At 65.2% G+C, this 230,686-nt stretch carries 187 protein-coding genes, 1 tRNA gene, 6 rRNA genes and 10 pseudogenes (2 of these 204 running past the window's edge); 125 read left to right on the top strand and 79 right to left on the bottom strand.

Annotation, left to right across the window (positions count from 1 at the left end; all coding sequences use genetic code 11):
* A protein-coding gene (locus tag Q9K23_RS12690; RefSeq protein ID WP_305950141.1) for an FUSC family protein crosses the window boundary here: on the top strand, positions 1-707 show its 3' portion. Its footprint begins 313 nt before the window's first position; the window shows 707 of its 1,020 coding nt (coding positions 314-1,020); the start codon falls outside the window, past its left edge; its stop codon occupies positions 705-707.
* An 84-nt stretch (positions 708-791) separates the two neighbouring features.
* On the opposite strand, the gene Q9K23_RS12685 is transcribed toward Q9K23_RS12690, so the two are convergent.
* The 3 genes from Q9K23_RS12685 to Q9K23_RS12675 form a co-directional block, all read right to left on the bottom strand.
* On the bottom strand, positions 792-1,499 hold the full coding sequence (locus Q9K23_RS12685) for a cutinase family protein (protein ID WP_053777644.1): 708 nt from the start codon (positions 1,497-1,499) through the stop codon (positions 792-794).
* 101 nt (positions 1,500-1,600) lie between these two features.
* A complete protein-coding gene (locus Q9K23_RS12680) occupies positions 1,601-2,170 on the bottom strand; it encodes a DUF4190 domain-containing protein (RefSeq protein ID WP_053777635.1) in 570 nt (189 codons plus the stop codon).
* Between the two features lie 740 nt (positions 2,171-2,910).
* Positions 2,911-3,087 (bottom strand): hypothetical protein, encoded by a 177-nt coding sequence (locus Q9K23_RS12675; protein WP_169798219.1) that lies wholly within the window; start codon positions 3,085-3,087, stop codon positions 2,911-2,913.
* A gap of 75 nt (positions 3,088-3,162) precedes the next feature.
* Between Q9K23_RS12675 and Q9K23_RS12670 the strand changes: the two genes are divergently transcribed.
* Complete coding sequence (locus tag Q9K23_RS12670) at positions 3,163-3,684, top strand: peptidylprolyl isomerase (RefSeq protein WP_053777634.1); 522 nt, start codon at positions 3,163-3,165, stop codon at positions 3,682-3,684.
* Positions 3,685-3,710: 26 nt separating this feature from the next.
* Positions 3,711-4,607 carry a rhomboid family intramembrane serine protease gene (locus Q9K23_RS12665; RefSeq protein WP_053777633.1) on the top strand — a complete coding sequence of 299 codons (897 nt, stop codon included), beginning with the start codon at positions 3,711-3,713 and terminating at the stop codon, positions 4,605-4,607.
* Here Q9K23_RS12665 and Q9K23_RS12660 read toward each other — a convergent pair.
* Both Q9K23_RS12660 and crgA read right to left on the bottom strand, forming a co-directional pair.
* Positions 4,604-5,128, bottom strand: coding sequence for a hypothetical protein (locus Q9K23_RS12660; protein WP_020789583.1), 525 nt, complete (start codon positions 5,126-5,128; stop codon positions 4,604-4,606). The two genes, Q9K23_RS12665 and Q9K23_RS12660, sit on opposite strands and share 4 nt — an antisense overlap.
* A gap of 92 nt (positions 5,129-5,220) precedes the next feature.
* Positions 5,221-5,511: a cell division protein CrgA gene (gene crgA, locus Q9K23_RS12655; RefSeq protein ID WP_020789579.1), complete on the bottom strand. Its 291-nt coding sequence runs from the start codon at positions 5,509-5,511 to the stop codon at positions 5,221-5,223.
* Between the two features lie 221 nt (positions 5,512-5,732).
* Here crgA and Q9K23_RS12650 point away from each other — a divergent pair, with 221 nt between their 5' ends.
* A complete protein-coding gene (locus Q9K23_RS12650) occupies positions 5,733-6,446 on the top strand; it encodes an aminodeoxychorismate/anthranilate synthase component II (protein WP_053777643.1) in 714 nt (237 codons plus the stop codon).
* Positions 6,447-6,530: 84 nt separating this feature from the next.
* Here the strand turns inward: Q9K23_RS12650 and pknB are convergent, their stop codons facing one another.
* From pknB to Q9K23_RS12615, 7 genes are all read right to left on the bottom strand, one after another.
* The gene (gene pknB, locus Q9K23_RS12645) at positions 6,531-8,441 is read right to left on the bottom strand and encodes a Stk1 family PASTA domain-containing Ser/Thr kinase (RefSeq protein WP_053777642.1); all 1,911 of its coding nucleotides are present in this window, start codon (positions 8,439-8,441) and stop codon (positions 6,531-6,533) included.
* Between the two features lie 10 nt (positions 8,442-8,451).
* Entirely contained in the window at positions 8,452-9,828 is a 1,377-nt protein-coding gene (locus tag Q9K23_RS12640) for a protein kinase (protein ID WP_305950140.1), read from the bottom strand.
* Complete coding sequence (locus Q9K23_RS12635) at positions 9,825-11,303, bottom strand: penicillin-binding protein 2 (protein WP_020792171.1); 1,479 nt, start codon at positions 11,301-11,303, stop codon at positions 9,825-9,827. The genes Q9K23_RS12640 and Q9K23_RS12635 overlap by 4 nt, the downstream gene beginning before the upstream one ends.
* The gene (locus Q9K23_RS12630; RefSeq protein ID WP_053777632.1) at positions 11,300-12,730 is read right to left on the bottom strand and encodes an FtsW/RodA/SpoVE family cell cycle protein; all 1,431 of its coding nucleotides are present in this window, start codon (positions 12,728-12,730) and stop codon (positions 11,300-11,302) included. Before Q9K23_RS12630 ends, Q9K23_RS12635 begins: the two co-directional genes overlap by 4 nt.
* Positions 12,731-14,251, bottom strand: coding sequence for a PP2C family serine/threonine-protein phosphatase (locus tag Q9K23_RS12625; protein WP_053777631.1), 1,521 nt, complete (start codon positions 14,249-14,251; stop codon positions 12,731-12,733).
* The gene (locus Q9K23_RS12620) at positions 14,248-14,709 is read right to left on the bottom strand and encodes an FHA domain-containing protein (protein ID WP_020793043.1); all 462 of its coding nucleotides are present in this window, start codon (positions 14,707-14,709) and stop codon (positions 14,248-14,250) included. Before Q9K23_RS12620 ends, Q9K23_RS12625 begins: the two co-directional genes overlap by 4 nt.
* A 194-nt stretch (positions 14,710-14,903) precedes the next feature.
* Positions 14,904-16,184, bottom strand: a complete 1,281-nt coding sequence (locus Q9K23_RS12615) for an FhaA domain-containing protein (protein WP_305950139.1) — start codon at positions 16,182-16,184, stop codon at positions 14,904-14,906.
* A 321-nt stretch (positions 16,185-16,505) separates the two neighbouring features.
* On the opposite strand from Q9K23_RS12615, the gene Q9K23_RS12610 reads away from it, so the two are divergent.
* The 6 genes and pseudogenes from Q9K23_RS12610 (at position 16,506) to Q9K23_RS12585 (ending at position 22,593) form a co-directional block, all read left to right on the top strand.
* A tRNA-Leu gene (locus Q9K23_RS12610) sits at positions 16,506-16,591 on the top strand.
* Positions 16,592-16,980: 389 nt separating this feature from the next.
* Complete coding sequence (locus Q9K23_RS12605; RefSeq protein WP_053777630.1) at positions 16,981-17,943, top strand: helix-turn-helix domain-containing protein; 963 nt, start codon at positions 16,981-16,983, stop codon at positions 17,941-17,943.
* A gap of 1,149 nt (positions 17,944-19,092) precedes the next feature.
* Positions 19,093-19,251: pseudogene (locus Q9K23_RS12600) on the top strand (ATP-binding protein); the annotation flags it as partial.
* A 113-nt stretch (positions 19,252-19,364) separates the two neighbouring features.
* On the top strand, positions 19,365-19,895 hold the full coding sequence (locus Q9K23_RS12595) for a RidA family protein (protein WP_020794488.1): 531 nt from the start codon (positions 19,365-19,367) through the stop codon (positions 19,893-19,895).
* The gene (locus tag Q9K23_RS12590; RefSeq protein ID WP_053777628.1) at positions 19,892-21,001 is read left to right on the top strand and encodes an alkene reductase; all 1,110 of its coding nucleotides are present in this window, start codon (positions 19,892-19,894) and stop codon (positions 20,999-21,001) included. The genes Q9K23_RS12595 and Q9K23_RS12590 overlap by 4 nt, the downstream gene beginning before the upstream one ends.
* A complete protein-coding gene (locus tag Q9K23_RS12585) occupies positions 20,998-22,593 on the top strand; it encodes a class I adenylate-forming enzyme family protein (protein ID WP_082365934.1) in 1,596 nt (531 codons plus the stop codon). The genes Q9K23_RS12590 and Q9K23_RS12585 overlap by 4 nt, the downstream gene beginning before the upstream one ends.
* A gap of 482 nt (positions 22,594-23,075) precedes the next feature.
* On the opposite strand, the gene Q9K23_RS12580 is transcribed toward Q9K23_RS12585, so the two are convergent.
* The 3 genes from Q9K23_RS12580 to Q9K23_RS12570 form a co-directional block, all read right to left on the bottom strand.
* Positions 23,076-24,431, bottom strand: coding sequence for an NAD(P)/FAD-dependent oxidoreductase (locus tag Q9K23_RS12580; protein ID WP_053777626.1), 1,356 nt, complete (start codon positions 24,429-24,431; stop codon positions 23,076-23,078).
* 294 nt (positions 24,432-24,725) lie between these two features.
* Complete coding sequence (locus tag Q9K23_RS12575; RefSeq protein ID WP_305950138.1) at positions 24,726-25,289, bottom strand: TetR/AcrR family transcriptional regulator; 564 nt, start codon at positions 25,287-25,289, stop codon at positions 24,726-24,728.
* Positions 25,290-25,649: 360 nt separating this feature from the next.
* A complete protein-coding gene (locus tag Q9K23_RS12570; RefSeq protein WP_020791803.1) occupies positions 25,650-27,068 on the bottom strand; it encodes a plasmid pRiA4b ORF-3 family protein in 1,419 nt (472 codons plus the stop codon).
* Positions 27,069-27,170: 102 nt separating this feature from the next.
* On the opposite strand from Q9K23_RS12570, the gene Q9K23_RS12565 reads away from it, so the two are divergent.
* Entirely contained in the window at positions 27,171-27,755 is a 585-nt protein-coding gene (locus Q9K23_RS12565) for a nitroreductase family protein (protein WP_053777625.1), read from the top strand.
* Positions 27,756-27,805: 50 nt separating this feature from the next.
* On the opposite strand, the gene Q9K23_RS12560 is transcribed toward Q9K23_RS12565, so the two are convergent.
* The 6 genes from Q9K23_RS12560 to Q9K23_RS12535 form a co-directional block, all read right to left on the bottom strand.
* The gene (locus tag Q9K23_RS12560; protein WP_020791806.1) at positions 27,806-28,681 is read right to left on the bottom strand and encodes a metal ABC transporter permease; all 876 of its coding nucleotides are present in this window, start codon (positions 28,679-28,681) and stop codon (positions 27,806-27,808) included.
* Positions 28,678-29,457, bottom strand: a complete 780-nt coding sequence (locus Q9K23_RS12555) for a metal ABC transporter ATP-binding protein (RefSeq protein WP_020791807.1) — start codon at positions 29,455-29,457, stop codon at positions 28,678-28,680. Before Q9K23_RS12555 ends, Q9K23_RS12560 begins: the two co-directional genes overlap by 4 nt.
* Positions 29,454-30,383 carry a metal ABC transporter substrate-binding protein gene (locus tag Q9K23_RS12550; protein ID WP_053777624.1) on the bottom strand — a complete coding sequence of 310 codons (930 nt, stop codon included), beginning with the start codon at positions 30,381-30,383 and terminating at the stop codon, positions 29,454-29,456. The genes Q9K23_RS12555 and Q9K23_RS12550 overlap by 4 nt, the downstream gene beginning before the upstream one ends.
* Positions 30,347-31,876, bottom strand: coding sequence for an ATP-binding protein (locus Q9K23_RS12545; protein ID WP_238403808.1), 1,530 nt, complete (start codon positions 31,874-31,876; stop codon positions 30,347-30,349). Before Q9K23_RS12545 ends, Q9K23_RS12550 begins: the two co-directional genes overlap by 37 nt.
* Positions 31,877-32,081: 205 nt before the next feature.
* On the bottom strand, positions 32,082-32,264 hold the full coding sequence (locus Q9K23_RS12540; protein WP_053777623.1) for a hypothetical protein: 183 nt from the start codon (positions 32,262-32,264) through the stop codon (positions 32,082-32,084).
* Positions 32,261-33,421, bottom strand: coding sequence for an LLM class flavin-dependent oxidoreductase (locus tag Q9K23_RS12535; protein ID WP_053777622.1), 1,161 nt, complete (start codon positions 33,419-33,421; stop codon positions 32,261-32,263). The genes Q9K23_RS12540 and Q9K23_RS12535 overlap by 4 nt, the downstream gene beginning before the upstream one ends.
* A 185-nt stretch (positions 33,422-33,606) precedes the next feature.
* Here Q9K23_RS12535 and Q9K23_RS12530 point away from each other — a divergent pair, with 185 nt between their 5' ends.
* On the top strand, positions 33,607-34,779 hold the full coding sequence (locus Q9K23_RS12530) for an LLM class flavin-dependent oxidoreductase (RefSeq protein WP_053777639.1): 1,173 nt from the start codon (positions 33,607-33,609) through the stop codon (positions 34,777-34,779).
* Positions 34,776-36,140, top strand: coding sequence for an NtaA/DmoA family FMN-dependent monooxygenase (locus tag Q9K23_RS12525; RefSeq protein WP_020789707.1), 1,365 nt, complete (start codon positions 34,776-34,778; stop codon positions 36,138-36,140). The genes Q9K23_RS12530 and Q9K23_RS12525 overlap by 4 nt, the downstream gene beginning before the upstream one ends.
* Here the strand turns inward: Q9K23_RS12525 and Q9K23_RS12520 are convergent.
* Positions 36,112-36,531: a DUF1801 domain-containing protein gene (locus tag Q9K23_RS12520; protein ID WP_020789708.1), complete on the bottom strand. Its 420-nt coding sequence runs from the start codon at positions 36,529-36,531 to the stop codon at positions 36,112-36,114. The two genes, Q9K23_RS12525 and Q9K23_RS12520, sit on opposite strands and share 29 nt — an antisense overlap.
* A 182-nt stretch (positions 36,532-36,713) precedes the next feature.
* Here Q9K23_RS12520 and Q9K23_RS12515 point away from each other — a divergent pair, with 182 nt between their 5' ends.
* Both Q9K23_RS12515 and Q9K23_RS12510 read left to right on the top strand, forming a co-directional pair.
* Entirely contained in the window at positions 36,714-37,520 is an 807-nt protein-coding gene (locus tag Q9K23_RS12515) for a DUF308 domain-containing protein (protein ID WP_053777621.1), read from the top strand.
* A 52-nt stretch (positions 37,521-37,572) separates the two neighbouring features.
* Entirely contained in the window at positions 37,573-39,093 is a 1,521-nt protein-coding gene (locus Q9K23_RS12510; RefSeq protein ID WP_053777638.1) for an alpha-amylase family glycosyl hydrolase, read from the top strand.
* A gap of 138 nt (positions 39,094-39,231) precedes the next feature.
* Here the strand turns inward: Q9K23_RS12510 and Q9K23_RS12505 are convergent, their stop codons facing one another.
* Together Q9K23_RS12505 and Q9K23_RS12500 are read right to left on the bottom strand one after the other, a co-directional pair.
* Positions 39,232-40,233 (bottom strand): IS3 family transposase, encoded by a 1,002-nt coding sequence (locus Q9K23_RS12505; protein WP_053777172.1) that lies wholly within the window; start codon positions 40,231-40,233, stop codon positions 39,232-39,234.
* On the bottom strand, positions 40,230-40,625 hold the full coding sequence (locus Q9K23_RS12500; RefSeq protein ID WP_020794641.1) for a hypothetical protein: 396 nt from the start codon (positions 40,623-40,625) through the stop codon (positions 40,230-40,232). The genes Q9K23_RS12505 and Q9K23_RS12500 overlap by 4 nt, the downstream gene beginning before the upstream one ends.
* Positions 40,626-40,713: 88 nt before the next feature.
* On the opposite strand from Q9K23_RS12500, the pseudogene Q9K23_RS12495 reads away from it, so the two are divergent.
* Positions 40,714-40,962 (top strand): annotated as a pseudogene (locus tag Q9K23_RS12495) (integrase core domain-containing protein); the annotation flags it as partial.
* A gap of 114 nt (positions 40,963-41,076) precedes the next feature.
* On the opposite strand, the gene Q9K23_RS12490 reads toward Q9K23_RS12495, so the two are convergent.
* The gene (locus Q9K23_RS12490; protein ID WP_152972900.1) at positions 41,077-41,469 is read right to left on the bottom strand and encodes a hypothetical protein; all 393 of its coding nucleotides are present in this window, start codon (positions 41,467-41,469) and stop codon (positions 41,077-41,079) included.
* A 219-nt stretch (positions 41,470-41,688) separates the two neighbouring features.
* On the opposite strand from Q9K23_RS12490, the gene Q9K23_RS12485 reads away from it, so the two are divergent.
* On the top strand, positions 41,689-42,579 hold the full coding sequence (locus Q9K23_RS12485) for a LysR substrate-binding domain-containing protein (protein WP_020793023.1): 891 nt from the start codon (positions 41,689-41,691) through the stop codon (positions 42,577-42,579).
* A 44-nt stretch (positions 42,580-42,623) separates the two neighbouring features.
* Here Q9K23_RS12485 and Q9K23_RS12480 read toward each other — a convergent pair whose 3' ends face one another.
* The 3 genes from Q9K23_RS12480 to Q9K23_RS12470 are packed head-to-tail and all read right to left on the bottom strand — an operon-like array spanning position 42,624 to position 45,535.
* Positions 42,624-43,364, bottom strand: a complete 741-nt coding sequence (locus Q9K23_RS12480; RefSeq protein WP_020793024.1) for a DUF1684 domain-containing protein — start codon at positions 43,362-43,364, stop codon at positions 42,624-42,626.
* On the bottom strand, positions 43,361-44,455 hold the full coding sequence (locus Q9K23_RS12475; RefSeq protein ID WP_053778553.1) for an LLM class flavin-dependent oxidoreductase: 1,095 nt from the start codon (positions 44,453-44,455) through the stop codon (positions 43,361-43,363). The genes Q9K23_RS12480 and Q9K23_RS12475 overlap by 4 nt, the downstream gene beginning before the upstream one ends.
* Positions 44,456-44,479: 24 nt before the next feature.
* Complete coding sequence (locus tag Q9K23_RS12470; protein WP_082366096.1) at positions 44,480-45,535, bottom strand: 2-dehydropantoate 2-reductase N-terminal domain-containing protein; 1,056 nt, start codon at positions 45,533-45,535, stop codon at positions 44,480-44,482.
* Positions 45,536-45,962: 427 nt separating this feature from the next.
* On the opposite strand from Q9K23_RS12470, the gene Q9K23_RS12465 reads away from it, so the two are divergent.
* The 7 genes from Q9K23_RS12465 (at position 45,963) to Q9K23_RS12435 (ending at position 52,863) form a co-directional block, all read left to right on the top strand.
* Positions 45,963-46,991 carry an ABC transporter substrate-binding protein gene (locus Q9K23_RS12465; RefSeq protein ID WP_053778551.1) on the top strand — a complete coding sequence of 343 codons (1,029 nt, stop codon included), beginning with the start codon at positions 45,963-45,965 and terminating at the stop codon, positions 46,989-46,991.
* Between the two features lie 124 nt (positions 46,992-47,115).
* Positions 47,116-47,829 (top strand): ABC transporter permease, encoded by a 714-nt coding sequence (locus Q9K23_RS12460; RefSeq protein WP_160319634.1) that lies wholly within the window; start codon positions 47,116-47,118, stop codon positions 47,827-47,829.
* Between the two features lie 8 nt (positions 47,830-47,837).
* Positions 47,838-48,602: an ABC transporter ATP-binding protein gene (locus Q9K23_RS12455; protein ID WP_053778557.1), complete on the top strand. Its 765-nt coding sequence runs from the start codon at positions 47,838-47,840 to the stop codon at positions 48,600-48,602.
* Positions 48,595-49,860, top strand: a complete 1,266-nt coding sequence (locus tag Q9K23_RS12450) for an acyl-CoA dehydrogenase family protein (protein WP_160319633.1) — start codon at positions 48,595-48,597, stop codon at positions 49,858-49,860. Before Q9K23_RS12455 ends, Q9K23_RS12450 begins: the two co-directional genes overlap by 8 nt.
* An 89-nt stretch (positions 49,861-49,949) precedes the next feature.
* Positions 49,950-50,765 (top strand): cyclase family protein, encoded by an 816-nt coding sequence (locus tag Q9K23_RS12445; protein ID WP_053778548.1) that lies wholly within the window; start codon positions 49,950-49,952, stop codon positions 50,763-50,765.
* 47 nt (positions 50,766-50,812) lie between these two features.
* Positions 50,813-51,184 (top strand): hypothetical protein, encoded by a 372-nt coding sequence (locus tag Q9K23_RS12440; protein ID WP_152972898.1) that lies wholly within the window; start codon positions 50,813-50,815, stop codon positions 51,182-51,184.
* A complete protein-coding gene (locus Q9K23_RS12435) occupies positions 51,184-52,863 on the top strand; it encodes a GMC family oxidoreductase (protein ID WP_152972897.1) in 1,680 nt (559 codons plus the stop codon). Before Q9K23_RS12440 ends, Q9K23_RS12435 begins: the two co-directional genes overlap by 1 nt.
* Before the next feature lie 63 nt (positions 52,864-52,926).
* Here Q9K23_RS12435 and Q9K23_RS12430 read toward each other — a convergent pair whose 3' ends face one another.
* Both Q9K23_RS12430 and Q9K23_RS12425 read right to left on the bottom strand, forming a co-directional pair.
* Positions 52,927-53,814, bottom strand: coding sequence for a fumarylacetoacetate hydrolase family protein (locus Q9K23_RS12430; protein ID WP_020792332.1), 888 nt, complete (start codon positions 53,812-53,814; stop codon positions 52,927-52,929).
* An 18-nt stretch (positions 53,815-53,832) separates the two neighbouring features.
* Entirely contained in the window at positions 53,833-54,657 is an 825-nt protein-coding gene (locus Q9K23_RS12425) for a sulfurtransferase (protein ID WP_053778556.1), read from the bottom strand.
* A 258-nt stretch (positions 54,658-54,915) separates the two neighbouring features.
* Here Q9K23_RS12425 and Q9K23_RS12420 point away from each other — a divergent pair, with 258 nt between their 5' ends.
* Positions 54,916-56,280 (top strand): FAD-linked oxidase C-terminal domain-containing protein, encoded by a 1,365-nt coding sequence (locus Q9K23_RS12420; protein ID WP_020792336.1) that lies wholly within the window; start codon positions 54,916-54,918, stop codon positions 56,278-56,280.
* Positions 56,281-56,330: 50 nt separating this feature from the next.
* Here the strand turns inward: Q9K23_RS12420 and Q9K23_RS12415 are convergent, their stop codons facing one another.
* The 6 genes from Q9K23_RS12415 to Q9K23_RS12390 all read right to left on the bottom strand — a co-directional run bounded on the left by Q9K23_RS12415 (position 56,331) and on the right by Q9K23_RS12390 (position 60,410).
* Positions 56,331-56,960 (bottom strand): hypothetical protein, encoded by a 630-nt coding sequence (locus Q9K23_RS12415; protein WP_152972896.1) that lies wholly within the window; start codon positions 56,958-56,960, stop codon positions 56,331-56,333.
* 45 nt (positions 56,961-57,005) lie between these two features.
* Complete coding sequence (locus Q9K23_RS12410; protein WP_305950546.1) at positions 57,006-58,037, bottom strand: IS630 family transposase; 1,032 nt, start codon at positions 58,035-58,037, stop codon at positions 57,006-57,008.
* 77 nt (positions 58,038-58,114) lie between these two features.
* Positions 58,115-59,017, bottom strand: a complete 903-nt coding sequence (locus Q9K23_RS12405; protein WP_261978111.1) for an IS5 family transposase — start codon at positions 59,015-59,017, stop codon at positions 58,115-58,117.
* Between the two features lie 172 nt (positions 59,018-59,189).
* Complete coding sequence (locus Q9K23_RS12400) at positions 59,190-59,489, bottom strand: hypothetical protein (protein WP_053778688.1); 300 nt, start codon at positions 59,487-59,489, stop codon at positions 59,190-59,192.
* A 343-nt stretch (positions 59,490-59,832) separates the two neighbouring features.
* Positions 59,833-60,090 carry a hypothetical protein gene (locus Q9K23_RS12395; protein WP_020793700.1) on the bottom strand — a complete coding sequence of 86 codons (258 nt, stop codon included), beginning with the start codon at positions 60,088-60,090 and terminating at the stop codon, positions 59,833-59,835.
* Entirely contained in the window at positions 60,087-60,410 is a 324-nt protein-coding gene (locus Q9K23_RS12390; protein WP_020793699.1) for a hypothetical protein, read from the bottom strand. Before Q9K23_RS12390 ends, Q9K23_RS12395 begins: the two co-directional genes overlap by 4 nt.
* A 526-nt stretch (positions 60,411-60,936) precedes the next feature.
* Here Q9K23_RS12390 and Q9K23_RS12385 point away from each other — a divergent pair.
* From Q9K23_RS12385 to Q9K23_RS12325, 13 genes and pseudogenes are all read left to right on the top strand, one after another.
* Positions 60,937-61,641 carry an acyl-CoA dehydrogenase family protein gene (locus Q9K23_RS12385; protein WP_152972922.1) on the top strand — a complete coding sequence of 235 codons (705 nt, stop codon included), beginning with the start codon at positions 60,937-60,939 and terminating at the stop codon, positions 61,639-61,641.
* Between the two features lie 99 nt (positions 61,642-61,740).
* On the top strand, positions 61,741-63,051 hold the full coding sequence (locus Q9K23_RS12380) for an ISL3 family transposase (protein WP_305950137.1): 1,311 nt from the start codon (positions 61,741-61,743) through the stop codon (positions 63,049-63,051).
* 20 nt (positions 63,052-63,071) lie between these two features.
* Positions 63,072-63,509 carry an acyl-CoA dehydrogenase family protein gene (locus Q9K23_RS12375; protein ID WP_315971972.1) on the top strand — a complete coding sequence of 146 codons (438 nt, stop codon included), beginning with the start codon at positions 63,072-63,074 and terminating at the stop codon, positions 63,507-63,509.
* Between the two features lie 171 nt (positions 63,510-63,680).
* On the top strand, positions 63,681-65,222 hold the full coding sequence (locus Q9K23_RS12370; protein WP_305950136.1) for an ABC transporter substrate-binding protein: 1,542 nt from the start codon (positions 63,681-63,683) through the stop codon (positions 65,220-65,222).
* 73 nt (positions 65,223-65,295) lie between these two features.
* On the top strand, positions 65,296-66,258 hold the full coding sequence (locus Q9K23_RS12365; RefSeq protein ID WP_053776055.1) for an ABC transporter permease: 963 nt from the start codon (positions 65,296-65,298) through the stop codon (positions 66,256-66,258).
* Complete coding sequence (locus Q9K23_RS12360; protein WP_020794359.1) at positions 66,255-67,118, top strand: ABC transporter permease; 864 nt, start codon at positions 66,255-66,257, stop codon at positions 67,116-67,118. Before Q9K23_RS12365 ends, Q9K23_RS12360 begins: the two co-directional genes overlap by 4 nt.
* Positions 67,119-67,154: 36 nt before the next feature.
* Positions 67,155-68,816 carry an ABC transporter ATP-binding protein gene (locus tag Q9K23_RS12355; RefSeq protein ID WP_053776054.1) on the top strand — a complete coding sequence of 554 codons (1,662 nt, stop codon included), beginning with the start codon at positions 67,155-67,157 and terminating at the stop codon, positions 68,814-68,816.
* A 4-nt stretch (positions 68,817-68,820) separates the two neighbouring features.
* The gene (locus tag Q9K23_RS12350) at positions 68,821-69,870 is read left to right on the top strand and encodes an ABC transporter substrate-binding protein (protein WP_160319564.1); all 1,050 of its coding nucleotides are present in this window, start codon (positions 68,821-68,823) and stop codon (positions 69,868-69,870) included.
* The gene (locus Q9K23_RS12345) at positions 69,867-70,694 is read left to right on the top strand and encodes a hypothetical protein (protein WP_305950135.1); all 828 of its coding nucleotides are present in this window, start codon (positions 69,867-69,869) and stop codon (positions 70,692-70,694) included. The genes Q9K23_RS12350 and Q9K23_RS12345 overlap by 4 nt, the downstream gene beginning before the upstream one ends.
* Positions 70,691-71,122 carry an acyl-CoA dehydrogenase family protein gene (locus Q9K23_RS12340; protein WP_053776053.1) on the top strand — a complete coding sequence of 144 codons (432 nt, stop codon included), beginning with the start codon at positions 70,691-70,693 and terminating at the stop codon, positions 71,120-71,122. The genes Q9K23_RS12345 and Q9K23_RS12340 overlap by 4 nt, the downstream gene beginning before the upstream one ends.
* A 28-nt stretch (positions 71,123-71,150) precedes the next feature.
* Positions 71,151-72,225: pseudogene (locus Q9K23_RS12335) on the top strand (IS630 family transposase).
* Between the two features lie 86 nt (positions 72,226-72,311).
* Positions 72,312-73,004, top strand: coding sequence for an acyl-CoA dehydrogenase, C-terminal domain protein (locus Q9K23_RS12330; RefSeq protein WP_020794550.1), 693 nt, complete (start codon positions 72,312-72,314; stop codon positions 73,002-73,004).
* A 214-nt stretch (positions 73,005-73,218) separates the two neighbouring features.
* A pseudogene (locus tag Q9K23_RS12325) lies at positions 73,219-74,612 on the top strand (IS1380 family transposase).
* A gap of 389 nt (positions 74,613-75,001) precedes the next feature.
* On the opposite strand, the gene Q9K23_RS12320 reads toward Q9K23_RS12325, so the two are convergent.
* From Q9K23_RS12320 to Q9K23_RS12310, 3 genes are all read right to left on the bottom strand, one after another.
* Complete coding sequence (locus Q9K23_RS12320; protein WP_053778629.1) at positions 75,002-76,312, bottom strand: ISL3 family transposase; 1,311 nt, start codon at positions 76,310-76,312, stop codon at positions 75,002-75,004.
* Positions 76,313-76,614: 302 nt separating this feature from the next.
* Entirely contained in the window at positions 76,615-76,866 is a 252-nt protein-coding gene (locus tag Q9K23_RS12315) for an IS3 family transposase (protein ID WP_160319629.1), read from the bottom strand.
* 134 nt (positions 76,867-77,000) lie between these two features.
* Positions 77,001-77,312 carry a transposase gene (locus Q9K23_RS12310; RefSeq protein ID WP_053778464.1) on the bottom strand — a complete coding sequence of 104 codons (312 nt, stop codon included), beginning with the start codon at positions 77,310-77,312 and terminating at the stop codon, positions 77,001-77,003.
* A 243-nt stretch (positions 77,313-77,555) separates the two neighbouring features.
* On the opposite strand from Q9K23_RS12310, the pseudogene Q9K23_RS12305 reads away from it, so the two are divergent.
* Positions 77,556-78,074, top strand: a pseudogene (locus Q9K23_RS12305) (acyl-CoA dehydrogenase family protein); the annotation flags it as partial.
* Here the strand turns inward: Q9K23_RS12305 and Q9K23_RS12300 are convergent.
* Together Q9K23_RS12300 and Q9K23_RS12295 are read right to left on the bottom strand one after the other, a co-directional pair.
* Positions 78,075-78,293 (bottom strand): annotated as a pseudogene (locus Q9K23_RS12300) (MFS transporter); the annotation flags it as partial.
* A 124-nt stretch (positions 78,294-78,417) separates the two neighbouring features.
* Positions 78,418-79,233: an SDR family oxidoreductase gene (locus tag Q9K23_RS12295; RefSeq protein ID WP_053778452.1), complete on the bottom strand. Its 816-nt coding sequence runs from the start codon at positions 79,231-79,233 to the stop codon at positions 78,418-78,420.
* Positions 79,234-79,470: 237 nt separating this feature from the next.
* Between Q9K23_RS12295 and Q9K23_RS12290 the strand changes: the two genes are divergently transcribed.
* The 8 genes from Q9K23_RS12290 (at position 79,471) to Q9K23_RS12255 (ending at position 87,243) form a co-directional block, all read left to right on the top strand.
* Positions 79,471-80,085: a TetR/AcrR family transcriptional regulator gene (locus Q9K23_RS12290; RefSeq protein ID WP_160319630.1), complete on the top strand. Its 615-nt coding sequence runs from the start codon at positions 79,471-79,473 to the stop codon at positions 80,083-80,085.
* A 183-nt stretch (positions 80,086-80,268) separates the two neighbouring features.
* Positions 80,269-81,480, top strand: a complete 1,212-nt coding sequence (locus Q9K23_RS12285; protein ID WP_305950525.1) for a beta-ketoacyl-[acyl-carrier-protein] synthase family protein — start codon at positions 80,269-80,271, stop codon at positions 81,478-81,480.
* Between the two features lie 32 nt (positions 81,481-81,512).
* Positions 81,513-83,087, top strand: a complete 1,575-nt coding sequence (locus Q9K23_RS12280; protein ID WP_053778453.1) for a class I adenylate-forming enzyme family protein — start codon at positions 81,513-81,515, stop codon at positions 83,085-83,087.
* Positions 83,084-83,911 (top strand): enoyl-CoA hydratase-related protein, encoded by an 828-nt coding sequence (locus Q9K23_RS12275; protein WP_053778454.1) that lies wholly within the window; start codon positions 83,084-83,086, stop codon positions 83,909-83,911. Before Q9K23_RS12280 ends, Q9K23_RS12275 begins: the two co-directional genes overlap by 4 nt.
* Positions 83,908-85,092, top strand: coding sequence for a CaiB/BaiF CoA-transferase family protein (locus Q9K23_RS12270; protein ID WP_020789889.1), 1,185 nt, complete (start codon positions 83,908-83,910; stop codon positions 85,090-85,092). Before Q9K23_RS12275 ends, Q9K23_RS12270 begins: the two co-directional genes overlap by 4 nt.
* A 35-nt stretch (positions 85,093-85,127) precedes the next feature.
* The gene (locus Q9K23_RS12265; RefSeq protein WP_053778455.1) at positions 85,128-85,904 is read left to right on the top strand and encodes an enoyl-CoA hydratase-related protein; all 777 of its coding nucleotides are present in this window, start codon (positions 85,128-85,130) and stop codon (positions 85,902-85,904) included.
* A gap of 72 nt (positions 85,905-85,976) precedes the next feature.
* On the top strand, positions 85,977-86,735 hold the full coding sequence (gene fabG / locus Q9K23_RS12260) for a 3-oxoacyl-ACP reductase FabG (RefSeq protein ID WP_020789667.1): 759 nt from the start codon (positions 85,977-85,979) through the stop codon (positions 86,733-86,735).
* Positions 86,736-86,772: 37 nt separating this feature from the next.
* Entirely contained in the window at positions 86,773-87,243 is a 471-nt protein-coding gene (locus Q9K23_RS12255) for a MaoC family dehydratase (RefSeq protein WP_053778456.1), read from the top strand.
* Positions 87,244-87,268: 25 nt separating this feature from the next.
* Here Q9K23_RS12255 and Q9K23_RS12250 read toward each other — a convergent pair.
* A pseudogene (locus Q9K23_RS12250) lies at positions 87,269-87,949 on the bottom strand (VOC family protein); the annotation flags it as partial.
* Positions 87,950-88,342: 393 nt separating this feature from the next.
* On the opposite strand from Q9K23_RS12250, the gene Q9K23_RS12245 reads away from it, so the two are divergent.
* On the top strand, positions 88,343-88,564 hold the full coding sequence (locus Q9K23_RS12245; protein ID WP_020789659.1) for a hypothetical protein: 222 nt from the start codon (positions 88,343-88,345) through the stop codon (positions 88,562-88,564).
* A gap of 115 nt (positions 88,565-88,679) precedes the next feature.
* Here Q9K23_RS12245 and Q9K23_RS12240 read toward each other — a convergent pair whose 3' ends face one another.
* From Q9K23_RS12240 to Q9K23_RS12230, 3 genes are all read right to left on the bottom strand, one after another.
* Positions 88,680-89,714, bottom strand: a complete 1,035-nt coding sequence (locus Q9K23_RS12240; protein ID WP_053778457.1) for a formamidase — start codon at positions 89,712-89,714, stop codon at positions 88,680-88,682.
* An 11-nt stretch (positions 89,715-89,725) separates the two neighbouring features.
* Positions 89,726-90,355, bottom strand: coding sequence for a flavin reductase family protein (locus tag Q9K23_RS12235; protein WP_160319631.1), 630 nt, complete (start codon positions 90,353-90,355; stop codon positions 89,726-89,728).
* A gap of 144 nt (positions 90,356-90,499) precedes the next feature.
* On the bottom strand, positions 90,500-91,531 hold the full coding sequence (locus tag Q9K23_RS12230; RefSeq protein WP_261978078.1) for a LacI family DNA-binding transcriptional regulator: 1,032 nt from the start codon (positions 91,529-91,531) through the stop codon (positions 90,500-90,502).
* A gap of 220 nt (positions 91,532-91,751) precedes the next feature.
* On the opposite strand from Q9K23_RS12230, the gene Q9K23_RS12225 reads away from it, so the two are divergent.
* The 7 genes from Q9K23_RS12225 (at position 91,752) to Q9K23_RS12195 (ending at position 99,664) form a co-directional block, all read left to right on the top strand.
* On the top strand, positions 91,752-92,723 hold the full coding sequence (locus Q9K23_RS12225) for a carbon-nitrogen hydrolase family protein (RefSeq protein WP_305950524.1): 972 nt from the start codon (positions 91,752-91,754) through the stop codon (positions 92,721-92,723).
* A 12-nt stretch (positions 92,724-92,735) separates the two neighbouring features.
* The gene (locus Q9K23_RS12220) at positions 92,736-93,776 is read left to right on the top strand and encodes a hypothetical protein (RefSeq protein ID WP_053778461.1); all 1,041 of its coding nucleotides are present in this window, start codon (positions 92,736-92,738) and stop codon (positions 93,774-93,776) included.
* Between the two features lie 84 nt (positions 93,777-93,860).
* Positions 93,861-95,234 (top strand): hypothetical protein, encoded by a 1,374-nt coding sequence (locus Q9K23_RS12215; protein ID WP_305950523.1) that lies wholly within the window; start codon positions 93,861-93,863, stop codon positions 95,232-95,234.
* Positions 95,235-95,344: 110 nt separating this feature from the next.
* Complete coding sequence (locus tag Q9K23_RS12210; protein ID WP_020789662.1) at positions 95,345-96,841, top strand: 4-hydroxyphenylacetate 3-hydroxylase N-terminal domain-containing protein; 1,497 nt, start codon at positions 95,345-95,347, stop codon at positions 96,839-96,841.
* Between the two features lie 2 nt (positions 96,842-96,843).
* Positions 96,844-97,359 (top strand): flavin reductase family protein, encoded by a 516-nt coding sequence (locus Q9K23_RS12205; protein ID WP_053778463.1) that lies wholly within the window; start codon positions 96,844-96,846, stop codon positions 97,357-97,359.
* Positions 97,356-97,754, top strand: coding sequence for a nuclear transport factor 2 family protein (locus Q9K23_RS12200; RefSeq protein WP_020789669.1), 399 nt, complete (start codon positions 97,356-97,358; stop codon positions 97,752-97,754). The genes Q9K23_RS12205 and Q9K23_RS12200 overlap by 4 nt, the downstream gene beginning before the upstream one ends.
* 515 nt (positions 97,755-98,269) lie before the next feature.
* The gene (locus tag Q9K23_RS12195) at positions 98,270-99,664 is read left to right on the top strand and encodes an IS1380 family transposase (protein ID WP_305950522.1); all 1,395 of its coding nucleotides are present in this window, start codon (positions 98,270-98,272) and stop codon (positions 99,662-99,664) included.
* Positions 99,665-99,887: 223 nt separating this feature from the next.
* Here Q9K23_RS12195 and Q9K23_RS12190 read toward each other — a convergent pair whose 3' ends face one another.
* A complete protein-coding gene (locus Q9K23_RS12190; RefSeq protein ID WP_020794670.1) occupies positions 99,888-100,070 on the bottom strand; it encodes a hypothetical protein in 183 nt (60 codons plus the stop codon).
* A gap of 80 nt (positions 100,071-100,150) precedes the next feature.
* Here Q9K23_RS12190 and Q9K23_RS12185 point away from each other — a divergent pair.
* Positions 100,151-101,423 (top strand): annotated as a pseudogene (locus Q9K23_RS12185) (IS3 family transposase).
* Positions 101,424-101,673: 250 nt separating this feature from the next.
* On the opposite strand, the gene Q9K23_RS12180 reads toward Q9K23_RS12185, so the two are convergent.
* Together Q9K23_RS12180 and Q9K23_RS12175 are read right to left on the bottom strand one after the other, a co-directional pair.
* Positions 101,674-103,194 (bottom strand): transposase, encoded by a 1,521-nt coding sequence (locus tag Q9K23_RS12180; RefSeq protein WP_305950235.1) that lies wholly within the window; start codon positions 103,192-103,194, stop codon positions 101,674-101,676.
* A 375-nt stretch (positions 103,195-103,569) separates the two neighbouring features.
* Positions 103,570-104,490 (bottom strand): phosphatase PAP2 family protein, encoded by a 921-nt coding sequence (locus Q9K23_RS12175; RefSeq protein WP_020793720.1) that lies wholly within the window; start codon positions 104,488-104,490, stop codon positions 103,570-103,572.
* Positions 104,491-104,737: 247 nt separating this feature from the next.
* Between Q9K23_RS12175 and Q9K23_RS12170 the strand changes: the two genes are divergently transcribed.
* The 12 genes from Q9K23_RS12170 to Q9K23_RS12115 all read left to right on the top strand — a co-directional run bounded on the left by Q9K23_RS12170 (position 104,738) and on the right by Q9K23_RS12115 (position 117,316).
* Entirely contained in the window at positions 104,738-105,121 is a 384-nt protein-coding gene (locus tag Q9K23_RS12170; RefSeq protein WP_020793717.1) for an ethanolamine utilization -like protein, read from the top strand.
* Positions 105,122-105,126: 5 nt separating this feature from the next.
* Entirely contained in the window at positions 105,127-105,765 is a 639-nt protein-coding gene (locus Q9K23_RS12165) for a dimethylamine monooxygenase subunit DmmA family protein (RefSeq protein WP_261977643.1), read from the top strand.
* Positions 105,762-106,754 (top strand): PDR/VanB family oxidoreductase, encoded by a 993-nt coding sequence (locus Q9K23_RS12160; protein ID WP_305950521.1) that lies wholly within the window; start codon positions 105,762-105,764, stop codon positions 106,752-106,754. Before Q9K23_RS12165 ends, Q9K23_RS12160 begins: the two co-directional genes overlap by 4 nt.
* Positions 106,751-108,307, top strand: coding sequence for a DUF3445 domain-containing protein (locus Q9K23_RS12155; RefSeq protein ID WP_053776162.1), 1,557 nt, complete (start codon positions 106,751-106,753; stop codon positions 108,305-108,307). The genes Q9K23_RS12160 and Q9K23_RS12155 overlap by 4 nt, the downstream gene beginning before the upstream one ends.
* Entirely contained in the window at positions 108,304-109,323 is a 1,020-nt protein-coding gene (locus tag Q9K23_RS12150) for a PDR/VanB family oxidoreductase (RefSeq protein WP_053776161.1), read from the top strand. Before Q9K23_RS12155 ends, Q9K23_RS12150 begins: the two co-directional genes overlap by 4 nt.
* Positions 109,320-110,375, top strand: coding sequence for a DUF3445 domain-containing protein (locus Q9K23_RS12145; protein ID WP_020793649.1), 1,056 nt, complete (start codon positions 109,320-109,322; stop codon positions 110,373-110,375). Before Q9K23_RS12150 ends, Q9K23_RS12145 begins: the two co-directional genes overlap by 4 nt.
* 58 nt (positions 110,376-110,433) lie before the next feature.
* Entirely contained in the window at positions 110,434-111,771 is a 1,338-nt protein-coding gene (locus tag Q9K23_RS12140; RefSeq protein ID WP_053776160.1) for an ammonium transporter, read from the top strand.
* A gap of 225 nt (positions 111,772-111,996) precedes the next feature.
* Positions 111,997-113,343 carry a type III glutamate--ammonia ligase gene (gene glnT, locus Q9K23_RS12135; RefSeq protein ID WP_020790103.1) on the top strand — a complete coding sequence of 449 codons (1,347 nt, stop codon included), beginning with the start codon at positions 111,997-111,999 and terminating at the stop codon, positions 113,341-113,343.
* A 77-nt stretch (positions 113,344-113,420) separates the two neighbouring features.
* Positions 113,421-114,317, top strand: a complete 897-nt coding sequence (locus tag Q9K23_RS12130) for a glutamine amidotransferase (protein WP_053776159.1) — start codon at positions 113,421-113,423, stop codon at positions 114,315-114,317.
* Complete coding sequence (locus Q9K23_RS12125) at positions 114,305-115,042, top strand: GXGXG motif family protein (protein ID WP_020790105.1); 738 nt, start codon at positions 114,305-114,307, stop codon at positions 115,040-115,042. The genes Q9K23_RS12130 and Q9K23_RS12125 overlap by 13 nt, the downstream gene beginning before the upstream one ends.
* 56 nt (positions 115,043-115,098) lie before the next feature.
* Positions 115,099-116,451, top strand: a complete 1,353-nt coding sequence (locus tag Q9K23_RS12120) for an FMN-binding glutamate synthase family protein (protein WP_020790101.1) — start codon at positions 115,099-115,101, stop codon at positions 116,449-116,451.
* Between the two features lie 178 nt (positions 116,452-116,629).
* Positions 116,630-117,316 carry an XRE family transcriptional regulator gene (locus tag Q9K23_RS12115; protein WP_053776158.1) on the top strand — a complete coding sequence of 229 codons (687 nt, stop codon included), beginning with the start codon at positions 116,630-116,632 and terminating at the stop codon, positions 117,314-117,316.
* 84 nt (positions 117,317-117,400) lie between these two features.
* Here the strand turns inward: Q9K23_RS12115 and Q9K23_RS12110 are convergent, their stop codons facing one another.
* Together Q9K23_RS12110 and Q9K23_RS12105 are read right to left on the bottom strand one after the other, a co-directional pair.
* A complete protein-coding gene (locus Q9K23_RS12110; protein ID WP_238403809.1) occupies positions 117,401-118,009 on the bottom strand; it encodes a hypothetical protein in 609 nt (202 codons plus the stop codon).
* 58 nt (positions 118,010-118,067) lie between these two features.
* On the bottom strand, positions 118,068-119,018 hold the full coding sequence (locus Q9K23_RS12105) for a histone-like nucleoid-structuring protein Lsr2 (protein WP_053776156.1): 951 nt from the start codon (positions 119,016-119,018) through the stop codon (positions 118,068-118,070).
* A 132-nt stretch (positions 119,019-119,150) separates the two neighbouring features.
* Between Q9K23_RS12105 and Q9K23_RS12100 the strand changes: the two genes are divergently transcribed.
* A complete protein-coding gene (locus tag Q9K23_RS12100) occupies positions 119,151-120,329 on the top strand; it encodes a lipase family protein (RefSeq protein WP_053776164.1) in 1,179 nt (392 codons plus the stop codon).
* A gap of 138 nt (positions 120,330-120,467) precedes the next feature.
* Here Q9K23_RS12100 and Q9K23_RS12095 read toward each other — a convergent pair whose 3' ends face one another.
* The gene (locus Q9K23_RS12095) at positions 120,468-121,343 is read right to left on the bottom strand and encodes a hypothetical protein (RefSeq protein ID WP_053776163.1); all 876 of its coding nucleotides are present in this window, start codon (positions 121,341-121,343) and stop codon (positions 120,468-120,470) included.
* 188 nt (positions 121,344-121,531) lie between these two features.
* Positions 121,532-123,403 (bottom strand): SulP family inorganic anion transporter, encoded by a 1,872-nt coding sequence (locus Q9K23_RS12090; protein WP_305950520.1) that lies wholly within the window; start codon positions 123,401-123,403, stop codon positions 121,532-121,534.
* A 399-nt stretch (positions 123,404-123,802) separates the two neighbouring features.
* Between Q9K23_RS12090 and Q9K23_RS25190 the strand changes: the two genes are divergently transcribed.
* Both Q9K23_RS25190 and Q9K23_RS25185 read left to right on the top strand, forming a co-directional pair.
* Positions 123,803-124,549: a transposase gene (locus Q9K23_RS25190; RefSeq protein ID WP_348533962.1), complete on the top strand. Its 747-nt coding sequence runs from the start codon at positions 123,803-123,805 to the stop codon at positions 124,547-124,549.
* Positions 124,513-125,010, top strand: a complete 498-nt coding sequence (locus Q9K23_RS25185) for a transposase (RefSeq protein ID WP_160319570.1) — start codon at positions 124,513-124,515, stop codon at positions 125,008-125,010. Before Q9K23_RS25190 ends, Q9K23_RS25185 begins: the two co-directional genes overlap by 37 nt.
* 90 nt (positions 125,011-125,100) lie before the next feature.
* On the opposite strand, the gene Q9K23_RS12080 is transcribed toward Q9K23_RS25185, so the two are convergent.
* Positions 125,101-126,627, bottom strand: a complete 1,527-nt coding sequence (locus Q9K23_RS12080) for a PucR family transcriptional regulator ligand-binding domain-containing protein (protein ID WP_053776168.1) — start codon at positions 126,625-126,627, stop codon at positions 125,101-125,103.
* 181 nt (positions 126,628-126,808) lie between these two features.
* Between Q9K23_RS12080 and Q9K23_RS12075 the strand changes: the two genes are divergently transcribed.
* Both Q9K23_RS12075 and Q9K23_RS12070 read left to right on the top strand, forming a co-directional pair.
* Entirely contained in the window at positions 126,809-128,341 is a 1,533-nt protein-coding gene (locus Q9K23_RS12075; protein ID WP_020792601.1) for a cytosine permease, read from the top strand.
* Between the two features lie 33 nt (positions 128,342-128,374).
* Positions 128,375-129,946, top strand: coding sequence for an amidohydrolase (locus Q9K23_RS12070; protein ID WP_020792597.1), 1,572 nt, complete (start codon positions 128,375-128,377; stop codon positions 129,944-129,946).
* 18 nt (positions 129,947-129,964) lie between these two features.
* Here the strand turns inward: Q9K23_RS12070 and Q9K23_RS12065 are convergent, their stop codons facing one another.
* The 3 genes from Q9K23_RS12065 to Q9K23_RS12055 all read right to left on the bottom strand — a co-directional run bounded on the left by Q9K23_RS12065 (position 129,965) and on the right by Q9K23_RS12055 (position 133,743).
* Positions 129,965-131,089 (bottom strand): protein kinase, encoded by a 1,125-nt coding sequence (locus tag Q9K23_RS12065; RefSeq protein WP_020792598.1) that lies wholly within the window; start codon positions 131,087-131,089, stop codon positions 129,965-129,967.
* A 93-nt stretch (positions 131,090-131,182) separates the two neighbouring features.
* Positions 131,183-132,379 carry an acyl-CoA dehydrogenase family protein gene (locus Q9K23_RS12060; protein WP_305950519.1) on the bottom strand — a complete coding sequence of 399 codons (1,197 nt, stop codon included), beginning with the start codon at positions 132,377-132,379 and terminating at the stop codon, positions 131,183-131,185.
* Positions 132,376-133,743, bottom strand: a complete 1,368-nt coding sequence (locus Q9K23_RS12055; RefSeq protein ID WP_053776169.1) for an LLM class flavin-dependent oxidoreductase — start codon at positions 133,741-133,743, stop codon at positions 132,376-132,378. The genes Q9K23_RS12060 and Q9K23_RS12055 overlap by 4 nt, the downstream gene beginning before the upstream one ends.
* A gap of 121 nt (positions 133,744-133,864) precedes the next feature.
* Between Q9K23_RS12055 and Q9K23_RS12050 the strand changes: the two genes are divergently transcribed.
* The 4 genes from Q9K23_RS12050 to Q9K23_RS12035 all read left to right on the top strand — a co-directional run bounded on the left by Q9K23_RS12050 (position 133,865) and on the right by Q9K23_RS12035 (position 139,192).
* On the top strand, positions 133,865-135,529 hold the full coding sequence (locus tag Q9K23_RS12050) for an ABC transporter substrate-binding protein (RefSeq protein ID WP_020790403.1): 1,665 nt from the start codon (positions 133,865-133,867) through the stop codon (positions 135,527-135,529).
* 86 nt (positions 135,530-135,615) lie between these two features.
* Positions 135,616-136,545 (top strand): ABC transporter permease, encoded by a 930-nt coding sequence (locus Q9K23_RS12045; RefSeq protein WP_307190362.1) that lies wholly within the window; start codon positions 135,616-135,618, stop codon positions 136,543-136,545.
* A 161-nt stretch (positions 136,546-136,706) separates the two neighbouring features.
* Positions 136,707-137,513 carry an ABC transporter permease gene (locus Q9K23_RS12040; protein ID WP_053776173.1) on the top strand — a complete coding sequence of 269 codons (807 nt, stop codon included), beginning with the start codon at positions 136,707-136,709 and terminating at the stop codon, positions 137,511-137,513.
* Positions 137,510-139,192, top strand: coding sequence for an ABC transporter ATP-binding protein (locus tag Q9K23_RS12035; RefSeq protein WP_082365675.1), 1,683 nt, complete (start codon positions 137,510-137,512; stop codon positions 139,190-139,192). The genes Q9K23_RS12040 and Q9K23_RS12035 overlap by 4 nt, the downstream gene beginning before the upstream one ends.
* Before the next feature lie 89 nt (positions 139,193-139,281).
* On the opposite strand, the gene Q9K23_RS12030 is transcribed toward Q9K23_RS12035, so the two are convergent.
* Positions 139,282-140,658 (bottom strand): LLM class flavin-dependent oxidoreductase, encoded by a 1,377-nt coding sequence (locus Q9K23_RS12030; RefSeq protein WP_020790987.1) that lies wholly within the window; start codon positions 140,656-140,658, stop codon positions 139,282-139,284.
* A 36-nt stretch (positions 140,659-140,694) separates the two neighbouring features.
* Positions 140,695-141,888 (bottom strand): acyl-CoA dehydrogenase family protein, encoded by a 1,194-nt coding sequence (locus Q9K23_RS12025; protein ID WP_020790986.1) that lies wholly within the window; start codon positions 141,886-141,888, stop codon positions 140,695-140,697.
* Positions 141,889-142,072: 184 nt separating this feature from the next.
* On the opposite strand from Q9K23_RS12025, the gene Q9K23_RS12020 reads away from it, so the two are divergent.
* Positions 142,073-142,684 carry a histidine phosphatase family protein gene (locus Q9K23_RS12020; RefSeq protein ID WP_053776170.1) on the top strand — a complete coding sequence of 204 codons (612 nt, stop codon included), beginning with the start codon at positions 142,073-142,075 and terminating at the stop codon, positions 142,682-142,684.
* A 24-nt stretch (positions 142,685-142,708) separates the two neighbouring features.
* Here the strand turns inward: Q9K23_RS12020 and Q9K23_RS12015 are convergent, their stop codons facing one another.
* Together Q9K23_RS12015 and Q9K23_RS12010 are read right to left on the bottom strand one after the other, a co-directional pair.
* The gene (locus tag Q9K23_RS12015; RefSeq protein WP_305950518.1) at positions 142,709-143,911 is read right to left on the bottom strand and encodes a hypothetical protein; all 1,203 of its coding nucleotides are present in this window, start codon (positions 143,909-143,911) and stop codon (positions 142,709-142,711) included.
* 6 nt (positions 143,912-143,917) lie between these two features.
* Positions 143,918-144,367 (bottom strand): hypothetical protein, encoded by a 450-nt coding sequence (locus Q9K23_RS12010; protein WP_020792362.1) that lies wholly within the window; start codon positions 144,365-144,367, stop codon positions 143,918-143,920.
* A gap of 267 nt (positions 144,368-144,634) precedes the next feature.
* Between Q9K23_RS12010 and Q9K23_RS12005 the strand changes: the two genes are divergently transcribed.
* The 9 genes from Q9K23_RS12005 to Q9K23_RS11965 all read left to right on the top strand — a co-directional run bounded on the left by Q9K23_RS12005 (position 144,635) and on the right by Q9K23_RS11965 (position 156,842).
* On the top strand, positions 144,635-145,207 hold the full coding sequence (locus Q9K23_RS12005; protein WP_152972584.1) for a hypothetical protein: 573 nt from the start codon (positions 144,635-144,637) through the stop codon (positions 145,205-145,207).
* Between the two features lie 757 nt (positions 145,208-145,964).
* A 16S ribosomal RNA gene (locus Q9K23_RS12000) occupies positions 145,965-147,484 on the top strand.
* 442 nt (positions 147,485-147,926) lie between these two features.
* Positions 147,927-151,057 (top strand): 23S ribosomal RNA (locus Q9K23_RS11995).
* Positions 151,058-151,174: 117 nt separating this feature from the next.
* Positions 151,175-151,291 (top strand): 5S ribosomal RNA (gene rrf / locus Q9K23_RS11990).
* Together the 16S, 23S and 5S rRNA genes form the textbook arrangement of a ribosomal RNA operon.
* A gap of 223 nt (positions 151,292-151,514) precedes the next feature.
* Positions 151,515-151,820 (top strand): metalloregulator ArsR/SmtB family transcription factor, encoded by a 306-nt coding sequence (locus tag Q9K23_RS11985; RefSeq protein ID WP_020794514.1) that lies wholly within the window; start codon positions 151,515-151,517, stop codon positions 151,818-151,820.
* Positions 151,817-152,209 carry a VOC family protein gene (locus tag Q9K23_RS11980; protein ID WP_020794515.1) on the top strand — a complete coding sequence of 131 codons (393 nt, stop codon included), beginning with the start codon at positions 151,817-151,819 and terminating at the stop codon, positions 152,207-152,209. Before Q9K23_RS11985 ends, Q9K23_RS11980 begins: the two co-directional genes overlap by 4 nt.
* Positions 152,210-152,341: 132 nt before the next feature.
* The gene (locus tag Q9K23_RS11975) at positions 152,342-154,450 is read left to right on the top strand and encodes a hypothetical protein (RefSeq protein WP_053775991.1); all 2,109 of its coding nucleotides are present in this window, start codon (positions 152,342-152,344) and stop codon (positions 154,448-154,450) included.
* Positions 154,416-155,660: a hypothetical protein gene (locus tag Q9K23_RS11970; protein WP_053775990.1), complete on the top strand. Its 1,245-nt coding sequence runs from the start codon at positions 154,416-154,418 to the stop codon at positions 155,658-155,660. Before Q9K23_RS11975 ends, Q9K23_RS11970 begins: the two co-directional genes overlap by 35 nt.
* 28 nt (positions 155,661-155,688) lie before the next feature.
* Positions 155,689-156,842 (top strand): IS3 family transposase gene (locus Q9K23_RS11965; protein ID WP_305950142.1). Its coding sequence is split into 2 segments (ribosomal slippage): positions 155,689-155,965 and positions 155,965-156,842, totalling 1,155 coding nucleotides; the frame shifts between segments, so codons are not numbered across the junction.
* Between the two features lie 158 nt (positions 156,843-157,000).
* Here the strand turns inward: Q9K23_RS11965 and Q9K23_RS11960 are convergent.
* The gene (locus Q9K23_RS11960; protein WP_020791678.1) at positions 157,001-158,185 is read right to left on the bottom strand and encodes a hypothetical protein; all 1,185 of its coding nucleotides are present in this window, start codon (positions 158,183-158,185) and stop codon (positions 157,001-157,003) included.
* Positions 158,186-158,741: 556 nt separating this feature from the next.
* Here Q9K23_RS11960 and Q9K23_RS11955 point away from each other — a divergent pair.
* Positions 158,742-159,671, top strand: a complete 930-nt coding sequence (locus Q9K23_RS11955) for an HNH endonuclease (protein ID WP_305950517.1) — start codon at positions 158,742-158,744, stop codon at positions 159,669-159,671.
* Between the two features lie 190 nt (positions 159,672-159,861).
* Here Q9K23_RS11955 and Q9K23_RS11950 read toward each other — a convergent pair whose 3' ends face one another.
* The 3 genes from Q9K23_RS11950 to Q9K23_RS11940 form a co-directional block, all read right to left on the bottom strand.
* The gene (locus Q9K23_RS11950; protein ID WP_305950516.1) at positions 159,862-160,722 is read right to left on the bottom strand and encodes a hypothetical protein; all 861 of its coding nucleotides are present in this window, start codon (positions 160,720-160,722) and stop codon (positions 159,862-159,864) included.
* A gap of 185 nt (positions 160,723-160,907) precedes the next feature.
* Positions 160,908-161,189: a hypothetical protein gene (locus Q9K23_RS11945; RefSeq protein WP_053777168.1), complete on the bottom strand. Its 282-nt coding sequence runs from the start codon at positions 161,187-161,189 to the stop codon at positions 160,908-160,910.
* Positions 161,190-161,497: 308 nt separating this feature from the next.
* A complete protein-coding gene (locus Q9K23_RS11940; RefSeq protein ID WP_053778630.1) occupies positions 161,498-162,775 on the bottom strand; it encodes an IS256 family transposase in 1,278 nt (425 codons plus the stop codon).
* 712 nt (positions 162,776-163,487) lie between these two features.
* Here Q9K23_RS11940 and Q9K23_RS11935 point away from each other — a divergent pair.
* Positions 163,488-164,641 (top strand): IS3 family transposase gene (locus Q9K23_RS11935; protein ID WP_305950142.1). Its coding sequence is split into 2 segments (ribosomal slippage): positions 163,488-163,764 and positions 163,764-164,641, totalling 1,155 coding nucleotides; the frame shifts between segments, so codons are not numbered across the junction.
* A 28-nt stretch (positions 164,642-164,669) separates the two neighbouring features.
* Here the strand turns inward: Q9K23_RS11935 and Q9K23_RS11930 are convergent.
* The 3 genes and pseudogenes from Q9K23_RS11930 to Q9K23_RS11920 all read right to left on the bottom strand — a co-directional run.
* Positions 164,670-165,755, bottom strand: a complete 1,086-nt coding sequence (locus Q9K23_RS11930; protein WP_053776041.1) for a hypothetical protein — start codon at positions 165,753-165,755, stop codon at positions 164,670-164,672.
* A 17-nt stretch (positions 165,756-165,772) separates the two neighbouring features.
* Positions 165,773-167,323, bottom strand: a complete 1,551-nt coding sequence (locus Q9K23_RS11925; RefSeq protein WP_152972569.1) for a hypothetical protein — start codon at positions 167,321-167,323, stop codon at positions 165,773-165,775.
* Positions 167,324-167,428: 105 nt separating this feature from the next.
* Positions 167,429-168,429: pseudogene (locus Q9K23_RS11920) on the bottom strand (aldehyde dehydrogenase family protein); the annotation flags it as partial.
* Positions 168,430-168,670: 241 nt separating this feature from the next.
* On the opposite strand from Q9K23_RS11920, the gene Q9K23_RS11915 reads away from it, so the two are divergent.
* The 5 genes from Q9K23_RS11915 (at position 168,671) to rrf (Q9K23_RS11895) (ending at position 175,365) form a co-directional block, all read left to right on the top strand.
* Positions 168,671-168,907: a hypothetical protein gene (locus Q9K23_RS11915; protein WP_152972568.1), complete on the top strand. Its 237-nt coding sequence runs from the start codon at positions 168,671-168,673 to the stop codon at positions 168,905-168,907.
* Positions 168,904-169,458: a hypothetical protein gene (locus Q9K23_RS11910; RefSeq protein ID WP_020792278.1), complete on the top strand. Its 555-nt coding sequence runs from the start codon at positions 168,904-168,906 to the stop codon at positions 169,456-169,458. Before Q9K23_RS11915 ends, Q9K23_RS11910 begins: the two co-directional genes overlap by 4 nt.
* Before the next feature lie 580 nt (positions 169,459-170,038).
* Positions 170,039-171,558: ribosomal RNA gene (locus tag Q9K23_RS11905) — 16S ribosomal RNA — on the top strand.
* A 442-nt stretch (positions 171,559-172,000) separates the two neighbouring features.
* Positions 172,001-175,130 (top strand): 23S ribosomal RNA (locus tag Q9K23_RS11900).
* A gap of 118 nt (positions 175,131-175,248) precedes the next feature.
* Positions 175,249-175,365: ribosomal RNA gene (gene rrf, locus Q9K23_RS11895) — 5S ribosomal RNA — on the top strand.
* Positions 175,366-175,811: 446 nt separating this feature from the next.
* Here the strand turns inward: rrf (Q9K23_RS11895) and Q9K23_RS11890 are convergent.
* Positions 175,812-176,965, bottom strand: a protein-coding gene (locus Q9K23_RS11890; RefSeq protein ID WP_305950142.1) for an IS3 family transposase whose coding sequence is annotated in 2 segments (ribosomal slippage) — positions 175,812-176,689 and positions 176,689-176,965 — 1,155 coding nt in all. Because the reading frame shifts where the segments join, the coding sequence is not laid out codon by codon here.
* A gap of 647 nt (positions 176,966-177,612) precedes the next feature.
* On the opposite strand from Q9K23_RS11890, the pseudogene Q9K23_RS11885 reads away from it, so the two are divergent.
* The 9 genes and pseudogenes from Q9K23_RS11885 to Q9K23_RS11845 all read left to right on the top strand — a co-directional run bounded on the left by Q9K23_RS11885 (position 177,613) and on the right by Q9K23_RS11845 (position 187,739).
* Positions 177,613-178,648: pseudogene (locus Q9K23_RS11885) on the top strand (IS630 family transposase).
* Between the two features lie 338 nt (positions 178,649-178,986).
* Positions 178,987-179,895, top strand: a complete 909-nt coding sequence (locus Q9K23_RS11880) for a substrate-binding domain-containing protein (protein ID WP_020791409.1) — start codon at positions 178,987-178,989, stop codon at positions 179,893-179,895.
* Positions 179,892-180,896: a 2-hydroxyacid dehydrogenase gene (locus Q9K23_RS11875; protein ID WP_053776941.1), complete on the top strand. Its 1,005-nt coding sequence runs from the start codon at positions 179,892-179,894 to the stop codon at positions 180,894-180,896. Before Q9K23_RS11880 ends, Q9K23_RS11875 begins: the two co-directional genes overlap by 4 nt.
* On the top strand, positions 180,893-182,113 hold the full coding sequence (gene manD, locus Q9K23_RS11870; RefSeq protein ID WP_020792259.1) for a D-mannonate dehydratase ManD: 1,221 nt from the start codon (positions 180,893-180,895) through the stop codon (positions 182,111-182,113). The genes Q9K23_RS11875 and manD overlap by 4 nt, the downstream gene beginning before the upstream one ends.
* A gap of 5 nt (positions 182,114-182,118) precedes the next feature.
* On the top strand, positions 182,119-183,621 hold the full coding sequence (locus Q9K23_RS11865; RefSeq protein WP_152972697.1) for a mannitol dehydrogenase family protein: 1,503 nt from the start codon (positions 182,119-182,121) through the stop codon (positions 183,619-183,621).
* Between the two features lie 62 nt (positions 183,622-183,683).
* Positions 183,684-185,081 (top strand): MFS transporter, encoded by a 1,398-nt coding sequence (locus Q9K23_RS11860; protein ID WP_053776943.1) that lies wholly within the window; start codon positions 183,684-183,686, stop codon positions 185,079-185,081.
* Positions 185,078-185,695, top strand: a complete 618-nt coding sequence (locus Q9K23_RS11855; protein WP_020791691.1) for a bifunctional 4-hydroxy-2-oxoglutarate aldolase/2-dehydro-3-deoxy-phosphogluconate aldolase — start codon at positions 185,078-185,080, stop codon at positions 185,693-185,695. Before Q9K23_RS11860 ends, Q9K23_RS11855 begins: the two co-directional genes overlap by 4 nt.
* Positions 185,692-186,630, top strand: coding sequence for a sugar kinase (locus tag Q9K23_RS11850; protein ID WP_305950515.1), 939 nt, complete (start codon positions 185,692-185,694; stop codon positions 186,628-186,630). The genes Q9K23_RS11855 and Q9K23_RS11850 overlap by 4 nt, the downstream gene beginning before the upstream one ends.
* Positions 186,631-186,692: 62 nt before the next feature.
* A complete protein-coding gene (locus Q9K23_RS11845; RefSeq protein WP_053776973.1) occupies positions 186,693-187,739 on the top strand; it encodes an L-idonate 5-dehydrogenase in 1,047 nt (348 codons plus the stop codon).
* Positions 187,740-187,895: 156 nt separating this feature from the next.
* On the opposite strand, the gene Q9K23_RS11840 is transcribed toward Q9K23_RS11845, so the two are convergent.
* Together Q9K23_RS11840 and Q9K23_RS11835 are read right to left on the bottom strand one after the other, a co-directional pair.
* Positions 187,896-188,906, bottom strand: coding sequence for an ADP-ribosylglycohydrolase family protein (locus tag Q9K23_RS11840; protein ID WP_187343536.1), 1,011 nt, complete (start codon positions 188,904-188,906; stop codon positions 187,896-187,898).
* A gap of 28 nt (positions 188,907-188,934) precedes the next feature.
* Positions 188,935-190,200, bottom strand: coding sequence for a VWA domain-containing protein (locus Q9K23_RS11835; protein ID WP_053776944.1), 1,266 nt, complete (start codon positions 190,198-190,200; stop codon positions 188,935-188,937).
* A 97-nt stretch (positions 190,201-190,297) separates the two neighbouring features.
* Between Q9K23_RS11835 and Q9K23_RS11830 the strand changes: the two genes are divergently transcribed.
* Positions 190,298-191,008 (top strand): NUDIX hydrolase, encoded by a 711-nt coding sequence (locus Q9K23_RS11830; protein WP_053776945.1) that lies wholly within the window; start codon positions 190,298-190,300, stop codon positions 191,006-191,008.
* Between the two features lie 75 nt (positions 191,009-191,083).
* Here the strand turns inward: Q9K23_RS11830 and Q9K23_RS11825 are convergent, their stop codons facing one another.
* Positions 191,084-192,658, bottom strand: coding sequence for a class I adenylate-forming enzyme family protein (locus Q9K23_RS11825; RefSeq protein ID WP_020789694.1), 1,575 nt, complete (start codon positions 192,656-192,658; stop codon positions 191,084-191,086).
* Between the two features lie 143 nt (positions 192,659-192,801).
* On the opposite strand from Q9K23_RS11825, the gene Q9K23_RS11820 reads away from it, so the two are divergent.
* Positions 192,802-194,454 (top strand): NERD domain-containing protein/DEAD/DEAH box helicase, encoded by a 1,653-nt coding sequence (locus Q9K23_RS11820; RefSeq protein WP_053776975.1) that lies wholly within the window; start codon positions 192,802-192,804, stop codon positions 194,452-194,454.
* 24 nt (positions 194,455-194,478) lie between these two features.
* Positions 194,479-197,736 (top strand): DEAD/DEAH box helicase, encoded by a 3,258-nt coding sequence (locus Q9K23_RS11815; RefSeq protein ID WP_053776946.1) that lies wholly within the window; start codon positions 194,479-194,481, stop codon positions 197,734-197,736.
* Between the two features lie 20 nt (positions 197,737-197,756).
* Here the strand turns inward: Q9K23_RS11815 and Q9K23_RS11810 are convergent, their stop codons facing one another.
* On the bottom strand, positions 197,757-199,169 hold the full coding sequence (locus tag Q9K23_RS11810; protein ID WP_053776947.1) for a cytochrome P450: 1,413 nt from the start codon (positions 199,167-199,169) through the stop codon (positions 197,757-197,759).
* A 215-nt stretch (positions 199,170-199,384) separates the two neighbouring features.
* On the opposite strand from Q9K23_RS11810, the gene Q9K23_RS11805 reads away from it, so the two are divergent.
* The gene (locus Q9K23_RS11805; RefSeq protein ID WP_305950545.1) at positions 199,385-201,439 is read left to right on the top strand and encodes a heavy metal translocating P-type ATPase; all 2,055 of its coding nucleotides are present in this window, start codon (positions 199,385-199,387) and stop codon (positions 201,437-201,439) included.
* 49 nt (positions 201,440-201,488) lie between these two features.
* Here the strand turns inward: Q9K23_RS11805 and Q9K23_RS11800 are convergent, their stop codons facing one another.
* A complete protein-coding gene (locus tag Q9K23_RS11800) occupies positions 201,489-202,298 on the bottom strand; it encodes a class I SAM-dependent methyltransferase (RefSeq protein ID WP_020789535.1) in 810 nt (269 codons plus the stop codon).
* A gap of 440 nt (positions 202,299-202,738) precedes the next feature.
* Between Q9K23_RS11800 and Q9K23_RS11795 the strand changes: the two genes are divergently transcribed.
* Entirely contained in the window at positions 202,739-203,236 is a 498-nt protein-coding gene (locus Q9K23_RS11795; RefSeq protein ID WP_053776976.1) for an HNH endonuclease, read from the top strand.
* Positions 203,237-203,278: 42 nt separating this feature from the next.
* Positions 203,279-203,542, top strand: a complete 264-nt coding sequence (locus Q9K23_RS11790) for a WhiB family transcriptional regulator (RefSeq protein WP_020789536.1) — start codon at positions 203,279-203,281, stop codon at positions 203,540-203,542.
* Between the two features lie 19 nt (positions 203,543-203,561).
* Here the strand turns inward: Q9K23_RS11790 and Q9K23_RS11785 are convergent, their stop codons facing one another.
* Positions 203,562-204,770 (bottom strand): helix-turn-helix domain-containing protein, encoded by a 1,209-nt coding sequence (locus Q9K23_RS11785; protein ID WP_020789537.1) that lies wholly within the window; start codon positions 204,768-204,770, stop codon positions 203,562-203,564.
* 130 nt (positions 204,771-204,900) lie between these two features.
* On the opposite strand from Q9K23_RS11785, the gene Q9K23_RS11780 reads away from it, so the two are divergent.
* The 3 genes from Q9K23_RS11780 (at position 204,901) to nagA (ending at position 209,656) form a co-directional block, all read left to right on the top strand.
* The gene (locus Q9K23_RS11780; RefSeq protein ID WP_020789534.1) at positions 204,901-206,412 is read left to right on the top strand and encodes an NAD(P)/FAD-dependent oxidoreductase; all 1,512 of its coding nucleotides are present in this window, start codon (positions 204,901-204,903) and stop codon (positions 206,410-206,412) included.
* Positions 206,413-207,602: 1,190 nt separating this feature from the next.
* The gene (locus Q9K23_RS11775; RefSeq protein ID WP_053776950.1) at positions 207,603-208,520 is read left to right on the top strand and encodes a BadF/BadG/BcrA/BcrD ATPase family protein; all 918 of its coding nucleotides are present in this window, start codon (positions 207,603-207,605) and stop codon (positions 208,518-208,520) included.
* Entirely contained in the window at positions 208,517-209,656 is a 1,140-nt protein-coding gene (gene nagA / locus Q9K23_RS11770; protein WP_082365825.1) for an N-acetylglucosamine-6-phosphate deacetylase, read from the top strand. The genes Q9K23_RS11775 and nagA overlap by 4 nt, the downstream gene beginning before the upstream one ends.
* 746 nt (positions 209,657-210,402) lie before the next feature.
* On the opposite strand, the gene Q9K23_RS11765 is transcribed toward nagA, so the two are convergent.
* Both Q9K23_RS11765 and Q9K23_RS11760 read right to left on the bottom strand, forming a co-directional pair.
* The gene (locus Q9K23_RS11765; RefSeq protein WP_053776952.1) at positions 210,403-212,055 is read right to left on the bottom strand and encodes a DUF6777 domain-containing protein; all 1,653 of its coding nucleotides are present in this window, start codon (positions 212,053-212,055) and stop codon (positions 210,403-210,405) included.
* 215 nt (positions 212,056-212,270) lie between these two features.
* Positions 212,271-212,813, bottom strand: coding sequence for a DinB family protein (locus tag Q9K23_RS11760; RefSeq protein WP_053776953.1), 543 nt, complete (start codon positions 212,811-212,813; stop codon positions 212,271-212,273).
* 179 nt (positions 212,814-212,992) lie between these two features.
* Between Q9K23_RS11760 and Q9K23_RS11755 the strand changes: the two genes are divergently transcribed.
* A complete protein-coding gene (locus tag Q9K23_RS11755) occupies positions 212,993-213,340 on the top strand; it encodes a hypothetical protein (protein WP_152972698.1) in 348 nt (115 codons plus the stop codon).
* Between the two features lie 73 nt (positions 213,341-213,413).
* Here the strand turns inward: Q9K23_RS11755 and Q9K23_RS11750 are convergent, their stop codons facing one another.
* Positions 213,414-214,976, bottom strand: coding sequence for an AMP-binding protein (locus Q9K23_RS11750; RefSeq protein WP_020793912.1), 1,563 nt, complete (start codon positions 214,974-214,976; stop codon positions 213,414-213,416).
* Positions 214,977-215,113: 137 nt separating this feature from the next.
* Between Q9K23_RS11750 and Q9K23_RS11745 the strand changes: the two genes are divergently transcribed.
* On the top strand, positions 215,114-215,926 hold the full coding sequence (locus Q9K23_RS11745; RefSeq protein WP_305950514.1) for a LuxR C-terminal-related transcriptional regulator: 813 nt from the start codon (positions 215,114-215,116) through the stop codon (positions 215,924-215,926).
* A 43-nt stretch (positions 215,927-215,969) separates the two neighbouring features.
* Here Q9K23_RS11745 and Q9K23_RS11740 read toward each other — a convergent pair whose 3' ends face one another.
* Positions 215,970-216,731, bottom strand: a complete 762-nt coding sequence (locus Q9K23_RS11740; RefSeq protein ID WP_020793167.1) for a helix-turn-helix transcriptional regulator — start codon at positions 216,729-216,731, stop codon at positions 215,970-215,972.
* Between the two features lie 222 nt (positions 216,732-216,953).
* Here Q9K23_RS11740 and Q9K23_RS11735 point away from each other — a divergent pair, with 222 nt between their 5' ends.
* The 5 genes from Q9K23_RS11735 to Q9K23_RS11715 all read left to right on the top strand — a co-directional run bounded on the left by Q9K23_RS11735 (position 216,954) and on the right by Q9K23_RS11715 (position 221,153).
* Positions 216,954-218,120 carry an LLM class flavin-dependent oxidoreductase gene (locus Q9K23_RS11735; protein WP_053776955.1) on the top strand — a complete coding sequence of 389 codons (1,167 nt, stop codon included), beginning with the start codon at positions 216,954-216,956 and terminating at the stop codon, positions 218,118-218,120.
* A gap of 4 nt (positions 218,121-218,124) precedes the next feature.
* Positions 218,125-218,622: a flavin reductase family protein gene (locus tag Q9K23_RS11730; RefSeq protein ID WP_020790166.1), complete on the top strand. Its 498-nt coding sequence runs from the start codon at positions 218,125-218,127 to the stop codon at positions 218,620-218,622.
* Positions 218,619-218,909 (top strand): hypothetical protein, encoded by a 291-nt coding sequence (locus Q9K23_RS11725; protein ID WP_020790163.1) that lies wholly within the window; start codon positions 218,619-218,621, stop codon positions 218,907-218,909. The genes Q9K23_RS11730 and Q9K23_RS11725 overlap by 4 nt, the downstream gene beginning before the upstream one ends.
* Positions 218,910-219,193: 284 nt before the next feature.
* A complete protein-coding gene (locus tag Q9K23_RS11720) occupies positions 219,194-219,616 on the top strand; it encodes a pyridoxamine 5'-phosphate oxidase family protein (RefSeq protein ID WP_053776956.1) in 423 nt (140 codons plus the stop codon).
* A gap of 337 nt (positions 219,617-219,953) precedes the next feature.
* Entirely contained in the window at positions 219,954-221,153 is a 1,200-nt protein-coding gene (locus tag Q9K23_RS11715) for a hypothetical protein (RefSeq protein ID WP_020790164.1), read from the top strand.
* A gap of 37 nt (positions 221,154-221,190) precedes the next feature.
* Here Q9K23_RS11715 and Q9K23_RS11710 read toward each other — a convergent pair whose 3' ends face one another.
* On the bottom strand, positions 221,191-223,017 hold the full coding sequence (locus tag Q9K23_RS11710) for a helix-turn-helix domain-containing protein (RefSeq protein WP_053776958.1): 1,827 nt from the start codon (positions 223,015-223,017) through the stop codon (positions 221,191-221,193).
* A gap of 243 nt (positions 223,018-223,260) precedes the next feature.
* Between Q9K23_RS11710 and Q9K23_RS11705 the strand changes: the two genes are divergently transcribed.
* The 6 genes from Q9K23_RS11705 to Q9K23_RS11680 all read left to right on the top strand — a co-directional run.
* The gene (locus tag Q9K23_RS11705) at positions 223,261-224,862 is read left to right on the top strand and encodes an NAD(P)/FAD-dependent oxidoreductase (protein ID WP_174519028.1); all 1,602 of its coding nucleotides are present in this window, start codon (positions 223,261-223,263) and stop codon (positions 224,860-224,862) included.
* Positions 224,863-224,904: 42 nt separating this feature from the next.
* A complete protein-coding gene (locus Q9K23_RS11700; protein ID WP_053776978.1) occupies positions 224,905-226,110 on the top strand; it encodes a serine hydrolase domain-containing protein in 1,206 nt (401 codons plus the stop codon).
* Positions 226,111-226,166: 56 nt separating this feature from the next.
* The gene (locus tag Q9K23_RS11695) at positions 226,167-227,231 is read left to right on the top strand and encodes an NAD(P)-dependent alcohol dehydrogenase (RefSeq protein ID WP_020792973.1); all 1,065 of its coding nucleotides are present in this window, start codon (positions 226,167-226,169) and stop codon (positions 227,229-227,231) included.
* Between the two features lie 493 nt (positions 227,232-227,724).
* Complete coding sequence (locus Q9K23_RS11690) at positions 227,725-228,972, top strand: LuxR C-terminal-related transcriptional regulator (RefSeq protein ID WP_053776959.1); 1,248 nt, start codon at positions 227,725-227,727, stop codon at positions 228,970-228,972.
* Between the two features lie 224 nt (positions 228,973-229,196).
* Positions 229,197-230,294, top strand: coding sequence for an S-(hydroxymethyl)mycothiol dehydrogenase (locus tag Q9K23_RS11685; RefSeq protein ID WP_020790450.1), 1,098 nt, complete (start codon positions 229,197-229,199; stop codon positions 230,292-230,294).
* Positions 230,291-230,686, top strand: the 5' portion of a protein-coding gene (locus Q9K23_RS11680) for an MBL fold metallo-hydrolase (protein ID WP_020790453.1). Its footprint extends 234 nt past the window's final position; only the first 396 of its 630 coding nucleotides appear in the window; the start codon lies at positions 230,291-230,293; its stop codon lies off the right edge, out of view. The genes Q9K23_RS11685 and Q9K23_RS11680 overlap by 4 nt, the downstream gene beginning before the upstream one ends.

The raw sequence follows: 230,686 nt of genomic DNA, 5'->3' as shown, positions 1-230,686 counted from the left end.
GTCTGCAGCGTCCCCGCGTGTCGATGCTGCTGATCCTGCTGGTGCCGCCGCTGATGGGTATCGGGTTGAGTCTGGACGGTGTCACGGCCGGGCTGCATCTGATGTTGCTGTTCATCGCCGGATGCGCGTTCACCTTCCTGATCGCGCTCGCGGTGCCGCCGGATCGCCTCCCAGCGGCCGCGGCGGACGGTCCGCCACCGCGGATCCCCGGCGTCGCCTACGGCGTCACGTGCGGTCTGGTGGGCGTGATCACCGCCGGGGTCGGGTACCTGCTGGACTTCGACCACATCGGCTGGGCCTGTGCGGCGGCGCTGCTGGTGATGCGTCCGGATCGCGACGTGCAGAACTGGCGGACCGCCGGACGATTCGTGTCGGTGCTCGTGGGGGCCGCCGCCGGTGCCGGGCTGGTCGAGCTGGGCCCGCAGCCCTGGGTCTTTGCGGTGCTGATCTGGATCGTCGTGTGCGCGATCGCCGCGACACGGGGCAGCCGCTGGTACGTGCTGCCGACGTTCACCACGTTCCTGGTGATCGTGTTGCTGAGCTACCCGGACGGTGCACAGGCCGCGGGCCGCTTCGGTGAGCGGGTCGGCGAGACCGTCTTCGGTCTGGTGGTGGCCGCGGTGGCCAGTGGGCTCTTGGCCGTCTGGCACCGAAACGACGACGCCGGGGAGGCCGCAGCGGCGGCCTCACCCGGCGAGGAAGGCTGATCGGCCCCGGATCGAGCACCGTCCGGGATCCCGGACGGTGTGCGGCAATCCTGGGGGGATTTCTCCAGAGGGTCGTATCGGTACTCAGACCCGCGCTGCGACGTAGCGTGCGGCGTCGAGGGTGTCACCGTTCACCGAGTACAGGACATGCAGGGCGTTCGGTTGCTGAACCGGTGCGCCGTCGCAGACGACGTCACCGGCGATGCAGTACGAGGTGGTCCTGCCGCGGTACTGGGGGCCGACGGCGATCGACGGGGCACCGATGTCCTGGATCCACCGGTCCGACGGGGGTGCGAACAGCACGGCGGCCTTGATCTTCGGTGCGACGGCCGTGGGCAGCGGCTTGGGCACCTGGCTGGTGTACTGCTGATACCGCGGCTCGAGCTCGATGCCGGAGGACAGCGTGTACGACGCCACCACGGCGCCCTGCGAGTACCCGCCGACCACGATGTCGGTGTTCGGGCAGTTCCGTGCCAGCGCGGTGATACGGCTCTGCGAGTCACGCACACCGTCGAGGACGCTGTTGATGATCGCCATCCGATTGTTGAAGTTGGCGCTCGCGGGGTAGTCCACCGGATATCCCACCACCGACTTGCCCGGCAACTGGCTGCGGACGGCGGTGACGAAGGAGGTGCCGGTCAGACCCATCGGCGCGCCGTCCTCGGCGGTACCCCGGGCGAAGATCACCTCGACGTCGGGACACGATGCTGCCGCGGCATGCGGCGCGGGACCGACGAGCAAGGCCGTCATCATCGTGATCAGACCGGACAGGACCAGCAGTACGCGCCTCATCATGGGCGTGATGTTACCGGCGAGTCGCTCAGCCGGTGCGACGAACCGTCCCAACCAGTGGCCATATCCGCGAAAAAAGTTGCCGCAGAACAGGTTTCGTTCTAGCCGAGTCCCCACAGCAGCAGGTAGGCGATCAACGCCACCAGGATCGCCACGATATAGGTCCATCCGACGACGATCGCCACCGTGGCGAACGCCGATCCGTACTCCCGCGTCCGCTGGATCTGGCCGCGGGCGCGATAGCCGAGGAACAGTCCGATCGGTGAGGTACAGCCGAGCACCGACAGCACCATCGCCCACACCGACAGCGTGTTGGTGCGGGCCGGGGGCCGTGCGGCGGCGCGCTGAGCGCCCACGGACACCTCCTCGTCGGGTGTGGCGGCCGATCGGGCCGCGTCGGTGGGGGAAGAACTCGGGGTGGCAGGAGACGCAGAAGCGGCAGGCGCAGACGAGGCGGGGGCCAGTGGCGTCAGCGCGGTCTCGGCCTCCTTGCCCACATCGACCGCCGAGTACGCCTGGGGTCGAGGCGCCGACGGTGCATCGGTGGTGCTGCGCGTCGGTGCGTCGGGCGAGCCGGTGGGGGATTCGGCCAGGTTGCGGGTCTCACCGGCCTCCGGATCCCGCGGCGGGACGGGCGCGCCGGGCGGACCCGAGGGCCGGCCGGTGTTCATCGGGGCAGGTCCACCCGGACCCGGGGCACGGGGAGGCGGCGGAGGCATTCGCGTGCCGGGACCGGGCCGGGCACCGGGCGGCGGACCCCCACGCCAGCCGGGCTGGGTGCCTGGTCCGGATTGGGTGCCTGGTCCGGACTGGGGATTCGGGCCGGGTTGAGGCGAAGGTCTGGGCCCGCCCTGCGGTGGACCCGGACGCGGGCCCGGACCACTGGGTGCCGGACCACTGGGTGCCGGACCGCCTGGCGGGGGCCCACTGGGGCCGGTGGGCGGCAGCGGCCGCGGACCTGGGCCGGTGTTGGACAACGGTGCGCCCGGTCCGGGACCGGTCGGTCCGGGTGTGTTCGGCCCGGGGCCGTTGGATCCTGCACTGGGGCCGTTGGATCCTGCACCGAGACCATTGGATCCTGCTCCGGGCGCCGGTGGTCGGGGACCACCGCCGGTGGTCGGCGGACCGGCCGGTCGAGAGGCCGACGGGGCGGGCGGCCGTCGCTCCCACGGCGCGGGGACGCTGCCGGACGGGCTGCCGGCGTCGGGGTCGTTCCAAGGGTTCGCCCCGGGCGCCGGGGCGCCAGGGCCCCGCGTCGTCGGCTCGGCGCCGGCCGCGTCATCGCTGCGGCCGCCGTCCACGGGCCGGTCGTCATCGGAGTTCACCTGTTCAAAGTACCTGCCGGGAGCCTCACCCCGGATCGGTGACATGGCCGCGTCACCGGATGTGCGTCGAGGAATCGGACGTCGGGTCAGGATGCCGCGGCGTCGGATCCGACGGCGGGCTCGAGATCCTCCACCCGGGGCACGGTCGGCGAGACCGGCGGGATCTCGGTACGGCTCCGACGCACGATGAACACCGCACCCAGGGCGGATACGGTCGTCGTGACCAGGGCACCGACGAGGAGCAAAACGTACTTCTTGGGCATGCCACACAGGGTGCCAGCTCGCCTTGGATGGTGCTACTCGCCGTCTTCTGTCCGAGGATTTGGTTGGATGGAAGTGTGAGCACATCTACACAGACCGCCACCATCAAAACCAACCGCGGCGACATCAAGGTCGAACTGTTCGGCAACCATGCGCCGGAGACCGTCGCCAACTTCGTCGGCCTCGCCGACGGCAGCAAGGACTACGCGGCCAAGAACGCCGCCGGTTCCGACTCGGGTCCCTTCTACGACGGCTCGGTGTTCCACCGCGTCATCGAGGGATTCATGATCCAGGGCGGCGACCCCACCGGCACCGGCCGCGGTGGCCCCGGCTACCAGTTCAAGGACGAGTTCCACCCGGAGCTGCAGTTCGACCGCCCGTACCTGCTGGCGATGGCCAACGCCGGACCGGGCACCAACGGCTCGCAGTTCTTCATCACCGTCGGACCCACCCCCCACCTGAACCGTCGCCACACCATCTTCGGTGAGGTCACCGACCCCGCATCGCAGCAGATCGTCGACGCGATCGCCACCACTGCCACCGACCGCGCCGACCGCCCGGTCGACGCCGTGGTGATCGAGAAGATCGAGGTCGCCTGACCGTTCCCCCCGCCGGGCCGCCGGCGGTGTGTTATCGCCACCCCGACCGCCCCACCGCGTTGTCGTGCACGCGGTGTGGGCGGCCGGCCTGTCCGGAGTGCCTGCGTCCCGCCGCGGTCGGCGCGCACTGTGTGGACTGCCTTCGAACCGAGGGATCCCACCAGCAGGTACGGACCCCGCATTTCTCCGATCAGGGTGTCCGCCCGGTGGTCGGCGCACCGCTCACGGTTCGCCGGCCGATCGCGACCTACTCGCTGATCGGCATCAACGTCGCCGTCTTCCTGTGGACGGTGATCGCCGCAGGATCCTTCGACGTACAGATCTCCACACCCATCCTGTACGGCGAGATCGTCCGCGGGAACGTGGTGCTCGGGGAGTACTACCGACTGTTCACCGCAGGATTCCTGCACTACAGCGTGCTGCACCTGGCCGTGAACATGATCTCGCTGTACATCCTCGGACGCGATCTCGAGGTGGCCCTCGGGATCGGCCGCTATCTGATGGTCTACGTGATCTCGTTGTTCGGCGGCAGCGCCGCGGTGATGCTCGCGCAGGCTAACGAAGGACGCTCGGCCGGGGCATCCGGGGCCATCTTCGGCCTGATGGGTGCCATGCTGATCGTCGTCCTGCGCCTGCGGGTGTCCCCGGCGCCGGTGATCACGATCATCGTGATCAACCTGGTCATGTCCTTCACGATCAGCGGCATCTCGCTGCCCGCGCACGTCGGCGGCCTGCTCTTCGGTGCCGCGGCCACCGCAGCCGTGATCTACGGACCCCGGTTGCTGCCGGCCGCACAGCGCACCCAGCGCAACGCGAACATCGTCGGCTGGAGTGGGCTCGGGGTGTTGTTGCTGGTGGCGATCGCGATCAGCGTGCTCGTGGCCGTCACCTACACCGGCCAGATCCTGGTCTACGTGCGTTAACGGGTGTCGTCGACGGGGAATCCGGCCCGTCCGATCTCCTCGGCCACCTCGACGATGTCGGCGCCGAGATCCCATCGAGAGAAGACCGCGAGGCGGCTCAGATCATCTGAGTCGTCTCGCTGTTTCCCGGTCTCGCCGAGGTTGTCCACGTTATCCACAGATCTGTTATCCACAGCGAAGTCGATCTCGAGTTGTCCCGATCGGCGGCCGATGCGACGCAGGGTGAGCACCCGTACGCGCAGGACGTCGGCGGGCGTCAACGTGGTGGATCCACCGATCGTGCGGATGGCCAGGGTGGGCACATCGCCGGTGGTCAAGGCCAGTCTCGGCCGGATAATCGCAGCGTAGGCACCAAATCCGGTGACCATCAGTCCGGCGATCGCCATCAGCGCGCGGCCGGTGACGTCGGTGGACAGCAGTACTGCACAGAGGAGTAGGGCGATGCCGCCGATCACGAGGGCGGCAACCGCAGGAGCAGGGGTGGACCACCTGGTGGTGGTCGCCGGGGCCGAGTTATCCACAGTGGTTACTCACAGTGGGGATGACTTACACACATGTAATTTCCACATTGTGGATAACCCTGGGGACAACTTCGACCGGGCATGATCGGGGCTCAGCGCCACCGCATGGTCATCAACAGGCCGCCCACCATCAGGGCGAAACCGATCAGGAAGTTCCACGGACCCAGATTGGCCATCCAGTGCAGGGCCTGGCCCTCGCCGCCGTAGGTCGTCTCGCTCGCGGCGAGGTAGTAGACGATCAGCCAGGCGAGACCCAGCAGCATGAGACCGAGCATCACGCCGACGTAGATCGAGCTGGAGGGTCCGGTCTTCACCTTGACCGGCGTACGACTGGCCGGGTTGATGGTGTAGTCGGTCTTCTTCCGGACTTTTGACTTCGGCATGACTTCCTTGTGTTGTGCGGCAGGCCGCGCCGGCGGACCGGGTCACGACCGCGTCGGTGGCATCTGATTGCGGCACCCGATCGTGACAGTGACCGCAGCCAGATGAAGACACGTCTCTTCTACGGTATCTCACCAGGTCGGTGCGGTGAGAACCTCGAACACCGCCGAGTACCCTGACACGGGTGACCAGCACGACACCCGCAGCGTCGGATCCCGCAGCTCTGCATTCCTCTGCGCCGTCCACCGGACGCATCCTCGTCGTCGACAACTACGACAGCTTCGTCTACAACCTGGTGCAGTATCTGGGCCAGCTCGGTGTCACCGCAGAGGTCTGGCGCAACGACGACGCCCGCCTCACCGACGACGCGGGGCGCTTCACCACCGAATCGCTGACCGCCGCGGTCGCCGGATTCGACGGTGTGCTGCTCAGCCCCGGTCCGGGGACCCCGCAGCGTGCCGGCGCCACCATGCCGCTGGTCGACGTCGCGGCCTCCACCGGTCTGCCGCTGCTCGGCGTCTGTCTGGGACATCAGGCCATCGGCGCGGCCTTCGGCGGGACCGTCGACCGCGCCCCCGAACTCCTGCACGGCAAGACCTCCCTGGTCCACCACGATCAGGTCGGTGTGCTGCGCGGACTGCCGGATCCCTTCACCGCGACCCGCTACCACTCGCTGACGGTGCTCCCCGAGACCATGCCCGACGAACTGGTCGTCACCGGTCGCACCGAGTCGGGCATCGTGATGGGCCTGGCGCACCGCGACCTGCCGATCCACGGCGTGCAGTTCCACCCGGAGAGTGTGCTCACCCAGGGCGGACACCGCATGCTCGCCAACTGGCTGGCCGTGTGCGGGATCGAGATCGGCGAGTCGCGGGTCGCCGCGCTGGAGGCGGAGATGGCCGACGCCGTCGGCGCCGCCGGGGCGATCGGCGGCTAGACCCCCGGCTCGGGCCGGGGACCGGCCACGACCGGCGGTCCCGCCCCGGCCCCACGTCGTGGGGTCCGGACGGGCCGACGCCGGTCAGCCCGGCAGCAGGCTGGCCCGGCCGATCGTGATGGACACCGAGTCGGTCTTGCGGACCTTGGATCCTGCCGCCGGTTCCTGCGAGAGCACCTTGCCGTCGTCGGGGCTGCCCAGCGGCACCCCGCGGGTGGTCTGGGTGAGGGTCCCGTTGTTCCAGCCCGCCCGCTGCAGTGCGGTCCGCGCCTGATCCGGGGTCTGTCCGTTCAGGTTCGGCATCGCGAACAGGTTGCCGCGGGAGATGGTCAGCTGCACCGTGGAGCCCTGCTTGACCTTGCTGCCGGCGACCGGTGACGAACTGACCACCTGCCCGGCGGGGAGATCGGAGTCTCCGGGCACCACCACGATCTTGAGCCCGAGTTGATCGAGCTGGGTGCGGGCATCGGACTCGAACTCGCCGACGAGGTTCGGGATGCTCACTTCCTTGGGGCCGGTACTGATCCGCAGCACCACCGCGTCGCGGACCGGTGCGTCCGAGCCGACCGCCGGGTTGGTGTCGACCACCGACCCCTCGTCGACGTCGATCGAATCGACCTTGACCACCTGGATCTGGTTGAAGCCGGCCTCCTTGAGCAGCGTGGTGGCCTGGGCCTGGGTCTTGCCCCGCACATCCGGGAGGCGGTGACGTTCGCGGCCGCTGGAGATGAACAGGTTGACCGTGGACCCCTCGGCGGTCGGCACGTTCTCACCGGGTGCGGAGCGGGTGGCCTTGCCGGCCGGGACCGTCTCGCTGCTCTCGTCGAGCTGTTTGACCTCGAACCCGGCCTTCTCCAGTGCGGTCCGGGCGTCGGCCGCGGACAGACCGGCGACGGCCGGAACCGCCACGTTGTGCGCCGACGAGTTCGCCGACCACGGCGCCCACCACACGAGCAGACCGATCAGCAGCAGCGCCACCGCCGCCAGCGACCCGGCGATCAGCAGCGGCGACCGCCGCCGCAACGGCAGACCGTCGTCGGCATCGCCGTCCATCGCGGGCTGACGGCCCGAGTCGGTGCGCAGCGCGCGTCGCGGCCCGGAGTCGAGCAGCGCCGACCGGTCCTCGTCGCTCATCAGCAGCGGCGCCGACGGCTTGCCGCCGGCGAGCACCTTGATCAGGTCGGATCGGAGTTCGGCCGCCGACTGGTAGCGGTTCTCCTTGTTCTTGCTCATCGCCTTCATGACGATGGAGTCCAGTTCCGGGGGGATCTCCGGGCGGATCGCCGACGGCCACGGCGGGTCCTCGTGGACGTGCTGGTGGGCGACGGCGACCGGGGAGTCGCCGGTGAACGGCGGTTCGCCGGTGAGCAGCTCGAACAGCACACAGCCCATCGAGTAGATGTCGCTGCGCGGATCGACCTTGATGCCGCGCGCCTGCTCCGGCGACAGGTACTGCGCGGTGCCCATCACCGCACTGGTCTGGGTCATCGTCGACGACGAGTCGTTCATCGCGCGGGCGATGCCGAAGTCCATCACCTTGACCGCACCCGAGGTGTCGATCATGACGTTGGCCGGTTTCATGTCGCGGTGCACGATGCCGTTGCGGTGTGAGAAGTCCATCGCCGCGGCCACGTCGGCCATCCACGTCATCGCCTGTCGCGGGGCCACCGGGCCGTTGCGGCGCAGCACGTCGCGCAGGGTCTCGCCGTCGACGTACTCCATCACGATGAACGGCAGCGGACCGTCCTCGGTCTCGGCCTCGCCGGTGTCGAAGACCTGCACGATGGTCGGGTGGTTGAGCTTCGCCGCGTTCTGCGCCTCACGCCGGAACCGCAGGTAGAACGACGGATCGCGGGCCAGGTCGGCGCGCAGCACCTTGACCGCGACGTCGCGGTTGAGCAGCACGTCACGGGCGTAGTGCACCTCGGACATGCCACCGAAACCGAGTGTCTCACCCAGTTCGTAGCGATCGGAGAGGCGATGCGGGGTCGACATCATTCCGCTTTCATTCCGCCGGGAAGCAGATCGGCGGACAGAACTGCCCGGTCACCGTCGGGGCACCCGTGTCGTCACCGCTGCCACCGGTGGTGGTCTGGGTGGGAGCCTCGGTGGTGGTCTGGGTGGTCCGGGTCGTGGTGGTGGTCTCCTCGTCCGAGGTGGTCGTGGTGGGACGCTGACGGGTCGTCTCGGTGGTCTCGGTGGTCGGTTCGGCCGTCGTGGTCTCGGTGGTGGTCTCGGTGACCGTCGACGACGCCGGCGCCGGCGTGGGCGACGAGCCGTCCGCCTGGGCCAGGTAGTAGCCGATCAACGCGATCGCACCCACCAGCAGCGCCGCCGCGACGCCGGCGAGCACCTTCTGGCCGGTGGTCCAGCCGCTGTCGGCGACGGCGGCCGTGCCGTGTGACGGCGTGGACGGGCGGGCCGCGGCCGATGCCTCGGTGGGCAGTCCCACATCGGTCATGGCGCGGGTGCCGGTCGGGCGTGCGGCGACAGCGGCTGCTGCCGCGGCAGCACCGGCTGCGGCGGCGGTCCCCGGGCGGGGCGGCCGATGACCGGCCCGAACGGCGGCGACGGCGTCGGCGAACGCGCCGCCGTTGGGATAACGCTGTTTGGGGTCCTTCGACATCGTGATGTCGATGAGTTCGCGCACGTTGGCCGGCACGGTGTCCGGCAGCGGCGGCGGGGTCTCGCGGATGTGCTTCATCGCGACGGTGATCGCACCGTCGCCGAGGAAGGGGCGGCGACCCACGAGGGCCTCGTAGCCCACCACACCCAGCGAGTACACGTCCGACGCCGCGGTCGCGTCGTCGCCGGTGGCCTGCTCGGGCGAGATGTACTGGGCGGTGCCCATCACCATGCCGGTCTGGGTGACCGGGGCGGCGTCGACCGCCTTGGCGATGCCGAAGTCGGTGATCTTGACCTGCCCGGTGGGCGTGATCAGGATGTTGCCCGGCTTGACGTCGCGGTGCACCAGTCCCTGACTGTGTGCGGCCTGCAGCGCCCGGCCGGTCTGCTCGAGCATGTCGAGGGTGTTGGTCACCGACAGCCGGCCCAGCCGCGAGATCACCGAGTTCAGCGGCTCACCGTCGACGAGCTCCATCACCAGATACGCCAGGGTGCCGCCGCCACGGTCCGGGGTCTCGCCGTAGTCGAAGACGTTCGCGATGCCGGGATTGTTCAGCATGGCCGTGGTCTGCGCCTCGGTGCGGAACCGCGCGGTGAACTCCGGGTCGTCGGAGTACTCGGCCTTGAGTACCTTGACCGCCACCCGACGATTCAGCCGGGTGTCCAGTGCTTCCCACACCTGTCCCATACCGCCGGTGGCGATCAGCCGCATCAGCCGATAGCGGTCGGCGATGATGGTGCCGTTCTGCAGCGTCATCGTCCACCTCCTACATAAGCATTGATCACCGCGCGCCCGATCGGACCGGCGGTTCTCGCACCGACCGACGCCACGCCATCCTGTCCGTTCTCGACGACGACCGCCACTGCGATCTTCGCGTCGGTCGACGGACCGAATGCGATGTACCACGTGTACGGCGTGGTCACCGTGCGGTCGCCGTGCTCGGCGGTTCCGGTCTTCGAGGCTATCGGTACCGAGCCTGCGCCCGTGTTCGAGTAGTTCTCGGACCCGACCATCATCGAGGTCAGGCTAGCCGCCTGCTCCGACGTGATCGGCGAGTTCACCGTCGTCGGGGGCGTCGTGTACAGCGTTCGCAGGTCGGCCGACTGCAACTTGTCCACCAGATACGGCTGCATCCGCACCCCGGCGTTGGCGACGGTCGCCGCGACCATCGCGTTCTGCAGGGCGGTCATCGCCACGTCCTTCTGTCCGATCGCCGACAACGCCAGCGATGCGCGGTCCGGGATGGGTCCGACGGTGGACACGACCACCGGCATCGGGATGTTGGGGGCCGCGGTGTCCAGCCCGAACAGCCGGGCGGTCTGCTTGAGCTTGGCGGTGCCGTCATCCATCTTGTTGAGCACCAGGTCGGCGAAGGCGGTGTTGCACGAGTACTTGATCGCATCGGCGAGCGTCACCGTTCCACCGCCGGGACAGGTCTCGTCGCCGTAGTTGGGCAGGCTAGCGGTGCTGTCGGGCAGCCGGAAGTCGGCCGACCCGGTCAGGCGGGTGTCGGCGGTCTTGCCGTCGCGCAGGGCCGCGGCCGCGGTGACCACCTTGAACGTCGACCCGGGTGGGTAGACCTCTTCGATCGCACGGTTCTGCAGGCGCTTGTCGGGGCCGGTGTCGACCGCCCACGCGGCCTCCCGCACGTTCTGGTCGTGGCTGGCCAGCAGGTTGGGGTCGTAGCTCGGCGTCGACACCATCGCCAGGATCTTGCCGGTGGCCGGGTCCATCGCCACCACCGCACCACGGCAGGGACCGTCACACGGCCCGTTGACCATCGCCTCGTAGGCGGTGACCTGCAGCTTGGGGTCGATCGTGGTCACCACGTTGCCGCCGCGTGGGTCGCGGCCGGAGAACATGTCCATGAACCGCTGCCCGAACAGCCGGTCGTCGTTGCCGGTCAGGATCGAGTTCTCGTACTGTTCGAGGCCCACCGAGCCGTACTGGATCGAGTAGTAGCCGGTGACCGGGGCGAAGGCGCGCGGTTCCACCGGGTAGGTGCGCAGGTATTTGTAGCGGCTGTCGGTGGGCTGCGATGCCGCGATCACCTCGTTGCCGGCGATGATCGAACCCCGCTGCCGCGAGTACTCGTCGAGCAGCACGCGGTCGTTGCGCGGGTCGTAGCGCAGCGAGTTCGCCTTGAAGACCTGAACGTAGGTGGCGTTGGCCAGCAGGATCACGATCAACACGATCACCGCCACCGACACCCGTCGGATGGGTTTGTTCACGGGCGCTTCACCGCCCGGGTCTCCAGCGATTCCACCGGCTTGGGCGTCGGCCGACGCTTGGTCGGGTCGGGCTCACGGGCCGCGTTGGAGATCCGGATCAGCAATGCCACCAGCACATAGTTGGCCAGCAGCGACGACCCGCCGTACGACATGAACGGGGTGGTCAGACCGGTCAGCGGGATCAGTTTGGTGACACCGCCGACGACGACGAAGATCTGCACCGCGATGGTGAAGGCGAGCCCGGTCGCGAGGAGCTTGCCGAAGCTGTCACGGACGGCGACTCCGGTGCGCAGACCACGCATGATGAAGATCAGGTAGAGCATCAGGACGGCGGCCAGGCCCACCAGGCCGAGTTCCTCGCCGATGGTGGCGATGATGAAGTCGGTGTTGGCGAAGGGCACCGCGTTGGGGCGCCCGGAGCCCAGTCCGGTCCCGAACAGTCCGCCGGTGGCCAGCCCGAACAGGCTCTGGCCCACCTGGTAGCCGGTCGAGTAGAAGTCGGCGAACGGGTCGCGCCACACCGCCACACGCACCTGCAGGTGGCTGAACAGGTTGTAGGCGACCACCGCGCCCACCGCGAACATGCTCAGCCCCAGCACCAGCCAGCTGACCCGCTCGGTGGCCACATAGACCATGGTCAGGACGGTGGTGAAGATCAGCAGCGAGGTACCCAGGTCGGACTCGAAGGCGAGTACGCCGATCGCGAGGATCCAGGCGACCAGCAGCGGACCGAGGTCGCGGGCGCGCGGGAAATCGATGCCCAGGAACTGTTTGCCCGCGGTGGTGAACAGGTCACGCTTGGACACCAGGAACGCCGCGGCGAAGATGATGATCAGGATCTTGGAGAACTCGCCGGGCTGGATGTTGAACAGCGGGGTGCGGATCCAGATCTTGGAGCCGTTGATCTCCGACAGCGACGACGGCAGGATCGCCGGGATCGCCAGGAAGATCAGACCACCCAGGCCCAGCGTGTAGGCGTACCGAGACAGCGCCCGGTGATCGCGGATGACGATCAGGATCACCGCGAACACGGCCATGCCCAGATACGCCCACAGCAGCTGCTGGTCGGCGTTGTTGGTGCGTTCGCTGGGGTTGATGGTCTCGCCGGTGTTGCCCGAGCCCAGGTCGAGGCGGTGGATGAGCACCAGGCCGAGCCCGTTGAGCAGTGCGACGATCGGCAGGAACACCGGGTCGGCGTGCGGGGCGTAGCGGCGCACCACGAAGTGTCCGATGCCGAACAGCACGACGTAGCCGGCGACGTACTTGAGGATGTCCCACGAGAGGGTCTCACCTTGGGCGCTCTGCACGATGAGCAGCGCGATGGTGACCACACCGATGGCGAACACCAGCAACGCCAGTTCGATGTTGCGTCCGGTGTGCTCGGGTCGGCTGGGCGGGGCGTGGGTGGGGGAGGCGGTCTGGGTCATCTACGGCGTCCGACAGCCGTCCTGCCCGGTGGGGGCCGGGGTGGACTGGGGGATCGACGCTGACGTGGGCGCCGACGGGGCACCCGACGAGGGCGTGGCCGACGACGGTCCGGTCACCGGGATGACCTCGCCCTGCTGGTCGGATGCCGGGACCACCTCGTTGGTCGGCGGTTCGGCGCCCGGGGCGGGGGTGGGTGCCGGTGTGGGCGCGGTCGGGCTGGGCAGGGACTGGTCGGGGGTGGTCTCCGGGCACAGCGGCAGCAACCGCAGACCACCGGCGGCCACCCGGATCTCGTCGAGCGGTTTGCCGGAGATGCTGTGCGATTCGACGGTGTTGCGCGACAGGGTCACCAGATCGCTGAGCGGCAGCTCGTCGCACGCCTCGGTGCTGTCCATCGGGCGGAACTCGATGGACGCGTCCGGGGAGGTGGGGTTGAGGATGCACCCCTTCTGCGTGGGGTTGCTGACCTGCAGGAACAGGATGGTGTCGGGGGAGCCCTGGAAGATCAGGACGTTCCCGTCCTGTTCGCCGACGTAGTAGGTGCGGTGCAGGATGCCGCGGATCACGAAGAATCCGCCCACGATCGCCGCGATCACCACCACGGCGATCGCCGCGGCCACCCAGCGTCCCCGATGTCGGGTGGGGGTGGGTTCGTCGTCGGGCAGGATCGTCGGCCGTTGCGGTTCGGCCAGCTTCGGACGCAGGGCGGCAGCCCGGCCGGCCGCGGTCTTCGGATCCGGGGTGTAGGCGTCCTCACCGGTTCCGGCGGCACCGCCGACGATGGGTCGCGACTCGCCGTAGTCGGTGTCGACGACGTCGGCGAGCACCACGGTCACGTTGTCGGGGCCGCCGCCGCGGAGTGCCAGCTCGATCAGCCGGTCGGCGCATTCCTTGTAGTCGGTGATCGACCCGAGCGTCTCGGCCAGCGTTTCCTCGCTGACCACGTCCGAGAGTCCGTCGCTGCACAGCAGATAGCGGTCGCCGGGGCGCGCCTCACGCATCGTGAGGGTGGGTTCGACGGCCTGGCCGGTCAGCGCCCGCATGATCAGTGACCGCTGCGGATGCGTGTGCGCCTGTTCGGCGGTGATGCGCCCTTCGTCGACGAGGGTCTGCACGAAGGTGTCGTCGCGGGTGATCTGGTTGAGTTGTCCGTCTCGGTAGAGGTAGCCGCGGGAATCGCCGATGTGGCACAGCCCGATCCGGCTGCCGGCGAACAGGATCGCGGTGAGCGTGGTGCCCATGCCGTCGAGTTCGGGGGCCTGCTCCACCTGATGGGCGATCGCCTGGTTGCCGGTCTGGGTGGCGCGGTCGAGCGCCGACAGCAGATCGCCCGACGGGTCGTCGTCGTCGAGGGAACGCATCGCCTCGATCACCAGCCGGCTGGCGACCTCACCGGCGGCGTGGCCGCCCATGCCGTCGGCCAGGGCGAGCAGCCGGGGACCGGCATATGCGGAGTCCTCGTTGTTGGCTCGGACCAGGCCTTGGTCGCTTCGCGCGATATAGCGCAACACCAAGGTCACGGGCGCAACTCGATCACGGTCTTGCCGATCCGGATCGGCGTGTTGAGCGGGACCTTCACGGCGGTGGTCACCTTGTCGCGGTCCAGATAGGTGCCGTTGGTCGAGCCCAGATCCTCGACGTACCAGTCATCTCCCCGGCTCGACAGTCGTGCGTGCCGTTCGGATGCGTAGTCGTCGGTCAGCACCAGTGTCGAGTCGTCGGCCCGGCCGATCAGCACTGGCTGCGCACCGAGCGTGATGCGCGTGTTGGCCAGAGCGCCGTGGGTGACGACGAGGAATCGCGCCGACCCGCGTGTGGACTGCCGGCCTCGACCGGATTCACCGGTGCGAAAGCGTGTCAGGCGTGATCCCGATGCGGTGACGATGTCGGCGCGCACGGTGCGGATCACGGCATAGACGAACAGCCAGAGCAGCAGCAGGAATCCCAGTCGGGTCAGCTGCAGCACCAACCCCTGCATGTCGAATCCACCTCCAGCGCGGTCTCGTGGTCGTCGAGTCGTCGGCTCCGCCTCGGCGGTCCCGGGGCGAACGGACCCGACTGCGATCTTATGGGGTGAATCGCGGACACCCGTCATTCAGAGGTGTCAGTTCCGTCTCGACGTTGGACCGACGGCGGTCTGTCCGGCCCGCCGCCGGGGGTGTTGTCGCGGTTCTATTGGAACCGGACGGTGATGTCGGAGTGTCCGACGCGGATGCGGTCACCGTCGGCGAGTTCCCAGCTGTTCACCTGCACATCGTTGACGGTGGTGCCGTTGGTGGAGTTCAGGTCGGTGAGCATCGCGGTGCTGCCGTCCCAGCGGATCTCCAGGTGCCGGCGGGAGACGCCGGTGTCGGGGAGACGGAACTGGGCGTCCTGCCCACGCCCGACGACGTTGGAGCCCTCGCGCAGCTGGAAGGTGCGGTTGCTGCCGTCCTCGAGCATCAGGACGATCGCGCTCGGCGCATAGCCGGCGGCGGGACGTCCGTAGCCCTGGTCGTAGCCGTAGCCGCCCTGCTGGCCGTAGCCGGGCTGCTGTGCGTAGCCCTGGTCGTAGCCGCCCTGCTGGCCGTAGCCGGGCTGCTGTGCATAACCCTGCTCGTAGCCCTGCTGTCCGTAGCCCTGCTGTCCGTAGCCCGGCTGCTGTCCGTAGCCGCCCTGGTCCTGGCCGTAGCCCTGCTGGTAGTCGTAACCGCCCTGGCCGTAGCCACCCTGCTCGTAGCCCTGCTGGCCGTAGCCGGGCTGCTGTGGGTAGCCCTGCTCGTAGCCCTGCTGGCCGTAACCCGGCTGCTGCTCGTAGCCCTGCTGTCCGTACCCGGCCTGGTCGTAGCCGCCCGGCTGGCTGCTGTAACCCGGCTGCTGTCCGTAGGCGGCCTGGTCCTGGGCGGGTTGCGCGTAGCCCTGTTGGTAGTCGTAGCCCTGCTGGCCATAGCCACCCTGGTCGTACGCCGGCTCCGCGCCCCTGCGCTGGTCGTATCCGGGGTTCTGGGTCATTTCTGGGGCTCCTACTTCTCGGGCCGCGCCGTCGGGACGCGGTTGTGCCTGTGGTCGTGCCTGCCCGCGGGGTTCTGGCCGCGGCTCGGCGTCCGGGTTGACCGCGCCACGAGCACGAAACATACCTGTGTGTAAGGACGCAGACTGGTCGAACTCGACGACCACCTGGCCGTACGTCTGCCACCCGTTGTCGTGGATGAAGTTCTCCAGGTGCTTGGAGAACCGCTTGCGGTTCAGCTCGTACTCGGCCGCGATGTGCGCGTGGTCGGTCGGGCTGAACAGCAACGTGTAGCTGTTTGCGGCCAGGATTGTACCGTCGCCGAGGTTCTCGAGGGACTCCTCGGCTTCACGCTGGAGACCGTTCTCGATCTCCTGCGGTGCCACCTCGCCGCCGAACACCCTCGCGAAACCGTCGTCGACGGCGCCTTCGAGCTTGCGCTCGATCCTCTGCAAGATCCCCACCACCGACCTCCCTTCGCGGCATTCTGGCGTGTCGCCGTGCATATGGCCTCTGATGATGATACCGATACTCGCGGTTACGGGTGTCATCGAGTAACTGCAGTACCCACCGTCTCACCGGCATCACGATGTCGGAAACACGGAAGTCCTCCTTTGATGGTGGACGAACACCGGCCGCGCGTCCACCTTCTGATCGACACGATGCTTCGATCGGATGGTGTTCGACCTCGTCGCGGGGCCCCGACGTGCCGATTTGTGGTTCGACAGGGTCTGCGTGCTATCGTCGTCCAGTCGCTGATCGAAGCCGTCGATCACGAAAGTCACGGGCGAGTGGCGGAATGGCAGACGCGCTGGCTTCAGGTGCCAGTGTCCTTCGGGACGTGGGGGTTCAAGTCCCCCTTCGCCCACCACCGAGCAGTTCAGCTCAAAACGCTGACAAAGGTCAGGTTGCAGAAATGCGGCCTGACCTTTTCTCTTCGAGGGCAGCTCATCTATCGGCCGAGCCCGGTGTCTTGGAGACGCGGTGAACGGTGGAGAGTTCGTCGTCCAGATTCTGACCCGGATCGTCGTTTGATGAACTCGACGACGAGGAAGAGTCACCCATCGACACTTCCGACTGTCGACGGTGCGGACTCGAACGGGGAGAGTCCCCTGTGAACAATCGCTGTGCGGGCGATGACTGTGCTGATGTGTGCGGACTCGTGGCGACGGCACGGCGGGTCAATGTCATGTCCCTGACGGTCAAGTCTCGTTGCCGCCAATCTGACGGATTATGTCGGCCCCCATAGCATGGAGTGCCATGGAGGTAACACTGTCGACTGCGGGCATCCCTGACAGGGACCGTGACGAGTACTGGCGGCAGATCATCTGTCGGACGTTTGTCGAGTTGGAAGTCGACCACCAGCGGGGTCCTGCGTTCTGCGGGGCGGTGCGGACCAGGTCCTACGGTGATCTGCGCGCGACCCGAATCAGTTGCGATCCGATGATCGCCACGCGCAGCCGACGCTGCATATCCGACAGCGTCGATGATCGGTACCTCCTGGCTCTGCAGCTGCGAGGTCGTACGGTCGGCATCCAGGATGGCCGAGAGGTGGAACTCCGGCCCGGTGACTTCACCATCTTCGACACCGCGCGTAGCTACTCGGTGGACTTTCAGGGAGGCGGGTTCGACCACCTGGTCTTTCATATCCCGAGGTCGGCGCTGGCCGCCCGCGGCACGCTGGCCCCTGACGCCACTGCGCGTCGCGTCGATGGATCATCCCGGGGGATAGGGTGGGTGGTGTCGGGTTTTCTCGCCAACCTTGAGCGGGTCGGCGAGAACATCTCCGACCTTGAACGCGAGCAGCTGGGCGAGGCGGGTATCGATCTGTTGTCCTCTACTCTGCGGTGGGTCTCCCGGCCAGCTGATTGCCACCCCGTCGGCGCCCAGCCGTCGTCGACGAGTATCAAACAGTACGTGCGTACCCGACTCGACGATCCGGCGCTCGACCCTGGCAGCGTCGCTGCGGCCTTTGCGATTTCTGTACGACACGTGCATCGGCTGTTCTCTGATGAGGCGGAGAGCTTCTCGTCGTGGGTACGCAACGAACGGCTGACCCGATGCTTCGACAGGCTAGGTGATCCAGGGTATCGAGATGTCGGCATCCATGACATCCGTGAGCGCTATGGCTTCACCGACGCGGCCGTCTTCAGTCGAGCATTCAAAAGACGATACGGCATAACGCCCTCGGCACGTCGCGAACAGATTAGTGATCCGCCCTGATCGGTGGCCCGTCGCCTGTCACGCGTCGGCCGAGCACATCCACTCATGCTGTCAGCGGTCACCTAACTCCCCACGTTGATTGGGTTGTCCGTCACGCAGTTCCCCACCCTGGGGTGTCCCTCGGGATGGACGAGTCGGTGACCGTGGCGACCATTGCGCAACGGCTACGAGACGACCACGGTAGACGTGTGACAACCTCAAGACCGGAGTCGAGCGCCCGATCTCTACGACCCCACGATCAACCGGGCCTACGCCCGGTTCGCGGCGTTCTACGACGTCGTGATCGACCCGGCACGCGCCCGCAAGCCCAAGGACAAACCCCGGATTGAACGACCCGTGCCTACATCCGGGACTCGTTCTCCGCGGGGCCGCACCTTCACGTCGGTGCCGCAAATGCAAGACGCCGCAGTGGTGTGGTGCACCGAGGTGTACGGGTTCGTTCACATCGTGGAATCGATGGTATGCCTCCCATGGAGCTGTTCACCCAGATCGAACAGTCAACCCTGAAACCGTTGCCGCCACGACGATGTGAGCATGCTGTCTATCACGTCGGGAAGGTCGCTGCGGACTGTCACGTCACAGCGGGCATCGCTCTGTACTCGGTGCCGTGGCGGTTGATCGGGCAGCGCGTCACCGTCCGCATTGCCGGTGACGTCGTGCAAGTCTTCGACGGCGACGAGGTGGCAGCTACCCACGTCCTGCACATGACGGGCCGGTCGACGAACTTCGAGACCACCCACCCCACGAGGTCGCCCACACCCTGCAGACGGTGTCCTGGTGCCGTCGGCAAGCCGACGAGGTCGGCCCCGGCGCGGTAGCCGTCGTCACCGAGTTCTCTGAGCTCAACGCCTACACCGCTTACGGGCGATTCAAGGCATCGTCGGACTACGGAAGAACCATCCCGACCATCGGATCGATGCCACATGCCACCGCCCTGTGCAGGTCGACGATGTGCAGTACCGCACCATCAACGGAATCCTGGTTGCCGGCACCGAAAACTAGGGAGCGCCCGCACCGGCCACAACAGCGACCCCAGCGCTGCTCAGCGGCCCACACGCCTTCGATACCGCATCAGGCCAATGACAGTTTGTTCCCATTTACGGTGATAGACAGCGACTTTCAAATCTTCTCAACCAAGGAACGGCTGCTATGACCATCCATGATCCCAGCCTGCGCACGGCGCTGAACACTCTGAAACTGGGCGGCATGCTCGACACTCTCGATGCTCGGCCGGCGCAAACCCGCGACGGCGAGCTCGGGCACCTGGAGTTCCTCCAAGTGCTCTGCGAAGACGAAATCTCCCGCCGTCGACGGAGGGCTCGCATGGTCAAAGAGTTGTCGCTCGGAGTCAACTAATCATTACTGCCGCAACGGGATTCACCGTAGCGACACAGTATGAAACAGTTCTGAAACTTCTCGGTGTGAGCCTCGAGATCGAGCAAATGCTCAGTCCCCCAGCAACTACAGATGTTGCCTGGCGAAAGGTGTGGGGCGTCTGCCTCACTGTTCGACATAGGAGAAGATCAATGATCACCAGGCATATGCCCGACCTCGGTGCCCTCAACTACATTCCGGCGGAAGCCATGGCAGACCTCGGATTCAGCTCGGTGGTTGTCTCCGATGGTCTGGTTTTTGTCAGCGGTGTTGCACCGATTCAAGGACCCGAGTTCGCGATCGTCGGCGAGTCAGACCTCGGGGCCCAATGTGCGTATGTTCTCGATGTGCTTGCAAAATCACTTGAGTCCGTGGGTAGTTCACCCAAGAGTATCGTGGATCTCACCGTATATCTGACGGGTACGACCGAGATCGGGTCGAAGTACACCGAGATAGCGCCACAGCTTGCCAGGTTCGTCGGCAACGATCGGCCGACGGCAACTGCGGTTGGGGTTACCAGTTTGTTCTTGCCGGCACAGCAGATCGAGGTGCGTGCCGTTGCCAGGGTGTCGCGGTGACTGTTGCGGGATTGTTCGACCCGATCAACCTCGGCGGGCTCCGTCTGCCCAATAGGATTGTCATGTCACCGCTGACCAGAAACCGTGTGGTTCCTGGGATCGATGCGCCGAGAAGCATTGTCGCCGAGTACTACTCACGGCGGGCTGCGGCGGGATTGATCGTCGCGGAGGGGTTGGTGATCTCGCCGACTGCTCGTGGCTATATGTGGACTCCTGGAATCTACAGCGATGCCCAGGTTGATGCGTGGCGCAGCGTGGTCGATCGAGTTCACAACAGCGGTGGCCGCATCATGGCACAGTTGTGGCACGTGGGCAGGATGTCACATCCGGTCTTCCTTCCGGGGTACTCGGCCCCGGTTGGGCCGTCAGGAGTTCGAGCGGACGCAAAGGTCTACCTGCCTCACGGCTCCACCCCTCCGGGTTCGCCGCGCGAGCTTGAAGTCGATGAAATACGGGAAATAGTAAGAGATTTCGCCTCGGCTGCACGACGGGCGCGGATCGCCGGGTTTGATGGTGTGGAGATTCACGGGTCCAATGGCTACCTCGTCGATCAATTCCTCCGAGACGGAAGCAATCGGCGTACCGACGAGTACGGGGGTCCGCCAGAGAACCGAGTGCGGTTCGCGCTCGAAGTGGTGGATGCTGTGATCGGTGAATTCCCTTCGGAGAGAGTTGGAGTGAGGATATCTCCGGTCAGCACCCATAACGATATGTTCGACAGCTGTCCCCAGGAGTTGTTCGGCTTGCTGGCGACGGAGCTGGGACGTCGACAGGTCGGGTTCATTGACGTCATCGAGGGGCAGCTCGGCGGATCGCGTGACTTCGGTGAGTTCGACTATAGGACCCTGCGCTCGGGATTCAGTGGTGCCTACATATCCAGCAACGGACACACCAAGGAAACAGCTGCTGGCGCGTTGGCAGGCGGCGGCGCAGACCTCGTCTCCTTTGGGAGAGCATTCATTGCCAACCCCGATCTGGTTGAGCGGCTGCGGCGGGGCGACCGGATGAACGAACCCGACAGATCGACCTTCTATTTCGGCGGTGCGCGCGGCTACACCGATTATCTGAATGTTGATGACAGTGTTCTCAATAGCGATCAAGGATGACAATGAGAATTGAAGCAGGATCCGCATTTACCAGGGCTGCGGCTCGATTCGGTGACCGCACTGCGGTGATCGATACCTTGGGAAGCAGTCGGACATACCGAGAACTGCGAGAATGTGCGAATGCGCTGGGCTCGGGGTTGATCGCGTCAGGGGCGCATCGTGGTGACCGAGTAGGGGTGTTGTCGCACAATCGGGTCGAAGTGGTCGAGGCATGGTTTGGCCTTGAGCGGTTCGGGCTGGTACGGGTGGTTTTGCATTCCCACTTCGATATCGCCACGCATGTGCGGACGATCGGCGAGGTAGGGGTATCGACGCTGATCTTCCATGAGGCATTCACTGCCCAGTTGGAGTCCGTGCGAGACGAACTCACAGAGGTCGGAACCTTTGTGTGCATTGGTGATTCCTGTCCGGAGTGGGCGGTCTCCTATGAAGCGGTGATCGCACTGGGGAGCCAGGCCGACCCTTGTCTGGATGTCGAGGAGGACGAGCCGTGCTTTCTTCAGTTGACCACTGGGACAACGGGACACCCGAAGCCGTGGATTCACACGCACAGATCGTGGCGGGCGGTGATCGAGAACAACATCGAGCACCTCGACTCATTTGGACGAGGCTCGACTGCGGTCGACGGCGATGATGTCAATCTGCACTTTCATGCACTGCAGTGGGCGACCGGGTTCCAGACGCTGATGCCGTATCTACTCAGAGGTGCGCTGACGGTTGTCGCCGACGACTCGGCATTCGATCCGAACGTGCTGCTGGCGCAGATCATCGATTATCGGGTCACCGGAATGCTCATACCGGCGCCGATGCTTGCCCCGTTGCTCGACATCGTCGAGCGGGACGAGACGACTCTGCCGAACTTGCGTAAACTCGTCATCTTCTTTGCGACTGAAGAACTCTTGCAGCGAGTCTCGCGGATCCTCGGGGACTGCTGGTGCCACGGTTACGGCTCCTCCGAGCAGGGGGCGCCGGTGACGAGGCTGCTCTTCGACGACATCGACTCCGAAGATTCCTGGGCTAGTATCGGTCGGCCGTTGTCGTTCACCGAGATTCGGATCGTCACTGTCGACGGAGAACCCGTGGCACCCGGGGACGTGGGTGAAATCGTGATCCGGACCCCGATGGCCGCAGCCGGGTACTGGGGACTGCCAGAGAAGACCTCCGCGGCGTTCTTTCCGGGCGGATGGTTTCGCGCCGGCGATATTGGATCGATGGACGCAAGCGGGCGGGTGTACTACCTCGACCGTGCCAAAGACCTGATCGAGACCGCCGCCGGTGTCGTCTACCCGCATACGGTGGAAGCACGAATCCTCGCACATCGAACGGTGGCCAACTGCGGGGTGACAGGTGTCAAGACCGCCGCCGAGAGTGCCAAGCAGGTGGTGGCGGCGGTCGTGCTCAAGGACGGAGTCGACGATGCCGACGGGGCGCGAGCGGCAATCCTCGAGCTCGTTGCTGCCGCGCCAGAGCACGAGCGCCCCGTCGAGGTCGTCATCGTGGAGGAGCTACCCACAGTGCTTGGTGGGGCCAAGGTCCAGCGTGAGGTCTTGGCACACCGGCTGGTCGAACTCGGGGTAGGCGTGTCGGTGTGAGGCAACCTAGAGCGTGTCTCCTGGCGTGCTGTAGCCAGTTGACGATGGCGTCGAGGGTCACCCCTGCCCGGTAGGTGAGTTTGTCGTATCGGGTGGCCGGCCTTCGCCATTGCTGTGACCAGGAGAAGGATCGATCCACAACGTCGCGACCTGGGGTTGACCCCATTTGCCGGACATCCTGATGGCCAGTGTGAGGCTGGTCAGGGAGGACGGAGTGATGGGAGCAGAGCGCAGGAGTTACCGAGGTCGCGCGGGAGATCGGTGTGGGTGAGCAGTTGCTGGGCCGGTGGGTCGCGGTCGAGAGGGCCCGGATGGATGACCCCTGGCTGAACCAGGAGTATCCGGGCTCGACCCGCTCGGCTTGTCTGAGCTGTTCGAGCAGGCCGACAGCAGAGCCGGCACGATGAGTGGGGCGGCCAGCGCGTGGGGATACGACGCGTTGAGCAATTGTCATGAAGGTCTCCTGCGGGACAGAAGGTGCTTCACGAGAACGAATTCGACTGTTCGAGAGCGGCAGCGACCTCTCCGGCGGCTCGCTCCCCGGCGTGGATCGCTCCCTCGACGTAGCCGGGGTGCTCGGCGGCGGTCTCGGCGCCTGCCCAATGCAGAATGCCGGCCGGCTCGTGCGGATGGGGCATGATGCCGGCGGTGGTGCCGGGGTCGGGGACGACGACATATCCGCCCTCGACGTGCTCGTCCTGGTGCCACGCCTTCTCGTGCCACTCCACCGGGTCGGCGATGGGCTTGCCGAGGTGCGGGACCAACGGGTCGAGGAGCACCCGCCTGCGCTCATCGGGCTCGAGGTCTGCCAGGTTCCGTGCCTCCGGCCCGGACGCGAGCATGCAGAGGTGTCCGGGGCCACCGGGCGCCGTCGAGTCGGTGATCACGCGGCCGGGCTGGTCGAGTACGAGCAGCTCACCTCGGGCACGGTCTCGCCAGAAGGGCTGCTCGTAGACGGCGACGGCCTTGTAGACCGTCCCCATGTGGGTGTCACGCTCCAGGGTCGCACGCTGGGCCGGGAGCGGCGGATCGTGGTGGATGCGAGCTGCGACGGGCGGCGGGACGGCGACGATCACCCGGCGGGCACGGTAGGAACCGTCCACGGTGCGGACGGTCGCACCGGTTGCGTCCCGCTCGATGGCGGTGACCCGACTGTCGGTGTGGACACGGCTGCCGAGCTCCGCGGCCAGTCGCTCCGCGAGCGTCCAGATCCCCTCGACGAGAAGTGCCTCCTGGGCACCGTTCTTCGTCGCGAGGATGGTCGACATCCCGCCTTGCTCGCGCACCAGTCGGGTCATGGCGTTCACCGAGAAACGGTCCAGGTCCGCGGTCCAGGAGACCAGTGCGAGGACCTCGAGGAAACGGCGGGCGAGCCGCCCCGGAACCTTCTGCAGCCACCGGTCGAGCGTGGTGTCGTTCCAGCGGTCGGTGCGTCCGGTCCGGGCAAGGATGTCGACGGTCAGCAGCGCCGGGATGATCGGCAGAGTGGCCGGCGAGACCAGGGGGCGCCTGCGTCCCCGGTCGATGATGTCCGGCATGCCTTCTGTGTACATGTCGTACTTGGTGAGACCGAGCTCGGCGGCCAGCGCAGTCACGCGGTGGTGGCCCGCACCGATCCACTGCCCGCCGAGGTCCAGGTGTGAGCCGAGCGCCGTGGTCACGCCCATCACCCGGCCGCCGACGCGATCCGCCGATTCGAGGACGATGACGTCGACCCCGCGCCGGCGCAGATCGCGCGCGGCCACCAGTCCGGACATGCCGGCGCCGACGACGATCACGTCGGCCTCCGGCGACCCCGCCTCCGCAGGGCCGTCGAGGCCCTGGGGTTCGTTCTGCATGCTGTCTCCTCAGTAGACGATCTGATGGCGAGGCACTCCGCGGTCACCCAGCACCTCTCGCAGATCACAAAACTCGATCTAAAGTCGACATCGAATTTATGGCGTAGGTCACACCGTGTCAAGCAATCCCGGCGAGGCGATTCTGGGGCTTGAGAACAGCTCCCGGCGGACCGCGACCGACGGAGGGGCAGCAAACAACGCCGCAGGGCGCGCCGAGAAGTCGCCAGGCGTTGTCGGGGCGACAAGGCCCCCGGCGGGCGCGGACAGGCGCCGGTCAGCGCCGGCGGAGGGGAGCTACGTGCGGGCGGCGTAGGTCTCGAGGTAGGCCGTGACGAGCCGCTTCGTCTCGACGATCGTGCCCTCGTCACCCTGAGGGGAGAGTTCGAATGCGGTGTCGAAGAGCCGGTCAGCGGCCTCGCAGGCCACGCCGACGACTCGGGTCGGCATGTCTGCGCGCACGAGCTTCCGGCGGAGCAGGAAGGCAGCCAGTTCCTCGGCTCGCGAAGCGTCGTACGCACGCACGAAGTCCCTCACCGTCTTGGACATCGAGTTGCGCCCGACGTACCAGAGTTGAATGAGGCTGGGATTCTCCCGGAAGTAGGCAACCGACTCGTCGACGACCGTCTCGACGGCCTCGGGCAGCGTCTCGAGCGGGCTGGCATCGAGGGCAGCCTTGACGCGGTCGTCGAACGCTCGCACGTGGCGCTGGATCAGCTCGACGTCGATCTGGTGGCGATCGGCGAAGTAGTGGTAGATAGACGCCACCGGGATGCCGGTTCGCTCCGCGATCGCCTTGAGGGTGGCCGCCTCATATCCGTCGAGGAGCAGCTCGCTCGCCGCATCGAGGATCGCCTGCACGCGTTCGACGCCCCGCCGCTGGACCCCAGCAGAGCGCGCCGACCGAACTGCCGCCCCAGATCGACTCGACGGGACGGAGGTCCTCGCAGAGCGACGAGCCTTCTCGATCACGATTCGAGATCGTATCATTCCAGGACATCTGACCCGGAGCCACCGCGGCTCGTCAGCCGCATCAGCGGAGCAGCCGCCCGGCCCGGGTAACCACCACCTGTCGTCGGCGGCCGACGGTCGTGACAGTCACCAGGCCTCGCCAGCGTCGAGCGGCCCGCGGCCACGGCTTCGAGACCCGTTGCACGCCACGTGGTCAAGGGGATACCCAGTCATGGCCGGTGGACCGCGACCAGATTCGCGTGCCGGATGTCAGCCGGGGCGCTGTCCGGTCAACGCGCTCCGGGCGATGGCGGCTGCAACTGCGCCGAGGGTGACCGGATCGCGGGAAGACCTCGGCTCGGAGACGTTGACCAACAGGTTGTGCACCGGACCGTACAGGTTGTAGCTCCTGACCGGTTCGCCGCCGCCCACACGCCAGTCCAAGGCGGTCAGCAGCTCCGCGATCCGCTCGAGTGGCAGAACCCCGTCCTCGGACGTGGCCGCGAAGAACAGCAGCAGCATCGAGGAGTCGACGTCGAAGCCGGAGGCGTCGGTCGGGACGAGCCGCTCACCGAGATACTCGACGAGCCCGGCGGGATCGTTCATCAACGCGGTGCCGCGTCGGGTCCGAACGAGTCGTCCCTTGTACTTGCGCAGCAACCCCAGCTTCTGCAGCAGTTCCCGGAAGTTCTGCAGCGGAGCGCAATCGGATTCGCGTGTGCGCGCACCGATCCAGCCCTCCATCGAGGGCACCACCGCGCAGGCCGGTCCGACGTCGACGGGTTTGAGGTATCCGCTCGCGGTCAGCACGAAGCCGTCGTCGCCGGCATGGTCCAAGAACCAGAGAATCGGGTGGAGCCCCTCGGCGAGTGCGGCCGCAGCCATCGGTTCCGGCACGGCGAGCAGGCGTTCAGCCCGGGCAACGAGATCATCGGAGTCCGGCTGCGCCTGTAGCCGATAGAGCAGTCGATGCAGCCGTGGATCGATCCCCGCGGTGGCGATCCGGTTGATCGGATCGTCGAACACCGCGTTGACCTCGTCGACATCGAAATGGGCGGGATCGTCGAGCACCTCGGCGAGTTGGTCGGCATCGGTGAGATGCCCACAGTCCTCGGGAGGTGCGGCCCGGCGCCCGTCGACGCAGCGCACGGCCGGTGCGTCGGCGGGCAGCGGCAGCACCTCCTCGAGGCGGAGCGTGAGCTGCCAGTCGTCGCCGTAGTCGTACACATAGTGCAGGGTGTCGCCGGGCTCGTGCAGCGTCTCGTCGAGGCGGACGTCGGTGGCGGGGGTTCCCTCCTCGTCGCCCTCGTCGACGTCGAACGGGCACAGGAACAATTCGGTGTCGCGGCGAAAAGCAGCGCCGCCCAACGAGAACTGGTGTAGGTGGTAGTCGAGCCACGCGAACGACGTCTGGATCGCACGGTGCACGACGTCGAGCCGTACGTCGGATCGGATGTCGAGGCTCCGCCAGATCGCGGGTCGTGCGTCGTCGAGGTCGATACGAACACGAAGCAGCACCGGATGGGGGAGCGGAGGCTTGCGCAGATGCGGTCGCGGTGGACGTAGGGTGCGCGGACCTGGCCTGTCCACCATCGACCTGACGGCATCGGTCGTCGCGTCACGGTCGAGCCCTGCGATCAATGCCTCGAACTGTTGACGGATCTCGTCCTCGGACGGGGTGTCGGCCATGTGGCCAGGGTAGTCGTCCAGGCGAGAAGGAGGCGGTCCGGTTCGCGTGCCCACGGGAGCCGGACATCTCCCCCGAGCGAGATGGACTGGCACACTGGCCAGATGAGTGTGTGCGACGTGCCCGCCGAACCGGTGCTCCACCCGGCGATCCTGGGCCGGTACAGTCCGGTCCGGTTCGACCGTGATGCCGTGGTCGGGGACGCGGCGATCGACACGATCCTCGATGCCGCCAGGCTCGCCCCGTCGGCGGGAAACTCACAGCCGTGGTCGTTCATCGTCGGCCGGCGAGACGATCCGGTGCATGCGCGGATCGTTGCGCATCTGGCGGCGAGCTCATCGAGGTGGGCACCCGACGCCTCGGTCATCGTCGTCAACGTGGTGCGCGTCCTGGTCGAGGGGACAGACTGGGCGTACTCGGAGTTCGCGCACTATGACATGGGGCAGGCGGTTGCCCATATGACATTGCAGGCGATGGCGATCGGTCTCGATGCCCACCAGTTCCGGGCGTTCGATCGCGATGCGGTCGCCGCCGAGTTCGGCGTGCCCCGCGAGTGGGAGGTGACGTCGATGACGGCGTTCGGGGTCGGCGTGCAGGCGGACGGCGAGGGTCCGGGTGTGGCTCGTGGACGTCGGAGTCGGGACGACGTGACATGGGTTCGGGACCGGAGGCTGCCGGCGGGGTCGTGACCAAGCCGGGTACCCGCCGACTCCCCACATGTTCTGGGCCCGGTCTCACCTCACGCGTTCGCCACCTCGGCCACCGGCCTGGCCTTCCGGAGCGCGGCCGTGACGACGCCATGAGCGGGGCTGAACAGGTAGACGATCGCGAACACGATCCCCTGCGTGAGCACCACCATCCCGCCGGGTGAGGTGTCCTGATAGTAGGAGACGTAGAGGCCGATCACGCCGCTGATGATCGCCACCGCCGGCGCGATGAGTAGCATGCGGTGGAACCGGTCGGTGAGCAGGTGTGCGGTGGCCCCCGGGATGATCAGCATCGCGACGACGAGGACGATTCCGACCACCTGCAGGGCGGTCACCGCGGTGAGGGCGAGCAACCCGAGCAGCAGTGCGCCAAGGAGTTTGGGGTTGAGTCCGATGGCGTAGGCATGGGTGGGATCGAAGGCGTAGAGGGTGAGGTCGCGTCGTTTGACGATGAGCACGAGGGCGACGACGGCGCCGAGTACCGCGATCTGGATCAGATCCGAGCGCGAGACGCCGAGCAGGTTGCCGAAGATGATGTGGTTGAGGTCGGTCTGGCTGGGGGTGACCGAGATCAGGACGAGGCCGAGCGCGAACAGCGTGGTGAACACGATGCCGATGGCGGCGTCCTCCTTGATCCGGCCGGGATTGCGGACGGCACCGATGAGTCCGACGGCGAGGAAGCCGAAGACGATGGCGCCCAACGCGAACGGCACGCCGAAGATGTAGGCGAGGACCACTCCGGGCAACACCGCATGTGAGACGGCGTCACCCATGAGCGACCAGCCGATCAGCACCAGCCAGCACGACAGCAGCGCACACACGAGGGAGGCGATCAGTGTCGCGGCGAGCGCGCGGGTCATGAAGGAGTAGTCGAACGGGTCGAGGAGGAGATCGACGAGCGCGGTCATGGATGCTGTTCCTGGGGGGCGGCCGTGGGGGAGGTGTCGAGGGGATCGATACCGAAGGCACGGATGAGGTTGTCGGGGGTGATCACCACATCGGGGGTGTCATGCACCAGGACCCGACGCATCAGCAGCACGGCCTGGTCGGCGAGTCGGGGCAGGGCGTGCAGGTCGTGGGTGGAGACCAGGATGGTGGCCCCGCCGTCGGCCAGCTCCCGCAGCAGCGTGCTGATGGTGGCCTCGGTGCGTTTGTCGACGCCGGCGAACGGTTCGTCGAGCAGCAGGATGGACGCCTGTTGGGCGATACCGCGGGCGACGAAGGCACGCTTGCGTTGCCCACCGGAGAGCCGGCCGATCTGGCGGTGCTGGTACTCGCCGAGTTCGACCCGGTCCAGCGCCTCGTCGACGGCGGCGTGGTCGGCGCGGCGCGGTCGACGGGTCGGCCCCAGGTGTCCGTAGCGGCCGGTCATCACCACCTCGCGCACCGAGATCGGGAACGACCAGTCGATGTCCTCGGACTGCGGGACGTAGCTGATCGCACCGTTGCGGCGGGCGGCTGCCGGGGGTCTTCCCCCGACGCGGACCGTGCCGGCATCGGGGCTGATCATCCCCATGATGGCCTTGAACAGCGTGGACTTGCCGGAACCGTTCATCCCGATCAGTCCGCAGACGGTGCCCGTCCCGAGACGCAGGTCGGCGCCGTCGAGGGCCACGGTGTCGCCGTACCGGACGCTGAGGTCACGCACGTCGATCACCGGTTGCTGTGCGGTGGATTCGGTCATGATGCGGGGCTCGTTCCGGTCAGCCCGGCGACGATGGTGTCGACGTCGTGGCGGATCAGGTCGAGGTAGGTGGGGACGGGGCCGTCCGCCTCGGACAGGGAGTCGACGTAGAGGGTGCCGCCGAAGCGGGCATCGGTGGCCGAGACGACCTGCTGCATCGGCTTGTCGGGGACCGTGGACTCGCAGAACACGGCCGGCACCCGGTTGTCGCGGACGAAGTCGATGGCCGCCGCGACCTGCTGGGGGGTGGCCTGCTGCTCGGCGTTGATCGGCCAGATGTAGCGCTCGGTCAGCCCGGCGTCTCGGGCGAGGTAGGAGAACGCGCCCTCGCAGGTGACCAGCGCCCGTTCGTTGGCGGGCAGGGCGTCGAGCGAGGACACGAGGTCCTTCTGTACCGCCGCCAGCTCGTTCTTGTACGCGGCGGCGTTGGCGCGGTAGCCGTCGGCGCCGTCGGGATCGAGTTCGGCGAAGGCCTCGGCGAGGTTGTCGGCGTAGATCCCGACGTTGAGCGGGCTCATCCATGCGTGCGGATTCGGTTTGCCCGCATAGGCATCCGAGGTGATGTCGATCGGTGTGATGCCATCACTGACCACCACGTGCGGGACGTCGAGGTCGTCCATGAACTGGGCGAACCAGGCCTCCAGGTTCAACCCGTTGTCGACGATCAGCGATGCCTGCGCGGCGCGGCGGATGTCGGCCGGGGTGGGCTCGTAGCCGTGGATCTCGGCACCCGGTTTGGTGATCGACTCCACCTGCAGCCGGTCCCCGGCGACGTTGGCGGCGATGTCGGCCAAGACGGTGAACGTCGTCAGCACCACCGGCTTGTCACCGTCGTCCGGCGACGTGGTCGAGCACGCCACCGCGGTCCAGGCGACCAGCAGTGAGGCCATCAGTGTCGCGAGAAACCGAGCCCTGTGTTTTGGCATGCCGATACTATAAGTTCGGCCACCCTGATTTGCGCAAGTGGCAGATCTCGGACAACGGGCGGGTCGGCGGTTCGTGGTCTGGGGGGTTCGTGGTCTGGGAGGGGCGTGGTGCCGACGCGACGCAGTCCCCACCCTCGGCTACAGGTACTGCCCCTGCGCGGGGGGTCGGCGCGATAGCGGCCCGAGCCGATCTCGGCCAGCAACGCCCGGGTCGTCAGAGCTCCGTCACTGCCGCCGAGGACCGCGCGGCGCACGATCTCCCGCAGGTCACTGCCGCTCGTCCGTTCCGGCAGCCGGGCGGCGACCGCTGCGCAGTCCACCTCCCCGGGCATGTTCTCGACCAGTGCGGCGAGGATCCGTGCGGCCGCGGCGGTGTCGGGGTAGCCGACCTCCACGATGCTGTCGAACCGTCCGGTCCGGACCGCAGCGGCGTCGAGCGTGGCGGGGTCGTTCGTCGAGGCGAGGGTCAGGATGCGTGCATCGGAGGCGATGTCCATGGCCTGCAGCAACTCGCCGAGCCCGCCACCTCCTCCGCGGCGGTCCCGCACGAACAGGTCCACATCCTCGAGCACGATCACCACCGGCCCGCCCAGTCGCTGCGCCTCCTCGATCACCTTGGTCAGCAGGTACTTTCCGGCGTTGGCCTCCACATAGATCACAGTGAAGCCGGCCTCGACCGCCTCGGTGGCGACGACCGCAGACACCGCACTCTTGCCGGTCCCCGGCGGACCGGCCAGCAGAATTCCCCGGCGCGACGCGAGGCCGTGCGCGTTGAGGAACGCGTGGCGATCACGCACCGCAGCGATCCCGAGGTCGATGTCCCGCCACACACCGGCGTCGACCACCACCGTCTCGCGGCGCAGTGCCGCAGGCAGGCTCATCGCGGAGAACCTCAAGACCTCGCCCGCACCCGCGCGGACGATCCGCCCGCGGTACGGATGCAGCGCGTAGGCGCGCGCCATCAGCGTGTCCAGTACCTCGCGTGCCTCCACCTGATGCCCGCGCGTCACGAATGCGGTGATCTCGGGCTCGTGGTGGACACCGGTCCGAGCGTCGATACCGATCACCATCGGTGCACCGTGGAGCAGCGTGCCGGCCGGGAAGATAGCCCGCAGGAGCTTCGGGTGGTGGTACGCCGTCTCGCCGACCGTGGTCTGTGTGTAGGAGGGAGGAGTGGTGTAGTCCTCGGGACCGAGCTCGGCGTCATACCGCGAGATCAGCTCGCCGAGTGCGAGGGCGACGGACGTCGCCTGCACGCCGTTGAGATACGTACTCTCGTAGAGGATTCCGGACCAGCCGGCGACGCCGAGTCCACGAACCGTGAACATCTCCTCGGTCTCGTGGTCTGCGAGGTCCCGGGTGGTGCCGACGAGCAGGTCGCCGAGGGCGCGCAGGGCCTGCGCCGAATCGTCGGGCAGCGCATCGATCCATGCCGCGGCGTCGGTGATGGGGGCCTGTGCAGCTCTGGTCGTACCGGTTTCGGTCAGTGTCATGGGTATCCGTCGTGGCGGGCAGCCCCGCATCGCCGACACCATGGGTGGTGAAGGTTTCCGTTCTACACGCTCATCCCGGCGATGTCACGCAGACAAGCGGCCGTACCTGCGGACTGATGGTGTCGGTGCAACGATGCTCACCGAGAAAAAACGTTGTGACGCAACATGTTACGACATCTCGTTCCCCGTGCCGGCCGAGCGCGGGTCATCCCGGCATGCGGTCCACGCCGAGCGGTATCGACGTACGCGGTGCTTCCGGATGCAGTGCCGCTGCGGCAGCCAGTGCACTCGTGTCGAGGTCGAGGCGCTGCATCCACTGCCCGGCCCCGGCGGTCACCGATCTGTGCAGACGTGCGTAGATGCCACGCGCCCCACCGATGTCAGTCATTCCGGAGAAACCGCCAATCCCCATGCACGGGCGAGTAGTTCGTGTGACTGGAGGCGGTGGTCGAAGTCGTGGGTGACGCTCGTGATCACGAGTTCGTCGGCCCCGGTCACGCGGGCAAGGGTCCGTAGCCCGTCGACCACGGTGTCGGGGCCGCCGACGAACTGGGTGCGGATCCGATCGTCGACCAGCGCGCGGGCATCCGCGTCGAGCGGGGATGCGGTGCGGGGATCGGGGTACGGCTGCGCGCCCGCCCCGCTGCGGATGCCGTGCACCCAGTGCCCGTACGTCGAGGCGCGGTGCACCGCGGTCGCATCGTCGGGGGCCACCACCACATCCGCGGAGACCACCACATACGGTTCGGCGAGCACGGCCGACGGCCGGAACGCGCTGCGATAGGCCTCCACCGCCTCCAGCACGGTGGACGGGCTGACGTGATAGTTCGCGACGAACGGCAGTCCACGGGCCCCGGCGGTCTGTGCGCTCTGCCCCTTGCTGCTGCCGAAGATCCACACCGCCACGTCGGCGCCCTCACCCGGGACCGCCGACAACCCGATGTCGCCGTACCGGAATCGTCCGTCCAGCAGCGCCAGCACATCGCCGACGGCGTCGTCGAAATCCGGGGGAGTCGCACCGTCGAACTGGATCGCCTCGAACGCCGCCACGATCCGGGGTGCGCCGAGCAACGCCTCGACGGGGAACGGTGCCGGGATCAGCAGACCGTCGACGACCTGGTCGGGCTGGGGTGTCGATGCCACCACGGGCGGGATCGACCCGGCGAGTTCGGTGCGACGCTGCGCCGACCGCCCGAGTCCCAGATCCAGGCGCCCCGGGTAGAGCGCATCGATCGTGCCGAAGGCCTCGACGATCGACACCGGCGTGTGCAGGCCGCTCTGGATGGCCGCCGAGCCCACCCGGATGGTGTCGGTGGCGGCGGCCACCAGCCCGATCAGCGTCGACGTGGCCGAGCCGGCCACCGCGACCAGGTGATGTTCGGCCAGCCAGTACCGGCGATATCCGAGCTTCTCGACATGCCGGGCCAGCGCCACGGCCCGCCGGACGGCCGTGGCGGCGTCGCTGCCCTCGGTCACCGGGGCGAGGTCGAGCACCGACAGGGCGATGGCGGGCGCGGGGGCCGGGGGCGCACCGACTTCGGACATGTCGCTCCTCAACCGATCCCGACCACCGTGTGTACGGCCTGACCCCACCACCGAAGCGCCATCGCCGCGCGATCGACAGGGTTTGACCCACCCCGATTCGATCCCGCCGACCGCGGAATCCGGCTCGCCGGCCGATGGTTCGAGGCGAGGACGGCAATCTGACGATCCGACCGATGGAGGAAGTGATGGCCGACCACATTCACCTCGTAGTCGCGCTCGAGGGTGCGGGATCGCACCCGGGCGCCTGGCGGGCACCCGATGCCCAACCGCAGGCACTGACCCGCGCGGACTACTGGCAGGGTCTGATCGCCACTGCCGAGACCGGGCTGCTCGACTTCGTCACGATCCCCGATTCCTTTGCGCTGCACCGGGGCCACCCCCGCACCGACCGTGCCGTCGGGCGGCTCGACGCGGTCCTGCTGGCATCGCGGCTGGCCCCGACCACCGCCCGCATCGGGCTGATCCCCACGGCCACCGTCACCCACACCGAGCCGTTCCACGTGTCCAAGGCGATCGCCACCCTCGACCACATCAGCGGCGGACGTGCGGGTGTCGCCCTGCGCACCACCGCCGATCCCGGTGAGGCCGGCCTGTTCGGTCGCCGCAGCTTCCCCGACGACCCCTCCGTTCTTGCCGTTCTCGCCTCCGAGGCAACCGATTTCGCCACCGTCCTGGCCCGGCTGTGGGACTCGTGGGAGGACGACGCGGAGATCCGGGACGTGGCGACCGGACGCTTCGTCGACCGCGACAGACTCCACTACATCGACTTCGTCGGCGAGCACTTCGCCGTCCGCGGCCCCTCGATCACCCCACGGCCGCCGCAAGGCCGGCCGATCATCGCCGCCACCGGAGCCCACGCCACCGACCTGCAGCTCATCGGTGCCTCCGCCGACGTCGGCTTCATCACCCCCGGTGACGTCGACGACGCCGCTCGGGCGGTGGGGGCCATCGCCGCCGCCCGTACCGCCGCAGGCCGCGCCGGGGATGCACCGGTGCGGGTGCTCGTCGACCTGCCGGTGGTCCTCGGATCATCGAAAGACGATGCGGCCCAACGTCTCGAACAACTCGATGCCTGGGCGGGGGAGGGCTCCACCGCCGCCGCCGGACTCGTCGTCGGAACCGCGCAAGGGCTGGCCGACGAGATCGAACGCTGGACGTCGGTGGACGGGGTGGACGGCATCCGTCTGCGCCCGGCGGCATTGCCCCACGATCTGCAGGTCATCGTCGCCGATCTCGTCCCGGAACTGCAGCGCCGCGGCCTGTTTCGCACAGACCAGGCCGATGCCTCGCTTCGGGAACGCCTGGGACTCGCCCGCCCCCACAACCACTTCACCACACGGAAGACCGGTGTCGCATGACCAAACAGGTACATCTGGCCGCACATTTCCCGGGGGTCAACAACACCACGGTGTGGAGTGACCCCGCCTCGGGAAGCCAGATCGACTTCGCCTCCTTCGTCCATCTCGCACAGACCGCCGAGCGCGGCAGGTTCGACTTCTTCTTCCTCGCCGAGGGACTGCGGCTGCGGGAACAGAACGGCCTGATCTACGACCTCGACGTCGTCGGCCGTCCGGACACCTTCACCGTGCTGTCCGCCCTCGCCGCGGTCACCACACACCTCGGGCTCACCGGCACCATCAACTCCACCTTCAACGAACCCGTCGACGTCGCACGGCAATTCGCCACCCTCGACCACCTGTCCGAGGGGCGTGCCGCATGGAACGTGGTGACCTCCTGGGACGAGTTCACCGGGGAGAACTTCCGCCGCGGCGGCTATCTCCCGGAGGATCAGCGGTACGCCCGGGCCAAGGAGTTCCTCGACGCCGCAGCCGTGCTGTGGGACTCCTGGCGTGACGACGACATCGTCGCCGACCCGGCCACCGGACGTTTCCTCGCCCGCGAGGATGCCGGTGAATTCGAGTTCCACAGTTCACAATTCGACATCAGTGGGTACTTTCCCGCGCCCCGCCCACCGCAGGGCCGGCCGGTGATCTTCCAGGCCGGTGACTCCGACGAGGGGCGTGAGTTCGCCGCGGCCACCGCCGATGCGATCTTCTCTCGGCACGCCACCTATGACGCCGGCCGCGCCTTCCACGCCGACGTCAAGCGACGCCTGCCCTCCTACGGCCGGCGCGCCGAGGACCTCCTGGTGCTGCCTGCGGCCACCTTCGTCGTCGGCGACACCGATGCGCAGGCCGCCGAGCTGGCCCACGAGGTGCGGTTGCAGCAGGTCAGCGGCCAGACGGCGATCAAGTTCCTGGAGCAACTGTGGAACCGGGATCTCTCCGATCACGACCCCGACGGCCCGCTGCCCCAGGTGGATCCGCTCCCGGGGGAGAACACCGTCGCCAAGGGTCGGGCGAGCGTGCGCATGCACCGCGATCCGATCGCGGTGGCGCGGGAGTGGCGGGACCTGGCCGAGGCCAAGAATCTGACGACCCGTGAACTGATCATCGAGGTCACCGGGCGGCAGGCGTTCATCGGCTCCCCGGAGACCATCGCGCACACCATCAACCGTTTCGTGCAGGACGACGTCGCCGACGGCTTCATCCTGGTCCCACACATCGTGCCCGGCGGCCTCGACCGGTTCGTCGACGACGTGGTGCCGGTGCTGCAGGATCTCGGTGTGTACCGCACGGAGTACGAGGGCGCCACCCTGCGTGACCACCTCGGGTTGGCGCGGCCGCAACTCAGCGTGGCGGATCGTCCGGTCGCGTGAACGCGATCCGGATGAGCTGCCGGAGCACCTGCTCGTCGATCCGGTCGAGCCGTTTGACGTAGACGCATCCGGCGCCCTCGGTGTACTCGCCGAGGCGCGGCAGCAGGGCCGCGCCCTCGGGGAGGTCCTTGAGCCCGTACAGCGAGATCGCCGACTTGCGCGGGGAGAACCCGACCTTCGGCCAGTCGCCCTCGGTGCGCGACGTCGTCGACGGCGACACGTAGTGGTAGGTGCCATAGCCGACGATGGATGGTCCCCACATCACCGCGGTGGCGCCGGTCTCCTCGCGCATGATCGCATCGAGCCGATGCCCCTCGTCGACGCGTCGTGCAGGGGTCGCGGCGTCGAGGAACTCGGGCACCGACGCATCGGTGGGTCGGGTCTTCGCCATGCATCGAGGGTAGGTGGGCATCCGACAACAGTCCTGTGGGGAGCGGTCCGATGGGGAGAAATCCCCAGGTCTGCGGGTGCATCGTTGAATGGACAAAACCCTTCCCGCACGGCGTCCGCGGGTCTACGTTTGCCTCGAATCCCCCAAAACCGATCCACAGCACACCCCGATCCGAGGCAGCCATGTCCTACCCCGACCCCCAGTACCGTCCGAACAACGCCGTGCCCGGCGGAACACCGCCGTGGCAGCCACCGGACCAGGTCGACCCGGCCGCGCCGACACAGGTCCACGGCGCGGCGTCGGCCGGACCTGCGCAACCCGGGTATGCCCAACCGGGACCCGCACAGCCGGGATACGGTTCCGCCGGACAAGCACAGCCGGGATACCCGCAGCACGGATCCGCCCCGCAGGCCCCGCCACAGTTCGGGCACGGTGGGCCACCGCCGGTGCCGGACTTCGCGCAGCCGCAGCACGCCTACGGCCAACCCCAACCGGGACAGGCCGTCCCCGGTCAGCCCGGCTACGGGCAACCTGCCCCGTACGGCGCCACACCGGCCACACCGGCCCCGGCGTCGGGCCCGATCTCCGTAGCGGTCTCCGTCATCGCAGGTCTGATCGCATTCTCGGGCCTGGTCCTGATCGTCTCGGCATTCCTGCCCTGGGTCGCGGGCTTCGTCACCGTCAAGGGCCTCGGTGATTCCGACACCGGCGCCACCGACGGCGCCCTGACCCTCGTCATCGGTGCGGTGCTGCTGATCCTCGGCGGTGTCAGCGCGATCATCCGCAAACGGTCGGTGCTTCATCCGATCGCCGGGGTCGTCGCCGTTCTCGCCGGCGCGCTCACCGCATTGATCGCCCTCGTCGACATCAACGATGTCAGAGATCTGTCGTTCCTCGATGTCCACGTGGGGATCGGACTGTGGCTCACCCTGGTCTTCGGGGTACTCGCCGCGATCGTCGGGATCGCCGCGATCGTCAAGCGGTCCTGATCCCGATCGACATGGTGAGCGCACGTCACCGACCTCTGGCAGGGTGGACGCCATGCGCGCCGAGCACGTGCCGATCGCACGCCACCCGGTCATCTACGAGATCAACACCTGGCCCTGGCTGTCCGGCCTGGGTTCCACGTTCGGACGCGAGGTGACGCTCGGATCGGTGCCGGAGGAGATCTGGGACGAGGTCACCGCATCATCCATCGGCTCCGGTCCGATCGACGCGGTGTGGCTGATGGGGGTGTGGCAACGTAGTCCCGCGGGTGTCCGCATCGGACTGGCCGACGACCCGCTGGTCGACACCTTCCGGGCGGCGCTGCCCGATTTCACCGCCGACGACGTGGTCGGCTCGCCGTATTCGATCCGCGACTACGTTGTCGACCCCCACCTCGGCGGGCCCGAGGGGCTGGCTGCGGCCCGCCGCGCGCTCGCTGCGCGGGGTGTCGGTCTGATCCTCGACTTCGTCCCCAATCACGTTGCCACCGATCATCCGTGGGCCACGGCGTCTCCGCAGCGATTCGTCACCGGTACCGACGCCGATCTCACCGCACATCCCACGGAGTTCGTGCAAGTGGGCGGCACGGTGATCGCCAACGGACGGGACCCCTACTTCGCACCGTGGCGGGACGTTCTGCAGCTCAACGCCTTCGATCCGGGTCTTCGATCGGCGGCTCGCGACACGGTGCGTTCGATCGCCGAACAGTGCGACGGTGTGCGCTGCGACATGGCGATGCTGATGTGCAACCGGATCTTCGGGGAAACCTGGTCCGGCCGGGTCGGTCCAGCCCCGGAGGTCGACTACTGGGACGCGGTGATCCCGGCCATCCGGGCCGATCATCCCGACTTCCTGTTCATCGCCGAAGCCTATTGGGGCACAGAGGGTCTGCTCCGATCGCAGGGCTTCGACCATTGTTACGACAAGGGATTCACCGATGCTCTCGAGCATCATCCGCACAGCATCGGCACGCTGATCGCCGAGGCGCTCGATCGCGACGGTGCGGTGCACTTCATCGAGAACCACGACGAGTCACGCGCGCAGAAGGTCTTCGGTGATCGCCATCGGACGGCGGCGATCACCGCGTTGACCCAGCCGGGCGCCCGGCTGGTCTACGAGGGTCAGTTCGACGGCCGCACCGTCCGGCTGCCCGTGCAGTTGCGCCGCGAACCCGAGCAGCCGGTGGTGGAAGGACTCCCCGACTTCTACCGGCGCTTGTTGGCCGTCCTCGGCGACGAGGCCCTGCACGCGGGCGGGTTCAGTGCATTGGAGATCCACGGCTGGCCCGACAATCCCGCGGGTCCGGGGCTGGCGGCATGGTCGTGGTCGGGTCCCGGGCGGCGGTGGCTGTTCGTCGTGAACCTCGACGACGCCGACGGGGCCGGGCTGGTGCACACGGCATGGAACGACCTGGCCGGCCGCCCGGCAACATTGTCCGATCCGATCGCCGACGTCACCTACGAGCGTCCCGACGACCCGGACCCCACGATCTTCGTGATGCTCCCGCCATGGGGTGCCCACGTGCTCGAGATCTCAACCGGTGTGTGGCCTCAACCAGCAACCACTACTTGGTGATCGAGCCGGGACCGAGAACGAAGGGCGAGGAATGATCCACCCTGGCATTTCCTGAGGGCTCAGATTGTGAGTGCCTGCTCCGGATGAGGGTACGTGGCCGATCGCGGAAGATGTCAAGGTGTTTGAGACAGGTCATGGTTAGGCGCTTTGTATCAGGGCCTCCGGTTGGGGTTGGTTGATCCAGGCCGCTGTGGGGAGTTTCGGTGGGACCGGTCGCTGGTTCGCGAAGCGTTCGGGGTGGGCCTGGTACGCGGCGTCGAGGGTCGCTTGTCGTTGCCGGCGGATCTCGGTGACGGTCCCGTAGTGCACTGAGGCCGGGGTGTGCAGGCCGATCCCGCTGTGATGGTGTTCGTGGTTGTAGTAGGCAAAGAATCCTTCGCAGAACGCTCGCGCGTCGGCGAGCGAACCGAAGTGGTCAGGGAACACCGGCGCGTATTTGAGGGTTTTGAACGCGGCCTCGCTGTAGGGGTTGTCGTTGGAGACGTGCGGGTGTGAGTGGGACCGGTCTACACCCAGGTCCAGCAGCAACGCTGTCACTGTTTTCGAGGTCATCGAGGTACCGCGGTCGGCGTGCAGCGAATCGGGTTGCCCGTGCACGCTGATCGCGGCGGCGATCATGTCAGCGGCGATGGTGGAGTCTTCGCGGTTCTGGAGGGTCCAGCCCACGATGTAGCGGGAGTAGATGTCGATGATGACGTACAGGTGATACCAGGTGCCCTTAACCGGTCCGCGGATCTTGGTGATGTCCCAGGACCACACCTGCCCCGGGCCGGTGGCCAGCAGTTCGGGTTTCTTCTTCGCCGGATGGCGGGCCTGGGCACGTCGTTCCCCGGACATGTTGTGTGCTGCGAGGATGCGGTGCATGGTCGACATCGAGCACAGGTAGGTGCCCTCGTCCAGGAGCGTCGCCCAGGCTTGAGCGACGGCCTTGTCGCAGAACCGTTCGCTGGTCACAACTGCCACGACCGTGGCCCGTTCAGCTGCCGAGAGCGCGTTCAACGGCGTCGGTCGTGGCCGCCGGGGTCCCTGGACCGGGGGCAGTTTGCTGCGGTAATGCGAGGACCGCGGGCGGCCCAGCAACTCACATGCCCTGTTGGCCGGGACATGCTCGGCCAGCTCATCGACCAACGGGTTGATCACCGTGGTGACTGCTTCGGAGTGTCCGCGCTCTCGGAGAGCATCTCCAAGAGCGCGTGTGCTTTTCCCACCAGGTCTAACGCGGCCTGAGTACGGGCCAGCTCCGCTTCATCGCGGGCCGCGCGGGCCCGTAGCTGCTCGAGTTCCCTATCGCGCGCCCGGCCACCGGCAGCAGCCGCCGGCGGGGTGGCTGCGGCTGCTTTGCGCCACTCAACGATATGGGAGGAGTACAAGTTCTCCCGCCGCAAGATCGCGCCGCGCTCGCTACGGTCGGCCTGGTCGTACTCGGCCAGGATCTGCGCCTTGTACTCCTGGGTGAAGCTGCGTCGTTTCGGGTTCTGCGCTCGCGGTCCCATCCCTGCATCATGGTCGATATCGGCTACGGTCATCGTCATCGGAACATTCCTACAATCCCCGCCCCGTGCTACGGATCAGTCGAGCTCAACGTTATGAGCCGGTGTCTCACTCAACCTTGACCCACAGGGGGTGACCCAGTCGATGGGGTCGGTAGGGACAAGTGCCGACAACACGACGGCCGAGGCGTTCACTGCCACACTCAAACGCGAGGTCCTCCAGGACGAGCGGTACCGGCCTGATGAACTCGCACGTCGCCGTGAAGTCTTCGGCCGGCTCGTGCGATACAACACCCGTCGCCGACACTCCTGGTGTGGCTACAGCACACCTATCGACTACGAAATCCTTTACACTGCGACACTATCCATCGCAGCATGAATCCCACCCTGTGTCCAAGATCCGGGGTCAAGGCCCGCAACCCATTCGGCAGTCATCAGGCCCAGTTGGGGCTGTTTCAAAATGGCCGACAGTCAAAATTGTGAGGACAAACGCTCAGTTCGCCGAAGGTGATCTGGTCCTCAAATCGCTTACTCGGCGATTCATTCCCTGTTTTCCGAGGAGCAGCTGACGACGTTCGTCAAAATGACAGAGCCCCAGTTCGGTGCCACCGTCAAACAACGATTGCTCATCGACGAGTTCGGTCTTGTGGTCGGCGTCGACCGACGCGGCCAGAGCATTGTCGTAACTATCGCGAACACTGCCGATCGAGGTAGCGATCCACGACGCCTCGACCAGACTCGGCCCAAACGTGATGGTAGTGTGTTGTAACCTGGCATTGCTGTGATGGTCCAGACTGCGTACATCTGTTACACCACAACGCTTTCGATTGTCCATCGCATTGCTGATCGCAGCAGTCACCAACTGGGCCGTCATCTCGGAGGCCACTTCCGGGCTCTTCCGGATTCAGCGTGCGTGTAGGCGTAGCGGGCTTCGAAGTGGCCGGAGTTGGCCGCCCCCATGAGGCCGGTGTCACTACCGCGACGAGGCTCCGTGGCGCCAGTAGCAGTACAACATCCAATACATTGAAGCGATTCGAAGGTCAAGTCAGGTTCACTCTTGTTTTATCAGTCGACACTCGAAGTCAATGGTGGTCCAGTAAGCACTGTGGGATTCTCGCTTGATCTTGAACATCTTCGAACACTTATAGCCATCTCCGAGTGTGGCGGGTTTGGCAAGGCCGCGGCGGCCAGGCATATCAGCCAGCCGGCGCTTAGCCAGCATATCCGGCTGCTCGAACGTGGTCTTAAGCGCAAGCTGTTCGAACGTGAGGGTCGTGTGATGCGACTGACCGTCGACGGGGAACGAGTTCTCGCCGAGGCCCGACGAATCGTCGATGTTCACGACGAGGCGCTCCGGAGGCTCGAGGTCTCAAGCCCAGTGACCATTGTCGTCGGTTCTACCGAGCACAGTGCGGAGCCACTGCTCCCGGAGATGTTGCGAGCGCTCAACGGCTCCTTCCCCCAGGCTTCGCCCCGCTTCGAGATCGGTCGCTCGACTCAGCTGCACGAGTCCGTCGAAAAGGGAACTGTCGACTTGGCCTTCGTTCTCGATCCCAGCGGTCAGGGGCCCGGGCACCTCGTCGGCGAACTGCCATTGCTGTGGTATTCCAGCGAGGATCGATCGTTCGATCCGAGCGACGAAGTGCTCAGGCTGGTCGCCTTCGAGGAACCGTGCAGTATCCGGGAGCGTGCCCTGTCTGTGCTGGCCGCAGAGGGCATTCGTGTGGAGGTTGTCGCTCAGTCCACCACGCTCGAAGGAGTCCTGGCCGGTGTGCGTGCTGGACTGGGGATCGCTTTGTTACCCAGCGCAGGTGGCGCACCGGCGGGGTTGAGAACCTGCGGAAACCTCCCGCGTGCCGGCGCCACTCACCTGCGTCTGATCTCTCGAAGAGGGCTTCCCCCGGAGATCACACAGACCGCACTGGATACTGCTGCCGATTTCTTCGTGCAGCGGCCGACGCTCTACCTCGTATCGGTATCAGATCGCGGCGCCTGATGGTGTGACCAGGACTGCATCATCGGCACCCGTTGCTGGCGCCATTACTGCACCAGGACTCGTCTGGTTTCGCCCGCGCGGATGTCGACCGGAAGCCGATTTTCAGGGGGCGGCAACGGGCACAGGTAGTGATCGGCGAAAGCGCACGGCGGAAGGTGGGCGCGATTGAAATCGAGCTCGACTGCGCCGGATTCTTCGGTGATGTCGATTTCGAGAAATCGGAATTGTTGTGTCAGTGAGGCATTCGTGGTGTCGGCAAAAGGAATCAGCGCGTGATCCCCGGGCAGTGGAAGCGCAACCAATTGCACCTGGTGTCCGTCCACGGTCGCTTGTACGAGGCCGGCCAGCCGGTCGCGTGTCACCGCGCCGTCGGCGCGGTTAATCGCGATCGACTCTGTCACGGCCCTGAATTGCCCAGTGATAACCCAGGCGGGGTCGTAGTCGAAGGCGTCGATCCCTGCCAGCAGCACCCGGGAGGGGGCTTCGGGGTCGAAAACTCTCAGGGCGATGAGACCATCCCGGACGAGGGTCCGCACCACCAGGGTGCCGATGGTGAGTTCGGTGCCCGGCGTGAGCTCGATCTGGGGGTCTGTGTCGATACGCACCGCCGTCCCGTCCCGGTCAATCCATTCACCAGGCAGGCCGGGTATTGCGAGGGCGTTTCCGGAGGTGAGCCAGGTAGTGCTCGTCGCGGCGGCAATACCGTCAGGCGCGGTGACATGATCGAATCTCGAATGTCGCCACTGTTCCCAGGCTGCTCTGCCCTCTATGGTGGTAGCGCTCATCGAGTGGCCACCGCACCGGATTCGGACAGCAATGCTCGCACGCGCGGAAGCACGTGATGGCCGTAGGTGATCGCGTCGGTGAGATTGTCGTATCCGCGGATCGAGATCAGGTCGGCGCCGATATCGACATAGGACACCAGCGACTCGGCGACGGTGTCATAGGAGCCCACCAGTGCTGTCGATGCCCCTCGGGCGCCGGTGGCGGTCACCGTTGGGTACCACAGCGCGCGGTCGTGGACTTCACCGCGCGCGGCGATCTCCAACAGACGCTGCGAGCCGACGTTTTCTGGATGTTGGCCACCAGGTCCCTTCACCTCGACGCCTTGGGAGGCATTGCGGTCCAAGGCATCGAGGACCCGATGAGCCTTGCGCCACGCATCTTCGTCGGTCTCGGCGACGATCGGCCGGAAAGTGACCCAGATTCTTGGGCGGTCGGTACGCCCGGCAGCTGCGGCCTCGTCGAAGACCCGGCCGATCTGGTCGCGGGTCTCCTTGAGTGGCTCACCCCAGAGTGCGAAGATATCGGCCAATGCGCCGCCCACTCGGTATGCGGCGTCGGAAGAACCCCCGATCGAGACGGGAATCGTCCCGTGGGTTGGCCGTACCTTATTGCTGAAATCCGCGAAAGTGTAGTATTCGCCGTCAAAATCGAAGGGCTCCGAGGAATCCCACGCACGCCTCAATATCTGGATGTACTCAGCGGCTCTCGCATATCGGTCGTCCTTGGTCAGGAAGTCGCCCTCGCGAGCCTGATCAACGGTGTCGCCGCCACAGATGATGTGAACCACGACTCGTCCACCGCTGAGTTGGTCAAGGGTGGCGAGCATTTTCGCCGCCGCTGTCGGATAGATCGTGTTCGGGCGCAGGGCGACGACGGTCTTCAGGTGCGAGGTGTGCTGGCTGATTGCGGCCGCCTGGACGAACGGATCGAACGAGGACGAATGGTAAGGGAGCAGCGTGTAGTCGAATCCACCGGTATCGAGCGCCTGCGCATACCGCTGCAGGAAGCCCGAATCCAGTCCGGAATCCGGTCGTGGGTTCAGTTCGGTCGAGTCATTGGGAAAGGTGAGACTGATGAACTCAGTGGTCATGATGGCCTGGTCCGTTCGTGTGATTCAGCTGACCTGCGCTTCGGCGCGGTCGAGGAGCCGGCGGATTGCTTCGTCTCCGAGTGCGCCTGCTTCGCGGTTGTCGGCGACTGCTTGGGCTGTCAGGATCTGCAGGCCTTCGGAGAGCGGGGTGGGAATGCCGTGCAGGCGCCCAAGAAGGACGATCTCACCGTTGAGGTAGTCGGTCTCGAGTGGTGCCCCTCGGACAAAGCTCTGCAGCGTGGAGTTGCCCAGCCTTGGATGGCCGCTCACAACGCCGCCTTCGAGCACGTCGTGCGACCACGGAGACAGTCCACCGCTGAGTGGATCGCGTGGTTCGATTCCTTCGGCCCTGAGCACGACCTCGGCCTCGGCCCGTGCCCGCGCTTCGAGTTCGTCGCGCAGGGCGCTGGGGGCGAATACCGGCTCGACCCCGTTTCTGGTGTTGTAGGCAAGCTTCCACGCCTTGATGGGGAGTATTTCGTCCACCGGCTGAATCCCCAGCGTGGGTGCCCGACCGAGTGTTCCGGCGATCGTCTCCAGCTCCTGGTCGCGTGCGCCACTCGAATAGTGACCGAGCCACAACAACAGACGCAGGGTCGGGCCGTAGTTGATGATCTCGCCGACCTTCTCCTTGCCGCCAGGACAGAATATCGTGCCGGCGATCACGGTGCGGAACCAGCGCAGCGCCACACGCTCTGTGTTGAGTCCGTTCTGAACCGTGATCAGCGGAATGGACTGGCCAACCGAACTGGTCGAGCCATCGGCCGTGCGTACAGGCGCCCAGGCCCATTCTCTCAGTACAGGTTCGACGTCCTGGGTTTTGGTCGTGACGACCAGGACATCGGACTCGACGAGTTCGAGTTCGTCGGGACCCCCCACGACCTCGAGTGGGACACTGGTACTTCCCGAGGTGATGTGATAAATCAGCCCCTTGGTACGCAGAGCGTCGAGTTCGGCGCCTCGGGCCACGACCACGACGGGGACCCCGTGCAAATGCAATTCTGCTGCGATGGCGCCGCCTGTCGCACCCGGTCCGATCACGATCACTCTGCGCGCGCTCGATTGCTGGCCGTCTGCCATGATGATGACTCCTGGGATTGGCAATGGGGTGATGCGCTGCTCACCCCATTCGAGCTGAGCGCGCGCAGGCCGGGCTGTTGCGCGCGGCCACTGAATTCGACGTTATGCCAACCTCTGGCGAGGTGTCCAAGACCTTTTGCTGATGGCAATCCATCACATCGGCTTCTCGGTGTGAAACCTCGAAGTGGCCCCGTGGCTACCGACCGATCGCCGTACGCGATGGATTCGCATAGCGAAACAGACTTGGACGCAGATGCCGGAGCACGCTTAGCGTCGAGAGGGTCGATCAGCATGAGCGCGGTCGGTATCCGGCGCGACAGCGCCGGAACCACTTGTGAGAGTGAAGGACAAATCAGTCGCGATGAGGATTTCAACGATACGAGTGCGCGGTCGGGTCCGCGCCCGACGCACCAAGATGGTGGCAGCAGTGGCAGCGGTTCTGATGTTCGCGGCCACGGCCTGCAGTACCGATGAGTCCGCGGTGGACGCGCAGGGCAACGTCGACCTGAGCAAGGTGACGCTCAACGTTGGCGAGTTCGGGCCCTACGTACAAGCCATCTACGAGGCATCCGGGGCGCTCGATGATGTCGCCTACAAGATCAACTGGGTTGACGGCATCAGCGAGGCCCAGCCGCTGTTCTCTGGCATCAAGGCCGGTGCAATCGATATCGGCATCATGGGCGACATTCCCGTCACGACCGGCATCGCTTCGGGCGCGAAGTTCAAGATCGTCAATGCGGGACTCAAGGTCAGCGATGCAGACAAAGTGGACCCCGGATCGGCATTGGTAGTGGTGGCGCCGAAGAACTCCGACATCAATGGGCCGGCGGATCTCAAGGGCAAAACACTGGTCACCACGCAGGGATCTGCGGTGGAATACCTTGCCTATCTTTACGCAAAGTCCGGCGGAGTCGCCTGGGATGACATCAAGAAGAAGTACCTCACGGCCGACAAGGCGTTAACTGCGTTCACCGCTGGTGACGTGCAGGTGTGGGCGTCTTATCCGCCGGGTACGCAGAAGGTATTGGCCGATGGTTCGGCCAAGTTGCTGACTGCGGCGACCGGAACCGGAAACCTCCTTGCCGGCTCTCAACTCCAATGGGTGGCTGCTGACGATGCCCTGGCAGATCCGGCAAAGAAGGCCGCAATCAAAGACTTCATCTCGCGCCAGGGGAAGGTCAACGAGTGGGGCAAAGCCAATGTCGACAAGCTCCCCGAGATCTCGGCGAAAGCCCTGAATCTTCCTGCCGGTCAAGTGTCATCGACATGGACGTACACCATCTTTGACCAATTACCGCTCGATGAGAAGACGATCGAGTCTTATCAGCAGACCGCAGACAACCTGTACGATGCCGGAATTGTTCCGCATCAGGTAGAGGTGAAGCCGTATTTCAGTACTGAATTCGCCGACCTCGTCACCCCGGTGACCGAAGTGCCGGGTACCGGGGGTAACTGAAGCGATGACCACCGATTCCGCTGTCGTGGGGGCAGTTTCAGAACAGGGGAGGCTACGCCGGTCTCACCGGAAGCCAGTGCTGCGGCGGGGTTGGGTCAGGGCACTGGGACCCATTGTTCTACTGGTGCTCTGGCAAGTCGCGGGAAGTACCGGAGTGGTTCCGGCCGATACGGTTTCCACTCCGCTGGAAGTCGCACACGAGTTTGTCAGGGTGTCCGAAGGGGGCGTGCTGGCCGACAACGTGCTGGTCTCGTTACGTCGAGCGATCCTCGGCTTTGTTCTCGGCGCCGCCCTCGGAGTGGGGTTCGGTGTGCTCACCTCCACATGGCGGGTTGCCGATGCGGCTCTCGACTCTACTTTCCGTATGACACAGGCGATCCCGTGGCCAGCGCTACTTCCATTGTTCATCTTGTGGATGGGATTGGACGAACTACCCAAGGTGGTATTTGTCGCAACGGCGACCTTCTTCCCGATGTACATCAACACATATGCCGGGATCCGTGACGTCGATATGAAACTCGTCGAGGCCGGACGGGTGCTGGGCCTCAACCGGTGGGGGATCATCACGCAGATCGTCTTTCCGGGGGCCGTGCCGTCGATTCTCGTGGGTCTACGTTATGCGCTTATCTATGCTGTTATGTCACTGGTGATTGCCGAGCAGATCGGCGCGGATTCGGGTATAGGGTACCTGCTCGCACAGGCGCAACAGTACATCCAGACTCCGCTGATCATGGTCGCGATCGTGCTCTACGCGGTGATGGGACTCGCGGCCGATTCGCTCGTGCGATTTCTTGAACGAGTGCTGCTGCCGTGGCGGCGGAATTTCACGGGAGAGTGAGGGCACTGATGGCTTCAACTCTTGGGGGCGAAGTGGTCCGGGTACACCGGTTGCGACGGGTGTACGGCGATAAGGAAGTTCTCACCGGGTTGAATTTTGCTGTTCGCCCAGGGGAATTCGTCGCACTCATCGGTGAGAGTGGCTGTGGAAAGACGACATTGTTGCGCAGCTTGGCCCGCCTTGACGATCCCGATGGAGGCTCGGTCGAGGTACCAGATGCGCTTGCCATGGTTTTTCAAGAACCGCGCCTACTCCCCTGGAAGCGGTCCTGGCAGAACGTTTTGGTTGGGCTGCCGTCGGCACAGGCATCGAAGGATCTGGCGCAGCGGGCGTTGACCGAGGTGGGGCTCGGGCATCGAGCTGATGCCTGGCCCACCGAGTTGTCCGGCGGACAGGCTCAGCGTCTTAGTATTGCCCGGGCACTGGTGCGCGAACCGCAACTACTCCTGCTCGACGAGCCATTTGCCTCGGTGGATGCATTGACTCGTCTGACGCTGCACGAGCTGGTCTCGGATCTGGTTGCCAGACACCATCCCGCCACGGTCTTGGTCACCCACGATGTCGAGGAGGCGATTGTGTTGGCCGACAGGGTGGTGGTGATGAGCGGCGGACAAATCACCAAGGATATCCCTATCGGTCTTTCGCGACCACGGCGCCGCGAGGGTCAGGAATTCGCCGAACTGCGTCGACAACTACTGGCCATGCTCGGCGTGCACGTCGACACTCCGGATCGGTCACGGTCCGGCACTGTTCAAGGAGATGACAATGTCTGAAACACCTACAATCATTCCGTTCATCGCGTGGGATTCCACGCGGGTGCACGCTGCTGAATCGATAGATTCACTACGCGAGGCGGGGCCTGACGAATGGTTGAGGCGTGCGACCCGGGTGCGCGATGTCCTGGCCGAGCACGCGGCCGAGCATGATCGAGACGGGTCGATTCCTGTCGAAGGCCTTGCCGCGCTGTGGGATGAAGGACTGGGCGTACTCGGTCTAGCGCCCGAGTACGGCGGGCTCGGTGCGGACCTGCCGACGACGGTCCGCGTTGTCAGGGAGATCGCAGCGGGCGATCCCTCGGCAGCACTTATCTACAACATGACAATTGTGCAGCACTGGACGCTTTCCGATCCGCGCTTTGAGTTCCCGGAGCGGCTCCGCGATGAGATTCTGGCGGAGTCGGATCGCCCGGTCCTACTGAACCTGTTTCGTGGAGAACACGACCTGGGGACTCCGCTCTACGGTGGTTTTCCCGCCACGACAGCCCGATACGTCGCAGAGGAGGACGGCCAGTACACGTGGCGCCTGCAAGGAACAAAGGCGTGGGGAACGGGTAGCGCCGGACTGCGTTGGATGGCTGTCTGGGCTGTCACTACCGATGATCCAGAGGGGCCGCGGGTGGGTAATTTCTTTGTGCGGACCGATAGTCCGGGCATCGAGATCCTTGACGAATGGGACTCACTTGGCATGCGCGCCACCGCCAGCCACGACGTGAAGTTTGATGATGTTGAGGTCCCGGCGCATCGGGTTCACGGCCTGGTGAGCTTGAGTGAGGCGTCATCGGTGTCGTGGCCGGCTGATTTCGGAGCACGAATCAGTCTGCTGTTCCTGGCGCTCTACAGTGGGGTTGCCGCGGCATCGTTGCAGTGGTTCGTCGATTACATCAAGGTGCGAACCCCTCCATCGCTGGGAAAACCACTTGCGACGCTGCCACGGTTCCAGGAGTCAGTCGGGGAGTCTCGGGTCCACCTGGTCCTGGCCCAGCGCCGGATCGACCAACTCGCCGAGGACGTCGATAGCGGCGGGGAACGCGGCGCTGCAGCCTCGCAGGAGGCGTGGCTACACAAGACCGAGCTGAACGAGAATCTCATCCGGGTCGCGGAGATACCGATCGCAATCCTGGGGAATCCTGGTCTGTCGAGAAAGAATGACCTGCAACGCCATTATCGCAATCTGTTGTCCAGTCGGGCCCACGGTCCGGACCGAGTTCAGTCGCTGACTTTGCTTGGCTCCGAGCTGATCGGAGAGTTGTGAGTTACGACGGTCCACGCGATATCGAGTACCGGGTATTGCTCGATGAATGGAGTAAGTCCTCACACGATCATCGGGATAGGCTCGGCTCGGTGGCATCGATCGACGGGCCAGCGCGTCTGCGTGGTGCCCGCGCGATCAAGCGCGGCGACGCGAAGAGCTTGGGACGCCCGCTGTCGCAGGAGACAGCTCCGGCATTGGAAGGTCTGGGCTACGACCTCAAGGTGAGCATCGACGGGGATGCTCACCATCACGGCGCCAGCGAGACGCTGACCGTCTCGTGTCACGGGCTCGCCAACACCCATATCGACGCTCTCAACCACTTCGGGGTCGACGGTCGCTGGTATTCGGGGTGGCGGATCGATGACCCGACAGCACCCGACACGGTGGACCTTGCGACAGCGGGGCTGGTGACTCGTGGTGTCGTGGTTGACGTGCCGCGCCATCGAGGTGAACCCTATGTGGCGCCGGATAACCCGGTCACGGCCGCGGAGATCGATGACATCATCGCGGCGTCCGGATTGACCTTCGAGCCAGGGGATGCGCTCGTGCTCTACATGGGTCGCGATGTCTGGGAGCGAGAAGGGAGGGGATACTTCTCCGGTCCCGACCCTTGGTCCGAATCCCGTCCGGGGGTCGGTCGAGACGGGGCCCGTTGGCTGGTCGAACACTCGCCATCGATGTTGTTGTGGGACTTCATGGACGCCAACATTCCTGATGTGGAGCCTCGCCACGCAGTTCATCATCTGATCTGGGCCACGGGTTTAGTCCTGGTAGACAATTGTGATCTGGGTCCGCTGGCGGCCGTACTGGCAAGGCTGCAGGTAGCCGAAATACTCGTGTCGGTGGCCCCGGTCGCAGTGCCGCGAGGTACCGGTGCGGTGGTGTCACCGCTGGCCGCGTGGTGAGCGGGGTGATTTCGCCACCGGCTCGGTTGACAGCGCAGCAGCGCCGGGTGCTGGCTGCGCTGGCCGACGCCGTCCTACCGTCTGTAGACGGGTATCTGTCAGCGACCGAGCTCGGCATCATCGAGGTGGTGGAGGCAACGATGACCTCGCCGCACTGGTCCGGGGCCAGGTTCTACGGGGTCGCGCCTTACGATCGGATTTTGCACAGTGGCCATGGTTGGCAAGGGCCGAACGGTCCGGCAGCGCTGTTTGCCGCGACGCTCGACGAGCTGGCGACCGAACTAGACCGCCGGACCGCTGCCGAGGTGGTGGCCGCAGCCATCGACGGCCAAGTGGCCACCGTTCACATCGAATCCGCGGACTTCATCGACTTGTTGCGTCGGTTGATCGTGGCCATCGTGGCCAAGGAGGATGAGTGATGGTACGCACCGACGCCGATGTGGTGGTCATTGGGTTGGGATGGGCCGGTGCAGTGGTGGCTACCGAGCTTGCCCGGGCTGGAATGTCGGTGCTGGCCCTGGAACGGGGGGCGGTGCTGCCCTCCGAAGACAACAGACAAAGCACCGCGGTGGGTCGGGCGGAGCTGATGAACGAACGTATTCAGCGCGCCGACCTCGAGACATTTACGCTGCGCCACAACGACGGATATGCGGCGCAGCCGCTTCGCTCGCTGGGCGCCTTCTTGGTGGGTGATGGTGTAGGTGGCGGCGGAGTCCTTTGGGGAGGAATGAGTCCGAGGCTGGCGGAGGGCGCACTGTCGATGCGGAGTGATCTTCCACTGGAGTTGGCGGAATGGGCCTCGCAAGTCGGTGCACAGTTCGACGATTGGCCGATGGCATTCGACGAGCTCGAACCCGATATGGCTCGGTTCGAGGAGCTCATTGGTGTCAGTGGGAAGGCTGGTGTGATCGGTGGTGTGCCTTCTTCGGGCGGCAATCCGCGCGAGGGCTCTCGGAGTGGTGAATACCCCGTCGTCGCTGGACATCCCGATGCTGTGTCGCAACTGATTGCCGGCTCGGCGAGGGCTCAGGGAATCGAGGCCTATCCCATTCCCAGCGCTCAGATCTCGGTTGCTCACACCAACTCCTATGGGATCACGCGAGCGCCATGGGGCGGCAGTGATGTGCACATCGCGTCGCCACAGACGACGGTCCTACCGGCGGGCTTGGCGACGGGAAATCTCCAGGTCGTCCCCCACACGAGGGTGCGACGACTCGAACGTCGGAGTGGTCGTGTGGTGAGAGCCGTGGTCGACGGCCCGGACGGTACGTACGAGGTTCGTGCGGGCGCCTTTGTGCTGGCTACGTGGTCGCTCAACAATGTCCGGACACTACTGCTCAGCGGAATCGGCACGCCCTATGATCCGGCGTCCGGTGGCGGCGTCGTCGGTCGCAATCATGCCAATCATGTCGGTGCCCGAGTGACCGGGTACTTTCCAGCCGATCTCGTGCCGGAGAAGAGTCCTTTCCCGGGTATCGCGCTTGCGGAATTCGATCCGTGGGCCTGGGGCGGTGGAGAACCGTTTATCGGTGGAGCATTCGTGACTTTGATGGGCGCTCGCTATCAGGCACTGAACTCTGGTCAAACACCTCCGCACACCGGCCGCTGGGGCGCGGAGTGGGCCAGGGCATTGCGGACCTTTCGGCATCGCGTGGTGACGCTCAACATTCTCGGAGAAGTTGTGCCGACGAGAGGCCGCTACCTTGACCTGGATCCCAGGTATCGCGATCGTTGGGGAGATCCGTTGCTGCGCTTGACCTATGACTACGGCGAAAACGAACGTCGTCTTGTTCGTGAGGTCTCGGGTCGGGTTGGTGAGATATTGCGGGCCGCAGGTGCCGTCGATGTGGATGCTGCGGGTGAACTGACACCACACTACGATACGGTTCCCTACCAGAACTCCCATGCGACCGGAGGCGCGATCATGGGCCAGGATCCTCGAACGTCGGTGGTCGATCCGCACTTGGCATGTTGGGAGGCCCGAAATCTGTGGGTCGTCGGATCCTCGGCATTCCCCAATGCAGGAGCGGCGAATCCGACGGTCACCGTGGGCGCGCTGGCGCTGCGCGCATCGCGAGCTATTGCCGGGCAGATCTGAGATTGATCACCGAATGCGGGCGACGACGATGTCAGCATCAATCCGCCGCCCGCATCCGGTGAATCACTGCGTGAACTCGTGACGCTGGGCGCCCACGCCCGGTATCGACAATTCGGCGACGACGCCCACATTCAGCGGACTGAGGGGATGGTTCTCCAACTGTCCGGGACTCCCGGTCAGGATGACATCGCCGGGCAACAATGGGATCTGTTGTGAGAGGCCGGAAATCAATGACACTATCGAGTGGACAAAATCGGTTGGCGTGCCGCGTTGGACGAGATCCTGGTCGATTCGCAGGGTGATCTGCAGATCGTTGAGTGGGCCGAGCTCGTCGAGTGTCACCAGATACGGGCCCAATGGGGTGAACCCGGGCAGCGATTTGGCCGGGTTGAAGTAGAGCGGCGCGGCGTCCAGAATACGGTTGGCAACCGTGCCTTCCGAAGCCGGTCGTGCCGGAATCCGGACAAAGCCGGCAATATCTGCGAGATCGCCGGCAACGGTCACCCCGGCAAGGTGGTCGAGTGCATCTTCTGGCGAACAGTGCCGTGTGTAGCGCCCGATCACAAGGGCCAGTTCGGTCTCGATCACCACCTGATCGCTGGTCAATGTGATCGCATCGAAAGGTCCTGTCACAGAGGACGGTAGCCGCGAGATGAAACCGATGCCGTCCGGCTCGGACAGTCCGAATTGTTCGAGCTTGGTCTGTGAGTTGACGCCGATCGCGATGATCTGGCGCGGCTGGGGACTCGGTGAACCCCACCGCGACGAAGCCGACACGGGTACGGCGTCGGGGAGTTCGGTTGCTGCGAGCCACCTGGTGATTTCAACCCAGTGCTCGTAGAGCGCTGCGGGGGTGTGAGTAAAGCGTCCGGAACTGGCCGTCTCTAGGTCGACGACACCGGACTCACCAACGATCACGGTGCGCCCGTCGAGGTTTCCGAATCGGGTCATATCAGGCACTCCTTGGGGTCAGTCACCGATGGCAACGGGTAGGTCGAGATTGCTCCATTGGGACCAGGAACCCGGATAGAGCGCGGCATCTGCTCCTGCGATGTTCAGTGCGGCAATCGCGTGAGTGGCGGTGACGCCCGAGCCGCAGTAGACCCCGATCGGACCGTCGAGATCGCCAAATGCCGCAAATCGTTCACGCAGCTCCTCCCGCGGTAGGAAGTGGCCGTCCGCGGCGAGGTTGTTGCCGGTTGGTGCACTGACCGCGCCCGGGATGTGGCCGGCTTTGGGATCGATGGGTTCGACATCGCCACGGTATCGCTCGGTCGCACGGGCATCGAGCAGAGTGTGTTCGTCGGCGAAATCGGCAACATCGTCAACAGTCAGGACGGGCATAGCGCCGGTCCGGATCTCGATGTTTCCAGCGGGAGGCACCACGTCGTCAGTCGACAATGGCAGACCCGCCACTGTCCAGGCAGGCAAGGCGCCGTCGAGGATTCGGACGTCGGCGACGCCGCCCCATCGAAGTAGCCACCACGCGCGAGCTGCGGCGAGATTGCCGGCCCCGTCGTACACGACGACCGGGCGGCCACGGCTCACACCCCAACGTCGCGCTGCGGCCTGCAGTTGATCGGCATTCGGGAGTGGGTGTCGCCCACTGGAAGCAGGACCGTGAGCGGCAAGTTCGCCGTCGAGATCCACGTAGACAGCGGTGGGGATGTGTCCTTGGAGATAGTCGGGATGTCCGTCGGGGTTGCCGAGGGTCCATCGCACGTCGACAACCGTCGGCGGAATATCTGACTCAAGCGCGGTCGCGAGGTCGCTCGCGGAGATGAGGACTGTCACGTACCCACGGTAGAAACGCGATTGATGCCGGTCCAATGTCCATGGGTGATGTGAGTCGATCACCATCGCTGATGAGTCCTCGAAGGTCGTCACCACCAGTAGCGATGTGATCGATCAGCGTTGGCGTGGGGATTTCATCAATGATCAGACTTGGACGATCGGAGCTGAGTGTCCGCACAGTAAAGAAGTGGAAACCGAGAACATGGCCAAAAATGTCTTTTGGGTCTTGTCCGCCACCGTGCCCGATCAGGTGCACGTGTGGCGGACAGCGGTCGAGTGCAGAGGGGCTTGGCGGTGACTGGACTACCCGACGGCGCCGTGGTCGATGAGGAGGTACTCGAGGAGTATTCACGCGACCGATCGGGTGCGCCGGCGGGTAGGGCGCGGGCAATCGTGTTCGCAGAGTCTGCAGCGCATGTGAGTTCGGTTGTGCAATGGGCGTCGGCCGAACGCGTGCCGGTGGTGCCCCGGGGTGCCGGTACCGGGCTCGCAGGCGGCGCCGTGGCGGCGGAGGGGAGCGTGATCGTCGACCTGTCACGACTGAATCGCATCAGTTCGATCGATCCGGTTGACCAGATCGCTGTGGTGGAGCCAGGCGTGGTGACTGCCGACCTCGACGCCGCCGCACGACGACACGGGCTGTTCTTTGCACCCGATCCGGCAAGTGCCGACTCCTCGAGCGTCGGGGGCAACATCGCAACCAACGCGGGCGGATTGCGGTGTGTGAAGTATGGCGTCACGGGTGATTCGGTGCTCGGATTGACGGTCGCACTGGCTGACGGCCGACTGTTGCAGACCGGTCGTTCGACGAGGAAGGGCGTCACCGGCTACGACCTGACCTCCTTGTTTGTGGGTTCCGAAGGCACCTTGGGCGTGATTGTGGGAGCCACGGTGAGGTTGACGCCGGTTCCCTGGGGCGTCGTGACGATATCTGCAACGTTTGCCGACGTCGAAGCCGCGGCGACCGCGTGTGCTGCGGTCAGCGCCCAGCGACTCACGCCGAGCATGCTGGAACTCCTCGACGAACGCACACTCAGAACCCTCGATGCTTCGCAGGGCACGGCGCTGTCCGAAGAGGGCGGCGCTCTGGTGATCGCACAGGTAGACGGCACTGGATCCGGTGCCGACGCCACGGCATTGACCGACTTACTCGGTGAAACGGCACGCCATGTCGAGCGCGCGGACGATCAGTCCGATGCCGAGGCGTTGATGGCTGCCAGACGACAGGCATTGCCGTCCATTCAACGCACGGGACATACGCTCATCGAAGATATTTGCGTGCCGCGCTCACGCTTGGCCGAAGGTATCCGCGGAGTAGAGCTGATCAGCACCATGACAGGGGTGACGATTCACACATTTGCTCACGCAGGCGATGGGAATCTGCATCCGATCATCTCCTGGCAGGGTGAGCCGGACCCTCCGGAGTACGTTCACGAGGCTGCGGGCCGCGTGTTCCAACTAGCCTTGGATCTCGGTGGAACTCTGACGGGAGAGCACGGGATCGGGGTTCTCAAGCGTGCTTGGGTCGGGGCGGAACTCGGGGAGACAGGGCTCAGTGTTCACCGGGCTATCAAGGCCTCCCTTGATCCTCTGGGCATTCTGAATCCTGGCAAGGCATTTTGAGTAGATCGACACACCAGGAGGTGGCCACGAGGTGCCGATCTCGGGTCATGTCAGTGCGTCGCGTGATGAGCGGGAAAGGACCCAAGGGTGTCGACGGCGGCTCGATCATCGAGGTCGGACAGGTCCACCACCGATTGCCACGGAATATTAAGGGGCGTTGACGGTTTCGAAGCTGATTCAAGATCGGTGTCCGGCGTCTGATCGGGATCAGGAATGGCACGGATGCGTCGGTGGCCAGTGGTGGTCGGGGCTGTGTCCCACTGATGAATCGTCGGTAGGTCTGCAGGATCAAGAGGTACCGGGAGTGGGCCGGCCGAGTGATAGCGGCCGTGTCCCGATACCGTGGTGAGTCGGGATGCGTCGGCGTAGACGCCGCGATCGGTATCGCCGACGATGGACTGGATAGGCCATGTCCTCCACAGATCGTAGATCAAGGCAGCTGCGTCATGAATATCCTTGTCGCCAAGATGATCTGGTGGACTTCCTGTACCTCGGGCGAGAACGATGTCGCGAGCTCGGCCATGATGCAGCATGTGAAGCGAAGCGCTTCGGCGAGCGATGGAGAAAGGGCGTTCGGGCTCAGGTGAGACCTCGACGATGAGGCGGGTGGTGCGAAGGGCCTGAGCGACTACTGCGGCGGTGACGACGGAGTATGCGCCCACAAGGCTTTCGCCGGACACGAGAACGAGGGTGGAGATTCTCCGCGTGGCTAGTGTCGCGTGTCGTTAATTGGTAGGCGGTTGTGCTTTCGCGAGGATCTCGTCGGCGGTTTTGGTCCAAACGAAGGGGTGTTTGCGGGTGTTCCAGCCGTTGATGAATGCCCGGATCTTCGCGTTGAGGTCTTTGACGGAGGTGAAGATTCCGCGGCGGATGGCTTGGCGGTCGAGGATGCCGAACCAGACTTCGACGAGGTTGAGCCATGAGCCCGAGGTCGGGGTGAAGTGCACCTGGAATCGAGGGTGAGTGGCCAGCCAGGCTTTGACGGCCGGGGTTTTGTGGGTGGCGTAGTTGTCCATGACCAGATGCAGGTCCCCCTCGGGGTAGGCGCGATCGAGCTGACGCAGAAACGCCAGGAACTCCTGGTGTCGGTGTTTGGGTTTGACTGTGGCAGTGACGTTTCCGGTCGCAATCTCCAACGCGGCGAACAAAGTGGTGGTGCCGTGGCGGCGGTAGTCGTGGGTGTGACGTTCGATCGCGCCGGGCCGTATCGGCAGCATCGGTGCGGTGCGGTCGAGCGCCTGGATCTGGGACTTCTCATCGACACAGAGCACGATCGCGTTGTCCGGTGGGGCGAGGTAGAGGCCGACGACGTCGGTGACCTTGGCGACCAGTTCGGGGTCGGTGGAGAACTTGAACGTGCCCGCCCGCCACGGCTGTACCCCGTATTCCCGCCAGGCGCGGGCCACCGTGGCGTTGCCGATACCCAAATGCGTTGCCAGCAACCGTGAGGACCAGTGGGTGACGCCGTACTTCTTCGGTGGCGGTCTGAGCGTGGCGGCCACGACATCAGCGTGGTCGAGCGTGCGGGGCCGGCCCGAGCGTGCGGCATCGCCGAGCCCGGCGATTCCGTGTTGCAGGTAGCGTTTACGCCACTTCAAGACCGTCACCACCGTCGTGCCGACCCGTTCGGCGATCCGAGTATTGGCCAGCCCCTGCCCGGCCAGCAACACAATCCGCGCCCGCATCACCAACCCCGCCGAGGCTGTGGTCGACCGCACGATCCGCTCCAACTCCTCGCTGTCACTGTCGCAGATCATCAATGCCGGAGCCGCAGAATTCGCCATAACTCATTCTCGCAGCATTGAATCCATTTAGGTACTTACGACACGCGGCACTAGGGCGTGTCTCCCAACCGTTGCAACCAGTTGAGGATGGCGTTGAGAGTCACCCCGGCCCGGTAGGTGATGGCGAGTTTGTCGTAGCGGGTGGCCAGTCCTCGCCATTGCTTGGACCAGGAGAAAGATCGTTCGACGACGTTGCGGTCCTTGTAGAGTTCGGCGTCGAATGCCGGTGGTCGGCCACCATTGCTGCCACGCTTCTTACGGGCGTTGATCTGGCTGGACTTCTCCGGGATCACCGCCCGGATACTCCTCTCGCGCAGCATCTCTCGATTGACCCCGGTCGCATACGCCTTATCGGCCAGGACCGCGTCCGGACGAGTCCGCGGCCGACCGGCACCGACGCGTGGAACGTCAATGTCGGCGAGGACCTCGGCGAGCATCACACCGTCGTTGCGTTGGCCGCCGCTCACGATGTTGGCCAACGGGCGCCCCTTCCCGTCCACGGCCCGATGAATCGTGGTGGTCAACCCACCACGCGAGCGACCGATCCCGTGACCTGCGGGTTCACCCCCGTTAGAAGCGAGGTTCTTGTGATTCGATGATGCCCCCGTGTCCTGATCAGGGCGTGTGGTGTTCGTCGCGTGCTGGTGCGCACGCGAGATCGTCGCATCAACCGAAATCTTCCAGTCGATCGTGCCCGCCGCATCCGCCTGCGCGAGTATCTCGGTCAGGATGCGATCCCACGTGCCGTCCTGCGCATAACGGCGATGACGTTTCCACACCGTCTGCCACGGCCCGAACACTTCAACCGGCAAGTCCCGCCACGGAATTCCGGTCCGGTAGCGATAGGCCATACCATCCACGACTCGTCGATGCTCCCCGAACGGCCGCGCCGGCCGACCGACATTCGACGGCAGCAGCGGTTCGATCCGCGCCCACTGTTCATCGGTGAACACCTGATACCTCGAACTCGTCATCGCCACCAAGGCAGTGTGCCCGCCTCACACCTTCGCAGTTAGGAGACACGCCCTAGCAGCCGTGTGATGTCGTCGACTGCGACGGAACCGAACACGGTGGGAGCCAACGCAACTACGGGTGCTGGATCGCTTGATGCGGCGACGTTGTCTGTCATATCCGGCTTCCTTCGAGGAGGTTGTCGCGCAGGGTGGCACCGGGGATGTACTCCTCGCGCAAGAGTCCGCGACGGCGCAGCAGCGTGGCCAATTCGTTGGCGATTACCTGCAGCGATGATGGCATTGCGTCGGGCATGAGAATGAACCCGTCAACGGCACCCGATCTAAACCAATCCTCGATCCGGTCGGCGAGTTGTTCTGGGACGCCGACGAATACACCGTGGAGTCCGACATGCTCGCGCGACTGATAAAGAAACTCGCGTAAGGTACCGCCGAACGAGCGCGCGCTGCCCAACCAGCTTCGCCGAAATCCGACAGTGCCTGCTGTCGTCGCGTCTAGCCTCGAAATTTCGTGCGACCACGGTGTCTGGTTGAGGGGCCCGGACGTGATGGTGTGAGGACCGGATTCCGGGCCGAGGCCGTGATGGGCACGCCGAGGCGTCGGTGGGCGTCGGTGTTCACGGCCCCGAAAAGTGTTCCTTTCAGTATTGGTGGTCAGGGTGGGCTTGCAGGTCAGCCCGGGTCGGGAAGCGTTGCCAGCCTTGCCAGTCCGTGCAGGAGTAGGACTGTGTGGGGTGCGGTCGCGGCGAGTTTGAGTCGGGTTCGGCGGGCGTGCCGAGACAGTCGGGCGGCGCTAGCTACTGGGAGCTGCCCAGCGCGGTCTCGATGTTGCCGAGGCGACGTTCAATGGATCCAAGGCGGTTGCCAACCTTTAGCACATCAGTCGACAGCTGGTGCAGGTTTCCCTGAGTCTGCAGTCCGTAGTTGTACCCGACCTCGATGAGTCCCAGCATCTTACGGTCGATCGTCCCCAATAGGCCGGCTGCGTGCAGGATCTGATGACTACGACCAGTGTCGTCGTCGATCAGTGCCCACAGGAGGTTGCCGCCGTTCACAGTAGCTCTTTGGTGAATCCGAGGTGAATCAGCCCTCGGAGGATGAGGCTCTCACCTTCGTCGAGCATCGCCTGCAGAATATCCTCGGACTCGACGATGCCTACTCCTCGGCGCGCAGCTGCTGAAAATGACAGGCTGAGAATAGATGCTACATGTGCACTCAACGGAAGGTCGGCTGGATCAAGGTTGATGCTGTCGTTCTCGCTGCTCTCCAGGGCGACCCGGAGCGCTCGCTGGCAGATCGAGGAGATCGGCAGATTCGCGTGCTTGAGCTCAACCGAGAGGTCGTCCGGTAGGTAAATGCTGGTCTTGGGCATCATCCCCGCTTTCCTGAGGCTATCAGACAGTCCTCAACACTTTGCCAGAGGCCGGCCCCAAATGCTCGGAGGTTATGGATCGTCCCTCCGTTACGACGTTGGTATGGCCACCCGCTCTCACAGTGGCGGTACCTATACCGCATGGTGCGGTCCGGGTGCTACCTGAGAAGTGCGACCAGCTCACATATGACCACGATGGGCTGAATGATCGCGGTGTAGTGAATAGCGGTACTAAGGTTCCCGTTGGCTGTCGACAAGCACGATCGGCCATGGCGTGGTCACTTCGGCCTCCAGCTGCAGGACTCCGGGCAAGCCATGCCAGCTGCTCTGGCAATAGCAAATCCGATATCACTACCACAAGAGCAACCCGGATATGCAGGAACCTCGGGCGAGTCTGACGAACAGGAGGATGCACTCATTTGGCGCGCCGAATGAGTGTCAACGATGATGGCCATCGACAAGGACTTCGGCGGATTGTTCGCCAGGATCGGCGCAGCGAGAACGCGAGGATGTCAACCCCTTCGATGAGGTGAAAGAGGTTGCGGCGAGCGGATTGCTGAGCCTGCGTTTACCTGCGAGAACCGGTGGGCAAAGCGAAGCCACGCTGACAGAATTGTTCGAAGTGATCATTGGCTTGGCTGCGGCGGATCCTGTTGTCGCACACATATTTCGGGGTCATTTCTCGTTCATTGAAGAGTTGCGTAAGCTGCCGGTGAGTGAGCGTGAGCGTTGGATTTCTCTTCCTGCCGAAGCGAAGATATTCGCTAATGCGACGTCCGAGTTGACTGGAGCTGTCGGCGCTAAAAGATACGCCACGGAGGTGGTGCGCACGGATGGTGAGTACGTGCTCAACGGCGCAAAGTACTATAGCACCGGTACACTTTTTGCAGATTACATTTCTGTCCCCGCGTTATACCGCCAGCCAGAAGGTCATGACTCGATATTCGAGCTTGTCATACCGGTGACACGCGATGGCGTGGTAGTTATCGATGATTGGGATGGGATCGGCCAAAGAAGGACTGGTAGTGGCACTACCAGGTTCGAGTCAGTGCGAATCCCTGAAGCTGATATCAAATCTGTATCCAACCAGACAGTGAGCGCGTGGAAGACCACCAGATTCGCTTTCCTGCAACTCTATATCCATGCTCTTATTGCTGGAATCCTCGAGCGTGCTGTGAGGGATTCAAGGCTCTTCCTGATTGAGAGTGCCCGAATGGGTGTGCGAGTCCACTAGATGTAGGTCCGATTCGGTGGTGAGCCGCTGGGCTCGTGGCGGGTCCTGTGGTGTGAAGATGAAAGCTCTCACACACCCATCCGAACACCAACAGGACCCATGACGCAGCGTAGCGCTATTGCCGACACGATTTGCCGCACGATCGAACTCGGCGTCACGATCACCGATGCCGCCATCGACGGCGAGGACCGTACCCACTTGTTTTGCCAGCTCCTGGACCCGAAGAACACCTGCCCGACGTGCGGGCAGGCGGGTCGGCTGCGTGATCATGTCGACCGTGAGGTCGCCGATCTGCCCATCGTCGGGCATCCGACCCGGCTGCACCTGTCGGTGCCGCGCTATGTGTGTGCCACCACCGACTGCACGACGTCGGTGTTTCGTGCCGACATCAGCGCCATCGTGGCGCCGAGGGCGCAGGTCACCCGCCGCACCACCACCTGGATCATGCGAGCGATGATCAGCGACAAGATGAGTGTGAAGGCCGTCGCGGCTGCGGTCGGGTTGAGCTGGAACACCGTCAACACCCTCGCCCTGGCCGCGGTCAAGAAGCTGGCTGCTGCACCGGCCCGGTTGGCCGGTGTGCGGGTCCTCGGGGTCGATGAGCACAAGTGGAAACACGTTCGCGGCAAGGGTGATCCGAATTTCGTGACCGTCCTGGTCGATCTCACCCCGATCGTGGATGGAACCGGCCCGGCCCGGTTGCTGGATATGGTCGCCGGCCGCTCCAAAGCCGCGCTCAAAGACTGGCTCGGCGCGCGGGATCAGGGGTTCCGCGACCGGATTCGGGTGGTCACGATGGACGGGTTCACCGGGTATCGCACCGCCACTGCCGAAGCCCTCGACAAGGCGCGTGTGGTGATGGACCCCTTCCACGTCGTGCATCTGGCAGCGGAGAAATTGACCTTGTGTCGTCAACGCGTGCAACAAGATACGTGCGGGCATCGCGGTCGATCCGGGGATCCGCTCTACGGCATCCGTCGCACCTTGTTGACCCGGATCGGGTTGCTCACCGACAAGCAGAAGACTCGGCTGCGCGGCGGCCTCGATGCCCGCGAGGAGCACGTGGCCGTTGCGGTCACCTACGCGATCTACCAGGAGTTGATCGATGCCTACGAGCAACCCACCAAGCGGGACAGCAAGATCGCAATGTACAAGCTGCTCAAGAAGATCAAGACCGGCGTGCCCGCCGGACTATCAGAGCTGGCCCAACTCGGGCGTTCGTTGTGGTCACGACGGGCCGAGATCCTCGCCTACTTCGACACCGGCGCCTCCAACGGCCCAGTCGAAGCCATCAACGGGCGCCTCGAGCATCTGCGCGGCATCGCCCTCGGGTTCCGTAACCTCACCCACTACATCTTGCGGTCGCTCATCCACTCCGGCCAACTCGCAGAAAGCCTGCGCGCACTCTGAATTAGGAAGAGCCGGATTCAATCGACTATCTGAAAAAGAGAAGTAGAAACTTCTCGCATGGTGACACAGCGGTTCCACTCGACGAAGCGGTGATACAACAACAGGTCGGAACCATCTCCGCCCATGCAAATACCGCGCGTGCCTTGGTTCTCGATGCCGCACGGGCGATCGAGATTGCAAACGAGGCAACTGGAGCGCCAGAATGGGAAAGGCTAGTCGATGTGGCGGTGCTGCGGACGTCGCAGGTCAAGATCGCTCTCGACCGTTCAGCACTCGAGGCGTCCAGCGGTATTTTCGAGGTTGGCGGCGCGTCCGCAGCATCGCAGGAAGTCAACCTGGATCGGCACTGGCGCAATATCCGGACGCTCACGTTGCACAACCCTACGAGCTACAAGGCTGTGGCGGTGGGCAGGTATTTATCCACAGGAGCACCATTTCCTGATAACGGATTCTTCTGATCGATCGGCGACGCTTTTTGGAGACGTCCGGATCTAATAACATCCGCGCCTTGCGATGTTAGTTATATAGACAATTACCGCTGAAGTATAGGGAGCCAAATCCATGGCCAATAGCTGGAGGCTAAAGTGAAGGTTGGGCGTATTTTCGCCGGCATTACGCTCGCTGTCGCGATGGGAATCACTGCTTGCTCGGGTGCAAGTAGTACGACGCGCGCCGACAACGAGATAGTGTTTGCCGACGTCGCATTTATATCTAATTGGCAAACTCAAGCCATACCGTCGTATACGGCAGGAAACATTGCAAATTCATTGCTCGCACGTCTCACATACTACGATGCGGCGAATGAAAAGCTGGTTGGATGGGTTGCAGACAAGTTTGAGCAAAACGATAATGCTACCGAGTTCACCTTCCATATACGGGATGGCGTCACCTTCAGTGACGGCACTCCGGTAGATGCTGAGGTGGTGAAACAGAACTTTGACTTGTGGGGAAACGGTGATGAGGCCCGCGGGATCATCAAGAATATCTACACCGGCGATTACGATCGTGCCGAAGCAGTTGACGGCAGTACCGTCAAAGTGTATCTGAAGCAGCCTTTCTCATCATTCCTCTATGCGACATCGTCCATCTTCTATGGACTCCAGGCCAAGAAGAACCTGGATCTGTCTCTCGAGGAACAGTCCAAGATCGAAAACCTAGTCGGTGCTGGGCCCTTCGTCTTCGAGTCGCAAACGCCCGACCAAGAGATCGTCATCAAACGTCGTGATGACTACGCATGGGCTCCCGAGGGAGCGGCCAATCAGGGTGCCGCTCACGTGGAACGCGTCAGGATCAAGGCGGTACCAGAGATCAGCTCCCGCTCCGGTGCGGTTTCTTCTGGTCAGGCAGATCTGGCGCGGGTTATCTCGCCCGATGACGAGAAGACGCTCGCAGACGCAGGAAAGACCATTTACCCTGTTCCTGGGGTCGAATTGACGGCGTACTTCGGTGCATTCCGCCCGGGCAACGAGGTCGTCTCTGACGTGCGAGTTCGTAAAGCACTTCAGTTGGGTGCCGATGTGAACACGGTACTCAAGGACTTGACGACAGGCTCGTACAGCGCGCCACATGGGATTTACACCAAGAGTGAAAAAGGTGTTGACGTAACGGTGCCATATGACCCTGAGCGCGCTCGGGCGCTCTTGGATGAGGCCGGTTGGGTGCCCGGTGCTGACGGAATCCGGACCAAGAATGGCCAGCGGTTGTCATTGACCACTGATGATGAGACTCAGTCGCCGGCTTCGCTGCCGATTTGGGAGGCGATTGCGCAGAGTTGGCGTAAGGAACTCGGCGCCGAACTGGTGATCCGCAAGGGTGATGTGCAGTTTTCAAGGGAGGCGTCGACCAATCCACAAGTTCCGCTGCACCCGATGCGGCAGTGGAACTACGGCGGTACCGCCACGCTCTTTGGTGGCACGAATGTAAATGGCGAGTCGATCATCTTCCACGCCGATCCTGAACTGCGTGCGCTTGCCGAGCGTGAGCAGGCATCAACTGACCCCGTCGAGCAGCGACAGATTCGAGCAGAGCTTAATAAAGTCGCGGTTACTGATAAGGCCTATGTGATACCGACGTATCCCGAGGTTCAGGTATTTGCGGGATCGGAGAAACTGAAAATTGGGTTTACCGGCGCCACCTATCCAGATTTTCATGGCGCGGAGTTCACCAACTGATTGCCGTGAGTCGGTCGGTTTCATTGTGATTCCGGCTTGGCGCCATGTCTGGTGAGGAGCAGAAGGAAGAAGCGTGGACAAGAGATATCTCGCTCGACGGGTTGGGCAAGGTGTTGTCGTGGTGTGGTTGGCATACACCGTGACCTTCATCGGTATCGAGCTTCTTCCTTCTGATCCCATCACGGCGTATCTGACCCGGATCACCAACGGCGCTTCCGTGCCGGCATCCACCGTTGATGCGATCAAGAGTTACTACGGGTACGACAAACCTGCAGTCGTCCGGTACTTTTCACAGCTTGCTGGTGTGTTGACAGGAGACCTCGGATATTCACTGTCGGATTCGAAGCCGGTCGGACAGAGGATTTTCGAGGTTATCGGACCTACGCTGACACTGGCTTTGAGCGCGCTGGCCGTCGCATTGGTCATCACATTCGTAGTTCTACTGATATCGGCCACCAGCGCGCGCACATGGCTGGTGGCCGGCACCGAGCAGCTGCCCGCGATCTTCAACTCGATACCGAGCTTTTGTCTTGGAATACTGTGTATCCAGTTTCTGTCTTTCCGTCTCGGAATATTGCCGCTCTATCCTGGCGGGTCGTTTGTTTCAGAGTTTGTTCCGGCGTTGGTGTTGGGGATCGGAGTCAGTGCGCCGATCTGCCAGGTAGCGCTCAAAGCGCTTCGCGATGTGCAGAGGCAGCCATTCCTGACTGTCGCCAGAGCAAAAGGATTGTCACGGACCAAGATTTTCTTCAACCACATCCTTAAACATGCCGCCGCATCGATCTTGACCATGGTGGCTTTGGTAGTCGGATTCTTGTTGACCGGCGCGATAGTCGTAGAGAAGGTCTTCGGGCGAACAGGAATCGGAAGTGTGTTGGAGAAGGCGGTGACTGATCAGGATTTTGCGCTCATACAGGGATTCGTCGTGTTGGTGGCGCTGGCTTACGTTGTGCTGAGCCTGACGGTCGACCTGCTGTATCCCGTGATCGATCCGCGGGTGAGGCTCGCCCACCGATCCGTGGGGAGCAGGCGATGAGTGTCGTGACGACCGAGGGAAAATGGACCACCGCTCTCCGAAATATCCAGCGGCCGAGTGTGAGTCTGAGCCTCATCGGCTTGATCGCCAGCGGGCTTGTGGTGTTGATCGTCATTGGCTGGTTGGGTTGGCCTGGGCTGTTCACGTCTTATAGCCCGATCGACGGGACGACCGTGCAGCGCTTGCAGCCCCCTGGTTCGGCGCATTGGTTCGGCACTGATCATCAAGGACGCGATGTCTATGCGCGAGTGGTCTACGGCGCTTCGAAGACTATCGGCGGCGCGGCGATCGCAATCGTGATCGGGCTCTTTGGCGGTCTTATCTTGGGAGTCGTTGCGGCCACCGCGGGAGGGTGGATCGAGTCGGTTGTCATGCGGATCGTTGAGGTGCTCCTGGCAATCCCTGCGATCCTGGTGGCGTTGTGCTTGGTGTCGGCGTTTGGGCCGGGTGTCGTGCAAATTGCGGTCGCAATCGGCGTGCATTCGATCGCGGTGTTTACCAGACTTGCCCGATCACGGGTGCTGGAGGTGCGTGAGTCGGAGTATGTCGAGGCGGCCGCATTGGTGGCTTCGGGATATTGGTCGATAATGTTCCGGCATGTGTTGCCCAACTCGGCTGGTCCTGTAGTCGCGCTGTTGGCAATCGAATTCGCAAATGCTGTGCTGTCAATCGGAGCCTTGGGATTCCTTGGTTACGGCGCTCTGCCTCCTACTCCTGAGTGGGGGGTCATCATCTCAGACGGCCGTGGCTACCTCGCGAACGCCTGGTGGATCTCGCTTCTACCCAGTCTGGTGTTGGTCCTGGTGGTGTTGGCGTTCAACCGGATCAGTTCGGTGATCGAGGAGAAGGGCAACTTCTGACATGTTTACGAGCCCACAATGCCGATCGGTTGCCCGATGACAGAACCGGTTTCCAACTCGCCGCTGTTGAAGGTCACTGATCTCGGGGTCCGTTACCGGGGCAGCGCGCAGGCAGCTCTGGCTGATGTGAGTTTCACGGTTGACGCCGGAGAGTTCGTAGCGATCATCGGTGAGTCCGGTTCGGGCAAGTCGACATTGGCCGCGACACTACTCGGTTTGCTGCCAAGCGACGCCGAGGTATCGGGTAGTGTCCAACTCGACTCACGCGAGGTGGTCGGGCTCGCCGACAAGCAGTTCCAGACACTTCGAGGCGTTGATGTCGCATTGGTGCCGCAGGACCCGGCCGCCTCGCTGGACCCGCTGGTCAGCGTGGCGCGCCAGATATCGGAGGTACTCGTTCGGGGAGGCCTCACCGGGCGAGCGCGAGCATCGGAGCGCAGGGCCACCGCGATAGAACTACTCGAGAGAGTGGGTGTGGATCGTCCCGAGTCGCGACTGGCTCAGTATCCGCATGAGCTTTCCGGCGGACTTAAGCAGCGGATATTGATCGCCATGGCGTTTGCGCTGCGGCCCAAGCTATTGATCGCCGATGAGCCCACGTCGGCACTTGATGTGACAGTGCAGAAGCGGGTCATGGACGTCTTCAGCGATCTCGCGGCTTCGACATCAACGGCAATCGTGTTGATCACTCACGACGTCGCACTGGCCACCGATTATTCGTCTCGTTCCATTGTGGTCTATCGCGGTCGGTTGATCGAGGACAGCACAGTGGAGACCCTCATCGGTGGTGCTACTGAGCCCTACACCCAGACGTTGATGCGCTCGGTCACCGAAGATCGTACTCACATTGGGGAAGCCGGCGCCGGTGTGGATTCCGAGATTGCGATCTACGCAGAGAGTCTGACCAAGACATATCAGGAACGTTCGCGGCAGGGCCTGATCTCGGCATTGACAGATGCCACAGTGACGGTTCACCATGGCCAGACAGTTGCTCTTGTCGGTGAGAGCGGTTCGGGAAAAACAACTCTCGGTCGTATCATGGTGGGTTTGATAAGTCCGGATTCAGGTACCGTTCGGGTCGGCGGCGAATTGGTAGACCCGAGCAACCGTCGATCACTGCGCAAGACCTGGTCACATATCCAATATGTGCATCAGAATCCCTGGCTATCATTGGATCCGCGGCTATCGGTTGACAAGTCATTACGAGAGCCTCTGCGTGCAGCTGGATTTCGCGGCAATGCGGACGAGCGGATCGCCGAGGTCTTGTCTTGGGTGGCGCTGCCGTCTGACCTGTTGCGATCGCGTCCGGCGCAACTCTCTGGTGGACAGCGCCAGCGCGTGGTGTTGGCACGCACCTTGCTGACCGGCGCGCGGATCCTGGTTCTGGACGAGGTGCTCAGCGCGCTCGACGTGGTGACGCAGGAACAGATCATTGGACTCCTCGATGATCTTCAGCGAAGACTTGGCCTGACCTATGTATTTATTTCGCATGACCTTGCGACGGTCCGGGCCGTAGCCGACCGAGTAATCGTGCTCCGCCATGGGAGCATCGTCGAAAATGGCACTACAGCAGAGATATTCAACAATCCCGAGCAGCTGTACACACGTGAGTTGCTCGATGCTATTCCTGGTTCCCGTATTCGCCGCGCCGCGTTGGCAGTCGGCGGTTCTTCGACATTTGACACAACAGAAAGGTGACAGCATGTCTGAGATCGACAATATCTGGTACACCCGGTGCCCGGTTCCCACGGCCTCTGGAATATCGCTTGCACGGGGCGAGCTGGCTCAGGTATTCGGCGAACGCGACGTAACACTCACTGATCTGGCGACATCAGATGACGCGGAGATTCGACGGTCGCATTTCAGCCACACTGTCGATAATTCTCTCCGACAGGGTGGCAACATCCCTCCGCTGGTTGCGCGTTCAAGAGGCGCTGACGTAGTCGTCCTGGGGTTCTCCTGGCCGCATATCTCGCATCGAATTCTCGTTGACCCCGATTCTCAAATCTTTGATGTCGAAGACCTGCGCGGGAAGCGCTTGGGCATCCCGCTACGTGCCGACGACGAGCTCGACTTTTGGCGACCAACCGTCCTGCGGGGTTTCGAAGCTGGCCTGCAGAAGGCGGGATTGACGTTTGCAGATGTCGAACTCGTCGATGTCACGGTTCCAGGAAGGTTCCGCGAGGACAAATCTCGCCAATCACATCCGGGGTTGGCCCGAAGTCCACTTAGTGAGGGTGGCTTCCAGCGGCAGGAGGCAGCGGCTCTACTGCGCGGTGAGGTCGACGCGATCTTCTCTGAGAACGCCTCGAATGCCCTGGTACGCCACGTTTTGGGGCTGCGGCCGATCATCGAACTGGCGCCGGAGGGTAAACAACCTGCCATCAACAACGGAATACCCACTGTGCTGACTGCCAGTGGTGCTCTCGTCGAGAATCACCCGGAATTGGTACGTGCGTGGATCGATCAGATCTTGCGTGTCCCGCGTTGGATACGAGACAACCGTGATAGCGCCCGACGGATTGTGGCGTTGGAGGCAGGGTTGCCAGAGGATCTGGTCGACGAAGCATTCCCCGGAGATCTCGCAACCCAAGTTGTGCTAGACGCCGATGAGGTCAGCGTCCGTGCCTTGGCCGCCCAGAACGAGTTTCTTGCGCAGAATGGATTCATCGCTGCACCAGTGGATCTGGATGGATTTTTGCGGCTCGATCTGCTGCGTGAGGCGCTTGTCGAGTTCGGTGGTCAGCTATGACTGACGTTGTCGATGTTGTGGGATGGGCGTTGCGCGGATCGACTGCAGGTGTCGGGATTGCCGACCAGGCCGCCGAACTTTTTGAAAAGGCACGCAAAGGACTCCCTGCAGCGCTGAGCCGTTCTCAGCAACTGCTGGGCGGAATCGTGGTGGATCGACGCCCGGAGGTCGACGCCGATGGCGGACCAAGGTGGAGTGGGCTCATTGAGACAGCACGCTGGGACGACGGTGCGGAGCGGCTCATCATCGTTGATCAGTTGAGCAGCCGTGAGATAGATATCCGCGAGGTGGGTGAGGTCAGTGTGGCCGCGAGCTTGGCAGGACCGGATCTGGTCGAGGTGAGCACGCGGTCTCCGTTGCTTGAGGCGGCTGCGGGACCTCGTGCAGCCCTTGAACTGCTTGTTCACGACGCGTCGATTGCGCTGGGGTTGGTCGACGGTTTCATCAAGCGGATCACCGAACTCCGTCGAGATCGTTACGTGCAGGGTGGTGGTACTCCCAACTGGCGTGCTGATATCACCGAATTCTTGGGTCGTTACACGGGGGTGTTCCAAACGCTCGACGGTCTGATCTTTCGGGCGGCCGAGATCATTGATGCGGGTGAGGCTGCCGGGGTGGAGGCCAGTCATATCGCGGGTGCTATTGGCGCGATTCTCGACGAGGAGTTGGCGCCGACCATCACGTCAGGGTTCACCGTTGTGGGGGCCCGGTATGCAACTCGCAGTTTAGGACTCGATAACTATTGGCGAGCGTTTGCCGCACATCGTCGGAACTGGGTTACCACTGGTCGAGTCACTATCGAGGAGAGGGCGTCACTACGATGAGTGTTGCAGTTCTGGTCTCTGCGTCGGAGGCGCTGGACGTCGCGCAGGAGGTTGCCAACACATGGAGCGAAACCGCAGCCGATCGTGATATCGACGGACAATCACCGACGTCGGAGCTGAGGGTGCTCAGCGAGTCGGGGCTGCTCGGTATCACGATTCCGCAATCGCACGGAGGTGCTGCGATCGGCCCGAGGGATCTCGCAGAGGTGTTTCGAATTCTCGCACGGGCAGATCTATCGCTTGCTCAGACCGTGCAAAACCACTTCGACTTCGTCGAAGTGCTGGGCTCGGCGATCCCGCAGACACGTGACTATCTTTATCAGGAAGTGCTGCACGGTAAGCGCTTTGGAAATGCCTTGGCAGAGTTCGGTGGAGATGGTGAGCGGACGTTACTGGCTCAACTAGTGGTTCGTGTCGTTAGTTCCTAAATTCTTGTGGATTTGTGAGAATTGCCGCATGGCGAATTCTCCGGCCCCAGCATTGATCCTTCGGGATGGTGATCGGGATGTGTTGTTGTCGTGGACGCGTGCCACGACGATCTCTTCGGGCCTGGCGTTGCGTGCCCGGATCGTGTTGCTGGCCGCTGACGGGCTCGCGAACGCACGGATCGCGGACGCAACCGGAACGACCACGACAACGGTATGGAAGTGGCGTAAACGCTATATCCAGCAAGGCATATGCGGTCTCGACGATGCCCCTCGGTCCGGGCGACCCCGACATGTCGATCCCGAACGGATCATCACCGCAACTCTGAAGCCACCACCGAAGAAGTACGGGGTCACCCACTGGTCCTCACGGTTGCTGGCCGAGCACCTCGGTATCGGTAACGCCACGGTGGCCCGGGCATGGCGGGCCTACGGGGTACAACCCTGGCGAGCCGAGACATTCACGTTCTCCACCGACCCGGAGTTGGTAGCCAAGGTCACCGACGTGGTCGGGGGAGTATCTGGCCCCACCAGACAATGCGATCGTGCTGTGTGTGGACGAGAAAAGCCAGATCCAAGCGTTGGACCGGACCGCCCCCATGCTGCCGGTCCGGCCCGGTGATGTGGAACGACGTACCCATGACTACAAGCGTCACGGGACGACGACGTTGTTCGCCGCGTTGGAGATCGCGACCGGACAAGTCACCGCAGCAGTCAAGCCGAAACACCGGCGCCAGGAGTTCCTGTCGTTCCTCCGGCAGATCGACCGCGCCTACCCTGACCAGGAACTGCACGTGGTCATGGACAACTACGCCACCCACAAGACCCCCGAAGTACGGGCCTGGCTACAGGCGCACCCGAGGTTCCACACCCATTTCACCCCGACTTCGGGTTCCTGGCTCAACCTGGTCGAGGTGTGGTTCGCGATCATCGACCGACAAGCGATCCGCCGCGGCATCTTCACCAGCGTCACCGACCTCAACGCCAAGATCCGGCAATTCATCACCGGCTGGAACAATCGGAAACATCCATTCGTCTGGACGAAGACCGCCGATGAAATCCTGAAAAAGGCCAACCGTCAAACAATTTCAGAAACGAACCACTAGAACCCACTGACGGCGGACGGTATCGACTCACCTCGGTAAAGGTCTTTACCACGGGAGCACTGTCGGCGGACTGGATTCCTGTCCATGTGATCGTTCCCGACATCGGTGTGGGGGTGGCCTACCTCCCCAGAAATGCCCCGGGAGTGCTTGTCGAGGACGACTGGGACGCTTTCGGGCAGCGGGCCACCAAGAGTGGCACAGCGCGCTTTGATGGCGTGGAGGTGGACACTGAGTATTTGGTGTTCCGTGGTGGGCAAGGTCCGCAGCTTTTGGCCGCGGCCCAAGCAGCGGGAAATCAACTACTCATGGCTGCCTTGGAGTTGGGTGCCGCCGAGGGAATTCTCGATCGCCTGAAGGATTTCGATGCGACCCTTCCTCGATTCCTGAACTCCTGGTCGGTCAAGGTGGCCACCGCTGCGGCGTCGTTTGGCACCGCAGGCCGACTGGTCACCGCGGCCGTGCAGGAGGGGTCTGAAGGGTCTGACCAAACGGTCAGCCGCGTGGTTCGTGCTCATGCAGCCGTCAACCTGGCGAAGGCAGCGACCTATCAGCTGTCCACCTCGATCGCCGAGGAGTACCTGGCCGGCGGATTCGCCGATCTCGATGAACCCGCTGTGGATCGGCTCTGGCGCAATGCCCGGGTGCACACCTTGCATGATTCTGTGACGCAACGAATCCGTGACGTGGGTGCATTGGTGCTTTCTGGAGAGTTCACGACTGCAGGGGGACAGCTACAAGAAATCAGCGGATTCGGCGAATCGATCGAGCTGGGAGTATGAGATGAGTGGAAGCAGACAACTGCATCTGGCAGTAAATGTTCTCGGGGTGGGTATTGTACCCGCTGCGTGGCAGCGAAGCTCCAGCGGGCCCACCGGAGCGCTAGCCTCGTGCTTTCACGCTGATTTCGTGTCGTGAGTGAGGAATGGTGCCCTGACCTGGGATGATTGAGATTGCGAAGTCATCAATCGGACCAGATCGAGGAGCACCATTCAGGTGAGTAAGTCTACGTCGCCCTACCCCGTGCTGTCTGCAGATGGCACCGGAACCGGGGTGGTGTCGCAGGCCGGCGCCGCGGTGTTGTTGCGGACAGCCGAGAAAACGGGCCTGACCACCGGTTTATCGGACGCGTTGACGCCGTGGCGCAAACCGCTGGCCACTCACGATCCGGGCAAGATCATCACCGTTCTGGCTGTGGCGGTCGCGATCGGCGGTGATTGTCTGGCCGACATCAACCAACTGCGCGCCAACCCCGCGGTATTCGGTCAGGTCGCCTCCGACCCCACGGTGTCACGACTGATCTCGGCGTTGGCCGCCGACGCCCCAGCGGCATTGACGGCCATCAACTCCGCCCGCGCTGCTGCCCGGGCAGGGTGCTGGTCAGCAGCCGGCACCACCGCCCCGATCATGACGCCGATACTGGCGATCCGCTGATCGTCGATCTCGACGCAACCTTGGTGACCGCGCACTCGGAGAAACAGGATGCGGCACCAACCTACAAGCGCGGGTTCGGTTTCCACCCGCTGTGTGCGTTTGTCGATCACGGTAGCGAGGGCACTGGCGAACCCCTGGCGATCCAATTGCGGCCCGGCAACGCCGGCGCCGACACCGCCGCCGATCACATCACGGTCACCGCCGCCGCACTCGAGCAGTTACCGACGGTGCAGGGGTATCGGGTCGGCGAGTCGGTGCTGGTGCGCACCGACTCGGCCGGCGGCACCCACGAGTTCCTCGGCTATCTCACCCGCCGGCACCTGGCCTATTCGGTGGGATTCGGGCTGACCGAGACCACCGCGGCCGTGACTGACCGGATCAGTCCCGAGGCGTGGACCCCGGCCTATGATGCCGACGGCGTGCAACGCGACGGAGCGTGGGTAGCCGAGTTGACCGGGCTGATCGACCTATCAGGCTGGCCGCAGGGGATGCGCGTGATCGTCCGTAAAGAGAGGCCGCACCCGGGTGCGCAATTGCGGTTCACCGACCGTGATGGGTTGCGGCTGACCGCGTTCGCCACCAACACCGTCCGTGGCCAACTCGCTGATCTGGAGCTGCGTCACCGGCGGCGGGCTCGATGTGAGGACCGGGTCCGTACCGCCAAAGACTGTGGCCTGACGAATCTTCGGCTGCACGGCTTCGATCAGAACCGGATCTGGTGCGCGATCGTGATGCTCGCCTGCGAGTTGATTGCCTGGACGCAGATGCTCGCGTTCACCGATCATCCTGCTCGCCGGTGGGAACCCAAGCGACTGCGCCACCGCGTGTTCTCGATCGCAGCCAAGATCAGCCGCCACGCCCGGCGAACCCGCATGAAGATGGCCACCCACGCTCCGCACGTCGATCTGCTACTCGACGGGATAGCAAGGCTTGCAGCACTTCCAGCGCCGGCCTGACCACCAGACCGACCAACCTTCGAACCAGAAAGGACGTCACACCTCGGGGCCGTGAAACCCGACGCACACCGACGCCTCGGACAACACCACACGGCCACACCCGGAATTCGGTCCTCAGACCACCACTCCGGGCCCGCTCAAACACCGGGCGACCCCCGACGAAACATCGAGGCTAGAACTGGCCCACTTCGTGCGTGTCGCCAAGGTCGCCGAACGAGCTCATTTCGACGCATTCTTCCTTGCCGACTCTCTGGTTCCCCAGTTTCCGCCGGAGGCCGGGATCGTGTGGGGGTTGGACCCGGTGATTCTGGTTTCGGCGCTTGCCTCGGCCACCGACAGAATCGGTTTGGTTGCCTCGGTGTCAACGACGTTCAGTGGCTCTTCCTAATTCAGAGTGCGCGCAGGCTTTCTGCGAGTTGGCCGGAGTGGATGAGCGACCGCAAGATGTAGTGGGTGAGGTTGCGAAACCCGAGCGCGATACCCCGGAGGTGCTCGAGGCGCCCGTTGATGGCTTCGACGGGGCCGTTGGAGGCGCCGGTATCGAAGTAGGCGAGGATCTCGGCACGTCGGGCCCACAACGACCGTCCGAGTTGAGCCACCTCCGCGAGGCCGGCCGGTAGGCCGGTGTGGATGCGTTTGAGCAACTTGTACATCGCGATCTTCCCGTCCCGCTTGTTCGGCTGGTCATAGGCGTCGATCAGGTCCTGATAGATCGCGTAGGTGATGGCCACCGCCACATGCTCGTCGTGGGCGTCCAGACCCGTGCGTAGCCGGGTCTTCTGTTTGTCGGTGAGCAGCCCGATCCGGGTCAGCAGGGTACGGCGGATACCGTAGAGCGGATCCCCGGACCGTCCCCGGTGTCCGCACGTATCCTGTTGCACTCGTTGACGACACAGGGTGAGTTTCTCCGCGGCCAGATGCACGACGTGGAACGGGTCCATCACTGCGCGTGCCTTGTCGAGGGACTCTGCGGTGGCGGTGCGGTAGCCGGTGAACCCGTCCATCGTGACCACCCGGATACGATCTCGGAACGCCTGATCGCGAGCGTCGAGCCAGTCGGTCAACGCGGCTTTCGACCGGCCGGCGACCATGTCCACCAAGCGTGCCGGCCCGGTGCCGTCCACGATCGGGGTGAGGTCGACGAGGACGGTCACGAAACTCGGATCACCCTGGCCTCGAACATGTTTCCATTTGTGTTCATCGACTCCGAGAACGCGGACGCCGGCGAGGCGTGCGGGTGCTGCGGCCAGCGTCCGGGCCGCCTCACACGCCAGGGTGTTGACGGTGTTCCAGCTCAATCCCACCGCGGCCGCCGCCGCGGTGACCGACATTTTGTCGCAGATCATCGACCGCAGAATCCAGGTGGTGGTGCGGCGGGTGACCTGTGCCCGCGGGGCCACGATCGCGCTCAGGTCGGCGCGGAACACCGACGTCGAGCAGGCGTCGTTGCCGCATGTGTAGCGGGGCACCGTCAGGTGCAGCCGGGTCGGGTGCCCGACGATCGGTAGATCGGCGACCTCGCGGTCGACATGATCACGCAGCCGACCCGCCTGCCCGCAGGACGGGCAGCTCTTCTTCGGGTCCAGGAGCTGGCAAAACAAGTGGGTACGGTCCTCGCCGTCGATGGCGGCGTCGGTGATCGTCACCCCCAACTCGATGGTGCGGCAAATCGTGTCGGCAAGAGCGCTACGCTGCGTCATGGGTCCTGTGAGTGTTCGGATGAGTGTGTAGGAGCTTTCATCTTCACACCACAGGACCCGCCCACATCACGCGGCTCACACCCGCGAATCCGACCTACATCTTGTGGTCGATAGAACCTGTTTCACGCACCGTCAATCCTGAAGAGCCACATCACCGCATTCCGTAACGCCGTGTCCACGATATCAGTGTGCAGAGTATCGGAGAATGCGTAGCCAAGTACCCGACGCGAACACCCATCCCGCACCGCACACAAATACAACCAACCATCACTCGTTGTACGCAAATACGTGATATCAGACGTTCACACCGTATTCAACACTCCGCGATCGAACTCACGACCCACAAGATCCGGGATCGCATGCGGATTCTGATCCGCGATCGTCGTCACAGGAGTCCACGGACGCGGACTGATACCGGCAATACCGTTGGAACGCATCAACTTAGCCACAGTCTTCACAGACACCACCTCGCCGGAATCCCGCAGATCGGCGGTGATCCGCGGCGCACCGTACACCTGATCCGACTCCTCATGGAATCGCACAATCTTTTCCACCAACTCCCGCAGCCGTACCTGACGTACCGACGGCCCAGCCTCCTGCCGCTCTCGCCATTCATAAAAACCCGACCGCGACACCCCCAACAATTCAACGCCACGAACAACAGGGAAGGTGGCCTTCTCCGCGTCGATTATCTCGTACGCTTGTTCTGCTGCGAATTCTCCGCCGCGAAGAAGGCTGCCGCTTTTTTTAAGAAATCCCGATCCATCCGCAACTCGGCAACCTCCCGACGCAGACGCTCCAACTCGGCACGCTCATCGGCATCGACCGCCGGCGGAGGATCATCCATCCGCGACCGCTCAATGGCCACCCACCGACCCAGCAACTGCTCACCCACACCGATCTCCCGCGCGACCTCCGCGATCGTGCGACCAGTATCGATCACCAAATGCGCAGCCTCACGCCGATACTTCGGCGTGTAACTCTTCCGCTTCGCTCCCATCACTCCATCCTCTCCCGCCAGCCTCACACTGGCCATCAAGATGTCCGGGAAACGGGGTCAACCCCAGATTCAATGGTGGAAGCGACCCCGCCCCAAAGATCCTCGACATGCCCGAAGCAGCATGGATCAACCAACCCGAACAGGAGGACCGAGAACCGACAAATCCGGCAGCCGCTTAACACCCGCTGGTCTCAAACCCCTTGACAAGTTCCGGGTCGCACCGCACGCCACTACGCTGAATGCGTGGCATCTCCTCACGAACCTGCGGTACTCGTCGACGCCGCCTACCGTCTCGCCGACGATCTACTCTTCCCCGATGCAGCCGAGGTCGACCGGACCGGCGAGGTACCCGACTCTCACTGGGCAGCACTCGCCGACGCGGGCCTTTTCGGGGTTGCGGCCCCGGCCTCGGTCGGCGGTCCGGGGCTCGACTTCACCCAGGCCATCGAGATCATCGAGGTACTCACCAGCGGATGCCTGTCCACGGCTTTCACCTGGCTGCAGCATCACGGCGTGGTGATCGCCCTGGCCAACACCACTAACGACGCATTGCGTGAAGAGATCCTGGCCGACGCGATCGCCGGCCGCGTGCAAGCGGGCGTCGCCTACGCGGGAGCGGTGCCTACGCCGCCGCGGATGCGGGCCACCCGCACCGCCGACGGCTGGTCGTTGTCGGGCTATGCGCCGTTTGTCAGCGGCTGGGGCTACATCGACATCCTGCAGATCTCGGCTCGCGACGTCGAGACCGACGACGTGATCGCGGGCCGACGGGATTTTCAGATCGTCGATCAGACGGCCGGAATCCGGTCGGCTCGTACGGGTTTCCGGCGCGCGCAGGATCAGGACGGCGGCGGCCACGGCCAGCGCGATGTTGACCGCGTAGGCCAGCACGTGCGGCCACGGCGCCCACTGTGCGAGCACTCCGGCAACACCGGCGCCGATGCCGAATCCCGCGGTCAGGCTCATCGCGGCCCGGCGCGCCCTCCGCATACACACGGTCGGACGCCGACTCGGTCGTGAGCAACATAGATACAAGTTGTACACGACATAGAGGCATCGGTCGAACGTGCCTGATCAGGACGGGTGTGGCGAAGCCGCCGGCGTGCTACCGCGCCGGCCACGACCCCTCGCGGAACGCCCCCGGCTCCCCGAGCCGCTGGCCACCGTCGATGACCAGCGCTTCGCCGGTCATCCACGACGCGGCATCCGAACACAGGAAGGTGATCGCCGCCGCGACGTCGTCGGGCTCACCGAGTCGCTCGAGCGCGGTCAGCGACACCACCTCCTGCTCATGTTCCTTCCACAGCGCCTCGGCCAGCCGGGTACGCACCACACCGGGACACACGCAGTTCACCCGCACCTTCGGGGAGAGTTCGAGCGCCAGCTGCTTGGTCACGTAGATCAGCGCCGCCTTGGACGCGTTGTAGGTGCCGATGCCGGGCTCGTGGCCCAATCCGCCTATCGACGCGGTATTGATCACCGAGCCGCCATGCTCCCGCATCCACGCATCCATCACCAGCGCCGTCCACGCGATCGGCGCCCAGAGGTTCACATCGAAGGTCTTCGCGAATGCGGCGTGATCCTGTGCGATCAGCGGGCCGTAGGCGGGGTTGGTCCCGGCGTTGTTCACCAGGATGTCGATGCGTCCGAACCGTTGCATGGTCTCGTCCACGCAGGCATCGGCCTGATCCTTGTCGGCCACATGCGCGCCGATCCCGACGACGGCACCCGGCCCGTCCACCTGCGCGGCGGCTTCCTGCGCCGATTCCCTCCTGCGCGCGGTGAGCACCACGTTGGCGCCGGCCGCGGCCAGCCGGCGCGCCGTGGCCAGACCGATTCCCCGGGAGGCGCCGGTGACAATTGCGGTCCGCCCCGTCAGATCCACCGCGATATCCGGGATCACACCGTTGTGCTCGCTCATCCTCAACCACCTTCGACTCGTCGGATGCCTACTTATAATTGACTTCAATATCAGAACTCAACCCCGGAATCGAGATCTGGCACGCCCGGGTCACCGGGACGCACGAGGGATACCGCCCGCCGGGTAGCGTGCCGTGCATAGTGCCGTACGAATCGACGAAATCGAGGAATCCCCACCGTGACTTCGCGTGACGCCAACGCCACTCACGCGTCCGCGACCGCTCGGACCGCGAAATCGGTGGATGAACTCAGCGACAAGGGCCGCCGGACCCGGGCCAGGCTCACCGACGCCGCGCGCCGGGTGTTCGAACGCGACGGATTCATCGAGTCGCGCATCGCCGACATCGTGAAGGAGGCGGGCGCCGCATACGGCACCTTCTACACATATTTCCCCTCGAAGGAAGCCGTCTTCCTCGCCGTGATCGAGGCCCAGCAGGGAGAGATCGAGGAGGCCGCGAAGCAGGCGGCGGCCGGACGCGGACACAGCGCCCGTTCGGCCATCGAGGCATCGAACCGGGCGTACCTCGAGGGTTACGGTCGCAACTGGCGTCTGATGGAGTCCTGGTCGGAGGCCGCGTCCGTCGACCGCGAGATCGGCTCCCTGCTCGAGGAACTGACGCTGTTCAACATCGAGCGGACCGAGCGCGCACTGATCCACCTCAAGGAACGTGGCGATATCGCCGCAGACATCGATCCCCACTACGCCGCCCGCGCACTGAACGCGATGGTCACCCAGTTCTCGATCCGCATCTTCCGCGACAACCCCGTCGATGTCGACGTCGACGTGGCGGTGCGCACCGTCACCGACCTGTGGTGCCGCGGAATCGGGCTGCGCCCGAACGCATCCGAGTAGCGCCGCCCCGCCGGACGGCCGCCCCGCCGGACGCACAGATCCAGCGATCGAGACCTCACCCCGGCAGCACCGGGCACATCGTCAACCACCCGCGGAGGCATGTTGACATTGATGTCAGTTTCATTCTACGGTTCATGTGCTCGACGCCACAGACACCACTGATCCTTCAAGGGGGAAGCCACCATGGATGTCGCCATCACCGGCCAGGGCGTGATCTCCAGCCTCGGCCAATCCGTGCCGGACTTCGGTCAGGGCCTCGACAACGCCACGATCACCGCCCGCACGGCCCCGTGGGCCGACGAGGCGGGCGGCCGGGTGTACTACTGCCCGGTCACCGATTTCGATCCCGCGCAGTGGCTCGACGACCGCACCGAGCGCGGCAGTGACCGGTTCGCGCAGTATGCGGTGGCCGCCGCGGCGAACGCCGTCGAGGACGCCGGCATCGGCGACCTCGACCCGATGCGTACCGCCGTGGTCATCGGCACCTCGATGGCGGGCGCAGAGACGCTCTTCGACGCGCAGTCGGCGTACGACGACGGCGGTTTCGAGGCAATCCCGAAAAAGGTCCAGATGATGGCGTGGCCCAATATGGCCGCCGGCCATATTGCCCTGCGATGGCATCTGCACGGCCCGTTGCTCACCATCTCGACCGCCTGCGCGTCCTCGCTCGACGCGATCGGCATCGCCACCCGGATGATCCAGACGGGCATGGCCGACGTGGCGATCGCCGGCGGCACCGACAACGGGCAGGTCAAACTGAGCAGCCTGTCCGCGGTGCGCTACGGCATGTCGCCCACCGATGTCGACGATCCCACCGCCGTATGCCTGCCCTTCGACCGGCATCGCCGGGGCGTCATGGGCGGTGACGGGGCCGGTGCGGTGATCCTCGAACGCCTCGACCACGCGCAGGCACGCGGCGCCCGGATCGACGGCATCGTGCGCGGTTACGGCTCGCTCTCCGACGGTTACCATCCTTCCTCCCCCGACCCGTCGGGACGGTGGGAGATCGCCGCGATGTGCACCGCCCAGCGCGACGCCGGACTCGACGCCCGCGAGATCGGCGCGGTGATCGCACACGGCACCGGCACCCCGGTCGGCGATGCCGCGGAGATCATCGCCATCAATGAGGTGTTCGGCGAGTCCGTGTCGGCCACCTCCATCAAGGGACACGTCGGGCACACCGCGGGCGCCGCGGGTGTGATGGGCGTGCTCACCGGATTACACACGCTGCGCACCAACGCCTTACCCCCGACCGCGGGTACCACCGACCTCGATCCGGCGATTCGTTTCCAGGTTCCCCTCGGCGCCCCCGGACCGGTCACCCTCGACGCCTTCCAGGTCAACGCGTTCGGCTTCGCCGGGCAGAACGCATCGCTCGTCATCGGTCGTCCCTGACAGCAGCCGCATCCCACGAAAGGACCTGCGCGATGAGCGGATTCGCGTTCACCGACAACCTCGGTTGCATCACCGACTTCGGACTCCACTTCCGTCCCGATAGCATCGCCCTGCTGCAGGAGGGCATGGCACTGACCTATCGTGAACTCGACGCACGGATCAACCGTGTGGCCAACGGCCTACTCGCCGACGGTATCTCGCCGGGTCAGCGCGTACTCATCTTGTGGGACAACGACATCCGGTTCGTCGAGGTGACCCTCGGGGCCATTCGCGCCGGCGCGATCGCGGTCCCGGTCAACCCGCGGCTGTCCGTCGACATGCATCGGGTTCACCTGCGCGACAGCGGAGCCCGCGCAGTCCTTGCGGCGGCGGCTACCGCGTCGCATGCTGCGACATTCGCCGCCGACGACGCAGTGGTGCTCGCGGTCGCCCCGGCCGGCGCCGCACACGGGATCACCGACCACGACGAGTGGCTCGCCGCATCCTCCGCGGAGCGACCCGACATCGCCGGCGAACCCGATCAGCCGGCCTGGCTGCCGTACACCTCCGGCACCACCGGCACCCCCAAGGGAGTGCTCCTCTCGCATCAGATGCTGCTGCGCGACGCCCAGCTGATCAGCCAGAACTGCTTCCTCAACCCCACCGACCGGGTGGTGCTGGCCGCTCCCCTGTTCCACATGAACGCCGCTGCCTGCGGCATCCTGCCGATGCTGTACTCGGGCGCCGCGGTGTACGTGCTGCCCTCGTTCGAGCCCGTCTCCGTGCTGCGCGCCTTCGAACAGCAACGGGCCACCTACTCGCTCGGCGTTCCCGCGATGTACAAACTGATGCTCGCGCAGTCCGAGGAGGAACTCGCCCGCGACTTCGGTGCGCTGCGATTGATCTGCTGCGGCTCGGCACCGATGCCGCCCAGCCTGATCGACCGGCTCACCGCGGTGTTCCCCAACGCCCGGTTCGTCGAGGGGTACGGACTCACCGAATGCGGTCCGGCGGCCACGATGAATCCGCTCATCGGGCCTCGCCGCACCGGCAGCATCGGCCGTCCGCTCCCGGGATTCGAGGCGAGGGTCGTCGACCCCGACGATGCCGAAGTGGCGCCGGGCGAGACCGGTGAACTGTGGCTGCGCAGCGAATTGTGTACCACCCTCGGCTATCTGGACCGTCCCGAGGAGGACAAGAGACGCATGAAGCCCGGGGGATGGTTCGCCACCGGCGATCTGGCGACCATCGACGACGACGGCTGGCTCTACTTCCGCGGCCGCGCCGACGACATGATGAACGTCGGCGGAGAGAACGTGTATCCGGCCGAGGTTGAGGCCGTCCTGGCCACCCATCCGCACGTGCGCGATGTGGCAGTGGTGCCGGCGCCGCATGAAACCAAGGGGCAGGTGCCGATCGCCTTCGTCGTCACCGAGCCGGGGTCGGGACTGACCGAGGACGAACTGACCCAGTTCTTCTTCACCGCCGGTCCTGCCTACGCTCATCCCCGCCAGATCCACTTCCTCGACGGGCTGCCGCTGTCGGCGACCGGCAAGACCGACCGGCGGAATCTGAGCCGACGCGTGCTGCCCCCGACACCGGCCACCACTTCCACGGGACGGTCATGACCACCTCGACACCGAATCAGCCCAGCACCTTTACCGACATCGCCGTCGACGAGGTGGAGCCAGGCATCCGCCGCATCACGATCACCCGGCCGACCAAGCGCAACGCGTACCGATCCCTCACTGCCGCCGAAATCGACTCGGCGATCGATGATTTCATCCGCGATGACGCAGCACGGGTACTCATCATCACCGGAGCGGGCGGCGCCTTCTGCGCGGGCGGCGATCTCACCAGCAGCTACGAGGTGGAGCAGGCGGAGGCCGTCGAACTCGGCCACGCCGCGGTACTGCGGGACGGGATGCACCGGGTGATCCGGCGGCTGCAGACCTGCGACAAGCCGGTGATCGCGATGATCAGCGGGCCGGTGATTGCCGGCGGGCTCACGCTCGCACTGGCCTGCGACATCCGCATCGCCGACACCACCGCCCGTTTCGGTGACACCTCCGGCCGAGTGGGATTGCTCCCCGACGAGGGCGGCGCGTGGCTGTTCCCGCGAGCAATGGGCATCGACCATGCGCTGCGGATGCTCTGGGGCACCGAGATCTACGACGCACCAAGGGCACTCGCGTTGGGGCTGATCACCGAACTGGTGGCCGACGACCAGCTCGAGGAGACTACCCTGGCGCTGGCCCGCCGGTTTGCCGGCACCGCACCGCTGACCACCAAGGTGGTCAAACGGATGGTGCGCAACGCGATGAACCAGACGTTGGACGAATCGTTGCGCGAGGCCGAGTACGCGGTCGAGATCATCAACCACACCGACGACGTGCGCGAGGGGGTCGCCGCATTCATCGAGAATCGCGCCCCGCGCTTCACCGGCCGATGAATCCCGCACCGGAGCTGCGGCAGCCCGATTCGACGAATCCTGCACGGCCCGCGCCGATCGCCGGGCCGCTGGCAGGAGTGCGCGTGCTGGACATGTCGCGGCTGGCTCCCGGCCCCTACGCCACGATGCTCCTCGCCGACCTCGGCGCCGAGGTGATCGTCGTGGGCGGCGGACGGGCGGGTCTTCCGCTGGAGACGGTGTCGCGCGGCAAAACCTTTGTCTCGCTGGACCTCAAGGGCGATGCCGGCCGAGCGGCCCTGCACCGGTTGGTCGCCCGCTCGGATGTGTTTGTGGAGAGCTTTCGCCCCGGCGTGGCCGAACGGCTCGGCGCATCCTACGAGCAGCTCAGCGCGATCCGGCCGGACCTGATCTACTGCTCGCTCACCGGCTACGGGCAGTCGGGACCGTTGCGCGGCGATGCCGGCCACGACATCAACTACCTGGCGGTGACCGGCATGCTGGGCATGCTGGGACCCGAGGACGGACCGCCCGCCATTCCGCTCAACCTGGTGGCCGACTTCGCCGGCGGCTCTCTGCTGGCCGCGATGTCGATCAACGCCGCCCTCTACGAGCGGACGCGGTCGGGCCGGGGGCAGCATCTCGACGTCGCGATGATCGACGGGGTGCGCTCGATGATGGCGATGCACTACGAGATGTGGGGCACCTCAGCCGCACCAAGCCGCGGCACCAGCGTGCTCAGCGGCGCTGCCCCGTTCTACCGGTGCTACGAGACCGCCGATGGGCGTTACGTCGCGGTCGGCGCACTGGAACGCCAGTTCTTCGTCGCCCTGTGGCACACCCTGGGGCTGGGCGAACCACCACAGCAGTATCCACGCGACCGGTGGCCGCTGATCGAGCAACGACTGTCCGACGCCTTCCGGGAACGCACCCGCGACGAGTGGACCGAGGTCTTCGCCGGCGTCGACGCCTGCGTGACACCGGTACTCGATCCCGACGAGGTGCCCGATCACCCGCAACTACGCCACCGCCACGGTGCCGATGTGGGGGCTGCAGCACCGGCGGTCCCGCACCTGTCCCGCACGGCGGCGCGGGCGGGGGCCACCGACCGCAGCGATCACACCGCCGAAGTTCTTGCCGCACTGGGTATGTCGGCAGACGAGATTGCCGCCGCCCACGATCAGACCGAGCCGACAGGGCTGACCACGTGGCCCGACATGTGAGTACCGATCAACCGAGATCTGCTGGAGGAGAAGAGATGAGCGAAGTGGTCCTGGACCGGCAGGGGTCCATCGCGACGGTGACGCTGAACCGGCCGGAGGCGAAGAACGCGATGAACGACGCGCTGCTCGACCGGCTGGTCGAGACCCTCGAGTCCCTCGACCACGATCAATCGGTTCGGGTCATCGTGCTGCGCGGCGCCGGTGGCGCGTTCTGCGTGGGCGGCGACCTGACCGTCGATCACAGCGGTACCACGGCCGCGGTCGCCGAGAGCCGGTTACGCGGCCACGTGCGCGCGGCGGAGATCCTGCGGGAGGGACACGCGGTGAGCATCGCCGCGGTGCGCGGACCGGCTGCGGGCGCGGGCTTTTCCCTCGCCGCGGCTTGCGATCTGCGCATCCTGACCGACTCGGCGGTCTTGCGTGCCTCTTTCCTGACCGCCGGGATGAGCGGCGATTTCGGGCTCTCCTGGTCACTGACCCGGCTGCTCGGTTCCGCTCGCGCACACGAGATCCTGCTGCTCAACGAGAAGATCACCGCCGAGTACGCCCGGCAGATCGGGCTGGCCACCGCCGTCGTGCCCGTCGACGAGCTCGACGCCCGCGTCACGGCCATCGCAACGTCACTGGCGGCGGGACCACCGCTGGCGACCGCGGGTATCAAGGCCAATCTGACTGACGCAGAGAATCTTTCGTTCACCGAATGCCTGCGGCGCGAATGCACACGACACGTGGCCACCGGCCTGAGCGAGGACGCCGCCGAGGCGGGCCGTGCCTTCCTGGAGCGCCGCACACCGCACTTCGCCGGACGTTGACCTCCGGCCGCTGAAACCCACTCCATACACGAGACCCCCTCGCCGACAACCCCATACAGAATTGGAGTTCCCATGTCCGATCAACCCTCCCAGACCGCCATCGTCACCGGCGCCGCCCGCGGTATCGGCGCCGCCGTCGCCGAGCGGCTGCTCGCCGACGGCATGTCGGTGGCCCTGCTCGACAACGACGCCGAGGCACTGTCGGTGACCGCGAAGCGGTTGTCCGAACACGGGCACGTGCATAGCGCGGTCACCGACGTACGCGACCCCGAATCCGTCGACGCCGCCGTCGCCTCCACCCGCGAGGAGCTCGGTGACCCGACGGTCCTGGTCAACGACGCCGGGTACATCCGGGACAACCTCTTCCACAAGATGACGCTGCAGGACTGGGACGACGTGATGAATGTGCACCTGCGGGCCGCGTTCATCACGACCCACGCGGTGACACCGTTCATGTCGGAGGCCGGGGCGGGTCGGATCATCAACATCTCCTCGATCGCGGCGCTCGGCAATCGGGGGCAGGCCAACTACAGCGCAGCCAAGGCGGGCATCCAGGGGTTCACCCGGACCCTCGCCATCGAACTCGGGCGCTTCGGGATCACCGCGAACGCGATTGCCCCGGGGTTCATCGACACCGACATGACGCGGGCCACCGCCGCGCGCATGCGGATGGACTTCGACGATCTCGCCAAGACCGCCTCCAAGCAGATCCCACTCGGCCGGATCGGCCGGCCCGACGACATCGCGTCGGTGGCATCCTTTCTGGCGGGACCCGATTCCCGCTACGTGACCGGTCAGATCATCTACGTCACCGGCGGACCCACGGTCTGACCGTCGTCCGTGATGATCTCGAGCAGAGGAGAAGACGATCACTGAGACCACCGAACCCCGCGTCTTTCACGGCGTGGACGAGCTACGCGACGCCGTGGGCAGCCACCTCGGGTACAGCCAGTGGCTCCCGATCACCCAGGACCGCGTCGACCTGTTCGCCGACGCCACCGGCGACCACCAGTGGATTCACGTCGACGTCGAGCGGGCGAAGGAAGGACCGTTCGGCGGGACGATCGCCCACGGATACCTCACGCTGTCGCTGCTGCCGATGCTGACCGCGGAGATCTACCGAGTCGACGGCGTCTCGATGGGCGTCAACTACGGATGCAACAAGGTCCGCTTCCCCAATCCGGTGCGCGTCGGGTCCCGGGTGCGCGCGGGTGCCGAACTGCTCTCGGTGGAGCAGAGCACGCTCGGTTATCTGGTGACGGTACGGGTGACGATCGAGATCGAGGGTGCACCCAAGCCGGGGTGCGTCGCGGAGTCACTAGCCGTCGTGGTGCCCTGAGGGTCGGTCGACCATCGACGGGGGATCAGCCGTCGGCGGGATTCTGCCACGTGCACAGGCACACCTCATTGCCCTCGGGGTCGGCGAGCACCCAGAACGACGGCGCATGTGCGTCGGTGAGCAGCTGCCCGTCGGCCTCGAGGGCCGCCTGGACACGCTGGTGCACCTCGTCGGCGGGCACCCACAGGTCGACGTGCATGCGGCTGCGCTGCGGCCGGGGCTCATCCATCTGCTGAAACCACACCGGCGGCAGCAGCCCGGTGGGGTCGACGAGATCGGTGGACTCCAGTTCGCGCGCCTCACCGTCGAGCCGGTTGTAGCCGAGAACCGCCTGCCAGAACGGGCGTACCGCGGCGATGTCGAGCGCGGCGATGGCCAGATCGAACCGTTCCGGCGGGGCGAGGGATTCCAGCTGCATCTCACGGGCGATCTCGGCGATGGTGTTGGCCAGCGCGACGTCGGCCTCGGTGAGCCGGTGTGCACTGTGCGTCACCAGGGTGAGGTGGACGGTGGCATACCGCAGGTCCACGTCGGGATGATGGCCGGCCCGTTCGGCGGCGTCGACCACCCGGGTGAGGAAATCCATTCCGCGAACCATCGAGCCCGTGCGGTACGAGACGCGCAGGTCGTTCGCGATCACCCGCCACGGGTCGGAGACCACCTCGGTGGCCTGTGCAGCGGAGACGGGAGTGCCTGTGGATCCACTTGTTCAGGGTCATCGGGTGGATACCGAAGTCGGCAGCGATCTGTTCGACAGTCACACCGTCTTCACGGTTCTGGGCGACGCGGACAACGTCGTCGCGGAACTCCTGGGGATAGGGCTTGGGCACAGCTGGCATCCTTCCAGGCCGCCCGGCAGGGCAAGCCAGATCAGATGTCACCTACTCGTGCACCAGCCCCCTGCCATACGACACTCAGACCACACCATCGGCAGCACAGAAAGGATCGGACCATGTCTCGCCGCCGCCCACCGCAACAGACCTCGTTCCTCGACGGCTTTGCCACCATCGCCTTCGTGATCTTCGTGGCACTGCTGGTCCTGGCAACGCTGGCCGGATAGCTACACTTTCGTCTTCGGTCCGCCGGATGCGGTGGTCTGATGACAGTTGACTTCATCGGACTGTTGGGCGGTCCACTCGTCGGACTAACACTGATCGCCTGGTGGATCATTCCCGGTGGACTGGTCGTGTTCGGGTGGCTGTGTGCCTCGATATGCCGTCGATTTGGGCGGTCACCGCTGATCCGGTTGCTGGAGCAAGAAGTCGAGGTGTTACGGCGTGCGGCGGCGTATTCGTCGCAGGCGAACCTGCCGGGAAAATGATGTACCCGCTCGTGGTCGAGCTCGCCGCTGTCAGCCGCACCTTCCGGGCTCCGTAAACACCGTAGTTCGACGCGCGCACCGCGGGATGTGGTGCACCGGAGAGCATGGCGAGGGTTCAGGAGCTGCCGGGAAAACCCGCGCGTGCGGTATCGGCGGCTGTGCCCGGTTCGCGGGCCGGACCGTAGCCTTCGCTGCGGCCGTCGCGGATAGAAACATCGCGATCCCACGGGACCCGGTACTGGCCGGCTGCCAGATCAGTGACATATCGGAACGGATTATCGGCAAGTCCCTCCCGAATCGCGGTGTAGCCGCGGTGGCCGAGCTGATAGATGTTGTTCTCCACACCCCATGTGCGGCGCGCCTTCTCGGCTCGCGCGGGCGAGAAGGCGGCGGTGACCACCCGGCCGGGAGTCTGATCGCCCTCGACCAGCACGCTGCCGTCGATGTCGCAGGCCATGGCGCCGCCGAGGGAGGGGAAGCCGTTGCCGTCATCGCCGGCCAGGCAGACCGAAACGGTATAGGCCATATTGCTGAATGCGTTGGCTTGGTTGCTGATTCGCCAGGCCTGCTCGAACGGAAGCTTGTAGCCTGCCTGCCGGACGATGACGGTGGCACCCTGGTAGGCCAGGTCGCGGGCGGCCTCAGGAAAGCACCCGTCGTGGCAGATGAGTAATCCGATCGTCGAGCCCCGGGGGCCGGAGCAGACCGACAGTGGATCAGACCCGGGTTCCCACGGTTCCTTGGGCGACCAGGGAAAGAGTTTGCGGGTATGCAGCACGATCTCTCCGTGCTCGTCCACCAGGATTGACGAATTGAACGGTGCACCATGCGGATTGGTCTCCATGACGGAGAACGCCGCCCACACCGAGTGCCGGCGGCATGCGGCGGTGAGTAGATCGGTTTCGGGGCCAGGAATGGTACACATCAGACTGTCGTCGGCCCAGCCCTCCTTTCGGAGGCCGTGGAGTCCGTATTCGGGAAGCACGACCAGATCGACGCGCGGCATTCCGGTGGCGATCTCGGCGAGCGTCGCGGTGGTGGCGCGTACCGCTTCGGCAAGATCGGCCCGATTCCGCACCAGGGCGATCTGTTGTTGGACCATTGCCACTACGAGCTCGTCATCGTTGGCATTGAAACCACTGAAATACATTGATACCAACCCTATTTCGTACTTGTCGGGGATTCGACTCGCATGTCGGTCACATAGCGAGGCCCGGACATGCGGCCGAGGACCTGACTGGTCTCCACATGCAGGCGTTCGCGATAGTGCCCGGGTGCAGCGGTGGCGAGCACTACTTCACCGATGACCAGGCAGTCGGAACCCACCGCCACCTCCTGCATCAGTCGGCATTCGAGCGACACCAGTGCGTCGGCCACCGAAGGCGGCGACACGGCCAGTGAGGGCCGGTCCGCGATATTGCACGCCTGGAACTCGTCGACATCCGGCGGATAGGCGAAACCTGTTGCATTTACCGACGTCATCGACGATGTCGGGGCGATATTGACGACGAACTCGCCGGTGGCCCGAACGTTGGCCAGGGTGTCCTTGATGCCGCCCTCGGGTGTGGGACCAACCGAGAACACCACTGCTCCCGGCGAGCGGGAGGCGACGGTGAAAAAGCTGAACGGCGCGAGATTCACCACCCCGGCGGCCGACTTCGTCGACACCCAGGCGATCGGCCGTGGCAAAACGCACCCGGTGAGCATCCGGTAGACGAAGCCCTCCGGAAGCTCATCGGGGCGAAGCACGTCCCGAACCTGATCGACGTCGGTGATGGTGTTCTCGTCCATCCGATGAACCTCCATAGCTATCGGTAGCGCAATCGATTGCATCGAGCCTAGCGAACCCTGCCGCCATGCGCCATTCGACCTGCCCCAGTCGACCCGCCCCATTCGACCGAGAGCCGTCGGCTTGGGGCATTCGACCGGGGACGGTCAGCGGCTCGTCGGGCGGTGGTGGGGGTGCGACGTGGTTCCGCGCACCACCAGCTCGGGCTGGAGAACCAGCGACGAGACCGGCAGGCCGTTCATCGCCGCGAGCAGCACCTCGCACGCGTGCCGGCCCATCGCCGGGTACGGACTCCGGATGGTGGTGAGAGGCAACATCAGATTGCGGGCAGCGGGAATGTCGTTGTAGCCCAACAGACTCACGTCGGTACCCGGCCGTAGCCCACTGTCGCGTAGCGCGCCGATAGCGCCTATCGCCGCGTCGTCGTTGGCGACGAACAAGGCGGTGATCTGCGGGTGCTGCGCCAGAATCTGCAGTGTGCCGCGCACGCCGTCGTCGACGCCGAAGCCGACCGGGGCAACGGCGTCGTCGGGAATGGTGATGCCACGCTCGGCGTAGGTCTCACGGAATCCGTCGAGCCGGTCGGCGCCGGTCGAACTCCACAGTGGCCCGGTCACCACGCCGACGTCGGTATGACCGAGCTCGAGTAGGTGCTCGGCGGCCAGGCGCCCACCCCGGCGGTCGTCACATGTGACCGAGAGCAGGCCGGGGTAGCGGCGGTTGACCAGTACGGAAACCGTGCCGTCACCGGCGAGCTTGGGCAGGGTTGGGTCGTCCAGCCGTGCGTCACCGATGATGAGGCCGTCGACGCTACGGCCGATGAGTAGCTGCCGTCTGCGGGCCTGGACCTTGGGATCGTCGTGGGTGTTGGCGACGAAGGCATCGTAACCGGCTGCGTTGGCGGTGGATTCGATGTTGTCGTACACGCAGGAGAGCACTACGTCGGTCAGCTGTGGCACCAGCACACCAAAGGCGCTCGACCGGCGGGTGGTGAGGCTGGCCGCGTTGGGATTGGGTACGTAACCCAGATCGCTGGCGATCTGCACGATTCGCAGGTCCGAGTCGCTGGGCCGACCAGTTCTGCCGGTGCCGCGCCGCAGCACCCGCGATACCGTGGACGCGTGCACCCCGGCGGCATCGGCAACCGTCTTCAGGGTGACTCGTTGACGTTCATTCACTCGTCGACGTTCATTCATCGGCCCTCCCGCCATTCACTCTGCAATCGGATGCACACGCTACCGGATGCGCTTTCCCCATACCGAGTGACGCGCAGGTCTGGGCAGGAGTGCTGCATGACGCTGCATAACTAGGTCATTGCGCTGGACACCACAACCGTCGTGTTAAGTGCCGGTAACTAGATGTCGGTGGACTTGACCCTCTTAGGCCAGGTACTCAAGTATGGGTGCAACCGATAACGCAATCGGTTGCAGCATGGCGATTGAGAAGCACGTCAAGTCGGCGATGGCGAAGCACACCGGGTCGGCGTTAGGAGTGAGCCCGACGCGGGCCAGGAAACAGGTGAGTGAGGTTTTGGTGACCACGATCGGGGTTGGCGTAGCGCAGATGGTGGCGCGTCCGGGTGAGCTCGAGGGCAACCTGGCGACCGCCGAGATGCTCCTACAGGAAATGGCGGGACAGGGTGCACAGATCGTGGTGCTACCGGAGCTGTTCGCCACCTCCTACGACATCGAGCAGGCCGCGGCGATGGTGCGGCGCGAGATGGAGTTGGTACTTCCGCGGCTCACCTCATTGGCGGCCACGCTCGGGCTGACCATCGCCACGACAGTTCTGGCAGGCGATGGACGCGACGGTACGCTGTGCAACCTTGCCGTGGTGATCGACCGTAGAGGGGTGATCGCCACTGCGGGCAAGCAGATGCTGTGGGCCGGGGAGTCGACGATCTTCGCTCCTGATCACGGCCCCCGGGCCCTGGTGCGTTCGTCGGGTGCCGCGCTCGGCGTCGCAGTCTGCTATGAAGCCGGATTCCCTGAATTGACAAGAGAATTGGCGGTTCGTGGTGCCGATATCATCTCGATACCGGCGGCGTTCGGAGCTTCCCGCCGGTATGCCTGGGATCTGCTGACGCGCAGCCGTGCGGTGGAGAACGGCTGTTTTGTTCTCGCCGCGGGACTCGCCGATCCGGAGGACGCGTCCGCTCCGAGATTCTCAGGTCACAGCCGCATCGTCGATCCTCGCGGACAGATCCTGGCCGAACTCGCCGACAGCGAGGGGGTGCTCACCGCCAGGATCGATCTGTCCGACATCGCATCCGCGCGGACCGAGATTCCCTACCTCGCAGCGCTCTCCGCCCGCCAGGCGAAAGCTGCCTCACCAACAGCACTCACTCACCCCATCACCACTGGACAATAGGAGCAGGAGACGATGCAAGCACTCACAACGGCCGATCTTGTTGCGGCCTTCACCGACGAATTGCGGCTGTGCCGGCTGACCAGCGACGAGCACCTGGTGATTCTCGCCGAACCGACCAGCCGGCAGGACTACATCGGCGCCGCCTTTGCCGCAGGCAAGGCGCTGGGAGCCCACGTCCTGGTCGTGACTGCGCCCGGCGGTGGCCCCACACCGGTGCCACCCACCCACACCGGCGCCGGGTCTGGACTCGAATCGGTGCTAACCGACGATCTCGCGATCGGGACGCTGACGGGAGCCGATCTCGTCGTGGATCTCACCCGGGAAGGGTTCATCCACGCGCCGGTGCAACAAACCATCTTGGCGGCCGGGACACGCATCCTCTTTGTGTGTGACCCACCCGAGGTGCTGGTTCGGAACATGCCCACCCCGGCCGACAAGATCCGCGTGACCGATGCCGTGGGAAAAATCCGCTCGTCGACGAGCATGCACGTCACCTCGGTTGCCGGGACCGATCTCGTCGTCGACATTAGCAACTGCCACCCAGGGTTCCAGACCGGCTTCGCCGACGACCCCGGCCGGTGGGATCACTGGCCATCGACGATGGCGATGTGTTGGCCGGAGGTCTCCAACGGCCAGATCGTGCTGGCACCGGGCGACATCGTGCTGCCGTTCAAGGATTACGTGGTGGATGAGACCGTTCTGACGATCGTCAACGGTTACATCGACACCATCGCCGGTGGCTTCACCGCTCAGATGCTGCGTCAGTACTTCGCCGACACCGAGGACAAGTGGGGTCGATACCTCTCGCACATGGGTTGGGGGCTAATGCACAGTGCGGACTGGTTCGCGCACGCATTATACGCCAAGCACGAACTCATGGGCATGGATGCACGCGCGTTCGCCGGAAACTTCCTGTGGTCGACCGGCCCACACCCGTTCCTCGACCGTGACTCCTACGCCCACCTCGATATCGCCATGCGCAACTGCACTATAAGTCTCGACGGTGTGCCCGTAGTGGAGGCGGGAACGCTCGTCGGTAAGACGTCACTCTGACCCGCCCGAATTTCCCGGTGTGCCTTCAGCGGCGCGGACGCATCGGTCACCTCGATCATCCACCCTCGCTAGGAGTTTGCCCTCATGTTTCCTGAACAGGTCAGCGGTACCAGCATGTCGATTGCGGGATTCTATGCCATATGTGTGGCAGCCGTGATTATCGTCGTCGCCGGCATCACCCTCGTCGACGTCGGGCTGGTGTCCCGAAAGAATCGTCTCGACACCGCGGTTCAGAAGCTCATCGGAACCTTCATCGCAGTTGCCGCGTATGCAGTGGTGGGCAACGCGATCTGGAACTGGCAGTTCAATCAAGCGACCGGAACCGGAAGCTTTGGCGACCTGTTCACCGACTGGTCGCTGTGGGGATCGTTCTCCACCACCCCGGCATCGGAAACCGACCCAGCGGTCTTCGCCGATGCCGACGTGCATCAGGTATTCCTCGCATTCAACGCCATATTCATGGGTGCGGCTGTGGCGGTGCTGCATTCGCTGGGATTGCAGCGACTCAAGGCCAAGGCGTACTTCATCATCGCAGCCGTGGTCGGTGGCCTGGTGGGCCCCCTCAACATCTATCTGACCTGGGGATCGGCCAGCCCACTCACCGCTCGTGGATATCACGACTTCCTGGGAGTCGCGCCGCTGTACATCTTCGCGGCCTTCTTCGGGCTGGTCCTGGTGTGGCGTCTCGGACCGGCCCAAAAGGCCGATCTCGAACTGAATGCACTGGGGCTGAGTATCGTCGGTCTGCTCATGATGATGTTCGGGTGCGCCGTCTACGCACTCGGTTGCGGAATCATCATCCCGGACGTCGGATTCCTCGGTATCAGTTACAGCACATCCGGTTTAGGTGTGGTGTCGATCAACATCATGATGGCCTTCGCCTTCGGCGCCGTAGGTGGCCTCGTCGTCGGGTATCTCACGCGCAACATCATCGTCACCGCGCTCTCGCCACTCTGCGGTTTTGTTTCCTGCGCCCCCGGAATGGACATTCTGGAGGCGTGGCAGGTGGCCATCATCGCCTTCTTTGCGCCGATGCTCACCGCACTTGCCCTACGCTTCGTCACGCGGATCGGCCTGGACGAGAAGAAGATCATCGGCCTGGGCATCGGTAGCGGAGTCTACGGCGTACTGGCCACCGGGGTGTTCGCGTGGGGCACACCTACCGGTGGGGTCTCCGGCGTCGAATCCGGAACCTATGCATTCCAGGGGGCAGAAGTGAACCTCGGTTGGCAGCTCTTGGGAGTGGTGGCCATGGCGGCCAGTGGTGCCGTCGCCGCACTGATTCTCACGACCGTCCTCAAACACACTGTGGGACTGCGCGTTTCGGATGAGGCCATGGACCGTGGACTCGACGAATACTACTGGGGAGGAGGTGATTCCGCCGGCAGCTTGCCTGAGACTCAGACCGAGGACATGGTTGTTGTTCAGCCGGCGACCTCATCGACCGGACATGCATGACGCCCCAATCTCCTGGGCGCCCGCAACCTGCTGAGCCCGCAATCTATTGAGCCTCGAACCTACTGATCTGCACACAAACCCGTGTCACGGGACACGAAAGGAATATCGCAATGACAACAACCGAACAGCCAGCGGCTGAGCACCCCACCCCGACGGGCAAAAAGGTCTACCTGCGCACCGGTGACCAGTTCAAGCAATCGATCGACGACGGCCGACGAATCTGGGTGAATGGGCAGGAAGCGGCTAATGTGGCCTCCGTTCCCGCACTTTCGGCGGGTGTGGACATGCTCGCCTCGATATTCGACGACCAGTTCAGCGCCGAGCACTCCGACGTGCTCACCACCTACGATGCGGGACTGGACGCGACCATCAGTGCTGCCTGGATGGTGCCCACCACCATCGAGGAGCTGCGTCGCCGGCGTGCAGTGATCGAATACACCACGATGAAGAGTGTGGGAACCTACGGCCGCACCTTCGACCTGGCTCCGCTGATCGCGGTGGGACTCAAGGCATATCAGCCGACGTTCGAGAAGTCGTCACCGGAATTCGCCCGCAACAACCCGAATTTCGCCGCGAACATCACCTCCTATCTCGAGCACGGCAAGCGTTCGAACATCGTGATGGCCGAGGTGCTGGCCGACCCGCAGAACGATCGCTCTGGGCCCTCCGGTGCCACGGCAGGTCTTTTGCGGATCGTCTCGCAGGAGACGGGCGGGGTGCGCGTATCGGGTGCGAAATCGGTGGGTTCGATTGCCGCGCAGGCCGATGAGATCGTGTTCACCAATCTGCTGCGGCCCGACTTTCCGCCTGAGGCCTGCGTGTGGGCGGCGCTCCCGGTGGGAACCGAGGGAATCAAGCTGATCAGTCGGCCGCCGGTGTCCAAGCCGGGTGCGGATCCTTTCGATCATCCGGTGGCCTACCGCGGCGAGGAAGCCGATCAGTTCATCGTGTTCGACAACGTACTGATCCCCAATGACCGGGTCTTCAATGTCGGCGACCCCGAACTGCTGCAGTACTACGGCCGGGTGTGTGCCTGGCTGCACTGGCACATCCTCACCCGGCTCTGGTACAAGGCCGAGATCTTCGTGGGTGCGGCCCAAGCAGTGGTCGATGCGCTGGGCACCGCCCGAATTCCGGCGGTGCGCGCCCAGGTGTCCGAGCTGATCAATTACGCCCAGACCCTCAAGGCGTTCATCATTGCCGCCGAGGATGGGGCATTCATGACCGAGGGTGGCGTTCTGTGCCCGGATATCCCGATGCTCACGTCGGGGCGGTTGCATTCGATTCAGAACTACCCACGCATCATCCACATTCTGCAGGAACTGTGTGGTCAGGGTTTGGTGATGCGGTTCTCCAAGGCCGATTTCGACAATGCCGAGACCGGGGCATTGCTGGATTCCTTGCTGCCCGGACACGGAATCTCTGCTCAGGACAAGAACCGGCTAATGAATTTCGTATGGGATCTGACAAGTTCGGGGCTGGCCGGTCGGGTGGAGCTGTTCGAGAACGTCAACGCGACGCCGGCACCGTTGCTGCATGAGCGGATCTGGGCCGAGTATCCGCGCGACATGATGGCGGCAAAGGCACGGAAGATTGCGGGACTGTAGAGATGGCGGGTGAACGAGTGCTGGATTCCCCGACTGAGGTGACCGAGCTGTACCTGGAGTCGATGCGCCGATCGGCGGCCGGGGTGAGCGTTGTGGTGGCAGAGATGGACGGCAGGCAGTGGGCCACGACCATCACCGCGTGGTGCTCGGTGTCGGTGAGTCCACCAACTTTGATCATCTCGTTGTCGTCGCACACCGCCGCAGCAGCTGCGGTGTCGGAAACGCAGAGATTCGGATTGGCGCTGTTGGGCACCGACGCGCAGCCAGTGGCCGAGTTCGGGTCTGCGGCGGGGCAGGCGAAGTTCCTGGATCAGTCCGATCACCTTCATCCGGGGGTGGATGGCTGCGTGAAGGGCGCGTTTGCACATCTCGATTGCCAGGTGCAGCAGCAACTCGATGTGGCCGATCACCGAATCTTCGTCGGCCGTGTCACCAGCGCGGTGATGTTCGACGAGGCCGATCCGCTGGTGTACTCCAATCGACAGTACTGCGGGTTGGCCAGGTGGGAGAACAAGTGAGTTCTCCTGCGTCGACGACGCTTGTCGACAGTTTCTACACGGCCTACAACGAGCATGCTGCGGCCGTCGCCGCCGACCTCTATGCCGTCGATGGGCTCCACCGCGATCTCGCGTCAGGGGTCACGGCCGCCGGCCGTGATGAGATCGCGCGATCGCTGACGGGGTTCGTATCCCGGATGGGCAATGCGAGGTGGGCGGTGACCGAATTGCTGGGGCGTGACGATCGGTTCGCGGTGCACTACGAGCTGACCGGCGAGTGGACACTCCGAGACGGCACCGTGCGCCCGGTGCGGTTGCCCGGTATCCACGTGTTCATCCTCGGCGACCGGATGATCAGGGAAACGATGGACTTCTGGAGTTCGGCGGAGTTTGCTCGGCAGATCAGTGGTGTGTGACCCAGATTCGAACCTGGAGTATCCGGCAGAAGCCGTCAGTTCTCTGAGAATTGACGGCTTCTGCGGTCGGTTCTTTAGCCTCGGGCTTTCACGCTGATTTCAACCAATTCAGACTTGTTGATGTAGCTATGCCGGTAGTAATGCTCATGTTTGAACGTCGACCCCGATTAGCCGGCCAATAGGCAGACGCCGGTCCGGCCCATCGAGACCGCAACAGACCAAACAGACCATGCGGCTGGCAGGCGTTCGCCATGGCATGGGCAGTATATTGGGATGATCCCCCCTGTCCGAGTGCAGAACTGTTCCTCTCACACGCCCTCGACGCATCCGCACTGCCATTTCGACTGCATCGTCACCAACTCGGTGCCATATGATCGGCGACCGCCCGCCTCAGCACGCGTTTAGCCTCGGGCTTTCACGCTGATTCCGTGTCGTGAATGAAGAATGGTGCCCTGACCTGGGATGATTGGACTTACCACAGTTTCAATCGGACCAGTTCGAGGAGCACCATTCAGGTGAGTAAGTCTACGTCGTGGTACCCGTCGTTGTCTGTAGATGGTTCCCGAACCGGGGTGGTGTCGCACGCCGGGGCGACGGTCCTGCTGCGGGCGGCCGAGAAAACCGGTCTGAGCAGGCACTTGTCGACCGGGTTGACGCCGTGGCGCAAGCCTCTGGCCACTCACGATCCGGGCAAGATCCTGCTCGACCTCGCCGTCGCGGTCGCCTTGGGCGGCGACTGTCTGGCTGATATCAACCAGATCCGTGCCGACCCGGGCGTGTTCGGGCCGGTGGCCTCGGATCCGACGGTGTCGCGGCTGATCTCCACACTGGCCACCGAAGCACCGGCAGCCTTGTCGGCGATCAACTCCGCCCGCGCCGCCGCCCGGGCGCAGGCGTGGACCGCGGCCGGCACCGCAGCCCCCGACCACGACCGCGATGCGCGTCATCCGTTGATCATCGATCTCGACGCCACCTTGGTGACCGCACACTCCGACAAAGAACACGCCACCCCAAACTGGAAGAAAGGCTACGGATTTCACCCGCTGTGCGCGTTCGCCGACCACCAAGCCGCCGGCACCGGCGAACCCCTCGCAATCATGTTGCGGCCCGGTAATGCCGGGTCGAACACCGCTGCTGATCACATCGCCGTCGTCGAGCAGGCCCTGGTCCAGGTACCCGGCGTCGATGGCTATCGGGTCGGCAAGACGGTGTTGATCCGTACCGATTCGGCTGGCGGTACCCACGAATTCCTGGAGTATCTGACCAGGCGGCGGTTGGCCTACTCGGTCGGGTTCGGACTCACCGAGGCCATCGCCGAGATCGTCGACCGACTACTACCCGAGGCGTGGACCCCGGCCTACGACGCCGACGGTGTCGAGCGTGACGGGGCGTGGGTCGCGGAACTGACGGGCATGCTGGACCTGTCGGGCTGGCCCGCCGGGATGCGGGTCATCGTCCGGAAAGAGACACCGCATCCGGGAGCGCAGTTGCGGTTCACCGACTCCGACGGCATGCGGCTGACCGCGTTCGCCACCAACACACCCCGCGGCCAGCTCGCCGAACTCGAACTACGCCACCGGCGGCGGGCCCGTTGCGAGGACCGCATCCGCACCGCCAAAGACTGCGGCCTGGCGAACCTTCCGCTGCACGGTTTTGATCAGAACCGCATCTGGTGTGCCATCGTCGCGGTGGCGTGTGAGTTGATCGCCTGGACGCAGATGCTCGCCTTCACCACCACCCCCGCCCGACGGTGGGAACCCAAACGGCTACGACTACAACTGTTTTCGATCGCTGCCCGACTGACCCGTCACGCGCGGCGGACCCGACTCAAACTCGCCGCCACCGCACCCCACCGGCAGCTACTGCTCGACGGACTCACCCGACTCGCAGCACTTCCCGACCCCGGCTGACCCCCGGCCAGCCTGACCCACCGACTGAAAGGACAACGCACTTCGGGGCCGTGAACCCCGACGCCCACCGACGCTCGGCCACCCACTCACGGCCCCGGTCCGGAATCCGGTCCTCAGACCACCACTCCGGGCCCGCTCAAACACCGGGCGACCCCCGACGAAACATCGAGGTTAGAGTGTTCATCTTTGATCGCACACAGGTACATACCGCCTTCGCCGCAGGTCAGATAGGAATGCCCGATGTCCAGACGGCATCAATCCGGCCCTGATCGAAGGCTCGGTTGACCAGATCAGGAGGAAACGTAGCGAACGGATCGACCACCGTTGTCGGCGGCGAGAACGTGCGTGGGCTGATCCCGGCGATCCCACGTTCAGCCATGATCTTGGCGACAGTCTTCTCGGCCACCAATCGGCCGTTTGCGCGCAGTTCGGCGTTGATCCATCCCGGAGTTTCCGGAGACTGTGTCTCACGGAAGGATGGATGCCATGGCATCAGGAACGAAGCGGTACCCGGCTGATTTGAAGCGGGACGCGGTGGACATGGTGGCCCAGTTGGTGGCCGACGGGTCGACGGAGTGGGCGGCAATGAACAAGACCGCCGGCCTGCTCGGGATCGGGTCGGCGGAGACGGTACGCAAATGGGTCCGCAACGTCCCCGAAGCAGCCGCTGCGGTGTCGGAGGCAGCGGTCGACGGTGATGAGGTCAGACGCCTGCGGAAGGAGAATGCGGAACTCAAACGCGCCAACGGGATCTTGAAGGCGGCAGCCAGTTTCTTCGCGGCCGAGATCGACCGGCCACACCGCTGATCGTGGAGTTCATCGCCGCTCACCAGGGCAACCGGGTGGGCGGCGATGGTCTTGTCTGGGGAGTCGATCCGATGTGCCGAGTGCTCACCGAGCACGGTCTGCCCATCGCCCCATCCACATATACGAGCACGTCAACAAGCAGCCCACTGCACGTATGGTCGCCGATGCGCAGGTCATCGACGCGATCTACTCGCTCCGGAAGGAGCAGCAGCTCTACCAGGTTCTCGGCTCGCGGAAGATGTGGATTAAGTTGCGCAGCGACGGGATTGACGTCGCCCGCTGCACCGTCGAGCGCCTCATGCGGGAGATGGGGTGGCACGGCGCGTTGAAGAAGAGCCCGCACACCACCCGCCCCAACCATGACCACGAGCGGCCGGAAGACCTGGTCGATCGCCGGTTCTGGGCGGCGGAACCGAACCGCTTATGGGTGGCCGATTTCACCTACTGCCGTATCGCGACGGGGTGGGCGTACGCGGCGTTCGTCACCGATGTGTTCGCCCGCAAGATCGTCGGCTGGAAGGTCGCCTCACAGATGACGACGGACCTGGTCACCGCCGCCATCGATAACGCTATCGCGGCCCGAATGCGTTCTGGCGTAACGGATCTGGACGGTTTGACCCATCACAACGACGCTGGCTCGCAGTATACGGCGCTCGCGTTCACCGAGCGCCTCGCCGAGGCCGGGATCGCCGCTTCAGTCGGAAGTGTTGGAGACAGCTACGACAACGCTCTGGCCGAATCGGTGAACTCCGACTACAAGAACGAGCTCGTCGACAACCAGCCCCGGTTCCCCGGGGTCACCGAACTGTCACTGGCGCCCGCGCAATGGGTCGCGTTCTACAACCAGGAACGGCCGCACACCTACTGCGACGACCTGACCCCAGACGAGGCTGAACAGTTCCACTACGATCACAGACGTGCCCTCAGACCGGAGGAAGCACTCACAAGATGAGGTCTCCGGAAACGCCGGGATGGTTCTCTTTGCTGATTGAGCCGGGATCAACCATCAACGGCCGGTGGTTGATTGGTGAGGTTTCCCTTTGGTGATTGAGCCGGGACCGAGCCGGAATTCTCTTCGCTGATTGAGCCGGGACCGAGCCGGAAGGGGGCTGTTCCAAAATGGACTTCGGGTACCGCTCCATTTTCGGCCGCCGACGACCACCGGCCGGCGGCACCAGTGAGGGGTGCCCCCATGGTGCCGGTCAGGCAGCAGTGGGAACCAGACGACCTGCCCCCAAAGCCTTGAACAGGTTCTGAGTCAACGCGTGGAACGTGAATTCCGCTGTCGCACGGCGTTGTCCACGACTGGTGAATCGACGGAAACCCAGATTGTGTTTGGCATGCCCGAACGGTGTCTCAGCAATATGACTCCGTTGCCGGTACAGCGCGGAACCCTCAACCGTGGCCAACCGGTGAGCCATCTGTTCAACCGGGGTGGCGTCGGAGGGAGGTGGACCAACAGTTGGCTGGTCACGGGCGGTGCGATTGAGCTCTCGTGACTTTCCCGTCGCGATCAGCCGGTCAGGACCCCCAGCAGTCAACGCTTCCTCGGACAGATACCCGGCATCGGCAAGAATGACACCAATACCGTTGGCGTCGGCCCCTTCTGGTCGTGCCGCATCGATCACCTGGGCAGCCGCAACAGCCCGTTTACTCATACCGACGAACATCGCACCATCAGACGGATTGTTGGAAACCTCGACCGCGATGATCACACCATCCGAACTCGTCACGGCCTGACAGTTGTAACCCTGAACCCACCCACCCCCACGCATCGGCATCGACCGCGACTGCGGGTCGGTCATATTACGTTGCGGCCCATCCAATTTGGCACCAGTGTCGGATGCTGCAGCGGCGACGGCCTGCTCGGCACGTGTGATCGCCGCATCGAGTCGGGCACGGGCCTGTACGACCGTCACGGCTTCATCGATCGGTTTCGGCGGACGTCCTACCCGGCCTTGATACCAGCGGTCGATCCGTTCCTGCTGGATCGTTGCGACCCGCGCATACGAGCTCTCCCGCACGCGAACCTCGGAGCGGGCCCGTTCAACCGGATCTACTGCGGGTTTAGGCATCTGGGCGAGGGCATCAGCGATCCGTTGTGCCCGGATGCTGGGTTCGGCCAACTCGGCCGGTAGTTGGTCACCAGAACCACTGTCACCGTCTGTGGTGTCTTCGTCGGCATCGGTGTCTGCGTGTTCGGCGGCGGCGCGGGCGGCTTCGGCGGCCAGTGCTTTACGCAGGCCGGCTTCGGTGCGGTTGGCTCCCAGCGAGGCGTTCGAGGCGATCTTGACGCCGTCGAGGGCCACCACCCCCAACTCGACCATCCCGACCCGTGCACACAACATCAAGACCTGGGTGAACAGGTCCTCGACCACCTCGGCGCACTCGGCGCGGAACCTTGAGATCGTCACGTGGTCGGGGACGTCACCAGCACAAATGATGCGGTAGGTGATATCGCGGTGACACAACCGTTCCAGTTTCCGGGAGGATCGTTGGCCTTGGGCCCATCCCCAGATCAGCAACGTCAACAACATGTCGGGGTGATAACCGGCCCGGCCCACACCACCGACGGATCGGCGGGCATGCAGTTTCTTGGTATCGAGTCCGGCGACCGCATCGATGACCAGCCACACCGGATCGTCAGCGGGTAACCATTCCCGCATGCTCGGCGGCAACAGATACTGTTGATCCCGGTCGACTGGTCGATATCCCTTGGCCACCAACCCATTATCGTCTACAACACCTCAAGAATGGGTGTGCGACAGGCGCCAAAACCTGGCCACCCCATTTTGCAACAGCCCCGAAGGGCGAGGACCCGTGTCGAAATCTGGTGGGTCGAGGGTGTTGGTGCGCACCTCGGAGGTGGTCAGTTGGCGACGTCGGCTGTCTGAGGTTTCGACACGCCTTGTCGCTACGCTCCTCGTCGGCTCAACCACCGTTGTTGATCGGGAACGGCGACGTGTCGCTGCGCTCCTCGTCGGCTCAACCGTCGACTGCCGCTGTTTCTTTCGGTGATTGAGCCGGGACCGAGCATCGCGAGGACCCGTGTCGAAATCTGTGGAGGTTGCCTCCGGTGGCGACCACCGCAGAGGTGGTCACCTGCCGCGCCCGGAGGTCCGCCCGACGCTCCGACGCGCCCCGTACGCACACGGGCGATAGACGAGCAGCGCGAGGCCCACCACCACGGCGATCCCGGCGGCGGTCACCACCTGCCGGGTGTCGGCGTAGGACTGCCCGACGAGCAGGGGAGTGGCGACCACCGACGCCACCACGGCGAGCACCGAGAACACGCCGATTCCGCGCGGTGCCGCGGTGGCCGCATGCGGATCCGGGAGCAATGCCCCGAGGCCGATCACGATCAGCACCGACATCACCACGTCGCTCGGCCGATGCCAGCCGTCGGCGATCAGCCCGAACGCGATCACCGATGCCCACGTACCACCGAGTGCGATGACGACCGGTCGTAACCACTTGGGCGCGGCGGCGATGAGTACGACGACACACGACATGACGGCGGCGGTGTGTCCACTGGGTGCGGAGTTCGAGGTCTCGACGATCCAGTCGTGCAGTTGCGGTCGCGGAAGGACCACGTCCCGCAGGAACCGCACCACCAGGATCACGACGGGCGGGAAGGCGAGCAGCACGGCCGTGCGGCCCAGCGTCGGACCGATCCGCGACTGTCCGGTGATGCCGGGGATCAGGCTGCCGGCGATGGCCAGGGCGGCCGCGACGAGCCACACCTTGGGATCGGTCACGGCGTCGACAGTGAGCAGATGGGGTACATGTGCCACTGCCGACGAACTGCGCACGGCGTCGAGGACGTACTGGTCGACGAGCTGACCGAACGACGTCCAGATCGCCACGGCGTAGACACCGCCGGCGAGCACCAGTGCGATGACGGCCAGGGCGATCGATCCGCCGACGCCCGGGGTGCCTCGACCGGCACCGCCACCGGCGCTGCGACCACGGTAGGGATCGACACCACCGTTCTGTGGCGCCGTTGCCAGGACACTCATGGATCCGAGGCTAGGGGATGAGCCTGGGAGAACCCTGGGTCCGACCCGTGGATGGCCGGCCACTTCTCATGTTGCGGGTGATTAAACACACGCGACATTCAGTGGAAACATCCGCTGCGTCTAATAACAGGCAACAAGTTTCCTACGGTGATCCAAACGGATCACTTCGCCCATCCGAGAAGAGCTTTCCCCGTCCGACATCGCCCACGACCCCCGAGATCGGCACAACAAGAAGGAGAACACACCCATGACCGTTGAGACCGGCAGCGCCGTCGAGTTCCTCGTCACCCCCGACGCCTGGAAGAGCCTGCCCAAGATGCCGGAGGCGGAATACCCCGGCACCGAGGGCTTCATCGGCGACGTCTACGAGAACCCGGGCGGCAGCGTGATGTGCTCGGGCTACTTCGAGCTCCGCCACACCGACGCACCTCTGTACTACGAGTACGAGTACGACGAGATGAAGGTCGTCCTCGAGGGTGAGTTCCTGTTGGAGAACAAGGAGACCGGCCAGAAGACCGTCGCCAAGAAGCACGACGCGATCTTCTTCCCGAAGGGTTCCAAGATCTACTTCACCACTCCCGACTACGCACTGGCCTTCTACGCGGGCCACCGCGACTCGACCCTGCTCTGAGTCTCGTGTCGACCGCCGAACTGTCCGCCGACATCTCGGCGGGTACCCGCACGCAGCTCCCGTTCACCAGCATTCCCGAATGGGCTCGTCCGACAACCGATTCCGACGGGAACACCGAGATCCCGGCACCGCAGTGCACCGGATCGTCGTATCTTCTCGTCGGGATCGGTCCGGCGGCGGCCGCTGTGACGTCGGCGTGGGCACCGGCCCTCGCCGGCGTTCCGGGCCGCCTGATCGAGGCGGCCGACGCCGACACCGCGGTCGACGCCCTCGCCGCCGCACTGGCCGAGGCCACCGTCGGGGTCCGGGTCTTGCTGACCGGCCCCATCGGGGCATGCCTGTCGGCCCGGGCCACGGCTGTTGCGGCCGGTGTCGAGGACGACGAGATCCAGGTCGTCCCAGTCGGTTCCGGGCCGATCGACGTGTTCTGTTCGCACTGCCGCACCATCACCACCGCCGACGCCGGGCTGGACGCGATCGTCGACTGTGTCGGGTGTGGCCGCGGATTGCTCGTCTACTACCACGTGTCCCGGCGCTCGGGCAGCTTCCTCGGCTTCATGGCCGACGCCGAGACCACACCCCCCGGGACGGCACCTGCCGCGACCGCACCCCCCGACAACCCTTCCCAGGAGTCACCGGCATGACCCTTGTGACCGACGCCGGCGCCACCCCCCACACCGCGCCCGCACCGGACGGAACCCTGCAGCTCGTCGTCACCGCCATCACCCGGCCCGGCGCCGACATCGCGACCTTCACCCTCGCCGACCCGGCCGGCCGGCCGCTGCCCGCATTCCCGCCGGGCAGTCACCTGGTGGTGCAGGCGGGCACCAAGACCAACGCCTACAGCCTCACCTCCGACGGCACGCACCCCGGTCACTACTCGATCTCGGTGTTGCGTGTGGATGACGGTGACGGTGGTTCGCGCTGGCTGCACGAGCATCTGAACCCGGGTGACTCGCTGTCGGTTCGGTTGCCGCGCAGTGCTTTCGCGCCGCTGGCCCGCGCCCGCAAACACCTGCTGATCGCCGCCGGGATCGGTGTCACCCCCGTCGTCTCGCACCTGCGTGTGGCCCGACGCTGGGGCCGTCGGACCCAGGTGCTCTACACCTACCGCCCCGACAACGCCGCGCATGTCGACGACGTCGTCGAACTCACCGACGGTGCCGCCGAACTGTTCACCGGCCGTGCACAATTCCTGCCCCGCCTCGACGCCGCACTGCGCGAGCAGCCGATCGGAACCCACCTCTACGTGTGCGGTCCGGGCACGCTGATCGACCACGTGGTGTCCGCGGCCACCGCAGCGGGCTGGCCCGCATCACGAATCCACTTCGAGCGCTTCGGAATCGACGCCCTGGACGCCGGTGATCCGTTCACCGTGCGCCTGAGCGCCACCGACCGTATCCTCGACGTACCGTCGGGCACCAGCATGCTCGAGGCCATGGAGGCCGCGGGCGTCAGCGTGCCCAATCTGTGCCGACAGGGAGTGTGCGGCGAATGTCGTATACCGGTGTCGGCGGGCACACCCATCCACCGAGACCTGTACCTGACCGACGACGAGAAGACCGCCTGCGACGCCGTCATGCCGTGCGTGTCGCGGGCCGCCGACGGAGCCACCCTGGAGGTACCGCTGTGACCCTCATCGACACCCCCGCCCTCGCACCCACCGCCGAGCTGGTGGGCGGCTTCCCCTTCCCGTTCCCGGAGGACCGCTACCGCTACAGCACCAACGTGGAGCCGGCCGGCGAGCCGCGCGCCACCCCGGTCGGCACCTGGGGTGATGCGATCGTCGACATCGACGCCGACTATCGCCACGAACTCGACTCTCGCGCATCTATTCTCGCTGCCGACCCCAGCCGTCATGCCGTGCTGCCACACATGGTGCCGGCCACGTGGGATGCGATGCTCACCCTGATGCGGGAGCTGTCGACGTCGTACCCGGAGACCATGCACCTGGAGTCGCTGGGCCCCGACACCTGGCGCTGGCGCAACGACCTGCTCGGCATCACCCAGGAGTTCCGCTACGGCGACGCCGCCACCCTGCCCGAAGAACCGTTGCGCTACATCACCGGTCAGGTGCAGGAAGACATCGCTCTGCTCGATCAGCGGTCGGATCAGCTGTTCGTCGATGCCGGGGTGGTGACCTTCGCGGCCGACTGGAGCTTCGGCTTCGACGTCGGCATGAGCTTCCTGGAGATCCACGGCCCCGTCCCGCGGGTGCGCCAGATGGGGGTGATCACCCGCGCCCACGAGTTCCTCAAGCGACTGCAGCCCCACGAGCCGTACCGGCGTACCAACTGGACCCTCACCATCGACCGCCGGCTGGACGTGTCCACCGAGATCTACCCCGAGTGGGGTCCCGACCGCGAGACCATCCAGACCGTCGACGACGCCGAGTTCGGGCGCCGCGTCCACCTGCGGGTGGAGGTGCAGCACCTCATCCGTCTCGCCGACTCCGGCGCCCTGATGTTCCTGATCCGCACCTACATGCTCTCCCTGGAACAGCTCGCCACCGTGGAACCGTGGCGGGCCCGTGCCGCCGAGGTGCTCGCCGAACTGCCCGACGACATGGCCGATTACAAGGGCATCATCAAGTATCGGGATCGCGCTGCCGCGTGGCTTCGTGCCGCGGCCCCCGCCCCGACTCCGCCCCCGCTCGGTCTGCCCGCCTGGCCCACCTCGCCGCCGGAGGTCGACGTCACCGGTGCCTCCTTTCTCGTCCTCGCGATCGGCACCGACGACGACGCCGTGCTCGCCGGGAACATCGCCCGCAGCTGGGTGAACACCGCGACCAATGCGGGCCCCACCCGACTGCTGGTCCTCGATTCCCTCACCGAGCCAGACGATCTCGGTGCACTACGGCAGTCGCTCGCCGAGGCCCGCACCGGCACCAGGATTCTCGTCGCCGGCGGCCAGTACGACGTGATGACCGCACTGGCCATCGCCCGCGCCGCCGGTGCGATCGCCGCCGAGCTCGCCGCCTTCGTCACCCACACCCGCGACCTACCGTTGTACTGCGCACATTGCGCCGGGACGCATCGGGTGGCCGGTGCCCCCGGCGAGGTGGTCGTCTGCCCGGGTTGCGGTGTCGCCGTGGAGATCCACGCGCATCACTCGGCGGCGTTGGGCAGCTTCCTGGGTAGCGCCGCAGAACCTGCGGCATCGTCAGCGGCGGGGGAGGACGCATGACCGTCACCGACCCGAGAGCCGCCGAATCCGCCTCGACCCATCTGCATCCCGGATACTCGACGGGCCCGCGTGCCATGCGGGTGGTGGAGGTGCGACCGCTCACCGAGACCATCACGCACTTCCGGTTCGTCCCGCTCGATGCCCCCGGCTCCATGCTCACCCCCTTTCAGCCGGGCAGTCATGTGATCGTGTCGGCCGGGGAGCATCGCAACGCCTACTCCCTGGTCGACGACGGGCTGTTCCCCACCTCGTACGGCATCTCGGTGCTGCGCCGCGGCGCGGGTGGGGGCTCGGACTGGTTGCACGACACCGTGACCGAGGGGACCGTCCTCGAGATCGAGGGCCCGCGTTCGATGTTCGCGCCGATCACCAACCAGCACCATGCGCTGCTGGTGGCCGGCGGGATCGGGATCACCCCGATCCTCTCGCACGCCCGCGCCATCGTCCGCGACGGCGGCACCGCCGACATCGTCTACTCCTATCGGCCGGGGCATGCCGCCCACCTCGACGAGGTGCGTGCCCTCTCGGCCCGCGACGGCATCACGCTGCACGAGGCGACCTCCGTCGACGAGACCGTGGCGGCACTGCGGGCCCGGTTCGCCTTGCAACCGTTGGGAACCCACGCCTATGCGTGTGGTCCCGGCCCGTTGCTCGACTCCTACGCCGAGCTGGCCGCCGCGGCCGGCTGGCCGGGTGCCCGCGTGCATTCCGAACGATTCACCGCCCCCGAGCAGGATCCGGGTGAACCGTTCTCGGTGCGCATCGCGGCCACCGGAGAGACCATCGACGTCCCGGCGGGAGTCTCGTTGCTACAGCGGCTGCTCGACAACGGGATCGCCGTGCCCAATCTGTGTCGCCAGGGTGTGTGCGGGGAATGCCGTATCCCGGTCTCCTCCGGTGCGGTGTTGCACCGTGACTTCGTCCTGTCCGACGAGGAGAAGGCCGCCGGAGATTCCATGCTGTGCTGCGTGTCCCGCGCGCAGGAGGCCACCACCGAACTCGAGGTGAACCCATGACGCTCGCCCGATCAGAACCGCAGATCCTCGACGCGGCGCAATCTCTCTCGGCGGCCGCGCAGGCCTACCTGGGGCAGCCGGTCGACCATCTGTCCAACATCCCGTGGCCGTTCCCGGACGAACTGGAGGAGTTCGCCTACTCGGTCAACGTCGAACCCGCCCGCATCCCGCGCCGTACCCGGGGCGGCGAATGGGGCCGGTATCTGGTCGATCTCGGCGGCGCCGAGTACGTCGACTACATGCGGGAGCGGCGCCGGATCCTCGACACCGACCCCACCCGGGTGCGGATCCGGCCGGGGATGGACGTCGCCTGCTGGGATCTGCTGCTGTACTACCTGCGCGATCTCGCGCTCTCCTATCCCGACGTGATGCATCTCACCGAAGGCGCCGACCGGCACTTTCACTGGGTCAACGAGCTGCTCGGAACCGATCAGGAATTCGTTCTCGGTGAGCTCGACACCCTGCCGTCGCACCCGCTGGACTTCCTCGCCCGCGAGGTTCCCGACGACCTGTTGCTGGTGATCGAACGCGACGGGCGCCTCTACTTCGACGCCGGTGTGGTCACCTTCGCCGCGGCCTGGTCGGTGGGCTTCGACGTGGGGATGGACATGTACGAAATCCATGCTCCGGTACCGGGTTTGACGCGTGCGGGGATCGTCGACCGGGCCGAGCAGTTCCTCCGCAGGCTGCCCGCCGACCAGGTCTACCGCCGGGTCAACTGGACGCTGTCGGCGTCGGATTCACACCTGCTCGACGTGAGCCTGGAGCAGTTGCCGGCGTGGCGCGATCACGTGCCGGCGATGGTCGCCGACGCCGACTTCGGCCGGGCCCGGCTGCGTATCGAATTGGAGCATTTTGTCCGGTTGCCGACCTCCGGTGCCGTGACGTTCAATATTCGCACGTTCATGGCCTCCCTCGAGGAGGTGCGACGGATCCCCGAGTGGGCCGGTCAACTGGCGACCGTCATCGAGACGCTCGACCCGGATATCGCCGCCTACAAGGGATTTCTGGACTATCGCGACGACGTGGTCGCCTATCTCCGCGGGCAATGACGCCCGTTTCCTGACCGATCCACGAGATCCCCGATCAGAAAGACCCGAGGACACCCCTATGGAACCGGTACTCGCCGCCAACGCCGATCTGGCGTGGATGCTCGCGGCCTTCGTCTTCGTCCTGCTCATGTTCCCCGGCCTCGCGTTCTACTACGGCGGCATGGTGGGCGCCCGCAACGTCCTCAACATCATGACGATGGTCATGTCGACACTGGGCATCACCGCAGTGCTCTACGTGCTCTTCGGTTACGGCCTGGTGCACGGTGAGACGGCAGGCGGACTGGGCATCATCGGTAACCCGACCGGCTACTTCGGTCTCACCGACTTCATGGCCGACGACGAATCCGGCAGCATGCAGACGCTGTACTTCGCCGCCTGGTTCATCCTGTTCGCCGCCATCACCATCGCGATCGTGGCATCGGGTGCGGCCGGCCGGATGAAGTTCAGCGCCTGGCTGATCTTCGCCCCGATCTGGCTGATCCTGGTGTATTTCCCCGTGGCGCACTGGGTGTTCGCCCCGGACGGTTTCCTGCTGAACACCGTCAAGATCCACGACTACGCCGGTGGTACGGCGGTGCACATGAACTCCGGTGTCGCCGCACTGGCCCTGGCGGTGGTCCTGGGTACCCGGCGTCGCCGTGGCGAGCGTCCGCACAACGTCCCGATGGCCATTCTCGGCGGCGGCATCCTGTGGTTCGGCTGGTTCGGCTTCAACGGCAGTTGCGCACTGGGTGCGAGCTTCCTGACCCAGGTCGTCGTGCTGAACACCCTGCTCTCGGGCTGCGCCGGCATGATCGGCTACTGCATCGTGGAACGGTGGCGTGAAGGCCACGTCACCTCGCTGGGCATGATCACCGGTGCGGTCGCCGGTCTGGTCGGCATCACCCCGTCGGCCAACACCATGAACCCGCTGGGTGCGCTGATGGTGGGCCTGCTGGCCTCGGCGGTGGTCGCCTTCCTGATGAGCTTCAAGTCGCGCATCCCGGTCGACGACAGCCTCGACGCCTTTGCCGTCCACGGTGTCGGCGGCATCGTCGGCACCCTGTGCATCGTGCTGTTCGCCGCCGAGTCGGCCCCCGCCGGTGTCAAGGGCATCCTGTTCGGCGGCCCGATCGACATCCTGTGGCGTGAGCTGGCCGGCATCGTGATCACCTGCGGGTACTCCTTTGTCGTCACCTGGCTGATCGCCAAGGCCCTGGACAAGACCATCGGCCTGCGCGTCGACACCGAGACCGAGATCGAGGGCCTCGACCCCACCCTGCACGCCGAGTCGGCCTACGAGATCCCGTCCGCGGGTGTCGGCCACGGTGGGCTGTCGGGGATGTCGCCGGCCAGGGCCGCCGAGGCCGTGGAGGGCGCGCTGCCGAGCCCCTCACCGACCGCCGCGACCACCTGATCGCTGTCGCGACCCCGAGACGGGGACCCACCGGATTCCGGTGGGTCCCCGTTTTCTGTTGTGTGGCGCAGACTTTCAAGCCATTCCGGCTGGATACGTCGTCCTGACAGTTCGGAAACACAACCGCAACACTCCGAGGGTGTACTAGTCCCAGGTTCACTACAAGTGGACAACGGATCACCCGAGTAGACATACTGAGCTCGCACACCACCCCCGGAGAACGCCATGACTGACACCTCGCACGATCTCGCCGAGCTGTGCGCCAAGACCGGTACCAAGTTCATCCTCGCCATGTTCGTCGACCTGCGCGGCAAGCCCTGCGCCAAGCTCGTCCCCGTCGAGGCCGTCGACGAACTCTCCACCGACGGTGTGGGTTTCGCGGGCTATGCGGTGGGTGCGATCGGTCAGGAGCCCAAGGATCCCGACCTGATGGCCATCCCGGATCCGTCGTCGTTCCTGCCGGTGCCCTTCATCAAGGAAGGCCTGGCGATCGTCCACTGCGATCCGCACGTCGAGGGCAAGCCGTGGCCGTTCGCCCCGCGCAACATCCTCAAGGCCCTGATCGCACAGGCCGACAGTGCCGGCTTCGAGCCGTGGGTGGGTGCCGAGGTCGAGTACTTCCTGCTCAAGCGGGAGGCCGACGGGTCGCTGATCACCGCCGATGCCAACGACGACTCCGATCGTCCCTGTTACGACGTACGCGGCCTGACCCGGATGTATGACCACCTGACGTCGGTGTCGACGGCGATGAACCAGCTCGGCTGGTCCAACTACGCCAACGATCACGAGGACGGCAACGGCCAGTTCGAGCAGAACTTCGCCTACTCCGACGCCCTGACCACCGCCGACCGGGTCGTCACCCTGCGCTACCTGCTGTCCACCTTCGCCGCCGAGCGCGGCATGATCGCCACGTTCATGCCCAAGCCGTTCGCCGAGCGCACCGGGTCCGGTCTGCACCTGCACCTGTCGCTGACCTCCAACGGCCAGCCGGTCTTCCCCACCGCATTCGACGACACCCGCGGCCTCGGCCTGTCCGACGTGGCCTACGGCTTCGTCGCAGGTGTTCTCGAACACGCCCCCGCACTGCAGTCGGTGATGGCCCCGACGGTCAACTCCTACAAGCGAACCGGCGCCACCGCCACCAGGTCGGGGGCGTCGTGGGCGCCGCGTGTGCCCACCTACGGCGGCAACGACCGCACCCACTACGTGCGCATCCCCGACGACCAGCGGGTGGAGTTGCGCGGCGGTGACGGCTCGGCCAACCCCTATCTCGCGATCGCCGCGGCACTCGGCGCCGGCCTCGACGGCATCAAGCGCAGCCTCGACCCCGGTGCGCTGGGTAGCTGCCCCGAGCACATCTCGGCGCTGCCGCTGACGCTGCTGCACGCGGTGGACGCCCTCGACGCCGACCCGGTGATCACCGCGACGCTCGACGCGGCCCTGCCCGCCGACTGGGATGCCGAGAAGGAGACGGTCTCGGCGTACTTCGCCAAGCTCAAGCGCGAGGAGTTCTTCTCCTGGCACTCCGCGGTCTCCTCCTGGGAGGTCGACCAGTACCTGACCGCCTTCTGACCACTCCCTGACCACCTTTCGACCGCCGGCCTCCGGGTCGGCGAGAACCAACAACTTTCACGAGAAAGGGCCACACCATGTGCGGAATCGTCGGGTTGCACCTGCGCAACCCCGATCTGTATCCCCGGCTCGGGGAACTGCTCTCCGGGATGCTCGGTGAGATGCAGGACCGCGGAGCCGATTCGGCGGGTATCGCCGTGTACGGCAACCCCACCTGGGCGCCCGCGGGCCATACCTGCGTCAGCCTGCTCGAACTCGACGTCGACCCCGCCGCCGCGGCCACCGCACTCGGTGCCGTCGTGGGTGCGCCGGTCGCCGCGCAGTACGTCGACAACACCCTGGTGGTATCGGCCGATGTCGCCACCGACGACCTGCTGGCCGCCGCTCGCACCACCTACCCGACGGCCCTGGTCGCCGGTTTCGGTAACGACCTCACCGTCCTGAAAGGTGTTGGCGCACCGCGTGATCTGGCCGCGTCCTGGGATCTGGCGTCGGCGTCGGGCTGGCAGGGTGTGGGCCACACCCGCATGGCCACCGAGTCCGCGGTCACCCCGGCCGGTGCGCATCCCTACGCGGTCGGCCCCGAGCAGTGCCTGGTGCACAACGGGTCGTTCTCCAACCACGCCACCATCCGCCGCGAACTGCGTGCGCAGGGAGTGGAATTCGACTCCGAGAACGACACCGAGGTGGGTGCCCGCTTCGTCGCCCATCAGCTCGCCCAGGGCCGTGACGTCGAGACCGCACTCAAAGAGGTGTGCGCCACCTTCGACGGCTTCTACACCCTCGTCGTCTCCAACCGCGACTCCTTCGCGGTGGTCCGCGACGCCATCGCCTGCAAGCCGGCCGTGATCGCCGAGACCGCCGACTGGGTCGCGATGGCCAGTGAATACCGTGCCCTGGCACATCTGCCGGGCGTCGAGAATGCCCGTATCTGGGAACCGGAACCCGAGGTGGTCTACGCATGGACACGCTGAACAACACCGTCACGCCGAACAACACCGACACGTTGAGCACCGACACGCTGAGCACGACCTTCGATCTGGCGACCATGTCGTTGCGGGAGGTGAATTCGGCTCTGCACTCCGACATCTCGGGTGAGGTCGAGATCGTCAACCCGGCCGGTGCGCACAGTGTGGCCGCCGGCGTCAACGCCCCGGTCAAGATCACCATCGAGGGCCACGTCGGCTACTACGCCGCCGGCATGAACCAGCAGGCCGAGGTCACCATCAACGGCAATGCCGGCACCGGTGTCGCGGAGAACATGATGAGCGGCACCGTGGTGGTCAAGGGCAATGCCTCGCAGTCCGCGGGCGCCACCGCACACGGCGGTCTGTTGGTCATCGAGGGCGATGCGGCTGCGCGCTGCGGCATCTCGATGAAGGGCGTCGACATCGTCGTCGGCGGCAACGTCGGACACAACAGCGCGTTCATGGCGCAGGCCGGGCGCATGGTGATCCGTGGGGATGCCGGTCAGGGCCTGGGTGATTCGATCTACGAGACCCGCCTCTACGTCCGCGGTGAGGTCGGCTCCCTCGGTGCCGACTGCATCGCCAAGCCGATGAAGCCCGAGCATCTCGAGGAGCTCGCCGGTCTGCTCAAGGCCGCCGGCTTCAAGGACGACGATCCCGCCTCCTACACCCGTTACGGTTCGGCGCGCACGCTGTACCACTTCCACAGCGACAACTCGTCGGCGTACTGACCCGGCCGACAACCGCTGCGCTGCAACCACACACCACCCCGATCCCGGAGAGAACCATGACCGACAACCGCTCCCTCGAGCAGCGCGGACTGCGTGAGTCCGCGACCTTCGACCGCACCACCATCGCGGCCATCCAGCGGGCCGCCGAGACCGGCATCTACGACATCCGGGGTTGGGGTGCCAAGCGTAAGCTCCCACATTTCGACGACCTGCTGTTCCTGGGTGCCTCGATGTCGCGGTACCCGCTCGAGGGCTACCGTGAGCGCTGCGACACCGACGTCGTCCTCGGTGGCCGGAATGCCAAGTACCCGTTGCATCTCGAGTCCCCGGTGACCATCGCCGGGATGAGCTTCGGTGCGCTCTCGGCCGGTGCCAAGGAGGCCCTGGGTCGCGGCGCGTCGGAGGTGGGCACCTCCACCACCACCGGCGACGGCGGTATGACGCCGGAGGAGCGTGGCCAGTCCAAGCACCTCGTCTACCAGTACCTGCCGTCCCGCTACGGCATGAACCCCGACGACCTGCGCAAGGCCGACGCCATCGAGGTGGTCCTCGGTCAGGGCGCCAAGCCCGGCGGCGGTGGAATGCTGTTGGGCCAGAAGATCTCCGAGCGCGTCGCGGGTATGCGTACCCTGCCGGAGGGCATCGACCAGCGGTCGGCCTGCCGTCACCCCGACTGGACCGGTCCGGACGATCTCGCCATCAAGATCAACGAGCTGCGCGAGATCACCGACTGGGAGAAGCCGATCTATGTCAAGGTCGGTGCCTCGCGGACCTACTACGACGTGAAGCTGGCCGTGCACTCCGGCGCCGACGTCGTGGTGGTGGACGGCATGCAGGGTGGCACCGCGGCCACCCAGGAGGTCTTCATCGAGCACGTCGGTATCCCGACGCTGGCCGCCATCCCGCAGGCCGTGCAGGCCCTCGAGGAACTCGGTGTGCACCGCAAGGGTGGCCGTGACGGTGTGCAGCTGATCGTGTCCGGCGGCATCCGCAACGGTGCCGATGTCGCCAAGGCCATGGCGCTGGGCGCCGATGCCGTCGCGATCGGTACCGCTGCGCTGATCGCCTTGGGCGACAACGATCCTCGCTACGCCGCCGACTACGAGAAGCTCGGTTCGGCGGCAGGCTACTACGACGATTTCCAGGACGGTCGCGATCCGGCGGGTATCTCCACCCAGGATCCCGAGCTGTCGGCGCGATTCGACCCGGTCGAGGGCGGCCGTCGGCTGGCCAACTTCCTGCGGGTCACCACCATGGAGGCCCAGACCATCGCCCGGGCCTGCGGCAAGGCCCACCTGCAGCACCTCGAGCCGGAGGACCTCGTCGCCATCTCGATGGAGGCCGCCGCGATGGCTCGTGTCCCGCTCGCCGGCACCGGGTGGATTCCGGGTACCGGAACCGGTTTCTGAGATAGCCGACACGCTTGCGAATCCGCCACTCCAACAAGCGGAGTGGCGGATTCGCGATACCCCGGGAGGGGGTGGGTACACCATGTGTGCACTGCACGGTGGGCAACGGGTGGCCGGTGCCGTCGGAGCACTGCCCCGGTTCCCGACAGTGGACGATGTTTCCCGTTATGCTGGCTCGATGGAGGACACGCCGGTCTCACACGCGACCACGGGACACGTGAACGACGATGCGCTGATCCGCAATCAGTCGGGTATCGCCCGGGATCGTCCGTCCGATCAGTCCGTCGAAGAACTCGAACTCGAGACCGCGATCGCCACCAATGTCCGCCGGCTGCGCCTCCAGGAGGGGCTCACCGTGGGTGACATGGCCGCCCGCGTCGGCATCTCCAAGGCGATGCTGTCGAAGATCGAGAACGCCCAGACCTCGTGCAGTCTCAGCACTCTCGCCCGTCTGGCGACCGCCTTCGACGTCTCGGTGACCTCACTGTTCCGGGGTGCCGACGTCGAACGCTCGGCGGTCTACGTCAAGTCGGGGGAGGGCGCGCGGATCGTGCGTGCCGGATCCAAGGAGGGACACGACTACGAGCTGCTCGGATCGCTGCGCGGCGAGCACAAACGGCTCGAGTGCCTGTTGGTCACCCTCACCGAGGACTCGGTCACCCAGCCGCTGTTCCAGCATCCGGGCACCGAGTTCATCTACATGCTCTCCGGCGTAATGGAGTACGCGCACAGCCGCACCGTGTATCGGCTCGCCCCGGGCGACGCCATGCAGCTCGACGGTGAGGGGCCGCACGGACCGGTGGCCCTACTGGAGATGCCGTGCCGGTTCCTCTCGGTGATCGCCTTCCCGGATTCGGCGGTCTGAACCGCTCTTTCGCGCCGACCGAGCGGGTCGTCACCGCGCCGGCGGCAGTCCTTCCGGATTGTGGTCGGTCCGGATGTCCGTCGCTCAGGCGGCGGCCAGCAACGGCAGCAGGATGACCAGCAGCATCAGGACGACGACCACGGCGGTGATACCGATCATCGCGCCGAGGCCCTTGTACGGCTGCGGTCCCGGGCCGAGCGATCCACCGCTGAATGCCCATAGGGGAGCGCGGTACTGGAGCTCGACGGGCTGATTCGGCTGCACCAGGATCGGCAGATCGGCCTTACCGATCTTCGGCGGCAGGAAGTACGGCACGTACACGTGCAGATGGTGCTGCCCCGGGGTGAGCGGGATCTGGTTGCGGCCCCACACCGCCGAGGGCAACTCGTGACCGTCGACGACGATCTTGGGTTTGATGAAGAACAGGATCCACATCAGCGGGAAGAACTGGGTCGTGATCGCCACTCCCTGTCCCTGCGCGCCGGGCTGTGCCTGCCCGTACTGGGGCTGACCGTACTGGGGTTGCGCGTACTGGGGTTGCGCGTACTGGGGTTGCCCATAGGGAGGCTGTGCCGGCTGAGGCTGTCCGGGGTGGGGCTGGGGCTGTTGAGGTTGCGGCTGCCCGTATTGCGGTTGTTGCCCGAATTGCGGTGCGGCATGGGGATTCTGGCCCTGCGGATACGGCGAGTTCATGGTCTCCCCCGGGAGGTCGATGACGACGTGATCGCCTCAATGTAGCCCGTGACCGGTGTCACCGTCGTTCGGCCGACAGATACGCAGTCAGCACCTCGGCCGGAATCCGGCCACGGTCGGACATGGTGTAGCCGGCCTCCCGGGCCCATGCCCGGACCACCGCCGGTGCGGGCGGATCGTGATCGGTCAGCGCAGTGGGGGCGGCATCGGCCGCCGTGGTCAGCCGATGCTCGTCCAGACATGCCCCGAACCAGCGGTACAACCACTCCTGCGCGAGGGGCCGCGTCTCGCAGAACACGATCGGTACCGCGGGGAAGCGGGCCTGCGCCTCGGCGACGGCGTCGGCCACCGCCGACGCCGACACGTGCTCCAGCTTGAACAGTGCGGAATACCCGGAGTCCACCACGACCGCCGCCCGCGGCTGCCGGGCGAGGTCGGCGAGCAGATAGGTGAGCTTCCCCGACAACAGGCTGCTCGAGAGGTCCTCGATGCTCTTGCGCTCGGCCGTCGCGATCAGGGTCTCGTCGTCGAAGACCGCATAGTCACCCACCGGCAGGGCCCGTGTGGTGACCGACGCCTGCTGTGCGGAGAACTTGTAGGCGTAGCGCTCCCGGGTGTCGACGACGATCTCCACCACGTGACCGTGCGCCCGGGCCTTGGGGGTCACCACATTCGGCCGGGCCTGCTTGGCGGTACGCCGCGACTGCCAGAACACCATCTCCCGGCCCCGCGCCTGGGTCAGGACGAACTGCGACCGGTTCTCCCGCGCACGGTCGAGGACCAGGTCGATCGCCGCCCCGCGTCGGCTGATCGATCGCACCGGCACGCGTTCGATGATCTCCGCGTCGGCGGGCCACTGCTGTACCCGGTGGCAGTAGACCTTGGCCGTGCGCGGCCAGGTGTCGCGGGTCTTGAGCACGATTCCGTCCGCACCCAGCGGCAGCCGGATGAGATAGGGAAGCGACGAATCCGCCTCCGGATTGCGTGCGATCAGCAGCTCATCGGACATGATCCTCCAAGGGTGCCGTATCGGCAGGACGGTGACCACCTTCCGGCGCGACCGAAAGAATCGTTTAGGCTAGCCTAAATCGCGAGTGTTGTTCGGTTGATCGAAGGGAGTGCGATCTTCGTGCGTGCATTGATGAGGACTGTGGCGATCACGGTCGTGTTCGGGGTCGTCGCCCTGGTGACCGGGGTCTTCCTCGGGACACCTCCGGCATCCGCAGCGCCTCGGCTGACGTCGCAGCAGGGAGCAGGCAGCGTCGTCGAGTCCAAGGACATCACGAACGAACCGAACACGCGCATCGCCGGTGCCGGTCGCGTCATCGCGGTGACCTATCTGTCCGAGGACTCCCAGGGTGAGCTGGTCCCGGTGCGCGCCACCATCTCGGTCCCCGAGCGCAACACGCGCGGCGGTCCCCTGCGGATCCACGCCTGGGGTCATGGCACCTCCGGGCTCGGTGACGAGTGCACCGTCACCGACCGCATGGGTACCAAGATCGACGGCAAGGGCCGCTGGGACGACTGGTTCGGTCCGTGGCTGAAGGACGGCTACGTCCTGGTGTCCACCGAGTACGCCGGCATCGGTGGGCCCGGCGTGCACGCCTACGCCGACGGTGAGATGCAGGGCAAGAACATGATCGACGCGGTTCGCGCCGCCCGCACCGTGATCCCGCAGTACACCGATCAGACCGCGGGTACCGAGTACCTGACCTCGGGCGGATCGCAGGGCGGCCAGACCGCCGTGTGGGCCGGACACCTCGCCCCGACCTATGCCCCGGAACTCACCAACGTCGGCATCGCCGCGCAGTCGCTGCCGGTCGACACCTCACGCCTGCTGTCCGCGGTCGCCCCCGGCATGCCGCCGGTGGAGGTGCCCGACTACGTCACCTATGTCTCCTACATCCTGGCCGGTACCAAGGTCGCCCGCCCCGACATCGACGTCGACTCCTACCTGACGCCGCTGGGCAAGAAGGTCGTCAACGACGCACAGACGCTGTGCTACCCGAATCAGGGTCGCGCCACCAAGGGTCTGACCGTCGGTCAGCTGGTGAACAAGCCGCTGTCGGAGGGCCCGCTGCTCGACGCCGTGCAGGGTGTCGTGAAGGTGCCCGATTCCGGATACCGCGCCCCGATGCTGATCCAGCAGGGACTGTTCGACCTGGTCGCACCCGCTCCGCTGACCACCGCATGGGTCGACGGTGTGCGTGCCTCCGGTGGTCGCGTCGACTACCGCGAGTACCAGGCGTCGCACGGTCTCGGGGCCTACGCCGAGGAGGCCGCCCGGGCCTGGGCGAACGATCTGAAGTGGTCGCACTGACCTGAATCGGTTCCGACCGAAGCGACGATGCCGGTGATTCCCGTAGGGGAGTCACCGGCATCGTCGTGTGAGAGGGTCAGGTGGTTGTGGGGCCCGATGTCACCGGGTGGTCCGCATCGGCACCCTCGGGCCGGCCGGTCACGGCTTGCGGTGTGGAGGGAGCGGCTTCGGTGAGCGTGGCGGCAGGGTCTCGGTGAGCTCGGCCAGGATCTCGGGCCGGACGTCGGCGACGAACTGCAGCCACTGTCCGAGACCCACGGCCATGTTGTGCCGGGAGAAGGCGGTCACCTCGACGGTCAGCACCGCCACCACGCACGTGCCGTGGACCAGCAGTTTGATCCCGGTGTACTCGACGGATCGGGTGGCGACGAACTCGTAGGCCGCCCCGACGTCGCGGACCTCGGGGACGATGGTGCCGAAGAACTCCAGGGTCGGACGGTCGGGCATCACCCGCAACCACGAGCGGACCTCGCCGGTCGGCAGGGGGATGTCGCCGTCGTCGTCCACCACCAGGGGTTCCCCGGCCATCGACTCGAGCGAATCGATCACCAGTGTCCGCAGCTCCCGATGGTCGTGCGGCAGCCTCGTCCATTGGAGGACGGGTTCGCGCGGGCCCGGATCGGGGCCGTCGAGGAACACCGGATGCACCACACCCCAGATCTCGCGGAAGGTCGCCACCGCACGGGAGGCGAGATCGTCGATGCGCCGCCGTCCCACCTCGCTGATGTGGCTGCCGTCGCGTAGACGCCGCCAGCCGAGCAGGCGCAGTCCGCGGGCCAGGGTTGCCGGGGCGCCGGGGGTGGCGGTCAGGTCGGCCCCACTGATCGTGGCGCGCACGCGGTGGGCGCCGGTGACGGTGAACCCGATCCGCACGTGCCTGACCTCGGGGATCTCCGAGGTGTGCGCGACGACGTAGTGATCGCCGATCGCCAGGACGCTCAGCAGACCGCCGAGATGATGTCGGTAGTCGCCCCAGGCATCGGCCAGGGCCGTGTCGATGTCGAAGTCGCCCATGGTCACTCCCTCCCCGGGTGTAGCAACTGTCTGTGGGCAGACATTACGTCCGGGCCGATCCAGATGCGATGGCGCTCGCGGTAAACCCCCCGTTCATAGGACGGTCGAATCGCCGACGATCCCGCTGGTCGCAGACCCGCCTGTCCGGTTCACCCGTCGATCGGGCCCTCGTTCTCGTTGACTGGGCCCTAGATCTCGTTGACCGGGCGCTTGTTCTCGTTGACTGGGCGCTTGTTCTCGTTGACTGGGCGCTTGTTCTCGTTGACTGGGCGCTCGTTCTCGTTGACTGGGCGCTCGTTGTCGTTGACCGGGCGCTCGATCTCGTTGATCGGGTTCGCGCCGTCGATGTCGGTGCGCAGATGGCCGGTGATCTCGTCGATCCGCGCTCCCGTCGTCGGCGCGAAATGGGAGTCGTCGAAGCGTGGTTTCCCATCGACGGTCAGCCGGTACCGGGCCAGTTGATCGCGGACCGGCCCCTTCATCTCGGCGAACAGCAGCTCGATGTCATGGGCGCGCAACCAGTCGTCGAGCTCCACCAACTCGTCGACGGCGGTCGCATCGATCTCGGTGATCGGTTCGCTGGCCAGCACCACGGTCTCCACCGTGTGTCCGTCGGAGATCGCGGCGCGCACGGTCGATCGGACGAAGTCGTCGAACATGCCGCCGTTGGCGAAGAACAGTGGTGCGTCGAATCGCACGATCACCACCCCGGGAATGCGCGCGGCCTGCGGATGACGGGTGAGGTCGTGGTAACCGCGCACGCCCGGCACCAGCCCGAGTTCGGTCCGGTACGGGCGCCAGGCGAGATTGACGAAGGCCACCAGCGAGAGCGCGATCGCGACGACGATGCCCTGCAGCACTCCGATCAACGCCACCCCAAGGAAGGCCGCGATGCTCAGCGCTCCCTCCACCCGGTTGATCCGGAACAGGGCGACGATCCCGCGCACGTCCACCAACGCCATCGCTGCGGAGATCACCACCGCGGCCAGCGCCGCCGATGGCAGATACGCCGTCACCCCGGGCGCCACCAGGATGAACACGACGATCAGCACTGCGCCGACGAGCGGGGCGAGCTGTGTCCGGGCCCCGGCCTGTTCGGCGACCGGTGTCCGCGACGACGACGCCGAGATCGGGAATCCGCCGAGCACGCCCCCCGCGATGTTGGCCACGCCCACCGCGCCCATCTCCTGGCTACCGTCCACGCTGGTTCCCGACCGCGCGGCGAAGGTCCGCGACAGCACGCTGGTGTCGGTGAAGGCGATCAGCGCGATGCCCACCGCCGGGCCGATCAGCGACACCGCGTCGTGCCAGGTCACGCCACCGAGCTGCGGTGTCGGCAACCCGCGGGGCATGGCGCCGACCACCGGCAGCCGATCGGCCCAGCCGCAGGCGGCGACCACCACGATCGACCCCACCACCGCCACCAGCACGCCCGGGATGGTCCGGTACCAGCGTCTGAACCCGTAGATCACCGCCAGACAGGCCACGCCGATGGTCGTCGACAACCACTCCACATCGCCGTGGAGGATGCCGCGGACGATCTCCCCGGCCTCCTCGATCACCGAGTCTCCGCTCGTGCCGAAGCCCAGCAGCTTGGGCAGCTGGCCGAGCAACACGACCAGGGCGATGCCGTTGAGATAGCCGATCCGGATGGGTTTGGACAGCAGGTCGGTGACGAACCCGAGCCGCAGCAGCGCGCCGATGACGAGCACCAGACCCACCTCGATGGCGAGGATTCCGGCCAGCGCGATGCGTTCACCCGGCACCGCGGCGAGCGGGATGATCGCGGCGGCGATGATCGGTGCCAGTGAAGAATCGGGGCCCAGCACCAGGATGCGCGACGGCCCGACGATGGCGTAGGCGATCAACGGTACGACCGTCGCGTACAGGCCGGTGACCGGCGGCAGTCCGGCGACCTCCGCATAGCCCATGCCCGCCGGGATGAGCAGTGCGGTCAGTACCACCCCGGCCACCAGATCTCCGCGCAACCATGTGCGGTCATAGCGGCGGACGACGTCGAGTCCGGGCAGCAATCGGGCGAGACCGGCCGGTGTGCTCATGAGGCGATTATTCGCCTTCCCGCCCCGCCTCGACTTCGGATGCGCCGATTGCGGGTCGAGCCGATTGCTGGTTGAGCCGACGAGGAGCGGAGCGACGAGGCGTGGCCAGCGATTGCTGGTTGAGCCGATGAGGAGCGGAGCGACGGGGCGTGTCGAAACCTCGGTTGGTCGGGGCTGGTGGGTGAGGACTTCGGGGGTGGTTGCGGGCATTGTTGGGGTTGCTGGGTCTCGACTCGGGTCCTCGCCCTGTGGGGCTCGGTCCCGGCTCGACCGTCGGGTGGTTGTTGCTGGTTTCAGTGTCACTCTTGTGGGGCCACCAAGTTGGTGGTTGTGTTCAGTCCACCGGGCATCTGGCTCTGTTGCTGGTTGACCGTTCCCGACACTTGTTGGGGATTGGTCATGGCTCATTCTGCCGATGCCCGGGTGGACGGACCGACCGGATGTGACTTGATAGGAGCGTGGCAACCGCCCCCACTGAGATATGTCCTACCGGCCGGCCCGACTGTCACCATTCCGTTCGACAGGAAGGCATCTTCCATGATCATCGTTGGCGCCGATGTACACAAGCGCTCACACACATTCGTCGCGGTCGATACCGCCGGCAGACAACTGGGTACCGTGACGGTGCCCGCCACCACGACCGGTCACCAGACCGCTCTGCGGTGGGCCCATGCGAAGTTGGGTACCGACTTGGTGTGGGCGATCGAGGACTGCCGCAATATGTCGGCGCTCCTCGAACGTGACCTGCTGACCGCGAACCAGAAAGTGGTGCGGGTGGCTCCGCATCTGATGGCCGAACACCGCAAGACCGGCCGTCAACCAGGTAAGTCCGATCCGATCGATGCTCTGGCCGTCGCCCGGGCCGCTGCCCGTGAACCCAACCTTCCGATCGCCTCGCACGACGAGGTCAGCTACACGGTGAAAGCACTCACCGATTATCGGGAATCGCTTGTCCACGAACGGACTTCGAAGATCAATCGGGTGTTGTGGCGGGTGCATGCGATCGATCCCGAACACGAAGTGAAGAAGGGGGGTTTGAACCGGGCGAAGCATCAGAAACTCCTCGCAGCCTGGTTGCAGACCTGTGACGCGGCGCTGTCGATGTGCTGTTGGCGATCAAAGAGGTGGCTGCGATCGCGGCGTTGACCGTGGAGATCAACGAGGTGTACAAGCAGTTGTCGGCGTTGGTTGCGGTGGCGGTGCCGTCGCTGGTGGCGTTGCCTGGTTGCGGGATCCTCAGTGCGGCGAAGTTGCTTGGCGAGTCGGCCGGTATTTCGCGTTTCGGTACCGAGGCTCAGTTCGCTCGGCATGCCGGGATCGCTCCGGTACCGGTGTGGTCGGGTAAGTCGGCTGGTAGGCATCGGTTGACGCGTTCGGGGAATAGGCAACTCAATGCGGCGGTCCATCGGATTGCGTTGACCCAGTCTCGTATGCCTGACAGTCTCGGGCATGCCTATTACGCGAAGAAGCGTGCCGAGGGTAAGAAGTCTCGTGAGGCGATGCGTTGCCTGAAACGGCGACTCGTGCGCACGATTTTTCATCGTCTGGTCACCGATCATGCTGCTCGTTCGCACACCGAAATCCTGGTTCCAGGAGCAGCCGCTTGACATAGGAGCGATGAGCCGATGAGGAGCGGAGCGACGGGGCGTGTCGAAACCTCGGTGGGCCGAAGTCGTCGACGCAACCACCCGCCGACGTCAGGGAGCGATGCCGCGTCGCACCAGTTCCAGTTCGGCGGCGACGATCAGTGCGCCGCGGGCGCCGGTGGCTTCGTCGGGCAGCCCACCGAGGATGACGCCGATCCGGTCGAGTCGTTGGTACATGGTCTGACGGTGGATGTTCAGGGTCTGCGCGGCGGCCACCCGAGAACCACAGCGGTGCAACATGACCAGGGTCAGGAGGAGTTCGTCGGCGCGGTCGGAGTCCAACAGCGGACCGAGCACCTCTGTACAGAATTCGCCGACGGCGGCGGCGTCGAGATCGTCGAGCAGGTGCGCCACCACCACATCGCGGGCCCGGACGACGTACACGCGCGCCGACGCCGACCCCGCTGCTGTGCGGGCCGTCGCCATCGACGGGGCCAGCGAGAGGATGTCCGGGGCCGGTTCGGTGACCCCGATCCGCAGGTCCCCGGGCAGGGCCGACGAGGTGAGGAGGTCGACCACGTCACCGCCGGTCGGGGTCGAACCGCGGATCGGTATCCGCACGATCGAGCGGTGGGCGCCGTCCCGGATCTCCGACAGCACACTGTTCCCGTTGCGGCGCAACGCCTCTGACAGTTCCACCGTGTGCAGTGTGCCACTCACGGAGATGGCCACCACGCCGACGAACAGGCCGGGGCCGTCGATACCCAGCCCGGCGGTGGCGACCTGGGCGGCGAGAACGTCCTCGGGGCGTCGGCGATTGTCTCGGTCTGCGCCGACGGCGAGCAGCCGGAAGATCTCGCGCACATGCTGATCCGACCGTGTGAGCGGTTGTCCGCGGAGCAGTGCCAGGGCGAGCGGTTCCGGGGCGCGTCGGCAGGCGGCCTCGATGAGGTGGAGATCGACGCCCGCGCGGGGGGTGAGCTCCAGGGTGGCGACGGTCACGCCGGCCGAGTCGATCGGCGCCACACGTGCGTAGCCGCGGGGACGGGCGTCGGCGACGGCGGTCTCGGCGATCACCGCCCCGGCCATCGAGCGCACCGTCACCGAGCATCCGGTCAACACCGACAGCGCCTCCACCATCGATGCGATATCGCCTTGGGCGGCAAGGATTCCGGCGAGTGCATGGGTGACCTGGTCGTTGGCCTGGAGTTCGCGCACCTGGGCCGCGACCAGTCGGCTGTTGATCGCATGGGTGACGTCGACGAAGCGCACCACCTCACCGAGCTCGATGAGTGGGAAGCCGCGGGCGGCGGCCTGGTGGACGAGCGGCTGTGGAACACCGCCGAGGCGCGGTCCTTCGACGGCCAGGCCGGCGGCCCCCACGTCGGCGAGCGAATCGAGATAGGCGCGCATCGCGGCCTCGTCGGCGTCACCGAGGAGTACCCCGGCCACCAACACCAACTCACCGCCGGAGAGCAGGTCGGCCACGTCGAGCACCTCGCTGGTGTGCACCCAGCGCAGCGGGGTGCCCAGTGCGTTCCACCCGGCGAGAACGGTCGGCCGGGCGGCGGCGAGCGCGGGATCGTCGAGCGCGTCACGCAGGGTCAGACCACCGGTGGTGTCGGAAAGATCGCTCATCTGGTCTCGCAGGCCGGTGTGGGTTGAGCACGGTCGGACGTGATGAGCACATCGTCGACACTCATCGATCAGTCACAGACATTATGTACATAGTCCCCGGGAGTTCGCGCCGTGATGATTGATGGGAGCGCAAAGGCGCGCCGATCCCACTGGACCTCCCTTCCCGACAGGAACCCCCATCATGACCTCACTTGCCGCACTCCGATCGGTGGTGAAGCGCTCTGCAGTGGTCACCGGCGACACCACTGATCTCGACACCGTCACCCGTGCCGGTGGCGAATCCGACACCCGACCCCGACCGGATCACACCGCCGGCCCCGACCACGGCGACCACGAGGCCGAGCTCGAACTCATCCCCGAGTCGGCCAAGACCCATGACCTGCGTGGACAGTTCTGGATCTGGGCGGGCGCCAACATCGCACCGATCAACTGGGTTCTGGGTGCGCTCGGCGTGGGCATGGGGCTCGGCCTCTGGGAGACCATCGCCGTGCTCGTGGCGGGCAACGCCATCGGCATGGCGCTGTTCGGCCTGTTCGTGGTCATCGGGCAGCGCACCGGGGTCACCGGAATGGTGTTGTCACGCGCCGTGTTCGGCCGTCGCGGTGCCTACCTGCCGGCCGCCGTCCAGGCCGTGGTGTGCATGGGCTGGTGTGCGGTGAACACGTGGATCGTGCTCGACCTGGTGATGGCCCTGCTCGGCCGCATCGGCATCATCGACGCGGGCGGCACCAACAACGGCGCCCGCATCCTGGTCGCCGCGGTGATCATGATCACTCAGGTCACCATCGCGTGGTTCGGCTACCGCGTCATCTCCACCTTCGAACGCTGGACCGTCCCACCCACCGTTGCGATCCTCATGGTGATGACCGGTGTCGCCTGGATCGGACTCGACGTCGACTGGGGCCACGCCACCGACCCGTCGCTGGGTACCTCCGCGCACTGGGGTGCGATCACCACCGTGATGACGGCGATCGGAATCGGGTGGGGACTGACCTGGCTCGGCTACGCGGGTGACTACTCCCGATTCGTCTCGCGTGATGTCCCGTCCCGGAAGTTGTTCCTGGCCAGCGCGCTCGGTCAGTTCATCCCGGTCATCTGGCTCGGTGCCCTCGGCGCCACCCTGGCCACGCTGAGCACCTCTGGGGACCCGGGTCAGATCATCGTCGACGCCTATGGCGCCCTTGCCATCCCGGTTCTGCTGTTGGTCGTGCACGGTCCGCTGGCCACCAACATCCTCAACATCTACACCTGCACCGTGTCCACCCAGGCCCTCGACATCCGGATCGACCGTCGCATCCTCAACGTCCTGATCGGCGTCGTGGCCATGGCCGTGGTGGTGTTCTTCGTCCTCAACAGCGATTTCGCAACCATCATCGACACCTGGCTGGTCGCCATCGTCGGCTGGGTGACCCCTTGGGCCGCGGTGGTTCTCGTGCACTGGTTCTATGTGGCACGTCAATCCGTGAACGCCGCAGACCTGTTCGCGGCACCGGCGGAACGTCGTATCCCGATGGTCCGGCCGACCGCTCTGATCGCCCTCGCGATCGGCGTCCTGAGCACTTGGATCTTCATGTACGGCACGCTGTCGATCCTGCAGGGCCCCGGAGCGAAGGCCCTCGGCGGGCTGGACCTGTCCTGGCTGGCCGGCGGAATCACCGCCGCATTCGCCTATGCCGCACTGGAATTCGGCCGCACCCGGCTCGCGGCCCGCTGACCACCTTTCCGAGCCTCCGAAGGGACGACGACGATGACCCACGCATCCACCACCCAGAAACCCTCTGCCCTCAACCCCGACGGCCGAAATCTGTTCATCCGCAACGCCACCGTGCTCACCATGGACGACGTCCACGGGGCCACCCCGATCACCCGGTCGATCCGGGTCCGTGGTGGCCAGATCACCGAGATCGGCACCGACCTCGTCATCGGTCCGGACGAGACCCTCATCGAGGGTCGGGATCGGCTGGTGACACCCGGATATGTCAACGCGCACACGCATTCCTGGGAGGCGCTGTACCGGGCGCGGCTCGACAACCTCCCGCTCGAACACTGGATGCTGCTGTCCTATCCGGTGCTCGGCCTGGAGCCGATCTCCCCCGATCTCATCCGGTTGCGTTCCCAGCTGGTGGCACTCGAGTCGCTGCGCAACGGTGTCACCACCCTGGTCGACGACGTCCTGGAGATCCCCGGGCAGTCGGAGGGTCAGCTCGCCGCGGTGTTCGATGCCTATGACGAGATCGGCATCCGCGCCAACATCTCCGGGCACGTGATGGATGTCCCGTTCATCGATCACTTCCCGTTCCTGCGGGACACGCTCGAGCCGGAGCTGCGTCGCGAGCTCGACGCGCTCGCCGTCACCGGCACCGACGACTACCTGGCGTTCGCCCGTGCGGCAGCCACCCGCTACGCCGACTTCGGGGACGGGCGGCTGCGCTTCATGGTGGGCCCCTCGGCGCCGCAACGATGTACCCCCGAGATGCTGGTCGGCACAAGCGAACTCGCTCGCGAGTTCGACCTCGAATTCCATATCCACGTGCTCGAGACCCGAACCCAGGCGGTCACCGCCGAGGAGAGGTTCGGCAAGACGATGGTCGGGCACCTGCAGTCCCTCGGCGTACTCGACGAGCATGTCACCATGGCCCACGGGATCTGGCTCACCGACGATGATCTCGACGTGATCGCCGGCGCCGGGGCGTCGGTCTCGCACAACCCGATCTCCAATCTCAAACTCGGCTCGGGGATCGCGCCGTGGCGCAAGTACATGGACAAGGGGATCACTGTCGGGCTCGGCACCGACGGTATGTCGAGTTCGGACACCGCACGGATGTCCGAGGTGGTCAAGACCGCCGCCCTGCTGCACAAGGTGACCGGTCCCGACCACCGCCGCTGGCCCACCGCGCAGGAGGTGCTCACCGCGGGCACCCTCGGCGGGGCCCGCTCGGCGCGTCTGGGTGACACGGTCGGCAGCATCGAGGTCGGCAAGCGTGCCGATCTGGTGTTCTACGACATGACCACCCTCTCGTTCACCCCGCGCAACCGTCCCGAATACCACCTCGTGTACTCCGAGAACGGATCGTCGATCCGGACCGTCGTCGTCGACGGCCGGATCGTCCTGGACGACGGGGTGATCACCACTGTCGACGAGCAGGCCGTGCTCGCCGAGCTGCAGGAGCGGGGTCCGCAGATCCGCGCCTGGCAGGACGAGCTCGAAACCCGCAACCGCGCGCTGCTGCCGGCCTTCGAGCGGCAGTACGCCACCACCATGGCGCGCGACACCGCCGTCGACCGCTACAGCGGCAGAGGGGAGTGCTGGGTCAACTGAGCGTGCGGTGTCGGTGTCTCACCGGGACACCGACACCAGACCCACCAGCTTGCACAGACGCGTCTCGTCGATCACATGGATCTGCTGGCCACGGCGTTTACGCTCGTGTACGGCGAACAGGATGCGGCCTTCGCCGACGCCACCCGTGGCGCCGTCTGGGGCCGCGCCCCGCACCAGCACGGTGGTCTCGTCGGTGACGGTGGAGCCCATCGTCCCGCCGGCCCCCTCGATGAGGTGGTGCAGTTCGCGTTGGGTGCCGGTGTCGAAGCGGCCGGTCACCACCACGTGATGGCCGGTCAACGCGACCGGCCCCCGTTTGGGCCCCATGTCCACCGACCGCAGATCGACGAGCGCGGTCAGGGCCTGGGTGCCGTCGACGTAGCGCAGTCCCTTGCCCGCGGTGGCATGCCAGATCCAGCACCGCAGATCCTCCGGAGCGGGTAGGGACCGGATGCGGGAGACGTCGTCGTTGGTCCAGTCCTGGCCGGTCAGGAGAGTGCAGGCGAGCAATCCCACCTGGTAGATGTCGAGCCACGTCGCCCAGTGCCTGCGGTGCTCCATATCGGTGGGGGTGTAGGCCGGGGTGTAGGCGTCGACGGGGGAGTTCTTGGGGCTCAGCGAGTGCTTGGCGATCCCGAAGTCGCCGAGCACCAGGTGCCCGTCGCGCAGGAACACATTGTCGGGCTTGATGTCCCGATGGGTGACCCCGGCCGCGTGCATCAGCCGGAGCACACCGAGCAGGCGCTGGATCTCGCGGCGTACCGTCGTCGCCGACCATCCGCGCCAGGCGTCGTCGGCGATACGGTCGGCGACGGTGCCCTCGCGCAGGTATTCGGTGACGATCGCATACCGGGTGGTCCCGCGGGAGCCGGCGGCGAAGGCGAAGGCGTCGAGCATCCGGACCACCTCCGGTTGCCCGGCCAGCAGATTGCCCATGTGGGCCTCACCGTGCCAGTCGGCGGCGCTGGCGCAGACCTTGACGCACACGGTGCGCAGCGACCGGTCGCTCGCGCGCGCCAGCCGCGACGCACGGTAGAGCGCGCCGTACCCGCCGGAGCCGAGGCGTTGGTCGATGCGATAGCGGTGGCCGGTGTCACCGGTGATGATCTGACCGAGCCGCAGACGTGGTGGAGCTGACGTCACGGGTACACGCTAGACCCCGCCACCGACGTCCGTGCGGTGATGGCTCACCACCGCACGGATTCGTCGGGGTCGGGGGGCTGCGGTGGGCAGCGCTCAGAAGTAGCCGTTGCGCGGCAGCGGGTTGCCGTTGACCAGCAGGTCCCCGACGGCCACCGCCTTGTACGATGTCGGGTTGTGCAGGGTGATGGTGCGGATGTTGCGCCAGTGCCGGTCCAGGTTGCGGGCCCGGCTCGCCGACGACGCGCCGCCGGCCTCGAACAACGACGACGCCGCGGGCAGGGCCACCCGGTCGACGTGCACCTTCACCCGGGCCGCGGCGACGGCGGCCCGGTCGAACAGCTCGGGATCGATCTCGCCGCGTCGGGCGGCGAGGGTTGCCGCCTCGATGTCGGCGCCGGCGGCGAGGACCGCGGCCCGGGCCACATGTGCCGCCGCATCGATCTCACCGACGGTGGCCAGCAGGATCGGGTCGTGCCGCGGCGACGGGTCGGGGGCGTGGGCAAAACTCCGCGTCCGCGAGCGCAGCAGGGTGGCCGCGTCGTCGGCCACCGAGAACAGGATGCCGGTGATCAGGGCCTGCAGGAACAGTTGCAGCAGTGGGGCGTCGTTGGCGATCGGGAGTTCCGACGACGGATCGAGGATCGCCAGGATCTCGTCGTCGGAGACCGCGACATCGGTGAACGTGGTCGAGCCGGTCCCGGTGCGGTGCTGGCCGATACCGTCCCAGTCGTCGACCACCGTCACACCCGGCCGGTCGACGGGAACGATCACCCGGGCGACCCTGCCGGTTCCGTCATCGATGATCGCCTGTGCGGCAACGTAGTCGGAGAATGCGGTGCCGGTGGAGTAGAACTTCTCCCCGGTCAGCACCCAGCCGTCGCCGACGGGTGTCAGACGCGAACTCAGCTCGAAACTGCCTGCGGTTCCGGTGCGTTCGCTGCTGGCATTGCCGAAGATCTTGCCCGCAGCGATCTCTGCACTCCATCGTTGCCGCACCGGGCCGTCGGGGAGCCGGCGGATCTGTTCGACGAACCAGAAGTGTGCGCGCAGGATGTGGGCGGTGATCGGATCGGCACGGGCCAGGTCGATCACGAAGTCCAGCAGTTCCACCGGATCCGCGCCGCCCCCACCGTGTTCGGTGTCGAGGGTCAGTGCGGTGAGCCCGGCCGACCGCAACAGTTCCACCTGTTCGGCCGGATCCTGTCCGGCACGTTCGCGGACGGCCGACTCGGCGGCGATCTCGTCGAGGACGGTGCCGCGGTCGGCGACCACGCGGGTGGCAACGGTCATGCCGGCACCTCCGCGAATGCGCCGCGGTAGCGGGCGGCTGGATGGCTCTCCGGGAGACGGTCCCGGCCGGTCAGCTTCTTGCGGGCGCTGCCCTCGGCGTAATCCTGCTGTGCCAGACCACGTTCCCGAAGCACCGGCAGCACCTGCTCGGCGAACTCGACATAGCTGCCGGGGATGGTCGCATTGATCACGTTGATCCCCCCGACGCCGGCATCGCGCCACTGTGCCAGGGTGTCGGCGATCTGCTCTGGGGTACCCACGACACGTCCACTGCGACTGCGTAACTGGGCCAGATCGCGCACGGTGGGTTCGCGGTCGGGCACCGCCTCGCGCAGCCAGATCCCCAGGCTCTGGCTACCCTCGGTCTCGATCTTGCCGATCGGGGTGTCCAGATCGTAGAAGCCCAGGTCGATGCCGATGCCGCCGGCCGAGTGCGCGATGATCGTCGACGGATCGATCAGCTCGTCGAGTTCGCGTGCCTTGCGCTGCGCCTCCTCCTCGGTGCTGCCGACGACGAACGACAGTCCTTGGTAGAACTGGATGTCCTGGGGGTCGCGGCCCGCCTCGGCGGCCAGCCGCCGGGTGTCGTCGATCAGGCCACGGGCGGCGTCCGGTGACGGTGACACGATGAACTGGGCCTCGGCGTTGCGGGCGGCGAACCGTCGGCCGGTCTGCGACGATCCTGCCTGGAACAGCACCGGGGTGCGCTGCGGCGACGGCGACACCAGGTGCGGGCCTTCCACCGAGTAGCGCTGTCCGACGTGGTTGATCTTGTGCACCTTGCTGAAGTCGGCGTGCAGTCCGGATGTCTTGTCCTGCAAAAGGGCTTCCTCGTCCCAGGAGCCCTCCCACAGCTTGTAGACCACGTCGACGTACTCGTCGGCCCAGGCATAGCGGTCGTCGTGACCGGTGATTCCCTCGTAGCCGAAGTTGCGCCACGCGTTGCCCGACAGGCTGGTGACGATGTTCCACGCCACCCGGCCGTTCGATGCGTGGTCGAGGGTGGAGATCTTGCGCGCGAAGTCGAACGGATGCTCCTGCAGGATGGAGCTGGTGATGGCGATCCCGAGATTCTCGGTGTGCGAGGCGAGGGCCGAGGCCAGGACGAGGGGATCATTGGACGGGATCTGCAGTCCCGAGTCGACGAACTTCTTCCAGTCGCCCTGGTAGTCGTCGTAGAGTCCCACCACGTCGGCGAAGAAGATGAAGTCGAACTTCGCCTCCTCCAACGTCTTTGCCAAGCCGATCCAGTGATCCAGTGAATTGAAGTCGGTCTGTCGGGCCTCCGGCGCACGCCACGCACCATGCAGGATGTGCGAGGTCGTGTTCATCACGAAGGCGGAAAATCTCAAGGGTGCGGGCATGCGCTCGAGGCTACGATGCGGTGCACCGCCGCCACCCCCTTGAAATCAGCTTGACGGCAAGCGATGTGCCCGGCGGTCATCTGCCTCTAGCTTTGGCCGGTCCACCGAGCAAGGAGTCCTCGTGATCCGTCCTGTCCGCACACTGCGGACGCGCCTGCTGCCGGCCCTGGGGCTGGCAGCGTGTGTTGTCCTCGCCGCCTGCAGCGGCCCGCAGACCGGCGACGGCCGGTCCACCGGCGTCCCACCCGCCGAGGGGGAGTATCTCTCCGGTGGCGTCATCGAGTACGGACACGAGCAGGAACCACCGTGCATCCACGGCGGCTGGGTGCAGAACGCCTACCTGGCGCGCCAGTACCTCGACAATCTCGTGTCCCTGGACGACTCGGGCAAGGTGGTCCCGTGGCTGGCCACCTCGTGGGACATCTCGCCGGATCGGCGTACCTACACCTTCCACCTCAAGCCCGGTGTGAAGTTCACCGACGGAACCGATCTCGACGCTGCGGCGGTCAAGACGACCTTCGCCGCCTACCTGAATCCGGAGGCGCCCAACGGCACGGTCGCCGCCTACATCGGCCCGTACTTCGAGTCCGACGAAGCCGTGGATCCGCTGACCTACCGGATGCACCTGAAGTCGCCGTACGATCCGCTGCTGACCGTGCTGACCCAGGGCTACTTCGGAATCCAGTCGCCGGCGGCGCTGGCCCGTGGGGCCAAGGCCAACTGCGAACAGCCCATCGGCTCCGGACCGTTCAAGATCGTCCGCTGGGATCGCAACCGCTCCATCACCTTCGAGCGCAACGACAACTACAACTCGGCCCCGGCCAATGCCCGGCACCAGGGACCGGCCTACGTCGACAAGGTCATCTGGAAATTCCTCAAGGACCCGGTCCTGCGCTACGGGTCGCTGACCAGCGGATCGTCGGACGTGATCTACAACGTGCCCGCGATCAACTGGGCGGATGCCACCCGCCGGTTCCAGACCGAGCAGTACATCACGCCGGGACGCCCGAATGCGATCACGCTCAACGCCTCTCACGCACCCTTCGACGATCCGCTGGTGCGGCAGGCGCTGGCCTACTCAGCCGACCGCAAGAAGGCGGTCGAGACCGCCTATCTCGGGGTGGTGCCCTACAACGCCAACGGTGCGCTGAGCCAGAGCACCCCCGACTACGACCCGTCCGCCGGCGATTTCCCCTATGACCCGGCCAAGGCGAACCAGCTGCTCGACGAGGCGGGGTGGACCGGACGCGATGCCGACGGCATCCGCACCCGCAACGGCCGGCGACTGACCGCCCGCGTGGTCTACCCGGCCGATTCGATCGTCGGCGCCGAGGGTGCGGTGATCCTGCAGGACGTGGCCGCACAGGCGCGTGAGGTCGGCTTCGATCTGCAACTGAAGCCGGCCACCCAGAGTGCCTACTTCGGCGGCCAGTACGCCAAACCCGACACCTACGACGCCATCGTCGGCTACTGGACCAGCCCCACTCCCGGTCTCCTGCTGATCAATTGGCGGCAGCGGCTGGAGGACAACCCGAATCCGTTCAACAACGCCTACTACAACGATCCGCATCTGCAGGGTCTGATCGAGCAGGCCAATGCGTCACCGGATCCGGCGCAGCGCACACGCCTGTACGCCGATGCACAGCAGCTGATCGCCGACGATGCACTGGCGATCGGTCTCTACACCCAGACCACCTCGATCGCGTCGTCGCCCAAGCTGCACGACGTGTGGATCGAGAAGTCCCAGGGCGAACCGGTGTTCGCGGATGCGAGGTTTGTGAAGTGACCATCACCGACGAGAAGATCGGCGGCACAACACCTGCCGAACCAGCGCGATCATCGTGGACCGCGTGGCGTCCCTCGCGCACGGCGGTGCGGTGGGCGGGCAAGATCGGGTCGGCGGTGTTCGTCCTGTGGGCCGCGGCCACCATCACCTTCCTGCTGCAGGTCTACGCCCCCGGCGACCGTGCCACCCTGCTGCTCAATCTCTCCAGCGGGCAGAGCCGGGAACGCACCCCCGACGAGCTGGCCCCGGTCAACGCGCAGTACGGCTTCGACCAGACCGTGTGGCGGCAGTACCTCGACTATCTCGGCGGACTGCTGCGCGGTGATCTCGGCATCTCGTATCAGTTGCAGCAGCCGGTGAGCGAGGTGATCGCCGACCAGATCGGTCCCACCCTGGTCCTCACCGTCAGTGCGCTCGTCGTGGCCTGGCTGCTGGTGCTGTTCCTCACCACGCTCACCGCCGGGCGGCGCGGGCCGTGGGGTGCGATCGGCTCGGTCGTCGAGACGGTCAGTGCCGGTCTGCCGCAGTATTGGATCGGGTCGATCCTGCTCGTCGTGTTCGCGATCAACCTGGGCTGGTTCCCGGTGGAGAGCGGCACCGGTGCCTGGGGTCTGGTGCTCCCGGTACTGACCCTGGCGATCCCGCTCGCCGGTTTCCTCGGCCAGATCGCCCGCGACGAGTTCGCCCGTGCCCTGGAGCAGCCGTTCGTGCTCACCGCCCGCAGTCGCGGTCTCGACGACCTGTCGGTGCGGGCGCGACATGTGCTGCGGCACTCGGTGATCCCCGCGGTGACCGTCTCCGGTTGGGCGATGGGCGCACTGCTGTCGGGTGCGGTGATCGCCGAGACGGTCTTCGCCCGGGCCGGGATCGGCCAGACCCTGGTGGCCGCCGCCTCGTCCCGGGACGTTCCCCTGGTCAGCGGCATCGTCATCTTCGTCGCCTTCATCTACACCATCGCCAATCTGTTGGTGGATGCCCTGTACACCAAGATCGACCCCCGGATCGAGGTCCCGTGACCACCACCGACTCACCGTCCGGTTCGACACCGCCGGACCGCACCCAGCCGGATCCCGCCCAGCTGAAGCCCACCGGGCAGAGTGCCGGCGGTTCGGATCCGACGTCTCTGCTCGCCGGTCTCAAGACCCGCAATCCTCTTCCGGCCGAGGAGAAGTGGCGACTGTCGCTGCCGGCCGGGGTGATCGCCTCGCTGGTCGTCATCGCCCTGCTGGTGATCGCCCTGATCGTGCCCGGGTTGCTCGCCCCGTACGATCCGTTCGCGATCGACCTCGACGCCACGCTGCAACCGCCGAGCTGGGCGCACTGGTTCGGCACCGATCTGTCGGGCCGGGATCTGTTGAGCCGCATCATCTACGGCACCCGCGAGTCCCTCGGTATCGGTCTCGGCGCGGTGGGGGTGGCGACCGTCCTGGCCATCGTGTTCGGCCTGGCCGCGGGTCTGTCCGGCAGGATCGCCGGCGCCCTGTCGAACCGGTGGATCGAGATCATGTTCGCCTTTCCCACCGTGCTCCTCGGTCTGTTGCTGACCTCGGTGTTCGGCCCCGGTGCGGCCACGCTCATCTTCGCCATCGGAATCGGGATCGCCCCGGGCTATGCCCGCATCGTGCGCGGTCAGGTGCTCGCGGTGCGTAATGCCCCGTATATCGAGGCGGCCACCGCACTCGGTCACTCGCGTGGCCGGATCCTGGTGCAGCACATCGCACCCAACTCGCTGCGTCCGATGATAGTGACCGTCACCCTCGGCGTCGGACAGGCGATCATCTGGGCGTCGGGTCTGGCCTACCTCGGTCTCGGTGTGGCCCCGCCCGCGCCCGAATGGGGCGCCCTGCTCGACTCCGGTCGCTCCTACATCACCGTCGCGTGGTGGCTGGAGATCTTCCCGGGCCTCGTCATCGTCGTCGTGGCACTGGCATTCACCACTCTCGGTCGCCATCTCGGCGCACGTCTGGAAGGAACCCGACGATGAGTATCGAGCTCGAAGAATCCACCACCGACCTCCCTCGGGGAGGTACCGGTCTCGCCGAGGCCGCCCACCTCGTCGAGGTCCGGGACCTGCACATCTCCTTCGGCGGCCGCGAGATCGTCAAGGGGGTGTCGTTCACCGTCGAACCGGGGGAGTGCCTGGCCATCGTCGGTGAGTCCGGCTCGGGTAAGTCGGTCACCGCCCGCACGCTGATCGGGCTCACCGGAGACGGTGCCCGGATCGACGCCGCCGCCGTCGAGTTCGGCGGCCGGTCCCTGCTCGGTCTGTCGGATCGGCAGTGGCGGTCGATCCGCGGCAGCGAGATCGGCTTCGTCCTGCAGGATGCGTTGGTCTCGCTGGACCAGTTGCGCACCGTCGGCGCCGAGATCGGGGAGGCCCTCTCGGCGCATCGGGGTCGTGACGGCGGCCGCCTCGGCCGTACCGAGCGGCACGAGCGGGTCGTCGAACTGCTCGACCTGGTCGGTGTGCCCGAACCGCGTGTGCGGGCCCGGCAGCGGCCATACGAGCTCTCCGGTGGCCAGCGGCAGCGCGCGTTGATCGCCTCGGCGCTGGCCAACGACCCCACGCTGGTGATCGCCGACGAGCCCACCACCGCCCTCGACGCCACCGTGCAGGCGCAGATCCTCGAGGTACTCGCCGAGGCCAAGGAGCGCGGCAACGGCATCATCCTGATCTCGCACGACCTCGCCGTGGTGGGCCGGCTCGCCGACCGTGTCGCGGTGATGCGCGACGGTGAGATCGTCGAGGCCGGCACCGTCGACGAGGTGCTCCGCAATCCGCAGCACGAGTACACCCGGGGCCTGCTCGCGTCGGTACCGTCGCGGGCATCGAAGGGCACGCTGCTCACCAGCGGTGCCACCCTGCCCGCTCCCGCGCCGGTCGACGACGCGCAGCCGCCCGCGGTGCGCGTGCGCGACCTGCGCAAGACGTTCACCGGCAAGAACGCCACCGAGCGCGCCGCGGTCGCCGGGGTGAGTTTCGACCTCGCACCCGGGCGCACCCTCGGCATCGTCGGTGAATCGGGTTCCGGCAAGACCACCACCGCCCGCATCGTGCTGGGCCTGACCACGCCGGACTCGGGCACCGTCGAACTCAACGGCCAACCCTGGAGCGGACTGAGCGACAAGCAGCGCCGGGACCGCCGCAACCAGATCTCGGTGATCTACCAGGACCCGCTCAGCTCGTTCGATCCGCGCTGGACCGTCGAGCACGTGCTCACCGATGCGCTGCGGGTCACCGGTCTGCGCGGGGCCGCGGCCGACGCCCGGGTGTCGGAGCTGCTCGACCACGTCGGCCTCTCCGACGGATTCCGGACCCGGCATCCGCTCAAACTGTCGGGCGGTCAGCGCCAACGCGTGGCCATCGCCCGGGCTCTCGCACCCGAGCCGTCGGTGATCGTCTGCGACGAGCCGGTGTCGGCGCTCGACGTGTCCATCCAGGCCCGCATCCTCGATCTGCTGGCCACGCTGCAGGCCGAGACCGGTGTGGCGTTGCTGTTCATCTCGCACGACCTCGGCGTCATCCACCACATCAGCGACGACATCCTGGTGATGCGTGGCGGCGAGGTGGTGGAATACGGTGCCGCCGACGATGTCTTCGAGCGCCCGCAGCACGAGTACACCCGCGAACTGCTCGCCGCGGTCCCGACGATCGACGCCTGACAAACCCTCCACACCTACGCAGAAACCCCGACCAAAAGTCGGGGTTTCTGTGTAAGTGTGGAGCCTTTGTCGCGGGTGATGGCCTGCTGTCAGACCCCGACCGGGGTGAACGCGCCGCGGTAGCGTGCGGCGGGATGCCGCTCGTCGAGACGGTCGTCACCGAACACCTTGCGTCGTACCGTTCCCGGGGCGTACTCGGTCTGTGCCAGACCTCGCTGCTGGAGCACCGGGATGACGTGGTCGACGAACTCGACGTAGCTGCCTGGGATGGAGGCGTTGACGACGTTGATCCCGTCGACGCCGGCATCACGCCACAGCTCGAGCTGGTCGGCGATCTGTTCCGGGGTCCCGACGACCCGGGAGTTGCGTCCCTGCAGCCGGCCGAGGTCTTCGATGGTGGCCTCCCGGCCGTCGACGGACTCACGCACCCAGTCGATCACGCTGCGGATGCCCTCGGTCTCGATCGCGCCGAGCGGGGTGTCGAGCGGATGGCTGCCGAAGTCGATGCCGATCGCCCCGGACAGGTGCGCGATCATCGCGTCGAGGTCGATGTTCTCCTCGAGTTCACGCTCCTTGCGCCGCGCCTCCTCCTCGGTGCTGCCGATGACGAAGTTCAGTCCCTGGAAGAACCGCAGATCGTGTGGGTCCCGGCCGTACTGCGGAAGGCGGGCGCGGGTGTCGTCGACCAGCACCCTCGCCTGCTCGGGACCGGGCGTGATGATGAACTGCGCCTCGGCGTTGCGCGCGGCGAACTCCCGGCCGGCGGGCGACGATCCCGCCTGGAACAGCACCGGCGTGCGTTGGGGCGACGGTGCGACGAGGTGCGGGCCCTCGACGCGGTACCGCTTGCCCTCGTGGAAGATCTTGTGCACCTTGGCCGGATCGGCGTGGACACCGCGTTCCTTGTCCTGGAGCAGGGCGCCGTCGTCCCACGAACCCTCCCACAGTTTGTAGACCACGTCGGCGTACTCGTTGGCCCAGACGTAGCGTTCGTCGTGCTCCTCGAGCTCGTCGAAGCCGAAGTTCCGCGACGCGTTCGACAGGCCGTTGGTGACGATGTTCCAGGCGATCCGCCCGTTGGAGGCGTGATCGAGGGTGGAGATCCGCCGCGCGAAGTTGAACGGATGTTCTTGCAGCACCGAACTGGTGATCGCGATGCCGAGGTCGGTGGTGTTGTAGGCGATGGCCGAGGCGATCACCGACGGATCGTTCGACGGGATCTGGAGTCCCGCTTGCACGTACTTCTCGTAGCCGCCGTCGTAGTCGCCGTAGAGGCCCACGACGTCGGCGAAGAAGATGAAGTCGAACTTGCCGCGTTCGAGCACCTTCGCGAGGTTCACCCAGTGCTCGAGTGAGTTGAAGTTGATGTTGTCGGCATCGTCGGTACGCCACACACCTTGCAGGATGTGCGACGACGTGTTCATCACGAACGCGGAGAACCGAAGGGGCGGTGGGGTGGTGGACATATCTCCTCGAGGGGGTGGGTGACGGTGATCGGCCGGTCAGAAGTAGCCGTTGGCGGGAAGTTGTTGGCCGGTGAGCAGATTGGCACCGATGGCCTGTGCCTTGAGGCGGGCCGGGTTGTGCAGGGTGATGGTGCGGATGTTGCGCCAGTGCCGGTCGAGGTCTTTGTCGCGGCTCGATGCCGAGGCGCCGCCCGCCTCGAACAACAGGGTCGCCGCGCGGGTGCCGATCTCGTCGACCACCACCTTGACCTTCGACGTGGCCAGTGCCGCAGCCTGCGCCAGCGCCGGAGCCTGGACGCCGTCGACTGCCGATTCGGTTGCGGCATCGAGGGTCTCGGCAGCATAGAGCACTGCCGCCTCGGTCACATATGCCAGCGATGCGAGTTCGCCGACCACCTGCTGCAACGACGGATCGTCGACCGGACGCGGCGAGGTGGCATGCGAGAAGTTCCGTGCCCGGCCTTCGACCAGGGCGGTGGCGTCGGTGACCACCGACCGCAGGATGCCCGCGATGATCGCGTGCAGGTACAGCTGCACGAACGACCCCTGGGTGGACTGCGGGGGTGTCTCGTCGAGCGGCAACACCCGCAGGATGTCGTCGTCGGTGACCACGACGTCGGTGAATCGGGTTGTGCCCGAGCCGGTCCGACGCTGACCGAAGCCGTCCCAGTCGTCGAGGATGTCCACCCCGGTCCGGTCGGTGGGGATGACGATGGAGGTCAGGGTGGTGCCCTTGGCCGTCCACACGCTGACATAGTCGGAGAACAGGGTGCCGGTGGTGTAGAACTTCTCCCCGTTGAGGCGGTAGTGGTCGCCGTCGGGTGTCAGGGTGGTGGTGAACTCGAAGTCGCCGGCCGGTTTGGGGCCGCGTTCGCTGGTGGCATTGCCGAAGACCTTGCCGTCAGCGATCAGCTGCAGGAACCGCTGTGCATTCGGGGTGCCGAGGTTGCGGAACTCCTCGGTCAGCCAGAAGTGGGTGCGGTAGATGTGCGCGACGGTCGGATCGGCCTCGGCGAGATCGATGACCGCGGAGAACAGGTCGCGCAGGCTCAGGTTCGCCCCGCCGAGCTCGGCCGGCAGTCGAAGCCTGCCGTATCCGGCTTGCGCGGCCAGGCGCACCTGGTCGAAGGGATTGATGTTGCCGAGTTCGCGGTCGACCGCGCCGTCGGCGATCTGGGCGAGGACGTCGGCGAATCGGTCACGGGTGGGTACGGCGGACAACGAGGTCATGGTTTCTCCTGGCAGAACGGTGGGCCCGATGGGCGACGAAAGCTGGTGCATGGAGCTGCGGGGAAACCTACGAGTGGGTGTCGAGGTGGGAAACCCATGAGCGCAATGCGGGTTAAACCGGAGCAGTCCACCCGACGGTGACCTACAAGGGCGACGTCGCGACCGGTTGGGTCAGACTGGACCGATGGAACTGCTGCTGATCCGCCACGGCCGACCGTTTCACGTCGACGACCCGGCCGGCGCCGACCCACAGCTCACCCCGGAGGGCGAGGATCAGGCCGCCCGCCTGGCGAAGGCCCTCGCCGGTGGCCGGCACGGTCGGGTCGAGCGGATGGTCAGCAGCCCCATGCGGCGAGCACACCAGACCGCACAGGCCGGTGCCGACGCCCTGGGCCTCGAGTTGGACCTCGACCCGCGCCTGGCCGAGTTCGACCTCGGGTGGACGTCGTATGGCACCGACCTCTCCTCGTACACCGATCGCCGCGAGATCTGGGCCGATCTCAACGCAGGACGGTTGCGCGACAACAGCTTCGATCCCGAGGCGTTCCGGCGGCGGGTGGTGGCCGGTGTCGAGGAGGTGATCAGTGCACGACGTGACGCGGGGGACGGGCACGACGAGGCCACCGTCGCGATCGTCTGTCACGGTGGCGTGATCAACGCCTATCTGACGCACATCCTCGGCCTGCCGCAGGCGTTCTTCACCGACCCCTTCTACACATCGGTGACCCGCGTGCTGGCCCGGCCCGGTGACCACCGCGAGATCCTGTCGGTCAACGAGGTCGACCACCTCCGATGACCTGTCGGGCTCGGCCGGCCCCGCTCATCCTGCCGAGCGTTGCACCAGGAGGATCGCCTGGTCGAGCATGCTCGACAGGGTCCGCAGGTCGGCGGTCATGCGCCGGTACATCGCGATCTCGTCGAAGGGGGCATTGCGTTCGCGGGCGTCGTCGCCACCGAGCTGACAGCCCTCGATCAGCTCGCCGCACACCGCGCGGTACTGCCTGAGCTTGTCCACCTTGCCGTTGGTCAGGTGCACGATGCGGTGCGGGGTCAGATCGCCGTCGTGGTACAGGTCGATCAGGGTCTGCAAGCCCACCGGGATGTCGCTGTCGGGGCAGTCGTGTGCGCCGGGCCCGCCGGGATTCATCAGGGTGAACAGCTCCTCGCCCACCTCCGAGACAAAGGTGCGCCATTCCGTGAGCACCGCCACGAGGTTGTCGGGATGGAACACGGTGCACTCCACCGTGCGCATCGCGTAGACGTGGCCGTTGCTGTGGCAGAACGAGATCGACTGGAATCGTTCGGAGTACCGGCCGATCAGGGTGGCCAGCAACATCGGATCGGTCAGCCGGTGGGTCAGTGTCGCGACGAACATCACCCGGTGCCCGGAATCGGGGACGTAGGCCCGCGAGGGGAGTGCATCGGTCGCCGGCAGCGCGATCATGCCGCGCCCGCCGACGGCCAACTGCTGACCCAGCTCCATCGACAGCACCTGCTGCGCCCACCCGAGCAGGTAGCCGTTGTCGGTGATCATGATCGCCGGGGTCGTGTGGCAGGCCTGGTCGCCCTCGGCGGGTACGGATGCGGGTGGCCGGTGGGGCTCCGGTGGCGACGGTGGCCCGGCGGAGTCGGCGACGGTGATGAACGACGGATGCGGGACGTCGAGGATGTCCCGCAGCACCCGGACCACCCGCGCGACCAGCAGTGGGAGGTCGCGGCGCCCGGATTCGGTGACCCACCGTCGCCGGACCTTCCGCCAGCCCTCGCTGCGATCGTCCCGGCGTGCCGGCAGCTCCCGCGCCAGGTCGTCGATGTGGCCCACCGCCGACGGCAGGTGTTGGCCCAGGGTGGCGCGCACCTTGCCCGACCCCATCACCGTGAACACCACCAGGCTGCGATTCGGCCCGTCCGCCGGGGTGAGTCCGACGCTGTGGGGCCGCTGGAGGACGCCGAGTCGGGAGGCCAGTTCCGCAGCGAAGGCGTGCCATGCGACGTCGACCAGGTCATCGAACGATTCGGTCATCGGTGATCACGCAGCCCGGTCGGCGTGGGACGTCGCAGGTCGAGGGTCGCCGGGCAGGGTCTGTAGATGCATCGGGAACACCACGTCGCACACCTCGCGCAGGGTGAGCACCACGAGGTCGGTGAGCTCGCCGAGGTGTCGCCGGTCGGCGTCGGCGATCACCTCACCCGCCGCGCCGGCGCCCCAGCCGAGGGCGGTGAGGGTGTCGAGCTGCCGGAGGAACCGACCCGGGTCGACGTAGAGATCTCTCGGGTGGATGCGCATCCGGATCCCTGTCGAGGTCGCCACGACGGTGATCCGTGCCCGCGGTCCGGTGTGCCGCGGGTCGGTGGCGATGATCAGTTCCGTCCCGCCGTCGAGGCCGGCGATCTGCCGGATCAGCCCGATGCGATGACGCCGCCACGCCTCCTCGCCCGCCCCGTCCACTACTGTTCCGTCGAAGTCGTTGTCGCTCATGGCCTCCCCCTGCCGTCATGCGCCACATCGTCGGTGGTGCAGATCCCGATGCCCTCGAAGCGTAGGTGGGGTGACCGTCGCCGCCGGGCTGGTCACACACGCCGATGTGGATGGAGCGGCACCTGTGGACAACCGATGTCGATCGAGTGTTCGGACGTTCGGACATGTATTAGTCCGGGCAGATGAACTCGGTCTGCAGCGGCGTCGCCGGGGGATGTGGCGGATTACGCTTTCTTCGTAATCCCGACCGGACGGATGGAGCGCATCGTGCCCGTGTCCTGCGCCCATCGCTACCGCATCGCCGTCGGTGTCCTGACGTCGATCGTCGGAGTCGCCGGCTGCGGGATCATCGACGGCGGTGACACCGACACCTCGGTCGTGCAGACGATGGTCACATCCACCGCGCCGGTCTCGATGGCGGTCTCGTCCAGCGGTTCGTCCACGTCGACGATGCCCGTCGTCGACGTCGATCCGCGTCGCTTCGCCCTTCCCGGGATGGCCGGGTACTACCGGTGGGTCTATCCCGGTTCGCCGGCCAGGACCTGCGGGTTCTATCCGGCGGGCGGTGACATGGCCGCCCAGTGCTTCGTCACGTTCCCGGCCGGGGCGCCGGAGGTACGCAACGGCCCGTTCCACGGTTCACCGAACGAGATCCTGATCAGTGTCGGGCAGGTGGTGCGTTCGATCGGTGAGGAACTCCCCGCACCGGCGAGGCCCCTGCAGCCCGGGGAGCGGATCACCGTCAGCGGGATCTCGTGTACGGCGCTGGTCGGGGGGATCGAGTGCACCGACGACGGCGCCGGCTTCCGGTTCGTCGACGGCCGGCTACGCGAGTGGTAGCCGGCTGACGTCTGGCGGCGGGAACAGAGTCGGTGCCGACCAGATGCTGGGTGAGGTCGGGCGTCTCGTCCGGCGGTCCCCGGGGCCTCCGCTGCACATCGTCCAACCCAGGCCGGGTGGAACGCGGTGGCCACCCTCGGCAACGGCGACACGACGTTGTCCCAGCACACGGGGATCGGTCGGAATGGTCGGGCTTCGTCGAGTTCTGCTCCGATTCAGGCCGCTGACCAGCCGATTTGATTCTCGCGTCACTCGTGCGTAACTTATTCCAAGTCAGCGCGCCACGGCGCCGCCCCGGAGGGCCTGAGAGGGACTCCACCGGGATGCCGGAAACCGGGTTCGCGCTGGCCGCCCCAGCAAGATTGTTCGCCCGCATTTCGGTGTGGGGGTTCGGTGGTGGGGTGGCTGGACAGGGTCTGGCGGGTCGGAAACCTTCGGGTTGACACCGCCGAGCGGGTCCAGTACGCTGGAGGAGTTGCCCGGGATCGGGTAGCGAATCCAAAAAGTTGAGTACAGCTCACCGGAGTTCGCCCTTGTGATGGGGTGGTGTTGGTGGGTGTGTGTTCTTTGAGAACTCGATAGTGTGTTGGTGGATTGTTTGATGCCAAATTTTTTTGGTGTCAGGGAGTTCATTAGTTTATGAAGTTTTTTGATGCCAGTTTGTTTTTTTGAGAATCATTTTTGGTCAGGTTTTGCTTTCCTGGTTGAAGGATTGTGTTGAAACGCCGGCTTTTGGCTGGTTTTGTTTCGCTATTTTTTCATGGAGAGTTTGATCCTGGCTCAGGACGAACGCTGGCGGCGTGCTTAACACATGCAAGTCGAACGGAAAGGCCCAGCTTGCTGGGTACTCGAGTGGCGAACGGGTGAGTAACACGTGGGTGATCTGCCCCTGACTTCGGGATAAGCCTGGGAAACTGGGTCTAATACCGGATATGACCTTACATCGCATGGTGTTTGGTGGAAAGCTTTTGCGGTTGGGGATGGGCCCGCGGCCTATCAGCTTGTTGGTGGGGTAATGGCCTACCAAGGCGACGACGGGTAGCCGACCTGAGAGGGTGATCGGCCACACTGGGACTGAGACACGGCCCAGACTCCTACGGGAGGCAGCAGTGGGGAATATTGCACAATGGGCGCAAGCCTGATGCAGCGACGCCGCGTGAGGGATGACGGCCTTCGGGTTGTAAACCTCTTTCGCCAGGGACGAAGCGCAAGTGACGGTACCTGGAGAAGAAGCACCGGCCAACTACGTGCCAGCAGCCGCGGTAATACGTAGGGTGCAAGCGTTGTCCGGAATTACTGGGCGTAAAGAGCTCGTAGGCGGTTTGTCGCGTCGTCTGTGAAATTCTGCAACTCAATTGCAGGCGTGCAGGCGATACGGGCAGACTTGAGTACTACAGGGGAGACTGGAATTCCTGGTGTAGCGGTGAAATGCGCAGATATCAGGAGGAACACCGGTGGCGAAGGCGGGTCTCTGGGTAGTAACTGACGCTGAGGAGCGAAAGCGTGGGTAGCGAACAGGATTAGATACCCTGGTAGTCCACGCCGTAAACGGTGGGTACTAGGTGTGGGGCTCATTTCACGAGTTCCGTGCCGTAGCTAACGCATTAAGTACCCCGCCTGGGGAGTACGGCCGCAAGGCTAAAACTCAAAGGAATTGACGGGGGCCCGCACAAGCGGCGGAGCATGTGGATTAATTCGATGCAACGCGAAGAACCTTACCTGGGTTTGACATACACCAGACGACGGTAGAGATATCGTTTCCCTTGTGGTTGGTGTACAGGTGGTGCATGGCTGTCGTCAGCTCGTGTCGTGAGATGTTGGGTTAAGTCCCGCAACGAGCGCAACCCTTGTCCTGTATTGCCAGCGGGTTATGCCGGGGACTTGCAGGAGACTGCCGGGGTCAACTCGGAGGAAGGTGGGGATGACGTCAAGTCATCATGCCCCTTATGTCCAGGGCTTCACACATGCTACAATGGCTGGTACAGAGGGCTGCGATACCGTGAGGTGGAGCGAATCCCTTAAAGCCAGTCTCAGTTCGGATTGGGGTCTGCAACTCGACCCCATGAAGTCGGAGTCGCTAGTAATCGCAGATCAGCAACGCTGCGGTGAATACGTTCCCGGGCCTTGTACACACCGCCCGTCACGTCATGAAAGTCGGTAACACCCGAAGCCGGTGGCCTAACCCTTGGGAGGGAGCCGTCGAAGGTGGGATCGGCGATTGGGACGAAGTCGTAACAAGGTAGCCGTACCGGAAGGTGCGGCTGGATCACCTCCTTTCTAAGGAGCATGCAACATTCCCATGCCGGCGGCGTCTGTCCGTTGGGTGGGTGTGTGTTCATAGGGTGAAACATCAAACACGCCAGCATGGTTGTCGGTCTCATCAGAGAGGTCGGTGGCCGGGTGACTGTTTCCGGTGACGGATTCGGTGCTGTCAACACACTGTCGGGGTTCTGAGGGAACACACCGTTTCTTCTGCCCATTTTCTTTGTCGTGCCGGTGAGGTGCCCTGTGGTGGGGTGCGGAGGTGTGGCGGGTTGTGGGTGTGTGTTGTTTGAGAAGTGCATAGTGGATGCGAGCATCTTTATTTATTGCAATGCATGACAAACTGTTTTTGGTTTGTGTGTTTTGTTCGAGTTTGTTCTCAAGAACGTGTCTAATTTCGGTCCTCACGTGATGATGGTCTGTGACTGTTGTGTGTGGGGGTTGTTGTTAGGTGTTGTTGTAAGTGTTTTAGGGCGTTCGGTGGATGCCTTGGCACCAGGAGCCGATGAAGGACGTGGTAGGCCGCGATAGTCCTCGGGGAGTTGTCAAACGAGCTGTGATCCGAGGGTGTCCGAATGGGGAAACCCAGCACGAGTGATGTCGTGTTACCACCAGCTGAATGTATAGGCTGTGTGGGGGGAACGTGGGGAAGTGAAACATCTCAGTACCCATAGGAAGAGAAAACAATTGTGATTCCGTGAGTAGTGGCGAGCGAAAGCGGATGAGGCTAAACCATGCGCATGTGATACCGGGTAGGGGTTGTGTGTGTGGGGTTGTGGGGAGTGTCTTTCCTGATCTACCTGTCAGGACGTGAGTCAGAAAATCGCATGTTAGGTGAAGTGGCCTGGAATGGTCTGCCGTAGACGGTGAGAGTCCGGTAACTGAAAGCGTGTGGTCTTGCGTGATGTTTTCCCAAGTAGCAGCGGGCTCGTGGAATCTGCTGTGAATCTGCCGGGACCACCCGGTAAGCCTGAATACTTCCTGGTGACCGATAGCGGACTAGTACCGTGAGGGAAAGGTGAAAAGTACCCCGGGAGGGGAGTGAAATAGTACCTGAAACCGGACGCTTACAATCCGTCAAAGCCTGTGCACCTTCGGGTGGTGGGTGATGGCGTGCCTTTTGAAGAATGAGCCTGCGAGTTAGTGCTCGGTGGCAAGGTTAACCCGTGTGGGGTAGCCGTAGCGAAAGCGAGTCTGAATAGGGCGTTGAGTCGCTGGGTCTAGACCCGAAGCGAAGTGATCTACCCATGGCCAGGGTGAAGCAGCAGTAAGATGTTGTGGAGGCCCGAACCCACTTCAGTTGAAAATGGAGGGGATGAGTTGTGGGTAGGGGTGAAAGGCCAATCAAACTTCGTGATAGCTGGTTCTCCCCGAAATGCATTTAGGTGCAGCGTTGCATGTTTCTTACTGGAGGTAGAGCTACTGGATGGCCGATGGGCCCTACTAGGTTACTGACGTCAGCCAAACTCCGAATGCCGGTAAGTGAGAGTGTGGCAGTGAGACTGCGGGCGATAAGGTTCGTAGTCGAGAGGGAAACAGCCCAGATCGCCGGCTAAGGCCCCTAAGCGTGTACTAAGTGGAAAAGGATGTGGGGTCGCGAAGACAACCAGGAGGTTGGCTTAGAAGCAGCCACCCTTGAAAGAGTGCGTAATAGCTCACTGGTCAAGTGATCCTGCGCCGACAATGTAGCGGGGCTCAAGTACACCGCCGAAGCCGCGGCACTCCACCATGACATCCGCAGTGGTTTACGGACTGCTGTGTAGTGGGTGGGGTGGGTAGGGGAGCGTCCTGCATCCGTGGAAGCGCCGGAGTGATCTAGGTGTGGAGGGTGTGGGAGTGAGAATGCAGGCATGAGTAGCGAAAGCAGAGTGAGAAACTCTGCCGCCGGATGACCAAGGGTTCCTGGGCCAGGCTAATCCGCCCAGGGTGAGTCGGGACCTAAGGCGAGGCCGACAGGCGTAGTCGATGGACAACGGGTTGATATTCCCGTACCCGTGTATCCGCGCCCATGCTGAATCAGTTGTACTAACCATCCAAATCCCAATGGACTGCCTTCGGGTAGCCGGCGGGGGCTGCATGGGACCTTGGCTGGTAGTAGGCAAGCGATGGGGTGACGCAGGAAGGTAGTGGGGCCAGTGAGTGGTTGTACTGGTGTAAGCCTGTAGGGCGAGTGGTTGGTAAATCCGTCACTCATGTTGCCTGAGAGGTGATGCGTAGCCGTTGTGGCGAATTCCATGATCCTATGCTGCCGAGAAAAGCCTCTAGTGAGTTGGTACACGGCCCGTACCCCAAACCAACACAGGTGGTCAGGTAGAGAATACTAAGGCGATCGAGAGAACTGTGGTTAAGGAACTCGGCAAAATGCCCCCGTAACTTCGGGAGAAGGGGGACCACGATTGGTGAACACTTTTTCGGTGGGAGCTGGTGGTGGTCGCAGAGACCAGAGAGAAGCGACTGTTTACTAAAAACACAGGTCCGTGCGAAGTCGTAAGACGATGTATACGGACTGACGCCTGCCCGGTGCTGGAAGGTTAAGAGGACCGGTTAGTGGGATTCGTCCCGCGAAGCTGAGAATTTAAGCCCCAGTAAACGGCGGTGGTAACTATAACCATCCTAAGGTAGCGAAATTCCTTGTCGGGTAAGTTCCGACCTGCACGAATGGCGTAACGACTTCTCTGCTGTCTCAACCACAGACTCGGCGAAATTGCATTACGAGTAAAGATGCTCGTTACGCGCGGCAGGACGAAAAGACCCCGGGACCTTCACTATAGCTTGGTATTGGTGTTCGGTTCGGTTTGTGTAGGATAGGTGGGAGACTGTGAAGTGGGCACGCCAGTGTTCATGGAGTCGTTGTTGAAATACCACTCTGATCGTATTGGACTTCTAACCTCGGACCCTGATCGGGTTCAGGGACAGTGCCTGGTGGGTAGTTTAACTGGGGCGGTTGCCTCCCAAAATGTAACGGAGGCGCCCAAAGGTTCCCTCAGCCTGGTTGGCAATCAGGTGTTGAGTGTAAGTGCACAAGGGAGCTTGACTGTGAGACGTACATGTCGAGCAGGGACGAAAGTCGGGACTAGTGATCCGGCACCAACGTGTGGAAGTGGTGTCGCTCAACGGATAAAAGGTACCCCGGGGATAACAGGCTGATCTTCCCCAAGAGTCCATATCGACGGGATGGTTTGGCACCTCGATGTCGGCTCGTCGCATCCTGGGGCTGGAGTAGGTCCCAAGGGTTGGGCTGTTCGCCCATTAAAGCGGCACGCGAGCTGGGTTTAGAACGTCGTGAGACAGTTCGGTCTCTATCCGCCGCGCGCGTTAGAAACTTGAGGAAACCTGTCCCTAGTACGAGAGGACCGGGACGGACGAACCTCTGGTGTGCCAGTTGTTCCGCCAGGAGCATTGCTGGTTGGCTACGTTCGGAAGGGATAACCGCTGAAAGCATCTAAGCGGGAAGCCTGTTCCAAGATGAGGTTTCTCTCCCTCTTGAAGGGTTAAGGCCCCCTACAGATCATGGGGTTGATAGGCCAGAACTGGAAGCCTGGTAACAGGTGTAGGTGACTGGTACTAATCGGCCGAGGACTTACAACAACACTCTTACATTTTTTGTGAGTGGGTTTGATGGAGATGGTTTTGCGCATCCACTATGTACTTCTGAAACAATGCACGCATGATAGTGCGGACGCGTGAGCGTTTGTTTCATAGAGTTTCGGCGGCTATAGCGGTGGGGAAACGCCCGGTCCCATTCCGAACCCGGAAGCTAAGCCTGCCAGCGCCGATGGTACTGCACTTTAGTCAGTGTGGGAGAGTAGGACACCGCCGAACAATTTTTTGGGGATACCCCGCAACCGTATGGTTGCGGGGTATTTCTCGTTGTTGAGGGGTGTTTTTTGTGTTGGTCGGGCTGGTGGGGCTTGGCCGGCAGAGTGTCGTCGGGTCATCGGAGCGTGTCGTAGGGTGGCCGCTCGTCGGGTTCACCGCTCCACGACACCCTATTGACATGCAAGTATTTGCTTGCCTATGGTACGGGGTGTGAGTGGGGTGATCGATGGGTGACGTGTTCAAGGCGCTCGCCGATCCGACTCGCCGGCTGATCCTCGACGAACTGGCCGAGCGCGACGACCAGACGCTGTTCGAGTTGTGCGCACGTCTGGCGAACAAACATGCCGTGGCGTCGTCGAGGCAGGCGATCTCGCAGCACATCGACATCCTCGAGGCCGCCGGCCTGGTCGACGTCCGGCGCGAGGGTCGCTACAAGCTGCATCGGATCAACACCGCCCCACTGGAACCGATCGTCGAACGATGGCTGACCCGGCCGTCGTCGGAGTCCGCACAGGAGCGAGGGACACCATGAAGATCCAGTGGACGAGCGTGATGGTCGACGACCAGGAGCGTGCGCATCGCTTCTACACCGACATCCTCGGGTTCATCACCAAACACGACATCCCGATGGGTGGCGAGCACCGGTGGCTCACGGTGGTCTCCCGCGACGCCCTCGACGGTGTGGAGCTGCTCCTCGAACCCAAGGGGCATCCCGCTGCGGCACCGTTCACCGAAGCGCTTGTCGCCGATGGAATCCCGTACACGCAGTTCGCCGTCGACGATGTCCAGGCCGAGTACGACCGACTGGTCGGGCGCGGTGTGCGCTTCACCCAACCACCTGTCGAGATGGGCCCGGTCACGACCGCGGTATTCGACGACACCTGTGGCAACCTGATCCAGATCGTGCAGCAGAACAGCTGAGTGTACGACGGGGTCATTGATTCGAACGACCGTCGTCCACCCGCCTGATTTCTGCCGCGGTCGCTCAACCCTGTCGGATATGTCTGTCAGGATTGCGGCATGTCTGCAGAGTCTCCAACGTCGAGTCCTTCCGTGGCCGACGAGTACTTGCTCGTCATTCGCGATGAGAACCTGGTCATCGTCGGATCGGGGATGGCGGTAGATGCCCATCTGCGCCGCATGCGGGATGTCTCCGGCGGTGTCGGTGGGGATGCGGCGTTGACCGCGGATCATATCGGTCGGGTGATCGCAGCTGTCCCCGACAACCTTCGGATGGTGCAGCATGCCCGCGGTCGGTGGGTCACCATGTCGGAGGCCGGACGTGAAGCGCTTCGGTCCGCTGGCGCAGTACCTTCCGCAGACGGTCCATTCGTCTGTACGACGGAGGCTACCGGGCAGACATGGCAGACAAGAACCCTGGTGAATGCCGACGCGACAAGGCTCGATGCGGCAGTCCTCGATATCGCGTTGTCGAACGTACTCAAGCAGGTGGACAGGACCGCAGAGGTGATCAGGCCCAAGGCCACAGCTTTGCTCCACGCGGTGCAAGCCACTGAGGCCGGCGACGTGATCGGCCGGCTCGCGAGGCTGAGGCAAGCCGTGACCGAGGCGCCCAGTGGTCAACGGTCCACGAGTTGGGACAATCTCGACTCACTCGGCGAGGGGCTCCAGTCGGCGTTGGTGAAGCTTCGTCGCCACATCCAGCAGATGATCGACCAGATCGACCCTGAAACCTCGCTGTCCGATCGGATCCAGCAGGTGAACGCCCTCGTCGAAGACGATCGGCTCGCCGATTGCCTTCGTCTGCTGACTGTTGTGGAGGGGACTGCGTTGCTGTGGCACTCGTTGGCACTTCGGAATGCGACGACCGTCGGCGAGCTGGAGGAGTCGACAACTGCAGCAGGCGCTGCCCTGGAGGATTGCACGACTGCCGACCGAGAGTTGTGGACGGATGCGTGCGACCGTGTCGACGCGGCCGGCCATGTCGATCCATTGGATCGTCTACGTGTCCGGAACATAGAGACATTCCGCCGGTCAGTGTCGGAGGTCCACACCGTACTCGAAGAATTCGGCGCCCAACGCAACCTTCGCCGCGTCCAGTGGAGTGCCCCTGAGGACCACAGTCTGGGCGATACTGCGCATGCCGTCGGTGACAAGCTCACCGGAGTCCTGAACGAAGGGCTCACCCAGGGACGTCGAGGTATTCGTGACGTGGCCGGTAGAGCTCGTCGTGCCCTGCGGGGTGGCCCCGAGGATCCTGGAAGCCACACCGTCTCCAGCTCAGACGATGACGAGGTGGAGGACCTTCGACTTCCCGGTGCGGAACTCACGCCGCGGTCTGAACTGGCTCTGCAGCTTCTGCAGATCCAGATGATGGAGTACGACCGCGCCCATGACCCCGCTGCAGAAGTAAAGGCTGACAAGGAATCGCAGATCCTCAACGCGACCGACGCGACGATCGGGCAGTACCGCGAGACCGAGCCCGCGATCGTGGGAGAGGTGCTCACGCGGGTTCAGGACGTCTACACCGCCCCGGCGATCCTCCGGGCGTCGAAGATTGCGGAGCTGGCACCACTGGCCGCCGCCGATCTGCATAAGAGGTCCGAAGCGATCGTGGTCCTGGCCGAGCTGATGACCTTCGAGCCCTGGTCCGAGGGATTGAGTTGGGCCCGTGGAAATCGGGAGACGGCGTTACAGATTGCTTCGGAGTCGTTGACCAGCTTGCATTCTGGCGATCTCGACACGATGACGAGAGAATTCGATGCGATCCGCAGCTCACTTCGACGGCGCAGTATCAACTGGGGTCAGTTGGCGGTCGGCGCGCTCTTCGGTGGTGTGTTCGGTCTGGCAGTGGCAGGTGCCGGCCAGATTCGGAGCTCGACGAACGTCGCCGCCATCCAGGCGGTGAAAGTAGATCTGATCGCGAAGATGGTCGCCGCTGATGCCGAAGATTCCGACGAGGTTCAGCGGCGGGTCGTCGAGGCGATGCAGGAGCGGATCAATACGGTGGTGAATCAGCAAGGTGCACTGGTGAACCGAATCAACGACCTCAAGAGTCAGCGAGACTCCGAAGCCCGCCGGAACGTAGACCTCGAGCAGCAGATTGCCATGCTCAACGATCGCCTGGACCGGTCTCGAACCACCGTGACAGTTCTAGAGGTGGTTCGTGACCGCGCGCCGATCGGGGCCGGCGATGAGTGATGACGTCGAGCGGAATCTCGACACTCAGGCCCGTCGACTGATGGATCTCGAAGCGGTCATCGAGCAGGCCCTGACCGAGGAAACAGTGGGACAAACCATTGCGCCTGCGCCGCAGCACCAGACCTATGAACAACTGACCGAGTTCAACGACGAGTTCCGCGCAGAACAGGGATGGACGTCCGTCGAACTCGAGGAGACGCTCACCGACAGCCAACGCGATGCCTTGGAGAAGTGGCGTCGACGTCATCGTTTGCAGTGGTCCACTGTAGATCTCGCCATGCTGGGGGCTGTCGGTCTCGTGGGGGCGCTGTCGGCTTGGCTGGATTCCGAGACAGATTCGAAAGTGCTCGCACTCGGTACGCATCTCAAAGACTTGGATCGTGTGCGTGGTTGGGAGCAGGCCGGCGCCCGGTTGCCGATCGACTACATGGAGAGGGGGTTCGGCGGACCCGCGCACCGGATCAAGTCCTCCGGCCACGACTTGGCACGTATCTTGGACTCCCTCAAGCAGATTCGTGATGGTGAGTTCCGTGGTATCGCTTGGCTGCCGGATGGTGTGGGTATGGGCGTCAAGGACGGCAGATATGCCGGCACAGAGTCGTGGTTCGAGGCGGCAGGGCTACTGGCGAAGCACCTCGGTGCCGATATCGTAACGCCGATGGGCTTGCCGATTCCAGGGATGTCGTACCTGGCAAACTGTAAGAACAAGGCATTGAGGGACTTTGCGCGTGACTCCTACTCGGGGATGCGGCCCGGAGAGGGCTGGAATCTGCGCAGCGGGCTGCTGACGCCTGGGCTGGCCGTGACCGCCACCGAACTGATTGTGCGCACGCACGTTCATGGAATGGCGATGCTGCAAACCGGTTCGCCACGTCTCGACGAGCGGGAGGCGGGTAAGCGTTCCGAACTCCTTCTCGCTGCACACACGTTGGTGTCGGCCATGTCCGTCGGCAAGGTGTCGTTCGTGGTGGGGGGCCATCTCGCGATGGGCAACCGACGCGACGCCTTTCGTCCGCAGCACATCAGACACCTGAACATTCCTGCCCTGCTACGGGCAGGGACGCTCGCGGTGACGGTCACCCGCAATGAGGTCCTACGCCGAAGGATCCCGCGTGCGGCGTCATGGGACCAGTTGCTCGGCGAGACGGGGCTCGCTTGGCAGTTGTGGCGTGTCCCCAGTGAACCGGCCCGGGTGGTTTTAGAGTCCTGATTGCCCTGATGAGGGCGAAGAAGGGACGATGAAGAACATGGCAGGACGCAAGCGCCATTCGGCGGAGGACATCGTGCGCAAGCTGCGCCGGGCCGACGAACTGGCCGCGGAAGGCAAGACCGGCGAGGAGATCGCCGCCGACCTCGAGGTGTCGGCAGCGACCTTGTACAACTGGCGCCGCCAGTACGGCGGCATGGACGGCGACGCCGCGAAGGAACTCAAAGAACTACGCGAGCAGAACAACCGACTCAAACGACTGCTCGCCGATGCCGAGTTGGAGAAAGACGCGCTGCGGGAGATCGCCAGGGGAAAATTCTGAGCCCAACCGCCAAACGCGCCGCCATCGACATGCTCAAAGACGTCAAGAACATGTCAGAACGGATGGCGTGCAGGGTAGTTGGGCTGTCCCGATCCGCGTATCGACGCCTGCCGCAGGCGCAGACACCGGCCGATCCCGACTTCGCACTGCGCGAGCAGCTGCGTGTCTATGCCCGCAAGAATCCACGGCACGGGTACCGGCGGGCGTGGGCACACCTGCGGTTCGACGACGGCATCGAGATCAACAAGAAGAAGGTGCACCGGTTGTGGAAGGACGAAGGACTGCAGGTCCGGCGCGCGCCACGCCGGAAACGGGCCGGCCAGTCATCGGTCCCGATTGTTGTCGCGGACGCGCCGAAGGTGGTGTGGGCATTGGACTTTCAGTTCGATTCCACCGTCGACGGCAAGAAGGTCAAGATCGCTTCGATGGTCGACGAACACACCCGCATGTCGCTGCTGAACATCGTGGACCGGTCCATCCCGGCCGAGCGGTTGATCGAGGAGTTGGAGAAGACATTCGCGATCTGGGGTGGCCCACCGATGGTGCTGCGCATGGACAACGGCCCCGAGTTCATCTCAGAAGCCCTACAAGCGTTCTGCGCAGGGTCGGTGGGGATCTCCTACATTCCGCCCGGCACACCGTGGAACAACGGGTTCATCGAGTCGTTCAACAACCGGCTGCGCGATGAGTGTTTGAACCGCAACTGCTGGCCCACACTGATCGAGGCCCGCGTGGTCATCGAAGACTTCAAAGACGACCACAACCACCGACACCGGCACTCGGCGCTGGGCTACCAAACCCCGGCCGAGTACGCTGCCCGATGCACCCACCAACATCACCCCGTGGGCTGCGAGATCGACTGACGATCACAACGAGGAACCGGCTCTAGAACTACCTGGACCGGTTACCGGGGACCTGCCAGTTGGACTTCAGCGACGAGTTCGAGATGGTGCTGGACGAGGAGTGGGCATCGGGGTTCGTGTAGCCGCACCGCTGGCGGGCTGTCGGCTGGGGTATTGGTTCACCCCGCCGGGCGCATCCCGTGATTGTCGTCGACCAATCGCAACGCGTCCCGCAACAGTTCGGCGGTCACCTCCCAGACCCGCTGCTCGTGTCGGCAGGCGGCGGCCTCGTCGGCGTCGATCTCTCGCGCCGCGTTACGACCCCATTCGACGGCCTGCTCTTCGCAGCGGTGGAGGTAGTCGAGCATGGCCTCCCGATCGTGGTCACACACGTGCGCGACGTCCTCGGGCGTCACGGTGCCGCTCATCGGGGCCAGTTCCAACACCGCGAGCAGCCCGGCCGGCACCTCCTCCTCGGGTGCGCAGTCACCCGTGGCGCACGCGTCGGCGGTGGGATCGGCGCCCGCACCTTCGATGGTGGTGATGATCTCGGCGGCATCGGACTCCATGAAGTCGAACCACTCGACCATGGCTGCGGTGAGAACACGATCGTGGAAGACGCGGGCGTCGAGCACCATCTGTGCGAACACCGCACCCTGTCGGAGGCTCAACCGCACCGCGTTGAACGAAGTGGGCTGCGCGGCAAGGTAGGTCGCGGCCGCCGCGGGATCCGGGATGCGGTCGGTGAGCTGTGCGAACAGCTCGATCCGCGGAGCATCGGGAGTGATCTGCAGCCACGACCGACACGGATGGGTCGGCAACGGGACATCGCCGTCGTCGTCGAGTTCCACCGCGGTGCCGGTCGCCTCCGAGAGCGCGGTCACGATCAGTGCGCGCAGCTGATCGGCATTGCCCGGTATGACGCCAACGTTCAGCGGTGGCTCGGTCCACGGTGCCGGGGACTCGAGGAGCGGGCTGGTGAGAAACGCCGGATGCAAGACCTCCCACACCTGGCGCAGCGTGGCGACGGCGATCGCAGCCAGTTCGTCGACATGCCGTCGTCCACGCTCGAGAATGAACTTCTCGTTGCGCAGCTGACGCCAGCCGAGTTCGGTCAGCATCTCGACCTGCTCGAGGTAGCACTCGGCGTCGGGATGCAGGGTGGTGGGGTTGAGCGTCATCCGGAGCCGATTGGCTCGCGTGAACTCGAAGTCGAGATGACCGTGCGGGCCGTCGGGGATCTCCGGGTTCTGTGCGACCCAGGTGAACGAGCGGTCGGTGAACATGAACAGCTGATCGGCGAGCGAGGCCCGGAAGTTCCGCCATGCGGTGTCGACGATCGAATCGAAATCGTTGCCACGCATGGTGTCTCCTCCCGCAGGTGGAAGACTCGCTCTTCCACTCAGACCACAGTAGGCGAGGGGTCTGACAATCTGGAGCACCCTCGACCACCTACGAATATACGTTCGATATCAGTGGTGATCAATGCGCCGGTGGGTCTCGTCCGTCGGACTCCTCGGGGAGCGCCCTACGCACAGGAGTGTGGTGGTCGTACTCCACGCCTCCGACTCGTGCCGACGTGTCGATTCCCTCTCGAAATCGCCGGCGTCGACTCCGGAGGGCCTCAAAGAGATACTGCTCCTCGGAGCGACGGATGCAATCGAGGACGGCGGCACGGTTGAAGTTGCCGATCGGGGCTGACTCAGGCGGGCTCGGTGTCGTCCTGAAAAGTGACTGTTGATTCCGAAGTCGGGACGGGCCGAGGTGCAGCCAGTTTGACGATAGAGCCTCGTGAGTCGTGGACTCGGCTGGAGTAGAAGCTCAGAGCTGATATGTGCTGAAATCCTGAGAGGATGCACCGGCAGTGTGGTCGGGTAGTTGGCGTGCTGGTTCGCGGCGAGGTCGCGTTGAGCGGAAGAGATGGAGGTCGACTTGCCGACCCAGGAGGAGTTCGATCGGGAGTTGCGCCTAGCGGCGATGGGATGGCTCACTCGGCGAACACAAGATGGTCTCGAAGCCATCACTTCTGACGAGTTGCTCGACTTCTCCTTTGGCGGTGAGCGGTTCCGACTGATGGATGCACAGCGGGGAATTCGGAAACCTCGTCAGCTTGCGAGTGCGCTATCCATCCGAACGGTGTACAGGGCGGACGAGTCGCGCCGGCCGTACGCGGATGAGATCGGGACGGACGGCACGATCACGTATAAGTGGCGCGGCGACGACCCTGATCACGCGGAAAACCGCGCCCTACGCGAAGCGATGGAGCGGCGGCAGCCGTTGATCTGGTTTTTCGGCGTTGGCGTGGCAGCCTACAAGCCAATCTTCCCCATCTACATCCTTCGAGAAGAGCCGGAGAAGCATCAGTTCATCCTCGCTCCGGAATCGGTTGCGGACATCCTCTCTTCGGACACGCCGATCGACGACAACCTCAAGCGCTACGCCAAGACGGAATCGAAGCGAAGACTGCATCAACCGGTCTTCCGTGCAACAGTGATGCGAGCCTACGAGACACGCTGCGCTGTCTGCTCATTGCGGCACGGAGAGCTTCTTGATGCCGCCCACATCATTCCGGATGCTGAGGAAGCAGGCATCGCGTCCGTACGAAACGGTTTGGCACTGTGCAAGATCCATCATGCCGCATTCGACAAGAAGATTCTGGGCATCAGACCAGACAACTACGTGGTTGAGATCCGCCAGGATCTTCTCGATGAGATTGATGGTCCGATGCTCCGTCATGGCCTGCAGGACCATCACGGACGCAGACTGATGGTTGTGCCAAGGGCGCGAGCTGAACGCCCCGATCACGACCTCCTTGAGATCAGTTACAGGAAGTTCCGTACCGCAGGCTGATAGGTCATCGGGACCAGTCGTCCGCGGTGCAACTCACAGAGAATTGTGGTCCCTGCACCTGTTTGGAAGCGACCGCGCCCCGCGGAGTGGCCGACTTCAGATCTGCGTGGCTTCTGGCTTGTAACAGCCGGCACTGAACCGCTCCGTGTCCTCGGGTCTCGATCAACTCATGCACGGTGAGCGTCGTCAGTCAGCTCTTTCGTCCAGTCGAATCGCTGACCACGAACGTGACTCCGAGTTCGGTCAGGGTTCGTCGGACGGACTCCCTGCCCTGAGTGAGTTCCCATTGTCGGTTGCCTGTTGAATCCGATAGGGCTGCGACTATCCGTGCCTCGGCATACGGGAGTGGATTCGGGAGGCGCAGGAGGACTTTCTGGGTGGATTCGACCCAGTGAACGGATGTGGGGTTACCCGCGGAGTGGTCAAGTCCGAACATTAGGGGCCGGACATCCTGAGGATCGAGCTCGCGGATGCCAACGACGTCACCAGAATCGACCTCGGCAACGTAGTGCTGGGTCCAACCCGCGGGTTGCTCGGCGTGGGCAAGGTACCGACCCTGCAACTGATCATTGGTAGTGAACCAGCGGTTGCTTTGACGCGTTCCGGCGGAAGCGAGTGCAGGAACGTAGAAGCGGAACGACGCAACGTCGAGATCACCGGGGGTCTCGACGAGCTCGTTCGCTATCTCGTTGGTTGTCCATTCGGCCAGAGATAGGAGAGGTCGTCGAGCCCATTCATCGATGGTGATGGTAGGGATTCCAATCCTGGTCAGCTCAAGGTGGGGATGTAGCAGGCGTCGCGGGCCGTCGAGGTGAACGGCATCCCGATCTTCAGGACTCATCCGGAGCAGTGGTACTCCACTGATCAGGAGGTTCTGCGGGTGGTCGGCGGCATCGAGCCGGACAACGCAGCCGCTTACCGACAGCCATTGCCCTCGGGGCAGCAGCGCCAGATCTCCGATCGCGGCGAGGACGTCGAGGCTGTGGTGTAGCCGTTCACGCTTCTCGGATACGTCGGCACTGTCGCCAGACAAAGATGCAAAAAACGGCATAGCCCGATCGAGCAGAGTCCGTGTGGACACCGGCACACGGCCACCGGTCGACGCCCATGCGATTCCACGCAACAGCTCGTACGTGGCGTCTGATGCTGGTGTCTGTGAAGGCAAACCGAGGGCCTCAGACACGTGCCGTGCTGGAGGTGCGTTCTTCCGCTGCCTGATCTTTGGCGAACCGCCGGTCATGCAAAAGCCCGGTGGAATCTTTGCGCCTTGCGCGCTATGGCTTGGCGCTGCTTGGAATCGGTAGTACCGCATAGTGTTAGAGCGACCTCGACCGCGTCGTTGAGTTCGGGACCCGTGAGAGTTGTGGCGAGGGAGGGGAGAACGAGACATTCGATGATCGAGAGGACAATGCTGTAATTGTCTTGTCCCGCGAGTGCGGCGCCGAACTTGAGTGCGGCTTCTAGCAGCGTCTCATCGATGCCGTAGCGATCGCCCAGAGCGGCATCAATATCGGACACTGCTGTGCAGATCTGAGGTGAGGCTTCAGAGGGCTGCCTCGACTTCTCGCGGAATGTTGTCGGAGTCAAGGTGGCATCCGGGCAGGAGGACTGCGTTGGGACGTCGATCGCTACTGCGAATCCCCAAAGGTCGGGACTAACTGGGGCAGTGGTCGTTCCCATGACAGCAGTCGCGGCGATGAATAGCTCAGGGTGCGGAGTCACGCGTGTGGCACCGATAGTTGGTCGGACTGCATCGGGGACGGCAATCGCGCGGTTGGGCTGCTGCAGCCACGGAGTTATTGTCAAGACCTGTGGATGGGCGAGTTTCAGGCGGCCTCCTCGGAGTCTGAGTTGGGGTCGGGTTCGACGAGTTTGCCTTTTTCGAAGGTGGCGCCGTCACGGACCAGTTTCACCAGGTGCGGTGCGTTGACCGCCCGCCATTTCGATTGGGCAGCCTCGATCAACTTGTAGGCCATCGCGATGCCGGCGGCCCGTGATCCGGGGCCTTTGGTCACCTTGGTCCGCAGTCGCACGGTCGCGAACGTGGACTCGATCGGGTTGGTGGTGCGCAGATGTATCCAGTGTTCGGCCGGGTACCGGTAGAACTCGAGTAGCACGTCGTCGTCATCGACGATCTTGGCCACGGCCTTCGGGTACTTGGCGCTGTAGGCTTTCTCGAACGCGGTGATCGCTTGGCGGGCGTGGTGTTCGTCTTCGGCGTTGTAGATTTCCTGCATCGCCTTGATCGCGTTGGGGTGGGCTGATTTCGGTAGCGCAGCAAGAACATTGGCTTGTTTGTGGAACCAGCATCGTTGCTCACGCGTGTCGGGGAACACCTCCCGGATCGCGGCCCAGAAGCCGAGCGCCCCGTCCCCGACGGCCAGAGCCGGCGCCGGCATGCCGCGGCGTTTGCACGACCGCAGCAGATCCGCCCACGACTCGGTCGATTCCCGATACCCATCAGCGACTGCGATGAGTTCCTTCTTGCCGTCGGCGCGGACCCCGATCATCACCAGCAGGCACAGCTTCTCCTGCTCCAAACGCACCTTGAGGTGGATACCGTCGACCCACAGGTACACATAGTCGGCGGTGATAGCCCGGTCGGCGAAGGCGGCGGCCTCTTTCTGCCATTGCTTGGTCAGCCGGGTGATCGTGGCCGCCGACAGTCCGGCGCCCGACCCCAGGAACTGCTCGAGCGCCGGCCCGAAATCACCCGAGGACAGCCCATGTAGATACAGCAACGGCAGCACCGCGGAGATCTCCGGACTCTTACGCGCCCACGCGGGCAAGATCTTCGACGAAAACTTGTGCCGCTCCTCGGTTTCGGGGTCGACACGCTTGTCATTGACCCGCGGTGCTTTCACCGTGACCGCACCCGCGGCGGTCATCACCTCCCGCGCGTTGTGGTACCCGTTACGGACTACCAGTCGGTGCCCGTTCTCGTCGACCTGATCGGCGAACTGGTCGATGTAGGCGGCCACCTCCGCGCGTAGCGCCGCGGCAAGCATCTGTCGGGCGCCGTCACGCACGATCTCATCGAGGATCGAGCGGCTCTGATCGTCGGCCGGGTTGGAACCTTCATTGGTGTTGACTACCGTGAGCACGAGGCGTGCCTTTCCGCCAGCGCTGCAACGCTGACTTGATCAAGTGACTACCGGGATCATATTTGCGGGAAGGCACGCCCTCCCAGATCCACAGGTCTTGATCATTCCTCCAGCCACGGGAGGAGATACGACTCCGTAGGTGCCTGATTGACAGACTCCAGGACTAGCATGCCGGGACCACTTTTGCTAACCGCGGCATTGGCTCCGAGGAGGATGCCGCTGTGTAGACGCGTCATGGCGGGGTTCGACGACCGGACACCCAGAAGATCAACTGGATGGAGGAAGTCGTGAGCGACGGGCAGGGTCGCGAGGCGCCCCCCGCACGCCACCATCGCGTATACGGCCAGCGCGGAGGCCGCACCATTGCCGGTCAGAACGGGGACTAGACCAGCACGCGCTGCACCGTGGATACGCAAGAGGACATGGGTGTCCAGCCCCACTGCTTTCGCTGCTGCGCTGAGGGCTCGAGGAAGGCTGCCGGACGCGGGGTCGGCATGTCGCTGAGGGAAGGGGTCCGACGTCGAGTACGTGGGGCAGGCGTCAGTCTTCGGTGACTCCACCCCGGAGCGCAACGCACGCAGAAGAACTGACTCCGTGAGCAACTCGGTGGCATCATCCACCAGCGCAGAAATGCGATTGTGGCGTGTCCCCAGTGAACCGGCCCGGGTGGTTTTAGAGTCCTGATTGCCCTGATGAGGGCGAAGAAGGGACGATGAAGAACATGGCAGGACGCAAGCGCCATTCGGCGGAGGACATCGTGCGCAAGCTGCGCCGGGCCGACGAACTGGCCGCGGAAGGCAAGACCGGCGAGGAGATCGCCGCCGACCTCGAGGTGTCGGCAGCGACCTTGTACAACTGGCGCCGCCAGTACGGCGGCATGGACGGCGACGCCGCGAAGGAACTCAAAGAACTACGCGAGCAGAACAACCGACTCAAACGACTGCTCGCCGATGCCGAGTTGGAGAAAGACGCGCTGCGGGAGATCGCCAGGGGAAAATTCTGAGCCCAACCGCCAAACGCGCCGCCATCGACATGCTCAAAGACGTCAAGAACATGTCAGAACGGATGGCGTGCAGGGTAGTTGGGCTGTCCCGATCCGCGTATCGACGCCTGCCGCAGGCGCAGACACCGGCCGATCCCGACTTCGCACTGCGCGAGCAGCTGCGTGTCTATGCCCGCAAGAATCCACGGCACGGGTACCGGCGGGCGTGGGCACACCTGCGGTTCGACGACGGCATCGAGATCAACAAGAAGAAGGTGCACCGGTTGTGGAAGGACGAAGGACTGCAGGTCCGGCGCGCGCCACGCCGGAAACGGGCCGGCCAGTCATCGGTCCCGATTGTTGTCGCGGACGCGCCGAAGGTGGTGTGGGCATTGGACTTTCAGTTCGATTCCACCGTCGACGGCAAGAAGGTCAAGATCGCTTCGATGGTCGACGAACACACCCGCATGTCGCTGCTGAACATCGTGGACCGGTCCATCCCGGCCGAGCGGTTGATCGAGGAGTTGGAGAAGACATTCGCGATCTGGGGTGGCCCACCGATGGTGCTGCGCATGGACAACGGCCCCGAGTTCATCTCAGAAGCCCTACAAGCGTTCTGCGCAGGGTCGGTGGGGATCTCCTACATTCCGCCCGGCACACCGTGGAACAACGGGTTCATCGAGTCGTTCAACAACCGGCTGCGCGATGAGTGTTTGAACCGCAACTGCTGGCCCACACTGATCGAGGCCCGCGTGGTCATCGAAGACTTCAAAGACGACCACAACCACCGACACCGGCACTCGGCGCTGGGCTACCAAACCCCGGCCGAGTACGCTGCCCGATGCACCCACCAACATCACCCCGTGGGCTGCGAGATCGACTGACGATCACAACGAGGAACCGGCTCTAGAACTACCTGGACCGGTTACCGGGGACCTGCCAATTGGTCACCGAGCTCTCCAACGAGTCGAGTTGCCTGGTCACGTCGGCTTGCGCAGTCTGGACCTCAGTCCGAATCTTCCTCAGCTCAGAGTGCGCTTGGGAAACTTGAGTTTCGATGTCGTCACGTTCTGATCGCAAGTGGGCCAGAGCTGCCTGTTCCTCGGCAAGTTCGTTGGCGGCGGCACGCTTGGCGTCGTCGATGGCCTTCTCAAGTGCGGCGTCGTGCGCACGATCGAGTTCGTCCTTGAGGGGTGGGAGGTTGATGAGGGTATTCGCTAGTTCGACTGCACTGGAACGGATTTGGTCGCTGTCCTCGCAGATGCGCAGCGCACGCTCAAGACGGTCCCGCTTGTACTGCCGGTCACCGTCCCCATCTCCCTCCGGCAAGGCCTCAGCAGCCGCTTGCATGAGTTTCTTCGTTGCAAGGAACTCGGGGATCAGGATGCTCGGAGCAATGCTCTTCGCATGGGTCAGGGCCGTCCGTAGGACTTCACCGTCCGGTCGGCAGTCGAGATGACCGATGGCGGGGGATGCCGCGTCGCAGTACTGCCGGCCGTCGGGAAGCGTAATAACGTGGTCGTAGCTATGGCGAAAAGGGATCCGGTCTAGCCGAAGATTCTGCGCATCAACGAAGAAGTATCTGTCGTCGATGGTTGGGGTGAGCGGGCCGATGAGCCGATCGCTTTGACATAGGGCGTAGCAGTCAGCGCCGTTGACGATTCGGTTGTTCGAAGACCAGCTGGTGGTGAGGTCCTCGATCGCTTTGTCGTATGGGGTAGATCGGTAATCGAGGACGGGAGAAAGGAGTTGGGCGTTCCGTGCGGCAAACTCGTCCGGATCACCTTTGCCTAAGTCCAGTTCGAACACCGCAACGGACCCGGTGCTGAGGGGGACTTGCGGGCTCCACCAGAAGACCCGACCTCGTCTCGGGTAGTCATCGAGGTTCGCGGGCTCCCAGTTAAGTCCGCGCTTGTTGAAAATGGGCTCGATAACAGCGAAGCGCTCGTTCAGGTACTCGATGCTGCCGACTACCCGCGTTCCGGGGACTACCGCCATACGGACACAATAGGCAATCAGTGATTGTTTGCCCGCGCTGCCCTGCGGCCATTGATTCTCCAATGCGGAGTTCCTGGGTCCCCTGCACCATCCGCGGCATGGTCAAAGGCTTCAGCCCACGTGCGGCGGATCTTACTAGCGTGTCGTTTGTCCGAGGGACGCTCCGCTGCAACCGCCACCCCGGCGTAGTCGAGCCGGACGAAGCCCAAATTGCCTGCATCGACCTGGAAGCTGGTCGCAGAGTCCAGTCGACTCCGCATCCACGTGGTTGCCGCTTGAGCGTCGGCCCGCCGCAACGTCTCAGTACAGGTGCCCGGGAAGCTTGCAGTGACGGCGAAGGCGCACGAGACGAGATCGGACTCGACCCGCAGCGCTTCATCGCGCTCAGGAAACCGGTGTGACGAGAATGGGCGCAGTACATTGCCGGAGTGCCTGACGAGCCACGCGGTCGGCATCGGATCGGACGAGATGCTGGCGGTGGTGATGATCTCGACGCGGGCGACGTCCTTGCCGAGATTCGTTCGCACGCGCATGGTCCCTGCCTCGGCAGCGGTGATGGTAAACGCGGCGACTCGGCTCCCGGCCGGGTTCGGGTCGAGTCGTGTCACGCTCAGTGTGGAGTGAAGCTCTGCGGCGAGAATGTTGGCCTGCCTGGACGGTGCGACGACGATCGGATCGCCAACGAAGTAGCGAGGTATGCCTCCGGTTCCATACTCGACGGGCATCGATACGATCTGCGTCCGTTCTTGGGGCCTTGACGCCGAGGCTCGGAATTTCTTCAACCACTGAACGGCCGCAGCGGTCGCGGAATGAGGCAACCGCACCTTCCAGGCATGCCAGGGGAAATGTGCGGCAACAACAACCTTGAGGGCGGTGGCTTCGAGTGCATCGGGAGGTCCGCACTGCAGTGGCCCGAGGACGACGATAGTGTCGCCCCAGTGCAGTGGTGTTGCGTCGTCGTACATACGGAACGACCCACCCCGATATGGAACGAACAACACGCCGCTGGAGGACAGTCCGGGCACCAGACTCTTCCATCTGCGCATGTCGATGCTTGACGGCCACTGTCCGATCGGGGTGACGGAAGTCGAGTGTCGAGCCGGCTCCATGACAACGGTGGTTCCACCGGTGCCAGGCCAGAGAAGCTCCGCGCTCAGCCGCCGCGGCTGGGAGTCATCTCGCTTGAGTTGGATTCCATCGAACCTCAGCAGACTTCGATACGACCGAACGCTCTCAGCGAGGGACAGGGCTTCGAGCTCGACGAACAGCGACCAACCGGAGCCATCTTTGTGCAGGTGGAGCAGCAGCGGTGCGCCTGATTCGCTCACGGCCTGCTCGTATGCACTGAGGTCTCCGGTGCCGGGGTGGTAGAGGTCGCACAGCGTCGATCCCTCGCCCTGGTTGTGCGCGAAGTGCGCGACCTTGTACTTGCCGGCACGAAGGTGGACCTGGCGGTAACAGCAGGGGCACAGGTACGCGCCATTGCGAGCGGCTTCGTTCGGATAGATCAGCCGTTCCCACGCGAGGTCAAACGCTTTTTCCAATGCTGCCGTCCATCTTTCGCGCACGTATCCAGAGCATGTCGGCTGACCAAACGGAGTGCCGGACCCACCGACTAAGGAATGTAGTCGGTGTATCAGCACGCGTGACCGAGACGAGGTTGAGCAGCTGACTCAGTTGTGGGAGAGCCGGAACACCGCCCTGTGCCATCCTTTTCGCGCAACCCCGGTGATGTCGGTCATCACGTGCTTGATGTTGGTGTATTCGTCGAGCGAGTAGGTGGACATGTCCTTGCCGTACCCGGAGGCCTTGAGCCCGCCGTGCGGCATCTCGCTGATGACCGGGATGTGGTCGTTGATCCACACGCATCCCGCGCGGATCTCGCGGCTCGCGCGTCCGGCTCGGTTGAGGCCCTGCGTCCACGCCGACGCGGCCAGGCCGTAGACGGTGTCGTTGGCCAGGTAGATGCCCTCGTCGTCGGTGTCGAACGGCAGTGCCACCAGGACAAGGGCCGAAGACCTCGTCCTGCACGATCTCGCTGTCTTGTGCGGCGTCGGTGATCAGGGTCGGCAGGTAGTAGCTGCTCCCGGCCGGCGCGCCGGGGATCTGTCCGCCGGTGACGACAGTGGCGCCGGAGGCGGCCGTGCGACCGACCATCGCGGCCACGCGCTGTTGTTGGTCGCGCGAGATCAGGGGCCCGAGGTCGGTGTCGCCGATCGTCGGCGGCGCCGAGGACCACCGACGACATGAGCTCGGCGACCCGTTCCACGAACACCGCATACAGCGGCCGCTGTACATAGACACGGGTCGCCGCGGTGCAGTCCTGACCGGTGTTGATCAGCGAACCGGCCACCGCACCCTGTGCGGCGGCCTCGAGGTCGGCGTCGTCGAAGACGACGGAGGGGGCCTTCCCGCCGAGCTCGAGATGCAGCCGTCTACCCGGCACCGATGAGCCGATTGCGCGTCCCACTGTGGTGGACCCGGTGAACGACACCATCGAGCCGTCGCGGTGTTCGACCACCGCGGTCCCGGTGGTGACACCGCGGCCGGTGACCACGTTGATCACGCCGGCGGAGATGCCGGCGCGGGAGGCGGCGTCGGCGAACATCAGCGAGGTCAGGGGTGTCAGTTCGGACGGCTTGAGCACGACGACCGTGTTGCCCGCGGCCACCGATCCGTTCGCCCGCGGGGGTGCGTGATGCGCACATGTCGGATGGCGGCTTTCGCATCGGCTGCAACTCGCGGCCCGGTGCAGACCGTGATTGCCCGATATGGGGGTTCTGGGCGTCGATCGAGTGACCGAAGGCCCTAGCGACCGCCGTCACAGAGGAGTGCAATAGGAGACGCACAACCCGAGATCGTGGACGGACCGACCGGCTGAGGTCGCCGTCGCGCGATCGCGTTCGAGGGCGATGATGACCAGAACCACCCACACATTCCTCCACACCCCGACTCCCGATGCCGTCGACATCCGTCGACGCCAGTGGACCAATCGCTGCGACGTCTGTGATCGCACGCTGGTGGTCAAGGCGGTCGACTCCCATGACGCGGCGCGCATGCTTGCCCGGATCAACGGGTGGGTGCTGCACGACGGGCTGGTGCGTTGCCCGGGCTGTGCAGAAATACCACCGGCGGTCCGTACCCGGCCATGACCGCCCCGATCCCGTATCCCTGGTACGTCGCCGCCGCGGCGATCGGACGATGCGCGATCACCACGGTTGTGCTGATGCTGCGCCGGAAGGTGCATCAGCCGACCACCGAGTACGGCCGCGTGGTCGGTTTCTCCGACGGCACGCAGGCACGTGTGTACCGGGAGACCACCGTCGACGACGCCGCGCCGACGGCGCCGGTGACCCTGATCGTCGGGTTCCGAATCCGGTGGATCGGGGGAAACCGCGTGGTTCATTGGCTGTTCAGGGTCGAAAGTGTTTGCAACACAGTGCTGTTCGTGGGATTCCCCGGATTCAGGAGCAAACTCTGGATGGCCGACGACGCGAACCACCGCTACCGCGGTGTCTATGACTGGGATGGCGGACACCGCGCACACGCCTATGTGCGGGCCCTGTGGTGGCCACTGATGGTGATCAGCGAACGGGACTCCATCGCGTACCGGATCGTCGAGGGAACACGAGCGGCCACACTCGCCGGCGCCGACCCGCTTCCTGACCGCCAACAGTGGTGGCGACCACACTTGTCGGCGTGATTCCGGCGGGCACTGCCCGTGACATGCGCGTTTACCGGACGGTACGTCGCTGACCAGCCGATTTGTATCCACGGCCATCGGTGCGTAACTTATTCCAAGTCAGCGAGCCACGGCGCCGCCCCGGACAGACTCGAAAGAGACTGTGGGGGAAGGGAAACCGAGTAGCAGCTGACCACCCCAGCAAGATTGTTCGCCCGCATTTCGGTGTGGGGGATCGCTGGTGGGGTGGTTGGACAGGGTCTGGCGGGTCGGAAACCTTCGGGTTGACACCGCCGAGCGCGTCCAGTACACTGGAGAAGTTGCCCGGGATCGGGTAGCGAATCCAAAAAGTTGAGTACAGCTCACCGGAGTTCGCCCTTGTGATGGGGTGGTGTTGGTGGGTGTGTGTTCTTTGAGAACTCGATAGTGTGTTGGTGGATTGTTTGATGCCAAATTATTTTGGTGTCAGGGAGTTCATTAGTTTATGAAGTTTTTTGATGCCAGTTTGTTTTTTTGAGAATCATTTTGGTCAGGTTTTGCTTTCCTGGTTGAAGGATTGTGTTGAAACGCCGGCTTTTGGCTGGTTTTGTTTCGCTATTTTTTCATGGAGAGTTTGATCCTGGCTCAGGACGAACGCTGGCGGCGTGCTTAACACATGCAAGTCGAACGGAAAGGCCCAGCTTGCTGGGTACTCGAGTGGCGAACGGGTGAGTAACACGTGGGTGATCTGCCCCTGACTTCGGGATAAGCCTGGGAAACTGGGTCTAATACCGGATATGACCTTACATCGCATGGTGTTTGGTGGAAAGCTTTTGCGGTTGGGGATGGGCCCGCGGCCTATCAGCTTGTTGGTGGGGTAATGGCCTACCAAGGCGACGACGGGTAGCCGACCTGAGAGGGTGATCGGCCACACTGGGACTGAGACACGGCCCAGACTCCTACGGGAGGCAGCAGTGGGGAATATTGCACAATGGGCGCAAGCCTGATGCAGCGACGCCGCGTGAGGGATGACGGCCTTCGGGTTGTAAACCTCTTTCGCCAGGGACGAAGCGCAAGTGACGGTACCTGGAGAAGAAGCACCGGCCAACTACGTGCCAGCAGCCGCGGTAATACGTAGGGTGCAAGCGTTGTCCGGAATTACTGGGCGTAAAGAGCTCGTAGGCGGTTTGTCGCGTCGTCTGTGAAATTCTGCAACTCAATTGCAGGCGTGCAGGCGATACGGGCAGACTTGAGTACTACAGGGGAGACTGGAATTCCTGGTGTAGCGGTGAAATGCGCAGATATCAGGAGGAACACCGGTGGCGAAGGCGGGTCTCTGGGTAGTAACTGACGCTGAGGAGCGAAAGCGTGGGTAGCGAACAGGATTAGATACCCTGGTAGTCCACGCCGTAAACGGTGGGTACTAGGTGTGGGGCTCATTTCACGAGTTCCGTGCCGTAGCTAACGCATTAAGTACCCCGCCTGGGGAGTACGGCCGCAAGGCTAAAACTCAAAGGAATTGACGGGGGCCCGCACAAGCGGCGGAGCATGTGGATTAATTCGATGCAACGCGAAGAACCTTACCTGGGTTTGACATACACCAGACGACGGTAGAGATATCGTTTCCCTTGTGGTTGGTGTACAGGTGGTGCATGGCTGTCGTCAGCTCGTGTCGTGAGATGTTGGGTTAAGTCCCGCAACGAGCGCAACCCTTGTCCTGTATTGCCAGCGGGTTATGCCGGGGACTTGCAGGAGACTGCCGGGGTCAACTCGGAGGAAGGTGGGGATGACGTCAAGTCATCATGCCCCTTATGTCCAGGGCTTCACACATGCTACAATGGCTGGTACAGAGGGCTGCGATACCGTGAGGTGGAGCGAATCCCTTAAAGCCAGTCTCAGTTCGGATTGGGGTCTGCAACTCGACCCCATGAAGTCGGAGTCGCTAGTAATCGCAGATCAGCAACGCTGCGGTGAATACGTTCCCGGGCCTTGTACACACCGCCCGTCACGTCATGAAAGTCGGTAACACCCGAAGCCGGTGGCCTAACCCTTGGGAGGGAGCCGTCGAAGGTGGGATCGGCGATTGGGACGAAGTCGTAACAAGGTAGCCGTACCGGAAGGTGCGGCTGGATCACCTCCTTTCTAAGGAGCATGCAACATTCCCATGCCGGCGGCGTCTGTCCGTTGGGTGGGTGTGTGTTCATAGGGTGAAACATCAAACACGCCAACATGGTTGTCGGTCTCATCAGAGAGGTCGGTGGCCGGGTGACTGTTTCCGGTGACGGATTCGGTGCTGTCAACACACTGTCGGGGTTCTGAGGGAACACACCGTTTCTTCTGCCCATTTTCTTTGTCGTGCCGGTGAGGTGCCCTGTGGTGGGGTGCGGAGGTGTGGCGGGTTGTGGGTGTGTGTTGTTTGAGAAGTGCATAGTGGATGCGAGCATCTTTATTTATTGCAATGCATGACAAACTGTTTTTGGTTTGTGTGTTTTGTTCGAGTTTGTTCTCAAGAACGTGTCTAATTTCGGTCCTCACGTGATGATGGTCTGTGACTGTTGTGTGTGGGGGTTGTTGTTAGGTGTTGTTGTAAGTGTTTTAGGGCGTTCGGTGGATGCCTTGGCACCAGGAGCCGATGAAGGACGTGGTAGGCCGCGATAGTCCTCGGGGAGTTGTCAAACGAGCTGTGATCCGAGGGTGTCCGAATGGGGAAACCCAGCACGAGTGATGTCGTGTTACCACCAGCTGAATGTATAGGCTGTGTGGGGGGAACGTGGGGAAGTGAAACATCTCAGTACCCATAGGAAGAGAAAACAATTGTGATTCCGTGAGTAGTGGCGAGCGAAAGCGGATGAGGCTAAACCATGCGCATGTGATACCGGGTAGGGGTTGTGTGTGTGGGGTTGTGGGGAGTGTCTTTCCTGATCTACCTGTCAGGACGTGAGTCAGAAAATCGCATGTTAGGTGAAGTGGCCTGGAATGGTCTGCCGTAGACGGTGAGAGTCCGGTAACTGAAAGCGTGTGGTCTTGCGTGATGTTTTCCCAAGTAGCAGCGGGCTCGTGGAATCTGCTGTGAATCTGCCGGGACCACCCGGTAAGCCTGAATACTTCCTGGTGACCGATAGCGGACTAGTACCGTGAGGGAAAGGTGAAAAGTACCCCGGGAGGGGAGTGAAATAGTACCTGAAACCGGACGCTTACAATCCGTCAAAGCCTGTGCACCTTCGGGTGGTGGGTGATGGCGTGCCTTTTGAAGAATGAGCCTGCGAGTTAGTGCTCGGTGGCAAGGTTAACCCGTGTGGGGTAGCCGTAGCGAAAGCGAGTCTGAATAGGGCGTTGAGTCGCTGGGTCTAGACCCGAAGCGAAGTGATCTACCCATGGCCAGGGTGAAGCAGCAGTAAGATGTTGTGGAGGCCCGAACCCACTTCAGTTGAAAATGGAGGGGATGAGTTGTGGGTAGGGGTGAAAGGCCAATCAAACTTCGTGATAGCTGGTTCTCCCCGAAATGCATTTAGGTGCAGCGTTGCATGTTTCTTACTGGAGGTAGAGCTACTGGATGGCCGATGGGCCCTACTAGGTTACTGACGTCAGCCAAACTCCGAATGCCGGTAAGTGAGAGTGTGGCAGTGAGACTGCGGGCGATAAGGTTCGTAGTCGAGAGGGAAACAGCCCAGATCGCCGGCTAAGGCCCCTAAGCGTGTACTAAGTGGAAAAGGATGTGGGGTCGCGAAGACAACCAGGAGGTTGGCTTAGAAGCAGCCACCCTTGAAAGAGTGCGTAATAGCTCACTGGTCAAGTGATCCTGCGCCGACAATGTAGCGGGGCTCAAGTACACCGCCGAAGCCGCGGCACTCCACCATGACATCCGCGATCCTCTACGGGGGGTTGTGTAGTGGGTGGGGTGGGTAGGGGAGCGTCCTGCATCCGTGGAAGCGCCGGAGTGATCTAGGTGTGGAGGGTGTGGGAGTGAGAATGCAGGCATGAGTAGCGAAAGCAGAGTGAGAAACTCTGCCGCCGGATGACCAAGGGTTCCTGGGCCAGGCTAATCCGCCCAGGGTGAGTCGGGACCTAAGGCGAGGCCGACAGGCGTAGTCGATGGACAACGGGTTGATATTCCCGTACCCGTGTATCCGCGCCCATGCTGAATCAGTTGTACTAACCATCCAAATCCCAATGGACTGCCTTCGGGTAGCCGGCGGGGGCTGCATGGGACCTTGGCTGGTAGTAGGCAAGCGATGGGGTGACGCAGGAAGGTAGTGGGGCCAGTGAGTGGTTGTACTGGTGTAAGCCTGTAGGGCGAGTGGTTGGTAAATCCGTCACTCATGTGCCTGAGAGGTGATGCGTAGCCGTTGAGGCGAATTCCATGATCCTATGCTGCCGAGAAAAGCCTCTAGTGAGTTGGTACACGGCCCGTACCCCAAACCAACACAGGTGGTCAGGTAGAGAATACTAAGGCGATCGAGAGAACTGTGGTTAAGGAACTCGGCAAAATGCCCCCGTAACTTCGGGAGAAGGGGGACCACGACTGGTGAACACTTTTTCGGTGGGAGCTGGTGGTGGTCGCAGAGACCAGAGAGAAGCGACTGTTTACTAAAAACACAGGTCCGTGCGAAGTCGTAAGACGATGTATACGGACTGACGCCTGCCCGGTGCTGGAAGGTTAAGAGGACCGGTTAGTGGGATTCGTCCCGCGAAGCTGAGAATTTAAGCCCCAGTAAACGGCGGTGGTAACTATAACCATCCTAAGGTAGCGAAATTCCTTGTCGGGTAAGTTCCGACCTGCACGAATGGCGTAACGACTTCTCTGCTGTCTCAACCACAGACTCGGCGAAATTGCATTACGAGTAAAGATGCTCGTTACGCGCGGCAGGACGAAAAGACCCCGGGACCTTCACTATAGCTTGGTATTGGTGTTCGGTTCGGTTTGTGTAGGATAGGTGGGAGACTGTGAAGTGGGCACGCCAGTGTTCATGGAGTCGTTGTTGAAATACCACTCTGATCGTATTGGACTTCTAACCTCGGACCCTGATCGGGTTCAGGGACAGTGCCTGGTGGGTAGTTTAACTGGGGCGGTTGCCTCCCAAAATGTAACGGAGGCGCCCAAAGGTTCCCTCAGCCTGGTTGGCAATCAGGTGTTGAGTGTAAGTGCACAAGGGAGCTTGACTGTGAGACGTACATGTCGAGCAGGGACGAAAGTCGGGACTAGTGATCCGGCACCAACGTGTGGAAGTGGTGTCGCTCAACGGATAAAAGGTACCCCGGGGATAACAGGCTGATCTTCCCCAAGAGTCCATATCGACGGGATGGTTTGGCACCTCGATGTCGGCTCGTCGCATCCTGGGGCTGGAGTAGGTCCCAAGGGTTGGGCTGTTCGCCCATTAAAGCGGCACGCGAGCTGGGTTTAGAACGTCGTGAGACAGTTCGGTCTCTATCCGCCGCGCGCGTTAGAAACTTGAGGAAACCTGTCCCTAGTACGAGAGGACCGGGACGGACGAACCTCTGGTGTGCCAGTTGTTCCGCCAGGAGCATTGCTGGTTGGCTACGTTCGGAAGGGATAACCGCTGAAAGCATCTAAGCGGGAAGCCTGTTCCAAGATGAGGTTTCTCTCCCTCTTGAAGGGTTAAGGCCCCCTACAGATCATGGGGTTGATAGGCCAGAACTGGAAGCCTGGTAACAGGTGTAGGTGACTGGTACTAATCGGCCGAGGACTTACAACAACACTCTTACATTTTTTTGTGAGTGGGTTTGATGGAGATGGTTTTGCGCATCCACTATGTACTTCTGAAACAATGCACGCATGATAATGCGGACGCGTGAGCGTTTGTTTCATAGAGTTTCGGCGGCTATAGCGGTGGGGAAACGCCCGGTCCCATTCCGAACCCGGAAGCTAAGCCTGCCAGCGCCGATGGTACTGCACTTTAGTCAGTGTGGGAGAGTAGGACACCGCCGAACAATTTTTTGGGTATGCCCCGTGACCACCATTGTGTGGTCACGGGGCATCACTCGTTTCAGGGCTTTGTGTGCCGGCCGGCCTGACAGTCGGGGGTTCAACCCACCTGAAACTAGGGGAACGTCGGGATACCGCCGGGCCTGAAACCAGGGGAACGTTTGTTTCCCCTACCTTCGTCACCATCCCCGAGGTGTATCCCGGGGAACGTCACGAAAGACGGGGAAGCCCGGGTTTCCCCTAGATTCTGTCGGCAGGGACCCGGATGGGTCGTCGACGCCGGCAGAACCTGTCAGACCCGTCGAGAACCTCCGGTGATGTTGGGTTTCCCCGACCTCTGTCACCTTCCCCCAGTTACAACACGGGGAACGTCACGAAACCAGGGGAAGGTCGTGGCAGGTCCCCGGTAACCGGTCCAGGTAGTTCTAGAGCCGGTTCCTCGTTGTGATCGTCAGTCGATCTCGCAGCCCACGGGGTGATGTTGGTGGGTGCATCGGGCAGCGTACTCGGCCGGGGTTTGGTAGCCCAGCGCCGAGTGCCGGTGTCGGTGGTTGTGGTCGTCTTTGAAGTCTTCGATGACCACGCGGGCCTCGATCAGTGTGGGCCAGCAGTTGCGGTTCAAACACTCATCGCGCAGCCGGTTGTTGAACGACTCGATGAACCCGTTGTTCCACGGTGTGCCGGGCGGAATGTAGGAGATCCCCACCGACCCTGCGCAGAACGCTTGTAGGGCTTCTGAGATGAACTCGGGGCCGTTGTCCATGCGCAGCACCATCGGTGGGCCACCCCAGATCGCGAATGTCTTCTCCAACTCCTCGATCAACCGCTCGGCCGGGATGGACCGGTCCACGATGTTCAGCAGCGACATGCGGGTGTGTTCGTCGACCATCGAAGCGATCTTGACCTTCTTGCCGTCGACGGTGGAATCGAACTGAAAGTCCAATGCCCACACCACCTTCGGCGCGTCCGCGACAACAATCGGGACCGATGACTGGCCGGCCCGTTTCCGGCGTGGCGCGCGCCGGACCTGCAGTCCTTCGTCCTTCCACAACCGGTGCACCTTCTTCTTGTTGATCTCGATGCCGTCGTCGAACCGCAGGTGTGCCCACGCCCGCCGGTACCCGTGCCGTGGATTCTTGCGGGCATAGACACGCAGCTGCTCGCGCAGTGCGAAGTCGGGATCGGCCGGTGTCTGCGCCTGCGGCAGGCGTCGATACGCGGATCGGGACAGCCCAACTACCCTGCACGCCATCCGTTCTGACATGTTCTTGACGTCTTTGAGCATGTCGATGGCGGCGCGTTTGGCGGTTGGGCTCAGAATTTTCCCCTGGCGATCTCCCGCAGCGCGTCTTTCTCCAACTCGGCATCGGCGAGCAGTCGTTTGAGTCGGTTGTTCTGCTCGCGTAGTTCTTTGAGTTCCTTCGCGGCGTCGCCGTCCATGCCGCCGTACTGGCGGCGCCAGTTGTACAAGGTCGCTGCCGACACCTCGAGGTCGGCGGCGATCTCCTCGCCGGTCTTGCCTTCCGCGGCCAGTTCGTCGGCCCGGCGCAGCTTGCGCACGATGTCCTCCGCCGAATGGCGCTTGCGTCCTGCCATGTTCTTCATCGTCCCTTCTTCGCCCTCATCAGGGCAATCAGGACTCTAAAACCACCCGGGCCGGTTCACTGGGGACACGCCAGTCGGCTTCCCCTAGTTTCAGGAGCACACGGCGTTCCCCTAGTTTCGGGGTGGCACAGGTAGGAGTACGGCCCGGAGCACCTTCGTGATCGCTGAGGGCCTCACGTGACCCCGCGTCGACCTGACGTTCCGTCACACCGGTGATGAAGTCCCGCGGCCGTTCCGGCGGCCAGAGCCGGCCCCAGGCACGCTATGGCGCAAGGGATACGTCCGAAGGTGGGCGGGTACGCCACGAGCGAGCAGAGGCCTCGTGAGGCCACTGCTACATCTCGCCGTGTTCAAGTCGGCTCCGAACGGTCGTACTCTGCGGGGTGGGGACTTCGCCCTCCCGTGGGAGTTGGCCACGATGAAAGTCCCGGAGCCACAAGGGGATCAGAGAGCGCGAGCATCACTACTGGCGCTGGAGGCCACTACTGGCCGACACTGCAATGCAATTCGCCCTGTGATGACAGGATATGCGCCAATTGGGCTTCACAGCTACGGAATTGGGTGACCTAGTGTCGCGTGTCGTAAGTACCTAAATGGATTCAATGCTGCGAGAATGAGTTATGGCGAATTCTGCGGCTCCGGCATTGATGATCTGCGACAGTGACAGCGAGGAGTTGGAGCGGATCGTGCGGTCGACCACAGCCTCGGCGGGGTTGGTGATGCGGGCGCGGATTGTGTTGCTGGCCGGGCAGGGGCTGGCCAATACTCGGATCGCCGAACGGGTCGGCACGACGGTGGTGACGGTCTTGAAGTGGCGTAAACGCTACCTGCAACACGGAATCGCCGGGCTCGGTGATGCCGCACGCTCGGGCCGGCCCCGCACGCTCGACCATGCTGATGTCGTGGCCGCCACGCTCAGACCGCCACCGAAGAAGTACGGCGTCACCCACTGGTCCTCGCGGTTGCTGGCAACGCATTTGGGTATCGGCAACGCCACGGTGGCCCGCGCGTGGCGGGAATACGGGGTACAGCCGTGACGGGCGGGCGGGCACGTTCAAGTTCTCCACCGACCCCGAACTGGTCGCCAAGGTCACCGACGTCGTCGGCCTCTACCTCGCCCCACCGGACAACGCGATCGTGCTCTGTGTCGATGAGAAGTCCCAGATCCAGGCGCTCGACCGCACCGCACCGATGCTGCCGATACGGCCCGGCGCGATCGAACGTCACACCCACGACTACCGCCGCCACGGCACCACCACTTTGTTCGCCGCGTTGGAGATTGCGACCGGAAACGTCACTGCCACAGTCAAACCCAAACACCGGCACCAGGAGTTCCTGGCGTTTCTGCGTCAGCTCGATCGCGCCTACCCCGAGGGGGACCTGCATCTGGTCATGGACAACTACGCCACCCACAAAACCCCGGCCGTCAAAGCCTGGCTGGCCACTCACCCTCGATTCCAGGTGCACTTCACCCCGACCTCGGGCTCATGGCTCAACCTCGTCGAAGTCTGGTTCGGCATCCTCGACCGCCAAGCCATCCGCCGCGGAATCTTCACCTCCGTCCAAGACCTCAACGCGAAGATCCGGGCATTCATCAACGGCTGGAACACCCGCAAACACCCCTTCGTTTGGACCAAAACCGCCGACGAGATCCTCGCGAAAGCACAACCGCCTACCAATTAACGACACGCGACACTAGGTACCGCTACCGGTAGGTCGGTTTGGCGAACGCACTCCGCTGCCGGGTACAGCCGAACGCGCGCCGCTCCATGGCGATGGATGCCCCCGAGAACCATACGTCCCGGCGGGCGCCAACAAGGGTTGCTGCAATGTTGCGCAACCGCTGGACAATCTTGCTGAGCGTTTGTTAGGTTGCGTGTCACCAGTCACACGAACCCGAAGGTATGTAGTCATGCCACCGACATTGACCCAGGTCGCGCGTCGCGCCGGAGTCTCTCTCCACCGCATCGCGGGCGTTCAGCGCCCCCGAGCGGATCTCTCCGGAGACGCTCGCCCGCATCGTGGCGGCGGCAGATGAGATCGGCTACGAGGCGTCGACACCTGGACGGCGCAACAGGGAGCGGGTGACCACGGCCACCACCGTGGCTGTCGTGGTCCCCGATATCGCGCACACCGTCTTCGCCAACTTCGTCAAGGCGGCCCAGGCCCAAGGCTGGCACCGTCGCCAGACAGTGCTGCTGACCGATACCGACGGCAGTGCTGACCGCGAGCGCGAGATGATCGGTGAGCTCGAGGGGCGGGTCGACGCGCTGGTGGTATGCGCTCCACGGCTTCCGTCCGCCGACATCGTTCAGCTCGCCGGTGAGACCCCGCTGGTACTCGTCAACCGGGACTCCGAGCAGTGCGACACCATCCTGGCCGACTTCGAGGACGGTCTGCGCCAGGCGTTCGATCAGCTCGTCGCGCTGGGCCACACCCACATCGCGTATGTCCAGGGATCACCACAGTCGTGGTCCAACGCGCGTCGTGTGGCTGCGGTGACGCAGTTGGTCGACGACCGCGACATCGAACTGACGCTGCTCGGCTGGCAGCAGGAGACCATCGCCGGCGGGCGTGCCGCTGCCGCCAGTGTGGTGGCCTCCGGGGCAACCGCGGTGATCTGCCACAACGATCCGATGGCCATCGGTGTGATGAACGGTGTCGCCGAGTTGGGACTCCGCATTCCGGAGGACCTCAGCGTCGTCGGCATCGACGATTCGCCACTGGCCGAACTCGCCCATCCAGGGCTCACCAGTATCAACGTCCCGATGGGGCGAGCTGGGGTGCTGGCGCTGGACCTGGTCTACCAGCGCTCGATCGAGCCGGACTCGCCTGTCCGCGAGGTCCATCTGCCCACTCAGCTCGTCGTCCGCCGGTCCACTTCTCACGCCCGCGAGGGCGACACCTCTTCGGAAGGACGACTTCGATGACCAAGATCGTTGTTGCAGACGCCAACCTCATACCGCACCGCGAGCGATTCGAGCAGAATCTCGCTGCCGGATTGCAGGTGTCCTGGCATCCAGGATTCGACGAGTCGGCCCTGCTCGACGACATCGTCGATGCGGATGTGTTGGTGGGTCCCCGCTTCACCACCGCCCTGGGCGCTCGCGCAGAGAAGCTGCGTCTGGTGCACGTCGCGGGAGCCGGAACCGATGGCATCGACTTCTCCGCGCTCCCGTCGCAGACGCTGGTCGCCAACACCTTCCACCATGAGCAGGCCATCGCCGAGTATGTGGTCGCAACGTCGACCATGTTGCTTCGTGGATTCATCGACCAGGATCACGCCTTGCGTGAGGCACGGTGGGCGAGTGCTGTCTACGATCGCAGCCTGCCGCAGGGACGTACCCTGGGATCGTCCCGCATCGGCTTTGTCGGGTTCGGCCACATCGGCCGGCGAACCTGGGAACTGCTGCGTCCCTTCGGCTCCACCGGTGCGGCTGTCACCGGAAGCGGCCGACTGGATGCGGCTGCCGAGGGCCTTTCGTGGGCCGGCGATGTGTCACGGTTGACCGAACTCGCAGCCGAATCGGATGTCCTGGTGGTCTCAGCCCCGCTGACCCCGGATACCGTCGGGATGATCGCCGCCCCGCAACTACGCGCACTGGGCCCAGAAGGCATTCTCGTCAACGTCGGACGGGGCGGCCTCGTCGATGAGCAGGCGGCGTTCGATGCGTTGCGCAACAACGTGATCCGTGCCGCAGCTCTGGATGTCTGGTACACCTATCCCGATGCAGACGGGCACGGCACGCCCGGGAATCTTCCGTTCGCGGACCTACCGAATCTGTTGATGACCCCGCACTCGTCGGGGATCGCCGACCACACGTTCATCGGCCGCGCCGACGACATCACCGACAACATCGCACGACTGCTGCGGGGTGAGCCGCTGATCAACCCAGTGCCGCGCCCGCACGCTGTGGAGAGTGAAGCATGACCGACAAGATCATCGCCGCAGACGTCATCGTCTGCAGCCCGACCCGAAACTTCGTGACCCTCAAGGTGACGACCGCCGACGGTGTCGTGGGGTACGGCGACGCCACCCTCAACGGCCGAGAGCTCTCGGTGGCCTCGTACCTCCGAGATCACGTCGCGCCGCTGCTGATCGGCCGGGACCCGGCACGCATCGAGGACACGTGGCAGTACCTCTACCGGGGTGTCTACTGGCGACGGGGTCCGGTCACGATGGCTGCAATCGGCGCCGTGGACGTCGCGCTCTGGGACATCAAGGGCAAGACCGTCGGCCAGCCCGTCTACCAGTTGCTCGGTGGAGCGGTTCGCGACCGCATCCTGGCCTACACCCACGCCACCGGGTGGGAGACCGCCGAACTCATCGACCAGGTCGTCGCGACCCGTGAGCGCGGCTTCCTGGCGATCCGGGCACAGGCGGGCGTACCCGGCCTGGACAACGTCTACGGTGTTCACAAGGGCGGTGGAGAGGGATACGAGCCGGCCGGACGAGGCGTGGCTCCCGTCGAGGAAGTCTGGGACACTGACGCCTACATCCGACACATACCCGGTGTGCTGGAACAGGTTCGAGAGCACGTCGGTCCCGAACTGAAACTGCTTCACGATGCCCACCATCGGCTGACCCCGCAGCAGGCGGCCCGACTGGGCAAGGCGCTCGAGGACGTCGACCTGTTCTGGCTCGAGGACGTGACCCCGGCCGAGAACCAGGACGTGCTGCGTCTCGTCCGCAATCACACGACCACTCCGCTGGCCATCGGCGAGGTGTTCAACACCATCTGGGACGCCCAGCACCTGATCACCGAACAGCTGATCGACTTCATTCGGGTGGCTATCGTGCACGCGGGTGGAATCAGCCACGTGCGCAAGCTCTTCGCACTTGCCGAGGTCTACCAGGTTCGGTGCGGGCCGCACGGCCCCTCCGACGTGTCGCCCATCTCCCTGGGCGCCGGTCTGCATCTCGGGATGGCGACACCGAACTTCGCGATCCAGGAGTACATGGGATACGACCCGCTGGTCTCCGAGGTCTTCCCCCACGCGTGGAGCTTCGATTCGGGCTACCTGACCCCCGGGGACGCACCCGGTGTGGGAGTGGGCTTCGACGAAGTACTTGCCGCCCGCTATCCGTACGAGCCCGCCTACCTGCCTGTCGCACGTCGGCTCGACGGCACGATGACCGATTGGTGATGGACATGGCGAACCACCGACGACTCTCACGCACCACCGTTCCCGAGAACACCCTGCTCACTCCGACGGTTCCCGAGACCACCGGGATCGTGCACCTGGGGCTGGGGAACTTCCATCGCGCTCACCAGGCCGTCTACACGGCGCTGGCACTTGCCCACGAACCCGGACCGTGGGGAATCCTCGGCGTGGCCAATCGCTCACATACGGTGACCGACGCCATGGCACTGCAGGACGAGCTCTACAGCGTTGTGCAGATCTCCCCAGCCGGTTCGACGGTGACGGTGCCCGGCGTGCATACCGGGACACTCGTGGCCTCGGACGCGCCAGAAGAGGTGGTGGCGGCGCTCGCGGCACCGACCACCCGCATCGTCACCGTGACCGTCACCGAGAACGGATACCACCTCGATCCCGACACCGGTGGTCTGGACCTGACCGCGCCCGAGATCGTCGGCGACCTGGCCGAGGACGTCGCACCGGGAACAACCGTAGGACTGATCGCCCGGGCCCTGATCCGTCGAGCGCAGACACATCGGGCCCCGGTCACCGTGCTGAGCTGTGACAATCTGGTGTCCAACGGGCGACAGACAGAGCAGGTCGTCCGCGACTTCCTGCGGGCGGTCCAGGCCCACGAGACGCTGGCCTGGATGGATGAGGGAGCAGTGACCTTCCCGAATTCGATGGTCGATCGCATCGTCCCGGCCTCGGCGGATGGGTACAACGACGAGGCCAGTGCCCAGCTCGGCGTGCGCGACACCATTGCCGTTCCCGCCGAGCCCTTCTCGATGTGGGTCGTCGAGGACGTCTTTGCCGCAGGGCGTCCCGCCTGGGAGCACGCCGGTGTCCGCTTCACCCACGACGTCGAGCCGTACGAGCTGATGAAGGTACGCCTGCTCAACGGCACACACTCACTGATCGCCTACCTGGGTGCGCTGTCGGGCGCAGCCACCATCCCGGAATCGGTGGGCCGGCCACTCATCGCCGCGGCGGCCCGATCGGTCCTCCGGCACGAATACCTGCCGACGGTCCCGGTCCCGGCCGACGTGGACATCGACAAGTACATACGTCAGCTGTTCTCGCGATGGTCCAACACCGCGTTGGGGCACCGCACATCCCAGGTCGGTTCTGACGGATCGGTCAAGTTGGCCCAACGTATTCCCGAACCGGCGCTGGTTGCGTTGAAGTCGGGGCGGATGCCGGAGTACCTGGCGTTGACCGTCGCGGCCTACCTGTGCGCCATCGCCCCACCACCGGGTTTCGAGCCGGGACCGCACGCCCGCGCCATGACCGATCCGGCGCGTGAGCGTCTGGTGGCGATGGCGCAGTGCGCGACGTCCACGCTGGACTTCGTTCGTGAGGTGTCCATCAGCGGCGGAATCCTGCCCACCTCGATGGCGGCCCACGACGACTTCATCGGCCGTATCGCCCAGTACATAGATCTGATCGTCAACCAGGGAGTCGTAGTGGCGCTCAACACCGCTGCCGAATCCGAGACCACCCCCACGCGCTGAGCGCGCGTAATCACCCATCGCCCCGAATCAGGGCTACCCCCTACCCTTTTGGAGGCCACATCATGGTCACAACACATGGACACGCAGATCCCCCTGCCGCACGTGCAGATGCGTCGTCCCACGAGCCCGAAGCCGACCCCACTGCCGTCCGGCGGGCGGCCTGGGCAGGTCTGATCGGGACCACGCTCGAGCAGTACGACTTCGTCATCTACGGCACCGCGTCGGCGCTGATCTTCAACGAGTTGTTCTTTCCCAACATCTCGCCGGCAGCGGGCATCCTGGCCAGCTTCAGCGCCTACGCGGTGGGATTTGCTGCGCGCCCGCTCGGCGGACTCTTCTTCTCGCGCTACGGTGACCGGCTCGGCCGCAAGTGGGTGCTGGTGGCCACACTGATGCTGATGGGCGGTGCGACCCTCGCGATCGGCCTGCTGCCGACCTACAACCAGGTCGGCCTGCTGGCCCCTGCCCTGCTGGTCTTGTGCCGATTCCTCCAGGGATTCGGTGCCGGCGCCGAACAGTCCGGAGGTGCAACCCTTCTCACCGAGACGGCGCGCAAGGGAAGGCGCGGCAGGGTGGCCTCGCTGGTGATGACCGGTGCCGCCCTGGGAACTGCGCTCGGCGCGCTGGCCTGGGTGCTGGTGCAGATGCTGCCCGACGATCAGCTGATGTCGTGGGGCTGGCGACTGGTGTTCTTGAGCAGCCTGCTGGTGACGATCGCCGCATACATCATCCGTCGAAAGCTCAATGAGAGCCCGGTGTTCGAGGAGCTCAAGGAACAGCACAAGGCGCCGCGTACGCCGGTCCGCGAGGTGTTCGCCAATGGCAAGCGTCCGCTGTTCATCGTCATGTTCATGACCATCGGTATCAGCGCCCAGTCGTACACCTACCAGGTGTACATGGCCTCCTACCTGAAGAACGACGTCGGGATCGACGCCTCCTTCGTGCCGAAGGTCCTGCTCATCGGCGCGATCTGTGGCGGTATTGCTGCGTTCGGATTCGGTTGGCTGTCCGACAAGGTCGGTCGTAAGCCGGTGTACATGGGCATCGTCACCGTGCTGGTTCTGCTGCCCATCCCGACCTTCATGGCATTGAGCACCGGAAACTACGTCCTGATCACCATCGTGATGATCATCGGCTTCGTCTTCGCCTGCCAGGGGGCCGTGGGTGTCACCATGAGCTACTTCCCGGAGATCTTCGGCTCCCGCTACCGCTACGCCGGTGTGACGCTGGGTCGCGAGTTCGCGTCGGTCTTCGGCGGCGGTGTGGCCCCGCTGATCTGTGCAGCGCTGATGACGGCCTTCGACGGCTCCTGGGTGCCGGTCGCCGTGTACATGATCATCATGGCGGTCAGCGTGTGGGTGGCCGCGACGCTGGCCCCGGAGACCCGTGACCGGGACCTGACGCTGGAAGCAAATGCGACGGACCGGGATTCGGACCAGAACAAGGCTGTGGCCGCATGAGTGCCCCGGTGATCGCGGTGCTGCGCGCCCAGCATGCCGACCGCTACCTCCCGGTCATCGAGACGCTGGCCTCCGGCGGGATCACCTCGGTGGAGCTGACGATGAGCACTCCGGGGACGCTGGAGTCCTTCGCCGCGATCCGCTCCGCCGTGGACCCGGCGGTGGAGATCGGGGTGGGAACGGTCACCTCGGTGGATCAGGTGGCGACGGCGGCCGAGGTGGGAGCCGACTATCTGGTCACGCCCGTCACCGATCCGGCGGTGATCGCCGCCGCCGTCGCGGCGGATCTCCCGATCTATCCGGGCGGTCTGACACCGACGGAGTTGTGGCAGGGGTGGCGGGCAGGGGCCCGCGCGGTCAAGGTCTTCCCGGCCAGCACCGTCGGTCCCGGCTACATCTCGCACCTGCGTGGCCCCTTCCCGGACATCGAGGTGGTGCCCTCGGGCGGCATCTCCATCGACGACGCCGCGGCGTGGATCGAGGCAGGGGCCTATGCGGTCAGCCTCGGCGGCCCCCTGCTGGGGGATGCGTTGAAGGGCGGGAGTCTCGACGAGCTGGCCCAGCGCTGTCGGCACCTGGTGCGTTCCCTCGACCGCACGGCGGCATCCCGGTGAGAGTGCTCACCTTCGGCGAGACGATGGCGCTGACCCGCTCGCGCGACGTCGGCCCCATCTCGCACAGCGCCGACCTGCGCCTGGGCATCGGTGGGTCGGAGAGCAACGTGGCGATCGCGTTGCGTCGACTCGGGGTACCGGTGACCTGGGTGGGTCGGGTCGGCGCCGACGGCTTCGGAGAGCTGGTGCGTCGGGAGCTGCGCGCCGAGGGCATCGATGCCCGCGTGATCTGCGACGAGACCGCACCCACCGGCCTGATGGTGAAGGAACGGCGCACCCCCGACGCCGGTCGGGTCTGGTACTACCGGTCGGGCAGCGCAGGCTCCCGGCTGCACCCGGCCGATATCACCGACGGGGACATCGCGGATGCGTCATTGGTCCATCTGACGGGTATCACCCCGGCTCTCTCGGAGAGCGCCCGTGACACCACCTTCGACGTCGTCGCCCGCGCTCGCGCAGCCGGTGTCACCGTCTCCTTCGACCTCAACTATCGACGTGCGCTGTGGTCGCCGGACGAAGCGGGTGCGGTGTACCGGGAGCTCATTCCCTTGGCCGACATCGTGTTCGGTGGCGATGAAGAACTTGCCATGGCAGTGGGCGCGGGGAGCCCCGAGCAGCTCGCCGAGCGGGTTCTGGACGCCGGAGCGGGCGAGGCGGTGGTCAAGCTCGGTGCTGACGGCGCCCTGGATGCCGGCACCGGGACGCTGCTCCGTGTACCCGCGGTGAAGGTGACCGTCGTCGATTCGGTGGGTGCTGGTGACGGGTTCGTCGCCGGGTACCTCGCGGAGTACCTGGCCGGGGCCGATCTGACGACTCGGCTGTCGACGGCCACCGCGGTAGGCGCTTTTGCCTGTACCGGAGAAGGAGATTGGGAGTCGCTGCCGCGCCGGGACGAACTCGGTCTCCTCGGCGCCGACGAACCGGTGATCCGATGAGGACCGGTCGACCCGGCGCCCACGAATCCGACGAACATCCGAAAATCGATGAGGACAAACTGATGTCAGAGACAACGACCGGTACCCACGCTGTTGCGGTGGTGGCGCACGCTGCCGACGACCTCCGCGTCGAGCAGGTCGCCGTCCGCCCGCCGAAGAACGACGAGGCGCTGCTGCGTATCGCCTACGGCGGTATCTGCGGATCGGACCTGCATTACTGGCGTCATGGTGCCGCAGGTGAGTCGATCCTGCGGGCGCCGATGCGCCTGGGCCATGAGGCGTCAGGCGTGGTGGTGGCGGCCGCGGCCGATGGCAGCGGCCCGGCCGCGGGTACCGCCGTCACCATTCACCCGGCAACCCCTGGCGGCGATCCGAGTGACTACCCGGCCGACCGGCCCAACATCTCGCCCGGCTGCGTCTACCTTGGTTCTGCCGCGCACTTTCCGCACGCCGACGGGCTCTTCGTCGAGCAGGTTGCGGTGCCCACCCGCATGCTGCGGGAGCTGCCCGACGGTCTGGACCTGCGCACCGGGTCGCTGGCCGAGCCGGCGAGTGTGGCGTGGCATGCCGTGGCCCGAGCGGGCGACGTTGCGGGCAAGAAGATCCTGGTGGTGGGAGCGGGGCCGATCGGAGCCCTGACGGTTGCGGTGCTGGCCCGTGCAGGGGCGGGTCATATCACCGCGGTCGATCTCCACGACTACCCCTTGAACGTCGCACTCCAGGTGGGTGCGAACGAGGTGATGTCGGCAGCCGATACTGAAACGGTGGCTGCCGTCGGCGCCGACATCACCATCGAATGTTCCGGCAACAGCAAGGGTTTGGCATCGGCCATCGCAGCCACGAAGCGCGGCGGTCGGGTCGTGATGGTCGGCTTGCTGCCATCCGGTGAGCAGCCCGTTCCGATCTCGCTGGCGATCACACGTGAGCTCGACCTCGTCGGGTCCTTCCGCTTCAACGACGAGATCGATGACGTGCTCGTCGCGCTGGCAGACGGATCGCTTGTGGTGGAGCCGATCATCACCGCCGAGTACCCGGTCGACGACGCGCTGGAGGCATTCGCTCGAGCCGGCGACGCGGCGAACTCGAGCAAGGTCTTGCTGCGTTGGTGATGTGCCGGGCACCCCGAGGCGTGGCCACCGGTCGGGTTCGAAACTAGGGGAGGGTGTTCTTCCCCTACTTTCGCAGGCTTCCCCGGGTTTCACGGCTTCCCCGGGTTTCAGGACGTCTCGGGGGCCTGGCGAGGGGAGGGCCGGTCGCGATGAGCATCAGGACGGGATCGTGCGGGCCACGGCCTGCCGTCCGAGGTCCTGAAGAACGGCGGCAGTCGTCGGCGCCCCGTTCGTGCACGGCCACCCGTGCACTGCCTCCCGATGCGCGGCAGAGACGACGTCCGCGCCCCACCGAGCACCGAGGAGGCCGCCGGCGATCGCCGCCACGGTATCGGTGTCGTTGCCGATCCGGATGGCCGTGTACAGCGCCTCGAGGTGATGACGCTCCGGTTCGTCCTCGACGACAGGGGTCTGCAGGACCGCGGAGGCGGCCGCCTGGAGGGCACTGACGGTGAACCCGTTGGGGGCGAACTCGAGCGGACTGTCGGTCTCGGCCGCGGTCAACCACTCCGCCCACCGGCCACGCCGATCCGTCGGCAGCAGATCGAGTCCGCCGCGAATGTCGAAGCGGGCCTCGTGGATCGCGATACGTATGGCCTCACACCACAGCACACATGAGTCGCCGGCGAGCTCGTCTGCATGGGTGAGAGCGGCGACGGCGCGGGCGGCGTCGGCGAGGTGTTCACGGTCGTCGAGATGGGCGAGTGCGACGGGGGCAGTGCGCATCAGCGCGCCATTACCGGCCGATCGGGGATGCGCGGCCGCGTAGGCGTTCGAGATCTCGCGCAGCACGGCACCGGGCGCGGCATCGGGCTCCTGCTGGAGCCGACGCCGGGCGGCGTCGAGCACGGCGTAGGTCTGGTTGCCGATGTCCGGCGGACGGCTACCCGGGAAATCGGACACCCACCGCAGGAATCCGCGTGCCACGGCGTCGAGGCCCTCCGCGGAGGCCAGGTCGGCCCCGGTGGCCGCGACCTCGGCGATGGCCACGGCCATCGAGGTGTCGTCACTCCACTCGCCCGGGGCGTAGTCGCCCAGGCCACCGCCGATCATCTCGGGGATGTCGGTGGCGCCGAGCCGGCGACCGAACTCGTAGGGGACGCCGAGCGCATCCCCGACAGCGGTGAGCAGGAGTGCGCCGACGGCGCGGGACTGGATGTCGGACAAAGAGTTCTCCTCGTGGTGGGTGTGGCGGCTATGTGCGGCCGCGTTTGCGGTTGCCGGAGTGGTAGGAATCCCGCGACATCTTGGACATTCGGGCGGTCCCGAGCGTCGTTGCCTGCGAGGCGATCTGATCGATCAGGGCGAGGTCGTCGGCCATCGACCCGGCGACCTCGGGCGGTGCCCCCAGCACCGCCTCCTCGATGCTGGCGCGTGAGCGTGCCAGATGTGCCGCCCCCGCGGCCAGGTCGCCGGCCTCGTAGGCCCGTGACGCCTCGAGTTTGGCCTGCTGCCCTTCCTGGTACAGCTTCTCCGACCGCACCACCGGATCCGGCACGCGATCACCGAGTTCGTCACCGGGCACGACGTTCACCGAGATCGGCAACGTCACCGTGTGCTCGGTGAGGGTCCCGGTCTCCACGTAGCGCAGCTCGAGGGTGGCGAGCTGGGTCAGGCCCAATGCGGCGATCGCATCGACGTCCAGGCGCAGCAACAGCTTTCGCGACTCCTCACCGTAGAGGTCGCCGAGCTCGATCATCACCTCGCCGTCACCGATCTGGTGGGCGGGCAGATCGTTGTACATCGCCAGTGACTTCACCTGCGGGACATAGCGGACCGTCAGGGTGACCGCCTGCACCGACTTGGCGAGCAGACCGTCGAGCTCACCGGCGATCACGGCACCTGCGGCGTCCGGATCGGCGGCGAAGACGTGATTGCCGTTGCCGGCCCGCGCGATCACCGACAGCAACGACTCGTCGTATCCATCGCCGTATCCGAGGGTGGAGCTGATGATACCGTCGGCGGCAGCCTTCGCCGTGACCGCGGCGAACGCGTCGTGATCACGCATCCCGACGTTGATGTGGCCGTCGCTGACCACCAGCACGGTGCCGCCGCGGATGCCGGCCGACCGGGTGGCGCGCCGCAACTCCTGCAGACCGCGCAGGTAGCCCGACGAGAGGTCGGTGCAGCCGCCGGGGGTGACCGCGCGGACCCGGTCGGTGATGCGCTGCTTGTCGGTGAGCGGACCCGCGGGGACCACGATCTGGGCGTCGTCGTCGAAGGCGACCACGCCGAAGACGTCCGACGGCGCGAGCTGGGCGATCACCCCGGCGAGGGCCTGCTGCGCACCCTCGAGCGGCCGGCCGCTCATCGAACCGCTGCGGTCGAGGACCACCTGGAATGCGGCGGGTGCGCGCTCGGTGGTGGGGGCGGCCGGTGCCGCCAGATCGAGCAGCACGGTGACCTCGTCGGCGGACTCGTGGGCGACGACATCGACGTCGAGGGCGGCGGAGAACAACATGTCTTCGACTCCAATCTCCGCCCCGGCATCGGACCGAGGCGACTTTGCGCGTTTATGAGATTACTACTTTGCGCAGAATCTCGCATAGGGTTGACCGGTGACTGCTGCGAAGTTCAGTCGATTGACCGACTACCCGCGTCCCAGCGTTGCCGTCGACATCGCGGTGCTCACCGTGGTGGGCGATGCGTTGTGCGTGGTCGTCCAGCGTGACGAGACCGGCGCTCCGGCGCTACCGGGACGGTTCATCCGGGAACGGCACACCGTCACCGAGACGGTGCACGAGGTGGTGCAGCTGAAACTGGGGCTCTCGCCCGATCACATCCACCCGCATCTGCTGCGGGTGTTCGATGATCCTGATCGGGATCCCCGGGGATGGACGATCTCGATCGCGCATGCCGTCGCGCTGCCTGCCGCGCAGCTGACGGACGTGGTCGGGGAGTTGCAGCCGGTGACCGACACCGGTGCGCTCGCCTCAGGCGAGGCGCTGCTCTACGACCACGAACAGATCATCGCAGCCGCCACCGACAGTCTGCGCCGACGCTACGAGGACCGCCCCGACCCCGACAATCTCCTCACCCCGCCGTACACGCTCACCGAGCTGCGGGAACTGCACGAGGCGATCCTCGGCCGGCGTCTGATGCGCGACTCGTTCAATCGTCGTGTCCAGCCGCTACTGGCTCCGCAGGTCGACGCCGCGGGCAGCCCGGTCACCCGCGCAGCGGGCGGCCGGCCTGCGCGTCTGTTCGCCAAAGGGTCCGCCCCGACGGCGACCTTCGGATGGAAGCTGCCGAGCAAGGACGAGCAGTGACCCCGTCGTCGCTGCCCGGGTCGTCCCTGCTCGGGTCGGCGTTACTCGGGTCAGCGTTACTGGGGTCGGGGCAGCTCAGGAGTTGGCCGTCGACCCGTACATCGCCTGCAGCGCGGCCTTCTGGATCTTGCCCGACGGCGTGAGCGGCAGGGACTCCACCACGACGATCCGCTCGGGCTGCTTGTACCGGGCGAGCTGCTCCCGGCACCTCGCGTGCAGCCGGCTGAGGTCCAGTTCCTCGTCGCCGACGACGATCGCCCAGCCGACCTCACCGTAGGTCGCATCCGGTACACCGATCACCGCGACCATCACCACGCCGGGGGCGGTGGCCAGCACATTCTCGATCTCGGCGGGATACACGTTGTATCCGCCGCGTACGTACATCTCCTTCTTGCGCCCGCGCATCACCACATGCCCGTCGGCCCGCAGGGTGGCCATGTCGCCGGTGCGCAGCCACCCGTCGTCACCGAAGGCCAGCTCCGTGGCGTCGGGCCGCTGCCAGTACCCGTCGGCCAGACAGGCCCCACCGACGAGGAGTTCGCCGTCGACACCGTCCTCGACGTCGGCGCCCGCGTCGTCGACGACGCGCACCCGGGTGTCGCCGATCGGCACGCCGAGCGTCTCCACCAGGGTGTCGAGGTCGTCGTCGGCCGCGGAGATCACCGCCCCGCCCGAGGTCTCCGACAACCCGTAGAGATTGGCGAGCCGGGCGCCCGGGAAGGCATCGGCCACCCGACGGCCCAGCGCCGGGTCCAGATTCGATCCGCCGACCACGCACAGCCGTATCGCGGACAGATCGGCGTCGGCGAAGGCCGGTTCGCCCAGCATCAACGAGAACATCGTCGGTACCCCCACGCACAGGGTCGCGCGGTGGTCGATGATCGCCTGCAACGACTGCTGCGGATGGAATCCGGGCACCACGATGAGCCGCGCGCCGACCACCGCCGCGGCGATGACGGTGCAGGTGAGCCCGCCGACATGGTTGAACGGCATGTGCGCGATCACCGCGTCGTCGGCGGTCTGCTCGAGGTGCACCGCCTGCGCCCGCGCCGACGCCAGGATGCTGCCGTGGGTGAGCATTGCGCCCTTCGGTGCGCCCGTGGTGCCGGAGGTGTACAGCAGCACCGCGGTGGCCAGCGTCGACACCGGCTCCCATTGCCGTGCGGTGGACGGTGCGGACTCGAGCAGATGCGCCCACGAGCGGCTGCCGTCGAAGCCGTTGTGACCCAGGAAGACGAAGTGTTTGACGCCGGGCAGCCGTGAGCGGAAGCCCTCCAGGAACCCGACGAAGTCGAAGCCACGGTGCTCGGACGCGCAGATGAACACGCTCGCGCCGGACTCGTTGAGCATGAAGTCCAGCTCGTGCTCGCGGTACTGGATGTTGAGTGCCACCAGCGTCGCACCGATCCGGCCGGTGGCGATCAGGGCGAGAATCCACTCCGGGCCGTTCGGCGCGGCGATCGCCACCCGGTCACCCGGGCCCACCCCGATGGTGTGCAGGCTGCGGGCGAGGCGGTCGGCGGTGTCGCGGACGTCGGCATAGGTCCAGGTGGTCTCGTCGGTGACCAGGAACGGGGCGTCGGGGGTGCGGTCCGCGATGTCGTCGATGACGGCGGGCAACGTCGCTGCCGGGGAGATCGATGCGCTCACCCCTCGGGAGTACCAGCGTGTGGCATCGGATGTCAGGCGATTGGATGGATCGTCACCCGGATGGATGCCGTGGCCGTTCGATGTCCGAGCGCTGTGGCACACTCCGGGCACCGCGACCCGACGTCACCGAGGAGGCCGACGCCATGCCGCACATCCTGCCCGCCGAACCCCGCTTCGCCGCCGGCGCCGAACGGTCCGTGTTCACCCGGCTGGCCGAGCAGATGCTCGCCGACGACCTGCTGATCTGCGGACAGCGCGTCACCGACCACACCAAAGACCACGAGGCCGACTTCGTCGTCGCGATCGCCGGTGCCGGCATCGTCTGCATCGAGGTCAAGGGCGGGGAGGTGTGGCACGACGGCGCCGGCTGGCTACAGGACCGGCCAGGTCAGGGCGCCAAGCGGATCGATCCGGTGGCCCAGGCCCGCGACGCCTGCTATGCGCTGCGCGAGTATGTGGAGGCCGACCCGCGGTGGCGGTCCGGCCGCGTGCGCTGGGATCACATGGTGGTGCTGCCCAACGTGAAACTCGCCGGCGACTACGCGCTGCCGGACTGCCCGCGCTGGAAGATCCTCGACCGCACCGAGCTCGACAACCTCATGCCGCTGATCCGGATGGTGTTGCTGAACAAGGACTCCGATGCGCAACCGATCACCGCCGACGGGATCGCCGACCTGCAGACCGTGCTCGCCGGACGTGGACTGCCGCAGCGCGATGTGGTGGCCCGTGCCCTGGCGAACGAGGACACCGCCGAGGCACTCACCGGCAACCAGGCGGTGATCCTCGACGCGATCGGCCTGCTCAACCGCGTGGAGGTGCGAGGCGGGGCGGGCAGCGGCAAGACCTTCCTCGCCGTCGAGCAGGCCCGCCGGCTGGCCAAGGCGCGCAAACGGGTTGCGCTGGTCTGCTATTCACATGGACTGGCGTCCTACCTCAAACGGGTCACGGCGAGTTGGCCGCGGCGCGAGCAGCCGGCATACGTGGGGGAGTTCCACGAACTCGGAATGCGGTGGGGCGCACCGTCGGGGCCGGACGAACGGATCCGCACCGCGGCGAGCCAGGACTTCTGGGAACACGAACTCCCCCGGAAGATGACCCGACTGGCCGAGGAACTGCCCGCGGGGCACCGCTTCGACGCGATCGTGGTGGACGAGGCGCAGGACTTCGCCGACGAATGGTGGCCGCCGATGCTCGCCTGTCTGGGCGATCCCGACGAGGACGGCCTGTACGTGTTCAGCGATGAGGCACAACGGGTTTTCGACCGGCAGGGAACACCACCGGTCCCACTGGTGCCCCTGTTGCTCGACCACAACTTGCGCAACACCCGGCAGATCGCGACGGCATTCCGGCCGATGGTCGGTCAGCGGATGCAACTGCGTGGCGGTGACGGTCCGGAGGTGCGGTTCATCGCCTGCGGCCCCGATCAGGCGTGCGACGTCGCCGACGATCAGATCGATCCGCTCCTCGGCCAGGGATGGGCGCCCGGCGACATCGCCCTGCTGACCACCGGTTCACGCCACCCCGAGCAGGTCAATCGCCAGGCCGAGGGCACCGAGGCGTACTGGGACTCGTTCTGGGACGACGACCAGGTGTTCTACGGTCACGTACTCGGGTTCAAGGGGCTCGAACGCCGCGTGATCGTGCTCGCGCTCAACGAGTCCCGGCCCCGATCCCGCTCGCGTGAACGCCTCTACGTCGGATTCTCCCGCGCCCGTGAGCAACTCGTCATCTGTGGTGACCCGGAGTTCGTCCGCGAGGTCGGCGGGCAGGACGTGGCGCGTCGGTTGGGCTTGTAGGCGTTTGTCCGTACCCTGGGACGGGTGAGCGATCCCGTCCTGCGACTGACCGAGGGCCAGCTGGCCAGGGAGTTCGGAACACAGACCGCCGCCCGGGGCAGACAGTACGCGCGCGCGGGCAAGATCTTCGGGGTCGAGTGGGTGCGAGAAGACGACGGTTGGCTTCTGGCCGGGGAATCCACCGGGTCCCACCGCCGTGGATACGACGTCAGCGTGTACTTCTTCGGACCGCCGTCCCTGGCGACCATCGAATATGCCACATGCAGTTGTCCGGTGGGCGTGTGCTGCAAGCACACGGTGGGTCTGCTGCTGACCGCCGCGGCCGCGTCGCAAACCCAACCTGCCCAACCTGCCCAGCCTGCGGCGAAAGAGCCTGTACCAGGATTGTCCTGGCGGGCGGTGCTCGACAATCTGATCGGCCTGCCGGCCGCCGGCACCGGGATCTCCGCACCGAAGTATCCGCCGCTCGCACTGACCTTCGCCCGATCGCGGAGCTCTGGCTCGTCACCGATCCTCACCGTCCGGCCGATGACCGCGGGGGCCCGGGGCAACTGGATCAAGAGCGGGGCGTCGTGGTCGGACATCGCCTACGGCAAGGGGCTCGCCACGGGTGCGCCCGACCACGTGGCGGTGGGCGCGCTCTACACCGCCATCACCGGGCGTACCGTCGTCACGAGCGGGGACTGGTTGCCCATCGCCCAATCCGCTGCACAGTTCTGGCCTGCTCTCCGGGCCGCCGTCGACGCCGGTGTCACGCTGCTCGCCGACCCGTCCTTGAAGGTGAGTGGTATCCGGATCGGTGATGCGGCACTGCACTACGACGTGTCACCGCACGCCGATGGCGGTGCGCAGCTCACCGCCGGGATCGTGATCGACGGACTGCCGGTGGACGCGGGCACCGCGGAGGCATTCGGCATGCCGGCCCACGGCGTGGGTGCCGTCGGCGACGGGATGTTGTCGCTAGGTGAGTTCGAGCGAAGCATCAAGTACGGCGAACTGAACCTGGCGATGAACCGAACGGTCGTGGTGATCCCGGCAGAGGATCTCGACGAGTTCTCCGCCGAGGCGCTGCCGCGGCTGACCGGTGCCCGCACCGTTCGCACCGACCCCGCGGCCATCACCGCGCCGACCATCATCGGACCGAAGGCGGTCCTGACCATCGCCGGCGCCCCCGGCAACCAGGCACGGTTCACCTGGAGCATCGCCTACCAGGTCAACGACAAGCTGCACCTGTTCGAGCCCGCATCCCCGGCCGCCTCCGTCGGATATCGGGACGAGCTCGCCGAGAAGCGGCTGTGGACCGAGCTGGAAGCGCTGTTCGACCCGATCATCGAACGGTGCGGGGCCTGGGCATCGGCGCTGCGGTCGACGACCTTCCCACTCACCGCCGTCCAGGCCGCGGTGCTGATCGCCGAAGGTCTCCCGGGTCTCACCGGGCACCGTGATGTCTTCATCGACAACCGCGTCGGCGCCGACTTCGCCCCGGCAGACGACTCGCCGGTGATCAGCTTCGGCGCCGACGAGAAGGTCGGCAACGACTGGTTCTCCCTCGACGTGACGATGAACGTCGGGGAGTACGAGCTGCCGATCGCTGCGGTGATCTCCGAATTGTCCCATGGTGCAACACATATGTTCGTCGACGCGGGCACCTACGTCGCGCTCGACTCGCCCGAACTGGCCACGCTGGCCAAGCTGCTCGCCGAGGCCCGAGAACTCGGCGAGATCGAGAACGGCCTGGTCAACCCACAGAGCCTGAACGCCACACTGTGGGAAGAACTCCTCGACCTCGGCGTCGTCGACAAGCAACTCGCCGGCTGGCGCAAGCGGATGACGAAACTTGCCGCCGCCACCCCACCCAAGCGGGTGGCGGTGCCGCGCACCCTGAAGGCCTCCCTGCGGGAGTACCAGCGCGATGGCCTGGACTGGCTGACCTTCTTGCGTACCAACGAGATCGGTGGAATCCTCGCCGACGACATGGGGCTGGGCAAGACCGTCCAGACACTCGCCTTCATCGCCCGCGAATGCAAGGCCGACACCGCGGCACGGTTCCTGGTGGTGGCCCCCACCAGCGTCGTCCCCAACTGGATCGCCGAGTGCGAGAGATTCGCCCCGTCGCTGCATGCCGTCCCGATCACCACCACCGAGGCCCGTAGCGAGGTTCCGATGGCCGAGGCGGTCGACGGCGCACAGGTGGTGGTGACGTCGTATACGTTGCTGCGGTTGAACTTCGAGCAACTCGACGAGCATCACTGGACCGGCGTGATCTTCGACGAGGCGCAGTTCATCAAGAACCACAACGGCCGCACCCACCAGTGCGCCCGCCGTCTGGATGCCCCGTTCAAGCTCGCGATCACCGGCACGCCGATGGAGAACAACCTGATGGAGTTGTGGTCGTTGCTGTCGGTGACCGCGCCGGGTCTGTTCGGATCGCCGAAGATCTTCGCCGAGTACTTCCGCAAGCCGATCGAGTCCGGGCAGCACCCCGAACGGATGGAGGTGCTGCGACGCCGGATCAAGCCGGTCATGTTGCGGCGCAGGAAAGATCAGGTGGCCATCGACCTTCCCGCCAAGCAGGAACAGGTGATGCTGCTCGACCTCGTACCGAAGCACCGCAAGATCTACGACACCCGCCTGGCGCGCGAGCGGCAGAAGGTGCTGGGTCTGCTCGGCGACTGGGAGAAGAACCGGTTCCAGGTGTTCCGGTCACTGAACATGTTGCGGCAGTTGAGTTTACATGCCGGACTGGTGGACGACACCGACTACGCGGTGGAGTCGGGCAAGGTGGACTACCTCACCGAGACGCTGCCCGAACTGATCGCCGAGCAGCACAGTGCGCTGGTGTTCAGTCAGTTCACCCGATTCCTCGGGATATTGCGCGACGAGCTCGACACCCTGGGCATCGCCTACAGCTATCTCGACGGCACCATGAGTGCCGCCCAACGCGCCGCCGCGGTCAAGGAGTTCAGCGACGGACAGACGCAGGTGTTCCTGATCTCGTTGAAGGCCGGTGGATTCGGGCTCAACCTCACCGAGGCCGACTACTGCTTCGTGTGCGATCCGTGGTGGAACCCGGCGGCCGAGTCGCAGGCGATCGACCGAGCCCACCGGATCGGGCAGACCCGGCCGGTCACCGTCTACCGGCTGGTGTCGTCGAACACCATCGAGGAACGTGTGGTGGCACTGCAGGATCGCAAGCGCGCACTGTTCGATGCGGCTGTCGACGAGGGCGAGCTGTTCGGCGGTGCGATCACCGCCGCCGACATCCAGCAGATGCTGGGCTGACGTCGACGGCGGTGCATCGGTCAGCCGCGGCGGCGGAAATCGATCGGCAGCCCGTCCCCCGGAGTGGGGCCGGTGCCGTAGTCGAGCTGCAGTCGGTAGTCGGCGGGCACCGACCACTCGAACTGCAGCAGCATCTGGTGCATGATCGACTTCACTTCCATGCCACCGAAATACAGGCCGATGCACTTGTGTGCGCCGCCGCCGAACGGGGACCACGCGAAGCGGTGCACCTTGTCCTCACGGCGTTCGGGGGAGAAGCGTTCCGGATCCCAGTGCCGGGGGTTGGGCCACCACTCCTCGCGCAGCATCGTCGCCCACGGATGGATGGCCACGAGCGTGCCGGCCGGGATGTAGTGGTCGAGGATCTGGGTGTCGGCGACGGCCTTGCGGAACAGCATGCCCACCGGCGCGTTGATCCGCAGGGTCTCCTTGAACGCCAGATCGAGGCTGGGCAGAGCATCCTGGTCGTCGAAGTCCAGGGTGGGCTTGCCCAGGGCGAGGGACTCCGCGCGGAGCCGGTCCTGCCACTCGGGGTGGCGGCCCAGGTAGTGGGTCAGCATCGACAGCGCGATGGTGGAGGTGTCGTGGGCGGCCATCATCACGAAGATCATGTGATTGACGACGTCCTCGTCGTTGAAGGTGTTGCCCTCGTCGTCCTCGCTGTGGCAGAGCACGGTGAACAGGTCGTCGCCGTCGCCCTGGCGGCGGGTGGCGATCTCCGAACGGAAGTACTCCTGCAGCAGTTCGCGGCCGCGCAGCCCACGGGCCCAGGTGAAGTTGCCGACGTCGGCGCGGATGATCGCCTGCCCGCCGCGGACCGCGGCCTCGAAGGCGTCCTCGAGGCGATGGTTCTCCGCCTCCGACAGCGTGGAACCGACGAACACCTCCGAGGCGAGCTCGAGGAGCAGTTCCTTGGTGCGGGTGTACATCGGGAATCCCTTGCCCACATCCCAGTTGGCCAGGGACTTCTGGATGTGCGGGGTCATCATGTCGAGGTAGCCGTTGAGTCGCGGCCGGGCGAAGGCCTGCTGCATGATGCGTCGGTGGTGCATGTGCTCACCGAAGTCCATCAGCATGATGCCGCGGCGGAAGAACGGGCCGATCATCGGTTCCCAGCCCTGCTCGCTGGAGAACGCCTTGTCGCGGTTCATCCAGGCGGCCTCGATGGCCTCGGGGCCGACCAGCGTCACCATCTTCATGCCCAGGGCGCCGGACCAGGAGACCGGTCCGTACTTCTCGTAGCGCTTCATCGCGCTGCCCAGCGGATCCGACAGGGCGTCGAGGGTGTTGCCGAGCCAGGGCATGCCCTGGTTGCCCATCACGGGTTTGAGGCCGGAGCCGGGTGGCGGTACGGCGAGGGGGATGTCGTGGCTCGGGTAGGCGTTGCTCGCCGTGGCCAGGACTTTCTGTATCTGCTTTGTTGCCGTTGGCATCGTGGCCTCCCCGCGATCGTCGGCCGGGTCCCCTCGATCCGGCCATTGGAACAAAATGTTCCAAGTGTTTCACCGAGAGTCTAGGCGCACATCGGGGTCGGTGGGTGCGGTTCGGGAGAACGGCGGTTGCCGTATACCCCCAAGGGGTATACGGTTCGATCATGACGGAGCATCCCGACCACCATCCGGTCGTGATGGACCACGCCGGTCACGACATGGCCCAGCACGCCATGTCCGATCACGACATGGCCGGCCACACCATGTCCGATCACGTGGGGCAGTTCCGCCGGCTGTTCTGGATCATGTTGGTCCTGGCCCTCCCGACGGTCGGCCTCGACGCCATGTTCGCCGATCTACTCGGCTACCGGCTCCCCGACGGCGGTTGGGTCACCTGGATACCGCCGGTCCTGGGCACCGTCATCTACCTCTGGGGTGGGCGACCGTTCCTCACCGGTGCCGTCGGCGAGATCCGGTCCCGCCGGCCCGGCATGATGCTGCTGATCGCGCTGGCGATCACCGTGGCGTTCCTCTCGTCGTGGGGATCGACGCTGCATCTGCTCGACCACGAGCTCAGTTTCTGGTGGGAGCTGGCGCTGCTGGTGGTGATCATGCTGCTCGGCCACTGGATCGAGATGCGGTCGCTGGCCCAGACGACGTCGGCGCTGGACTCGCTCGCCGCGCTGCTGCCCGACGAGGCGGAGAAGGTGGTCGGCGACGAGGTGGTGACCGTGGCGCCCGGCGATCTCGCCGTCGGTGACGTGGTGATCGTCCGGCCCGGCGCCTCGGTGCCCGTTGACGGCGTCATCGTCGACGGCGCTGCCGCGATGGACGAATCGATGGTGACCGGTGAGTCGATCGCCGTGCGCCGGGAGACCGGCGACAAGGTGGTGGCCGGGACCATCGCCACCGATTCCGGTGTGCGCGTGCAGGTCACCGCGACCGGTGACGACACCGCGCTGGCCGGGATCCGACGGCTCGTCGCCGACGCCCAGGCATCGTCGTCACGCGCACAGCGTCTCGCCGACACCGCGGCCGGCTGGCTGTTCTGGTACGCGCTCGGTTCCGCGCTGCTCACCGCGATCGTGTGGACGGCGCTCGGCATGCCCGACGACGCGGTGGTCCGCGTGATCACCGTGCTGGTGATCGCCTGCCCGCACGCCCTGGGGCTGGCCATCCCTCTGGTGGTGTCCATCGCGACCGAACGCGCCGCCCGCGGCGGCGTGCTGATCACCGACCGTCTCGCGCTGGAGACCATGCGCACCGTCGACGCGGTCCTCTTCGACAAGACCGGCACGCTCACCAAGGGTGAGCCCGTCGTCACCGACGTCGCCGCCGCCCCCGGCCACGAACCGGACGAGGTGCTGGCCCTGGCCACCGCGGCCGAAACCGACAGCGAACATCCCCTCGCGAGGGCGATCGTGCGTGCCGGGGAGCAGCTCGGCCGCCCGATACCGGGGGCGAGCGGGTTCACGGCTTCGCCGGCCGTGGGGGTGTCGGCGCTCGTCGACGGTCGCCGCATCCATGTCGGTGGGCCGCATCTGCTCGCCGAGTACGGTCTGTCGGAGTTGGCAGACGTCGTGCCGTGGCGTGCGCGGGGCGCGATCATCCTGCATGTCCTCGACGGCGACGAGGTGATCGGCGCACTGGCGCTGGCCGATGAGATCCGGCCCGAATCCCGTGCCGCCGTGGATGCCCTGCACGCGCGGGGAGTGCAGGTCGTGATGATCACCGGCGATGCCCAGGCCGTCGCCGAGAGCGTCGGCGCCGACCTCGGCGTGGACCGCATCTACGCCGGGGTGCGACCCGAGGACAAGGCCGCGAAGGTTGCCGAGCTGCAACACGAGGGCCACACGGTGGCGATGGTGGGCGACGGCGTCAACGACGCCCCCGCGCTGGCGCAGGCCGACGTCGGAATCGCGATCGGTGCGGGCACCGACGTCGCGATCGGGTCGGCCGGGGTGATCCTCGCGTCGTCGGACCCGCGGTCGGTGCTGTCGGTGATCGAACTGTCGCGCGCCGGCTACCGCAAGATGCAGCAGAACCTGTGGTGGGCAGCCGGATACAACCTGATCGCGGTGCCGCTCGCCGCCGGGGTGCTCGCGCCGATAGGCTTCGTGATGCCGATGAGCGTCGGTGCCCTCCTGATGTCGGCGTCGACGGTGGTGGTGGCGCTCAACGCGCAACTCCTCCGCCGGTTGGATCTCCGTCCGGAGCGGGTGGGCGGTGACCTCCCGCGTACCGGTTCCGTTCCCGCGTATCGGGCCCGATGAGCGGGAACGGGATGGGGGAGTGGGGTTTCGATCACATGCGGGCGTGGCGCTACGACGTCAGTGCGAACAGGTTGATCCTGTACCCGGTGACCATCGGGGTCCAGCCGATCAGCCGCATCCCGTGGCGGTACCTGGCCGGCCAGGTTGTCGCCACCTCCGGCTGGGGTTGTGCAAGGGTGCGGGACTGCTCCAGGCGTAACCCGTACGGTTCCAGCGTATTCGGGTCATCAAACTCCCACTTCATGCGTGCCGGAACGGCTTTGAAGACCGGATTGCGGTCCTGTGACCGCATCATCAGGCGGCCGCCGGTGTCGAGGGCGAGCGGGCTGTCGGGGAAGCGTCGGGCCCACGAGCGCAGCACGTCGAACACCTCGGACTCCGAGAAGTACAGCAGCACTGCCTCACTGACCAGCATGAGGGGGCCGCCGCGTTCGGTGACCTGCTCGTGCCAGGATGGATCGAAGAGCGAGGCGGCGATCATCGTGTAGCGGTCGGAATCGTCGAAAAACCTGCGGCGCAACGTCATCGTGTCGTCGACATCGAGATCGAACCACCGCAGTCGGCCGTTGTCGAGGCGATCGTAACGGGTGGAGAGCCCGCACCCGAGGTCGACGACGGTGCCCTCGGGGTGCCGCTGGAGGAACTCGCGGATGTAGCCGTCGAAGATCGATGCGCGCAACACGGCACCGCCGAGCGACGGTCCGCGGAACTCGGTGAAGTCGTAGTCGATGGCGTCGACCAGTTCGACTGCTTTGGTGTCCTTGAGGACTCCTCCACCCGACTCGGCAGCGTCGCGGGCGCGGCCGTAGAGGGGGATGAGGAGCGTTTCCTGGATCTCACCGAGTTCGGGGGCGGCCATACCGGCAGAGCCTAACTTAGGTTGCCCTAATTCGGAAGGGGTGTGTGGTGTGGTGGCCGGGTGGTGCGGGCGATGCCGAGGTGGACCGACGTCGGGATCGTCGCAGGTCCGGCCGATCCGGTGACCCCGAGCGATCCGCCTCCTCACGACGAAATCACTGGACAACCGGCCCGGATGCCCATACCGTGGGCACGCCTGCACATGAACGAGCACGGAGAGGAGGTGGCGCACATGATCGTCGAAACGACGCGTCGAGATGGCAACGAATTCGGTTGTCGGCGTGAGCTGTCGACGTATCGACTGTCGCCGAAACACAGCCCTGTCCGCGGAATGTTCCGCGGCCGCGCCACCCGAGAGGCGCCGACTCCGATCGGCTGATCTCACCGAGGGTTGATCCTCCGCGGGTGGCTGGTTCCCTGCCATCGTCTCGAGGAGTGATCATGACCGTCTTCGTCACCAACGCCGGACTCCAGATCCTGGCGCGCGTCACCTGGCGTCGCGCCGCGATCCTGCTGACCACCGATGTCGCCCGCAACATGGAGGGCACACCGCTTGTGCGGGTGGTGCATTCGCCCACCCTGACCCTGCCGATCCATCGGGTCGTCGCGATCAAGCACAATGCTTACCGGCCATATGCCGGCAAGACGATGGATTCGCACGCGTCGAGCCAGACGATCCTGCGGCGCGACCAGTGGATCTGTGCCTACTGCGAAGGTCCGGCCGACACCGTCGACCACATCGTCCCGCAATCACGTGGCGGCGCCAGCACATTCGGAAACCAGGTCGCGGCATGCCGCTCGTGCAACGGGTTCAAGGCCGACCGCACCCCGCGCGAGGCCGGGATGGCGATGCGGCATGCGCCCTTCGTGCACGATCCGTGGGCGGCCGATCAGAAAGAGGTCTGGGAACTGTTCGCCCTCGGGGCGCGCACCCCATGAGGTGAGCGGGACGGGCCCGCCACAGACGGAAGGAGTTGTGGGATGACCGCATTCGACCTCCGTCCGTTGCCTGTCCCGCTCACCGCGCTGCTGCTGCCGACCCTCGACGTCGACTGGACACAGGCCCGCTGTGCGGCGCCCGGTGAGAACCCCGACGACTGGTTCCCGTTCCCCACAGACGATTCCGGCTATGCGGAGAGGGTGTGTGCGTCGTGCCCGATTCATGAGGAATGCCTGGCGTGGGGCCGCAGCAACCGGATGACCGGTATCTGGGGTGGGGTGCGGTTGCAGAACGGTCGGGAGTGACGGGCTCCGTGCGCGCCCCTCACTCCCGCCAGCGCAGGAGTTCGAGGGCCACCGCGACGTCGACCATGTTCTCGGCGATCGGTCGGGGGAGCAGCTCGTCGGCTCGGGCGAGTCGTCGGATGATGGTGTTGCGGTGCGTGTACAGCAGTTCGGCGGTGCGTGAGGTGTTGCACTGCACCGAGATCCACGTGTGGATGGTGGCGCGCAGATCGTCGTCGGCGGTGATGAGATCGCCGAGGGTGTCGTCGACGAACTCCTCGGTGGCGGCCGAGTCGCGGATCAGCAGTGAGACCAGGCGGATCTCGTCGTAGGTGACGAGTTGTCGGCGTCGGACGCCGAGCTGCGCGTGCAGTCGTTGGGTCGCGACGGCCTGGAAATGTGCCGAGCGGAACCCGTCGACGCCGTCGCCGGACCGTCCGAGTGACACCCGGACCTCGGGCAGGTCGCCGAGGTCGGGTGTACCCACGTCATGCGTGGGCAGCCAGATCCACCACGATGTCGCGCTGGCCGCGACGGTGAGCCGGGTGGTCACACGGGCCGAGCGGGCCAGGACGTCGCAGGCCGCCTCCAGCATCTCCGTCGCGTCGGGGACCATGCTCCACACCACCGCGGCGACCTGCGGACCGGACAGCCGGTACCCGAGTTGCGCCTCGGCGCGGGCGTGCGGGATGGGCGCCCCCTCGAGGACCAGCGAGACGGCCTGCCGGCGTTCGGCGTGGCTGCCTCGGGTGAGTTCTTCACGTTCGGCGCGCATCCGTTCGGACATGGCGTTGACGGTGTCGTCGATGAACGTCGAGATCGACAGCGATGACACGTCGAGGAGTTCGCGAAGTATCACCGGGTCGTCGGTGAGGTGGAAGGCGATGTCCATCCAGCGGCGCCAGGCCACCGCCTGTGTGGTCCGGAAAGCATCGAGGGATGCCTCGTCGAGGCCGCGTCGAACCAGGTCACGGGCGCCGGTCAGGATCTCCGCGGTGATGGCGATGGGGACGCGCTCGCCCGGGTGGGCGGCGGTGTAAGTGGCCCAGCGCATCACGTTGGCCATGTTGGTGCGGCGGATGCCGTCGGCGAGCACGGGGTCCTCGGCCACTGCCCGGATGCGGTCGCCGCTGAGGGACGCCTCGTGGATCTCCTTGACCCAGTCGGCGGGCGGATCGAGGATGAGTTCGGCGCCGCGGCGGATCAGGTCGCGCACGGCAGGCGACGTCGTCGGCCAGGGAGTGGTCATATAGGGCAGACTGTAGCAGCGAATCGTCTCATTGTGGGCAGAGTGCACATGGTGTGATGGGTGCAACAGTGGCATTCTGGAACCTGACAACGCCGGATGTCATATTCGGCCGAATTCCGAGGAGACATCAGTGACCGAAACCGCCACCACCGTCGACGCACTGGACGTGCTGATCGTCGGCGCCGGGATCTCCGGGATCGGAGCAGCCCACTATCTGACCACCCAGCTGCCGGGGACGTCGTTCGCGATCCTGGAGGGTCGCGACCGTATGGGCGGCACCTGGAACCTCTTCAAGTACCCGGGGATCCGGTCTGACTCCGACCTGCACACCTTCGGGTTCGCGTTCAAGCCGTGGACCGACAAGCAGTCGATCGCCGACGCCTCGCGCATCCTGGACTATCTGCAGGAGGCGATCGACGAGGACGGCATCGGCGACAAGATCCGGTACCAGCACAAGGTGATCTCGGCGAACTGGTCGTCGGCGGAGTGCCGCTGGACCGTTGACGTCGAGCGCGGCGACACCGGCGAGACCACGCAGATCAAGGCGCGCTGGCTGTTCTCCGGTGCCGGCTACTACAACTACGACGAGGGCTACACCCCCGAGTTCGAGGGCCGCGACCGTTTCACCGGGCAGGTCATCCATCCTCAGCACTGGCCCGAGGATCTCGACTACGCCGGCAAGAAGGTGGTGGTGATCGGATCCGGTGCCACCGCGGTCACGTTGCTGCCGGCGATGGCCGACAAGGCCGACCACGTCACCATGCTGCAGCGCACACCGAGCTACATCCTGCCGCTGCCCAAGCACGATCCGGTGGCCAACATCGGTCGCGCCGTGCTCGGCGACGAGCGCGGCTACGCGCTCGCACGGTGGAAGAACATCCTGCAGCAGCGTGTGCTGTTCGAGGCATGCCAGCGATTCCCGAAGACCGCTCGTCGGGTCATCCGCGGTGTCAACAAGAAGCTGCTGCCGGAGGGCTTCGACGTCGACACCCACTTCAACCCGCCGTACAACCCGTGGGATCAGCGTCTGTGCGCCGTGCCCGACGGCGACCTGTTCCGCACCATCCGCCAGGGCAAGGCGTCGGTGGTGACCGACCGGATCAAGACCTTCACCGAGAAGGGCATCCTGCTCGAGAGCGGCCAGGAACTCGAAGCCGACATCATCGTCACCGCAACGGGTCTCAACCTCCAGCTGTTCGGCGGGGTGAAACTCAACCTCGACGGTGAGCCGATCGCGATCAACGAGTCGATCGTCTACCGCGGCTTCATGCTCAGCGGTATCCCGAACTTTGCGCTGGCCATCGGCTACACCAACTCGTCGTGGACACTCAAGGTCGGTCTGCTGTGTGAGCACTTCGTCCGGCTGCTCGCGTACATGGATGCACGCGGCTACCCGGCGGTGCGGCCGATCGCCGACTCGACGATGGAGACCCGTCCGCTCCTCGACTTCGGCGCCGGCTACGTCCAGCGTTCGATCGATTGGCTTCCCCGACAAGGTGTTTCCGAGCCGTGGTCGATGTCGATGAGCTACTACAAGGACCGCAGGTCGTTCGCCATGGACGTTGCCGACCCGAACCTCGAGTTCACCAAGCAGCTGCCTGCCGCCGACGTGCAGGAGAAGGCGGACGCCGTCTCCGCATAGGCAAAGAAGTGGTTGCGTTCTGGTCCGGAAGCCGAGCCGAAACGCAACCACTTCTCGGCCATGTCACGGCGGCATCTTGTCGATGGTCGCGCGAGTGAACTCGAGGGCCTTGGCGCAGAGGGTGGGGAGGGGAGGAGGGTCTACGGGGCTTACGGAGTACATGGTTACTACGTTCGCGCGTCCCGACCGCGTGGCGGTGGAGCATGTATCCGGCGCGAGACTTCCGATCGCGACCACCCGGTTGGATATTGTTATGTCAGGGAGCCAGTCCATAGTGGTCGATAATTGTGCCTTGTATTCAGCAATTGGTTTTGCGTTTCCGACCGACTGTGACATTGATGGCGTCTCGCTATTTCGATAGAACCAGGTACACCCGCGTACCGTCTGATGATCTGCCACGGCTGCATCACTCGCAGTTTCTGGGATCAGGTCAAGCGAGCGTAGTTCTTGCGCTGAGATAGCGGTACATGGCTCGTAGGTGGTCCCGTCATTTCCGGAACTCCACCTGTTGGGAAATAATGTAACAAACGGGAGTGGTTGGCCTTCTGAATCGGTCTGACGTACGATCATCGGGTTTGCAGATGGCGAGGTTTCCTTTGGCTTGGACTGGCTCACGATAGCGGTCCCGTCGACCTCGCAACCCGACCCGACGAGCATTGTAAGCCCAGTGAACCCTACGAATGCAATTAGGTTTCTAGATCGAGAGTTCAGTGGCATTAGTCGAGTCTGCTAAGCGAAGTTGCAAATCCGAATCGACGCAATCGGTCGCTAGTGTTTCTAAGGATTCGATTGATTCCCCAACTTTATGGCGCCAGCAATCAATTAGTTCGGATATTCTCTTGTGGACCTCGATTCCTTCGACGCAGTCGCCAAAGTGATTTTGCTGAGCAACTTGCGCTACGTTCCGGAGCGCTTTTTCCAGCGCACCAGCCCCCTCGGCCGCAACACTCGCTCGCCACCTCCACTCGGGCGACGTGAACCTCACAACTCCGCCACCGTCCGTACTGCCGTCGAGCGGTGCGGTGCCCCCTGACCCGAGTGGGCCGCCTTCGCGGTCCATGGGCACGGTGTTGCCCGGCAACGACAAGAAATCGGTCACCTTTTCCCCCTGGTGCTCCCCGTAAGTGTGAGCATCGTAACTGCAGATGAGTGTGTTCGGCAGCACAAGGAGGCAACTTGTGGATGGTGGGATGGACGACGTGACTGAATCAGACGTCGGTGGTCCGATCGTTGCCTTTGATATCGGCGGGTCCAAGACGCATGCGATGCGCGCGTCGGCGTCGAGCGTCGTCTCCGAGGTGATCGTGGGGAGCGCGAACATCTCGTCCATGGGCGACGGCGAAGCCGGCAAGCAACTCGACCAGGCCATCGCAGGGATGGGTGGGGCAGACGGGGTGGACGTGGTGGTGGCGGGCTCGGCGGGGATCGACGCACCGTCGGCAGCCGCGCGATTGGAGCGGTTGCTGGCCGAACGGTTCACCACTGCGCAGATCCGCGTCGTCAACGACACCCAGCTGATCCTCGGTGCCGCCGGCCTCGATGACGGGATCGCGCTGATCTCCGGGACCGGTGCCGTCGCGTGGGGACGTAGCGGCGAGGCAACCGGACGGGCCGGTGGCTGGGGTCACCTCCTCGGCGACGAGGGCAGCGGCTACTGGGTGGCCCGCGAAGCCATCCGGCTCGCGCTCGCCGACCACGACGCCGGTCGTCCACAATCCGAGCTGGCCGGTCTGCTGCTGGCCGAATGCGACCTCGGCGCCGTGGTCGACTTCCTCGACGCCTTCTACACCTGGACTCCCCGATACTGGGCGCAACGCGCACACCTGGTGTTCGAGCAGGCAGCAGCCGGTGAACCACGCTGTACCGACATCGTCGACAGGTCCGCCGATGCGCTGGCCGGGCTGGTCATCCGTGTCGCGCAGATCCTCGACATCGACGGCCCGGTGGTGTGTGGCGGAGGCCAAGTCGTCCATCAGGACATGCTGCAGAGTCGCCTTCGGGAACGGCTCGCGGCGGCAGGCATCAGCGACGTGCGAGCGCTCGGAGCCGAACCCGTTCAGGGCGCGGTGCGGCTGGGCCGGGCCATCCTCGGCCGGTCCGGAGCATGACGATGACCCGGCCGGTCACGGTGTCGGCGGCGTGCGTGGTCAGCGGCGGCCAGGTACTACGGCCGGGATGGTTCACGATCGTCGACGGCCACATCGGAGACGTGGGCACAGGATCACCGCCGACCCCGGCCGACCACGACTACCCGCGGCACACCGTGGTTCCCGGGTTCGTCGACATGCACGTGCACGGAGGCGGCGGGGCCTCGTTCACCGACGGCCCGCAGCAGGTGGTCGACTTCCACCGGGCCCGGGGCACGACGACGCTGGTCGCGAGTCTGGTGAGCGCACCGATCCCGACCCTCCTCGACCAGATCCGGGAGCTACGCACCCACGCCGTCGACGGGACCGTGGCGGGTATCCACCTGGAAGGGCCATGGTTGGCCGCCGAACGGTGCGGAGCACATGATCCGGACGTGCTGGTCGCGCCGTCCGCGAGCACGGTGGACGACTTGCTCGCCGCCGGGGGAGGGGCAATCCGAATGGTCACGCTCGCACCCGAACTCGACGGCGCGCTCGCGGCGATCGCCCGCCTGGTGGCAGCCGGGGTGGTGGTGGGGGTGGGGCACACCGATGCCACCTACGAGCAGACCGCCGCGGCGATCGAGGCAGGCGCGACGGTGGCCACGCACCTGTTCAATGCGATGCCGTCACTCCACCACCGCGAACCCGGGCCGGTGTTGGCATTGCTCGACGACGCCCGGGTGACGGTGGAACTCATCGCCGACGGTGTGCATGTGCGACCCGAGATGGTTGCGCATGTGGTGCGCGTCGTCGGAGCGGAACGGGTTGCGCTCGTCACTGATGCGATGTCGGCGGCAGGGATGGCCGACGGTGACTATCGTCTGGGGCCGGTGGATGTCGAGGTGTCGGGCGGGGTAGCACGAGTTCAGGGCTCCGACGTGATTGCCGGGAGCACTGCGACGCCGGCCGGTGTATTTCGACGTGCGGCAGGTGGATTCGGATGTGGCGGGGCGACCGATACGTCGTTGGTCGCTGCGGTGGAGATGTGTGCGCGAACACCGGCGCGCGCGTTGGGCATCAATGGGGTCGGAGATCTTCTTCCTGGGTATCGGGCGGATTGTGTTGTGCTGGATGAGGATATGGTGGTTCGGCGGGTGGTATGCGGCGGAGTGTGAACCTTCGCCCTGCTCGACCATCGGTGTGGGGTTGTTGCGGGTGGTGGTGTGGCGGAGGAGGTTTCGACTCGGGTCCTCGCCCTTGGGGCTGTTTCAAAATGGCCGACAGCCAGAATGTTGACGTCGAACGCTCAGTTCGCCGAAGGTGATTTGGTCCCCAAATCGCTTACGCGGCGATTCAGCCCCTCTTTTCCGAGGACCAGCTGGCTATGTTCTTGAAAATGAAACAGCCCCCCTTCGGGCTCGGTCCCGGCTCAACCATCGTTCGTGGTGCGGAGGTCTTGGCCACGAGTCGGATCAGTGGGTGGTGGTGTGGCGGAGGAGGTTTCGACTCGGGTCCTCGCCCTTTGGGGCTGTTTCAAAATGGCCGACAGCCAGAATGTTGAGGTCGAACGCTCAGTTCGCCGAAGGTGATTTGGTCCCCAAATCGCTTACGCGGCGATTCAGCCCCTCTTTTCCGAGGACCAGCTGGCTATGTTCTTGAAAATGAAACAGCCCCCTTTGGGCTCGGTCCCGGCTCAACCATCGTGGATCGGGTATCGCTTTGCGAGGATGCGTGCTCGACCAGCGTTGGTGGGGTGTCGCTTTGCGAGGATGTCTACTCAACCATCGTTGGTCGGTATCGCTTTGTGGGGATGCGTGCTCGACCAGGGGTGACATGGCGAACACCGGCCGGGTTGTGCCCGTCAGATGACAAGGCGGGTGCCCACGTGTGTGGGCACCCGCCGTGTCTCACCTACCGGAGATCAGGATGCCGGTGTTGTGGTGGTGGTTGTGTCGAGAGTCGTTTCCTCCGTGGTGGTCTCGGTGGTCGTCTCCTCGGTGGTGGTCTCCGTCGTCGTGGTGGTCTCCGGAGTGGTGGTCTCCACCGTCGTCTCGGTGGTGGTGGTCGACGTGGTGGTCGTGGCCAGTGTCTGCCAGGTGGCGGAGGTGACCTCGACCGTCGTCGAACTGCTGCCCTCGGTGAGCGTCAACTTCCACACACCGTCGGAACCGGTGTAGGAGCTGACCGCGGATTGCGACAGCGAACTCTGCGACACCGAACGGGATGCACTGTCGCTACAGGTCAGCGACACCGATCCGGTGCTCTCCTCCGACGGTGCACGGCAGGTCACCGAACGGGAGCCGCTGGTGAAGCTGAAGCTACCGATCGAATCACCGCTGCCGGAGAACACCGTCGGCGACGCCTGCGCCGACGAGGAACTGCTCGCGGACGTGCTGCTGTCGGACGGGCTCGAGGCATCCGAGCTGACCGGATTGCTGCCCTCGACAGGAGCACCGGCAGAGGCGGACGGGTCGGAAGAGTCGGACGAGTCGGCCGGGTTCTCACTCTCGGCGAGGGGCACGTTGTTGCGGGCCTCGGCCTCCTGCTCCACCTGCGGGGCCACCTCGGGCGAACCGGCCCGGGCCAGACCGTTGGTCTGCGCCTCGGAGTCGTCATCGACCTGCAGGGGCACGTTGAGTGCGGCCGGGGTCGGCAGCGCCTCGGTGAGCGGCGCCTGACCGGATAGGTCGAGCAGCCCGCCGACGGTCCGCTCGAACAGCTGGCGGGTGTCGAGGTTGACCAGGGTCAGCGAGGTCTGGTTGGCCGGTGCCTGCGCCGGTGCCTGGTTGATGACGGTGGTCGTGTTGTTCACGACGGTCACGTTCTGTGTGTTGTAGGCGACCCGGGTGATGTAGTTGACCTGGTAGCCGGGCCACGGCTGCCCACGGGTGCGGAACCCGCCGACCGGTGCAGCCGATGGCGGCGCCAACGGATTGCCGCACGCGCACCGCACGCGCGGGACACCCGCGCCGTCGACGAGGACCGCGGTCCCCGCCTGCAACACGTCCTGGTACGCGTGGGCCGAACCGCCCTGATACGAGTAGTTGGTGACCCATGTGTCGGCGGTCAGCACCACCGGGGTGAGGGTGTCCAGGTAGTACGGGATGGCGCCGGTGCTGATCCCGAACACACTGGCCCACGCCCGCGCCTGCGACGGATTGTTGGCCAGGTAGTTGCCGAGCGCCGCGGTGTCGCAGGTGTTGGAACCGCCGGCGTAGAGGCCGGGGGTGGTGCCGCTGACCACCCGGGTGCCCTGATCGGGGGCGCCGGTCTGCGAACTCAACCGCAGGCCGTTGTCCAGCGGCTTGTTCGACAACGACGCATTGGGGGTGAACGGGTTCTCGCCCGCCGATTCGGCCGAGGTGAGCGAGAGGAACGGCAGATCGAAGCCGTCCTTCTTGGTCTTCAGCACGATCACCACCACCGATGCGAACACCAGCGCCAGCACCGCGACGATCGCGGCGAGGATCAGCGTGAGGTTCCGCCGGTTGCGGGGCTGGTGCTCCGGGGGCAGCGCGCCGAACGGCACAGACGGCGGCGGGTACGACGGCGGCCCGGGTGGGTAATACGACATGGGATCTCGGCTCCTGCGACTGATCGGCGGGTTTTCCCGAGCCCCAAGTATCGGGAGTGCCGTCATGCGTGATCAAGCACGGGTCACGAAATCAGCCGTCCAACAGATAAATCCACCCGAACGGACGACACCGGGGTAACGAACACCGCGACCACCACGATCTACCATGGCAAACTCTCGCCACGCGTCCCGGAGCGTCAGCCGACAACCGGAAACTATCCGGCGCGCAGGGCCGACATCGTCGTCTGCCCGTCGAGCGCCTCCCGGATGATATCGGCATGTCCACTGTGGTGGGCGATCTCGCGCAGCAGGTGCAGCGCCATCTTCCGTACCGACCACCACTCGCGCTCGGGCTGCCAGGGCGCGGTCGCCTGGGGGATCAACTCGTCGAGGCTGCCCACCTCGAGGATCACCTTGTCGAACTCCTCGGACGACTTCTCGAAGGCGGTGACCCAGTCGGCCAGGGTCTCGCCGTCGAGCAACTCGTAGGCACCCCCCATCCGGGAGGGGTCGAAGACCGCGTTCTCGTCGCGCTCGACGATGATCGTCGCATTGTCCGCCTGCACCTGGCCCACATGCTTGACCAGGCCACCCAAAGTGAGCTCACTGACCGTGCTGCGCCGCCGCGCCTGCTCGTCATCGAGGCCGCGGACGGTGATCAGGAACATCGCCCGCTGGTCGGTGAGCAGCGTCAGCAGGTCGGCCTTCTCGCCGGTGACATCGGTCGGGAGGGTGACGTGGGTGTAGGTGCCGGCCATGGGGATTCCCTTTCCTCGGTGACTGTGCACCCAGACTAAGGATCGATGAGGACAGATTCGGTCCGCAATCGTCCGTCGAACACCGGCGACTCGGGTTCGAGACAATAAATGAAAAAGTTGCTACCGTGCATATGCCGCTCGGTATGGGCCGACGGCAACACTCACCCAGGGGGAATCTGATGAACATTCGACGCATGGTGATGATCGGCGCAGCCACGCTGGGTCTGGGCGTCGCCGGACTCGTCGCGGCGCCGGCCGCGCAGGCGTTCACCGTGGCACCGGCACCGGGTGGGGGATCGGTGACCCTCGATCGCGGCGAGGCCGCAGCCGTCGGTAATGCGAATGTCGCCGGCCTCGTCGACGGTGTGCTGCCGGGATACCGCGCCGACGACGGCGAATCGATCGGTCGTGGCCTCGATCGCTATGCCGACTGGGCCGCGCGCACCCCGAACAGTGCGGTGCGGGTGACCGTCACCGGTGTGCCCGCCGACCCGAGTGTCGGCCTGACCGCACTGCGCGGTCGCTGACCCGGGCAGTCGGCGCCGGTCGACGCAGTCGGTCGGCCGGCGCCGGCGCCGTTTCGGTGGTGACGCCCCGGGACTACTGCCGGCGGAGGATGAATCGCTGGATCTTGCCGCTCGGGGTCTTCGGCAGGGCATCGACGAAGTGCACCGTGCGCGGGTAGGCATGCGCGGCGAATCCGGTCTTGACCAGCTGCTGCAGCTCGGCTTCGAGGGCGTCGTCCCCGACCACCCCGTCGGCGACCACCACGAAGGCCTCCAGGACCTCTCCGCGCAGGTCGTCGGGCCGGCCGACGACGGCCACGTCGACCACCGACGGGTGCGTGATCAGCACGCTCTCCACGTCGAACGGTCCGATCCGGTAGCCGGCCATGATGATCACGTCGTCGTCGCGGGCGGAGAAGTAGAAGTTGCCGTCGTCGTCGACGCGGCCGGTGTCGCCGGTGAGGTACCAGCGCCGGTCCTCGGTGAACCGGGCCGCGGTCTTCTCCGGCGCATCGAGATATCCGGCGAACCACATCAGCGGGCTGGCGGGGACGTCGATCGCGATCTGGCCGTCGACGATCCCGGCCGCGAAGCCCGGCATCGGCTGCCCCATCGAACTGGGGATCAGCGGGCGGCGCACCTCGTCGGCCCAGTGGTTGTTGATGAACATGCCGTGCTCGGTCTGGCCGTAGTGGTCGCGCACCTCGGTTCCCAATGCCTGCTTGGCCCAGTCGATCACGTCCGGGGTCAGCGGCTCGCCGGCCGACGACGCACGCCGCAGGCCGAATCCGTCGACGGCGCTGCTCTTGCTCAGCGACCGGTACACGGTGGGGGCGGCGGCGAAGTTGGTGACGCCCAGCTCGGTGAGCACCTTGGCGGTGGTCTCCGGTGTGAAACCGGCCTGCAGCAGGACATTGGGGCGACCGATCGCCAGCGGCCCGAGGATGCCGTAGTACAGCCCGTACGCCCACCCGGGATCGGCGGCGTTCCAGAACACGTCGTCGGCGGAGACGTCGAGGCCGTAACGCATGTAGGTGACGAACGACGCCAGCGCCTTCACCGGCACCGGCACACCCTTCGGCGCGCCGGTGGTGCCGCTGGTGAACAGCAGGATCAGTGCACCGTCGCCGCCGACGGCCACCGACCGCTCGATCGGGTCACTTTGTGCGACAAGCGAATCGAACTGCTCACCGGCGACGACGGTGGTGAGGCCGTCGATCGGCTCGAGCTTGGCGGCCTGACTGGGTTCGGTCACCACGACGGTGGCGTCACCGCCGCGCAACCGCATCTCGATGGCCGGGGTGGCGAACGCGGTGAACAGCGGGATGTACACCGCGCCGAGGCGTGCCAGCGCCAGCAGGGTGACCACCAGTTCGGTGCGCTTGCCCATCAGCACACCCACCCGCGAGCCGCGCTCCACACCGAGACCGGCGAGTGCGGTGGCCAGCCGCCGCGACTGGGCGGCGAGCTCCCCGTAGGTGACGTTCGTGGTGGTCAGCTCGTCGCCGTCGACACCCACCGTCACGAAGGCGACGCTGTCGGGGTCATGACGGTCGACGAGCAGTGTGGCCGCATCGGCCTCCGGGCTGCCGAAGATCTCGAGCCACGCCTGGACGTCGGCGTCGGCGCCGTGCTGGGCGGGAGCGGTCTGTGTCATGGTCGCACCTATGTCTCACGAGTAAGCTGAATCACATTCGACGACCATTCTGGACCCGCCATGTGACCTGTGGCACCCCCCAAAGAGGGGGAAGCGGGCGAACCGGGAGAATGGCGGGGAACAGGAAGGAGCCGGCGATGACCGAATCCCTGGCCGCGCCGGTCACCGACGCCCTGCTCCGCGTGCAACGCTCCAGCGGTGTCTCGCTCGCCTTTGCCGGGATGGTGCAGAACGGTCGCGGCGTGCGGCTCAGCCGGTTCGTCGGACCGACGGTCGGGGCGCTCGACGGGGTCGCGGTGGAACTCGGCCACGGGCTCGGCGGCAAGGTGGTCACGCTCAACCGGCCGATGGTGGTCGACGACTACCTGCGCACCCCGCGGATCACCCATCGGTACAACTCGGTGATCGCCGCCGAGGGACTCCGGGCGATGGCCGCGGCACCCGTCGTCGTCGACCGCGCACCGATCGCGGTGCTGTATCTGGCCGTGCACACCGACGACCCGATCGGTGACCGTGCCCTCGACGCCCTCGCCGTCGAATCCCGGGCGCTCGAGCAGCGGATCGTCGCCTCGCGGGCGAGTGTCGCCGCGGCCGGGGCGGACGCCGACGCCGATTCCCTGCGCATCCGCCTGACCGAGGCCTATGCGCAGCTGCGCGACCTCGCCCGGTCGGTCGACGACGAGGCGCTGACCACCCAGATCGCCCAGATCACCCGGACGCTGCTCGACGACGAGGCCCAGGCCGCCGACGTCACCGTGGAACTGACCCGCCGCGAACAGGATGTACTGGCCTTGGCCGCGCTCGGCTACACCAATGCGCGGATCGCGGAGAACCTCGGGATCGGGGTGCACACCGCGAAGGGCTACATGAAGGACGTGCTGCGCAAACTCGGCGCGGCCGGTCGGCTCGAGGCGGTCGTGATCGCGCGGCGCGCCGGGCTGCTGCCCTGACGTCCGCGCTGCTCCGGGCGGTTTCTGGGGCCGGGTGGACTGTCTACTGTGCGAGGCGTTCGGTGTAGACGAGTTTCGCCAGTTCGACCCGATTGCGGACGCGGGTGATGGTGAAGATGCGACTCACATACTTTTTCACCGAGTCCACCTCGATGCGCAGCGCGGCCGCGATCTCCTCGTTGGTCAGGCCGTCGGCGAGCAGTTCGGCCAGTTCCTGCTGACGTGGAGACAGCCGTTCACGCCACGACAGGACGGGACCGCCGGGGAGGGTCTTGGCGAACGTCGAGAGCTGCCCGGCGAGCAGCCCCAGCGCGCGGACCTGCTGCGGCGGGACCTCACGGCCGGCCGAGTCGAAGATCCCGACCAGCGCATGCGCGTCGTCGGCCAGACCCAGATGCATCACCGCGGCGCTGTGCAGTTGGCGCCGGTAGAGGAACCGATCCATGTACTCGACGGCGGTGGACGGCAGGCTGCGCAGCTGCGTGTGCGTGATGGCACGTGCGGTGCTCAGTGCGGCAAACGACTCCGGTGCCGAGAACATGTCGGTGCGGTACCAGCCGGAGTGGTACTCGTCGAGGATCGGGGTGATCCGGCCGGTCACCACCGGGTCGGGGTCGGCGAAGGCGTTCCGGAAGGTGTGCCCGGCCAGGAACGTGGTGTTGGGGAAGCCGTAGTGGGTGTGCAGCGCATCCATCAGCAGATGCTTGAACCGCGTGAGGTCGCGGGCCTGCGCACAGTGATCGAGAACGGCGAAGACGCGCTCGTACTCGACGCCGGGCAGCGGTTCGGCGGTCGCCGGTGTCATCGGCCGCCTCCCTCCTGTCGTCACAGCTGGTAGGGACTGTGATCTGGATCATGGTGTGTACTCCATAGAACTCACCCGGCCCCGCGCGCGCAAGGTTGGCCGACGTTGCATCGGCCGGCAGTCCGCCAAAACTGTCCACTTTGGTGCACTGTGGCACCGGTCACACCGGATCTAGTGTCGATGACATTCCACCGATCACCCGATGACCAGGAGAAATGCACGATGAGCAGGCTTCGCTTCGGCTACTTCATGGCCCCCTTCCACGTTCCCGGCCGCAACCCCACCGCCGCCCTCGAGCGGGACCTCGAGATGGCCGAACTCCTGGATCGCCTCGGCTACGACGAGGTCTGGTACGGCGAGCACCACTCCGCGGGCAGCGAGATCATCGCCTCGCCGGAGATCATGATCGCCGCCGCCGCCCAGCGTGCCCCGCGGATTCACTTCGGCACCGGCGTCACCTCGCTCTCGTACCACAACCCGCTGTGGGCGGCCGACCGCATCATGCAGCTCGACCACCTCACCCGCGGCCGCACCATCTTCGGTATCGGTCCCGGATCACTGCCCACCGACTCGGCGATGATCGGCCTCGACCCCACCGAGACCCGCGAACTGCTCAGCGACAACCTCGACATCGTCGTCAGGCTGCTGCGCGGGGAGACCGTCAGCGCCAAGACCCGCACGCACGAACTGTTCGACGCCAAGCTGCAACTCGCGCCGTACTCACCGGGCGGGGTGCCGATCGCGCTCGCCGCGGTCGCCTCACCGACCGGTCCGCGTCTGGCCGGCAAGTACGGTCTGGGTCTGATCTCGCTGGGCGCGACGCTGTCGGCGGACGGCTTCGACGCGCTGGCCCTGCACTGGAACGTGATGGAGGAGCGGGCTGCGGCCAACGACACCACCGTCGACCGGTCGCAGTGGCGTCTGGCCGGACCGTTCCACCTCGCCGAGACCGAGGAGCAGGCCCGCAAGCAGGTCGCCTACGGCATCGAGGAGTGGTTCGACTACTTCCAGCACGTCGCGGCGTTCCCGCAGATGGCGGTGTCGGGCAGTCGCCTCGACGAGATGATCGACTTCATCAACACCTCCGGTGTCGGCGTGATCGGCACTCCCGAACAGGCCCGCGCACAGGTGCAGCGCCTGTGGGATCAGTCCGGTGGCTTCGGCTGCATGCTGCAGATGGGCCACGACTGGGCCAACCCCGAGGACACCAAGCGCTCCGCGCAGCTGTTCGCCGACGAGGTCTTCCCGCACTTCCAGGAGCAGGCACAGCCGACCCTGGATGCGGCGGCCGCGGCCCGTGCGGTGCGCGAAGGACATGCCAAGAAGCAGCTGGAGGCCGTCGACCACATGACGCGCAAGTACCAGCAGGAAGTCTCTGCAAAGGCCTGAAACGATGAGTTCTCCTCTCGCACAATCGGATACCCTCGCCACCGCATTCCGTGAGGCGATGTCCAACGTGTGTGCCCCGGTCGCCGTCATCACCACCTTCGACGGCGACCGGCCGCACGGCACCACCGTCAGCGCATTCATGTCGCTGTCGGTGGGGCCGCCGATGGTGGCGGTCGCGTTGGACCACGGCTCGGATGTGCTGCGCCTGATCCGCGATCACGGCAGGTTCGGGGTCAACGTGCTGGGTTCGGCACAGTCGGAACTGGCCCTGAACTTCGCCCGCAAAGGCGACGACAAGTTCGCCGCGGTACCGTGGCGCGCCCGCGCCGGACTGCCGTCCCTCGACGGCACCACCGGCTGGGTGGCCTGTGTCGCAGCAGATTTCGTGTCCGGCGGTGATCACACCGTGGTCTTCGGCGAGGTCGCCGACGTCGCCCACGACACCGTCGAACCGCTCACCTATCACCGTCGGACCTTCGGAACGAATCGAGCACACCCATGATCGTCGTCATCGAATCGGGGACGGCCCGCGTCTCCGAACCCCACGACTACACCCGGATCGGCCTCGCCGACAACATCGCCCCGACCGATGCTGCTGCGGCACTGGCCCATTCCGGCCTCGGTGGCGTCGACGGCGATCAGGTGCGACTGCACATCCCGTCCCTCGCCCGTGCCCTGCGGTCGGCGAACGCGTACTCCGAGCGGTGGTTCGGGTCGCTGATCGGTTGCGCAGCGGTATGGGGCTGGTTGCGCTCCGGCGACGACCTGGTGCGTGCTGCCACCGATTGAGGCGAGAACCCCGCGCGTGCTGGGCGGCCAGACCGCCGTGCGGTGTGCGTCGGGTCCGGCCATCGGGTGACAGTCGGCCGGCGGCAGGTGTGATCGGAACTGCCGGGCATCGGCGTCGGACACCGTCATACTTGTCCAGATGCACCCCAGGGAGCCCCGATGACGCCTGTTCTCGATTCGACTCGGTCGAGCGCGTTCCCCGGAACCGCCGTGTGGCCGATCCGGACCGCTGCCGACAGGGTCACACCGTCACCGCGCGCGGCAGATGCCCCCGGCGAGGGGCGATGAAGCTCTCGCAGACACAGGCGAGGCAGCGGCTCGACGCTCATGACCATGCGGTGCTGGCGACGGTACATCCGCGGCGCGGGGTGGATGCGGTCCCGGTGGTCTATGCCGTGGACGGCGAGTACCTGGGGATCCCGGTCGACCGGGTCAAACCCAAATCGTCGACCCGACTCCAGCGGGAGCGCAACCTGGAGGCCGATCCCCGGGCGACCCTGCTCGTCGAGCAGTGGGACGCCCACGACTGGTCCCGGTTGTGGTGGGTGCGGGCCGAACTGCGTTGGGCCGGACCCGACCACTCTCGCGCCGATGCCCTCGGCGCCGCACTGGCCCGCCGATATCCCCAATACGCCGACCAGCCGTTCGCCGCGGTCCTGGTCTTTCACGTCGAGGCGGTGACCGGCTGGAGCGGCAGCGGCCCCTGAACGCGCCCACAGTGGATCGCTCCGTGGAAAGCGTTGGGGGCAGACGGTGTCGGCGGGTCGGCTGCTGGGTGCTCCGCGCATGTCGTCGATGGCACCGGGACCCTACTGCCGGCGCGGATCTGGGCCAGGTTCGACGTCGAACACCGGGCGGACGTGCCATCACAGGAGTCTGCGACCACCTCGCCCGACGGTTCCTCGCCACGACTGCCGCCATCCGGCACGCGACCGCACCGCAGGCCAGAGCACACGCTCATCGACCTTCTGAGACCACTGGCCCAGGCATCGGTCATTTAGGCTGGGAGCCACACAACAGGCGGCGCGGGAGGATGCGGAGGGTATGGGCAAGAAGGACGGCGGCAAGAAGTCAGCGGTGAAAGCGGCCGGCCCGAAAGGCGCGGGGTCGAAAGAGACCGGGATGAAGGACATCGGCGCCACCCCGGCCGGGGCCACCGAGATCGGGCCGAAGAAGGCCGCCGAAAAGAAGGGCGGCGCCAAATCCGGCGGCGGGAAGCGCGATGCCGTCAAGGATGCGCGCACGGCCACTGTCGAGGCCGTCCCGAGGACCGTGGCGAAGAAGGACGCAGGCCCCAAGGCGGCGCCGGCCGTGACGGCCGATGTCACACTCGGAAAGAAGGATGCCGCGGTCAAGCGGCTCGAGTCCGAGATCGGACGCCTCGCCGACGAGCTCGCCCAGGTCGAGCGGGCTGCGCGCAAACGGATCAAGAAGGCCGAGAACGACGTCGCCGCATTGCGGAACGAAGTGCGCAAGCTGCTCGGCCGGATCCCCGGGGTGGGAGACAGGCTCGACGAGCCGTCCGCCGACGAACGCCCTGCCGACGAGTTGTCGGTGGCCGGCGATGCGCCCGCGGAGAACACCGTTCCGGTGCCTCTCACGGGTTCGGAGAAACCCGAGACCCGTACGCCTGAGATCGAGAAGGCGGATTCGCAGAAGTCGGGGGCCGAGACGGCGAGAACCACGCCCGCTGTGGATGCCGTTCCCGAGCCGACCATTGCTGAGGCGGTCATGGTCGAGTCGGCCGTGATCGAATCGACGGGGCCGGGGACGACCGGGCCCGAATTGCCCGTGAAGCCTGCCAAGCCCGCGAAACCCGTTGCCGTATTCGATCCCGTGGAGATTCCCCCCGAGACCACTCCGGAGGAATCGCCGGCGCGCAAGGCCACCGCGTCGTGGCCCACGAGCGCGCCGCCTGCGACTGTCCCCACGAAGAACTCCGCACCGATGAAGAGCCCTGTGCCGGTGGAGAAGTCGGCGTCGGTGGAGAAGTCCGGGCCGGCAAAGAAGCCCGGGCCGGTGGAGAAGTCGGCGCCGGTGAAGAAGAGCGCACCGGCAAAGAAGTCCGCCCCGGTGGACAAGAGCACCCCGGCGGCGTCGAAAACCGCTCCGGCACACAGGGTCGCACCCGCGCCGGCGCGTGGCGGACCGACGGTCGCTCAGCTGCGCGCCGAGGCCAAGGACAAGGGCATCAGGGGCTATTCGTCGATGACCAAGGCGCAACTGCTCGCCGCCCTGGCCTGAGCGCCGACTGAACCCGCGGGTGCGACCCGATCTGGTGTCAGACCCCGGAGATGCTGTAGCTGTGCATCTTTCGGTACAGCGAACTGCGTGACAACCCCAATGCTGCCGCAGCGCGGACACGATTGCCGTCGTATTCGGTGAGTGCGGCGACGATCGCGTCGCGCTCGGCGGACTCCAGCGCGGTGAGCGTGCGGGTGGTGTTGGACCGGCAGAAACCCGGAAGGTCCTCGGGCTGGATCTCGCCGACGGGGCGCCGACGTAACGCCTCGCTCAACGCCTGCCGCAACTGAGTGATGTTGCCGGGCCAGCCGTAGCTCGCGATCACCCGCATCGCCTTGGGGCTCAGGCGCGTGATTCTCTGTGGTGAAACATCTTTCACGATCTGCGCGACGATCGACTCCAGATCCGCGCTGCGCAGACGCAACGGTGGCACCGTCACCGAGCGGTCGAGCCGATCGAGCAGGACGGCTGCTGGAGAGTCGGCCGCGGTGTCACCCGATCCCATCGTCACCGCCACCCGGTATCCGGCGGTGAGGGCGTCGTCGACCATGCCGCACAGGGTGGCCGCGGTGTCGGTTCCGACCTGATCCGGTCGCCGGACCACCAGCAGCGCCGGACCGTCGACGGTGGGGTCCGGCGACACCACCTGCTCACCGCGCTCCAATCGTGGGGCGTCGACGACGACCACCGGCGCGTCGCCGTGGACCTCACGGAACGCCTCGGCGATCAGCGACAGCCGGCCAGATCCCGGTTCACCGAGGGCGAGCAGTCCGTCACCGGATTCGAAGGCCTCGACGGCCTCGGCTCGGGCGGTTCGCCACGCCGGGCTGCGTGTCGTGGCCGCCGACCGGGTGGCGCGCTCTCGCTTAGACTCGGGTGCTGAGATGTCCGGAATCGACAGTGGTGCAGTCGAACCCGGGATCACGATCTCGTCCTCGTCGAGCAGGAGCACCATCCCCACGGTATCGCCGTTACAGGTGATCCCGGTGGAACGCAGCCGGATTCGGCGTCCGTCATCGAGCGTCAAATGGCGTGCGGCACGCTCGGAACGGGTCATCAGGAACTGCGCGAACTCGGCAACGGTGTTCTGCTGGTCAGGCGAGAGAAGCTCGCGTGCAGCCTCGTTGACCATCGTGGTGTCGGCGCCGCGCATACCGTGCGTCCCACTGCCGACCGCCATCACCGGCTGGTGGGGCCGGGCGTCGGCGCGCAGATAGGTCTCGAACAGTGCTCGGGTGGCCTGGCTGCGGTCGAGCAGGAGATTGCGCCCGATCTCCCCGGCGGCCGAGCGGATCAGGGCATCCATCAACGGATTCCACGTGTCGGCGAGCATGCTCGCGTCCAAGACGCCCACGACACGTCCGCTCACCGGATCGAAGACCGGGGCACCCGTGCAGGCGAACTGGATGAGCTTCTGGTTGAAGTGTTCACAGCCGATCACCCGGACCGGGGCGCCGACCTCGAAGACCGTGCCGACCCCGTTGGTGCCCACACCGCTCTCCACGAAGCAGAACCCGCGCTGGAAGTCGACACGGTCGAGGACCCGTCCCACTGCGGCCGAACAGTCCCGGCGGTCGACGATCCGGGCCTTGGCGTCGGTGAGGGCGATCGTCACCGGGACATCGCTCATGTCCTCGGTGAGCCGCTCGATCACCGGTTGCGCACAGCGCGCCAGGCGGGAGTCGAAGTCGATGTCGTCGTGGAAGTCGACGTGGTAGCGGTCGGCGTTGACCCCGGCATCGTGGCTGCGTTCCCACGATGCGGCCACCACATCGTCGACCCCGGCGGCACCGGCCGGGCCGTACTCCAGGAAGTCCGCGCGGGCTGCGGCGATGCGGAGCTGGCGCTCGCGCAGGTCGGTCATCGTCGCGTGCCTCCGTTCTCGGGCGCCGGTGGATATGTGACATACGGCAGAGGTGTGACATGGGACACATAGCCGATTATGCAGCGATTTCGGCGGAAACGACACTGTGCGGAGGGTCAGGTGCGGTGTCCCAATATGGGACACCGGGACCTCCTGGGACAGCGCCGAGAATTCTCCGCAGTGAGCGCCGTCACACCCGGGCGCCATCACCAACACAGCGTCACCACAACCCAGGAGGTCATCATGGCAACCACCACACTCGACGCCGCGGTCATCGGAACGGGCGTCGCCGGCCTGTACCAGCTCCACATGCTGCGCGAACAGGGACTCGACGTCCGCGCCTACGACAAGGCGTCGGGCGTCGGCGGCACCTGGTACTGGAACCGCTATCCGGGCGCACGCTTCGATTCCGAGGCGTACATCTACCAGTACCTGTTCAACGAGGAACTCTACAAGGGGTGGAGCTGGAGTCAGCGATTCCCCGGCCAGCCGGAGATCGAACAGTGGCTCAACTACGTCGCCGACTCGCTCGACCTGCGCCGTGACATCTCGCTGGAGACCGAGATCGTCAGCGCCGTCTTCGACGAAGACGCCAACCGCTGGACGCTGACCACCGCCGACGGCGACACGATCGACGCGCAGTTCCTGATCACATGCTGCGGCATGCTGTCGGCACCGATGCACGACCTGTTCCCGGGCCAGGGTGACTTCGACGGTCAGCTGGTGCACACCGCGCGGTGGCCCAAAGAAGGTATCGACTTCGCCGGTAAGAGGGTCGGCGTGATCGGCAACGGCGCCACCGGTATCCAGGTGATCCAGTCGATCGCCGCGGAGGTCGACGAGCTCACCGTGTTCATCCGCACCCCGCAGTACGCGCTGCCGATGAAGAACCCGAGTTACGGTCAGACGGAAGTCGATTGGTACAAGTCCAGGTTCGGCGAACTCAAGGAGACCCTGCCGACCACGTTCACCGGGTTCGAGTACGACTTCACCGACGCCTGGGCCGACCTGACACCCGAGCAGCGTCGGGCGAAGCTCGAGGCCGACTACGACAACGGCTCGCTGAAGCTGTGGTTGGCATCGTTCGCGGAGATCTTCGCCGACGAGGAGATCAGCGAAGAGGTGTCGGAGTTCGTCCGCGAGAAGATGCGGGCGCGGCTGCAGGACCCCGACCTGTGCGAGCTGCTGATCCCCACCGACTACGGCTTCGGTACCCACCGTGTGCCGCTGGAGACCAACTACCTCGAGGTGTACCACCGCGACAACGTGACCGCGGTTCCGGTGCGCGACAACCCGATCGCCCGCATCGTCGAGAACGGCATCATCCTCGCCGACGGCACCCTGCACGAGCTCGACGTGATCATCATGGCCACCGGATTCGACGCCGGTACGGGTGCGCTCACCCGGATCGACATCCGCGGTCGAGGTGGCCGCTCGCTCAAGGAGGACTGGTCGCGTGACATCCGCACCACCATGGGCCTGATGGTGCACGGTTATCCCAACATGCTGACCACCGCGGTGCCGCTCGCACCGTCGGCGGCGCTGTGCAACATGACCACCTGCCTGCAGCAGCAGACCGAGTGGATCAACGAGGCCATCCGGTACATGGGCGAACACGGCAAGACCGTCATCGAGCCGACCGCCGCGGGTGAGGACGCCTGGGTGGCACACCATGACGAACTCGCCGATGCCAACCTCATCTCGCGCACCAACTCCTGGTACGTCGGGTCGAATGTGCCCGGCAAGCCGCGCCGGGTGCTGTCCTACGTCGGCGGCGTGGGCGCCTACCGCGAGGCCACGCTCGAGGCGGCGGCGGCCGGCTACAAGGGGTTCTCGCTGACCTGATCGGACTATGATCCACATCACATTCTCGAAAGGATGAAACCGATGACCAGCACTTTCTCTCGTCTCGACACGTCCGCCTTCGGTGCCGCGGCCGATCAGATCCTCGAATCCGCGGTCGGCGGCGACGCCCCGGTGCCCGGTGTGGTCGCCGCGGTCACCGACCGCCACGAGACGATCTACGCCCATGCGGCCGGTGTCCGCCGGCTCGGCGGTGCGGCCGCGCTGACCGTCGACGACGTGTTCGCGATCTTCTCCACCACCAAGGCGATCACGGCGACCGCCGTCCTGCAGCTCGTCGAAGAGGGGTTGCTCGACCTCGACCGCCCGGCCGGTGACTACGCACCGGAGATCGGCACTCTCAAGGTGATCGAGGGTTTCGACGACGCGGGCGAACCGATCCTGCGTGCACCGCGATCGGTGCCGACGACTCGTCAACTCCTCACCCACACGGGTGGATTCGGCTACGACTTCTTCGACGCGGTCTATGCGCGGCTGGCGGAGGAGAAGGGGCAGCCGAGTGTCATCAGCGCCACCAAGGCCGCGTTGATGACCCCGCTGCTGTTCGACCCGGGCGAGAAGTGGCAGTACGGAACCAACATCGACTGGGCCGGCCAGGTGGTGGAGGCGGTGCGCGGCAAGCGACTCGGCGAGGTGTTCGCCGAACGCATCTTCGCGCCCCTGGGTATCGAGAACATGAGTTTCATCCTGCGCGAGGACTTCCGGACACGACTCGCAGAGATCCATGCGCGCAATGCCGACGGATCGCTGACGCCGATGGACCTCGAACTGCCGTCGCCGCCCGAGGTGGACTTCGGCGGTCACGGTCTGTACGGAACCGTCGGCGACTACCTGAAGTTCATCCGCATGTGGCTGAACGACGGTGCGGGAGAACATGGTCGCGTGTTGCGCGCCGACACCGTCGAGATGGCGGTGCAGAACCATCTCGGCGATCTGCCGGTGACCATGCTGCCCGGAGTGATCCCGTCGTTGTCGAACGACGCGGAATTCTTTCCCGGGCAGTCGAAGTCGTGGTCTCTGCCGTTCATGATCAACAATGAGCAGGCGCCCACCGGGCGTCCCGCCGGCGCACTGGGCTGGGCCGGCCTCGCCAATCTCTTCTACTGGATCGACCGGGCGAACGGTTACGGCGGGTACTGGGCCACCCAGGTCCTGCCCTTCGGTGACCCGACGTCGTTCACCAAGTACATGGAGTTCGAGACGGCGTTCTACCAGAATCTGAATGGCTGATCGTCCGGTGGAACACACAGTGATCCGATGGATCTCGAAAGGAGCCGGATTCTGACATGTCCGGATCGATGAAGACCTTCACCATGCTCGACATCGGCAAGACCGCGGTGATCGAGAAGCCCATACCCACCCCCGGGCCCACCGAGGCGCTGGTCAAGACGACCGCCTCGCTGATCTGCACCTCCGACGTCCACACGGTCAAGGGTGCGTTGCCGGTGGAGAACGGCCGCACCCTGGGACACGAGTCGGTGGGGGTGATCGCCGCGCTCGGATCCGCGGTCACCGGATTCACCGAGGGGCAGCGGGTGGCCGTCAACGCGGTCACCCCGTGCTTCGAATGTTCCTACTGTCAGCGAGGATTCACCAGCCAGTGTGGTGGACTGCTCGGTGGCTACAAGTACACCGCCCAGGTGGACGGGAACATGGCCGAGTATTTCCTGGTGCCTGCGGCGACGGGCAATCTCGCGCCGATCCCCGACGACCTGGCCGACGAGGCGGCGGTCTATGCGTGCGACATGCTCAGCACCGGGATCATGGGTGCCGAGCATGCGCAGATAGAGATCGGTGACACCGTCGTCGTCTTCGCGCAGGGAGCGGTGGGGCTGTGTGCCACCATCGGCGCGCGGTTGCTCGGCGCAGGCCGGATCATCACCGTCGAATCCCGGCCGGAGCGGCAAGCCCTGTCGCGGCAGTACGGCGCCGACGACGTCGTCGACTTCACCGAGGGTGATCCGGTGGAGCAGATCATGGATCTGACCGGCGGTGTCGGCGCCGATGCGGCGATCGAGGCGCTGGGATTCCCGCAGACCTTCGAGGCCGCGCTGGCGTGTCTGAAGGCCGGTGGGACGCTGTCCAACATCGGGTATCACGGGGAGAATCCGGCACCGTTGCAGCTGGATCTGATGGCCTTCGGACTCGGCATGGGAGACAAGACCATCCGCACCGGTCTGTGTACCGGCGGCAGCGATCGGATGCGGCGGCTGTTCACGCTGATGACCACCGGCAAGGTCGATCCGGCCGCGATGACCACGCATCGCTTCGGATTCGACGACGTCGAGCACGCGTTCACGATGATGGCCGACAAGCAGGACGACATCATCAAACCGCTGATCACGTTCTGATCCGTCACGCGCGACCCGCCCACCGCGCTCTCGTGCGGTGGGTGAGTTGTGTTGGTACGAATTGTGTTGGAGCGCAGTCGTTTACGTCGTCGAGGCTCATTTGGAAGCCGGGGTTGTGTGCTTCCCGGAAACTGGCGGAAGGTGCGCTTCCCCGAAACCAGGGGAAGGTGAGTTTCCCCGAAACCAGGGGAAGGTGAGTTTCCCCGAGGTTCGGGACCTTCCCCGTGTTGTGGCCAGGGGAAGGTGGTGAAACCAGGGGAAGGACCACTTTCCCCTAGTTTCGGGAGCCGGGAGCCGGGAGCCGGGACCGGGAGCAGGAGCCGGGAGCCGGGGGCCGGGAGCTGGGAACGCGGCCGGGGGCCGGGAGCGGGGACGCGGGCGTGGGCGGTGCGGTGAAGGCGGGGAAGGTCCACCTTCCCCTGGTTTCGGGAGCCGGGGCCACGGCGCGGCCCGACGGCGCGGCTCGCCTGCCCCTCGACGCTAGGGTGGGGCGGTGGACGTTCGGTTGGAACAGTTGCGGCAGGTGATCGACGGGCCGCTGCCGGAGATCGCGGTCCGCTTCTCCCGCTTCCTCGCCCCGGACTGGCCCCATCGCGCGCTGGTGATCTTCACCCGCGAGTGCACCGGCCGACCCCGCAAGGTGGCCGGCGACAGGGAGATCGTCGACCGGGTGACCATCGCCGAACTCGACGCCGTCAGGGCGAGGGTCGGTACCGGCGAGGTGGTGACCGCGACCGTCGAGATCGGCGGCGCCGCCCACACCGTCCGGGCCGTCCGCGACGAGACCGACACCCTGCTCGTCGTCGTCGCGAAACCGTCGCGCGCGACCAGCCCGCCATCCGACGACGTGCTGCGGGCGTGGTTCGCCATCGTCGCCACCTCGATCCGCCAGCAGGTGGCGCAGGCCAGCCCCGACTATCTGGCCGAGTCACGGGCGGCGTCGAGCGAACGGGCCCGCACAATCGCCCAGCTCACCGAGACCCACGAGGACACCCTCGCGTCGATCCTCGGCACCTTGCGGTCGCGCGACCTCGACGATCGGACAGCTCGGGCCGCGGCCGCCGAGACCGCGTCGTCGGCGTTGATCGCGCTGCGCTCGGTGGGCGCCTCCGACCGGGAACTGGCCACCGAGGTGCCGACCGCGGCCTTCGCACGGCTGCAGGCCGAACTCGAACCGGTGCTGCGGCACCTGCCGGGCGAGGTGGACTATGTGCGGCCCGAACCCGACGGGCGCGCACTGCCCGGCGAGATCGCCCATGGGGCGCGGGCCATCGTGCGTGCGGTGGCGGTGGCCTTCGCGGCCCAGCCGGCCGTCTCACGACTACGGATCGCATGGGGATTCGACGGCACCGACCTCGTCGTCGACATCCGCGATCATGGCGCCGGGGTACTCGACGGCGCCGCGCTGACCAGGCAATTGGCCGGGCGGTTGCAGACCCTCGACGGCCGGCTCGAGGTGGAGAGCCTGCCGGGCTGGGGGAGTCGGGTGTGCGCGCGGCTGCCCCTCGAGGCCCCCGAGGAACGGCCCGACGAGAACCTGCTGTCCACCCTCAACCCCCGCGAACTCGAGGTCCTCGGACACCTCGCGCTGGGGCGGCGCAACAAACAGATCGCCGGGGATCTCGGTGTCAGCGAGAGCACCATCAAATTCCATGTGACCGCGATCCTGCAGAAACTGCGGGTCTCCAACCGTGGTGAGGCCGGACTGCTCGCGGCAAAGGCCGGGATCACCGCCGCATAGCGAGCAGCCTCGGCCGGCACGTGACGCGCGGCCCCGGAAGGCACGTGATGAGCGACCCCGGACGTTGCTTGATGAGCGGCCTCCGCCGCGGGCCTGTACTTTCGGCTAGGCAGAACCATCCATTCGGATGGATGCATGAATTCGGCGGGCCCACGAGACTGGGACGCATACCGGACTGTCGTGCGACAGTCCAGAGTTGTCACCGAGAGGATTGAGAAGCGGATATGTCGCAGCAGACGGTCAAGGGAGTCATCTCGCGGAGCAAGGGTGCGCCGACCGAAGTCGTCGACGTCGTCATCCCCGAGCCCGGTCCTCGCGATGTGATCGTGAAGATCCAGGCGTGCGGCGTCTGCCACACCGACCTCGCCTACAAGCAGGGTGGAATCAACGACGAGTACCCGTTCCTCCTCGGCCACGAGGCGTCGGGAATCGTCGAGACCGTCGGGTCCGACGTCACCCACGTCGCGGCCGGCGACTTCGTCGTCCTCAACTGGCGTGCGGTGTGTGGCGAGTGCCGGGCCTGCAAGCGCGGCCGCCCGTGGTACTGCTTCGACACCTTCAACGCCAGCAAGCCGATGACGCTCACCGACGGCACCGAGCTCACCCCGGCGCTGGGCATCGGCGCCTTTGCCGAGAAGACCCTGATCCACGAATTGCAGTGCACCAAGGTCAATCCCGAGACCGACCCGGCCGTCGCCGGCCTGCTCGGCTGCGGTGTGATGGCCGGCCTGGGTGCCGCGATGAACACCGGCAACGTCGGCCGCGGCGACTCGGTGGCCGTGATCGGCTGTGGCGGTGTCGGTGACGCCGCGATCGCCGGCGCCAAGCTGGCCGGGGCCACCACGATCATCGCGATCGACCGCGACCCGGCAAAGCTGGAGTGGGCCAAGGATCTCGGTGCCACCCACACCATCAACGGTGCCGAGGTGGACGATGTGATCACCGCGGTGCAGGACCTCACCGACGGCAACGGTGCCGACGTCGTCGTCGACGCGGTGGGTCGTCCGGAGACCTACAAGCAGGCCTTCTACGCCCGTGACCTCGCCGGTGTCGTCGTGCTGGTGGGTGTGCCCACCCCGGAGATGACCCTGGAGATGCCGCTGGTCGACTTCTTCTCCCGCGGCGGCGCGCTGAAGTCGTCCTGGTACGGCGACTGCCTGCCCGAGCGCGACTTCCCGATGCTGATCGACCTGTACGAGCAGGGTCGTCTGCCGCTGGACAAGTTCGTCACCGAGCGCGTCGGCCTCACCGACGTGGAAGCCGCCTTCGAGGCGATGGAGGCCGGCAAGGTGCTGCGTTCGGTCGTCGAGGTGAAGGCGTGAGCGACCTGCGGATCGAGAACGTCGTCACGTCCGGCACGTTCTCGCTCGACGGCGGCACGTGGGACGTCGACAACAACGTCTGGCTGGTCGGCAACGACGACGAGGTGGTGATCGTCGACGCCGCGCACTCGGCCGCGCCGATCCTCGCCGCCGTCGGCGACCGCACCGTCACCGCGATCGTGCTGACCCACGGACACAACGACCACATCACCGTGGCGCCCGAACTGTCGAAGGCCACCGGGGCGCCGGTGCTGCTGCACCCGGGTGACGACATGCTGTGGCAGGAGACCCATCCCGGCGTCGAGCACGGCGACCTGGCCGACGGCCAGCAGATCGCGGTGGCCGGCACGACCCTGACGGTGATCAACACCCCCGGCCACTCGCCGGGATCG

This window comes from Gordonia sp. NB41Y (assembly GCF_030718915.1).
GTDB classification, from domain to species: domain Bacteria; phylum Actinomycetota; class Actinomycetes; order Mycobacteriales; family Mycobacteriaceae; genus Gordonia; species Gordonia desulfuricans.
Note: the sequence above shows the minus strand (reverse complement) of the source record. Positions and strands in the feature narration are given on the sequence as shown.

Bases quoted from the DNA above. Each gene is read 5' to 3' on its own strand.
- Q9K23_RS12295 (WP_053778452.1), bottom strand. From the start codon at position 79,233: ATGAGCGAGCACAACGGTGTGATCCCGGATATCGCGGTGGATCTGACG.
- Q9K23_RS12130 (WP_053776159.1), top strand. From the start codon at position 113,421: ATGTGCGGAATCGTCGGGTTGCACCTGCGCAACCCCGATCTGTATCCC.
- Q9K23_RS12105 (WP_053776156.1), bottom strand. From the start codon at position 119,018: ATGTCCGATGAGCTGCTGATCGCACGCAATCCGGAGGCGGATTCGTCG.
- Q9K23_RS12535 (WP_053777622.1), bottom strand. From the start codon at position 33,421: ATGTCCGAAGTCGGTGCGCCCCCGGCCCCCGCGCCCGCCATCGCCCTG.
- Q9K23_RS11740 (WP_020793167.1), bottom strand. From the start codon at position 216,731: ATGACACCGGCGACCGCCGAACCGCTGCCCGGCGTCGAGTACGAGCGC.
- Q9K23_RS11805 (WP_305950545.1), top strand. From the start codon at position 199,385: ATGGCCCAGCACGCCATGTCCGATCACGACATGGCCGGCCACACCATG.
- Q9K23_RS12215 (WP_305950523.1), top strand. From the start codon at position 93,861: ATGTTTCCTGAACAGGTCAGCGGTACCAGCATGTCGATTGCGGGATTC.
- Q9K23_RS12100 (WP_053776164.1), top strand. From the start codon at position 119,151: ATGAGGACTGTGGCGATCACGGTCGTGTTCGGGGTCGTCGCCCTGGTG.
- Q9K23_RS11745 (WP_305950514.1), top strand. From the start codon at position 215,114: ATGACCGAATCCCTGGCCGCGCCGGTCACCGACGCCCTGCTCCGCGTG.
- Q9K23_RS12450 (WP_160319633.1), top strand. From the start codon at position 48,595: ATGTCTGAAACACCTACAATCATTCCGTTCATCGCGTGGGATTCCACG.
- Q9K23_RS12340 (WP_053776053.1), top strand. From the start codon at position 70,691: ATGAGTGTTGCAGTTCTGGTCTCTGCGTCGGAGGCGCTGGACGTCGCG.
- Q9K23_RS12170 (WP_020793717.1), top strand. From the start codon at position 104,738: ATGACCGTTGAGACCGGCAGCGCCGTCGAGTTCCTCGTCACCCCCGAC.
- Q9K23_RS12525 (WP_020789707.1), top strand. From the start codon at position 34,776: ATGACCAAACAGGTACATCTGGCCGCACATTTCCCGGGGGTCAACAAC.
- Q9K23_RS11930 (WP_053776041.1), bottom strand. From the start codon at position 165,755: ATGGCGGTAGTCCCCGGAACGCGGGTAGTCGGCAGCATCGAGTACCTG.
- Q9K23_RS12570 (WP_020791803.1), bottom strand. From the start codon at position 27,068: ATGGCCGACACCCCGTCCGAGGACGAGATCCGTCAACAGTTCGAGGCA.
- Q9K23_RS12510 (WP_053777638.1), top strand. From the start codon at position 37,573: ATGCGCGCCGAGCACGTGCCGATCGCACGCCACCCGGTCATCTACGAG.
- Q9K23_RS12380 (WP_305950137.1), top strand. From the start codon at position 61,741: ATGACGCAGCGTAGCGCTATTGCCGACACGATTTGCCGCACGATCGAA.
- Q9K23_RS11765 (WP_053776952.1), bottom strand. From the start codon at position 212,055: ATGTCGTATTACCCACCCGGGCCGCCGTCGTACCCGCCGCCGTCTGTG.
- Q9K23_RS25190 (WP_348533962.1), top strand. From the start codon at position 123,803: ATGGCTCATTCTGCCGATGCCCGGGTGGACGGACCGACCGGATGTGAC.
- Q9K23_RS12480 (WP_020793024.1), bottom strand. From the start codon at position 43,364: ATGAGCGCTACCACCATAGAGGGCAGAGCAGCCTGGGAACAGTGGCGA.
- Q9K23_RS12090 (WP_305950520.1), bottom strand. From the start codon at position 123,403: ATGAGCACACCGGCCGGTCTCGCCCGATTGCTGCCCGGACTCGACGTC.
- Q9K23_RS12370 (WP_305950136.1), top strand. From the start codon at position 63,681: ATGGGAATCACTGCTTGCTCGGGTGCAAGTAGTACGACGCGCGCCGAC.
- Q9K23_RS12270 (WP_020789889.1), top strand. From the start codon at position 83,908: ATGAATCCCGCACCGGAGCTGCGGCAGCCCGATTCGACGAATCCTGCA.
- Q9K23_RS12020 (WP_053776170.1), top strand. From the start codon at position 142,073: ATGGAACTGCTGCTGATCCGCCACGGCCGACCGTTTCACGTCGACGAC.
- Q9K23_RS12355 (WP_053776054.1), top strand. From the start codon at position 67,155: ATGACAGAACCGGTTTCCAACTCGCCGCTGTTGAAGGTCACTGATCTC.
- Q9K23_RS12565 (WP_053777625.1), top strand. From the start codon at position 27,171: ATGAGTGTGTGCGACGTGCCCGCCGAACCGGTGCTCCACCCGGCGATC.
- Q9K23_RS12350 (WP_160319564.1), top strand. From the start codon at position 68,821: ATGTCTGAGATCGACAATATCTGGTACACCCGGTGCCCGGTTCCCACG.
- Q9K23_RS12310 (WP_053778464.1), bottom strand. From the start codon at position 77,312: ATGGGAGCGAAGCGGAAGAGTTACACGCCGAAGTATCGGCGTGAGGCT.
- Q9K23_RS11785 (WP_020789537.1), bottom strand. From the start codon at position 204,770: ATGACCACTCCCTGGCCGACGACGTCGCCTGCCGTGCGCGACCTGATC.
- Q9K23_RS11710 (WP_053776958.1), bottom strand. From the start codon at position 223,017: ATGACCGACCTGCGCGAGCGCCAGCTCCGCATCGCCGCAGCCCGCGCG.
- Q9K23_RS11795 (WP_053776976.1), top strand. From the start codon at position 202,739: ATGACCGTCTTCGTCACCAACGCCGGACTCCAGATCCTGGCGCGCGTC.
- Q9K23_RS11960 (WP_020791678.1), bottom strand. From the start codon at position 158,185: ATGCGTGGCAACGATTTCGATTCGATCGTCGACACCGCATGGCGGAAC.
- Q9K23_RS11910 (WP_020792278.1), top strand. From the start codon at position 168,904: ATGACCGCCCCGATCCCGTATCCCTGGTACGTCGCCGCCGCGGCGATC.
- Q9K23_RS12545 (WP_238403808.1), bottom strand. From the start codon at position 31,876: ATGACACTGACCGAAACCGGTACGACCAGAGCTGCACAGGCCCCCATC.
- Q9K23_RS12140 (WP_053776160.1), top strand. From the start codon at position 110,434: ATGGAACCGGTACTCGCCGCCAACGCCGATCTGGCGTGGATGCTCGCG.
- Q9K23_RS12060 (WP_305950519.1), bottom strand. From the start codon at position 132,379: ATGACCGTTGCCACCCGCGTGGTCGCCGACCGCGGCACCGTCCTCGAC.
- Q9K23_RS12540 (WP_053777623.1), bottom strand. From the start codon at position 32,264: ATGACTGACATCGGTGGGGCGCGTGGCATCTACGCACGTCTGCACAGA.
- Q9K23_RS12630 (WP_053777632.1), bottom strand. From the start codon at position 12,730: ATGACCCAGACCGCCTCCCCCACCCACGCCCCGCCCAGCCGACCCGAG.
- Q9K23_RS11820 (WP_053776975.1), top strand. From the start codon at position 192,802: ATGCCGCACATCCTGCCCGCCGAACCCCGCTTCGCCGCCGGCGCCGAA.
- Q9K23_RS11760 (WP_053776953.1), bottom strand. From the start codon at position 212,813: ATGGCCGGCACCTACACCCACGTCACCCTCCCGACCGATGTCACCGGC.
- Q9K23_RS12560 (WP_020791806.1), bottom strand. From the start codon at position 28,681: ATGACCGCGCTCGTCGATCTCCTCCTCGACCCGTTCGACTACTCCTTC.
- Q9K23_RS11715 (WP_020790164.1), top strand. From the start codon at position 219,954: ATGGGCAAGAAGGACGGCGGCAAGAAGTCAGCGGTGAAAGCGGCCGGC.
- pknB (WP_053777642.1), bottom strand. From the start codon at position 8,441: ATGTCGACCCCGCATCGCCTCTCCGATCGCTACGAACTGGGTGAGACA.
- Q9K23_RS11875 (WP_053776941.1), top strand. From the start codon at position 179,892: ATGACCAAGATCGTTGTTGCAGACGCCAACCTCATACCGCACCGCGAG.
- Q9K23_RS12605 (WP_053777630.1), top strand. From the start codon at position 16,981: ATGGAGGTAACACTGTCGACTGCGGGCATCCCTGACAGGGACCGTGAC.
- Q9K23_RS12435 (WP_152972897.1), top strand. From the start codon at position 51,184: ATGGTACGCACCGACGCCGATGTGGTGGTCATTGGGTTGGGATGGGCC.
- Q9K23_RS11735 (WP_053776955.1), top strand. From the start codon at position 216,954: ATGAGCAGGCTTCGCTTCGGCTACTTCATGGCCCCCTTCCACGTTCCC.
- Q9K23_RS12220 (WP_053778461.1), top strand. From the start codon at position 92,736: ATGCAAGCACTCACAACGGCCGATCTTGTTGCGGCCTTCACCGACGAA.
- Q9K23_RS12390 (WP_020793699.1), bottom strand. From the start codon at position 60,410: ATGATGCCCAAGACCAGCATTTACCTACCGGACGACCTCTCGGTTGAG.
- Q9K23_RS12120 (WP_020790101.1), top strand. From the start codon at position 115,099: ATGACCGACAACCGCTCCCTCGAGCAGCGCGGACTGCGTGAGTCCGCG.
- Q9K23_RS12580 (WP_053777626.1), bottom strand. From the start codon at position 24,431: ATGCAGAACGAACCCCAGGGCCTCGACGGCCCTGCGGAGGCGGGGTCG.
- Q9K23_RS12080 (WP_053776168.1), bottom strand. From the start codon at position 126,627: ATGAGCGATCTTTCCGACACCACCGGTGGTCTGACCCTGCGTGACGCG.
- nagA (WP_082365825.1), top strand. From the start codon at position 208,517: ATGACGATGACCCGGCCGGTCACGGTGTCGGCGGCGTGCGTGGTCAGC.
- Q9K23_RS12150 (WP_053776161.1), top strand. From the start codon at position 108,304: ATGACCGTCACCGACCCGAGAGCCGCCGAATCCGCCTCGACCCATCTG.
- Q9K23_RS11730 (WP_020790166.1), top strand. From the start codon at position 218,125: ATGAGTTCTCCTCTCGCACAATCGGATACCCTCGCCACCGCATTCCGT.
- Q9K23_RS12680 (WP_053777635.1), bottom strand. From the start codon at position 2,170: ATGAACACCGGCCGGCCCTCGGGTCCGCCCGGCGCGCCCGTCCCGCCG.
- Q9K23_RS12205 (WP_053778463.1), top strand. From the start codon at position 96,844: ATGGCGGGTGAACGAGTGCTGGATTCCCCGACTGAGGTGACCGAGCTG.
- Q9K23_RS12360 (WP_020794359.1), top strand. From the start codon at position 66,255: ATGAGTGTCGTGACGACCGAGGGAAAATGGACCACCGCTCTCCGAAAT.
- Q9K23_RS11695 (WP_020792973.1), top strand. From the start codon at position 226,167: ATGTCCGGATCGATGAAGACCTTCACCATGCTCGACATCGGCAAGACC.
- Q9K23_RS11720 (WP_053776956.1), top strand. From the start codon at position 219,194: ATGAAGCTCTCGCAGACACAGGCGAGGCAGCGGCTCGACGCTCATGAC.
- Q9K23_RS12240 (WP_053778457.1), bottom strand. From the start codon at position 89,714: ATGTATTTCAGTGGTTTCAATGCCAACGATGACGAGCTCGTAGTGGCA.
- Q9K23_RS12055 (WP_053776169.1), bottom strand. From the start codon at position 133,743: ATGCCCGCACCCTTGAGATTTTCCGCCTTCGTGATGAACACGACCTCG.
- Q9K23_RS12070 (WP_020792597.1), top strand. From the start codon at position 128,375: ATGACCCACGCATCCACCACCCAGAAACCCTCTGCCCTCAACCCCGAC.
- Q9K23_RS11835 (WP_053776944.1), bottom strand. From the start codon at position 190,200: ATGTTGTTCTCCGCCGCCCTCGACGTCGATGTCGTCGCCCACGAGTCC.
- Q9K23_RS11985 (WP_020794514.1), top strand. From the start codon at position 151,515: ATGGGTGACGTGTTCAAGGCGCTCGCCGATCCGACTCGCCGGCTGATC.
- Q9K23_RS11750 (WP_020793912.1), bottom strand. From the start codon at position 214,976: ATGACACAGACCGCTCCCGCCCAGCACGGCGCCGACGCCGACGTCCAG.
- Q9K23_RS11775 (WP_053776950.1), top strand. From the start codon at position 207,603: ATGGACGACGTGACTGAATCAGACGTCGGTGGTCCGATCGTTGCCTTT.
- Q9K23_RS12235 (WP_160319631.1), bottom strand. From the start codon at position 90,355: ATGGACGAGAACACCATCACCGACGTCGATCAGGTTCGGGACGTGCTT.
- Q9K23_RS12015 (WP_305950518.1), bottom strand. From the start codon at position 143,911: ATGACCGAATCGTTCGATGACCTGGTCGACGTCGCATGGCACGCCTTC.
- Q9K23_RS12225 (WP_305950524.1), top strand. From the start codon at position 91,752: ATGGGTGCAACCGATAACGCAATCGGTTGCAGCATGGCGATTGAGAAG.
- Q9K23_RS12175 (WP_020793720.1), bottom strand. From the start codon at position 104,490: ATGAGTGTCCTGGCAACGGCGCCACAGAACGGTGGTGTCGATCCCTAC.
- Q9K23_RS12515 (WP_053777621.1), top strand. From the start codon at position 36,714: ATGTCCTACCCCGACCCCCAGTACCGTCCGAACAACGCCGTGCCCGGC.
- Q9K23_RS12320 (WP_053778629.1), bottom strand. From the start codon at position 76,312: ATGACGCAGCGTAGCGCTCTTGCCGACACGATTTGCCGCACCATCGAG.
- Q9K23_RS12245 (WP_020789659.1), top strand. From the start codon at position 88,343: ATGACAGTTGACTTCATCGGACTGTTGGGCGGTCCACTCGTCGGACTA.
- Q9K23_RS11855 (WP_020791691.1), top strand. From the start codon at position 185,078: ATGAGTGCCCCGGTGATCGCGGTGCTGCGCGCCCAGCATGCCGACCGC.
- Q9K23_RS12275 (WP_053778454.1), top strand. From the start codon at position 83,084: ATGACCACCTCGACACCGAATCAGCCCAGCACCTTTACCGACATCGCC.
- Q9K23_RS12675 (WP_169798219.1), bottom strand. From the start codon at position 3,087: ATGCCCAAGAAGTACGTTTTGCTCCTCGTCGGTGCCCTGGTCACGACG.
- Q9K23_RS12160 (WP_305950521.1), top strand. From the start codon at position 105,762: ATGACCCTTGTGACCGACGCCGGCGCCACCCCCCACACCGCGCCCGCA.
- Q9K23_RS11865 (WP_152972697.1), top strand. From the start codon at position 182,119: ATGGCGAACCACCGACGACTCTCACGCACCACCGTTCCCGAGAACACC.
- Q9K23_RS12455 (WP_053778557.1), top strand. From the start codon at position 47,838: ATGGCTTCAACTCTTGGGGGCGAAGTGGTCCGGGTACACCGGTTGCGA.
- Q9K23_RS12285 (WP_305950525.1), top strand. From the start codon at position 80,269: ATGGATGTCGCCATCACCGGCCAGGGCGTGATCTCCAGCCTCGGCCAA.
- Q9K23_RS11685 (WP_020790450.1), top strand. From the start codon at position 229,197: ATGTCGCAGCAGACGGTCAAGGGAGTCATCTCGCGGAGCAAGGGTGCG.
- Q9K23_RS12555 (WP_020791807.1), bottom strand. From the start codon at position 29,457: ATGACCGAATCCACCGCACAGCAACCGGTGATCGACGTGCGTGACCTC.
- Q9K23_RS11860 (WP_053776943.1), top strand. From the start codon at position 183,684: ATGGTCACAACACATGGACACGCAGATCCCCCTGCCGCACGTGCAGAT.
- fabG (WP_020789667.1), top strand. From the start codon at position 85,977: ATGTCCGATCAACCCTCCCAGACCGCCATCGTCACCGGCGCCGCCCGC.
- Q9K23_RS11700 (WP_053776978.1), top strand. From the start codon at position 224,905: ATGACCAGCACTTTCTCTCGTCTCGACACGTCCGCCTTCGGTGCCGCG.
- Q9K23_RS12010 (WP_020792362.1), bottom strand. From the start codon at position 144,367: ATGAGCGACAACGACTTCGACGGAACAGTAGTGGACGGGGCGGGCGAG.
- Q9K23_RS11705 (WP_174519028.1), top strand. From the start codon at position 223,261: ATGGCAACCACCACACTCGACGCCGCGGTCATCGGAACGGGCGTCGCC.
- Q9K23_RS12115 (WP_053776158.1), top strand. From the start codon at position 116,630: ATGGAGGACACGCCGGTCTCACACGCGACCACGGGACACGTGAACGAC.
- Q9K23_RS11725 (WP_020790163.1), top strand. From the start codon at position 218,619: ATGATCGTCGTCATCGAATCGGGGACGGCCCGCGTCTCCGAACCCCAC.
- Q9K23_RS12095 (WP_053776163.1), bottom strand. From the start codon at position 121,343: ATGGGCGACTTCGACATCGACACGGCCCTGGCCGATGCCTGGGGCGAC.
- Q9K23_RS12470 (WP_082366096.1), bottom strand. From the start codon at position 45,535: ATGGCAGACGGCCAGCAATCGAGCGCGCGCAGAGTGATCGTGATCGGA.
- Q9K23_RS12685 (WP_053777644.1), bottom strand. From the start codon at position 1,499: ATGAGGCGCGTACTGCTGGTCCTGTCCGGTCTGATCACGATGATGACG.
- Q9K23_RS12025 (WP_020790986.1), bottom strand. From the start codon at position 141,888: ATGACCTCGTTGTCCGCCGTACCCACCCGTGACCGATTCGCCGACGTC.
- Q9K23_RS12550 (WP_053777624.1), bottom strand. From the start codon at position 30,383: ATGCCAAAACACAGGGCTCGGTTTCTCGCGACACTGATGGCCTCACTG.
- Q9K23_RS11755 (WP_152972698.1), top strand. From the start codon at position 212,993: ATGAACATTCGACGCATGGTGATGATCGGCGCAGCCACGCTGGGTCTG.
- glnT (WP_020790103.1), top strand. From the start codon at position 111,997: ATGACTGACACCTCGCACGATCTCGCCGAGCTGTGCGCCAAGACCGGT.
- Q9K23_RS12620 (WP_020793043.1), bottom strand. From the start codon at position 14,709: ATGCAGGGGTTGGTGCTGCAGCTGACCCGACTGGGATTCCTGCTGCTG.
- Q9K23_RS11845 (WP_053776973.1), top strand. From the start codon at position 186,693: ATGTCAGAGACAACGACCGGTACCCACGCTGTTGCGGTGGTGGCGCAC.
- Q9K23_RS12035 (WP_082365675.1), top strand. From the start codon at position 137,510: ATGAGTATCGAGCTCGAAGAATCCACCACCGACCTCCCTCGGGGAGGT.
- Q9K23_RS12075 (WP_020792601.1), top strand. From the start codon at position 126,809: ATGACCTCACTTGCCGCACTCCGATCGGTGGTGAAGCGCTCTGCAGTG.
- manD (WP_020792259.1), top strand. From the start codon at position 180,893: ATGACCGACAAGATCATCGCCGCAGACGTCATCGTCTGCAGCCCGACC.
- Q9K23_RS11980 (WP_020794515.1), top strand. From the start codon at position 151,817: ATGAAGATCCAGTGGACGAGCGTGATGGTCGACGACCAGGAGCGTGCG.
- Q9K23_RS12520 (WP_020789708.1), bottom strand. From the start codon at position 36,531: ATGGCGAAGACCCGACCCACCGATGCGTCGGTGCCCGAGTTCCTCGAC.
- Q9K23_RS12125 (WP_020790105.1), top strand. From the start codon at position 114,305: ATGGACACGCTGAACAACACCGTCACGCCGAACAACACCGACACGTTG.
- Q9K23_RS12110 (WP_238403809.1), bottom strand. From the start codon at position 118,009: ATGAACTCGCCGTATCCGCAGGGCCAGAATCCCCATGCCGCACCGCAA.
- Q9K23_RS11790 (WP_020789536.1), top strand. From the start codon at position 203,279: ATGACCGCATTCGACCTCCGTCCGTTGCCTGTCCCGCTCACCGCGCTG.
- Q9K23_RS12430 (WP_020792332.1), bottom strand. From the start codon at position 53,814: ATGACCCGATTCGGAAACCTCGACGGGCGCACCGTGATCGTTGGTGAG.
- Q9K23_RS11810 (WP_053776947.1), bottom strand. From the start codon at position 199,169: ATGCCAACGGCAACAAAGCAGATACAGAAAGTCCTGGCCACGGCGAGC.
- Q9K23_RS12265 (WP_053778455.1), top strand. From the start codon at position 85,128: ATGAGCGAAGTGGTCCTGGACCGGCAGGGGTCCATCGCGACGGTGACG.
- Q9K23_RS11955 (WP_305950517.1), top strand. From the start codon at position 158,742: ATGGAGGTCGACTTGCCGACCCAGGAGGAGTTCGATCGGGAGTTGCGC.
- Q9K23_RS12640 (WP_305950140.1), bottom strand. From the start codon at position 9,828: ATGACGCTGCAGAACGGCACCATCATCGCCGACCGCTATCGGCTGATG.
- Q9K23_RS12280 (WP_053778453.1), top strand. From the start codon at position 81,513: ATGAGCGGATTCGCGTTCACCGACAACCTCGGTTGCATCACCGACTTC.
- crgA (WP_020789579.1), bottom strand. From the start codon at position 5,511: ATGCCGAAGTCAAAAGTCCGGAAGAAGACCGACTACACCATCAACCCG.
- Q9K23_RS12030 (WP_020790987.1), bottom strand. From the start codon at position 140,658: ATGTCCACCACCCCACCGCCCCTTCGGTTCTCCGCGTTCGTGATGAAC.
- Q9K23_RS12345 (WP_305950135.1), top strand. From the start codon at position 69,867: ATGACTGACGTTGTCGATGTTGTGGGATGGGCGTTGCGCGGATCGACT.
- Q9K23_RS12500 (WP_020794641.1), bottom strand. From the start codon at position 40,625: ATGACGATGACCGTAGCCGATATCGACCATGATGCAGGGATGGGACCG.
- Q9K23_RS12410 (WP_305950546.1), bottom strand. From the start codon at position 58,037: ATGATCTGCGACAGTGACAGCGAGGAGTTGGAGCGGATCGTGCGGTCG.
- Q9K23_RS12210 (WP_020789662.1), top strand. From the start codon at position 95,345: ATGACAACAACCGAACAGCCAGCGGCTGAGCACCCCACCCCGACGGGC.
- Q9K23_RS12145 (WP_020793649.1), top strand. From the start codon at position 109,320: ATGACGCTCGCCCGATCAGAACCGCAGATCCTCGACGCGGCGCAATCT.
- Q9K23_RS11800 (WP_020789535.1), bottom strand. From the start codon at position 202,298: ATGGCCGCCCCCGAACTCGGTGAGATCCAGGAAACGCTCCTCATCCCC.
- Q9K23_RS12530 (WP_053777639.1), top strand. From the start codon at position 33,607: ATGGCCGACCACATTCACCTCGTAGTCGCGCTCGAGGGTGCGGGATCG.
- Q9K23_RS11950 (WP_305950516.1), bottom strand. From the start codon at position 160,722: ATGCCGTTTTTTGCATCTTTGTCTGGCGACAGTGCCGACGTATCCGAG.
- Q9K23_RS11915 (WP_152972568.1), top strand. From the start codon at position 168,671: ATGACCAGAACCACCCACACATTCCTCCACACCCCGACTCCCGATGCC.
- Q9K23_RS12475 (WP_053778553.1), bottom strand. From the start codon at position 44,455: ATGACCACTGAGTTCATCAGTCTCACCTTTCCCAATGACTCGACCGAA.
- Q9K23_RS12585 (WP_082365934.1), top strand. From the start codon at position 20,998: ATGACAATGAGAATTGAAGCAGGATCCGCATTTACCAGGGCTGCGGCT.